The organism is Clostridium sp. YIM B02500 (assembly GCF_022324665.1).
Lineage (GTDB): Bacteria > Bacillota > Clostridia > Clostridiales > Clostridiaceae > Clostridium > Clostridium beijerinckii.
Genome location: NZ_JAKGTE010000005.1, coordinates 1 through 230,686, shown reverse-complemented (window position 1 = coordinate 230,686; position 230,686 = coordinate 1). Strand labels below are relative to the sequence as shown.

General features: G+C 29.5%; 201 protein-coding genes, 3 pseudogenes, 3 riboswitches and 1 other annotated feature (1 of these 208 cut by a window edge). Of the genes and pseudogenes, 45 read left to right on the top strand and 159 right to left on the bottom strand.

All coding sequences use genetic code 11. The annotated features are described in order from the left end of the window. The 9 genes from L1S46_RS06295 to L1S46_RS06255 form a co-directional block, all read right to left on the bottom strand. Positions 1-386, bottom strand: the beginning of a protein-coding gene (locus tag L1S46_RS06295; RefSeq protein ID WP_017210850.1) for an acetyl-CoA carboxylase biotin carboxylase subunit. 967 nt of this gene lie to the left of the window's left edge; only the first 386 of its 1,353 coding nucleotides appear in the window; the start codon lies at positions 384-386; its stop codon lies beyond the left edge, outside the window. A 14-nt stretch (positions 387-400) separates the two neighbouring features. Then, complete coding sequence (gene fabZ, locus L1S46_RS06290) at positions 401-829, bottom strand: 3-hydroxyacyl-ACP dehydratase FabZ (protein WP_011968417.1); 429 nt, start codon at positions 827-829, stop codon at positions 401-403. Between the two features lie 3 nt (positions 830-832). Beyond that, complete coding sequence (accB, locus tag L1S46_RS06285; protein WP_238899532.1) at positions 833-1,348, bottom strand: acetyl-CoA carboxylase biotin carboxyl carrier protein; 516 nt, start codon at positions 1,346-1,348, stop codon at positions 833-835. Between the two features lie 321 nt (positions 1,349-1,669). Beyond that, positions 1,670-2,905, bottom strand: coding sequence for a beta-ketoacyl-ACP synthase II (gene fabF / locus L1S46_RS06280; protein ID WP_238899531.1), 1,236 nt, complete (start codon positions 2,903-2,905; stop codon positions 1,670-1,672). A 17-nt stretch (positions 2,906-2,922) separates the two neighbouring features. Then, positions 2,923-3,663 (bottom strand): 3-oxoacyl-[acyl-carrier-protein] reductase, encoded by a 741-nt coding sequence (fabG, locus tag L1S46_RS06275; protein ID WP_238899530.1) that lies wholly within the window; start codon positions 3,661-3,663, stop codon positions 2,923-2,925. A 199-nt stretch (positions 3,664-3,862) separates the two neighbouring features. Beyond that, positions 3,863-4,807 (bottom strand): ACP S-malonyltransferase, encoded by a 945-nt coding sequence (gene fabD, locus L1S46_RS06270; protein ID WP_238899529.1) that lies wholly within the window; start codon positions 4,805-4,807, stop codon positions 3,863-3,865. Continuing rightward, the gene (gene fabK, locus L1S46_RS06265) at positions 4,800-5,741 is read right to left on the bottom strand and encodes an enoyl-[acyl-carrier-protein] reductase FabK (protein ID WP_238899528.1); all 942 of its coding nucleotides are present in this window, start codon (positions 5,739-5,741) and stop codon (positions 4,800-4,802) included. The genes fabD and fabK overlap by 8 nt, the downstream gene beginning before the upstream one ends. 354 nt (positions 5,742-6,095) lie before the next feature. After that, on the bottom strand, positions 6,096-7,067 hold the full coding sequence (locus L1S46_RS06260) for a beta-ketoacyl-ACP synthase III (RefSeq protein ID WP_011968411.1): 972 nt from the start codon (positions 7,065-7,067) through the stop codon (positions 6,096-6,098). A gap of 14 nt (positions 7,068-7,081) precedes the next feature. Beyond that, positions 7,082-7,531, bottom strand: coding sequence for a MarR family transcriptional regulator (locus L1S46_RS06255; protein WP_011968410.1), 450 nt, complete (start codon positions 7,529-7,531; stop codon positions 7,082-7,084). A gap of 494 nt (positions 7,532-8,025) precedes the next feature. On the opposite strand from L1S46_RS06255, the gene L1S46_RS06250 reads away from it, so the two are divergent. Then, positions 8,026-8,637, top strand: a complete 612-nt coding sequence (locus L1S46_RS06250; RefSeq protein ID WP_238899527.1) for a hypothetical protein — start codon at positions 8,026-8,028, stop codon at positions 8,635-8,637. Between the two features lie 274 nt (positions 8,638-8,911). On the opposite strand, the gene L1S46_RS06245 is transcribed toward L1S46_RS06250, so the two are convergent. The 21 genes from L1S46_RS06245 to L1S46_RS06145 all read right to left on the bottom strand — a co-directional run bounded on the left by L1S46_RS06245 (position 8,912) and on the right by L1S46_RS06145 (position 33,569). Next, positions 8,912-9,445 carry a hypothetical protein gene (locus tag L1S46_RS06245; RefSeq protein WP_238860590.1) on the bottom strand — a complete coding sequence of 178 codons (534 nt, stop codon included), beginning with the start codon at positions 9,443-9,445 and terminating at the stop codon, positions 8,912-8,914. A gap of 358 nt (positions 9,446-9,803) precedes the next feature. Continuing rightward, positions 9,804-10,739 carry a tetratricopeptide repeat protein gene (locus L1S46_RS06240; protein ID WP_238899526.1) on the bottom strand — a complete coding sequence of 312 codons (936 nt, stop codon included), beginning with the start codon at positions 10,737-10,739 and terminating at the stop codon, positions 9,804-9,806. 265 nt (positions 10,740-11,004) lie between these two features. Then, positions 11,005-13,311, bottom strand: a complete 2,307-nt coding sequence (locus L1S46_RS06235; protein ID WP_238899525.1) for a M56 family metallopeptidase — start codon at positions 13,309-13,311, stop codon at positions 11,005-11,007. A gap of 4 nt (positions 13,312-13,315) precedes the next feature. Further along, positions 13,316-13,684 carry a BlaI/MecI/CopY family transcriptional regulator gene (locus tag L1S46_RS06230; protein WP_026885258.1) on the bottom strand — a complete coding sequence of 123 codons (369 nt, stop codon included), beginning with the start codon at positions 13,682-13,684 and terminating at the stop codon, positions 13,316-13,318. A gap of 532 nt (positions 13,685-14,216) precedes the next feature. After that, positions 14,217-14,519, bottom strand: coding sequence for a hypothetical protein (locus L1S46_RS06225; protein WP_017210862.1), 303 nt, complete (start codon positions 14,517-14,519; stop codon positions 14,217-14,219). 68 nt (positions 14,520-14,587) lie between these two features. Continuing rightward, positions 14,588-14,670, bottom strand: a riboswitch (cyclic di-GMP riboswitch). 243 nt (positions 14,671-14,913) lie between these two features. Beyond that, a complete protein-coding gene (purD, locus tag L1S46_RS06220; protein ID WP_238899524.1) occupies positions 14,914-16,164 on the bottom strand; it encodes a phosphoribosylamine--glycine ligase in 1,251 nt (416 codons plus the stop codon). 415 nt (positions 16,165-16,579) lie between these two features. Then, positions 16,580-18,088, bottom strand: a complete 1,509-nt coding sequence (gene purH, locus L1S46_RS06215) for a bifunctional phosphoribosylaminoimidazolecarboxamide formyltransferase/IMP cyclohydrolase (protein ID WP_238899523.1) — start codon at positions 18,086-18,088, stop codon at positions 16,580-16,582. Between the two features lie 13 nt (positions 18,089-18,101). Next, complete coding sequence (purN, locus tag L1S46_RS06210; RefSeq protein WP_039770439.1) at positions 18,102-18,713, bottom strand: phosphoribosylglycinamide formyltransferase; 612 nt, start codon at positions 18,711-18,713, stop codon at positions 18,102-18,104. Continuing rightward, positions 18,701-19,702: a phosphoribosylformylglycinamidine cyclo-ligase gene (gene purM / locus L1S46_RS06205; protein ID WP_017210866.1), complete on the bottom strand. Its 1,002-nt coding sequence runs from the start codon at positions 19,700-19,702 to the stop codon at positions 18,701-18,703. The genes purN and purM overlap by 13 nt, the downstream gene beginning before the upstream one ends. 69 nt (positions 19,703-19,771) lie before the next feature. After that, a complete protein-coding gene (gene purF, locus L1S46_RS06200; protein WP_238899522.1) occupies positions 19,772-21,187 on the bottom strand; it encodes an amidophosphoribosyltransferase in 1,416 nt (471 codons plus the stop codon). Positions 21,188-21,444: 257 nt separating this feature from the next. Then, positions 21,445-22,152, bottom strand: a complete 708-nt coding sequence (gene purC / locus L1S46_RS06195) for a phosphoribosylaminoimidazolesuccinocarboxamide synthase (RefSeq protein ID WP_023973458.1) — start codon at positions 22,150-22,152, stop codon at positions 21,445-21,447. Then, positions 22,152-22,631: a 5-(carboxyamino)imidazole ribonucleotide mutase gene (gene purE, locus L1S46_RS06190; protein ID WP_017210869.1), complete on the bottom strand. Its 480-nt coding sequence runs from the start codon at positions 22,629-22,631 to the stop codon at positions 22,152-22,154. The genes purC and purE overlap by 1 nt, the downstream gene beginning before the upstream one ends. Before the next feature lie 499 nt (positions 22,632-23,130). Further along, the gene (locus L1S46_RS06185; protein WP_238899521.1) at positions 23,131-26,877 is read right to left on the bottom strand and encodes a phosphoribosylformylglycinamidine synthase; all 3,747 of its coding nucleotides are present in this window, start codon (positions 26,875-26,877) and stop codon (positions 23,131-23,133) included. Positions 26,878-27,384: 507 nt separating this feature from the next. Continuing rightward, on the bottom strand, positions 27,385-27,552 hold the full coding sequence (locus tag L1S46_RS06180; protein WP_011968395.1) for a zinc-ribbon domain-containing protein: 168 nt from the start codon (positions 27,550-27,552) through the stop codon (positions 27,385-27,387). Positions 27,553-27,818: 266 nt separating this feature from the next. Beyond that, positions 27,819-28,505, bottom strand: a complete 687-nt coding sequence (locus L1S46_RS06175) for an amino acid ABC transporter ATP-binding protein (protein ID WP_238899520.1) — start codon at positions 28,503-28,505, stop codon at positions 27,819-27,821. A 15-nt stretch (positions 28,506-28,520) separates the two neighbouring features. Continuing rightward, entirely contained in the window at positions 28,521-29,162 is a 642-nt protein-coding gene (locus L1S46_RS06170) for an amino acid ABC transporter permease (RefSeq protein ID WP_077855716.1), read from the bottom strand. 63 nt (positions 29,163-29,225) lie between these two features. Then, a complete protein-coding gene (locus L1S46_RS06165) occupies positions 29,226-30,059 on the bottom strand; it encodes an amino acid ABC transporter substrate-binding protein (protein WP_236895305.1) in 834 nt (277 codons plus the stop codon). Between the two features lie 148 nt (positions 30,060-30,207). Then, positions 30,208-30,723: a hypothetical protein gene (locus L1S46_RS06160; RefSeq protein ID WP_017210874.1), complete on the bottom strand. Its 516-nt coding sequence runs from the start codon at positions 30,721-30,723 to the stop codon at positions 30,208-30,210. Between the two features lie 185 nt (positions 30,724-30,908). Further along, positions 30,909-31,727: an EcsC family protein gene (locus tag L1S46_RS06155; RefSeq protein WP_238899519.1), complete on the bottom strand. Its 819-nt coding sequence runs from the start codon at positions 31,725-31,727 to the stop codon at positions 30,909-30,911. Between the two features lie 459 nt (positions 31,728-32,186). Next, a complete protein-coding gene (locus tag L1S46_RS06150; RefSeq protein WP_171788732.1) occupies positions 32,187-33,134 on the bottom strand; it encodes an SPFH domain-containing protein in 948 nt (315 codons plus the stop codon). A gap of 3 nt (positions 33,135-33,137) precedes the next feature. Continuing rightward, on the bottom strand, positions 33,138-33,569 hold the full coding sequence (locus tag L1S46_RS06145; RefSeq protein ID WP_017210877.1) for an NfeD family protein: 432 nt from the start codon (positions 33,567-33,569) through the stop codon (positions 33,138-33,140). Positions 33,570-33,886: 317 nt separating this feature from the next. On the opposite strand from L1S46_RS06145, the gene L1S46_RS06140 reads away from it, so the two are divergent. From L1S46_RS06140 to L1S46_RS06130, 3 genes are all read left to right on the top strand, one after another. Further along, on the top strand, positions 33,887-35,785 hold the full coding sequence (locus L1S46_RS06140; RefSeq protein ID WP_238899518.1) for an NAD(+) synthase: 1,899 nt from the start codon (positions 33,887-33,889) through the stop codon (positions 35,783-35,785). A gap of 475 nt (positions 35,786-36,260) precedes the next feature. Further along, positions 36,261-37,289 (top strand): branched-chain amino acid aminotransferase, encoded by a 1,029-nt coding sequence (locus L1S46_RS06135; protein ID WP_077830733.1) that lies wholly within the window; start codon positions 36,261-36,263, stop codon positions 37,287-37,289. Between the two features lie 417 nt (positions 37,290-37,706). Then, a complete protein-coding gene (locus L1S46_RS06130; RefSeq protein WP_238899517.1) occupies positions 37,707-38,138 on the top strand; it encodes a hypothetical protein in 432 nt (143 codons plus the stop codon). A 51-nt stretch (positions 38,139-38,189) separates the two neighbouring features. Here the strand turns inward: L1S46_RS06130 and L1S46_RS06125 are convergent, their stop codons facing one another. Continuing rightward, complete coding sequence (locus L1S46_RS06125) at positions 38,190-39,896, bottom strand: ABC transporter ATP-binding protein (RefSeq protein WP_238899516.1); 1,707 nt, start codon at positions 39,894-39,896, stop codon at positions 38,190-38,192. 97 nt (positions 39,897-39,993) lie between these two features. Here L1S46_RS06125 and L1S46_RS06120 point away from each other — a divergent pair, with 97 nt between their 5' ends. Continuing rightward, a complete protein-coding gene (locus L1S46_RS06120; RefSeq protein ID WP_017212760.1) occupies positions 39,994-40,245 on the top strand; it encodes a hypothetical protein in 252 nt (83 codons plus the stop codon). A gap of 37 nt (positions 40,246-40,282) precedes the next feature. Here the strand turns inward: L1S46_RS06120 and L1S46_RS06115 are convergent, their stop codons facing one another. The 4 genes from L1S46_RS06115 to L1S46_RS06100 all read right to left on the bottom strand — a co-directional run bounded on the left by L1S46_RS06115 (position 40,283) and on the right by L1S46_RS06100 (position 43,887). After that, on the bottom strand, positions 40,283-40,951 hold the full coding sequence (locus tag L1S46_RS06115) for an ABC transporter ATP-binding protein (protein WP_238899515.1): 669 nt from the start codon (positions 40,949-40,951) through the stop codon (positions 40,283-40,285). Beyond that, complete coding sequence (locus L1S46_RS06110; protein WP_238860616.1) at positions 40,948-41,703, bottom strand: ABC transporter permease subunit; 756 nt, start codon at positions 41,701-41,703, stop codon at positions 40,948-40,950. Before L1S46_RS06110 ends, L1S46_RS06115 begins: the two co-directional genes overlap by 4 nt. Beyond that, positions 41,678-42,676: an ABC transporter substrate-binding protein gene (locus L1S46_RS06105; RefSeq protein WP_238899514.1), complete on the bottom strand. Its 999-nt coding sequence runs from the start codon at positions 42,674-42,676 to the stop codon at positions 41,678-41,680. Before L1S46_RS06105 ends, L1S46_RS06110 begins: the two co-directional genes overlap by 26 nt. 791 nt (positions 42,677-43,467) lie before the next feature. After that, positions 43,468-43,887 (bottom strand): YaaR family protein, encoded by a 420-nt coding sequence (locus tag L1S46_RS06100; RefSeq protein WP_238860620.1) that lies wholly within the window; start codon positions 43,885-43,887, stop codon positions 43,468-43,470. Positions 43,888-44,206: 319 nt separating this feature from the next. Here L1S46_RS06100 and L1S46_RS06095 point away from each other — a divergent pair, with 319 nt between their 5' ends. Beyond that, complete coding sequence (locus L1S46_RS06095; protein WP_238899513.1) at positions 44,207-46,819, top strand: calcium-translocating P-type ATPase, PMCA-type; 2,613 nt, start codon at positions 44,207-44,209, stop codon at positions 46,817-46,819. A gap of 155 nt (positions 46,820-46,974) precedes the next feature. Further along, complete coding sequence (locus tag L1S46_RS06090; protein ID WP_011968378.1) at positions 46,975-47,277, top strand: hypothetical protein; 303 nt, start codon at positions 46,975-46,977, stop codon at positions 47,275-47,277. A 126-nt stretch (positions 47,278-47,403) separates the two neighbouring features. On the opposite strand, the gene asnB is transcribed toward L1S46_RS06090, so the two are convergent. Next, positions 47,404-49,248, bottom strand: coding sequence for an asparagine synthase (glutamine-hydrolyzing) (gene asnB / locus L1S46_RS06085; protein ID WP_011968377.1), 1,845 nt, complete (start codon positions 49,246-49,248; stop codon positions 47,404-47,406). Positions 49,249-49,883: 635 nt separating this feature from the next. Between asnB and L1S46_RS06080 the strand changes: the two genes are divergently transcribed. Then, entirely contained in the window at positions 49,884-51,299 is a 1,416-nt protein-coding gene (locus tag L1S46_RS06080) for a spore germination protein (RefSeq protein WP_011968376.1), read from the top strand. Positions 51,300-51,372: 73 nt separating this feature from the next. On the opposite strand, the gene L1S46_RS06075 is transcribed toward L1S46_RS06080, so the two are convergent. Both L1S46_RS06075 and L1S46_RS06070 read right to left on the bottom strand, forming a co-directional pair. After that, the gene (locus L1S46_RS06075; protein WP_011968375.1) at positions 51,373-52,209 is read right to left on the bottom strand and encodes a S1-like domain-containing RNA-binding protein; all 837 of its coding nucleotides are present in this window, start codon (positions 52,207-52,209) and stop codon (positions 51,373-51,375) included. 208 nt (positions 52,210-52,417) lie between these two features. Next, positions 52,418-52,918, bottom strand: coding sequence for a gamma carbonic anhydrase family protein (locus tag L1S46_RS06070; protein ID WP_026015891.1), 501 nt, complete (start codon positions 52,916-52,918; stop codon positions 52,418-52,420). Positions 52,919-53,101: 183 nt separating this feature from the next. On the opposite strand from L1S46_RS06070, the gene L1S46_RS06065 reads away from it, so the two are divergent. After that, positions 53,102-54,112 (top strand): CehA/McbA family metallohydrolase, encoded by a 1,011-nt coding sequence (locus tag L1S46_RS06065; protein WP_017212753.1) that lies wholly within the window; start codon positions 53,102-53,104, stop codon positions 54,110-54,112. 223 nt (positions 54,113-54,335) lie between these two features. On the opposite strand, the gene L1S46_RS06060 is transcribed toward L1S46_RS06065, so the two are convergent. Beyond that, positions 54,336-54,656, bottom strand: a complete 321-nt coding sequence (locus L1S46_RS06060) for a hypothetical protein (RefSeq protein ID WP_023973477.1) — start codon at positions 54,654-54,656, stop codon at positions 54,336-54,338. Between the two features lie 248 nt (positions 54,657-54,904). Between L1S46_RS06060 and L1S46_RS06055 the strand changes: the two genes are divergently transcribed. The 3 genes from L1S46_RS06055 to L1S46_RS06045 all read left to right on the top strand — a co-directional run bounded on the left by L1S46_RS06055 (position 54,905) and on the right by L1S46_RS06045 (position 56,628). Continuing rightward, positions 54,905-55,375 (top strand): Lrp/AsnC ligand binding domain-containing protein, encoded by a 471-nt coding sequence (locus L1S46_RS06055; protein WP_011968371.1) that lies wholly within the window; start codon positions 54,905-54,907, stop codon positions 55,373-55,375. A gap of 74 nt (positions 55,376-55,449) precedes the next feature. After that, positions 55,450-55,650, top strand: a complete 201-nt coding sequence (locus L1S46_RS06050) for a DUF378 domain-containing protein (protein WP_011968370.1) — start codon at positions 55,450-55,452, stop codon at positions 55,648-55,650. 219 nt (positions 55,651-55,869) lie between these two features. Further along, a complete protein-coding gene (locus tag L1S46_RS06045; protein WP_238860624.1) occupies positions 55,870-56,628 on the top strand; it encodes a putative ABC transporter permease in 759 nt (252 codons plus the stop codon). A gap of 185 nt (positions 56,629-56,813) precedes the next feature. Here the strand turns inward: L1S46_RS06045 and L1S46_RS06040 are convergent, their stop codons facing one another. Then, the gene (locus L1S46_RS06040; RefSeq protein WP_238860626.1) at positions 56,814-58,565 is read right to left on the bottom strand and encodes a phosphoenolpyruvate carboxykinase; all 1,752 of its coding nucleotides are present in this window, start codon (positions 58,563-58,565) and stop codon (positions 56,814-56,816) included. Positions 58,566-58,962: 397 nt separating this feature from the next. On the opposite strand from L1S46_RS06040, the gene L1S46_RS06035 reads away from it, so the two are divergent. Further along, positions 58,963-59,844 carry a ComEC/Rec2 family competence protein gene (locus L1S46_RS06035; RefSeq protein WP_238860628.1) on the top strand — a complete coding sequence of 294 codons (882 nt, stop codon included), beginning with the start codon at positions 58,963-58,965 and terminating at the stop codon, positions 59,842-59,844. A gap of 156 nt (positions 59,845-60,000) precedes the next feature. Here the strand turns inward: L1S46_RS06035 and L1S46_RS06030 are convergent, their stop codons facing one another. The 8 genes from L1S46_RS06030 to L1S46_RS05995 all read right to left on the bottom strand — a co-directional run bounded on the left by L1S46_RS06030 (position 60,001) and on the right by L1S46_RS05995 (position 69,035). Beyond that, positions 60,001-60,750, bottom strand: coding sequence for a ribonuclease H-like domain-containing protein (locus tag L1S46_RS06030; RefSeq protein WP_238860630.1), 750 nt, complete (start codon positions 60,748-60,750; stop codon positions 60,001-60,003). Between the two features lie 14 nt (positions 60,751-60,764). Continuing rightward, a complete protein-coding gene (locus tag L1S46_RS06025; RefSeq protein ID WP_011968365.1) occupies positions 60,765-61,493 on the bottom strand; it encodes an HAD-IB family hydrolase in 729 nt (242 codons plus the stop codon). A 261-nt stretch (positions 61,494-61,754) separates the two neighbouring features. Further along, entirely contained in the window at positions 61,755-62,291 is a 537-nt protein-coding gene (locus L1S46_RS06020) for a nitroreductase family protein (RefSeq protein WP_011968364.1), read from the bottom strand. 29 nt (positions 62,292-62,320) lie between these two features. Continuing rightward, on the bottom strand, positions 62,321-63,454 hold the full coding sequence (locus tag L1S46_RS06015; RefSeq protein WP_238899512.1) for an AI-2E family transporter: 1,134 nt from the start codon (positions 63,452-63,454) through the stop codon (positions 62,321-62,323). A 153-nt stretch (positions 63,455-63,607) separates the two neighbouring features. Beyond that, positions 63,608-65,299, bottom strand: coding sequence for an arginine--tRNA ligase (argS, locus tag L1S46_RS06010; RefSeq protein WP_023973482.1), 1,692 nt, complete (start codon positions 65,297-65,299; stop codon positions 63,608-63,610). Between the two features lie 181 nt (positions 65,300-65,480). Beyond that, positions 65,481-65,759: a binding site (T-box leader), on the bottom strand. Between the two features lie 55 nt (positions 65,760-65,814). Continuing rightward, the gene (locus L1S46_RS06005; protein ID WP_011968361.1) at positions 65,815-66,456 is read right to left on the bottom strand and encodes a site-2 protease family protein; all 642 of its coding nucleotides are present in this window, start codon (positions 66,454-66,456) and stop codon (positions 65,815-65,817) included. Between the two features lie 483 nt (positions 66,457-66,939). Further along, positions 66,940-67,980, bottom strand: coding sequence for a dipeptidyl-peptidase IV (locus L1S46_RS06000; protein ID WP_238860635.1), 1,041 nt, complete (start codon positions 67,978-67,980; stop codon positions 66,940-66,942). A 20-nt stretch (positions 67,981-68,000) separates the two neighbouring features. Continuing rightward, a complete protein-coding gene (locus L1S46_RS05995; protein ID WP_173706932.1) occupies positions 68,001-69,035 on the bottom strand; it encodes a phosphodiester glycosidase family protein in 1,035 nt (344 codons plus the stop codon). 185 nt (positions 69,036-69,220) lie between these two features. Between L1S46_RS05995 and L1S46_RS05990 the strand changes: the two genes are divergently transcribed. After that, complete coding sequence (locus L1S46_RS05990; RefSeq protein WP_238899511.1) at positions 69,221-70,192, top strand: biotin--[acetyl-CoA-carboxylase] ligase; 972 nt, start codon at positions 69,221-69,223, stop codon at positions 70,190-70,192. A 760-nt stretch (positions 70,193-70,952) separates the two neighbouring features. Here the strand turns inward: L1S46_RS05990 and L1S46_RS05985 are convergent. Continuing rightward, positions 70,953-71,903 (bottom strand): L-lactate dehydrogenase, encoded by a 951-nt coding sequence (locus tag L1S46_RS05985; RefSeq protein ID WP_077304893.1) that lies wholly within the window; start codon positions 71,901-71,903, stop codon positions 70,953-70,955. A 262-nt stretch (positions 71,904-72,165) separates the two neighbouring features. Between L1S46_RS05985 and L1S46_RS05980 the strand changes: the two genes are divergently transcribed. Both L1S46_RS05980 and L1S46_RS05975 read left to right on the top strand, forming a co-directional pair. Further along, positions 72,166-72,795 carry a 3'-5' exonuclease gene (locus L1S46_RS05980; RefSeq protein ID WP_077304890.1) on the top strand — a complete coding sequence of 210 codons (630 nt, stop codon included), beginning with the start codon at positions 72,166-72,168 and terminating at the stop codon, positions 72,793-72,795. 160 nt (positions 72,796-72,955) lie between these two features. Continuing rightward, positions 72,956-73,117, top strand: a complete 162-nt coding sequence (locus tag L1S46_RS05975) for a rubredoxin (protein WP_011968355.1) — start codon at positions 72,956-72,958, stop codon at positions 73,115-73,117. 233 nt (positions 73,118-73,350) lie between these two features. Here the strand turns inward: L1S46_RS05975 and pflB (L1S46_RS05970) are convergent, their stop codons facing one another. The 3 genes from pflB (L1S46_RS05970) to pflB (L1S46_RS05960) form a co-directional block, all read right to left on the bottom strand. Continuing rightward, positions 73,351-75,582: a formate C-acetyltransferase gene (gene pflB / locus L1S46_RS05970; protein ID WP_238899510.1), complete on the bottom strand. Its 2,232-nt coding sequence runs from the start codon at positions 75,580-75,582 to the stop codon at positions 73,351-73,353. 70 nt (positions 75,583-75,652) lie between these two features. Next, a riboswitch (ZMP/ZTP riboswitch) is annotated at positions 75,653-75,751 on the bottom strand. A 273-nt stretch (positions 75,752-76,024) separates the two neighbouring features. Beyond that, entirely contained in the window at positions 76,025-76,750 is a 726-nt protein-coding gene (gene pflA / locus L1S46_RS05965) for a pyruvate formate-lyase-activating protein (protein WP_238899509.1), read from the bottom strand. 344 nt (positions 76,751-77,094) lie between these two features. Beyond that, positions 77,095-79,326: a formate C-acetyltransferase gene (pflB, locus tag L1S46_RS05960; RefSeq protein ID WP_238899508.1), complete on the bottom strand. Its 2,232-nt coding sequence runs from the start codon at positions 79,324-79,326 to the stop codon at positions 77,095-77,097. 643 nt (positions 79,327-79,969) lie between these two features. Here pflB (L1S46_RS05960) and L1S46_RS05955 point away from each other — a divergent pair. Continuing rightward, positions 79,970-81,352, top strand: coding sequence for a DUF2334 domain-containing protein (locus L1S46_RS05955; RefSeq protein ID WP_238899507.1), 1,383 nt, complete (start codon positions 79,970-79,972; stop codon positions 81,350-81,352). A gap of 33 nt (positions 81,353-81,385) precedes the next feature. On the opposite strand, the gene surE is transcribed toward L1S46_RS05955, so the two are convergent. From surE to ychF, 14 genes are all read right to left on the bottom strand, one after another. Next, positions 81,386-82,147: a 5'/3'-nucleotidase SurE gene (surE, locus tag L1S46_RS05950; RefSeq protein ID WP_238860645.1), complete on the bottom strand. Its 762-nt coding sequence runs from the start codon at positions 82,145-82,147 to the stop codon at positions 81,386-81,388. Between the two features lie 695 nt (positions 82,148-82,842). Next, positions 82,843-83,517: an orotate phosphoribosyltransferase gene (gene pyrE / locus L1S46_RS05945; protein WP_011968349.1), complete on the bottom strand. Its 675-nt coding sequence runs from the start codon at positions 83,515-83,517 to the stop codon at positions 82,843-82,845. Between the two features lie 91 nt (positions 83,518-83,608). Further along, on the bottom strand, positions 83,609-84,505 hold the full coding sequence (locus tag L1S46_RS05940; RefSeq protein WP_077856690.1) for a dihydroorotate dehydrogenase: 897 nt from the start codon (positions 84,503-84,505) through the stop codon (positions 83,609-83,611). A gap of 21 nt (positions 84,506-84,526) precedes the next feature. Beyond that, positions 84,527-85,270, bottom strand: a complete 744-nt coding sequence (locus tag L1S46_RS05935) for a dihydroorotate dehydrogenase electron transfer subunit (RefSeq protein ID WP_077856689.1) — start codon at positions 85,268-85,270, stop codon at positions 84,527-84,529. 35 nt (positions 85,271-85,305) lie between these two features. Next, the gene (gene pyrF / locus L1S46_RS05930; protein WP_168981675.1) at positions 85,306-86,178 is read right to left on the bottom strand and encodes an orotidine-5'-phosphate decarboxylase; all 873 of its coding nucleotides are present in this window, start codon (positions 86,176-86,178) and stop codon (positions 85,306-85,308) included. Between the two features lie 321 nt (positions 86,179-86,499). Further along, positions 86,500-87,735 carry a dihydroorotase gene (locus tag L1S46_RS05925; protein WP_238899506.1) on the bottom strand — a complete coding sequence of 412 codons (1,236 nt, stop codon included), beginning with the start codon at positions 87,733-87,735 and terminating at the stop codon, positions 86,500-86,502. Positions 87,736-87,754: 19 nt separating this feature from the next. Continuing rightward, positions 87,755-88,186 (bottom strand): aspartate carbamoyltransferase regulatory subunit, encoded by a 432-nt coding sequence (locus L1S46_RS05920; protein WP_238899505.1) that lies wholly within the window; start codon positions 88,184-88,186, stop codon positions 87,755-87,757. A gap of 1 nt (position 88,187) precedes the next feature. After that, a complete protein-coding gene (gene pyrB, locus L1S46_RS05915; RefSeq protein WP_238860655.1) occupies positions 88,188-89,114 on the bottom strand; it encodes an aspartate carbamoyltransferase in 927 nt (308 codons plus the stop codon). Positions 89,115-89,417: 303 nt separating this feature from the next. Further along, positions 89,418-90,194: a serine hydrolase gene (locus L1S46_RS05910; protein ID WP_011968342.1), complete on the bottom strand. Its 777-nt coding sequence runs from the start codon at positions 90,192-90,194 to the stop codon at positions 89,418-89,420. A 94-nt stretch (positions 90,195-90,288) separates the two neighbouring features. Further along, positions 90,289-91,386, bottom strand: a complete 1,098-nt coding sequence (locus tag L1S46_RS05905; RefSeq protein ID WP_171780121.1) for a 6-phosphofructokinase — start codon at positions 91,384-91,386, stop codon at positions 90,289-90,291. 601 nt (positions 91,387-91,987) lie between these two features. Next, entirely contained in the window at positions 91,988-92,848 is an 861-nt protein-coding gene (locus L1S46_RS05900; protein WP_077855656.1) for an undecaprenyl-diphosphate phosphatase, read from the bottom strand. Between the two features lie 331 nt (positions 92,849-93,179). Further along, on the bottom strand, positions 93,180-94,157 hold the full coding sequence (locus tag L1S46_RS05895; protein WP_011968339.1) for a type I phosphomannose isomerase catalytic subunit: 978 nt from the start codon (positions 94,155-94,157) through the stop codon (positions 93,180-93,182). Between the two features lie 68 nt (positions 94,158-94,225). Then, the gene (locus L1S46_RS05890) at positions 94,226-96,046 is read right to left on the bottom strand and encodes a hypothetical protein (protein WP_238899504.1); all 1,821 of its coding nucleotides are present in this window, start codon (positions 96,044-96,046) and stop codon (positions 94,226-94,228) included. Positions 96,047-96,499: 453 nt separating this feature from the next. After that, positions 96,500-97,597 carry a redox-regulated ATPase YchF gene (gene ychF, locus L1S46_RS05885; RefSeq protein ID WP_077830867.1) on the bottom strand — a complete coding sequence of 366 codons (1,098 nt, stop codon included), beginning with the start codon at positions 97,595-97,597 and terminating at the stop codon, positions 96,500-96,502. 558 nt (positions 97,598-98,155) lie between these two features. On the opposite strand from ychF, the gene pdaA reads away from it, so the two are divergent. After that, a complete protein-coding gene (pdaA, locus tag L1S46_RS05880) occupies positions 98,156-99,043 on the top strand; it encodes a delta-lactam-biosynthetic de-N-acetylase (RefSeq protein ID WP_238899503.1) in 888 nt (295 codons plus the stop codon). 254 nt (positions 99,044-99,297) lie between these two features. On the opposite strand, the gene L1S46_RS05875 is transcribed toward pdaA, so the two are convergent. Continuing rightward, positions 99,298-99,795, bottom strand: a complete 498-nt coding sequence (locus tag L1S46_RS05875) for a hypothetical protein (RefSeq protein ID WP_238899502.1) — start codon at positions 99,793-99,795, stop codon at positions 99,298-99,300. Between the two features lie 458 nt (positions 99,796-100,253). Between L1S46_RS05875 and L1S46_RS05870 the strand changes: the two genes are divergently transcribed. Then, a complete protein-coding gene (locus L1S46_RS05870; protein ID WP_011968334.1) occupies positions 100,254-100,406 on the top strand; it encodes a clostri-philic family protein in 153 nt (50 codons plus the stop codon). 75 nt (positions 100,407-100,481) lie between these two features. On the opposite strand, the gene L1S46_RS05865 is transcribed toward L1S46_RS05870, so the two are convergent. From L1S46_RS05865 to L1S46_RS05815, 11 genes are all read right to left on the bottom strand, one after another. Continuing rightward, complete coding sequence (locus L1S46_RS05865) at positions 100,482-101,132, bottom strand: cyclodeaminase/cyclohydrolase family protein (RefSeq protein ID WP_238899501.1); 651 nt, start codon at positions 101,130-101,132, stop codon at positions 100,482-100,484. Positions 101,133-101,187: 55 nt separating this feature from the next. Then, the gene (locus L1S46_RS05860) at positions 101,188-102,411 is read right to left on the bottom strand and encodes an O-antigen ligase family protein (protein ID WP_238860665.1); all 1,224 of its coding nucleotides are present in this window, start codon (positions 102,409-102,411) and stop codon (positions 101,188-101,190) included. Continuing rightward, positions 102,395-103,558, bottom strand: a complete 1,164-nt coding sequence (locus L1S46_RS05855) for a glycosyltransferase (RefSeq protein ID WP_238899500.1) — start codon at positions 103,556-103,558, stop codon at positions 102,395-102,397. The genes L1S46_RS05860 and L1S46_RS05855 overlap by 17 nt, the downstream gene beginning before the upstream one ends. Next, positions 103,559-104,848, bottom strand: a complete 1,290-nt coding sequence (locus tag L1S46_RS05850; RefSeq protein ID WP_238899499.1) for a glycosyl transferase group 1 — start codon at positions 104,846-104,848, stop codon at positions 103,559-103,561. A gap of 11 nt (positions 104,849-104,859) precedes the next feature. Next, positions 104,860-106,386, bottom strand: coding sequence for a murein biosynthesis integral membrane protein MurJ (gene murJ / locus L1S46_RS05845; protein ID WP_238899498.1), 1,527 nt, complete (start codon positions 106,384-106,386; stop codon positions 104,860-104,862). 44 nt (positions 106,387-106,430) lie between these two features. Then, positions 106,431-107,156: a WecB/TagA/CpsF family glycosyltransferase gene (locus L1S46_RS05840; RefSeq protein WP_238899497.1), complete on the bottom strand. Its 726-nt coding sequence runs from the start codon at positions 107,154-107,156 to the stop codon at positions 106,431-106,433. 122 nt (positions 107,157-107,278) lie between these two features. Next, positions 107,279-108,379 carry a tetratricopeptide repeat protein gene (locus L1S46_RS05835; protein ID WP_238899496.1) on the bottom strand — a complete coding sequence of 367 codons (1,101 nt, stop codon included), beginning with the start codon at positions 108,377-108,379 and terminating at the stop codon, positions 107,279-107,281. 523 nt (positions 108,380-108,902) lie between these two features. After that, complete coding sequence (locus tag L1S46_RS05830) at positions 108,903-110,630, bottom strand: phospho-sugar mutase (RefSeq protein ID WP_077855665.1); 1,728 nt, start codon at positions 110,628-110,630, stop codon at positions 108,903-108,905. Between the two features lie 312 nt (positions 110,631-110,942). Next, a complete protein-coding gene (locus L1S46_RS05825) occupies positions 110,943-111,512 on the bottom strand; it encodes a 50S ribosomal protein L25 (protein WP_238899495.1) in 570 nt (189 codons plus the stop codon). Between the two features lie 328 nt (positions 111,513-111,840). Further along, the gene (locus tag L1S46_RS05820) at positions 111,841-115,332 is read right to left on the bottom strand and encodes an AAA family ATPase (RefSeq protein ID WP_238899494.1); all 3,492 of its coding nucleotides are present in this window, start codon (positions 115,330-115,332) and stop codon (positions 111,841-111,843) included. After that, complete coding sequence (locus tag L1S46_RS05815) at positions 115,307-116,536, bottom strand: exonuclease SbcCD subunit D (RefSeq protein WP_238899493.1); 1,230 nt, start codon at positions 116,534-116,536, stop codon at positions 115,307-115,309. Before L1S46_RS05815 ends, L1S46_RS05820 begins: the two co-directional genes overlap by 26 nt. 281 nt (positions 116,537-116,817) lie before the next feature. On the opposite strand from L1S46_RS05815, the gene L1S46_RS05810 reads away from it, so the two are divergent. After that, positions 116,818-117,366 carry an ECF transporter S component gene (locus L1S46_RS05810; protein ID WP_238899492.1) on the top strand — a complete coding sequence of 183 codons (549 nt, stop codon included), beginning with the start codon at positions 116,818-116,820 and terminating at the stop codon, positions 117,364-117,366. A gap of 339 nt (positions 117,367-117,705) precedes the next feature. Here the strand turns inward: L1S46_RS05810 and L1S46_RS05805 are convergent, their stop codons facing one another. Then, entirely contained in the window at positions 117,706-119,160 is a 1,455-nt protein-coding gene (locus tag L1S46_RS05805; protein ID WP_238899491.1) for an MDR family MFS transporter, read from the bottom strand. Positions 119,161-119,330: 170 nt separating this feature from the next. On the opposite strand from L1S46_RS05805, the gene L1S46_RS05800 reads away from it, so the two are divergent. Then, positions 119,331-120,566: an MFS transporter gene (locus tag L1S46_RS05800; protein ID WP_238899490.1), complete on the top strand. Its 1,236-nt coding sequence runs from the start codon at positions 119,331-119,333 to the stop codon at positions 120,564-120,566. Positions 120,567-120,665: 99 nt separating this feature from the next. Here the strand turns inward: L1S46_RS05800 and L1S46_RS05795 are convergent, their stop codons facing one another. The 3 genes from L1S46_RS05795 to L1S46_RS05785 all read right to left on the bottom strand — a co-directional run bounded on the left by L1S46_RS05795 (position 120,666) and on the right by L1S46_RS05785 (position 123,073). Next, on the bottom strand, positions 120,666-121,178 hold the full coding sequence (locus L1S46_RS05795) for a GNAT family N-acetyltransferase (protein WP_238899489.1): 513 nt from the start codon (positions 121,176-121,178) through the stop codon (positions 120,666-120,668). 241 nt (positions 121,179-121,419) lie between these two features. After that, positions 121,420-122,205: a histidinol-phosphatase HisJ family protein gene (locus L1S46_RS05790; RefSeq protein WP_238899488.1), complete on the bottom strand. Its 786-nt coding sequence runs from the start codon at positions 122,203-122,205 to the stop codon at positions 121,420-121,422. A gap of 40 nt (positions 122,206-122,245) precedes the next feature. Further along, a complete protein-coding gene (locus tag L1S46_RS05785; RefSeq protein WP_238899487.1) occupies positions 122,246-123,073 on the bottom strand; it encodes a Cof-type HAD-IIB family hydrolase in 828 nt (275 codons plus the stop codon). Between the two features lie 574 nt (positions 123,074-123,647). On the opposite strand from L1S46_RS05785, the gene L1S46_RS05780 reads away from it, so the two are divergent. Then, the gene (locus tag L1S46_RS05780) at positions 123,648-124,514 is read left to right on the top strand and encodes a MurR/RpiR family transcriptional regulator (RefSeq protein WP_011968316.1); all 867 of its coding nucleotides are present in this window, start codon (positions 123,648-123,650) and stop codon (positions 124,512-124,514) included. A gap of 185 nt (positions 124,515-124,699) precedes the next feature. Here the strand turns inward: L1S46_RS05780 and L1S46_RS05775 are convergent, their stop codons facing one another. After that, a complete protein-coding gene (locus L1S46_RS05775; protein WP_238899486.1) occupies positions 124,700-127,639 on the bottom strand; it encodes an SNF2-related protein in 2,940 nt (979 codons plus the stop codon). A 295-nt stretch (positions 127,640-127,934) separates the two neighbouring features. On the opposite strand from L1S46_RS05775, the gene L1S46_RS05770 reads away from it, so the two are divergent. Both L1S46_RS05770 and L1S46_RS05765 read left to right on the top strand, forming a co-directional pair. Next, positions 127,935-128,330: a BlaI/MecI/CopY family transcriptional regulator gene (locus L1S46_RS05770; RefSeq protein WP_011968314.1), complete on the top strand. Its 396-nt coding sequence runs from the start codon at positions 127,935-127,937 to the stop codon at positions 128,328-128,330. 146 nt (positions 128,331-128,476) lie between these two features. Then, positions 128,477-130,690 carry a M56 family metallopeptidase gene (locus L1S46_RS05765; RefSeq protein WP_238899485.1) on the top strand — a complete coding sequence of 738 codons (2,214 nt, stop codon included), beginning with the start codon at positions 128,477-128,479 and terminating at the stop codon, positions 130,688-130,690. Between the two features lie 172 nt (positions 130,691-130,862). On the opposite strand, the gene L1S46_RS05760 is transcribed toward L1S46_RS05765, so the two are convergent. After that, the gene (locus L1S46_RS05760; protein ID WP_238899484.1) at positions 130,863-131,729 is read right to left on the bottom strand and encodes a helix-turn-helix transcriptional regulator; all 867 of its coding nucleotides are present in this window, start codon (positions 131,727-131,729) and stop codon (positions 130,863-130,865) included. 180 nt (positions 131,730-131,909) lie between these two features. On the opposite strand from L1S46_RS05760, the pseudogene L1S46_RS05755 reads away from it, so the two are divergent. Beyond that, a pseudogene (locus L1S46_RS05755) lies at positions 131,910-133,388 on the top strand (oligosaccharide flippase family protein). A 255-nt stretch (positions 133,389-133,643) separates the two neighbouring features. Here the strand turns inward: L1S46_RS05755 and L1S46_RS05750 are convergent. From L1S46_RS05750 to L1S46_RS05725, 6 genes are all read right to left on the bottom strand, one after another. After that, entirely contained in the window at positions 133,644-134,699 is a 1,056-nt protein-coding gene (locus tag L1S46_RS05750) for an SIS domain-containing protein (RefSeq protein ID WP_238899483.1), read from the bottom strand. A gap of 28 nt (positions 134,700-134,727) precedes the next feature. Next, complete coding sequence (locus L1S46_RS05745; protein WP_171770717.1) at positions 134,728-135,528, bottom strand: PTS system mannose/fructose/sorbose family transporter subunit IID; 801 nt, start codon at positions 135,526-135,528, stop codon at positions 134,728-134,730. Continuing rightward, on the bottom strand, positions 135,521-136,312 hold the full coding sequence (locus L1S46_RS05740; protein WP_238899482.1) for a PTS sugar transporter subunit IIC: 792 nt from the start codon (positions 136,310-136,312) through the stop codon (positions 135,521-135,523). The genes L1S46_RS05745 and L1S46_RS05740 overlap by 8 nt, the downstream gene beginning before the upstream one ends. A gap of 18 nt (positions 136,313-136,330) precedes the next feature. Next, positions 136,331-136,819 carry a PTS sugar transporter subunit IIB gene (locus tag L1S46_RS05735; RefSeq protein WP_238899481.1) on the bottom strand — a complete coding sequence of 163 codons (489 nt, stop codon included), beginning with the start codon at positions 136,817-136,819 and terminating at the stop codon, positions 136,331-136,333. Then, positions 136,788-137,228 (bottom strand): PTS mannose transporter subunit IIA, encoded by a 441-nt coding sequence (locus L1S46_RS05730; protein WP_238899480.1) that lies wholly within the window; start codon positions 137,226-137,228, stop codon positions 136,788-136,790. The genes L1S46_RS05735 and L1S46_RS05730 overlap by 32 nt, the downstream gene beginning before the upstream one ends. A gap of 111 nt (positions 137,229-137,339) precedes the next feature. Next, on the bottom strand, positions 137,340-140,099 hold the full coding sequence (locus L1S46_RS05725) for a sigma-54-dependent transcriptional regulator (RefSeq protein WP_238899479.1): 2,760 nt from the start codon (positions 140,097-140,099) through the stop codon (positions 137,340-137,342). A gap of 415 nt (positions 140,100-140,514) precedes the next feature. On the opposite strand from L1S46_RS05725, the gene L1S46_RS05720 reads away from it, so the two are divergent. Beyond that, positions 140,515-141,384 (top strand): PHP domain-containing protein, encoded by an 870-nt coding sequence (locus tag L1S46_RS05720; protein WP_238899478.1) that lies wholly within the window; start codon positions 140,515-140,517, stop codon positions 141,382-141,384. A 336-nt stretch (positions 141,385-141,720) separates the two neighbouring features. On the opposite strand, the gene L1S46_RS05715 is transcribed toward L1S46_RS05720, so the two are convergent. From L1S46_RS05715 to L1S46_RS05695, 5 genes are all read right to left on the bottom strand, one after another. Then, positions 141,721-144,420: a sigma-54-dependent transcriptional regulator gene (locus tag L1S46_RS05715; protein ID WP_238899477.1), complete on the bottom strand. Its 2,700-nt coding sequence runs from the start codon at positions 144,418-144,420 to the stop codon at positions 141,721-141,723. A 199-nt stretch (positions 144,421-144,619) separates the two neighbouring features. After that, positions 144,620-144,958: a PTS lactose/cellobiose transporter subunit IIA gene (locus L1S46_RS05710; protein ID WP_011968295.1), complete on the bottom strand. Its 339-nt coding sequence runs from the start codon at positions 144,956-144,958 to the stop codon at positions 144,620-144,622. 13 nt (positions 144,959-144,971) lie between these two features. Continuing rightward, positions 144,972-145,280 (bottom strand): PTS sugar transporter subunit IIB, encoded by a 309-nt coding sequence (locus L1S46_RS05705; protein WP_017209870.1) that lies wholly within the window; start codon positions 145,278-145,280, stop codon positions 144,972-144,974. 50 nt (positions 145,281-145,330) lie between these two features. Further along, positions 145,331-146,587: a PTS sugar transporter subunit IIC gene (locus tag L1S46_RS05700; RefSeq protein WP_011968293.1), complete on the bottom strand. Its 1,257-nt coding sequence runs from the start codon at positions 146,585-146,587 to the stop codon at positions 145,331-145,333. Between the two features lie 1,080 nt (positions 146,588-147,667). After that, the gene (locus L1S46_RS05695) at positions 147,668-148,468 is read right to left on the bottom strand and encodes a chitosanase (RefSeq protein ID WP_011968292.1); all 801 of its coding nucleotides are present in this window, start codon (positions 148,466-148,468) and stop codon (positions 147,668-147,670) included. Positions 148,469-148,928: 460 nt separating this feature from the next. On the opposite strand from L1S46_RS05695, the gene L1S46_RS05690 reads away from it, so the two are divergent. Further along, the gene (locus tag L1S46_RS05690; RefSeq protein WP_238899476.1) at positions 148,929-149,564 is read left to right on the top strand and encodes a hypothetical protein; all 636 of its coding nucleotides are present in this window, start codon (positions 148,929-148,931) and stop codon (positions 149,562-149,564) included. Between the two features lie 281 nt (positions 149,565-149,845). Here the strand turns inward: L1S46_RS05690 and L1S46_RS05685 are convergent, their stop codons facing one another. The 4 genes from L1S46_RS05685 to zapA form a co-directional block, all read right to left on the bottom strand. After that, positions 149,846-150,577, bottom strand: coding sequence for a DUF523 domain-containing protein (locus L1S46_RS05685; protein ID WP_077828856.1), 732 nt, complete (start codon positions 150,575-150,577; stop codon positions 149,846-149,848). A 175-nt stretch (positions 150,578-150,752) separates the two neighbouring features. Beyond that, positions 150,753-153,113 (bottom strand): endonuclease MutS2, encoded by a 2,361-nt coding sequence (locus L1S46_RS05680; protein WP_238899475.1) that lies wholly within the window; start codon positions 153,111-153,113, stop codon positions 150,753-150,755. Positions 153,114-153,266: 153 nt separating this feature from the next. Next, the gene (locus tag L1S46_RS05675) at positions 153,267-155,627 is read right to left on the bottom strand and encodes a U32 family peptidase (protein ID WP_238899474.1); all 2,361 of its coding nucleotides are present in this window, start codon (positions 155,625-155,627) and stop codon (positions 153,267-153,269) included. A gap of 16 nt (positions 155,628-155,643) precedes the next feature. Further along, positions 155,644-157,608, bottom strand: a complete 1,965-nt coding sequence (gene zapA / locus L1S46_RS05670) for a cell division protein ZapA (protein ID WP_238860712.1) — start codon at positions 157,606-157,608, stop codon at positions 155,644-155,646. Between the two features lie 274 nt (positions 157,609-157,882). Here zapA and L1S46_RS05665 point away from each other — a divergent pair, with 274 nt between their 5' ends. The 5 genes from L1S46_RS05665 to L1S46_RS05645 all read left to right on the top strand — a co-directional run bounded on the left by L1S46_RS05665 (position 157,883) and on the right by L1S46_RS05645 (position 163,383). Continuing rightward, positions 157,883-159,241 carry a Mur ligase family protein gene (locus L1S46_RS05665; RefSeq protein WP_039773906.1) on the top strand — a complete coding sequence of 453 codons (1,359 nt, stop codon included), beginning with the start codon at positions 157,883-157,885 and terminating at the stop codon, positions 159,239-159,241. A gap of 18 nt (positions 159,242-159,259) precedes the next feature. After that, the gene (locus L1S46_RS05660; RefSeq protein ID WP_011968285.1) at positions 159,260-159,982 is read left to right on the top strand and encodes a type 1 glutamine amidotransferase; all 723 of its coding nucleotides are present in this window, start codon (positions 159,260-159,262) and stop codon (positions 159,980-159,982) included. A 165-nt stretch (positions 159,983-160,147) separates the two neighbouring features. Then, entirely contained in the window at positions 160,148-161,470 is a 1,323-nt protein-coding gene (locus tag L1S46_RS05655; protein ID WP_077828850.1) for a D-alanyl-D-alanine carboxypeptidase, read from the top strand. A gap of 105 nt (positions 161,471-161,575) precedes the next feature. Next, positions 161,576-162,160 (top strand): flavin reductase family protein, encoded by a 585-nt coding sequence (locus tag L1S46_RS05650; RefSeq protein WP_011968283.1) that lies wholly within the window; start codon positions 161,576-161,578, stop codon positions 162,158-162,160. A gap of 173 nt (positions 162,161-162,333) precedes the next feature. Further along, on the top strand, positions 162,334-163,383 hold the full coding sequence (locus L1S46_RS05645; protein ID WP_238899473.1) for a galactose ABC transporter substrate-binding protein: 1,050 nt from the start codon (positions 162,334-162,336) through the stop codon (positions 163,381-163,383). A 173-nt stretch (positions 163,384-163,556) separates the two neighbouring features. Here L1S46_RS05645 and L1S46_RS05640 read toward each other — a convergent pair whose 3' ends face one another. The 6 genes and pseudogenes from L1S46_RS05640 to L1S46_RS05615 form a co-directional block, all read right to left on the bottom strand. Continuing rightward, a complete protein-coding gene (locus L1S46_RS05640) occupies positions 163,557-164,693 on the bottom strand; it encodes a hypothetical protein (RefSeq protein ID WP_238860719.1) in 1,137 nt (378 codons plus the stop codon). A 335-nt stretch (positions 164,694-165,028) separates the two neighbouring features. Further along, positions 165,029-165,742, bottom strand: a complete 714-nt coding sequence (locus L1S46_RS05635; protein ID WP_041894524.1) for an LrgB family protein — start codon at positions 165,740-165,742, stop codon at positions 165,029-165,031. Positions 165,743-165,781: 39 nt separating this feature from the next. Further along, positions 165,782-166,138: a CidA/LrgA family protein gene (locus L1S46_RS05630; protein WP_238860721.1), complete on the bottom strand. Its 357-nt coding sequence runs from the start codon at positions 166,136-166,138 to the stop codon at positions 165,782-165,784. Between the two features lie 303 nt (positions 166,139-166,441). After that, positions 166,442-167,233 carry an ABC transporter permease gene (locus L1S46_RS05625; protein ID WP_039773927.1) on the bottom strand — a complete coding sequence of 264 codons (792 nt, stop codon included), beginning with the start codon at positions 167,231-167,233 and terminating at the stop codon, positions 166,442-166,444. Positions 167,234-167,264: 31 nt separating this feature from the next. Beyond that, positions 167,265-168,032, bottom strand: coding sequence for an ABC transporter ATP-binding protein (locus L1S46_RS05620; protein WP_238860723.1), 768 nt, complete (start codon positions 168,030-168,032; stop codon positions 167,265-167,267). A gap of 34 nt (positions 168,033-168,066) precedes the next feature. Beyond that, positions 168,067-168,534: pseudogene (locus tag L1S46_RS05615) on the bottom strand (ABC transporter substrate-binding protein); the annotation flags it as partial. A 36-nt stretch (positions 168,535-168,570) separates the two neighbouring features. Between L1S46_RS05615 and L1S46_RS05610 the strand changes: the two are divergent. After that, complete coding sequence (locus L1S46_RS05610; RefSeq protein WP_238899472.1) at positions 168,571-168,993, top strand: helix-turn-helix transcriptional regulator; 423 nt, start codon at positions 168,571-168,573, stop codon at positions 168,991-168,993. A 131-nt stretch (positions 168,994-169,124) separates the two neighbouring features. Here L1S46_RS05610 and L1S46_RS05605 read toward each other — a convergent pair whose 3' ends face one another. The 30 genes from L1S46_RS05605 to L1S46_RS05460 all read right to left on the bottom strand — a co-directional run bounded on the left by L1S46_RS05605 (position 169,125) and on the right by L1S46_RS05460 (position 193,444). Next, on the bottom strand, positions 169,125-169,718 hold the full coding sequence (locus L1S46_RS05605) for an Ltp family lipoprotein (protein WP_238860726.1): 594 nt from the start codon (positions 169,716-169,718) through the stop codon (positions 169,125-169,127). A gap of 522 nt (positions 169,719-170,240) precedes the next feature. Next, a complete protein-coding gene (locus tag L1S46_RS05600; protein ID WP_238899471.1) occupies positions 170,241-171,026 on the bottom strand; it encodes a GH25 family lysozyme in 786 nt (261 codons plus the stop codon). Positions 171,027-171,095: 69 nt separating this feature from the next. Beyond that, positions 171,096-171,491 (bottom strand): hypothetical protein, encoded by a 396-nt coding sequence (locus L1S46_RS05595; RefSeq protein ID WP_238899470.1) that lies wholly within the window; start codon positions 171,489-171,491, stop codon positions 171,096-171,098. 15 nt (positions 171,492-171,506) lie between these two features. Then, positions 171,507-171,743 (bottom strand): hemolysin XhlA family protein, encoded by a 237-nt coding sequence (locus L1S46_RS05590; protein WP_238899469.1) that lies wholly within the window; start codon positions 171,741-171,743, stop codon positions 171,507-171,509. 178 nt (positions 171,744-171,921) lie between these two features. After that, positions 171,922-172,164: a hypothetical protein gene (locus tag L1S46_RS05585; RefSeq protein ID WP_238899468.1), complete on the bottom strand. Its 243-nt coding sequence runs from the start codon at positions 172,162-172,164 to the stop codon at positions 171,922-171,924. A gap of 14 nt (positions 172,165-172,178) precedes the next feature. Next, the gene (locus L1S46_RS05580) at positions 172,179-173,132 is read right to left on the bottom strand and encodes a hypothetical protein (RefSeq protein WP_238899467.1); all 954 of its coding nucleotides are present in this window, start codon (positions 173,130-173,132) and stop codon (positions 172,179-172,181) included. A gap of 15 nt (positions 173,133-173,147) precedes the next feature. Beyond that, the gene (locus L1S46_RS05575) at positions 173,148-173,873 is read right to left on the bottom strand and encodes a hypothetical protein (RefSeq protein ID WP_238899466.1); all 726 of its coding nucleotides are present in this window, start codon (positions 173,871-173,873) and stop codon (positions 173,148-173,150) included. A gap of 17 nt (positions 173,874-173,890) precedes the next feature. Further along, complete coding sequence (locus L1S46_RS05570) at positions 173,891-175,576, bottom strand: phage tail spike protein (RefSeq protein ID WP_238899465.1); 1,686 nt, start codon at positions 175,574-175,576, stop codon at positions 173,891-173,893. After that, positions 175,576-176,280 carry a phage tail protein gene (locus tag L1S46_RS05565; protein ID WP_238899464.1) on the bottom strand — a complete coding sequence of 235 codons (705 nt, stop codon included), beginning with the start codon at positions 176,278-176,280 and terminating at the stop codon, positions 175,576-175,578. The genes L1S46_RS05570 and L1S46_RS05565 overlap by 1 nt, the downstream gene beginning before the upstream one ends. A 1-nt stretch (position 176,281) precedes the next feature. Further along, positions 176,282-179,557 carry a phage tail tape measure protein gene (locus L1S46_RS05560; RefSeq protein ID WP_238899463.1) on the bottom strand — a complete coding sequence of 1,092 codons (3,276 nt, stop codon included), beginning with the start codon at positions 179,555-179,557 and terminating at the stop codon, positions 176,282-176,284. Positions 179,558-179,574: 17 nt separating this feature from the next. Beyond that, positions 179,575-179,679: a hemolysin gene (locus L1S46_RS05555; RefSeq protein WP_238899541.1), complete on the bottom strand. Its 105-nt coding sequence runs from the start codon at positions 179,677-179,679 to the stop codon at positions 179,575-179,577. Positions 179,680-179,804: 125 nt separating this feature from the next. Beyond that, positions 179,805-180,182 (bottom strand): RNA polymerase subunit sigma, encoded by a 378-nt coding sequence (locus L1S46_RS05550; protein WP_238899462.1) that lies wholly within the window; start codon positions 180,180-180,182, stop codon positions 179,805-179,807. Positions 180,183-180,252: 70 nt separating this feature from the next. Further along, positions 180,253-180,837 carry a major tail protein gene (locus tag L1S46_RS05545; RefSeq protein WP_238899461.1) on the bottom strand — a complete coding sequence of 195 codons (585 nt, stop codon included), beginning with the start codon at positions 180,835-180,837 and terminating at the stop codon, positions 180,253-180,255. 6 nt (positions 180,838-180,843) lie between these two features. Beyond that, complete coding sequence (locus tag L1S46_RS05540) at positions 180,844-181,200, bottom strand: prohead protease (RefSeq protein ID WP_238899460.1); 357 nt, start codon at positions 181,198-181,200, stop codon at positions 180,844-180,846. Positions 181,201-181,204: 4 nt separating this feature from the next. Further along, the gene (locus L1S46_RS05535; RefSeq protein ID WP_238899459.1) at positions 181,205-181,567 is read right to left on the bottom strand and encodes an HK97-gp10 family putative phage morphogenesis protein; all 363 of its coding nucleotides are present in this window, start codon (positions 181,565-181,567) and stop codon (positions 181,205-181,207) included. Positions 181,568-181,575: 8 nt separating this feature from the next. Beyond that, the gene (locus tag L1S46_RS05530; RefSeq protein WP_238899458.1) at positions 181,576-181,923 is read right to left on the bottom strand and encodes a phage head closure protein; all 348 of its coding nucleotides are present in this window, start codon (positions 181,921-181,923) and stop codon (positions 181,576-181,578) included. 51 nt (positions 181,924-181,974) lie between these two features. Beyond that, positions 181,975-183,057, bottom strand: a complete 1,083-nt coding sequence (locus L1S46_RS05525) for a phage major capsid protein (RefSeq protein ID WP_238899457.1) — start codon at positions 183,055-183,057, stop codon at positions 181,975-181,977. Positions 183,058-183,106: 49 nt separating this feature from the next. Then, the gene (locus L1S46_RS05520) at positions 183,107-183,700 is read right to left on the bottom strand and encodes an HK97 family phage prohead protease (protein WP_238899456.1); all 594 of its coding nucleotides are present in this window, start codon (positions 183,698-183,700) and stop codon (positions 183,107-183,109) included. A 16-nt stretch (positions 183,701-183,716) separates the two neighbouring features. Continuing rightward, on the bottom strand, positions 183,717-184,007 hold the full coding sequence (locus L1S46_RS05515; protein WP_343073082.1) for a head-tail connector protein: 291 nt from the start codon (positions 184,005-184,007) through the stop codon (positions 183,717-183,719). Further along, the gene (locus L1S46_RS05510) at positions 183,979-185,241 is read right to left on the bottom strand and encodes a phage portal protein (protein WP_238899455.1); all 1,263 of its coding nucleotides are present in this window, start codon (positions 185,239-185,241) and stop codon (positions 183,979-183,981) included. Before L1S46_RS05510 ends, L1S46_RS05515 begins: the two co-directional genes overlap by 29 nt. Before the next feature lie 232 nt (positions 185,242-185,473). Next, positions 185,474-187,153 carry a terminase TerL endonuclease subunit gene (locus L1S46_RS05505; protein WP_238899454.1) on the bottom strand — a complete coding sequence of 560 codons (1,680 nt, stop codon included), beginning with the start codon at positions 187,151-187,153 and terminating at the stop codon, positions 185,474-185,476. Further along, complete coding sequence (locus L1S46_RS05500; protein ID WP_238899453.1) at positions 187,153-187,617, bottom strand: phage terminase small subunit P27 family; 465 nt, start codon at positions 187,615-187,617, stop codon at positions 187,153-187,155. The genes L1S46_RS05505 and L1S46_RS05500 overlap by 1 nt, the downstream gene beginning before the upstream one ends. 116 nt (positions 187,618-187,733) lie before the next feature. Continuing rightward, on the bottom strand, positions 187,734-188,162 hold the full coding sequence (locus tag L1S46_RS05495) for a hypothetical protein (protein WP_238899452.1): 429 nt from the start codon (positions 188,160-188,162) through the stop codon (positions 187,734-187,736). Between the two features lie 14 nt (positions 188,163-188,176). Then, positions 188,177-188,656 (bottom strand): Xaa-His dipeptidase, encoded by a 480-nt coding sequence (locus L1S46_RS05490; RefSeq protein ID WP_238899451.1) that lies wholly within the window; start codon positions 188,654-188,656, stop codon positions 188,177-188,179. Between the two features lie 268 nt (positions 188,657-188,924). Beyond that, a complete protein-coding gene (locus tag L1S46_RS05485; RefSeq protein WP_238899450.1) occupies positions 188,925-189,542 on the bottom strand; it encodes a tyrosine-type recombinase/integrase in 618 nt (205 codons plus the stop codon). Beyond that, positions 189,539-189,766, bottom strand: a complete 228-nt coding sequence (locus L1S46_RS05480) for a hypothetical protein (protein WP_238899449.1) — start codon at positions 189,764-189,766, stop codon at positions 189,539-189,541. Before L1S46_RS05480 ends, L1S46_RS05485 begins: the two co-directional genes overlap by 4 nt. A 39-nt stretch (positions 189,767-189,805) precedes the next feature. Beyond that, positions 189,806-190,204 (bottom strand): DNA-binding response regulator, encoded by a 399-nt coding sequence (locus L1S46_RS05475; RefSeq protein WP_238899448.1) that lies wholly within the window; start codon positions 190,202-190,204, stop codon positions 189,806-189,808. Between the two features lie 206 nt (positions 190,205-190,410). Beyond that, the gene (locus L1S46_RS05470; RefSeq protein WP_238899447.1) at positions 190,411-191,985 is read right to left on the bottom strand and encodes an Ig-like domain-containing protein; all 1,575 of its coding nucleotides are present in this window, start codon (positions 191,983-191,985) and stop codon (positions 190,411-190,413) included. Positions 191,986-192,245: 260 nt separating this feature from the next. After that, complete coding sequence (locus L1S46_RS05465) at positions 192,246-192,575, bottom strand: RNA polymerase subunit sigma-70 (protein ID WP_238899446.1); 330 nt, start codon at positions 192,573-192,575, stop codon at positions 192,246-192,248. A gap of 386 nt (positions 192,576-192,961) precedes the next feature. Next, positions 192,962-193,444, bottom strand: a complete 483-nt coding sequence (locus L1S46_RS05460) for a DUF2975 domain-containing protein (protein WP_238899445.1) — start codon at positions 193,442-193,444, stop codon at positions 192,962-192,964. A gap of 399 nt (positions 193,445-193,843) precedes the next feature. On the opposite strand from L1S46_RS05460, the gene L1S46_RS05455 reads away from it, so the two are divergent. Together L1S46_RS05455 and L1S46_RS05450 are read left to right on the top strand one after the other, a co-directional pair. After that, positions 193,844-194,155: a hypothetical protein gene (locus L1S46_RS05455; protein WP_238860408.1), complete on the top strand. Its 312-nt coding sequence runs from the start codon at positions 193,844-193,846 to the stop codon at positions 194,153-194,155. Between the two features lie 42 nt (positions 194,156-194,197). Then, positions 194,198-194,515 carry a hypothetical protein gene (locus tag L1S46_RS05450; protein WP_238899444.1) on the top strand — a complete coding sequence of 106 codons (318 nt, stop codon included), beginning with the start codon at positions 194,198-194,200 and terminating at the stop codon, positions 194,513-194,515. 49 nt (positions 194,516-194,564) lie between these two features. Here the strand turns inward: L1S46_RS05450 and L1S46_RS05445 are convergent, their stop codons facing one another. After that, a complete protein-coding gene (locus L1S46_RS05445; protein ID WP_238899443.1) occupies positions 194,565-194,723 on the bottom strand; it encodes a hypothetical protein in 159 nt (52 codons plus the stop codon). Between the two features lie 203 nt (positions 194,724-194,926). Between L1S46_RS05445 and L1S46_RS05440 the strand changes: the two genes are divergently transcribed. Beyond that, positions 194,927-195,244, top strand: a complete 318-nt coding sequence (locus tag L1S46_RS05440) for a hypothetical protein (RefSeq protein ID WP_238899442.1) — start codon at positions 194,927-194,929, stop codon at positions 195,242-195,244. A gap of 22 nt (positions 195,245-195,266) precedes the next feature. Continuing rightward, positions 195,267-195,590: a hypothetical protein gene (locus L1S46_RS05435; protein WP_238899441.1), complete on the top strand. Its 324-nt coding sequence runs from the start codon at positions 195,267-195,269 to the stop codon at positions 195,588-195,590. 437 nt (positions 195,591-196,027) lie between these two features. Here L1S46_RS05435 and L1S46_RS05430 read toward each other — a convergent pair whose 3' ends face one another. Together L1S46_RS05430 and L1S46_RS05425 are read right to left on the bottom strand one after the other, a co-directional pair. Continuing rightward, positions 196,028-196,807 carry a hypothetical protein gene (locus L1S46_RS05430; RefSeq protein ID WP_238899440.1) on the bottom strand — a complete coding sequence of 260 codons (780 nt, stop codon included), beginning with the start codon at positions 196,805-196,807 and terminating at the stop codon, positions 196,028-196,030. After that, positions 196,800-197,630 carry a helix-turn-helix domain-containing protein gene (locus L1S46_RS05425; RefSeq protein WP_238899439.1) on the bottom strand — a complete coding sequence of 277 codons (831 nt, stop codon included), beginning with the start codon at positions 197,628-197,630 and terminating at the stop codon, positions 196,800-196,802. The genes L1S46_RS05430 and L1S46_RS05425 overlap by 8 nt, the downstream gene beginning before the upstream one ends. A 103-nt stretch (positions 197,631-197,733) precedes the next feature. Between L1S46_RS05425 and L1S46_RS05420 the strand changes: the two genes are divergently transcribed. Then, positions 197,734-198,294, top strand: a complete 561-nt coding sequence (locus tag L1S46_RS05420; RefSeq protein WP_238899438.1) for a hypothetical protein — start codon at positions 197,734-197,736, stop codon at positions 198,292-198,294. Here the strand turns inward: L1S46_RS05420 and L1S46_RS05415 are convergent. From L1S46_RS05415 to L1S46_RS05390, 6 genes are all read right to left on the bottom strand, one after another. Beyond that, the gene (locus L1S46_RS05415; RefSeq protein WP_238899437.1) at positions 198,254-198,511 is read right to left on the bottom strand and encodes a hypothetical protein; all 258 of its coding nucleotides are present in this window, start codon (positions 198,509-198,511) and stop codon (positions 198,254-198,256) included. The genes L1S46_RS05420 and L1S46_RS05415 overlap by 41 nt on opposite strands. 23 nt (positions 198,512-198,534) lie before the next feature. Continuing rightward, the gene (locus L1S46_RS05410) at positions 198,535-198,717 is read right to left on the bottom strand and encodes a hypothetical protein (protein WP_238899436.1); all 183 of its coding nucleotides are present in this window, start codon (positions 198,715-198,717) and stop codon (positions 198,535-198,537) included. 89 nt (positions 198,718-198,806) lie between these two features. After that, positions 198,807-199,106, bottom strand: a complete 300-nt coding sequence (locus L1S46_RS05405; protein ID WP_017211821.1) for a hypothetical protein — start codon at positions 199,104-199,106, stop codon at positions 198,807-198,809. Between the two features lie 35 nt (positions 199,107-199,141). Then, positions 199,142-199,306, bottom strand: coding sequence for a hypothetical protein (locus tag L1S46_RS05400; RefSeq protein ID WP_167514407.1), 165 nt, complete (start codon positions 199,304-199,306; stop codon positions 199,142-199,144). A 56-nt stretch (positions 199,307-199,362) separates the two neighbouring features. Beyond that, complete coding sequence (locus L1S46_RS05395) at positions 199,363-199,794, bottom strand: helix-turn-helix transcriptional regulator (protein ID WP_238899435.1); 432 nt, start codon at positions 199,792-199,794, stop codon at positions 199,363-199,365. Positions 199,795-199,844: 50 nt separating this feature from the next. After that, positions 199,845-200,036 carry a helix-turn-helix transcriptional regulator gene (locus L1S46_RS05390; protein ID WP_035789946.1) on the bottom strand — a complete coding sequence of 64 codons (192 nt, stop codon included), beginning with the start codon at positions 200,034-200,036 and terminating at the stop codon, positions 199,845-199,847. A gap of 175 nt (positions 200,037-200,211) precedes the next feature. Between L1S46_RS05390 and L1S46_RS05385 the strand changes: the two genes are divergently transcribed. From L1S46_RS05385 to L1S46_RS05375, 3 genes are all read left to right on the top strand, one after another. Next, positions 200,212-200,553, top strand: a complete 342-nt coding sequence (locus L1S46_RS05385; protein WP_238899434.1) for a helix-turn-helix transcriptional regulator — start codon at positions 200,212-200,214, stop codon at positions 200,551-200,553. A gap of 168 nt (positions 200,554-200,721) precedes the next feature. Next, the gene (locus L1S46_RS05380) at positions 200,722-201,606 is read left to right on the top strand and encodes a hypothetical protein (RefSeq protein WP_238899433.1); all 885 of its coding nucleotides are present in this window, start codon (positions 200,722-200,724) and stop codon (positions 201,604-201,606) included. 133 nt (positions 201,607-201,739) lie between these two features. Beyond that, the gene (locus L1S46_RS05375; protein ID WP_238899432.1) at positions 201,740-202,102 is read left to right on the top strand and encodes a hypothetical protein; all 363 of its coding nucleotides are present in this window, start codon (positions 201,740-201,742) and stop codon (positions 202,100-202,102) included. A 132-nt stretch (positions 202,103-202,234) separates the two neighbouring features. Here L1S46_RS05375 and L1S46_RS05370 read toward each other — a convergent pair whose 3' ends face one another. Beyond that, complete coding sequence (locus tag L1S46_RS05370; RefSeq protein ID WP_238899431.1) at positions 202,235-203,185, bottom strand: DUF4435 domain-containing protein; 951 nt, start codon at positions 203,183-203,185, stop codon at positions 202,235-202,237. Next, on the bottom strand, positions 203,186-204,760 hold the full coding sequence (locus L1S46_RS05365) for an AAA family ATPase (RefSeq protein WP_238899430.1): 1,575 nt from the start codon (positions 204,758-204,760) through the stop codon (positions 203,186-203,188). It abuts the gene before it with no gap. A gap of 239 nt (positions 204,761-204,999) precedes the next feature. Here L1S46_RS05365 and L1S46_RS05360 point away from each other — a divergent pair, with 239 nt between their 5' ends. Next, positions 205,000-205,497 carry a Zn peptidase gene (locus L1S46_RS05360; protein ID WP_238899429.1) on the top strand — a complete coding sequence of 166 codons (498 nt, stop codon included), beginning with the start codon at positions 205,000-205,002 and terminating at the stop codon, positions 205,495-205,497. A gap of 101 nt (positions 205,498-205,598) precedes the next feature. Next, entirely contained in the window at positions 205,599-207,212 is a 1,614-nt protein-coding gene (locus tag L1S46_RS05355; RefSeq protein ID WP_238899428.1) for a recombinase family protein, read from the top strand. A 10-nt stretch (positions 207,213-207,222) separates the two neighbouring features. On the opposite strand, the pseudogene L1S46_RS05350 reads toward L1S46_RS05355, so the two are convergent. Further along, positions 207,223-207,777: pseudogene (locus L1S46_RS05350) on the bottom strand (ABC transporter substrate-binding protein); the annotation flags it as partial. 329 nt (positions 207,778-208,106) lie between these two features. On the opposite strand from L1S46_RS05350, the gene putP reads away from it, so the two are divergent. Continuing rightward, complete coding sequence (gene putP, locus L1S46_RS05345; RefSeq protein WP_238899427.1) at positions 208,107-209,582, top strand: sodium/proline symporter PutP; 1,476 nt, start codon at positions 208,107-208,109, stop codon at positions 209,580-209,582. 107 nt (positions 209,583-209,689) lie between these two features. Here the strand turns inward: putP and L1S46_RS05340 are convergent, their stop codons facing one another. From L1S46_RS05340 to L1S46_RS05315, 6 genes are all read right to left on the bottom strand, one after another. After that, on the bottom strand, positions 209,690-211,798 hold the full coding sequence (locus L1S46_RS05340) for a methyl-accepting chemotaxis protein (RefSeq protein ID WP_238899426.1): 2,109 nt from the start codon (positions 211,796-211,798) through the stop codon (positions 209,690-209,692). A gap of 35 nt (positions 211,799-211,833) precedes the next feature. Then, complete coding sequence (locus L1S46_RS05335; protein WP_238899425.1) at positions 211,834-212,568, bottom strand: acyltransferase; 735 nt, start codon at positions 212,566-212,568, stop codon at positions 211,834-211,836. Between the two features lie 343 nt (positions 212,569-212,911). Beyond that, a riboswitch (cyclic di-GMP riboswitch) is annotated at positions 212,912-213,002 on the bottom strand. 283 nt (positions 213,003-213,285) lie between these two features. Then, positions 213,286-214,191: a metallophosphoesterase family protein gene (locus L1S46_RS05330; RefSeq protein WP_238899424.1), complete on the bottom strand. Its 906-nt coding sequence runs from the start codon at positions 214,189-214,191 to the stop codon at positions 213,286-213,288. A gap of 258 nt (positions 214,192-214,449) precedes the next feature. Continuing rightward, entirely contained in the window at positions 214,450-216,450 is a 2,001-nt protein-coding gene (locus L1S46_RS05325; RefSeq protein WP_238899423.1) for a methyl-accepting chemotaxis protein, read from the bottom strand. Between the two features lie 381 nt (positions 216,451-216,831). Beyond that, positions 216,832-218,064 carry an ammonium transporter gene (locus tag L1S46_RS05320; protein ID WP_023973985.1) on the bottom strand — a complete coding sequence of 411 codons (1,233 nt, stop codon included), beginning with the start codon at positions 218,062-218,064 and terminating at the stop codon, positions 216,832-216,834. Positions 218,065-218,489: 425 nt separating this feature from the next. Beyond that, entirely contained in the window at positions 218,490-219,356 is an 867-nt protein-coding gene (locus L1S46_RS05315) for a DUF4261 domain-containing protein (RefSeq protein WP_238899422.1), read from the bottom strand. A gap of 293 nt (positions 219,357-219,649) precedes the next feature. On the opposite strand from L1S46_RS05315, the gene L1S46_RS05310 reads away from it, so the two are divergent. Continuing rightward, entirely contained in the window at positions 219,650-220,540 is an 891-nt protein-coding gene (locus L1S46_RS05310; protein ID WP_161223055.1) for an SDR family oxidoreductase, read from the top strand. Positions 220,541-220,603: 63 nt separating this feature from the next. On the opposite strand, the gene L1S46_RS05305 is transcribed toward L1S46_RS05310, so the two are convergent. The 6 genes from L1S46_RS05305 to L1S46_RS05280 all read right to left on the bottom strand — a co-directional run bounded on the left by L1S46_RS05305 (position 220,604) and on the right by L1S46_RS05280 (position 230,271). Continuing rightward, positions 220,604-222,772: a type IA DNA topoisomerase gene (locus L1S46_RS05305; RefSeq protein ID WP_238860449.1), complete on the bottom strand. Its 2,169-nt coding sequence runs from the start codon at positions 222,770-222,772 to the stop codon at positions 220,604-220,606. A gap of 310 nt (positions 222,773-223,082) precedes the next feature. After that, positions 223,083-223,967, bottom strand: coding sequence for a hypothetical protein (locus L1S46_RS05300; protein ID WP_171788790.1), 885 nt, complete (start codon positions 223,965-223,967; stop codon positions 223,083-223,085). 66 nt (positions 223,968-224,033) lie between these two features. Further along, positions 224,034-224,993 carry a D-2-hydroxyacid dehydrogenase gene (locus L1S46_RS05295; RefSeq protein WP_077854488.1) on the bottom strand — a complete coding sequence of 320 codons (960 nt, stop codon included), beginning with the start codon at positions 224,991-224,993 and terminating at the stop codon, positions 224,034-224,036. 317 nt (positions 224,994-225,310) lie between these two features. After that, the gene (locus L1S46_RS05290) at positions 225,311-227,671 is read right to left on the bottom strand and encodes a glycogen/starch/alpha-glucan phosphorylase (RefSeq protein ID WP_238899421.1); all 2,361 of its coding nucleotides are present in this window, start codon (positions 227,669-227,671) and stop codon (positions 225,311-225,313) included. A gap of 2 nt (positions 227,672-227,673) precedes the next feature. Continuing rightward, complete coding sequence (malQ, locus tag L1S46_RS05285) at positions 227,674-229,161, bottom strand: 4-alpha-glucanotransferase (RefSeq protein ID WP_238860456.1); 1,488 nt, start codon at positions 229,159-229,161, stop codon at positions 227,674-227,676. A gap of 93 nt (positions 229,162-229,254) precedes the next feature. After that, complete coding sequence (locus tag L1S46_RS05280; RefSeq protein ID WP_238899420.1) at positions 229,255-230,271, bottom strand: LacI family DNA-binding transcriptional regulator; 1,017 nt, start codon at positions 230,269-230,271, stop codon at positions 229,255-229,257. Positions 230,272-230,686 lie beyond the last annotated feature (415 nt).

Here is a 230,686-nt window from a genome sequence, read left to right as displayed (position 1 = left end):
GGAACACCAGAAGCTTTCATGATTTCTCTTGCTTTGGCCTTATTTCCCATAAGCTCAATTGTCTCATAATCAGGACCTATAAATTTAATATTGCACTGTCTACACATCTTTGCGAATTTAGGATTTTCTGATAAAAATCCAAACCCTGGATGTATAGCGTCAGCTCCAGTTAAAACACATGCACTTAGAATGTTTGTTATGTTTAAATAACTATCTTTAGGCATTGCAGAACCAATACATACAGCTTCATCTGCAAGTTGAGTATGAAGTGCTTCTTTATCTATTTCTGAATAAACAGCTACTGTACTTATTCCCATTTCTCTACAAGCTCTAATTATTCTAACTGCAATTTCTCCTCTGTTGGCAATTAGCACTTTCTTTAACATTTTTATCACCTATCCTACTGCAACGCAAAAAGTATTTCAGCTTCACAAACTGTTTTTCCATCTACTGAGGCAATCCCTTTTCCAATACCTATAGGTCCTTTAATCTTAATAATTTCACAGTATAAATCTAGCTTATCTCCAGGTACAACTTTTCCTTTAAATCTAACTTTATTTATACCTGCAAATAGTGGAGTCTTACCTTTAAATCTTTCCATTGAAAGAATAGCAACTGTTCCTGTTTGAGCTAAAGCTTCAACTTGAAGTACTCCTGGCATAATTGGTTCTTCTGGATAATGCCCTTGAAAGAATGCTTCATTTGCAGAAACATTTTTATACCCTCTTACAAATTGCTTTTCTTCTATTTCCATTTCAGTTACTCTATCTATTAAAAGCATTGGGTATCTATGTGGTATAATTTTTTTTATTTCATTTATGTTAAGCATTAATTATTCCCCCTTAACCTTAAATAATGGCTGGCCATATTCTACCATATCTCCGTCATTAGCTAAGCGTTCTACTATTACTCCATTATATTCGCTTTCGATTTCATTCATAAGCTTCATAGCTTCTATAATGCAAATAACCTTTCCCTTAGAAACTGTGCCGCCAACTTCTACGAAAGGTGAGCTTTCTGGTGATGCTGAAGAGTAAAATGTTCCAACCATAGGAGAAGTTATAATACTTACATCCTTATCGTCTATAACTACTTCTTTTTCAGCAGCCTTTACTTCTTCTTTCTCCACTATATGATTTTCTGATCCTTCTACTGAACTAAGTGAACTAGCAGCAGTGTTAACCTGATTATTTACAGCTGGTGTATAATTTCCTGAGCCATTATCAGCTAATCCTCTAGTTAATGATTTATCCATCTTTATATGATCATTTCCACTTTGAAGCTCAAAAAAGGCCAAACTTGAAGAGTCAACCAATTTAACAAGCTCTTTAATTTTTTCAAAGTCCATAAAAATATCCTCCTCTTATATATATTTTGCAATGCACAATTCACAGCTTAATGCACAATGCTCAATTCACATTTCAATTCGCAATGCACAATGCTCAATTTTTAATTCACATTTACGTGTGAAATTCTTGTAATATTTTTAGAATTATTCTTAGGAATTATTTTCTGCAATGTATATATATATATCTTATTCAAAAATATTATTTATATATTTTATGCCGTACTAAGTCACATTCAAAAGTTAATATTTCTTATTAACTGCATTTAACTTTTCTGGCATAAAATATATGCAACACTTTTTATTTTACCAAATATATCTTTATTATTTCCACTTTTTCAAAAGTAAAGTGGCATTATGTCCACCAAAGCCTAAAGAGTTAGTAAGTGCATATTCTAAATCTTGCTTTCTTCCAACATTAGGAACATAATCTAAATCTATTTCTTCATCTTTTGTTTTATATCCGATTGTTGGCGGGATAAATCCTTCTTCAAGAGCCTTTGCACATATTATTGCTTCTATTGCTCCTGCTGCTCCTAAAAGATGACCTGTCATAGATTTTGTTGAAGATATCGGAACTTTGTATGCATCTTCTCCAAACGCCTTTTTAATAGCTGCTGTTTCAAATTTATCATTTAATTCTGTTGAAGTTCCATGAGCATTTATATAAGAAACTTGTTCTGGTTTAATTCCTGCCTCTTGCAACGCATCAGTCATAGCTCTTGAAGCTCCTGCTCCTTCTGGATCTGGAGATGTGATATGATATGCATCACAAGTTGATCCATATCCTACAACTTCAGCTATGATATTTGCACCTCTAGCTTCAGCATGTTCTAAAGATTCAAGAATTACAACTCCTGCACCTTCTCCCATTACAAATCCACCTCTTTCCTTATCGAAAGGAATAGAAGCTCTTTCTGGATTATTTCCTGAATTTAATGCCTTCATACTATGGAATCCAGTAACTCCAAGTCTAGTTATAGGTGCTTCTGCTCCACCTGCAAGCATTACATCTGCATAACCATGTTTTATTGTTCTAAATGCATCACCAATATTGTTTGTTCCTGTTGCACAAGCAGTTACTGCTGATGTACATGGTCCTCTTAATCCATATTTAATAGCTACATTTCCTGCACCTAAATTTATTATTGTCATAGGAACGAAAAATGGAGATACTCTTTTAGACTTTCCAGTTGCAATTTTAGTACATTCAGTTTCAATAGTCTCAAATCCACCTATACCAGATCCAAGCATTACGCCAAATCTCTCTAGATTTTCTTTTTCTAAATCTATTCCTGAATCCTTTATTGCCTCATCTGATGCAACCAAAGCAAATTGAGCAAATCTATCTAATCTCTTTGCTTCTTTCTTACCTATTAAAGTATCTGGATCAAAGCCCTTAACTTCTGCTGCTATTTTTACATCTACTAAATCTTTATCAACTAAAGTTATATAATCTATTCCTAGCTTTCCGCTTTTTGCATTATCCCAAAACGTACTTACATCATTTCCTATCGGAGTCAGAGCTCCCATCCCCGTAATTACTACTCTTCTTTCCATAAATCAAACTTCCTCCATTACATTAACATTCCACCGTCAACCTGGATAACTTGCCCTGTAACATAATCTGCACTTTCACTTGCAAGGAAAGCTACAACATTTGCTACATCACTTGCTTTTCCTAATCTCTTAAGCGGTATAGTCTTCTTCATCTCTTCTTTGTATTTATCTGCTAGAGCTTCTGTCATATCTGTTTCGATATATCCTGGTGCTACTGCATTTACAGTAATTCCTCTTGAACCAATTTCTCTAGCTAGTGATTTTGTCATTCCAATTACCCCTGCTTTAGATGCAGAATAATTTACTTGACCTGCATTTCCAGTAATTCCAACAACTGATGAAAGATTTATTATCTTTCCATGTTTCTGTTTCATCATAATTGGAGTGATAGCTTTTAGACAGTTAAACACACCTTTTAGATTTACATCAATAACATTATCAAAGTCTTCTTCTTTCATTCTGATTATTAATCCATCTTTTGTAATCCCTGCATTATTTACCATGATATCTATAGTACCAAACTTTTCTTTGGCAGAATTGATAAGATTATCAACTTCTTCTGACTTAGATATATCACCTTTTACACATAAAGTTTCTACACCTATGCCTTTTATTTCATTTTCAACTTCCAATGCTTCTTTTTCATTGCTTCTATAATTTAAAACTATATTAGCTCCAAGAGATGCAAGCTTTAAAGCTATTGCCTTTCCAATTCCTCTTGATGCTCCTGTAACAATTGCACATTTTCCTTTTAGCATATATTAAATTACCTCCTATTGTTATAAACAATTAACCTATAACTGAGCTGCAAATAATTATTTATAATCTATCTACTCATTCTAAATAACTATTCCTATACTTTAAAATAACAAGCCTACATTTAAAAATCCTAGTAAACCAAGTGTCAGTTAAGATAAAAATGTAGAGACTTGCTTTTAATAAATATATATTTATATATTAAAAATTGCTTTTAATCTTATCAATTGTATTTTTCAATGAGTTCATGTCCTCAACATTTAAAAGACTTGCACTCTTATTTATTTTCTTAACAAATCCTCTAAGTGCTTTTCCAGGACCTACTTCTATGAATGTATCAACGCCGCTATCTATCATATGATTTATAGTCTTTTCAAAAAGGACTGATGTTCTTATATGTCTCTTTAATAATTCTTTAACATCATCTTCTTTTTCATAAGGAAGTCCTTTAACATTTGAATAAACTACTTTGTTAAGTTCTTTAATATCAACATTTTTTATAGTATTAAAGAATTCTTCACTTGCAGGCTCAAGAAGGGAACTATGAAATGGTCCACTAACCTTTAGCGGAATTCCAAGGCCTCCTAATTCTTTTGCAATTTTTACGGCTTCATCGATTGCTTTGTTTTCACCTGAAATAACTACTTGGCCTGGGCAGTTATAGTTAGCCCCTTCAACTATTCCAAATTCACCTGCTCTAGTTAATAATTCTTGTATCTTTTCATCATTCAATTTTAACACAGCAGCCATTTTTCCAAGGCCTTCTGGTAGCGCACTACCCATTATTCTTCCTCTTTCTTTTATAAGAAGTAATCCTTCTTCTAAAGAAAGTGCTCCCCCGTATATTAGCGCTGCATATTCTCCTAAGCTAAGGCCTGCTGCATAATCTGCTTCAATGCCATTTATCTCTAGTGCTTTTAACGCGATAAGTGATGCAACAAGTATTGTAGGTTGTGCATTTTCTGTTGCTGTTAAAATTTCTTCTGGCCCTTCGAACATCATTTTCTTAATAGGCATATTTAAAATTTCTTCACTACGATTTAATATTTCTTTACATTCTGGTATATTATCGCAAAGTTCTTTTGCCATTCCAATAGTTTGAACTCCTTGACCTGGAAAAAGAAATGCAGTTTTACTACTATTCATGATTCCCTCCAAAACGCTTAAATATTTCATTTGATTCTGCAAATAATTCTTCAATCATTTCCTTACATGATTGTTCCTTGCAAATAAGTCCTGCTATTTGACCTGACATAAGTGATCCATTATCCACATCACCATCTACAACAGCCTTTTTAAGCGCACCAATTCCAAGCTTTTCTAATTCTTCAGCAGATGCTCCTTCTTTTTCTAACTTAAGATAAGTTCTTGCAAGCTTATTTCTTAGAACTCTAACTGGGTGACCTGTTGGTCTTCCTGTTACTTCTGTATCTATATCATTGGCTTTTAGTACTTTATCTTTATAATTTTGATGTATTGTACATTCTTTTGCCACTAAGAATCTTGTTCCAACTTGAATTCCTTCAGCGCCTAGCATAAATGATGCAGCTACTCCTCTACCATCACCTATTCCTCCAGCTGCTATAACTGGTACGCTTACAGCATCAACAACTTGTGGTACTAATGTCATAGTAGTTAACTGACCTACATGCCCACCTGATTCAGTACCTTCTGCAATAATTGCATCAGCTCCTGACTTCTCCATTCTCTTAGCTAATGCTACAGAAGCTACTACTGGTATAACCTTTATTCCATGAGCTTTCCATTTTTCCATATACTTTCCTGGACTTCCTGCACCAGTTGTAACAACAGATACGCCTTCTTCACATACTAATTCTGCTATTTCCTCAGCATTTTCTGCCATTAACATTATATTTACTCCGAATGGCTTATTGGTTAATTCCTTTGTTTTCTTTATCTGTTCTCTTACCCATTCAGTTGGTGCTGCCCCAGTTATTATTCCAAGTCCACCAGCTTCACTTACCGCTGAAGCTAAAGATGCATCTGCAATTCTTGCCATAGCACCTTGAAATATAGGATATTCTATTTTTAACAGGTCACATACTCTATTTTTTTCCACAACATATTCCTCCTACCATTACCAATCACAAAATATCGCTTAATGTACTATCTCTTACTATAATAATGGAACTTCCTGTATTTTAATCTTATCTATGTATAATAGTCATTTCACCTATCATGATAAGTAATTTTACTATTATAGCATATTTTTATCAATGAGATTACTAAAAAGTTAAAAATAAGTTCATATTCTCCAACGTTTATACATTGGTTTTTTTATAAATATTAAATTGCATCTTGTATTATTTTTAATCTCAAATGATATGATATTTATTTCCATAACCATTCCATTCTTATATATAAATCTATTTTAAAGTTAAATAATAAAAGCTTATTTAACTATTATTTTTAATTACCACTCAAGTAATGTTGCTGCATAAGTTAACCCACCACCAAATGCGACAAGAATAATTTTATCACCTTTATTTAGTAAGCCTTTTTCATACATTTCATTTAAAGCTATAGGTACTGTTGCAGCTGATGTATTTCCTACCTTTTCTAAGTTCAAATAGAACTTATCTTCGCTTAATTTCAACTTTTCTGCTGCTAATTTTATAATTCTATAATTTGCTTGGTGAGGTACTATATATTTAATGTCATCAAATGAAACATTAGTATCTTTCATAACTTCAGTAACGGCTTCATCTATTGCAGATACTGCAAATCTAAGTATTTCTCTACCATTCATATCGATAGTTCTTTTAGCTAATTTTTTCTCTTTCGAAAAAGGAGTATCAAAATCAGTAGCGCCTATAGTAAGTGCTTCCCCCTTTTTTCCATCCGCTCTTAAATATGATTTAATTATTCCTGGTGCCTCATCCCTCTTAAGTACAGCAGCGCCAGCACCATCTCCAAATAAAATACAAGTGCTTCTGTCTGTCCAGTCTGTTACTTTTGAAAGAACTTCAGCTCCAACTACTAATGCATTTTTATAATTCATAGACATCATTAAAGCTTTAGCTGTCTCCAATCCGTATACAAACCCTGAACATGCAACACTTATATCAAAACAAGCTGCCTTACTTGCATCTAAATTACTTTGAACTAGACATGCAACCGATGGTATAAACATATCTGGGCTAATTGTAGCAACAATAATAAGTTCTAAATCTTTTGCATCAATACCAGCTCTTTCAAGTGCAAGTTTAGCTGCTTTTGTTGAAATATCAGATGTATTTTCTCCTTCTGAGATTCTTCTTTCTCTCATACCTGTTCTTTGCACTATCCACTCATCACTTGTTTCAACGAATTCACTTATTCTATCATTAGTAACTACTAGAGATGGAAGATATGCTCCAATTCCAGCAATTTTAATATTACTCATATTTTTCTCCTTCATTATACTAATTCATATTTTTCTTTAAAAAAGTTATTTATTTTACTTAAAGAAGAAATTAAAATTTCTTCCTCTTCTAACGTTAATCCTTCTATTGCATTATTTATCATTTCTCCATGAAATCTCTGATGGATTCTGAATGCTAACTTTCCTTTTCTAGTTAATTTAATAAGGACAACTCTTCTGTCTGTTTCTATCCTGTTTCTTTCTACATATCCTTTTTTAATTAATTTATTGATAGCAGTTGTTAAAGTACTTACTGTAATTTTTAATTTCTGCGCTACCTCTGACATTGTTCTTTCACTGTACATACCAATAGATTCTATAGTATGAATTTCTGTTATTGAAAGATCTGAAAGTACACCATTCTTTAAACTTTGCTCCTCAATTTGTAAGACATCATTAAATAACTGCACCAAAAGCTCGTTAATCAGTTTTGTTGATTTATCCATTTATCTGCACTCTCCATTTTGGCATCCAAAAATATCTTCTAACAAAAATTATATTCAGTGTTTATAAAATGAAAAATTTGGTAATGAAAATTCTAAATATCATACCAAATACGCAATCTATTGACCAATTAGACATATGAAATAAAATAACAAGCAAACGACATAAAGATATTTTGTCCTAAGATTTGCTGAGGAAAGTTCATTTTGAATTCAGAATGAACTACATGAAAAGTTTCACTTTATTTTAGACAAAATATATAAACAAACATATTTACTTTATATTTTCTGAGTATGCCTCGCCTTTAATCAAAAAGTTTTAAAATCAAATAGTTTGATAATCAAAATATACTATACTCAAAATACATTGTCAAATTTTTTTCAATTTTTTCCAGTCTCTTGTATGCTTTTAATTAGCAATTTCATATGATATAATTAATTAAATTAGTTAATATTATCTATAATATTAATTTTTAAACATAGGAGGTGTACATATCATGACTAGAAAGTTAATTATAGCTACAGTTTTAATGTTAAGTACCGTAATGGTTTCTTGTAGCACAAAGCCTAGTGATTCCCCTAAGCCTAGTGATAATAACACTACTACTGTAGAGCAAAATAAAGACGACAATGGCTCTTCTAATGCTGATAGTAAAAAAGCTAATGAAACTACAAGCGATACAAAAAAAGTAAATAAGGTAAAACTTTCCATATATAGTATAGATGATAATTCTTTAGAACCAAATGAATCAGGTACTATTGAGGTAAATGAAAATTCAACTCTACAGGACAAGCTAAAAGAATTAGCAAAAGCTGTATCAGAGAAAAAATTTGACAATTTACCAATTGAAGTTAAATCTATAGATACTGTTAACGGCAAAAAAGTTGCTACTATAAACTTAACTGACTCAAATAATAAAAAATGGGTTCCAAAGTTTCAAGGATCAACTGGTGGTTCAGTTACAGCTAATACTCTAATCGAGAATTTCCTTCAATCTAATAACAAATCTAAAGGCGAATGGATTGATGGTGTGAAATTCCTATATAATAATGAAACAATAGAATATGAACATGCATCAGACTTATCTACTGTTAGGTATGCAAATTAATTACATTAAGTTATAGCAAAAAGAAGCCAAGCTTTAATATTTAAAACTTGGCTTCTTTTGCTTTTTATTTTATTATCCAGTATTTCAACAAAATCTCTTCTTATATAATGGTATCTATTTCAAAGTTCTTCAAATTTTTCTTCATTAGAATATATATATGTTGCAAAAATAATTCTTCATCATAATTCTAAAAATATCGAAAGAATTTTAGCCTTAATTGTGAACTGTAAATTGTAAAATGTGCATTGTGAATTGCAATATATATTTCAATTTATTAAGAAATTACTGTATATGTTTGAGTATAAGCTATTTGTTCATCACCTAATGTAAGGTAATAATATATAGGTATCATATACGTTGAATAAAATAACGTTGAAGCTTCCGGCACATTGCTTTCTATTGCTCTTACTAAGAGTTGTTGGTGCTTTAAGCTTACAATATAGCAATTAGCTATAATTACAATTTGTTCTGCAAAAAACACGTCAGAAATTGAATTTGAATATTTATCCGCATGATTTACCAAATTAGTCCTAATAATTCTAAGCTGCTCAATATAACGCTGTATCTCAACATCGAACTTCTTTAAGTCATCAACTGGTGTATCTGGTTTTATATTATATACAGTTAAATTTGCCCGTATAACTTTAATTTGATTTAAGCTGTTAATAATATCCTCCTTATTCTGCAAATTAGATATTTTAGGGCCAAACTGCTGAGGTATACTTGGAATTTGTGCATATACTAAATTACTTGTGAATACTGTTATGAATATTATAAACGTTATCAAACGAATTATTCTTTTACGCATTATTATTCCTCCATATTATAATAAATCCACCTTATTTACAAAAAGAATTCTTTAAGTTTATCCTTTGTTATTTTAAATATTTTATTCCTAAAAAAGCAGATTATATTAATGAGGATATGCGCACTGCTCAAAGGACAGCCGTTCTATTGTTTCCAGTACTTTATATAGGTATACAAACCAAGACATGAACTTATGCATATAACTCGCCGAAATCATAAATATTTTGTTCCAAAAAGCTATGAAAATATCGCTGAAGGTTCTAAGCAGCAGGTTGTATCTAATTTAGCACTTTCAGCGAAATTTTTATAGTCCTGCGAAGCAACAATGTTTCTTCTTTCGGTGTACTATATGCATAAGTCTATGTCTCAAGTTGGATATCTCCCCAAAGGTTCTTATATTCTTCAAGTTCTCTTATTGGATCTAATTCTTTGTCTTTCTTCATATACTCCAAAAAGAATTCATTTAATTCTATACTTTTTTCTACATCTCTTAATGCTTTTAAATTTTCATTTATATTTACATAATAACAAGCTCTATTATAATATAAGAAACCTTCATCATCATTTTCTTCTATTCCCTTACTTATTACTTCAATAGCTTTTTTAAAATCACCTTCTTCTCTATATGCTACTGATAAATTTAAAAAACTATAAGGATAATTTGGATTTGCTTCAATAGACTTGTAATAATATTCTTTGCTCTCTTCTATGTTATTTAACTTATTTAAAATTACTGCTTTATTAAATAATATCTTGTAATGCCTATCCTCAATTTCTAAAGCCTTATTTATATAATTTAGTGCATCAATATTTTCATTGTTTTCTTCTAAAATACAAGCTAAATTTGCATATGCCCACATATAATTAGGATTTATTTCAATAACCTTTTTATAGTTACTTATCGCCTTATCCTTTTCACCTGATTCATCATATATATTGGCTAAAAAGAAATATGCTTTATCATAATTAGGATTTTTTTCTATGGCCTTCTCATAATACTTTTTAGCCTTTTCTAATTCATCATTCTCATCATATATTATTGCCAAGCCATAATATGCTCTAGCATCATCCTCATCTAATTCAATTACTTCTCGATACTTTTTCTCTGCATCACCAGATAACCCAATTTCATCATAAATTAATGCCATATCCATCAGCAATTCTATATCTTCTTTTCCAATATTTAAGGCATATGCCTTTTGATAAAATGAAATGGCTTTTAATAAGTTATTTTCTGATCTTAAATTTCTCGCCATATTTATATAATTATTGTATAAATAATTTTTGTTTTCCATCTCGTTCTTCATCCATTCATTTGATTTGTTAATTCTAATATTTATTATGCTCAAATATACTCTTAAATTTAATCCTGATAAAATAATTACTTCCTTAGAATTATATCACTAAAATAATAAAATACTCAATTTATATATAATTGAGTATTTTATCATATTGAACTTATATAAATTGCAATTCACAATGCACAATTACAGTCAAAATTCTTCTAATATTTTTAGAATTATGATGAAGTATTATTTTTGCAACATATATATGAAATGTTTACTTTTTATATACATCTATAACATTTTCAGTTTTATAATGACCGTAGTACCAAGTATTTGTATAAGAAGTTGATCTAAAATTCAAAGAATCAGCAAGCTTAGTTTCTACTCCATCCTTTGTCTTCCATAAACTAAATGAATCTCCATCTTTTCTTACAAATAATATTTGGTTTTCTGATAAATATTTTGGCATGAAATCAAATGATTTATTATTTGTAATTTGAGTTATTTCTTTTGTTTCAGTGTTTACTTGATAAATATAGTGTGGTTCACTTTCCCAGTTTTTCGAACTTTGTGACATATCATCTTTTAAGGCATCAGCTCCAGAATATGCTATACTTTTTCCATCACTAGAATAATCCGGTGTCATTGATACTTGATTTTCTGGAATTAGACTTGTAAATTTGTTAGCTTTGATATCGAAAATTCCTAATGTTTTGTTGCTATACATATCTCTATATTCGCCATTGTTAACAGCAACTATGCTGCTATCTACTGGATTTTGAGAAATATTATCTTTATATGCCAATGCAATCATATTATTATTTTCTATAACTTTATTGTTTAAAAGATCATATACTGCAAATTCTGTCATATCTGCTGACATTGAGCCTGAATTAGGTTTGTTCCATATATACATATATCTATCATCACTTGATACCCTCTCAACATTAGGTCTTGATCCAATAGATTCAAATAATTCAGATACTGTATATTGATTTCCAATCTCTTTATTATTTCCTTCTTTTTCTTCGAAAATAACCTTTTCTTCTTTAGTATCTAAATCATAGCTAATTATACCTATTGATTTAATAGTTCTCCCTTTGTCTGTAGTAGTTTCTAGCTGTTTGTTAGCATATACCTTATTTTTACTATCGCAATTGATATTAAAATAATCATACTCATTGCTTATAATATCCACTAACTTTTTAGTATTGGTATTATACATAGACATCCCTGCATTTTTAGAAGAGCAAATTAAGTTTCCTGAGTTATTCCAATCATATGACTCTACATTTTTAGCTACTTCAATTACTTCACGAGTCTCTATATTGCAAATATATAAATTATCTTCTTTAGTATAAGCAACATATAACCCATCTTTAGATATTTTCGGCAATTTAATTTTTTCATTTTTATCAAGAAGAATTGGGTTATTTTCTTTTAGTTCAGACATGTATAGCCCATCATCTGATACAAATACTGCAAATTCTGCTCCTTTAGCACTTTTTGCTGTATCACTATTACTAGCAAATACAGTTTTTGAAGCAAGCAAACTAGTAGATGTAAAAATCATGGTTACCATAAGTGAAATACAAACAACTATTTTTTTTGACTTTTTAAAAAACACTATATTTTTCAAGCGTGTCTCAATCTCCTTCCTACTTTTACAAACTGATGCCCCTAAGCTTAGGGATTTATTCTGAGAATATTCTATTAACTCTAATATAATTTCTCCATAATATTTTCTTTTTGATTTATCCATCTTCTTTATAAGTTGTTCATCTAAAGACAGCTCACAAATTATATTTATCCTATTTCTGATAATATAAACAATAGGATTAAACCAATTGATTATATTTGCTAAAAGTGCTACTGCCTTCACCCATAAATCTTTACGTTTAAAATGAATTAATTCATGATCCAGTATTATTTCAAGCTTGTCCAGATTGTGGTCCATCTTAGGAATTGTGATAGTAGGTGTTAATATTCCTGTAATCATTGGACTTTTAATGCCACCACATTCTTTTATAATTATCTTCCTATATATATTTAATTTTTTCTTACAGTTTTTAAAAACATCAATTATTGATTTATCATCAATAATATTACTTATACTTTTAAGTTTTTTATAAAAAGAAATATATACGTAAGTTTCCTTAATTACTAGTATGAGTACACCTAATATCCATGCATAAAGCAGCATATTTCTATTCATTATTTTTTGCATCATACTTGTCTGCTTTAAATCCACTTGGCTTTGGCTTACTGGCTTAAGAGTACCATCCCCTTGCAAAACTCTTATCTCATCACTTTTATCATTTTTCTTCAGCATCTTTTCATGGTTTTGCTGTGCTACCGTATTCGTATCCTGCATTGATAAATAATTCTTATGTTCCACTATTTGAGGCAGTTTAACAAAACTCCCAATAGGTATAATAAAAATTAAAAGCGTTATAAATAGCATATAATAATTCCAAGTAGCGCTAAAAGTCTTTTTAGTGAGTGGTTTAAATATACAAAGTATTAAAAACATAAAGCTGCCCGCTAATGACATTTGCAGAATATAATTTAGAATCTCCATATGTCTACACCTCTTTGAGCCATTCTTTCAACTCTGCAATATCCTTATTACTTATTTTCTTATTATTAAACAATGTTGCCATAAAGTTTTTAACTGATCCCTTATGCATATCTTCTAAGAAATTATCAGTTTGAATAGCTCTATATTCTTCTTCTGTAATTTTAGGAAAATAATTATTTAACTTTCCTACTTTAGTTACACTCAAAATCCCCTTTTCAGTTAATCTTGATATCAGCGTCATTATTGTTGTTACCTTCCATGAATTTTCTTTTGGAAGCTCGTCTAGAATCTCCGCTGTAGTAATTTGATCATTCTTTTTCCATATTATTTTCATTATCTCCATTTCAGCGTCCGATATCTTCCCTAACTTCATATTCAATCATCTCCTATATGTAATTCTACAAGGTGTAGTATTTATGTTTTCATACTACACCTTGTAGAATTACATGTCAATATATTCCTATAAACTTTTAATAAAAAACTTATTAGCATATATATTGCAATTCACAATTAAGGATAATATTCTTGCACTATATATGTTGCAATTAACTTGTTCCATTTTGGTTTTAACTAGTCATTCACCTCACTAGAATTTTAATGTAAATTTATTATTTCAACATATCTATATAAACCAAACTACATAAAATAAGCTGCTAAAAACAGTTAATGCAGGGCTAGTCTCCTTTTGCTTGTCCTAATGAATTAAGAACATGCTAGAGAAGATGTAACCCTGCATTAGTACTTTACAACGAATTTTTCATAAATCTGCTAAGTAAACATATATGTTGCAATTCACAATGCACATTTCACAATTACGCCTAGAATTCTTACAATATTTTTAGAAATTTTATGAAGAATTATTTTTGCAATATATATTGAATTAATTTATAGCAATTTTTATTTTTCTATTTCACTTTCCATTTATATCTTGTTTCTAAAAATTCCCCTTGTCTATCATATCCTTTTATATTATATCCCATCTTGTTATATCCTTGCCTGTCATATCCTCCACTATTATATCCTTCTTTATCATATCCATATTTATCGTACCCGTCTATATTGTAGCCTTCTGTATTAAAATATGTGCCATTTTTATGAACCCCTTTTTTATCAAAACCCTCTTCATTAAATTTTGTACCGTTTTTATGAATTCCTTTTGAATCAAACCCATGTTCATCATATTTCTTTAACCTATTAAAAAATAACATAAAGATTGCACCTCAATTTTAATTTATTATCTATATACTTATTTAAGCGGACAAAAAAAGACCGACCTTAATAAAAAGGTCGGTTGCACTATTAACTCATCGAATATAAAGTGCCCAAGTAAATATTCGAATCACAGTTTCCTTATATACATAATATTACTATTTAATGATTATTTTAACATGGAATTAATTACAAATCAATGAACAAATAGTGAATAAAATGAAACAATTTCAAATTTTAACATATACATTGCAATTCACAGTGCACAATTCACAATTACGGCTAAAATTTTTAGAATTATGATGAAGAATTATTTTTGAAATATATATAAGCTATTAGGTGTTATTGATTAAATAATAATAATACCTAATAGCTCATTTCTTTAATATATATTTATTTATGTGTTCCTATATCACTTCTACAATATGCCCCTTCAAAGGTAACATATTTAATATTTTCGTAAGCGTCTTTTCTAGCTTCTTCTAGAGTTTTTCCAAGACCAATAACTGATAATACTCTTCCACCGTTAGTCTTTAAAACTCCATCTTCTTCCTTAGCTCCTGCTAAAAATACCTTATCTTTAACTTTTTCATCAATTTTTATCTCATATCCCTTAACAAAATCTCCTGGATATCCTTTAGATGCTAAAACAACATTTATGCAGACACCATTATTCCACTTAATTGTAGTTTTATCTAGTTCTTCTCTTAATGCTGCTTCAATCACTTCTACTAAGTCACTTTCCATTAGATAAAGAACTGATTGTGTTTCAGGATCTCCCATTCTTACATTATATTCTAAAAGATAAGTTCCTTTTGCAGTAATCATGATACCAAAGAAGATTATTCCTTTATAATCAAAGCCTTCTTCTCTGATACCAATTAAAGTCTTAGCCATAATATTTTCTTCGAAATCCTTCATTACATCTTCTGTCACATAAGGATTTGGTGCTAATACTCCCATTCCACCTGTATTTGGTCCTTTACCTCCATCAAATATCTGCTTATGGTCTTTACCTGATATGAACGGAATTATTGTCTTCCCATCAGTGATAGATAGAATTGAAGCTTCAACACCTTCTAGGAATTCTTCAATTACTATTTTTTGACCCGCTCCATTGAAGATATCATCTACCATATAAGATTTTACTGCTTCTATTGCTTCTTCTTTAGTTTCACATATAGCAACGCCTTTTCCTGCCGCAAGACCATCTGCTTTAACTACTGTTGGATAAGGACATACTTCTAAATATTTAAGCGCTTCATTGACATCTGTAAATGTTTCGTATTCTGCTGTCTTAACGCCATACTTTTTCATAAATTCTTTAGAAAAGCTTTTGCTTCCTTCAAGCATTGCTCCATTTTCGGCTGGTCCAAATATCTTTAATCCTTCTGTTTTAAACTTATTAACAATCCCCTTTGTTAAAGGATCCTCTGGCCCAACTATTGTAAGGTCAATAATTTCTTCTTTAGCAAATTTAATTAATTCGTCAATATCAGTTATGTTTACATTTTCGCATTTATTTTCAATTGCAGTTCCACCGTTACCTGGAGCAACAAATATTTTTTCAACCTTTTCACTTTTTGCAAGTTTCCAAGCCAAAGCATGTTCTCTACCACCTGAACCAATTAAAAGAAGTTTCATTTACATACCTCCAAAATAATATTCCGTTATAGATAAACAGTATACACTCATAGCCTATGTTATAACCAACCGAAAGAAAGGATACTCTGTTGTTTCGGTTGTCTTAGAGAATACAACTGTGAATTTCTAACATTAAAAGTTGCGTCCATTTCTGCATGCTCCCAATGCAAGATTGGTACAAGCAAAAATGGAACAACTTCTAATGAAGAAATCCTACAGCCATATTCTCAGATGCAACACTGCACAAAAGAGTACCCTTTCTTTCTAATGTGGGAGTCATTTCAAAGCATAAGTCTAATTCATAACTTGTTTATCTATAACAATTAACTTAAAAAAACACAGGGTTTTTATTATATATTTTCAATCCAATATAGAATTTATTGCTTAATCACCTAATATAAATAACTTATCTATATTAATGCTTGAAGTGTCTATATCCTGTAAATACCATTGCTATTCCATATTTGTTACAAACGTCTATTGACTCTTGATCTCTAATAGATCCACCTGGTTGAATTATCGCTTTAATACCAGCTTTTGCTGCCGTCTCTGCAACATCTCCAAATGGGAAGTAAGCATCTGATGCAAGGATTGTAGCTCCTTTTCCTCTCTTTAAAGCATCTTCTGTTGGCCAGATTCTGTTAACTTGACCCCCGCCAATTCCAAGTGCTATTCCGTTATGAGCAACAACTATAGCATTAGATTTAACGTATTTAACTACTTTCATTCCAAATAATAAATCATTCATTTCTTCATCAGTTGGTTTCTTTTCAGTTACAACTTTAATTTCTTCTACTAATTTATTGTCTTCCTCTTGAACAAGCATTGCCCCATCAACTGTAACCATATATTTATCTGCCTTTGGAGTGTTATGGAATTTAAGAACTCTTAAGTTCTTTTTAGTTTTTAAAATTTCTAAAGCATCTTCATCATATTCTGGTGCAGCTATAACTTCTAAGAAAATTTTAACCATTTCCTCAGCAGTTTTCTTATCTACTTTTCTATTAAATCCAATGATTCCCCCAAATATTGAAGTTGGATCTACTTCATATGCCTTCATATAAGCTTCATAAGAATCTTTTCCAATTGCAACACCACAAGGTGTATTATGTTTTAATGCGCAACATGCTGGTTCATCAAATTCATTAGCACATTTCCAAGCTATATCAACATCTTTAAAGTTATTATAAGATAATTCCTTACCATTTAATGTTTCAAAAGTATTCATAGCTCCATCAAGCATTGTTGATGCGTAAACAGCTGCAGTTTGATGTGAATTTTCACCATATCTAAGGCTTTGCATCTTCTTATATGAAACTGAAAGATATTCTGGATATTCTTCCTCATCATCAGCTAACAAGAAGTTTGAAATAGCCCCATCATAAGCGCTCATAAGATTAAATACTTTACCAGCTAATTTCTTCTTAGTCTTATAAGAAGTTTCGCCATTTGCTTCAATCTCTTCCATAACAACTTTATAGTCATTTTTATCAGAAATTACTACAACATCCTGAAAATTCTTAGCCGCTGCTCTAAGCATTGTAGGTCCGCCAATATCTATAAATTCAACCTTTTCTTCAAATTCTAAATCTTCTTTAACTTTCTCAAAGAATGGATATAGATTTACAACTACATAATCTATGGTATGAATATTTCTTCCTTTTAATGTATTCATATGCTCTTCATTGTCTCTTATAGCTAATATTCCAGCATGAACTAATGGATGAAGTGTTTTAACTCTTCCATCTAACATTTCAGGAAAATCAGTAACTTCATTGATTTCAATTACATTTAATCCATTTTCCTTCAAATATTTATAAGTTCCACCTGTTGATACAATTTCAACATCTTTAGATACTAAAAATTTAGCAAAATCTAAAACTCCCTCTTTATCAAATACGCTTATTAAAGCTCTCTTTTTCACGAAAAGGCCTCCTTTATTCTTCTATCTTGACTCTACCATCAATTACTCTGATTTTATTTTCGCTAATTAACTTAATTGCCTTAGGTAATATTTCGTGTTCTTTTTCTAAAATCCTCTTTTGAAGTGTTTCCGCATCATCTTCAAAATAAACTGGCACAACTTCTTGAAGAAGTATTGCACCACCATCAACTTCAGAATTTACAAAGTGAACTGTACATCCTGAAAATCTTACACCACTTTTAATTACGGCTTCATGAACCTTTAATCCGTACATTCCAGGTCCACAAAAAGATGGAATTAAAGATGGATGAATGTTTATAATTCTATTATCAAATTCTTTTAATATTTCCCCATCTAAAATTGCCAAAAATCCTGCAAGAACTATTAAATCAACCTTTCCCGTTGTTAATTCTAAGATCTTGTTAGAGGATTCTTCACCATACTCACGCCTATTAACAACAAAAGTATCTATATTATGCTTTTTAGCCCTCTCTAAAGCATAAATATTATCACGGCTTCCTATAACCATCTCTATCTTAACATTCATATAGTTACTTTCCACCGCATCTATTACCGATTGTAGGTCTGTTCCGCCCCCAGAAACCAAGACCGCTATTTTAAACAAATACCTTCACCCCCAGATGTTACGTATCCTATTTCATAAGCTTTTTCTCCCATTTCTACTAAAGCCTTTATAATAGGTTCCACATCTTCATCTTTAACAGCAAGAACAAACCCTATTCCCATGTTAAAAGTATTATACATATGCTCCTTGTCTACACCTTTTTCAATGATTCTTTCAAATATAGCTGGAAGTGGATATGAATCTTTGTTAATTACAGCTGTGAAGTCTCCACCATTGAACATTCTTGGAACATTTTCTATAAATCCACCACCTGTAACATGAGCCATACCTTTAATTTCATAGCTTTCTAACAATTTAAGTACTGGTTTCACATAAATCTTAGTTGGTGTAATTAATGTCTTCCATACTTCTTCACCATTAAATTCTTCATTTAAATCTGGGAATATTTTTCTAATTAATGAATATCCATTAGAATGTATTCCAGAAGAAGCTATACCAATCAACTTATCTCCATCTTTAATATTGCTTCCATTAATAATCTTATCTTTATCAGCTATACCAACTGCAAATCCAGCCATATCATATTCTCCATCTGAATAGAATCCAGGCATTTCAGCTGTTTCTCCACCAATTAAGGCACAGTCAGAATCAACGCATCCATCCGATATACCTTTAACTAAATCTGCTGCAACTTCAGCTTCAAGCTTCCCACAAGCTATATAATCTAAGAAAAATAATGGTTTTGCCCCATGGCATAAAATATCATTTACGCACATAGCTACGCAGTCAATACCAACTGTATCGTACTTCTTGTTCTTAAATGCGATTTCAAGCTTAGTTCCTACTCCATCAGTTCCAGAAACTAAAACTGGTTTTTCATAACCTGATGGTAATTCAACCATTCCAGCAAAACTTCCAAGACCATTTAAAACATATTGACTCATAGTTCTTGCTGCGTATTCTTTTATAAGCTTAACTGATTTATATCCTTCTTCTATGTTAACTCCCGCTTCTTTGTAAGTAATCATTTATTAACTCCACCTTTCAAAATGCTATTGACATATTCAAAAAACAATAGATGAATGTGCCTTAGATGTCTATATCTCTTTCTCTACTGGTGTTGCAACTGGGTAAACTCCATTAAAGCATCCCATACAAAATTCTTCTCTATCACCACAGCTCTTATAAACGCCTTCTTCACTTAGATATCCTAAATAATCTGCTCCAATCATATCTCTAATCTCTTCTATAGTATTATTAGCAGCAACAAGCTCACTTCTATAAGGTGTATCTATTCCAAAATAACATGGATACTTAACACTTGGTGATGCTAGTAAGAAACTAACTTCTTTTACACCTACACGTCTAAGTGATTCAACTAAATGTTTTGATGTAGTACCTCTTACTACTGAGTCATCAATAAGTATAACTCTTTTTCCTTCTAAGTTTGATTTTAGTGGATTTAACTTTACTGCGACTGCTCTTTCTCTTATTTCTTGAGATGGCGATATAAAAGTTCTTCCAACATATCTATTTTTAATAAATCCAGTATCATAAGGTATTCCAGAAGCCTTTGCATATCCGATAGCTGCTGGTATTCCAGAGTCTGGAACTGCTATAACAACATCTGCATCTAATGGATGCTCTTTATATAACTGTTCTCCTGCTTTAACTCTTGTTGTATGAACTTCAAGTCCATCAATTCTAGAGTCTGGTCTAGCAAAATATATATATTCAAAAGCACATGTCTGACATTTAGTATTTTCAGAATATCTATATGAACTTATTCCTTCACTGTCTATTATAACTATTTCTCCTGGTTCTATATCCCTTACAAATTCAGCACCTATTGCATCTAAAGCGCAGCTTTCTGAAGTTAGAATGTAACCTTCTTCAATTTTCCCCAATGAAAGTGGTCTTATTCCGTGTGGATCTCTAGCCCCAATTAATCTATCCTTTGACATAATGGTTAATGCAAATGAACCTCTAACAGCTGACATAGCATCAACTACTGCTTTTGCAAAACCTTTTTTAGCACTTCTTGCTATAAGACATGCAATTACTTCAGAATCTGTTGTAGTATGAAAGATTTGTCCTCCATCTTCAAGTAATTCTTTTATTACATCTGCATTTACTAAAGTTCCGTTATGAGCCATAGCTATTGGTCCCATCTTTGATGAAACGAGTATTGGCTGAGCATTTTCAATCCCTTTTCCACCAGCAGTTGAATATCTTACGTGGCCTATAGCTATATGACCTTTTAGCTTTTCTAAATCTTCCTGCTTAAATGCTTCAGTTATTAAACCTAATCCTTTATGTATGTCAATTTTTTCACCATCTGCTACTGCAATTCCAGCACTTTCCTGCCCTCTATGTTGAAGAGCATAAAGTCCATAGTAAGTCATTGATGCTACATCTATTGGATTATTAGTATATACTCCAAATACCCCACACTCATCCTTAAATTTATCATTACTTGGATCCATTATTAATTCAAAATTCGGATTACTCATCTATACAATCCTTTCACTAATCTATTTTTAGAAAAATTAAAATACATGAGAACTAATGCACAATTAAGGATGAAATTTCTTTTGACTTCTAAATCACATAATTCATCAAACTTCATCAGAGAAATGAGAATTCAAAATAACACTCAAGACTTAATGTACGAATTCTCAACCTTCCTCTGTGAACTTAGTTCCCTCATTGTGCATTACTAATTGCATTCTAATATAAATTTTATAGTAAATTTGATTCTAAATATATACTACTTAGAAATTCTCTTTAATATTTCAACATAAGCATCTTTAACATTACCTAAGTCTCTTCTGAATCTATCTTTATCCAATTTTTCTCCTGTTGTTGCATCCCAGAATCTACAAGTGTCTGGTGATATTTCATCAGCTAAAACTATTGTTCCATCAGCACATCTACCAAATTCAACTTTAAAGTCAATTAAGTTTATGTTTTGTTCTTTAAATACAGCTTTAAGAGTGTCATTAATTTTTGCTGTCATATCATAGATTACTTTTAATTCTTCAAAAGTAGTTGCACCAATTCCAACTGCATGATAATCATTTATTAATGGATCTCCTAGTGAGTCATCTTTATATGATAATTCAAATACAGTAGTCTTAAGCTTAAATCCTTCTTCAAGACCTAATCTCTTAGCCATGCTTCCTGCTGCAACATTTCTCACTATTACTTCAAGTGGAACTATTTCAACCTTTTTACATAACTGTTCTCTGTCATTTAGTTTCTCTATAAAGTGAGTTTTAACTCCTGCTTTTTCTAATATTTCAAATAATACTGAAGTTATAGCATTATTCATTATACCTTTGTCTTCGATTTGACCTTTCTTTTCTCCGTTGAATGCTGTTGCATCATCTTTGTAATATACAATTACTTCATCAGCCTTATCTGTTGCGTAAATTTTCTTTGCTTTTCCTTCATACATCATTTCTAATTTTTCCATTATAGTTCTACCCCTTCCGCATTTTCCTCAATGAATTTTTTCTTCATATTTAATCTGAATTCTTTTAATTTATTTTTTAATTCATCATTATTAACTGATAACATTTGAACTGCTAACATTCCTGCATTGTAGCTGTTATTTATACCAACAGTAGCAACTGGAATTGATTTTGGCATTTGTACTATAGAATATAATGCATCAACACCTTCAAGAGCTGCCTTAACTGGAACTCCTATTACAGGAAGTATTGTCTTTGATGCTATTACTCCTGGTAAATGTGCTGCAAGACCTGCTCCAGCTATAATAACTTGACATCCTTGAGCTTGAATTTCCTCTAATGTTTCTTCTAACTTTTCTGGTACTCTATGAGCTGAAAGTATAAACGCTTTGTACTCTACTCCAAATTCCTTTAAAGCATTTGCTGCTCCTCTCATAACTTCTGTGTCTGATTTACTTCCAAAAAATATTGCTACCTGCATTTTTAAGCCTCCTGTTTTTGTAATGTTCCTATTAATACATTTATATATTTCTCTTAAGGGCTATACCCCAAATTATAAGTGAGAATCGAAATCTTTGATTTTGCTCTTCGAACTTAAGCAGACATCTCAAAAGTGAGTGTCCAAATTTTATATTTGGAAACATGAACTTTCTCTTTGATCATCTATGATTTGATGATGGTCGCTTACTCTGTGAGCACTCAGCGAACGAAGTGAGTCGAGTTTCCTTATAAGTATCTCTAACCCGCATTACAACTATAAATATTTACATATTTATATATTTATCTATTTACATATCTTCATATTTATCTTTTTAAATATTTATATACTTAACTTTATACATACTTAAAAATTTAACTTCTTACATATATACCTTTTTAAGTTTTTAAATATAAAACTATTTTTATATTCAAGTTTTATTTCTACATCTTTCATCGGATTGAGAGTTAGCAATCAACAAGCAATTGCTAGCTTTCAACTCTTACTTAAAGTAATTTACTCCTGCTTTGAAGATCTTTTGATCAAAGTCTCCTGGGATGTTTCTATATAAATCTGTTCCTATTCTTTCACTATGTGCCATCTTACCTAAAACTCTTCCATCTGGACTTGTTATACCTTCTATTCCGTACATCGATCCATTTGGATTAAACGGCATATTTAATGATACATTTCCATCAAAATCAACATATTGAGTTGCTACTTGACCATTGACAATTAATTCTTTAATTAAGCTTTCTGGTGCAACAAATCTTCCTTCACCATGAGAGATTGCAACTGAATGTATGTCTCCCACATTAACTTCACTGAACCAAGGTGATTTATTTGAAACAACCTTTGTACTTATAATTGAAGACATATGTCTGTTTATATTATTGTAAGTCAATGTTGCCATATCTTCTTTAATATCTACTATTTCACCATATGGTACTAATCCTAATTTAATTAACGCTTGGAAGCCGTTACAAATACCAAGTGCTAATCCATCTCTATTCTTAAGTAATTCCATTACGCTATTGCTTATCTTTTCATTTCTAAGAGCATTGGCAATGAATTTACCTGAACCATCTGGTTCATCCCCTGCTGAGAAGCCTCCTGGAATCATAAGAATTTGAGCTGTACTTATTTCTTTTGCAAGTCTTTCAATTGAATCATTAAGAGCTTCCTTAGTAATATTTCTAAATACTACTTGAGTTACTTCTGCTCCTTCTTTTTCAAATGCTCTAGCGCAGTCATATTCACAGTTGTTTCCTGGGAATACTGGAATTACAACCTTTGGCTTAGCTACTTTAATAGCAGGCGAAAGTGTTGATTTTTTATCATATAGAACTGTTTCTACTTTTCCTTCTACATCTTTTGTTTTAATCTTAAATACTGATTCTAATTTTTCTTCGTATGTTTTTTCTAAAGCTTCTATATCTAAATTCAAATCATATTCCTTAGAAATTATAACTGCCGAGCTTATTGTCTTACCAACTTCTTTATATAAACACTCTTTGAATCCTTCTTCTACATTAACACCATTCTTAACTTCTAGTACTATAGTTCCATAGTTAAATCCAAATAACTCATCCTTTGTTAAGTTATCAATTTCTACACCAATTCTATTTCCAAGTGTCATTTTAGTAACTGTTTCTGAAACTCCACCATATTTAACAGCAGATGCTGAAATTACTTTTTCATCTTGAATTAATTTATATAGTACGTCTAAGTTCTTCTTAAGCTTATCTAAATTTATAGTTCCATCTTCTAGTTTTTCAGTTTGAAGTAAAACTAAACTTGATCCTGCTTCTTTAAATTCTGGTGATATTATATTTCTAGCTTTTTCTACTCCGACAGCAAATGATACTAATGTTGGAGGTACATCTAAATCTCCAAAGCTTCCTGACATTGAGTCCTTACCACCGATTGCTGCTGTTTCAAATGCCATTTGAGCTTCATATGCACCAAGCAATGCTGCAAATGGTTTACCCCATCTAGAGCTTTCTGATCCTAATCTTTCAAAATACTCTTGGAATGTAAGTCTAGCTTTTCTGTAATCTCCACCCATAGCTGCAAGCTTTGACATACTTTCAATTACTGCATAATATGCCATGTGATACGGGCTCCAAGTACCAAGTTCAGGATTAAATCCAAATGTCATTAATGTAGCATCTGCACTTTCTCCATCTAGAACTGGGATTTTAGCTGCCATTCCTTCTGCTGGAGTTTTTGCATACTTCCCACCAAATGGCATAAGTACTGTTCCATGTCCTATTGTTGCATCAAATCTTTCTGATAATCCTTGCTGAGATGATACATTTAATTTTCTTAAATTATTTATCCATTCTTCTTTAACATCAATCTCTGCTACTACATATGGATAATCAACTGGCGCTTTAACTGTAACATTTGTCTTTTGAGTAGCACCGTTTGTATCTAAGAAAGTTCTCTTTAAGTCAACTATGTTTTTACCTCTCCAGAATAATCTAAGTCTATCTGTATCAGTAACATGCGCTACTAAGTTAGCCTCTAAATTTTCTTCATTTGAAAGTTTTATAAATTCATCTGCATCTTCTTTTGTAACAACTACTGCCATTCTTTCTTGTGATTCTGAAACCGCAAGTTCTGTTCCATCTAGACCTTCATATTTCTTTGGAACCTTATCTAAATCTATATCTAAACCTCTGCAAAGTTCTCCAATTGCAACTGAAACTCCGCCAGCACCAAAATCGTTACATCTTTTAATCATCTTAGCTGCTTTTGAATTTCTAAATAATCTTTGAAGTTTTCTTTCAGTAGGTGCATTTCCTTTTTGAACTTCTGCTCCACATTCATTAAGTGAATCTACTGTATGTTCCTTAGATGAACCTGTAGCTCCTCCAACACCGTCTCTTCCAGTTCTACCACCAAGTAAGATAATAACATCTCCTAAAGCTGGTTCTTCTCTTACTACATTTTCTTTAGGTGCTGCTGCAATTACTGCCCCAACTTCCATTCTCTTAGCTGCATAATTTGGATGATATACTTCTTCAACTTGACCTGTTGCTAGACCAATTTGATTTCCATATGAACTATATCCATGAGCTGCCCCAAGTGTTATCTTTCTTTGAGGAAGTTTTCCTTCCAATGTATCTTCAATCGCCACTGTTGGATCTGCTGCCCCTGTAACTCTCATTGCTTGATATACATAAGTTCTTCCTGATAGAGGATCTCTTATAGCTCCACCAAGACATGTTGCCGCTCCACCAAAAGGTTCAATTTCTGTTGGATGATTATGTGTTTCATTCTTAAACATTACTAAATAATCTTCCATACCTTTATCAGTTTCAATTTTTACATTGATTGAGCAAGCATTTATTTCTTCGGAAATATCCAAATCTTCAAGTTTTCCTCTTTTTCTAAGTTCTTTCATAGCAATTACTGCCATATCCATAAGAGTTTTATTCTTTTCTTTCTCGCCATAAACATATGATCTAGATTTTATATAACTTTCATAACTTGCTTTTATTGGAGCTGTGTATTTATTATCTTCAATTTGGACATCTTCTAAGATAGTTGAGAATGTTGTATGTCTACAATGATCTGACCAGTATGTATCTATAACTTTAATTTCAGTTATACTTGGATCTCTTTTCTCTCCTTTGAAATAATCTTGAATCATAAGAAGATCATCAATACTCATAGCTAAGCCTTGTCCACTATGAAATTCTTTTAATTGATCCAATGTCTTGCTGGTAAATCCATCTAAGATTTGTACATCTTTAGGTATGTTTGAAAGTGATGATAAATCTTTGCTATTTATATCTACTTCCCTTGAATCGACTGGGTTTATATAATATTTCTTAATTTTTTCAATATCATCTTTTGAAAGGTTTCCTTTTAATAATACTACTTTAGCTGATTTTATTTCAACCTTGTCTTCTGCTGTTAATAGAGCTAGACATTCTGAAGCTGAATCTGCTCTTTGATCGTATTGACCTGGCAAATATTCTACACCAAAAGCTACTTCTCCTTCATTCATTGGTAATTCTGATTCGTAAACTACATCTACTGTTGCTTCAGAAAAAATTGTATGTAAAGCCTTATTATAATATTCTTCAGGTATATCTGATATTATATATTTATTAACAAGTCTTACGTCTTCCAATCTAGTTACTCCCAAGTTATCTCTAAAATCATTTAGCAAACTTTGAGCTTCTACATTAAATCCTTTTTTCTTTTCAACGAATACGCTTCTAATATTTAACATTTTAATTCCTCCAAAAAATATTATGAGATTTAGCCTAGGTGCATTCAAAAAATACCGCATCAATATACTTGTATATTGGACTTGCTATTTTTTTAATTTACCTACTCACTACACCTTCGTAATGGCGAATGTTTTCCGATAACACTCTACTAACTTTCGTATCGATACCATAAGATTATCATTCAACACGTATGTTGTCAACCTATTTTATGTTAAAATTTCATTTAATTTATGTTTTTACGAACTATGTATTTACATTGTTTTTATATAATTCGTGTTTTCTTTATTTGCTATATATTTTTATGTATTATAAAACATTTTTTCTTTTTCTTAAATCGTGCAAATTTTTATAGTATAAACTATCAATTTTAACATAATCTACACTCAAAAAAGACGTAGATAATTATAGTGTTTTCTATCAATACTATAATTCCCTACGTCTAAAAATTTATTTTTCTATATAAAAAATAAAGAGCCATAAGATTTCTCTTATGACTCAACAACTTACTATCTGTCGAAGTTTCTGTTGTTTCTTTGTTGCTTTCTAGCTCTTCTACAATCAGGACATCTAACTGGATCGTTATCAAATCCTTTTTCTTTGTAGAATTCTTGTTCTCCTGTTGTGAAAACAAATTCCTTTCCACAATCTTTACATACTAAAGTTCTATCTTCCATTATAAAAATCCTCCCTTTTTCCAAAGATTATAACCTGATACCTAGACCCAATCTCTGAAACAGAGGCGAATGTACAGTATTGATTAAATCTTGAATTATCTTACATTCTTATAATACCACACTTTGCCACATATTTCAACACTAATTCGTGTAATTAAATTATCAAATTTAAACCTTCTCAATTTATAATATATCAAAACTTACATTCTTAAATATATAATTTGTTAAAAAAAATGAGGTTTAATCCAACCTCATTCTTGATATAGCTAGTCTTCTTCAAACATCAGACCCTCTTGCAATTTTCCAGCATCCATTGATACTATTCTATCTGACACTTTTTTAGCAAAATCCATATCATGAGTTATAATCATCATACTCATGCCTTTTTCACTTAAACGCTTTATTAAATTTGCAACTTCCCCAGTTAATCCTGGATCTAGTGCAGAAGTTGGCTCATCAAAGCACATTATTTTAGGTTCAAGCACTAATGCTCTTCCAATAGCAACTCTTTGTTTTTGACCACCAGATAATTCAAATGGATAGTTATTTTTCTTTCCTAACAAGTCTAAGAAACCTAAAGTTTCTTCTGCTTTCTTTATTGCTTCTTCTTTTGACCATCCTAACACTTTTTGTGGTGCTTCAATAAGATTTTCTAAAACACTCATATGCGGAAATAAGTTAAAATTTTGAAATACTAATCCTATATCTTTTCTTATTTCTTTTAACGCATTTTTATCTACATACTTACCATTTTTACATAAAACTTTTCCGTTAACTTCTATATCGCCTTCATCACAATGTTCCAATTCATTTACACATCTAAGTAAAGTTGTCTTTCCGCCACCTGAATTTCCAACGACAACTAATATTTCACCTTTTTCTATATGAAGATTAACACCTTTTAAAACTTCTGTATTTCCGAATCTCTTTTTCAAATTACTTACTTTAAGCATATAATCTCCTCCACACTATTTATAATAGTCATACTTCTCTTCAATTTTCTTTAATACTTGACTGAAAATTGCTATTACTACTAAGTAAACAGCACCAACTATTAAAAGTGGTACCAACGAAACATCTCTATTAGCAGCAGTCTTACCTATCTTTAATAGCTCGTCCATACCAACTACATAAACTAATGAAGTATCCTTCACTAAAGTTGTTATTTCATTCGCAACTGGTGGTATTACTGTTTTAAATGCTTGTGGAAGTATTATTCTAAAAAATGTTTGTTTAGAACTTAAGCCTAGAACCTTAGCCCCTTCAACTTGTCCATTATCTATAGACTCTATACCTGCTCTAAATATTTCTCCAAAATAAGCTCCATAATTTAAAGTAAACGCTAAAATTGCTGCTGGAAATCTATCAAAGCTGATTCCTACTAGAGGAAGTCCAAAGAAGATCACAATAATTTGCAATAACAGAGGAGTGCCTCTCATTATAAGAATATATATTCCACTTATTTGTTTAAGTATTAGAGATTTAGATGTCCTCATTACAGCGATTATTACTCCTAGCGGAATAGATAATACTAAAGTAAGTACAAAAATTTCTAATGTAACTTGTAATCCCTCTAATACTTGAGGCATTATCTCTAAAATATAACTCAAAGTTATTTCCTCCTCTTTATTTTCAAACTATTTGTATAAATATTTGTGATTATCTAATTTGCACTATTTAAGAATTATATCTTGTTCGAACCATTTCTTTGATATGTCTGCTGCAGTTCCATCAGAAATCACTTCATCTAAAGCTTTGTTAAAAGCTTCTACAAATTTAGTATCACCTTTTTTAATTCCAACACCGTACTTTTCACTTCCAAAATTATCAGTTAAGATTTTATATTTTTCTTCTCCTCTTGCTTTCATATAATATCTTGCTAAAATCTCGTCTACAACAATTGCATCTAATCTCTTCGCTTCTAAGTCCATTAATGCTGCATTATTATCTTCAAATGTAACAAGTTTTCCACCATCAAAAGATTTTTCAATATCACCAGCTGCTTCAACTGCATCTACTGCTGTTGATCCATTTTGAGCACCAACTTTTTTACCTGCTAAATCATTTTTAGATTTAATATTAGAATCTGCTAATGTTACTATAACTTGAGTATTACTTAAATATGGCTTTGAAAATTCAACTTTTTCTTTTCTTTCATCAGTAATTGAATATCCATTCCATATTAAATCTATATTACCGTTATTAAGTTCAGTTTCTTTCATACTCCAATCAATTGATTGAAATTTCACCTTTTTATTAAGTTTTTTACCTACTGCATTTGCTAAATCAACATCAAATCCAACTATTTCTCCGTTCTCATTCTTAAATCCCATCGGAACAAAAGTATCATCTAAACCTATTACTAATTCATCCTTATCTAATGCACTTTTTGCTGCCTTTGATTCTGATGATTTATTGGCATTCCCGCCACATGCAACCAAGCTTACTCCCAATGTAGCTATGATAGCAACTACTGTTAATTTTTTTATTAAACTATTTATTTTCATATGTAATAACCCCCTACATCACTTTCTATTTATCACTTTATCATACTAAAGCAAAAGAATCAAGTATTTTTTATATTCTAAATTATAACAGGCATAATGAAAGCTTCATTAGCCCATCATACCTGTCAAAAATTTGGAACTATAAATTTTATCTAGTGGTCGCTATTCTATCTATCGCTCTTTCAAGGTTATTCATATGTGATGTAAATTCATCTACTGTATCTGTTACTTGCTTTTTATCAATTGGATCCTTAAATGTATCTGCTCTATCTTTTGCATCATCAACATTATCTTTAATTTCATCTAATTTATTAGATATATCATCAAATTTATTTTTAATATCTTCACTTTTTCCTTCAAAATCAGCATTATTGAGCTCGTCCGTTAATTCATCTGCTTTATCATTTAATTCTTTCATTACACGTGTAGTATCACTATCTACTTCATTAACTTTATCAGAAATTTCCTTAGGGTTAGACTTTAATTTATCCATTAATTCCTTCATCTTATCTGATTCAAAAACTTCATTAACCTTATCTGCAGATGGCTTTTCATCTGTATCTTCTTTTGTTTGAAGTATATAATCATCTTTAAGATTACAACCAATTAAAGAAAAAGAAAGTATTAATAAAAGTATAAAGCTCATTATATTTTTCTTTTTCATTTCTTCACCTCAATTTGTTTTATAATATATATTACACAAATAATCCTTCATCATAATTCTAAAAATGTTACAAGAATTTTAGCCGTAATTGTGAATTGCAACATATATAGTCTATATTAATATTTTTTTGCTAATCTTTCAATAATGAAATTGAGGCTCACTCAAACGCAACAAGTTCATCTAAGCTAAAGCGTATTTTTCAATTTAGATAATAATCTTTTTTTATATTTTATACTTGCCACTTCGCTTATATCAGCTAATAATCTATAATTTGATATTCCACCATATACTCCAACTATCGGTATCCCCTGAATAACTTTTGCCACAACTATATTTTCAGACAAACATTTTGAAGCTGACTCAATTAATTCATTTATATCAACCTTAAGATCATGATTATTTTCAATACTATATGCAATTCTATCTGCTTCATTTGAATATAGAATTTTTTCATCTGTTTTTATAGAACTTGCACAAATTATATTTAATATGAATGCTTTTTCACTTTTTGACTTATAATCAAATCCATAATTCACACAAATCTCATACACAGTTTTTAATATTACTCCAATAAACACGGGTATATCCGGTATTCCAATTCCTAATATACCAAGTAATGTGCCTTCGGCTGCTGTGATTCCTTTATTTATAAGTACACCTTTTTTCACTCTTTTATCTATTCTGCTTAAATTTTTGTTATTCATCTGCTTAGATAAAATATACTCATCTATATCTGCTTCATTCTTAATTTTCTCTGAATTATAGCTTTTCTCTATTACTGTAGTACCTTTTTCAAAGACATAATAAAATCCCTTTTCAAATGCTTTCTCAAAAGTTTCTATCATATTTTTCGGGATTTTTTCTTCTAATTGCTCTTTTACAGGCAATATTTTATTTTTTATATATTCATTTTCTTTTTTATAAAAGAATTTTTCTTCCCTTTTTATTAACTTTTTCATTTGACTATTTAATATTCTTTCTTTTCTTTTATCTCTATAATCCATGCGCAGCTATACCGAATCCCTTCTATAAATAATAAATTACTGTATTTAATTAACCTACTTATATAATATAATAATTGCACCAAAAACGGTATCTTAAACACAATTATTCTATTTACTCAAAATCATATATATTGCAAAAATAATCCTTCGTCATAATTCTAAAAATATTACAAGAATTTTAGCCATGATTATGAATTGTGCAACGTGCATTGTGAATTGCAATATATTAAATATGTAAAAGTTCTAGCAAATAAATTAAAATTTGCACGCTCTACATTGGTTCTCTACTTAAAGGAAACTCGATTCACATTCGTTCACTGGGTACTCACAGAGTAAGCTACCATCATCGAATCATAAATTCGAGATGTCTGCTTAACTGATTCACACAAAATCAAAGATTTTGGTTCACTACCTAAAAGAGAGCAATTATCTTGCTCTCTTTTAGGTGTATTTAGTTTATTATTTCTTTCCTGATCCTTTTAGCATTTCTCCAATTGCAGCTATACTCCCAAGAGATGATAAAGTCTCATTTGGTAATATAAGCTTGTTTGCTGGACTGTTAGCCATTTCTTTAAGTGCTTCAACTTGCTTTAATGCTATAACAGTTTCATTTGTTCCAGACTCAATAATAGCTTGGTTTACTTTTCGTATAGCTTCTGCTTCTGCAGCAGCTATTTCTTCTATAGCCTTTGCCTTACCTTCTGCTTCTAATAATTGAGATTCTTTTAAACCTTCTGCTCTTCTTATATTTGCTTGCTTTTCTGCTTCTGCCGATAAGATCTTAGCTTGTTTTTCTCCTTCTGCTTTTTCTATTTGAGATTGTCTCAAACCTTCTGCTTGAAGAATCATGGCTCTCTTATCTCTTTCAGCTTTCATTTGTTTTTCCATTGCTTGTTGGATTTCAGCTGGTGGAACTATATTTTTAATTTCAACTGAAAGTATTTTTATACCATAAGCATCAGTGACTTCATCAATGATGCTTAATAGATCTTGATTTATCGCATCTCTTCCTGATAAAATTTCATCTAATGACATATTACCTAATATATTTCTCATATTAGTTGTAGCTGAATATACTATACCTGATTGAAAACTTTCAATATTATAAACTGCATCTCTTGCATTCAATACCTTATAAAATATAACATTGTCTACTAATATTTTAACATTATCTTTAGTTATAACCGATTGTGGCTCCACATCTAAAATTTGTTGTTTTGTAGAAATCTTCCTTCTAACAAAATCTACAAATGGCACAATAAAATGTAATCCTGGTTCCAATACTCTATGGAATTGTCCGAATCTTTCTACAACATATAAATGCCCTGTATTTACAACCTTAATTGATGAGATAACTACTATTAATATTAATAGTAAAATAACCCCTAAAATTATAATAACACTCATAATCTAGTCCTCCTGAACCTTTTCAATTTTTAATTTTATACCTTCTATTCCTTTGATAGTAAACTTGTCCCCTTTGTGAATAATATCGCCTTCATTTATTACAGTCCAATATTCTCCACCAACTTTAACTTGGGCTTTATCTCTAATCTCTTTTTCGCTTATCATAATTTTTCCTACATATGTTTCTTCCATAAGTGGTATTCTTTCGTTTGCTGCTTTAAATTTTTTCTTGAGTAACGGGTATCCAACTGCAAATGATATTATATTCAGTACAGAAAATACTATTATTTGAATTATAAATGGTACTTCCATTACTCCACACACTGCAGCTACGACAGCACCTACTGCGAATAGTGTAAAACAAAAATTACTAGTTAAAATATCTATTGCAAATACGCATATAGCTATAACTAACCAAAAAACTGCCGCCCCCATACAACTTCCCTCCTTAAAAATATCATAATATTAGTTCTAAGATCTACTGTCCAATTTTTACATACATACTGGAATTTGTAATCTTATTTTATATTATACAGTGTATTTATGAATATTTCAAGATATTTATTAACTTAAAAAGAGTTATTTTATACCTTTTATCTTTTTTTGATTTCACAAACATGTTAGTATATAATTATTAGGATATGTTTATGTTTACTAAGCAAAATATACTTAAAACGTATTTAATTATATTAGAACTATATCTTATAAACCAATAAAAAAACTTAAACTTTATAATTGCAAGGAGTGATTAAATGGATTTTATAAAAGTCGCAGCTGCTTGCCCTAAAACTAGAGTTGCAGATGTTGATTATAATGTTAAAAATATTTTACAGTGCATAAATGATGCAGTAAAAAACGAAAGTAAATTCATAGTTTTCCCAGAACTTTGCTTAACAGCTTATACTTGCGGAGATTTATTTTTGCAAGAATACTTACTAAACAAAGCTTTAGATGGAATTTTTGAAATATTAGATTCTACTAAAGGCGATGATATTTTAATTGCTGTAGGTGCACCACTTATCTGCGAAAGTACTTTATACAATTGTGCTTTTCTATTATTTAAAGGAAGTATTTTAGGAATAGTTCCTAAGTCATATCTTCCAAATTACAGTGAATTCTATGAAAAAAGATGGTTTACTGAAGGTCTTTCAGTTGAGGATGAAAGAGTGGATTTACCATTCCAAAAAGATGTTCCTTTTGGAGTAAACTTAATTTTTTCATCAAGTATCGCAAACTTTGGAGTTGAAATTTGTGAAGACTTATGGGTAACAATTCCACCAAGCTCTTACCTTTCTCTTATGGGCGCTCATATAATCGGAAACCTTTCTGCATCAAATGAGCTTGTTAGTAAGATGGATTATAGAAAAAGCCTGATATCAAATCAAAGTGCTAGATCAATCTGCAGCTATATATATTCTTCTGCTGGTGTTCATGAATCCACTACAGATGTATTATTTAGCGGGCATTTATTAATAAGTGAAAATGGTTCATTATTAAAAGAAAATGACAGATTTCAAAGAGAAAACGAAGTAATATATTCTATAGTTGATGTATTCAAATTAAAGTCTGAAAGAATGAAAAACTTGAGCTTTAGAGATTCATCTAAATTTATCAATAAGAATCCTAACGTGATTAAATTTGAATTTAGTGATGCTTCAATAAGCACATTTGATAGATTTGTGGATAAACATCCATTTGTACCTTCTTACGAAAAAGAAAGAGAAGTTCGCTGCAAAGAAATATTTAATATTCAAGCTGCTGGCTTAGCAAAGAGATTAGAGCATACAGGATCAAAAAAAGCTATAGTTGGGATTTCAGGGGGATTGGATTCTACATTAGCCTTACTTGTAATAGTAAAGACTTTTGAATTGCTTGGTATTGACAAAAAGAATATAGTAACCATTACTATGCCTGGTTTCGGTACTACTGATAGAACTTACAATAATGCTATTAATTTATGTAAGGAATTAGATACAGACCTTAGAGAAATAAATATAGTTAAAGCATCTCTTCAACATTTTGAAGATATTGGTCATGATAAAGACATTCATGATGTAACTTACGAAAATGTTCAGGCAAGAGAAAGAACCCAAATTTTAATGGATATTGCTAATAAAGAAAGAGGACTCTTAATAGGTACTGGTGATTTATCAGAGCTTGCTCTTGGCTGGTGTACATATAACGGAGATCATATGTCAATGTATTCTGTAAATCCATCTATTCCAAAAACTCTTGTAAGATATTTAGTTCAATATGTAGCTCAACATGAATCTACTGAAGTTGTACGCGATATTCTTATGGATATACTAGATACACCTGTAAGCCCTGAATTATTACCTAAGGATGCTAACGGTGAAATCGCTCAAAAAACGGAAGATATTGTAGGTCCTTATGAGCTTCATGATTTCTTCTTATATCACTTTATTAAACATGGCTCAACTAAAGAGAGAATATTCTTTTTAGCTAGGGCTGCCTTTAAAGATGATTACTCTGATGAGGAAATACAAAAATGGCTTGATAAATTTATTTTTAGATTCTTTACTCAACAATTTAAAAGAAGTGCTCTTCCTGATGGACCTAAAGTCGGAAGTATTTCTTTAAGTCCTAGAGGTGACTGGCGTATGCCATCAGATGCTAAGGCTTGGGAATAGCTAGCTGAAATCATATATATTTTTGTTCCGAAAAACTATTAAAATATCGCTGAAGGCTCTAAGTTGCAAGTTGCGCCCAATTCAGCATGCTCCCGCTTTCAGCGTGACAAGCTAAATTTGAACAACTTACAACTAGGAACCTTTAACAGCTCATTTTCAAATGTTTTCTACACAAAAATATATATGATTTCCAGTTGAGATATTCACTTAAAAGTATGTACAAAATCTCTATCAAGTTATGTTTAATAAGTTCTTAATTGTGCTTGCACTTTTTTTCAAATGTGAAATGATCTTGGTTGCACTTCGTGCTCTTTTTATAGGTGAAAAGATCTTAATTGCACTTCGTGCTCTTTTTATAGGTGCGTACTTTTTTCAAATGTGTGGAAATTTTTTTTAGATAGTGCTAAAATAGATGTTATTAAATAACAATAATAAACAATGGCAATAAGCCTTATAGATTTGGAGGAATATAAAAATGGGGAAAAAAGCTGATATAGACTGGGGTAAATTAGGATTTGATTACATAAAAACAGATCTTCGTTATATTTCAGTTTGGAAAGATGGAAAATGGGATGAAGGAAAACTTGTTGAAGACAATATGCTTAGCATAAGTGAAGCTTCTACGGTTATTCACTATGGCCAAAGTTGTTTTGAAGGGCTTAAGGCATATACAACAAAAGAAGGTAAAATTCAATTATTTAGACCTGACTTAAATGCAGATCGTATGAATGAAAGCTGTGACAAACTTCTTATGCCACATATTCCAAAAGAAAAATTTATCGATGCAGTTAAACAAGTTGTAAAGGCAAATGAAAAATATGTACCACCTTATGGAAGTGGTGCAACTCTATATATTAGGCCATATTTAATGGGAGTTGGTAACAACATTGGTGTTAAGCCTGCTCCAGAATATATTTTCGGTGTATTTTGTATACCAGTAGGACCTTATTTTAAAGATGGTGTATCTCCTTGCAATTATATAGTTTTAGATGACTTTGATAGAGCTGCTCCTCATGGTACTGGTGGAAATAAAGTTGGTGGTAACTATGCTGCTTCATTACAAGCTCATGCTGAAGCTGTAAAAAAAGGATTTGCTGATTGTATTTACCTAGATCCAGCTACTCATACAAAGATAGAAGAAATAGGTGCTGCAAACTTCTTTGGAATAACTAAAAATGATGAATTCGTTACTCCTAAATCACCATCTATTTTGCCAAGTATAACAAAGAGATCTCTTCTTTACATTGCTGAACATTATTTAAAAATGCCTGTTTATGAAAGAGAAGTATTTATTGATGAAATAGATCAATTTAAAGAGGCTGGTGCTTGCGGTACTGCTGCAGTAATAACTCCTATTGGTGGAATCCAACATGACGATAAATTGCATGTATTCTTTAGCGAAACTGAAGTTGGTCCTATAACTCAAAAATTATATGACTTACTTTTAGGAATTCAACTTGGTGATGTTGAAGCTCCAGAAGGCTGGATATACGAAGTAGAATAATATTTATAAAATAAAGTTAAAAAATAGTATGAACTTAGCTAAAAAGTAGTTCATACTATTTTTTTATACTATTATTTAGAATCTCTGTATCATATCTTTCAATTGAATTTGAATCTTCCATTCTTAAATAAGTGCTTAAGCTTTAGAATGTTAAGTATAAATTTATTATATCATCATATATTTTACTCTCTTATTATATTATATATGTTGCAATTCACAATTACAGCTAAAATTCTTTTAATATTTTTATAATTATGATGAATAATTATTTTTGCAACGTATATATATTAATCTAATAAATATACATTATATTATAGAATATTTAGTAAACTTTTCTAGTAGATATACGAATATATAAGTAATATATTAATACTAATTATTGAAGCTGAATTTATAATTTTAGGGAGGGGATATTATATGAGTGATAACAGAATAATTTCTAGAAGTGAATATATTGTGGCTAGTGTATCTGGTGCTGCTATAGATAATAAAATAATAAAGAGACCTTATACTAACCCTCGAAATCCTTCCAATAAAAAACAAAATAATGCTAAATCTTTTGACAATACTTTGCATTCATCAGCTTCACAATCATCATCAAATGACAATTCAACGACTTTTTCAAATGAATTGGAAAATATGGCAAGATTAAAAAGTGAAGAAAACTCCAGATTAGTTCAGGCAAAGTTCAACAATAAAATAAAAGATTCTGAGACTTCTGAGAAGAATGCTACTCAAACTGAATTGCATAACAAGCTTGCTCAAGCTATGGATGTTGATGTGGATGTATCTACTCTATATAAAAAAGTACAATTACTAAATTCATTAAAAAATGAATCTAATAACTAATAAAAGGTTGCCAAAACATATGGTTTTTGGCAACCTTCTTTTATCTAAAGTTTACACTGCTGCTAGTCTATGTAAATTACTGTACTCTCCTTGTTTCTCCATTAATTCTTCATGAGTTCCTGCTTCTATTATACCTGTTTTTCCAAGTACAATAATTTCATCTGCATTCTTAATGGTAGACAATCTATGTGCAACTACTATGGTTGTCCTTCCAGCGCATAACTTTTCTAGGGATTCTTGAATTATGCGTTCTGTTGCATTATCTAGTGCCGATGTTGCTTCATCCAAAATTAATATTGGAGGATTTTTAAGAAAAACTCTAGCAATGGAAATACGCTGCTTTTGCCCACCAGATAATTTAACACCTCTCTCACCAATGTAGGTATCATATCCTTCTGGCAATGTATTTATAAATTCATGAATATTAGCCATCTTAGCAGCTCTTAATAATTCTTCCTCAGTTGCATCTGTCTTTCCAAACAGTATATTATCTCTTATTGTTCCTGTAAATAAGAAAACTTCTTGCTGAACTATTCCAATATTCTCTCTAAGAGAATCTAATTTAACATCATAAATACTCTTATTATCTATTAAAATATCTCCACTATCAACTTCATAAAATCTTGGGATAAGATTACAAAATGTTGTTTTACCTCCACCAGAAGCTCCTACTAACGCTAACATCTTTCCTTTATTTATCTTAATAGAAATATTTTTTAAGACTTCTTTTCCTTCATAGCTGAAATTAACATCTTTAAATTCTATTTCCCCTTTAACATTTTCAAGTTCAGTTGCATTTGCTTTATCTTTTTCTTTATCTTGACTCATTATTTCTATATATCTTTGGAAACCTGTAATTCCATTTTGAAATTGTTCCATAAAATCAATAAGTTTCTTTATTGGGGTCATAAAGATTTTTATAAACAGCATATATGCCATAAAATCTCCAATGTTTATAAGTCCAATAAGTGTAAATATTCCTCCTCCTATTAAACCTACATAACTTAGCACGTCCATTCCAAATCCTGCACCAGAAGAATATTCTGCCATTACTTTGTATGCTCTTTCTCTGGCATTGATGAATCTTTTATTTCCTTTTTCAAATTTTTCTTCTTCAGCTTCATGACTTACAAATGCTTTTGATATTTTTATTCCTGAAATACTATTTTCAAGATTTGCATTGACTGCTCCTGTTTCTACTTTAGTTTCAAGAAAAGCTTTATTCATCTTCTTTCTCTCATATAAAGTAAACCATACTATAAATGGTATAAATGCAAATATTAAAACTGTAAGAGGTATATTGATTGTACACAATATTATAAATGAACCTATAAGCATCACTATTGATATAAATAAATCTTCTGGCCCATGATGAGCAAGCTCTGAGATATCCATTAAGTCATTAATTATTCTAGACATTATATCCCCTGTTTTATTATTATCAAAAAAGCTATTAGGTAATTTTTGAAGGTGCTTAAATATATGTCTTCTCATATCCCCCTGCATTCTAACACCTACAACATGTCCCCAATACTGCATGAAGTAACCACATGCAGCCTTGATTCCAAAAATTATAAGTAATGCTATGGCAAATACAATAATTGTCCTTAAATCTTTATTAGGAATCGATTCATTTACTAGATCCCTTGTCATAACTGGATATACTAAATCGCATAAAGATGCGATAAGTGCTACTACTAAATCTAAAATAAATAATAATTTATACGGTTTATAAAATGAAATAAATTTTTTTATCATTTAAAATCTCCTTCCTCTAATGAATAAAATTCATATGGCTTGTATATACTTTAATATAATACATAATTTCCCAATTGTAAGGTGGTGAATAACTTTTATGAAAAAGCTATTTTATTTTGTAAGCTTCTGCTTAGCAATTCTATTGCCTTTATTTTCACTAAATATCATAGCAAGTAAATCTGATCCAGATTATTTTTTCCCATTAATCTTTATTTGCTTAGGCCTTTGTGATACATTGCTTGGCATTAATTTATTAAATGCAAATAAAAAATTTTTGGGTATTTCCAGTTTTGTAATAGCAAGTTTCTTATTCGTTTTAGTTGGAAGCAAAATTTGTATATATAATTAAAAATGTGTACTAGTAGTACATTCCTACTATATAACTTTTATATTATATTTAAAATTTCTTCCTTACATTTATCCAAATTCTCACTGAATGCTCCTGCTATTTTAACTGGCTTATTATTAAATACTATTATATTCCCTCGGAAATATATAGCTTCATCCAGATCATGAGTAACCAATATAACCATTCTTTTTTCTTTATCTAATAAATTTTTAAATTCATCAATTATGGCATATTTCAACTTATAATCTAAAGATTTAAAAGGCTCATCCATTAAAATGACCTTTGATGGCTTTCCAAATGCTCTTGCTATGTTAACTCTTTGTCTCATTCCTCCGCTAAGTGCATTTGGATATTTGTTTTTTGTATCGTAAATTCCAACTAAATTTAATACTTCATCAATTCTATTCTCTAAATCAGGATCCTTGAAATATTTTTCTAATGCAATTTCCAAGTTTTCTTTAACAGTAAGCCACTCAATTAACCTATCTTCTTGAAATATATAGCTTATATCACTTAATGAAACGCCACTTATCTCTCCACTTTGAACATCTATTATACCTGCTATAATGTCTAATAGAGTACTCTTTCCACACCCAGATTTTCCTATTATACAATTTATCTTATCGTCGTAAAAATCTATGTTGAAATTCTCAAAAATTTTCTCAGTTCCATATGACTTATTTAGATTTTTAATACTTATATTCATTTGGACCACCTATATGTTCTTTTCCTTAACAACTTATTTAAAAACTCTAAAACTAGAGATACAATGACAATAATTACAATCCATGCAAAAATCCCTGGAGTATTAAAATTAACTTTTTCTACCTGTATCTGTGATCCTATCCCAAACTTTGGCTGCCCGTATACTTCTCCTGCAATTACAACTTTAAAAGTCAATGAAAATGTCGATACAAAGATGCTCATAAAATAAAATTTCATAGTTGGAATATAGATCTTTTTGACCTTGTTTTTTAGGCTCACTTCATATATCTTCGTCATATCGATTATTTTTTTATCTATTTGCAAAAGGTTATTTCGTATACCTTCATAAAGGATTGGAAAAATGATAGCAAATCCTGCAACAAATGGTGTACTATCCTTATCAAACCACACCAATGAAAGAACTACTAACACCATAGTTGGAATTGTCTTGCTAAATGAATTTACAGGCTCCATTAAATACTTGAAAAAGGGATACACTGTTGCGAGCACCCCTAAAATCATTGAAAAAATCAAAGCTAATACATAACTAGTCGCAGTCCTGTAAAAACTGCTAAAAATTATCTTTAACGAATTTTTATCACCAAAAATATTCTTAATAGCTTCTAATACTTGTTCTAATCTTGGAATATATATGTCATTATTTATTATTACTGCAATTAGCTGCCATATCCCTATGAAAAATATACATGATAGTAAAGTATATAATCTACTTTTCCATGAATATTTCATCATTTGGTATACTTCCTCCTATTGTTTTTGGATCAAATTCATTTAATTTTTTAAAATAAGTTTCATATTCTTTATAACAATCCTTTATTCCTACGTATTTTATATTTGACCTATCAATAGCTTTTACTACTATTGGCTTCTTTGCCGAAACTCCTATTTCTTCGCAATAATCTCCAACAGTTTCTTTATTATTATATATCCACTCTTCTGAATCTTTAACTTGTTTTAAAAGTTCTGAAACAAATTCCTTATCATTTTCTAACAATTCCTTCTTAACTATAATTGTTGATTGAGGATATCCATATTGAGAGTCGTTTAATTTTTTCCATTCTTCATTTAAATTTAGCATTACATTAAACTTATCATTTTTACTCTGAACTGTTGATAAAGCTGGTTCTGGAATTACTGCATATTCTGACTTTCCAGATAAAATTATTGGTGCAAGCTCATTTACTGTATTTACATAACTAAAGTTAATTTCTTTATCTACATCAATACCTTTTTCTTTAAGTATTGTTCTTGCAATTATATCAGGCGTTAATCCCTTCCCAATATTGTAAACTTCTTTTCCTTTTAAATCTTCAACGCTTTGATTTTGATTAGTTGTACCTATATAAAACGATCCAAATCCAACTGTTCCTGCTATTTTATATTCCTTGTTCTTACTAAACACAGTTGCCGCCACGTTTGAAGGAACAATTGCAATATCTGGCTCACTCTTCATAACGCTTGTAACTAAGCTGTCAGAGTTTTGCTCAATAGTATAATTAACATTGTATCCAGATTTAATTTCCGGTTTTTCTTTTATAAGTTTAGCTACTGCTATAGCTGTAAGCCCATCTGGTGTTACAAAGCTAATATCTTTTGTTGATTTCTTATTATCTTCAGATTTGCTTTGATTTGAGCTACTGCCACAACCTGCAAATGTAAGAACGCACAATATCATAATCAAAAATGATGATACCTTTTTTTTCATTCTAATTCCCCCTAAAAAATATTAATATCTAAATTAAGAATTAAATCAAAATACTTAATAGTAATATTAATTAATTGATATTCACTATTAATTATAATAACATATTAAAATTGAAATACCAAATCTGTATGAATATCCAACTTTAAAACTATATTTATGTGATAACTTACCGAAATCATAAATATTTTGTTCCGAAAAGCTGTGAAAATATATTTATGATTTCTAGTGAAGATATGAACTTAAATTTTTATCAACCTTGTAAATATTTTCATCTAATAACTCCAATTTTTTATTGGATATCTATATAGATGACCCAATTATAAGTTAGATTTATACTATGAAATATATCTCAACTAGAAATAAGAATTATGCTTTTGTGAAATGTTTCATTAGGAATTTGATGGTTTTGATTCTTAGATTAAAAGTTGTTCCAAGTATGCTAGTTCAAAGCTCGCCTTTGAGGCTAGCATCTTGGGTGCAACTTGTGATCTTAGAATCATCCATCATAATTTCCTTAGAAACTGGAACAATAGCATAATTCTTATTTCGGCGAGACATATGCATGAGTTCGGGGCTTAATTGGGGTATCTATATATAATTTCAATAAAGATTAAAAACGACAAAAGAACATGTAGAATAATTATTAAACATGTTCTAATATATTTCTATTTATAAAAAATATACATTTATATACTTACTGAAATTAGATTTCCACATTCCCATCTTGATTGAACGATTAACTTAATAGCCTTGTAAATGTGAATATGTTATTGCAACACGTATATCATTTATTATCTATATATATCAACAATCATCCCTTGAATTTCATCAATTGTTGACGCTATATTTATATTATCTTTTTCATCAGAAAGGAGTGCTTTTGTTAATTCTTCAAGTTTTCCATCAACAGTATCAACCGTTACGAAATACTGAGTCTGCCAAAAGCTAATATCTTTTTTAGTCTCATACATGAACTTTAGTATCGATTCTAAATATTCTTTTATCATCTTCTTGTACATAACTACATCAACATAAGTCTTAGTAGTTACGAGCCTGTTACCCCTTTTTTTTATGTCATCTATCATTTTTTTGAGTTGTTCTTCTGATTTTTTATGTCTTTCCTGACTAAAACTTTGGGAAAAATCCTTTTTTTCAGGAACAATTTTTCTCTCAGAAGTTACGGTACCTCTTCGCACTCTACCAATCTCCATGTATATTCAATCCTTTCTTAACTCAAAAATAAAGTTTATCTAAAAGTTTAAAACTCTAAAAATAGCTAATTACGCTCTATTGTACATATGTTGCAATTCACATTTCACAATTAAAGATAAAATTCTTGCAATGTCTTTAAAATGATTATGAATAATTATTTTTGCAATATATATAATTAATTATATCAAAATCCAGTTATTTTCTCTACTTAATATTTGATTTTGATATGTATATTTCATTTTTTCCCATGTATATAAATTCATTAAACCTCTAATATATATATGTATATACTAAATTATGAATGGAGTGATGTTATCCATGTGGTTTGATGCACCTTCACAAGAAGTTCTACAAAAATTAAATGTTAATCCTGATGTTGGGCTTTCCGAATCAGAGGCAAAAGAGCGCCTTGAAAAATATGGAGAAAACAAATTAGCTTCTCAAAGCAAAAAGAGCCTTTGGCAGCTATTCTTATCTCAAATAAACGATGTTATGATTTATATACTTTTAGTTGCAGCAATTATTTCTGCATTTATGCACGAATATAGTGACACAATCGTGATACTGCTTGTAATTTTAATAAATGCCCTAATAGGGGTATTTCAAGAATCTAAGGCTGAAAAATCTCTCGAAGCATTAAAAAAATTATCTACCCCAAAAGCCATAGTTAAGCGAGATGGTATTATAAAAGAAATACCTTCTGAAGAAGTTGTTGTGGGTGACATTATTGTACTAGATGCAGGAAGATATCTCCCTGCTGATTTACGATTAATTGAAAGTGCTAATTTAAAAATAGATGAGTCAGCATTTACTGGCGAATCAGTCCCTGCTGAAAAAGATAGTAATGTTACCCTTGCAAATGGCAATATACCTATAGGTGATATGATAAATATGGCCTTTATGTCCACTTTAGTGACTTACGGACGCGGAACAGGTGTTGTTGTAAATACTGGAATGAATACACAAATAGGAAAAATAGCTGATATGCTAAATAAAGAAGAGGATAATACTACTCCTTTGCAACGAAGACTTGCATCTCTTGGAAAAACTTTAGGTTTTGGAGCTGTAGGTATTTGTATATTGATCTTTGTCATATCAATGTTTCAAGGACGAGATTGGTTCGAAATGCTTTTAACAGCTATAAGCTTAGCTGTTGCTGCAATTCCTGAGGGCCTTCCAGCAATTGTTGCGATAGTACTAGCAATGGGTGTACAGCGAATGATAAAGCAAAATTCTATAGTAAAAAAACTTCCAGCCGTTGAAACTTTAGGCTCTGTTAATATAATATGCTCTGACAAAACTGGAACTTTAACTTTAAATGTAATGACAATAAAAAAATGCTGTATAAATAATAAACTTGTATCTATTGATAATTGCGATCTAGGTGATAATGATACAAAATTGTTGTTTGAAGGAATGATTTTATGCAATGATGCTACTTCAAAAGATGGTAGTAAAACAGGAGATCCTACTGAAATTGCTTTGCTTGATGCTGGAATCAAGTATGACTTATATAAAGAAGATTTAAGCACAGATCACTCAAGGGTTGATGAAATTCCTTTTGACTCCGATAGAAAGCTCATGACTACAGTAAATAAATACGATTCACATTTTAAAGTTTTCACCAAAGGAGCTATTGATAATTTACTTAAACTTTCAAACAAAATCTTATTAAATGGAGAAATAATTGATTTCACACAAGAAAAAAAGGATGAAATCCTAAAAATATCTAATCTAATGTCTGACGAAGCCTTAAGAGTCCTCGGTTTAAGCTATAAAGACATAAAGGATGAAAGCGTCAGCATAGATTCTCTCGAAAAAGATTTAACTTTCGTAGGATTAATGGGAATGATAGATCCTCCTAGAGAGGAAGTTAAACCATCAATTGCTTTATGTAAGCAAGCTGGAATAACTCCTATTATGATAACTGGAGATCATAAAAATACTGCTTTTGCAATTGCTAGTGAACTTGGAATTGCAAATAGTATAAATGAATGCATGACTGGCGCTGAAATTGATAGCTATAGCGATGAAGAATTTAATAAAATAGTTAACAATTATAAGGTATTTGCTAGAGTTTCTCCAGAAAATAAAGTTAAGATTGTAAAAGCATTTAAATTCCATGGGAATATTGTATCTATGACTGGTGATGGCGTTAACGACGCTCCATCTTTAAAGGCTGCTGATATAGGTGTTGCTATGGGTATTACAGGGACTGACGTCGCTAAAGGTGCTGCTGATATGATTTTAACTGACGACAACTTTACCACAATAGTAAAAGCTGTAGAGGAAGGAAGAAATATTTATGCAAATATAAGAAAAGCTATAATATTCTTATTGTCCTGTAACTTGGGCGAAATAGTTTCTTTATTTGTAGCTATTCTATTAAATTTTGATCCACCATTATTACCAATTCATATTTTATGGGTGAATTTAATAACAGACAGTTTTCCTGCTCTTTCTCTTGGTATAGATCCAAAGGATCCAAGCGTAATGGAGCATCCACCTAGAAATCCAAAAGAATCACTTTTTGCAGAACACATGGGGTTATTTCTGGCTTTAAATGGTGTACTAATTGGTGGTGTAACATTATCTGCTTTTCTTCTTGGTGAAAGATTGTATATGAGCTCCCTAGTTCATGCTCAAACTTTAGCTTTTGTAGTTTTAAGTTTTTCCCAATTATTTTTTTCACTCTCTATGCGAAGCAGAGAAAAATCTCTTTTAAAGGTTGGACTCTTCACAAACAAATATTTATTGCTATCAATTCTACTTGGTATGTGTATTCAATTTTTAATAATTATAATTCCATTCTTCGCTGATGTATTTAATGTATTTATTTTAAGTGCCAGAGATTGGCTTCTAGTCATATGTATTTCTTTAATCCCATTCTTGCTTAATGAAATATTTAAGTTAATTAAATATCATAGATAAGCATAAGGTAATTAAAATATTACATTTATTACAATATTTTAATGATCAATTTTTATGAATATTGACAAACTTTTTTTATCTTTTTAATTATAGTTGAAACAAGATAATATCTATAGTACAATCTATCATATAAAAGGGATTTAGGAGGTATTAAAATGATAATAAAATGTATAGATAATGATCTTTGTTCAACTTTAACTTTAAATAAGGAATATGTGGTCATAGAAGAAGCACCTGAATATTATGTAATTATTGATGATAAAAATGATGAAACAACTTGCAGAAAATCAAGATTTGAAATTATTGAAGATGGTGGTTTAACTAAGAAAGCTAAAGCTACTATTACAGAATTAACTTATCAATTAGAAAATGATTTTAAAGACATAAAACAATTTTCAATTAGAAAAAATTCAAAAGGTGAAATTAAAGAAATATCTGTAAAGTTCAAATATATCTAGAAAAAAGTTCTGCTGGAAGGCAGAACTTTTTTAATTCACGATTCACAATTAAAGATTAAATTTTTAGATATATATTTTTAAAACTCCAAAGTAGCTTACCCATAATTGTGCATTATGAATTAAAAATTAAATTAGTAGATTAACATTATATTCTTCAAGCCAAATATTTACTTGAATCAAGAAAGCAAGCAATTGTGGTCCAGTCATTAGCTGCCCATACCATGGAGCTTTATATGATTCTCCTTTTGTGAGTATTATCTCTCTAACTACCTTTTCATCAATGATTTCATGAATTGGTGAAGATTTCTTATCTAAAATCTCAGTTATCATCTTACATACAATGTCTGTATAAACTGGATTATGTGTCTTAGGATATGGACTCTTCTTTCTGTATATAATGTCATTTGGCAATATTCCTTCAAAGGCTGCTCTTAATAATCCTTTTTCTCTACCTTTATATAATTTTACATCCGCTGGCAAGTTGAACGCATAATCAACCAATCTAATATCTGCAAATGGAACTCTTGCTTCTAATCCATTATACATACTAGTCCTATCTTTTCTTGTAAGAAGCTGAACCATGAACCATTTTAGATTTAAATACGATACTTCCCTCATCCTATAATCTCTCTTACTCTCCCCATCAAGATGAGGGACTTTACTTAGAGATTTTTCATATTGAGTTCTAACTAATTCCTCTAGCGGCATATTTTTTAATTTCTTATTAACTATAGCCTTTCTATCATTAACAAACCTTGACCATGGGAATGTATCTAAATAGAACATTTCATCCCTTGTAAACCAAGGATATCCGCCAAAGATTTCATCAGCGCACTCTCCTGTAAGTCCAACTACAAAATCTTTACGAATTTCTTTACAAAATAGAAGCATTGATGAATCAATATCTGCCATACCTGGTAAGTCTCTTGATATTACAGCATCTCTTAATGCAGCTGCTAAATCTGAATGATTCAAAACTACTTTTCTATGATCACTATTTATAAACTTTGCCATTTCTTCTGACCAGTATTCATCTGATGTCGGTTGAAATAATGACGCTTTAAAATACTTTTCATTGTCTTCATAATTAATCGCATAAGTAGTAAGCTTCTTTCCCTGTTTTCTAAATTCCTCAGCAGCTATTGCTGATATAATTGAGGAGTCTAATCCCCCTGATAGGAATGTACAAACAGGTACATCTCCAACTAATTGTCTCTTTACTGCATCTATTAATAATTCTCTCGCATGAACTATTGCTTCTTCTGCTGTTTCATGAAATTCTTTTGCTTCAACTGTCCAATATTCCCACTTTTTAATGTTTCCATCACCTGAAACTAATAAACAGTTGGCTGGTGCAATTTCTTTTATATTCTTAAATACTCCGCTTCCTGGTATTGTCGCAGGTCCAAGCCCAAATATTTCAGTTAATCCTTCCATATCAATTTCTCTTTTAACTCTTGGATCTGCTAAAAGAGTTTTTATCTCAGAACCAAAAACAAGGGTATTATCATGAACAGTATAGAATAATGGCTTAACCCCCATTTGATCTCTAGCTAAAAAAACTTCTCTTTTATCTTCATCAAAAACTCCAAATGCAAATATACCTATAAGCTTATTTACACAGTCCTTCCCCCAACAAATATACGATGTAAGCAATACTTCAGTATCTGAATAAGAATCAAAAGTAAATCCTTTAGCCTTTAATTCTTTTCTTAAATCCTCAGTATTATATAGCTCACCATTATAAACCAATGTGTATTTCTTACCCTCAAATATTTTAGTCATAGGTTGCAATCCACCTTCTGGATCTACAACTATAAGCCTTCTATGGCCTAATAAAACATTTGGAGATATATAATATCCTTTTGCATCAGGTCCCCTCTTCTCCAAAGTCTTTATCATATTATTTAATATATCTTTATCTTGTACTATATTCTTTTTAAAATTTACTAATCCAGCAATTCCGCACATCCATTTCACCTTCTAATAGTATTGATACTATTAAAATATGCACATTTGAAAAAAGTGCGATAGCACATTAAGAACTTTTTACTTTAAAAAAAGTGCGATAGCACATTAAAATCTTTTCACCTTTAAAAAAAGTGCGACAGCACAATTAAGATCTTTTCAGCTTTGAAGAAGGTGCGACAGCACATTAAGATCTTTACACATTAGAAAAAAGTACGCACAGCTAAAAAGAGCACGAAGTGCAATTACGATCATATCACAGTTAAAAAAAGTGCGAAGCACAATTAGGAACTTATTAATCACAGTTAATATCTTTTCACTTCTGAAAAAAGTATACTCCTTTAAAGAGATCACACAGTTCAACCAATATCATTTCACACAAAAAAAGTTCGAACCACAATTAGGAACTTATCAAGTACAGTTAAAAACTTTGCGTACAAAAAGTGCACTATACCCAAAAAACTTTTCATATTTATAAGAAATGCATCACCTATAAAAGTGAAATAGCATAAAAAAACTTCTCCCTCTAATAATTGTATAAAGAATTATAAACTTATATATTTGATAAACATGAATACTATTTCTTATCTGTAACATACTAGATATGTATATTTAAATAGAGAGAGAAGGTAAAATAATTGAATGTTGCAAACAATTACCAAGCAAATATTGACTTAATTCATTCAAATTTAGTTGTAGATAAAAGTTTCGATATCGTTGAACGAAACTTCATTGTTGGGGGAAGAAGCTCTGTTTTATATTTTTTGAATGGTTTTATTAAAGATGCTATCATGGAGGAAATATTAAAATCTTTCTTTAAGATAACACCTGAAACAATGAATTCATACAAAACAATTGATGACTTTATCAACAATAAAGTTTCACACGTATCCGTTAAAACTGAAACTGATTTAGACAAAATTTTAATCGCGTTATTATCTGGCCAAACAATAATGTATGTTGATGGCTATGATTCATTTATACTCTTAGATTTGCGTACTTATCCAGGTTCAGATTCATCAAAACCTGAAAAGGAAAAAACTTTAAGAGGTGGAAGAGATGGCTTCATTGAAAAGTTAGTATTTAATGCTGGTTTCATTAGAAGAAGAATAAGAGATCCTAGATTAGTTTTTGATATACATCAAGTTGGTAATGTCTCAAAAACAGATGTATGTATCGCGTATATAGATGGAGTAGCAGATAAAAAAGTTCTTGATTTAATAATTGATAGCATATCAAAAGTAGATATAAAAGCTTTAACGCTTTCTGACCAAAGTTTAGTTGATGTAATGTGCACAAAAAATTGGCTTAATCCATTTCCAAAGGTAAGATTTACCGAAAGGCCTGATGTAGCTGCTGCACATATAGTTGAAGGAAAAATAATTATTATTGTGGATAATTCTCCAAACGTAATAATTCTCCCAACAGGAATTTTCGATTTTTTACAAGATATAAATGATTATTATTTCCCTTTATTCACTGGAAACTACCTAAGAATTGTTAGAAATTTCGTAATGTTAGCGACAATATTATTAACTCCAGTCTATTTGATGATTGTAAATGGGAATATTTTTATACCGAGTTATTTTGACTTCTTGAAACCGCAAGAGGAATTTGCTTTGCCTCTGCTCGGTCAATTCATGCTTTTAGAATTTGCTGTTGATATATTAAAGCTGGCTGGTTTAAATACTCCAAGCCCACTTGGAAGTGCAATGTCTTTGATTGGTGGTTTAATCCTTGGTGATTACGCTGTAAAAACAGGCTGGTTTATTCCTCAGTCTATATTATATATGTCCATCGTTACCATAGGAGACTTTACTCAACCTAGCATAGAAATGAATTTTGCTTTAAAATTTGCAAGGATGATTTTACTTATACTTTGTGGATTCTTTGGTTTCTGGGGCTTTATAGGTGGTATTATATTTATTCTAATAGTTATGGCAAGTACAAAAACAATAGCTGGTGATAAATATTTTTATCCTTTAATACCATTTAACTGGAAAGCTCTTAAAAATTTATTATTCAGAACAAGAATATCAAATGATGTACAATAATTTCCATAAATAAAAAGTGAGATATTTAGAATTAAGCATTTTAAATATCTCATTTTCTTATATAGGTATATTATTACAATAACCTAGTTCCCTCTTTATCCTGTGTAATTAGTTTCTCTCTCATTAGCCCGCCTAATGTCATTTTAAAATAATTTTTACTTGTATTAAATTCTCTCTTTATATCATCAGGTGACGATTTATCATTATAAGGCATAAATCCACCATTTGCTTTTAAATAATTAAGTATTGTTTCACTTAATTCACTTCTTGCTTCTAACCTTTTCTTTCTCGTTGTAACTCCAATAGTCCCATCTTCATAAATCCTCTTAACTCTTCCCTTTATTTCCTGTCCAGGATATATGTACTCAAAATGTTCATTGGCTAATATTAACCCTCTATATTCACCATCTATTGCAACATTTAAGGTCGCATTCTCATTTATTTCATAAACTATAGCATTTACTTCATCAGAAACTTTATATTTACCTTCTTCTGCTATATCTAAATAAGAGTGTATTCTAGTAGTTGCCGCTAATCTATCAGTTTTATCTACATACATATAAAATAGATATTTTTTTCCTTCTTTAAGCTTGTAACTTTGCTCTTTTAATGGGACGAATAAGTCTCTTTCAAGCCCAAAGTTTACGAATGCCCCAATATTATTTTGGCTTACAACTTCTAGATAACCAATCTCTCCAACTGTTAATAATGGTTTTTTTAGAGTTGAAATCATCCTATCCTTTGAATCTCTATAAATGAATACTTCTAATTGGTCGCCTTCTTTTATTTCATGTCCCTTTGCCGCACTGTTTGGAAGTAAGACCTCATCACCAAAATTATCTTCAAGATAATATCCAAAGTCTACTTTTTTACTTACTTTTAATTTACTATATTGCCCTACTGATATCATTTTTAATTTCCTCCATTAATCATAACAACTTAATCGATGTTATCTTCTTTATTACTTTTCTTGATCATTCTATATATTGAAATTAACTTTCTACATTGCTATCCTCAATTTGGTACTCACATTACTAGAACCTTGAATGTAAATTTATTACTACACAATATGATAATAACTCGTATCTTTTCTTTATATAAAACATGTTAAATCTAAATTACTTGAAATCTTTACTCAATTCCAGATAACTTATATATGATTTCTTAATTCCTTCAATTTCTTCTTGTGTTAACTTTCGTATCACTTTTGCTGGATTTCCAAGTATCAAAACGCCATCTTCAAATTCTTTATTTTGAGTTATTAAACTTCCTGCTCCTATAATTGTATTATTGCCTATTTTTGCTCCATTTAATATTATTGATCCCATACCTACTAAAACATTATTTTTAATGGTGCATCCATGGATTATTGCGCCATGCCCTATAGTACAACCATCTCCTATAACTGTATTATATCCATAATCAACATGTACCACACAATTTTCTTGGATGTTTGTATTCTCTCCTATAGTTATTGATGCTTCATCACCTCTTATAACAGCACCAAACCATATATTCGCATTTTTCTTAAGTGTTACGTCTCCAATAATTACTGCAGTTTCTGAAATATAAATATCGCTATCCAAAACAGGTTTTTTGTCTTTATAAATTTTCACCATAACAATCACCTCACTAAACACTAAGGTTATTTTAACATTACATTCACTTATTGTCATTATTTTGCTCACTTTAGAAATACGAAATAAAATAATAATTTAAACCATAATTAATTATTAATTGTGAATTGTGCATTGTGCATTGCAATATATATATACTATAAATAATTTTTAGAGGTAATAACTTTGGGGAAAAAAAAATCACCTAAAAATAAGCTTAATATAGATGATCTGAATTTTTACTATGGAATTCCTCATGCTCATTGCAATTTTTCCACTGGACATGGAACTCCAATTGAAGCATTTGATTATGCACGACATAATGGCCTTAATTTCCTTATTTTAACAGACCATAATAATCATTTAACAAAAACAATAAAAGTAAAAAGCTCTGAGCTAAGTAGATGGGATGCGCTAAAATATTTAACTGTTCGTTATAATAAAAAACATGAAAACTTTTTAGCTGTGGTTGGTTTTGAAAGCAAAACTAATCCGTTTGGAGACATTAATGTAGTAAATCCAAACAGGTTCTTTACTGGAACAGTAAATAATATGCAACTATTAGTTTTATGGATGCTTAATAATCCTAATGCATTTATTTCAATTAACCATCCCCACAAAACAATAACATATTTAGAATACAACTCTATTTTAAATAAACTAATAACTTCAATAGAAGTTGGAAATGGATCTTATCCAAACAAGTATTTAAGATATGAAAAATATTATTACCATTTACTCGATAAAAACTGGAAACTAGGCGCAATCAATGGTCAGGATAATCATAGATTAAACTTTGGTGACGATGAAAATTTAACATGTATAATTGCAGAAGAGCTTACAACTCAGTCTCTAGTCGACGCTTTTAGAAAACGACACACTTATTCAACAGAATCCAGAACTTTAACTATGTACTTTACAATAAATAATGAATTTATGGGCGATATTATACCTATGGAAGATGATAATTTACAATTTTCAATTTTTGCCCATGATCCTAATCACAAAATATTAGAAATTGATATAATATCTACTGGTGGGACTATAATAAAAAAAATATCTAACTTGAATTTAAATAAAGTAAAATACTTGTATTCTCACGAGCCCTTAAAAACTGAGTTGTGGTATGTAATAAAAATAGCACTGGATAATAACAAAATCGCTATTAGTTCTCCCATTTTTAGAGGTCAAGAATAATATTGTTTATATACTTAAAATATATATGTTGCAATTAGCAATTCATAATTCACTATGCACAATTACAGCTAAAATTCTTGCAATATTTTTAGAATTATGATGAAGATTTTTTGCAACGCATATATATTCTTAAAAAAATAATTCATATAAAAAGAAATAGAATATATAATTTCAAAACATTTACATTGTTATAAATCATACATTCTATTTCTTTTCTATGTTTCTATTTATTTTTTTTAACTCTATTTGGTTTAGCTTTTGGCTTAATCACTATTTGCTTTTCTTTTTTCTTAAGTCCGCCTCTTTGTGTAATATCCATGAACCATAAGAAAAATAGAACTGCAAAAATAGATAATCCACTTGAAATATAAGTATTTGATGCACCTACGAATATTTGGGCCGCAAATAATACTGCAGCTATCGCTAAAGGTATCCACTTATTTATACGCACTTTACCAAATATAAATTTTTTGCATAATGCATAAGCTACAAATATAACAAGAAGCATTACTACAAATAAAATAATTGATGTAAAAAGATTCATCTACTCACATATCCTCCTATAAAAAAGTCTATATGGTTAATGATAATTTATATATAAACTATTATCAAGCATTCCTTTTAATTGGTGTTGATTTCATCAGTATACATTATAATCAAAAAGTAATAATTTTTATTAAAATATCAATATTATAATTTTTTTTTAACAAATTTATAGTTTTATCTTTAATTATTCGCGTATATTTGATAAAATAGAAAAAGTATATGATATAAAAGATATGAGGTGATATAATGAATTTAATTTCAAATAATCATTTAGATGAATTAGATTTACAAATACTTGACTTATTAATAAAAGATTGTAGAACTCCTTACTTGGAGATTGCCAGAATATGCCACGTAAGCGGTGGTACTATTCATGTAAGAATGAAGAAAATGGAAGATCTAGGAATAATAAAAGGTTCTAGAATAATTTTAAACCTTCCTAAGCTAGGATACGATGTATGTTGTTTTGTAGGTATCTATGTTGATAAAACATCTTCTTTTAACTATGTATTTGACCAAATGTCAAACATAAAGGAAGTAGTTGAATTGCATTTAACTACTGGTGATTATTCTATGTTTGCTAAAGTTGTATGTGCTAATATTTTAGATTTGCAGAATGTTTTACTTAACAAGATAAATAACATTGATGGAGTACAAAGAACTGATACATTTATTTCTCTATCTCAACCTATAGACAGAAATATATCATTAGAATAATTATAAAAAAATAGAATAAAAACACATTTTTATATACATACTAAAGGTATCTTATAATAAGGAGTGTGTTTTTTATGAAAATTTTAAATTCAATTTCACTTGCCCTTATAATTATAGGCGGCATTAATTGGGGCTTAATAGGTTTTTTTAGATTTAACTTAGTAGATTTCCTTTTTGGAAGTTTTTCAATGTTATCTACAATAATTTATTGTTTAGTTGGAATTGCCAGTTTATATTCTATCTCTTTTTTCGTTCAAGAAAGATCTAGAGTATAATGCAGCATAATAAATATTAATATTATATTTGTTAAAATAAAAATGACTTAAACGCTAATTCTATAGCTGCTAATCTCAATATAATATTTATTTATACTTAAGCTTTATACATAGTGATAAGAAATTTTTAATGTAAAATTAATATTTCTTTAGCTATGTTTTGATATATAATGGAATAAATTATTAATACTTATATTTTACTAGGAGGTTAGTATACATTTGCGTACAGTATTAAATTTTAATTTTTATAATTTAATATATTTTTTTGTATTCTATTCATTTGCTGGCTGGTGCCTCGAAGTCTTGTATTATTTTAAAAATGAACGTAGGTTTGTTAATAGAGGCTTTTTATATGGTCCCTTTTGTCCTATATATGGATTTGGTGTCTTATTTCTTGTAGTCTTTCTTGATAACTACAAACATAATATTTTCGCCTTATTCTTCTTAGCCTGTTTCTTTACAACAGTCTTAGAATATATTACTGGTTTTGTATTAGAAAAAGCATTTAAGACAAAATGGTGGGATTATACTGGCGATCCATTTAATATACATGGTCGTGTTTGTTTACTTTATTCTCTACTCTGGGGAGTTGGTGAGGTAGGCATAATTAAGATAATACATCCTATAGTGGTAAACATAATCAATAATATTCCCAAAACACTTGGTGAGGTATTTATTTTCTTTATTATTATTTATTATCTTATTGATTTTAGTTTAACTATAGCTTCGTTAATGCAATTTGAAAAAATGTCTTTTGCATTTCAATTTGTGCCAGCTAATTTTTTATTTGATAAACCAAGTTCATTATTGAGCTTTACAAAAGAAAAAGCTGTTGGTAGAATTAGACACTTTGAATCATTTTTCAGTAAGCTAAAAATGAATTTATATAATAGACAATCAAGACAAAACTTTTCAAGTATTTCTTATAGATCTTTAAATATTTTTAAGGCTTTAAGAGATAAATTAAAAAGAGATTAAGGTAAAGTATTTACCTTAATCTCTTTTAGGCACATGAAAATAAATAACAATTCCAAAGTTGCCATGGATATTTTTCGTTAGACAAGGCGGCAAATTGCCCTCATAGCGGGTCAATTTGCCAACGTAGCATAATGGTAAATAGGCTGGCAATTGGACTTGTTATTTATTTGATTGTGCCTTAGTATTTATTTCATGCCTTTAATTTCATCGAATAATTCTATAGCTGCATTTCTTGGCCCATTTTTTTCTTGCCCTTTTACACCTAAACAAGTTCTAATTTGTCCAACTTTCACTTGTCCATTTTCAAACATTATCTTAAAATATTTTTCTATAAGAATATTTGTTTCATCCTGCTTTTGCGCTGGCCCAAATGGATTTGCAAAAAATGACTCTACTAACCCCTTCTCCGTTGTTGTTCCCTTCGCCATTCTAGCACCTGCTTTAAATACTTTAATTGCTTCCTCTGGAGTTTTAAAGTAATCTAAATACTTTTCTCCTTCATTAACGCCGTCGTAGTTATTAGCATAGAAGAAAAAGTCTATTGGATGTCCCTTTGATATTTCCTTATATGATGCTACTGGTACTACAAGTCTAGCGTTGACCTTATCAGGATTCATAAATATACTTCTATCCATTTCTTTAAAGGCGTATCCTTGATCTAAGTCATCTAATCGGACAAATGCACCAATCTCAGTTCCATATCCATTAATTAATCCATCCTCTATTTTAAAAGTTCCCATATCATCAAAGATAATAGTCATATCTGAAATATAATCTTCGCTTAAACTACGAAAAGCTTCTAAACTTTCAGATTTACCAGCTCCGCTATCTCCCATGATAACAACATTAGCTTCATCTCCGCTTTTTAAAATAATATTCACCATTGAACCATGTATTGGCAAATATCCTCTCTTTATCATTATTAAGTTGTATAATGTTAATGTCATCTTCTTTATATACCCAAAATAATCTATCTTTTCTGAATGATTTACATATCCAAGCATTATATCATTTTGAACATCATCAAAGAACACTGTTTTTAGATCTTCATCGTTATCTTTAGCTCCAAACACATAAATAATATCAGGCTTTCTTCCCCTTGTTTCTTCACTTCTAGCCATCTCGAACAGATTACATAAAGTTATTCCATGTTCCATAAAATCTCTATGGAAATAAATGAAAGTAAGTAACCCGCCTATCTTAGCTGGATAACAAAACCAATGTTCTTTATTTATTTGTGCATACTTTAATGGGTTATATTTTATCTCTGTGAACATTCCATCTCTTGTATTCTTTTTAGGATAAGTTATAAATGGTGTTTCTAAAAGTATATGATCAATAAATGGTACTTCCTCTAAAGCTTCATATCCATTTGGTCTTACCCATTCCATTTCATGAATCATTATGCAGGCATTTCCACCAGCTGGTATTTGTCTATAAACTTTTGGCTGATATCCTGCAACATGCTGTTCAATTTTTCTGTACAAACTTAGAATTAATGTAGAAAAGTTAGCATTTGCTTCTGTAAAACTAACTGCTGCAAGGCCTTGTTGAACCTTATATCTATGAACTATTGTATATCTTTCAAGCTTTCTCCAAAATAAATAGAAATCTTCTATAAATACTACAAACTTGTCCCTATCTTCCAATAATTTCGAATATGAGTCACTAATCTCCATAATTTCCTCAACACTCATAACTGTTAAATATTTTATTACTACAGTTAAATCTCTCCTAATGTCTATAAGACTATCTGTATCTAATGTCTTACTTAAATATCTGTATGCTACTGAATTTTTCTTTTTAGCTCTTCTTAGATAAACCTCTAAAATTCGTCTAAATCCATCACTTTCTAGTATAGCCTCAAAGCTATTACAGTACTTTGCTGTAAAGTTTATCATCACTTTGTCATTACTCATAGAAAATTCTTTCTTCATTTCATGGCCCCCCATATGAATTTTTTCATATTTAAATATTGCATTTTTCTTTTCAAATTCCACATATTGAAATAATTATATCATACTTTTTGCAATATTCAACCTTTGCATTTTTCATTTTAAAGTTTTTTTCATCTATAAATCATTCGAGTTCATAAGAAATTTCTTAAATTAAAATTCAACAAAGTTAATTCCTCCACCCCTATCTGACTATGCTATAAAAAAGCTCAAAAAGCTCATTATATGAATATTATATCGTCTTTTTACAATTATGTTCGTGTTTTATTTTAACTTTTTATTTTTCTTTTGCTTGCATTTAGAATAATTTTGTTTCCATTACATTTCCTTAAATGGTAGAATTATATTAAAACTATATAATCAAGGAGACAACTTTTTTATGAACAAAAATAAGTATAATATTAAAAAATATTTATTAACTTTTCTTGCAATTCTATTATTTTCATTTTCCATAGTAAGTTGTGGCCTTACAAAATCCAATTCAAATAAAGCTAATAACGCTGATACAAACAAAATACTTGTTCATTATATAGATGTAGGCCAAGGTGATTGCATTCTCGTTCAAGTGAATAACAAAAATCTTTTAATAGATTCTGGACCTAAATCTGATAGAAGAAAACTTTTTAACTATTTATCAGGGCTAAATTTAAATAAATTAGATTATGTAATTGCAACTCATCCACATGAAGATCATATTGGTAATATGGATGATATAATAAAAACTTATAGTATAGGAACTTTCTATGCTCCAAAAGTTGAATCCACTACAAAAAGCTTTGAGGACATGGCAGATGCTTTAAAAGATAAAAATTTAAAGGTACATGTATTGAAAAATAATAGTAATTCTATTGACTTAGGTGAAAATACTAAAGTAAATGTCTTCTCTCCTAATAAGGATTTTTATGATAATTTAAACAACTACTCTCCTGTAATAAAAATTCAATATGGTAACACTTCTTTTTTATTTACTGGTGACGCCGAAAAGGAAGTAGAAAAAGAAATTCTTAATAATAATGAAGATATCAGTGCAGATGTGCTTAAAGTGGGACATCACGGATCCTCAACTTCTACTAGTAAAGACTTTCTAAAAAAAGTTAATCCTTCAATAGCAGTTATATCTGTAGGTAAAGGCAATATATACAATCATCCTGATGCTATTACTACAAAATTATTGGATGAGAGCAATATAAAAACTTATAGAACAGATAAAGATGGAACCATCGTCATTTGCTCAGACGGCTCTAACATATCAAAAAAATAGATCAACACAGAAAGGGATGCTTTATTATATTAAAAGCATCCTAGCTGTTATTAAAGCATTAAAATAGACCCCAAAAACTTGGAGTCATTTAAAAATCAGAAATAAAATTTAATTATTTCTAAATTATTTATTTCTATCTTATTTATTTTGCAGTCATTAATTAGAATTATTACTCAATGAATTTTCTTGAATATCATCCGCTTCTTCTAGATTTTCTAAATCTTCAACTTCATCTTCAGCGATAGCTTCTTCGATGATATCTTCATAAATATATTTTTTCCAGTTTACATATATATAATATAAATTTATGACATCCTGCTCATTATACAGAAGAATTTTTTCAATTTTCTCTTCTGGCATTCTTTTGAAATAGCTTTTATCTTTCATAACTTTGTGAAAAGTTTTAGCTAAATTAGATCCGCTGATTACCTCTCCCTCTCTTACAATATCAAAAACTTTTTCTAACTTTTTAAGCCCAATAGACAATTTTTTATTCTTTTCATATTCTTTTTGAATATCAATCGAATCAAATTCTTCACTAAAATTATAATATATATTATTTTCTTTGAAAAGATAATTAATAACTGAAAAATCATTATTCCCTGAAAAAGTGATAATGGCCTTTTTTCCTTTTTGTTTCATCTTTATAAAATATTCTTTAGCGAGATACAATATATGTGTCGCCTCATCTCTATCTTCAATCATATATTGGGTTACTAGAATATTATTATTTTTCTTATCATACTCACACGCCCCAAATACTCCAATACACTTAGGCTTCTTATATACATAATGCTCTAAATCAAAGAAGATAATTTCTTCTGGTGTATATTCTTTATCTAGAGACTTCATCATAAATTCTTCACTATATTCTTCAACCTTCACCTTATTTTCACGAATAATCACAGTATCACTCTTTTCTATAAGAATTGTATATCCTCAATGTCCAAATTGTATATTACATCCTTTCTTTCAACAACAACATTCACTCTTTTTATTAATTCTCGATCTTTCAATACTTTTTGCAAAAGTTCTTTAGTTGGATTCATACAATAAGGATGTTTTACATTTTTAAACATAGTATAATCGCCTGCTGTATCTCCATATGCATAACTATCGTTTAAATCTATATCATACTTTTTAACAAATTCATTTATCGCCTTCGATTTACTTTTACTATCCCACATTGGTGTAACTTGCCCTGTATATACATTTTTATCATCTATAATATATTTTGCACCTATATAATCTGTAAAGCCATATTTCTTGGCCATCTCTCCAACAAGTTCTGAAGGCGATCCAGATATTATAATTAGAGTATGGTTATTAGCTTGATGCCACTTTATTCTGTCCCTCGTAAAAGTATATACTCTATCGCCCTTTTGTTCTACAACTTTCTTAGCTATATATTCCATTTGATACTTCTGTAATCCTTTAATTGACTCAATATATATATCAATCATTTTCAACAGATATTGATCATAATCACCTTGCCTCTTATCCCACTTCATAAAGTAAGGCCTTAAATCATTATACCATCTTTCTGAACCTATAATTTCATATTTAACCATCTTTTTAAATACTTCTGTTATTAGTCCTTCTCTGTATAAAGTTCCATCTAAATCAAAAAACGCACCTATATTTGCCATTAACTCACATCCTTTTATACTTATTTATTATACTTTATTTTTTCATTTCAGAAAAGCTTATAAAATCTATCTGATTAATTTAAATATATATGTTGCAATTCACAATGCACATTTCACGATTCACAATCACGACGGAAATTCTTGCAATATTTTTTGAATTATGATAAAGAATTATTTTTGAAATATATCATATAAATTGTATAAGTAAAAACACTACCAAATATATTTATTATTGATAGTGTCGTTAAAATTTATCCATGACTATTCTATAAAAGTTAGAATTTCATCTATATTCTTTCTCACTTTTTTTCTTATATTATCATTTTCTGGATATCCAACAGCCACTACTAATCTAATTCGCTTTAATTTATTTATATTTAAAAGTTTCTTTAGTTCTTTTTCATTAAACCAACCTAAAATACAAGTACCTAAATTTTGTTCTGTTGCCGCTAAACATATATGCTCAGTTGCAATCCCAATATCAACAGATCTATAATCCTGCTGTTTAATTAATGCTCCAGCTCGTGAAGTTAAATTTCCACTTTCCTCCACCACTATTATAAAAGCTGGACATTCTGTAGTAAATTTATTCATAACTGCATCCTGTAAGCATTCTGAAACCTTAGGCACTAGCTCTTTATTATTAACTACTACAAAATGCCATGGTTGGCTATTACATGCTGATGGAGCTAATCTGGCAGCCTCAATACATTTTACTAACTTTTCTTTTTCAACAGGTTTATTTAAATACTTTCTACAACTTTGACGTTCATTTAATAAATCAATAAATTCCTTCATAAAACTTCTCCTAAATTCTTTATAATCTTTTATAAATCAATTTCTCCAAGACTTTCTTTCTTAACTAATCCTGGATTCTTTTTTCTAAACTCCTCTACTGTTTTCTCATAATATATTTTTATGGTTGCCATTGTAGGTGATCCTAGAAGCATTCCAAAAGGTCCCCAAAAGCCACCGCCTATTGCAACTCCTAATATTATCCCTAATGGACTGACTCCAACCTTTTTTCCTATAAGCTTAGGATCAAGGTACCAAGCATCAAAAAGATGAATACAAAGTAAAAGTATAAACACCATAAAAGCCTTCATAGGTGAAACAAATATTGCAACTCCTGCACCGACTACTTCACCAATGAGTGGTCCAAAATAAGGAATCATATTAGTAATCCCTTCTATCAGGGCTATTAGTGGTGCATAGGGTTCCCCAACAATTAATAGACCTATAAGTGATATAAAACCTATTATTGCTGAATCAATTGCTTTTATCCCTATATAAACTCCTATCATTTTATTATAGGTTCTAATAAATGTAACTAACTTATTCCCCTTTTCTTCATTAAAAATCATATATATTATGGTTCTAGCACGTTTTAACAACTTTTCTTTATCCATTAAAACATAAATTGAAATTAAAAAGCCAAAAATCACACTAACTAAATTTGATGTAAATGATAATAAGTACATAATAAAATTTTGTAGTAGTCCTATGGTTACACTTCCTATCTGGCTTGACATTTCCTGTAGCTTATTTAAAAGTCCTGCTTGTACAATCAGTGTCTTTATTCTTTCATTTTGAAGAAGAGTATTGATCCACTTTTGTATAATTTCCACATAGGCCGGCATTTCTTTAGTTATATTTACTATACTGTCTACTATACTTGGTATCGTAAAAAATAATATTATAATAATTAAAGCTATAATTATAAAATATGTAATCAATATCGATATTGCTCTTTTAGTTTTGAAATTATTTTCAAAAAAACTTACTACTGGATTTAATATATAAGCACAAATAATAGCATATATAAAAGGCAACATAATAGATAAAACTTTTCTGCCTATATCAAAGAAAAAATTATAATTATCTATAAGTTTGTATCCAATTACACCTATTAAAGCAAATATTAAGATATCCCTATATTTAATATTTCTATTTATAAACAATTCATTCCACACCCTCTCCATGCTTTTTTCAATTATACCATATATCACTTTTTTAAGGCATATACAAAGAAATTAATGAGTCAAAAAATAGAGGGTTGCTACATAAGACACCCCTCTATTTCAAAAAATTATAATAAATTTAATATTAAATAACTACATTTTTTCTACTACATCTATTCCAAGTAACTCTAATCCATTTTTTATTACTTGTAAACTTGCTTTAACTAAGTTTAATCTTGTAGCTTTTAAATCCTCATCTTCTAAGTTCAATACTGAATGCGCATTATAGAATTTATTAAATCCTTTTGCAACTTCAATTACGTATCTTGTTAATATTGAAGGTTCTAACTTATCTAAGGCTAAAGTTATTACGCTATTAAAGTTAGCTATACTCTTAACTAACTCAAATTCTTCTTTTGAAGATAATTTACTATAGTCAACAGTTCCAGTACATTCTTTACCTCTGTTTAATATACTATTTCCTCTTGCATATGAATATTGAACATATGGGCCAGTTTCTCCATCAAATGATAATATTTCCTTCCAATCAAAAACAATATCTTTTTCTCTTGAGTTTTTAAGATAAGTAAAGATTACCGCTCCGACACCAATTTTCTTTGCAACTTCCTCTTTATTTTCAAGTTCTGGATTTTTTTCATTTATAACTTCCATTGTCTTCTCTACAGCTTCACGAAGTAAATCATCAAGTAAAACAATCGATCCATTTCTAGTTGAAAGTTTTCTATCTGCAAATTTAACTAACCCAAAGCCTACATGAACACAGTCTTTAGACCATTCATGTCCTGCAAGTTCTAACACTTTAAATACTTGTTTGAAGTGAAGTGCTTGAGGAGTTCCAACTACATAAACACATTTATGAAAATCATAAGTTTTCTTTCTATACATAGCAGCTGCTAAGTCTCTTGTAGCATATATCGATGCCCCATCACCTTTAAGTACTATACAAGGTGGCATATTATATTCTTCAAGCATTACAACTTGAGCCCCATTACTTTCTACAAGAAGTCCTTTTTCTTTCAATTCATCAACAACAACATCCATCTTATCATTATAAAATGCTTCTCCAGCTAATGAATCAAATTTAACTCCTAAAATGTTATAAACTCTTTCAAATTCTTTTAAGCTCAACTCTCTAAATCTAGTCCAAAGTGCTGTTGCTTTTTCATCACCAGTCTCTAGTGCCTTAAAGTTTGCTCTTGCTTCATCTTCTAATGAAGGATCTTTTTCAGCCTCTTCGTGGAATTTAACATATATTCTAAGTAATTCATCAATTGGAGCCTTTTCTAATGCCTCTTCGTCTACCCATCTATCATACGCACTTATAAGCTTACCAAATTGAGTTCCCCAATCTCCCAAGTGATTCAATCCTACAGTATTATATCCTTCCTTCTTAAACATCTTATATAAAGAATTACCTATAGCTGTAGTGAATAAGTGACCAACATGAAAAGGTTTTGCTATATTAGGCGAAGAATATTCAACGCAAACTGTTTTCCCTTCCCCTATATTTGATGCTCCATAATTTTCTCCATCTGCTAAAACCTTTTTGATCGTATTTTCTGCAAATACTCCTTTATCAACGAAGAAGTTAACATATGGCCCTAAATTCTCAATTCTTTCAAATCCATCAGTTGACATAGAATTCTTCAATTCTTCTGCTATCATATTTGGAGCTTTTCTCATAACCTTTGACAATTGGAAACATGGAAATGCATAATCTCCCATTTCTGGCTTTGGCGGTATTTCAATCAATTTTTCAATAGCTTCAATTTCTAATTCCACATGTTTTTTTATTAGTTCTGCAACTTTACTTTTATAATCCATAATATCCTCCTTATATTTAGACAAACTCTTCATAAATTAAATAGCTTTATAATTTGTAAGAATGTATTTCTTTATTCTTCCTCAAAATTTAATTTTCTTAGTCAGTATTTCTCATAATAAATGCACAAATTTAACTTCGATATAGATTCCTAAAGAACAAAAAAAATCCGCCTCTTAAATAAAAAGAGACGAATTATCCGCGGTACCACTCTTATTGTATTTTATATAAATAAAATACCTCTCAACTTTTAACGCAATTTAACTTGCGACCAGCCCTACTAAAGGTTTAAAAATAATAATTAATATATCATACCAGCTATATTAGATTATTATCTTTTTAACTACTTATTTCAGGTGATTTCTCCAAGGCTCTTTTCACTTAATCTATCCATAGGGCTTACACCATCTCCCTATTCGCTAAAGGAATTAATTAAACTACTTTCCTCTTCTTAGAATTTTTCAATATTAATGATAATAAATTATACAAATTATCTTAAATTTTGTCAACTTTATTTTTAAAATAGGAAACGTGTTATTAAATTAGTAATTCCTAAAAGCATATTACGTATAACGCCGGCTGGTATAGAAATTATTCTTCCTCCAACAAAGATTAACGCTAACATAATGAACATTTGATATTGATAAAATTTTTCTTCAAATCTATAGAACGTATTTGGACTTAAATCTCTTAAAAGACTAAAGCCATCTAGTCCTGGTATTGGTATTAAATTAAATAATCCTATATTTACATTAATAACAAGCGTCATATATATCATTCGCTCTAAAACACCAGCTAATGCATCTGGTAAAAATCTATATGCAAAACTATAATAAAGTCCCAAAACTATTGAAGTTGCTATGGCAACTAAAAAATTTGCAATTGGTCCAGCTAAACTTACTTTCAAGTCATCTTTATAATAGTTTTTATATGCCGATGGATTAGTTTGTACTGGCTTTGCCCATCCAAAGCTAAAGATAAGTACAGCCACAAATCCTATAGGATCAATATGCGCAATTGGATTTAAAGTCAATCTTCCTTGAAACCTTGGTGTCTTATCTCCCATTCTATCTGCTATTAATGCATGTGCATATTCATGAAATGTAAAAGCGATAAGCATCCCTGGAATCATTAAAATCATATTAAGTACTGAATTCATGTTTTCCTCCTTTTTCGATATGTATGTTTTATATTATATCATACTTAGAACAAATCCTATTAAAAGAACATATATATTTCAACTAAATAATATTACTCTGTTCTTATAGACTTATTCATTTTTGCCACCTAATAATTTAAGATAAATTTTTATAAATCAAACTTTTTAGGTATATATATTCTTTATCTTCCTTACGCTATTATAGTGTCTTAAATGTTTATATAAAATGTATATATTGATTACTATTTATTCCCAACATTATATCATAAAAGATTACTATCAACAATGTAAATGCACTCATTAGTTTATATCAGAACATTGTTCTATATGTTGTACTAATAAACCTACATTTAAAATTTTAGTAAAACAAATGCTCAATTAAGACAAAAGGTAGAAACTCAGTTACAACATATACATTATAAGATCTAATTTAATAAAGAGTGTTTAATTTCAATTTAATTAAACACTCTTTATTTACAATCTTTATTTACTATTATTTAAACTTTTATAAACTAATTTTCCGCTATTATCTTCAGTCGCTATGAAATCTTCTTTAATCTGAACAAGTTTTCCTTCATATTCAACTTCTTTTCCTGTACTTAAATTCTTAACACTACCTTTAAGATTATCATTGACTAGTATTTCACTTTTATTACTAAAATACAAGTCATTAGCACTTACAACCGAATCAAGTGTTGCCTTTTTCCAATTTGCTGTATCTTCATCAACTTTTCCATAAGTGATACTGGTAATTTTATCACCGTTAAGCTCACCAATATAAATCACATCATTTCTGTCGATTCCAAGAAGCGTCAGATTTTTATTACCACTAAATGTTAATTGCTTATTAGGACTCGTAACAAAAAATTTACTATTCAACTTATCTTCATATATTAATCTATCGTTGTGGGGAACTACTTGCATATTTCCTAAGACATTAGTCTTAAGTTGCACTTTACTCATATCATTATTTATATCAATTCTATAAACTATACTCTTTAATCCACCTTTATAAATATCTACATAATACACATTTGTAAATATAGATGCACTTATCTTACTAACTTCCATATCATCTTCAGCTGAGCATATTTCTTTAACTAAAGACTCTGTTGAATTCTTTACATTATAAGTTATAATTTGAACTTTAGATTCGCCCTCTTTTTTGGCTTTCTCTGCTATTACTAATATGTCTCTTTCTTGAAGCCAATCACAATACATAATAGTTCCTTTGCTTTCTGTTGTGACCTTATTACTCGTACCTGTAGCAGTGTCCTCCAAATATAACTCTTCATCTAATTTATATATTAAATACTTACCATCATATGATATGCTAACATCCTTAGCTTTACTTGGAATACTAGCCTTAATATCTTTTGTAATATCTTTCTTCTGAACTTCTATTTTATTACTTTTAAATTCTGACGTATGCTTAAAAATAAAATTTTCTAAAATATATAAGCCAGAAATTTGTAATAGTATAGATAACAATGCCCATGCAGTTATCTTCTTAAACATCTTCATAATTCTACCTCACCTTCTGTTTATTTAACAATAACTGCTGTTGGAATAGTTCTTTCTCCCATACTATTTGATGGTTTATTTCTAACTTCTCCATAGTAATACAATGTTGTCGATTTTCCACCATCCAAGTTCATTGCATTCCATGCACCTAGCTGATGCATAATCTCTTGTAATTCCTTTAATGTTGCTCCTATGCTTCCAATTTCTCTACCATCTATAACTAGGAGAATTATTGAGCCATCCTTCATTTGTCCTATAGCAGTTTTAGGGGCTGTCCCAAATCCTCCATCACCGTTTATCTTTACCATATTTCCATTAATTATTAATGCCGGACCAAAACTTAAAGCTTCCTGAATTCCAAGCTCTTTAAGTTTGTCTACTGTATAATCACCTACAACCATTACTCCATTTTTATCTATCCCAAAAGTTGTTGTTGGGTTATCTCCTACATCATTAACTTTCACTTCACCACCAGTCATTACAATTCCTGATGCCAATCCACCATTTCCTGTCCACTGAGCAGCAGAGGATTGATCCGTAAATGCTCCACCATTAATGGCAGCTATAGCATCATTGTTTTCAGCAATTGTTGATGTAGTCTCACCTTCAACTCCCAATTTAGAACTTACTCCAATTTTAACTCTTGTTGGGTCCTTTACCACTAAATAATAACCAGTATACTTAGAATTTTCTATATCATGAAGTTCTATAGTATCATCTTTAACCTTTGGAACTTTAATATCAGATATATTAGTAGTTTCACTAGTTTCTTCAGTTGAGTTTTCTCCCATAATTTCAGCTATTTTTTTATCTGATAAGAACCATGTAGCCAGATATTGATGACTCATTGAAGTCATTGCTGCTCCAACATATTGGCTTTTCGCATTATCAAATGGTCCATATAAAAGTAAAAATGGGAATGTACATCCAGTAAAAAATAATTCAAATGCAAAAAATATAGCTAATGTCTTAAATGAAATCTTATTTACTCTTTTCTTGCTTTTTTTTACCTTAGATTTCTTATTTATATTCTTATTTTTTCTATTTATATCCATTTTATTATCCTCTCTAAAAATGCATTTTAGTTGCATTTATAAAAATTACACCAGACCTAATTATATAATATTTTCAATTAGATTACAATAATTTCATTTTTCCAGCATTTTATTCTATTTGGTACTTGGATTTTGCTTTTAAATACTCACATTATGTTATAATTAGTCTTAGGAGGTATATATAAATGGAAGATAAAATTTTAAATGAATTAAAAAAATCTCAAGATTATGTTTCTGGCGAATACCTAAGTTCTACTTTAAATGTTTCACGAACTGCTATATGGAAACATATAAAAAACTTAAAATTAAAAGGCTATATAATAGAAGGAATTTCTAATAAGGGATACAAATTACTTAATTCTCCTGATTTATTAAATGAAAATGAAATTCTACCTTTATTAAAAACATCTGCTATTGGAAAAAGCATAGTTTACTTTGATGAAATAGATTCTACAAATATTAAAGCAAAAGAGCTTGCACAGAAAGAAATCGAACACGGTACTATAGTAATTGCAGAAAAGCAAACTTTAGGAAGTGGTCGCTTCAATAGGAAATGGGTTTCTCCAAATGGCGGTCTTTGGTTTTCATTAATATTAAGACCTAAACTTCCTCCAACGGAAGCTCCTAAAATAACTCAAATTGCTGCTGCTTCTGTATATAAGACACTAAGTAATTTAGGTATTAATTCAACCATTAAATGGCCTAATGATATACTTTTGAATGAAAAAAAGTTTTGTGGAATCCTAGCTGAAATGAAATGTGACATGGATAGTGTTCATTATTTAGTTTTGGGCGTAGGGATGAATATTAATATAGATGAAAGTGACTTTGATGATAGTATAAAAGCAATTGCCACTTCACTAAAAATTGAATATGATAAAGATTTCAAAAGAAGTGAGATACTTTCAGCCTTCTTAAATAATTTCGAAGTATTATACAATAACTTCATAAATAAATTAGATCTTTCCGAGACAATTTCAATCTGCCGAGATCATTCCAACATTTTAGGTCGAAAGGCAAAATTAATCACATATAATAATGAAGAAATTGTTACCTGTGTTTCTGTTTCTGATAACGGCGACCTTATGGTCATAGATAGCAACGGAAATGAAAAAGCTGTAATTACTGGAGAGATTAGTTTTAATGGAATGAATTAAAAAACAGTATTGCGAAACACTCAAAATGATGAGATAAGCAATCGAAAGAGAATACATATATGTTCCACATGACTAGAAAAATTTCGTTGGATATATCTAAATAGAAAGTTGCACCATTTCTTCATGCTCCTGCGACAAGCGCAGGACAAGCAAAAATGGAACAACTTCCCATTAAGATATAAGCAACTTATTTTTCAATGCCTGCTTCACATATATGTATTCTCTTTCTTTGTTTTGCTATCATTTTGAGTATTTCAAATATTATAAATTTATGATGATAGTTATAAGAAAAAGTCACAGACGAATGTGTAGTGGTATCTTTTACCAGCTACTTTTTCAAATATATGTGAGAAAAACTTAGGAATCAATATAGACTCTAAAATATTTAAGTCAATTATTAGATGGGATATTGCTAAATGCAGAAATATAAAAATACTTGCATAAATATGAATTTGATTTAGGTTTACTACTAAATAAAGAAAGAGAATATATGCTTTTGTGCAGTGTTCATTAGAAAATCTTGCCGGCCGTGATTCTTAGATTAGAAGTTGTTGTTCCAAATATGCTAGTTCAAAACTTGCTTTTGAGGCTAGCATTTTGGGCACAACTTCAATTCTTAGAATCACCCGGTAAAATCTTCAGAGAACCAGAACAAACGCATATATTCCCTTTCGAGAGTTTAGCAGCAAACTTAGACCCTACTCATAGTGCAAGTATTTTTATATTTCGTTTAGTACACAATACATTTAGTTAATTCTAGTTATTTATTCACAACTTTTTCAATATGTCCTTTTAGAACACTTGCTGATTCTTTTAACTTTTTCAATTCTTCGTCATTTAGAACAGGGTTTACAATTCTTACAACACCCTTACTATTTAAAATTGTTGGGACTGCTAAGTAAACATCTTCTATTCCATACTCTCCCTGCATCAAACATGATACAGTTAAAATAGTATTTTCGTCTCTTAATATAGCTTCTACTATTGTATTTACTGCTAATGCTACAGCAAAATAAGTAGCATTTTTCCTGCTTATTATTTCATAAGCTGCATTTTTAACATCGCTTTCTATTACTGATTTTACATCATCATCCCACTCTAAATTGAACTTTTTAGCATATTCTTCAAAAGTTTCTCCAGCTATGCTTGCAGTACTCCAGCTAACAACTTCGCTATCACCATGTTCTCCTAAAACATATGCATGGATATTATTATTATTTACATTAAAGTATTTACCAATAACGTATTTTAATCTTGACGTATCTAATACAGTTCCTGATGCTATTACTCTTTCCCTAGGGAATCCAGATAACTTATAAGTTATATATGCAAGCACATCACATGGATTTGATACTACTAACAAAATAGCATTTGGGCTTGCTGCTGCTATTTGTGGAACAAAGCTCTTAAATATATTGTAATTTTTTTCAATAAGATCTAGTCTAGTTTCCCCTTCTTTTTGAGCTGCACCAGCTGTAATTATAACTATATCTGAATCTCTAGTTTCTTCAATACTTCCTGCATAAATGCTAACAGGCTTTACAAAAGAAGTACCATGAACTAAATCCATAACTTCTCCCATTGCTTTATCCATATTTATATCAAATAAACATATTTCTGTAGCTACTCCACTATTCATTAATGCATATGCTGTTGTTGCACCTACAAAACCTGCACCAATCACAGATATTTTACGTTTTCTTTCTACCATTATATATTCCTCCTAATTAATACAATATTAATTTTATTCTTTCCAGATAACAAATTTATTATTTGCTCATAAAAAGTTTCATCTTAAATTATTATCCAACAATTTTATTAATTAATAATCATTCTTATCTGATTATACCTTATTTGAATTTTTTCGTAAATACTATATAATTAAATTTAGCAACTTAATAATGAATTTATTAGTAAGCATATAGACGTAATTATTTTTAAATGTTTTACGCAGAAGATGGAGGTACACTTTAATGAAATTATTATTTTTTGATACAGAAACCACTAGTATAAAACCGGGCAGCATATGTCAGTTAAGTTACATAACTGTTGATGCTAGTACAAAACCTCAGATAACTACTGGTAAAAATTTCTTTTTTACAGTCGACGAGATGGACCCTTCTGCCCAAGAAATTCATGGTTTTTCTTTAGAGAAGCTTTATGAATTATCTAATGGACAATATTTTGAGGATTTAGTACCTGAATTTCTTAATGATTTTATGACTGCTGATTTTCTAATCGGTCATAATGTTAATTTTGATGTTAGATTTTTAAAACATGAACTATTATCTTTAGGAGAGGATTTTTACCCAAAAAATGTTTTCTGCACTATGGCTTACTATAGAGATATATGTAAGATTCCAAAAGCCAATGGAGAAATCAAAAATCCAAAATTATCTGAAGTGATAGATTGGTTAAATATTTCAAGCGAGCAAATTGTTGAAACATCCGAAAAATTATTTGAAGGTAGTGGAAATTATCATGATGCCAGATTTGATACAGCTGCAACATATTTAACTGTTATCGAAGGATTAAAGAAAGGCTACTTTCCAAAAGGGTATTTTTCAAATCTTCTAGCTAAGAACTCAAACGGCTTAAAATAAAATATAATTTTTATTAATTAACACCTCAATAAAAATATCATATAATATACTATAACTTGTGGTTTTTACTCTATCTATTCTTTATGGTATCTAGAATTTTAGATTTAGACAGTTTTAAAATTTATTCTTGTCTTGTTTAATTTATAAATGAGGTGATAAAATGAAAAAATATGTTTGTGAAGTATGCGGATATATTTATGATCCAGAACTTGGAGATCCTGATGGTGGAATTGCTCCACATGTAGATTTTAATGATTTGCCTGATTATTGGGTATGTCCAATTTGCGCTTTTAACAAAGATAATTTTTCTGTACTAGAATAACACATTATAAAAATTATATTTAACTCATCTCGTAAAAATTAGTATACTTAAAGAAAACTTAAATTAATATTTTCATATGAAATCAAAAAGACTATATGGACTGGAATATTATGTCCTATAGTCTTTTTATATTTGTAATTAATTTATTAGCTTCAAGCCATTTATATTTTCTTAAAATTTTTGTGCATTTAAATTCATCAAAACTTTACTATAAACACAATAATTTTATTTTACTAAATACTTTCATGGAATGTTCTGCTTATAACTTCTAATTGCTGTTCTTTTGATAATCTACTGAAGTTAACAGCATACCCTGAAACTCTGATTGTAAGTGTTGGGTATTTATCGGGATTTTCCATAGCATCTATCAATGTTTGTCTATTAAGAACATTAACATTTAAGTGATGAGCTCCTTGAGTGAAATATCCATCTAATATTGCAACTAGGTTATTAATCTTTTGATCTTCATTTTTTCCAAGTGCATCTGGAACGATTGAGAATGTATTCGATACACCGTCTTGGCAAATTTCATTATATGGTATTTTAGCTACTGAGTTAAGTGATGCTAATGCTCCATTAATATCTCTTCCATGCATTGGATTTGCTCCTGGTGCTAAAGGTTCACCTTTCTTTCTTCCATCCGGAGTTGTCCCTGTCTTCTTACCATACATTACATTTGATGTGATTGTTAGCGCTGATAATGTATGTTTTGCATCTCTGTATAGTGGATGTTTCTTAAGCTCTCCAGAGAATTTAGTTACTAATTCTACGCCTAAATCATCTGCTCTATCATCATCATTTCCGTATTTAGGGAAATCTCCTTCAACTTCAAAATCTACAGTTATACCTTCTTCATTTCTAATTGGTTTAACTTTTGCATATTTTATAGCTGATAATGAATCTATTGCTACTGATAGACCTGCAATACCAAATGCCATTAATCTTTCTACTGCTGTATCATGAAGAGCCATTTGACTTGCTTCATAAGCGTATTTATCATGCATAAAGTGGATTATGTTCATTGTATCTACATAAACTTTTGCTACATACTCTAATACTTTGAAGTAATTTGCTTTTACTTTATCAAAATTAAGAATTTCTTCATCTGTAAGCTTTTCAATTCCTGGCACTACCTTAATACCTTTTAATTCATCTACTCCACCATTTATGGCATATAAAAGTGATTTAGCTATATTTGCTCTAGCTCCAAAGAATTGCATTTGTTTACCAACCTTCATAGCTGATACGCAGCAAGCTATTGCATAATCATCACCATAAACCGGTCTCATAACTTCATCATTTTCATATTGAATAGAGTCTGTTTTTATTGAGATTTCTGCACAATATTTCTTAAAGCTTTCAGGTAGTTTATCTGACCATAAAACTGTTAAGTTTGGCTCTGCTGATGTTCCAAGATTAATTAAAGTATGAAGATATCTAAATGAATTCTTAGTTACAAGCGGCTTGCCATTAATACCTACACCACCAATTGATTCAGTTACCCAAGTTGGATCCCCTCCGAATAACTCATTGTATTCTGGAGTTCTTAAGTGTCTTACCAATCTTAACTTTATAATTAATTGATCAACTATTTCTTGAGCTTCCTTTTCTGTAATTAACCCTGCTTCTAAATCTCTTTCAATATAAATATCTAAGAAAGTTGAAGTTCTTCCAAAGGATGTTGCAGCTCCATTGTTTTCCTTAATTCCTGCTAAGTATCCAAAGTATAAGTGTTGTGCTGCTTCTTTTGCATTTGATGCTGGCTTAGATATATCAATTCCATATTTCGCTGCCATTGATTTTACTTCACCTAAAGCTCTAATCTGCATTGAAACTTCTTCTCTTTTTCTTACTAATTCATCAAGCATATCACCGTTTAGATTATCAAGATCCTTTTTCTTTTCTTCTATTAAGTACTCTATACCATAAAGAGCTACTCTTCTATAATCACCTATTATTCTTCCTCTACCGTATGCATCTGGTAGGCCTGTTAATAATCCAGCACTTCTCGCTGCTCTTATTTCTTTTGTATACGCATCAAAAACACCTTCGTTGTGAGTCTTTCTGTATTTTGAAAAATTCTTATTAATTTCTGGATCAAGTTCATATCCATATTCCTTTAATGAACTTTGAACCATTCTCATTCCACCAAATGGATTTACTATTCTCTTAAGTGGTGCATCTGTTTGAAGTCCAACTATAACTTCGTTATCTCTATCTATATACCCAGGATCATAATTATCTATCCCTGATACTCTATCTGTAGCAACATCAATTATTCCCTTTTTTACTTCCTCAACTATTAAGGCATAAGCTTTGTCCCAGACTTTGCTTGTCCTTTCTGTTTTCTCTTCTAAGAAATTTCCATCACCCTCGTATAATTTATAATTTTTTTGTATAAAGTTTCTTACATCAATACCCTCTTGCCATGTTCCGTTTTTGAATCCTTCCCATTGTTTAAACATAATTTTTCCTCCCTAAGATAAATTTAGTTTTATAATTTTTTCCATATAAAAAAGCCGACGCAATCCAGGCTTTTTTTGCCCAGACGGTCGGCTTTTTGTGGCATATAAGATAATATGCCTAGTCATACTTCATGTGGTAACTCCACTTCCGTCAGTCATATGACTAATATCTAATATAAGAATAATACCAAACCATTTGGTTTGTCAACAAGAATAATTTTACACTTATTATTGTTAAGTATAATCGAGAAATAACGTGTCCATCTGCGAAACTTATTTTCCATTATGCTTCTATCAGCAGATTACACTAATAGACTAGCTATAAGCCCGATTTGCTTCTTTACCTAATGAAAAATAATCATAGAATTTTGGGCTCATTATTTTATTTCATAATGCATTAAGTTAATTTTGATACTAAATTTAAAATTCCCATTCAATCATCTTATTTGTCATAAGAATAATCTCCAAATATCTCTTTTTGATATTTTTTAATTAATTCCTTATCCATGGCTTTTACATTTTCAAGAGGATATTTAATCCCTAGTCCTTCATACTTATTTGTACCTAATAAATGATATGGAAGTAATTCTACTTTTTCAACATTAGGTATCTCATCGATGTATTTTTTAAGTTCCTTTAAATGTTCTATATCATCTGTTAATCCCGGAACCACAACATGCCTTATCCACATCTTTGTATTATTTCTCTTCATCGATTCTAAAAATTCCAACGATTCATCTATATTCATTAGTGTTACATTTTTGTATCCCTCTGGTGTGAAATGTTTTATATCAAATAAAACTAAGTCTGTATATTTTAATATTTCATCATAATCACCAAATCCATAACCTGCTGTATCAATACAAGTATTAATTCCTTTACTTTTGCATAGTTTAAGAGTTTCTAGTAGAAATTCTGGCTGCCTTAAAGGCTCTCCACCTGAAAACGTTACTCCTCCACCACTACTTGCAAAATAAGTTTTAAATCTTTCAATCTTCTTAACTAACTCCTCTGGCGTATATTCTTCTCCACCATTGGCAGCCCAAGTATCAGGATTATGACAATACTTACATCTTAATGCACAACCTTGTAAAAATACTACTACTCTAATTCCTGGTCCGTCCACAAGACCCATACTCTCTATTGAATGAACATTACCTTTTACCATTTGTTACACCCCCTATACTTTATTATACTTCAAATTAATATACATAAGTTCTAAATAATATAATTCATCCTCTATAAAATTATTGGGGAACATTATCTAGTATTTTAAGAGAACGCTTATTGAATTAATATTCCTAGAATATATATTAATTTATTATTCCCTTAAATAAGCTTATTAATATTTAAGAGAATTGTATATGGCACACCATATCATTACTTAATACTATCTAAGTGTATTGTTTCTTCATCATAAGGCAAAAGAAGGGAAAGTTCACCTTCCCCTTCTTCCAAAAATTTATTTATTTTATAGTAATACTTAACTAATATACATTACTGTACTTCTCATTAGATGCTCTCATGGAATGTTCTGCTTATAACTTCTAATTGTTGTTCTTTTGATAATCTACTGAAGTTAACAGCATACCCTGAAACTCTGATTGTAAGTGTTGGATACTTATCTGGATTTTCCATTGCATCTATCAATGTTTGTCTATTAAGAACATTAACATTTAAGTGATGAGCCCCTTGAGTGAAATATCCATCTAATATTGCAACTAGGTTAGTTATCTTTTGATTCTCATCTTTTCCAAGTGCATCTGGAACTATTGAGAATGTATTAGATACACCGTCTTGGCAAATTTCATTATATGGTATTTTAGCTACTGAGTTAAGTGATGCTAATGCTCCATTAATATCTCTTCCATGCATTGGATTTGCTCCTGGAGCAAGTGGTTCACCTTTCTTTCTTCCATCTGGAGTTGTCCCTGTTTTCTTACCATACATTACATTTGATGTGATTGTTAGCGCTGATAATGTATGTTTTGCATCTCTGTATAGTGGATGTTTCTTAAGCTCATTTGAGAATTTAGTTACTAATTCTACGCCTAAATCATCTGCTCTATCATCATCATTTCCGTATTTAGGGAAATCTCCTTCAACTTCAAAATCAACAGTTATACCATCTTCATTTCTAATTGGTTTAACTTTTGCATATTTTATAGCTGACAATGAATCTATCGCTACTGAAAGTCCTGCAATACCAAATGCCATTAATCTTTCTACCGCTGTATCATGTAGTGCCATTTGGCCTGCTTCATAAGCATATTTATCATGCATAAAGTGAATTATGTTCATTGTATCTACATAAACTTTTGCTACATATTCTAATACTTTGAAGTAATTTGACTTTACTTTATTAAAATCAAGAATTTCTTCGTCTGTAAGTTTTTCAATTCCTGGTACTACCTTAATACCTTTTAATTCATCTACTCCACCATTTATAGCATATAAAAGTGATTTAGCTATATTTGCTCTAGCTCCAAAGAATTGCATTTGTTTACCAACCTTCATAGCTGATACGCAGCAAGCTATTGCATAATCATCACCATAAATCGGTCTCATAACTTCATCATTTTCATATTGAATAGAGTCTGTTTTTATTGAGATTTCTGCACAATATTTCTTAAAGCTTTCTGGAAGCTTATCTGACCATAAAACTGTTAAGTTTGGCTCTGCTGATGTTCCAAGATTAATTAAGGTATGAAGATATCTAAATGAATTCTTAGTTACAAGCGGCTTGCCATTAATACCTACACCACCAATTGATTCAGTTACCCAAGTTGGGTCCCCACCAAATAATTCATTATATTCTGGAGTTCTTAAGTGTCTAACTAATCTTAACTTTATAATTAGTTGGTCAACAATTTCTTGAGCTTCTTTTTCTGTAATTAATCCTGCTTCTAAATCTCTTTCAATATAAATATCTAAGAAGGTTGAAGTTCTTCCAAATGATGTTGCAGCTCCATTGTTTTCCTTAATTCCTGCTAAGTATCCAAAGTATAAATGTTGTGCTGCTTCTCTTGCATTTGATGCCGGCTTAGATATATCAATTCCATATTTTGCTGCCATTGATTTTACTTCGCCTAAAGCTCTGATCTGCATTGAAACTTCTTCTCTTTTTCTTACTAACTCATCAAGCATATCACCATTTAGATTATCAAGATCCCTTTTCTTTTCTTCTATTAGGTAATCTATACCATAAAGAGCTACTCTTCTATAATCGCCAATTATTCTTCCTCTACCATAAGCATCTGGAAGACCTGTTAATAATCCCGCACTTCGGGCAAGCCTTATTTCTTTTGTATACGCATCAAATACACCTTCGTTGTGAGTCTTTCTGTACTTAGGAAAATATTCTTCGATATTTTTATCTAACTCATATCCATATTCTTTTAAAGAGCTTTGAACCATTCTCATTCCACCAAATGGATTTACTATTCTCTTAAGTGGTGCATCTGTTTGAAGTCCAACTATAACTTCGTTATCTTTATCTATATATCCAGGTTCATAGTTATCTATTCCTGATACTCTATCAGTCGCTACATCTATAATTCCTTTTTTAACTTCTTCTACTATTAATTCATAAGCTCTCGCCCATACTTTACTTGTTTTTTCAGTTTTATCTTCTAGGAAAGTTGAATCTCCTTCATATAACTTATAATTTTTTTGTATAAAGTTTCTTACGTCAATACTCTCTTGCCATGTTCCGTTTTTAAATCCATCCCATTGTTTAAACATTAGTTTTCCTCCTTTATACTTTTGATTAAAAACTTTGTTAATTTTTAATCAATTAATTCATACCATTATTGTATACTTTAATTAAATGCATGTCAATGATATCTTTTATCAATTAGTAATTAGTTTCACTTTTTTGTTAATAAATCTATCAGACTTTCATAAGATAATATTTCTATAAGTTCGCGAAATAAATTTTCCCCTTAACTTGTCACTTATTGCTAATTAAGATATTATCTTTAATTTATAAAAAATATTATTAATAAATAAATCAAGTTATTGATTTATTTATCTCTAGATTACTAACTGCAAATATTATAACCTTTACCATTTCTTAAATTTATAATATTTTTCTTTCAGTGTATAAATCAATTTATATTGACATATTAGTATTATCAGAAAACGTTTTAAACATAATGTTATTTACATTTATAATTTTTAAATATTCTTCAATCTTTTAAAATCCATTTTTGAATTTCATATTTTAGATTCATAAGCTTATAAAACTATACCAAAAAGTTTTATTTGTCAACTTTTTTTAGAATTTATAACATAAATTTAACATTCATACAAAATAATTGACACAAAATAATGGTATAATTTTGTTACAATATTGTTTATACATAATTCAAAGGGGAGAAAACATATGCAAAGGAATGCTAAACTATCTTTATTTTCTTTTTTAGCAATAGCTCTATCTGTCTTTATATTATATCAAGTTCTTTCTTATTTTAATTTTTTTAGAAAGAATCTAACTATTATTAATAAAACATTATACTCAAGTATGCTACCAGAGGAAAAATTTAAAAGTACATATACACCCAAAATTAAATTTTCGGACAAACCTGTAACAAAAGTAAATGATGTAACCCTAAATATTTTGAACACAGGAAATCTGACTAATGTTCCAATACTGCTAAAAGCCCAAAGGTATTATATACCTCTAACTTTTATTTGCAGTAAACTCAATTATACCTTAGATACTTCTAATAATTCCATATCAATATATAATGATAGTAATAAAATTTTCTTAAATGAAACCACTTATGAAAAGAATTCTAGAAAAGGTAATCTTCGTGGTAATTTACTTAACAATAATAGTAGCTATTATATTTCAATTTCAGATATAGAAGAAATTTTTGATTTATTTGCCGTATTTGACTTTCAAAACAAAAAAATAAACCTAATACCTAACGATGTAAAGGAACCAGAAGATTCAGCTATACTATATAGCGATAAAATTGGTTTAATACGTTTTGAAGATTTTGGTTGCGGTTATACAAATGTTGTAGATAAAAATCAAACCAAAATAAAGATAATGGCTAATTTGCTATTTTCCCAAGGACTGAAATTTCATATTTCATGGATACCTAGATTTGTAGTTCCTTCAGCAAATTTTGATAATGATTTGTTGACGAATGATAACATTGTAAATGTAGGATTTGTAGATGTATTAGATTATGCTCTTAATAAAGGTGGAGAAATAGGTTTACACGGATATACTCATCAATCTGGTAATGACTCAAGCGGAACTGGTGAAGAAATGTCTAAAGACGTAAATAGTACAGAAGCTGAGACTAGAGCAGTGATAGAAAAAGGTATAGATACTGCAAGTGCTCTAAATATTCCTATCTCGTATTACGAAAGCCCTCATTACAGAGATACTGAGCAACAAAAGAAAATAATTAGTGAATATTTTCAGTTCATATACGAGCCATATGATTATACAAAAAAGAACATATATAAGCCAGATGATTCTCACTTATTTGTTCCAACTCCATTAGGTCGTATAGCTGATCCATCAACAGATACGACTCGTATGGTAAATACGATTAATGAAGGAGATGATGATACGCTTAATAGCTTTTATTATCATCCATCTATAGAAATAGATTATATAAACTTTAACCTAAATGGAAACAAACTTAACGTGAATTATGATACACGTTCACCTTTGCAACAAATAGTAAAGGCACTTAAAGATAATGATTATACTACTGTTCATATTGATAATCTTATAAATAAGTAGTAAAAAAGGCTTGCCACGCATATGACAAGCCTTTTATTTTTCAAATATTTTCGTAACATCACTTAATATTGCAAAATTAGTAAAATCAAAATGAAGCGGTGTTAATGTAACATATCCTTGAGATAGATAATATAAATCACTTTCTTCTTCCTCTATAGCATTTCTTGTTCCTTTTGTTGTATACAAGTCACCTTCTTCATTACTTTCTAAAAGTATATATTCTGTTTTATATGTGGACCTTCCAATCTTACAGACTTTGATGCCCTTTATATCTCTTTCATTAAAATTTGGAATATTAAGATTTAATACCACATCACTTTTTAAGTATTCTTCCTTTGCTATATTTAAAACTTTTATCGCCCATTTAACAGCCTTAGAATAATCCTCATTATCTTTCCCATATTCAACATCCATTGAAACCGCAATTGATGGAATTCCATATATAGTTCCTTCTATTGCTGCCGATACCGTACCTGAGTATAAAATATCAGTTCCTACATTTGGCCCCTTATTTATGCCAGATATTACAAGTTCTATATTCTCTTTCAAAAAGGATAACCCAACTTGAGTACAATCAGCAGGCGTTCCTGAAACACTATAAGCCTTACAATCTAAGCCTTCAATGAATTCTTCTTTAATTTTAATCGGACTATGAATAGATATTGAATGACTAGACGCACTTTTTTGATCCTTGGGCGCAACAATTGTAACCTTATGCTCCTTAGAAATTTCCTTTGCTAAAGCAATTATTCCTGGTGCATTTATTCCATCGTCGTTAGTAATTAAAATATTCATATTTCCTCCTTACAACTGTATTTTGTTTATAACTTAATGTAACGCAATGAATAACCGAAATATAAAAACACTTGCAGTCTTATGAACATTTAAATTTCCTGCTAAACAACCGAAATGGAATATATGTGTTTGCTCCGGTTCTCTGAAGATTTTACTGGGTAATTCAAACAATATAAGTTGCACCCAAAGTGCTTGCTTCAAAGGCTACGCTTTGAACTAGCACATTTGGAACAACTTATATTCTAAGAATTACTTCCAGCAAAATCTTCTTATGAACACTCCTCAAAAACATATATTTCATTTCTTTGTTTATCTTAAATTTAAAGTAAAGCATATTTAGGCAAGTATTTTTATATTTCTGTTGTTACAATACCTTTATTTTAACTATATTGTAACTTTTTATAAAATATATATTCTCTTTTTCTATATTAAGTGTTACTAAAAGAACTAAAGTGATAATAAAACAAAGAAAGAGAATACATATATGCGGAACAGGCATTGAAAAATAAGCTGCTGCATATATTAACGGGAAGTTGTTCCAAGTCTGCTTGTCATGGGCTTGTCGCAGGAGCATGCAGACTTGGGTGCAACTTCGCGTTTAGATATGCTAAGCGAAATTTTTCACAGTCCTGAGAAACATATATGTATTCTCTTTCGGCTGTTCATTGCTTCACGTTGAGTTGTTCTTAATACTTTTATTTTGCACCATATTGTTTGTAATATTCGTCAATTCTACCTTTAACTTCGTCTGTTATAAGTATAGTTCCGTTAATCTCTTTATTGTATAAATATTCTATAACTTCCGCCATTGTAACTATGGCACAAGTTTTAAATCCGAATTTTTCTCTGATTTCAGTTAAGGCTGATTGTTCACCTTGCCCTCTTTCCATTCTATCTACCGATATTATAAGACCTTTAACATTAACATCTGCTTGGCTTTTTAAGATAGGCATAGTTTCGTAAATTGATGTTCCTGCTGTTGTAACATCTTCAACTATTAGTACTTTATCTCCATCATTTAGTTTACTTCCTAAAAGAATTCCTGTATCTCCATGATCTTTTACTTCTTTTCTATTTGAACAATATCTTACATCAATATCAAATGAGCTAGACAAAGCAATAGATGTTGTAACGCTTAGAGGAATTCCTTTGTATGCAGGCCCAAATAATACATCATAATCATCTGCAAAGTTTTCTTTTATTGCCTCTGCATAAAATTCTCCAAGTCTTCTTAACTGGCTTCCTGTTTGATAGTTACCTGTATTAACAAAGAACGGAGTCTTTCTTCCACTCTTAGTAACAAAATCTCCAAATGTAAGTACTCCACATTCTATCATAAAATTGATAAATTCTTTCTTATATGCCTTCATTTAAAATTCCTCCAATATCTACTTTGTAATTATTAATATTCACTTATCAGTTGCTTATTTTCATTATTAGGAATTAGGATTTATGATCAATTTATATTATTCCTATAATCTCGTTAATATCCTTAATTCCTTGTTCCTTCAAGAAACTTTCCATTTCTTCAACTATTTCTTTCCCAGCCATAGGATTTACAAAATTAATCGTTCCTATCTGTACTGCGCTAGCTCCTGCCATCATAAATTCTACGGCATCTTTACCACTTGATATTCCTCCAAGTCCTATTACTGGAATATCTACAGCCTTAGCCACTTCATAAACCATTCTAAGAGCAATTGGTTTTACAGCCGGCCCTGAAAGACCTGCAGTTATATTATTAAATACCGGCTTTCTTTTATATACATCTATAGCCATCCCTTTTAAGGTATTTATTAATGATATAGAGTCCGCTCCTGCTTCCTGGCACTTTACAGCCATATCTACTATATCTTCTGCATTAGGAGATAATTTAACCATCAACGGCTTCTTAGTCATGGCTTTAATTTCTCTAACCACATCATATGCTACTTTTGACTTAATCCCAAAAGCCATACCACCATGTTTTACATTTGGGCAGGAAATATTAAGTTCAATCATGTCAACATCACTGCTATCAATTTTTCTTACAGCAGCTTCATAGTCTTCCAAGCATCCTCCCCCAATATTTGCTATAACATTAGTTCCGTACTTCCTCATTTTCGGAAGCTCATTTTCTATAAATGCATCTATTCCTGGATTTTGTAATCCTACTGAATTCATCATTCCTGATGGTGTTTCATATACTCTTATCCCTTCATTTCCTTGCTTTGGGTTTATTGTAAGCCCTTTTGAAGATATTCCACCAAGAATTCCAACATCATAAAAATTATTAAATTCTTCACCAAAACCAAAGGTTCCCGATGCTGCTATTACAGGATTTTTAAATTCTACATTATTAATAGTTACTTTCATCATATTCTTCTTCTCCTTTGGTTATTATAGTTCAACATAGTATCCATCAAATATTGGACCATCTTTACACGTTCTCTTATGTCCATCTTTTGTTCTACAAGTACATACTAAACATGCACCCACTCCACATGCCATATGCTTTTCCATAGATACATAAACAGCCACATTCTTTTCTTTGCACATATCTATAACTTTTTTCATCATAATCTCTGGTCCGCAGCATAACACGGTATCGTAGTCTTCTGGTTTTAAAATTTCGGTAATAAATCCTTTATGCCCATTTTTTCCAGTGTTTGTAGATATATAAACTTCATTTACGTATTCCTTTAACTCATCTATTAAGTAAACATCATCTCTGAATCCTGCATAAAGATCTATCTTTTGATCTGGATTTTTCTTTCTTAATTTCTTTGCTAGTTCAAGCATTGGTGCTGTTCCAATTCCCCCTGAAACCAGTGCTACCTTGTTATATTCTTTCTCTAAATCAAACCCATTTCCAAGAGGCCCTGTTAAGCTTATTTCATCATCTTCTTTAAGCTTAGTAAACTCTTTAGTTCCATTTCCTACTACAGCATATAAAAATGTTAGTTTATTCTCAGATTTTTCACATATACTTATTGGTCTTGGCAGAAATGTTGCACCATTTAGCTTTAACATATAAAATTGTCCTGCCTTTATTTCTGCATCATCTTCTACTACTAATTTATATATATCTTTCGAGATTTCTTTATTTGAAACTACCTTTGCATTTCTGTAAGTTATAGCCATAACCCTGCCTCCTTAAGTTATCTTTAATGTAAAATTTATACGTTCTTCACTGCTTCCCTTATTGCATCCCTCATCTTTATAGCCTCTTCTCTAGCGCATAAAGCAAACTCTTTTTCTCTATTTTCTTTTTTGTAAGCAAGTAGTATTCCCCTTGAAGAATTTACAACCCCACCATTTCCATTGTTTAAATATAGTGCAACATCTTCAGCTTTCCCGCCTTGTGCACCATATCCAGGTATTAAGAAAAACATATTGCTATAATTTGATCTTATTTTCTTTCCTTCTTCAACGTGCGTACATCCTATAACACCGCCAATTGCTGTATATCCACAACTTCCAGTATAATTTTTTCCCATTTCAGTAATTTTATCTGCTACAACTTCGTAAACTTTCTTATCTCCAGTAGTATCTAGATACTCAATATCTTCTGCACCTGGATTTGAAGTTCTAACTAAGCTAAACACACCTTTACTTCCCTTTTCTAAATAAGGTAGATATGGTTCAATACTATCCATTCCCATATATGGACTAAGTGTTATAAAATCAGCTTCAAAATCCCCATCAAAATGAGCCTTTGCATACATTGTTGCTGTAGCTGCTATATCCCCTCTTTTAATATCAGCTATTATAATTTCGCCTTTATCTCTTAGGTAGTCTAGCGTTTTCTTATAGGCAATTAATCCTTCAAGTCCTAACGCTTCATAGTAAGCAATCTGCACCTTAAAGCATGCTGATACATCCCACGTCGCATCTATTATTTGTTTATTGAATTCAAAGATAGCTTCACTGTCAGTTCTACCCTCTTTTATATGATCTGGAATATAGCTTAATGCAGTATCCAACCCTACACAAACCACTCCTCTTTCTTCAACTCTATTGTATAATTTATCAATTATGTAATTTGTCATTTCAAATCTTCCTCCAACCCTATTCAGTCCACAGTCAGAATTCACAATTAATTCCTTTAGGAACTCATATCTTATAATTTTCTTAATTATGTTCTCCATTTTCTACTTATGATATTATTTAAGCCACTCTTATTTTACACGTGTCCGCTTCCTAATTTATAATAATAGTTGCGCCTAAAAATTCTCTATCTAGCTGTACGCTTTTTTTGATATGAAATGTTCTTAATTCACCCAAAAATTCTTTATTACGATTCTCTCATATTTCATATGTTTGTGCTTTTTTCTAATGTGGACTGTTCTTAATTGTGCTTCGTGCTTTTTCTAATGTGAAATGTTCCCTATTGCGCTTCGCGCACATTTCATATGTGTATACTTAATTTCTCCACCCTTTATTGTCATAAGAATTTCACCGTAGAATTCCATACATGTAAATGGCGTATTCCGTCCCTTTGATGCAAATTCTTCTGGATTCACTTTTAGGCATTTATTAATATCAACTAAAACTAAATCCCCTTCGACTCCGATGCTAATTTTTCCTTTATTCATTCCTAGGAGCTTTGCAGGATTATATGACATAAGCTCACTTAATTTATTTAGTGAAACATTGTTCTCTTTCACTAATTTCGTATAACATATTGAAAATGCGGTCTCTATTCCAACCATTCCAGGCGAACCTTTCATCTTCTCATCCGCTGTATGTGGAGCATGATCCGTTCCTATTGTATCAACCATACCTAATTTTATGGCATTTATTATTGCCTCTACATCCTCTTTTTCTCTAATTGGAGGATTTACTCTGTAATCATTTATATCTCTTGTTAAACCAATATGGTGAGGAGTAACTTCTAGTGTTATATTTGCGCCACTCACTTTTCCATCAATTATACATTTTATAGCTTCCTTTGTGCTGACATGGCACATGTGTAATCTAGCTTTACTTAGTTTAGCTAATTCTACATCTCTTATTGTCATCATATTCTCAGCTATCCTCATATCAACTTTGGAGAATTCAGGACTTTCAGCATGAGACATTATAACCCAGTTATTCTTCTTCGCAATTTCCATCGCTTCAAGCATTGTATTGGAGTTCGATATCCCAACTCCATCATCTGAAATTGCTTTAATTTCCTTATCACCTGAAAGCTCTTCTAAATGAGTTAATGTCACTCCGTCAAAATCCTTTGTTACTGATAAACATTGATGAATATCTATTAAATTAATTTCTTTAGATTTATTTCTTACGTATTCTAGAACCTTTTTTGATGAACATATAGGATTTGTATTTGCCATAAGGCAAACTCCTGTGTATCCACCTTTTAGTGCTGCCCTAGATCCTGTCTCAATATCTTCCTTCCATGTAAGACCTGGATCTCTAAAATGTGCATGTGTATCTATAAATGATGGCATTAAAATCTTTCCTTCACACTCAATGGTTTCTACATCTTTCTTAAAGATCTTTTGCCCTATTTCTTCAATTATTCCGTCCTTAATATAGATGTCGCCTATAAAATCTTGGGTTACATCTACTATCCTCGCGTTTTTAATTAACAGTTCCATATAACACCTCTTAATTATTCTAAATTTCTGAAAGCTTTGTTATCTCATCGCAATATTCACATCTATATCTTCCATTCTCTTTATCTACTAAAATAAAAGAATGAGGTACATATTCTTCCTGACTAGTTATGCAACTTGGATTTTTACACTTAATTATATTTTCCACCTTATTAGGTAGCGTTGGCTTAACTTTATTTATTATTATTTCATCTTTTACTTCACAAATTGTTATTGTAGGTGAAAGTAGACCTAAAACAGTATAGTCAAGTTCAAAGCAGTTTTCTATCTTAATTATATCTTTCTTTCCAAGCTTCTTACTATCTGCGTTAATTATCAAAGCAACACTACAATCATTAGTGTCTAGTTTTAAGTACTTAAATATCTTAACTCCAACTCCAGCTTGGATATGATCAATTACTATTCCATTCCTAATACTTGTTATTTCAAGCATCTTACATCACCCCCAAAAGCTTAATCATTAACGCCATTCTTACATACATACCGTATTCAGCTTGCTTAAAGTATGAAGCTCTTCTATCTTCATCTACCTCATAAGCAATTTCATTTACTCTTGGCAGCGGGTGCATTACTATCATATCGTCTTTAGCTAGATCCATTTTCGCTCTATCTAATATATAACTATCTCTTAGTCTTAAATACTCTTCTTCATTAAAGAATCTTTCTTTTTGAACTCTTGTCATGTATAGAATATCTAACTTATCAATTACATCTTCTAATTTTTCTACTTCTATATATTCAATATTATTCTTCTCTAATATTTCTTCTCTTATATATTGTGGTATTGCTAATTCTTTTGGTGATATTAACACAAATTTATTGTTATTGTATCTAGACATTGCTTTTATAAGAGAATGTACTGTCCTTCCAAATTTTAAATCACCACAAATTCCGATCCTGTGGTTATTTAAACCGCTTTTCAAACTTGTAATCGTAAGTAAATCTGCTAAAGTTTGAGTTGGATGTTGATGTCCACCATCACCAGCATTAATTATTGGAACGTTAGAATAGATACTTGCAACTTTTGCTGCACCTTCTTTTGGATGTCTCATTGTTATTATATCTGAATATATTGATACCATTTTAATTGTATCAGCTAAAGTTTCTCCTTTAGAAATTGATGTTGAATTCGGCTCTGAAAATCCAAGAATTTTACCACCAAGTCTCATCATTGCAGCTTCAAAGCTCAATCTTGTTCTCGTACTTGGTTCATAAAATAATGTAGCTAAAATTTTCCCGTCACAAATATGAGAAAATTCCTTTGGATGTGCGATTATTTGATGTGCTAAATTGAATATTTCATCTAATTCCTCTACCGTAAAATCCATAGGCTCTATTAGATGTTTAATATCTTTTATCATTTTATTATCACTCCTTCTTAACCTCTCTGTGTTAATTTAAAGGGAAAAATTATATAATACTATATAATAAAAAACCTTCCTTAATATAAAGGAAGGCATAATAATCCTAGATTATTGGTATTATATAACTTCCTTATTGATTTCTCTGAATCAAATTAAAGGTTATTCTTTGTGTAAGAATACCATTTCTTTTAGGCTGTGTCAATAAAAATTATTTTATACAAATTTCAGCTAAATTTAGTTTAAATTTTAATTAGGTTATAAAAATAACTCCTAGTTTTCTAGGAGTTATTAATTATGTCTCTAAAAGTTGTTCATTATGTTATCCCACATCATTTTTCCACATTTAGCAAGGGTAACTGTTCCGTAAACACTATTAGGAATTCCCATTGAAAGAACAGTAAATGTAAAAGATCCTTTTGGTGAATGAATCAGAGCTGTATCGTTTTCAACGCTAGCCTTATCGCCTGTCTTGCTTGATATTTCATATTTTAAATCATCAGGTATATAAAGTGCTAATTTGTTTTTCATTTGTTGTCTTTGTAATATATCCATAAGCATTTTGCTATTTTTCTCATCTAAAAAGCTTGAATTATATAAGTGTTTCCATATCTTTGATAGATCTAAAGCACTTGTTATATTTTCAATTCCATTACTTACAGCTCTTTCATCTGAAGTTTTTCTATTTAATTTAGTATTTTTCAATCCTTGTGCTTCTATATCGTCATTTATCTTATCTATACCAACTATATCTATGAGCTTATTTGCTGCCGTATTATCACTTTGTATAAGCATTGCAACTAACAATTCAAATATAGTATATTCTCTATTATCAAATTCATGGAGTATTCCTGTTCCATAAACTTTATCTTCTTCTTCAATTTTTATTTTATCTAAAAATGTACTGTTCCCTTCTTGAACATGCTTTATTATAGATACTGCTATCGGCAATTTCATACACCCTGCACTTGTCATTTGAACATTTTCATTGTATCCATAACTAAAACCACTTTCTAAATCCTCAAAGAAAAATGAATATGTTCCTATTCTAGACTCTAAATATCTTTTTATTTCTTTCATAATACCCACCGCTTTCTAAAAATACTACTAAATGTCATTAGGTATCTTATGAGTACTAAATCACTAGTATAATTTGGTACTCATATTAAGTTAACTAATCGGCAAATGATATCCCTATTCTCTTAGCTACAGCTACTAACTCTCCATCTTGATCTACTTTCTTGTTATTACCAATGACATTTTCTAAACTATCATAAGTAATTTCATTACCTTTTAAGCATACCATGCTTCCGAACTTACCTTTATTGATAAGCTCTATTGCTTCAACACCATATCTTGTTGATAATATTCTATCATATGTTGATGTAGTTCCACCTCTTTGAATATGACCAAGAACTGTACATCTAACTTCTCTATCCTTAACTAACTTTTCCAAATCTTCAGCTATCTTATTTCCAATACCACCAAGTCTAATTGGATCTGGACTATCTTCAACTATCTTAGATACTATAACATTGCCGTTCTTAGGTTTTGCACCTTCTGCTACAACAATTATAGTGAATAACTTTCCATGTTTTTTTCTATCTTCAATTTTTTCTACAACTTTATTTATATCATATGGAATTTCAGGTAGTAGTATAACATCTGCTGAACCAGCTATTCCTGATTCCAATGCTATAAAACCTGCATTCCTTCCCATAACTTCTAGAATCATAATTCTATGATGAGATTCTGCAGTTGTATGCAGTCTATCTAATGCTTCCGTTGCTATACCTATAGCTGTATTAAAGCCAAACGTTACATCAGTTGACCCTAAATCATTATCTATAGTCTTTGGAACGCCAATAACATTTACTCCTTTTCTTGAAAAATCTCTAGCTGATGTTAATGTTCCATCTCCACCAATTACAACTAAAACGTCTACACCCTCTTTTTTTAAATTCTCAACTGCTACATCTGATACATCTTTTTTTACTATTTGACCATTTTCTTCTACTGAGTAATCAAACAAATTATCTTTATTTGAACTATAAAGAATTGTTCCTCCTCTTGATATAAGGCCTGATACAGCTCCTAAATCTAATGAAATAAAATCATTGTTATATAATCCTCTGTAACCGAATTTATATCCAATAACTTCATATCCATAATTTAAAATTGCTGATTTCGTTACTGCACTTATTACTGCATTTAAGCCTGGGCAATCTCCTCCTCCAGTTAATAGAGCTATCTTTTTAATATCTTTGGACATCTTCTAATCCCCCTATACCATAATCTTCATTGGAAATTATTGTTCCGATTAAATTATCATTATTTTCTGACTATTTACTTAATAATATCACAAACTTTAATTTATGAAAAGTATTAATTTACAATATATTCATTCTTTAAATAAGAATTGAAATTTTTAATTTTAATATTTAGTCGTTTCTCTTATATCTTCATTATTATTCCTAGGAATTTTAATCCAAACTTATTATAAAGAAAGACTATTTTGAATTTTAACTACATTAATTACTATACCCAAACTTACATTAAGTATTATATTTTATAAATTAATATTTAGAAGTGTTATTTCTATTTTTATTAATAAATTCCGCAAATTATTAACCATTATATTACAATTAACTTCTTATAATAATTAATCTTAAGTGTTATTGTTATCTACGTTTCTTTTTAACATATATACTTAATTGCGTTTCTACATTATTAGTCCTAATTAAACTCTTAACGTATTTAAATGATAAATATAAATTTACTATTTAAATACACTTATTTGTTTTATAATTTAAATTTAACTCTTTTTTATAAAAAAAGTTGAATTAGCATAAAGCTAATCCAACTCTTTATTTTTATAATGTAAAATTTAAAAAACCAAAGAACATAAGTATTCCAAATACTATACCTGCACCTATTCTATAAACTGCAAATACACGCATTGGTCTTTTCTTCAAATAAGAAACAAATTTATCCATAACAACGACTGACACTACAAATGCCACAATAAAGCCTACTACTAATGATATCCATGAAGTCAAATTCATTCCTGAATAATCAAATTCCATAAGGTCTTTTGCAGATGCTCCTATCATGGCTGGAATAGCTAAAAAGAATGAAAATTCAGCAGCTATTGGTGTTGAAAGACCTGCAATCCATCCTCCCATAATAGTCGATGCACTCCTTGACATTCCTGGCCATACTGAAAGTACTTGGAATACGCCTACCTTTAGAGCTTGCATTGGAGTTATACTATCTAGACTCTTTGTTGCATGTTTGCTACTTTTTCTAAACATGTTTTCAATTATTATTAATAGAATACCTCCAACTATAAATCCTATAACAACAGCTTCAGCATTAAATAAACTTTTTATCTTTTTATAAAATAATAATCCTATTATCAGCATTGGTATGCATCCTACTATTACATTTATACCAAAGTTAAAACCTGTTTTACCTTCTTTTCCTTTTGTAAATATATATCTGAAAAATTCAATTACGCTGTCTTTTATCTTCTTCCAATATAAAACAACAACTGCCAATATTGCACCTAATTGAATTACAACCTCATACATTTTAACAAAGTCACCCTTAAAATTAATGATGCTTGACGCCAGTATCATATGTCCAGTTGATGACACCGGAATAAATTCTGTTAATCCTTCAACTATTGCTATTATTATAGCTTTGATTATAAATAAAATATCCAATCCCACTTAATTTTCACTCTCTTTCTTTTTTGTTTACTTATTTACTTTTTTAACCATATTAATATATTTTAAACCTATTAGGTCTTATTTCATATTAAAAAATTATTAATTTTTTAATAAATTCACTATATTTCTCTTTACTCTCACCAAAATTCACTTTGCTCTCTATTTCTAAGATAAATAATACTTTGTCCAATTTTAATGCTTATAAGATTCTAAACACAATTTATTATTTCAATATATAAATTATAATGACTATTCCTTAATCAAATTCTTATTTTACAAGTTAATCAAACAATTAAGGAGCAACTTAATAGTTCCCCCTTAATCTTTATTATTATTTCTCTATTACACTCATTATGCTTTTTTCTTCATTTTCTATGTTTGGTACATAGCTCTTTAATACTGTAAAATTACCAACTAATTCGTAATCTCCAAGAGTTGCTGGAATGAAGATACTATCTCCCATAAGCATTTTTTCTTCTCCACCACTATATTTAATTACACCATTACCTTCAACACATGTAAATAAATAAAATCTTCCCTCATCACTCGTTTCTTTTACAGATGTAGTAATTTTATATTTTTGTATTGTAAAATATTCATCTAAACAAAGATATGATTTATCATATCCATCTCTTTCAATTAGAATTCCTTTTGAATTCTCCCCTTTAAGAGAAAAATCTATTACATCTAATGCCTTTTCTACATGAATTTCACGACCTCTATTATAATCGTAAACTCTATATGTGGTGTCACTATTTTGTTGAATTTCAGCAATTAATACCCCTTCACATATAGCATGAACTAATCCACTTTGCACAAAGAAAAAGTCGCCCTTTTTAACTGGAATCTTATTTAAGTACTTATCTAATTCCCCTTCTTCTATTGCTTTTTTAAATTTTTCCTTATCGCAATCTTTTGTTCCCACTATTAATGAAGCATTTTCTTCTGCATCCACTACATACCAAGCTTCTGTTTTTCCAGAATCTTTTTCAACCTTATTTGCATACTCATCATCAGGATGGACTTGGACCGAAAGTTTATCTTCTGCTGTTATTAGTTTAATTAAAAGTGGAAATTCTTTAGTACTTATTTCAGTACCTAAAAGTTTTTCTCCATATAGATTTATTATTTCATCAAATGTTTTACCTTTTAATTCTCCATTTTCTACTTTACCAGTCCCATTTTTATGACAAGCTATATCCCAACTTTCTCCTATTACACCTTCTGGAACATTATTTCTAAATTTCTCTAGGTGCTTTCCACCCCATATTCTCTCGTAATATAGGTTTTCAAACTTAATTGGATACATACTACTCTCCCCCTATCAAATGACTATTTTATACTTGTTTACAAGTTTATATTATATAAATAATTATCTTAATAAAATAATTTTAAATCTGGTATTTTTAATGTTGCCCCGTTTCTTTTATTATATGCATCAGATAAATTCCTTACTCTATTATAATTTTCGCTTATTGTATCTTTATCCTCTTCGCTTGTTTTATCATTTATGCCATCATATGCTGCCTTAAAATTAACTAGCCCTCTGCTTAAATCTCCTTCTATAGCTACATAATAACATCCAGCATTATTTAGCGTTAGTATATCATTTTTATCAATAGCATATGCCGCTCTTATTTCCTTAAGAGCATCCTCACCTTTTTCTTTATTTAAATACACAGTTCCTAGCGCCCTATGATATTTAATTTCTTTCGAATTTATTGCTATACTTTTTTTCAATAAATCTATAGCTTCGTCTTGTCTTTGATTTGCTACTTTAATTAATGCCATATTATAATATACTTCTGCATCATTAGGATTCATTTTAGATGCTAAGGTATAATAATATAATGCTCTAGAACTATCCTTAACTGTATTTCCATAATACTCTGCTAATTTAATTAATATATTATAATTAAAAGGTTCCTTATATAAAGCAGTTCTAAAATACGGCTCTGCATTTTCACTCTTATCTTGTTTTTCCATTATCTCCGGCATCAAGAATCCATAGTTATCTGCATAGTCTTTGTTTAGAGATATACTCTTTTCACAATTCTTAAGTGCATCATCATAATTTTCATCACTATAATCTTCCAATGACATTGCGTGATATCCTATAAATGAGTTTGGATCGTTCTTTATAATCTCATTTAAAACATCTCTAGCTTTTTCTGATTCACCTAAATTCTGATATGTATTAGATTTAATAAGTGCTAAATTTATACTTCCAACATCCTTATCTTCTAATTCACTAATTAAATTATTAGCCTTTTCAGCAGAATCTTTATCTTTAGAGTAAATCTCTGCCTGCCACATCTTATATGCAAGTTCACCTGAATCTTTTTTCTCAAGTGCTGTAATCTTATTTAAAATGTCATTCTTATTATATTCTGCAATTTGCGTTATTACATCAAAAACTTTAACTTCATTTTTATCTTTATGCCATGCATCTTTTAATAATAAAAGCCCTTCATCTAAATTATTCATCATCATATTCATTCTAGCTAAATCTGCCAGATCAGATGCATTTTCATCATCTCTTGGATAATTATCAATTATTTCTTTCATTTTATCTTTCTTGTCATTTGCCATATAAATAGTAAACATTGTTTTTAACAAACTCTTATCTGTTGGATAATCCATCAAAAACAATTCACCATATTGCAAAGCCTTATCATAATCTCCGTTCATAAAAGACGTAAACACTATATAATTTGTAAGTTCTCTATCTTTAGACTCAAAATTATCTATATTTTTTTGCTTCTTACCATCAACTATCTTGTTTCTAGCTAAATAAACTTTTGTAAGAAGTTCATTCGAATCTGCGAAATCTCCTTTTACAGAATAAATTTCTGCAATTTTTAAATTCCATATTGGCCATTCATCTTTTTCTTGTTCTTGATACTTATTATATTCTTCAATTGCAGCATCATACTTATCATTATAAAAATCCTCTTCAGCACTATTAGCTGCAATAGTAAGCTTATCTTTTGATGACTCAATTCTAGATTTAGAGATTACATTAGTTATCATAACCGCGCTCAGGCAAATTACTACAATTACAGGTGGAGTAAAATATCTGTCTTTCTTGAAGTCGCTTATGTATTTAAAATACTTACTTTTTTTCAAATCATTTATGTACGTAAAATATTTGCTATTTTTAAAATCGCTTATATACTCTATAACTGATTTCTTCACGAATAAATCACACCTTACTTTTATAATCAATTCATACTTGTCCTCTATTTTAACAAACTTTGATATAAAAATCTACTTTTTGACTAACATTCATTAAATTGTAACTATATATTCATAAATATATTAAAACTTTTACATTTTAAATCAGTAAATTTCTAGATTAAAATTCTCAATATAAATAGAATTAAATTTTCTGCCTTTAAATATTCCCATATCCTTATTTTGAATATTAAACAATTTTAATTCAAATTCTATCTAGTTTAAGTCCTTCGTGCCTTATAAATCCTTCTTATAAAAAATCAAATTAGCGGTATTTAAATGCACTCATACTACTTAAAGCACTGAAACAAGTGTATTTGCAGCCCAAATCTTTTTATACTTTCCTTATTGCTAAAAAGAGCAAGATCTTAATCCTGCTCTTTTTTAGCACTGCAAACATTATTTTTTAGATAATTATACATTAAATCTAAAATTAACAACATCTCCATCTTGCATTATATAATCTTTTCCTTCTAGTCTAAACTTACCTTTTTCCTTAGCTGCAGCTTCTGAACCACATTCAACTAAATCATTATAAGAAACTACTTCTGCTCTTATGAATCCTCTTTCGATATCAGAGTGAATCTTACCTGCCGCTGCTGGTGCCTTAGTTCCTCTTTTAATTGTCCAAGCTCTTACTTCTTGTACTCCGGCTGTTAAGAAACTCATAAGGCCAAGTAATTTGTAGCTAGCTTCAATTAATTTATCTAATCCTGATTCATCTAAACCATATTCACCTAGCATTTCAGCTTTTTCTTCATCATCAAGACCTGATAACTCTTCTTCAATTTTAGCACTTACAACCATAACTTCTGAATTTTCACTAACCGCATATTCTTTAACTTTTGTAACATAGTCATTATCAAAATTACCTTCCATAACATCATCCTCAGAGATGTTACAAGCATATAAAACTGGCTTTGAAGTAATTAAGAATAAGCTCTTTATAAAAGCTTCTTCTTCATCAGTAACTTCTAAAGTTCTAACTGGTTTGTTTGCCTCTAAATGTTCTTTAATTCTTTCCATTACTCCATATTCAAATTTAGCGGTCTTATCACCAGATCTTGCAAGCTTTATAGATTTTTCCATTCTTCTCTCTAAAACTTCTAAGTCTGAAAATATTAATTCTAAATTTATAGTTTCTATATCTCTTATAGGATCTACAGAACCTTCAACGTGAACAACATTTCCATCATCAAAACATCTTACAACATGAACGATTGCTGCAACTTCTCTGATATGAGATAAAAACTTATTTCCTAAACCTTCACCCTTTGAAGCTCCTTTAACTAATCCTGCTATATCATAAAATTCTATTGCTGTATATACCTTTTTCTTTGTATTATACATTTTTTCTAAAACGTCTAATCTTTTATCTGGAACACTTACGACACCAACATTTGGCTCAATTGTACAGAATGGATAATTAGCTGATTCAGCTCCAGCTTTTGTTATCGCATTAAACAACGTACTTTTACCTACGTTCGGTAAACCTACCATACCTAATTTCATCTATGTACATTCCTTTCTTATATCGAACTTTTACTTAAAGATATTCAAAATATACCTTAACTTTTAATATACCTTTAAAAATTATACTCTAGAACCTTTTTTATTTCAACTTTATATTATCACAAAAGGCGTATTCAGACATCTGTAATAATCAATTACTATAGAAAAATTATATACAAAGATACCGCACCATATTAATGCAAAAAAACTAATTAGATCTATATTATAAATATTTAATTCCCCATAAACTTACGTTTAAATAATTATATGATTTACCTAATAAGCGACATATGTGCAAGTATTCCTTTTGGACTAAAATTATATATAATTTACCACGGTTATTCCTACCCAATATTCAAATACTATACTTGGTTAAGCATTTATTCAATGTCTTCAATTGAATTTTATCTGATGTCTAGCCACTGTAATATCACCACTTCTTTAAGTGGAAGGTAGCAATAGCACGACTCTAGATAAAGTTCAACTAAGATTCACTTTATATTTTTCTTGAATAAATCTGAATTAAATATGTAAATTTTTAAGATTGAAGGTGAGAAAATGAATAAGTCTATAAAATCTTTAATTGCTCTTTCTTTAGTAATGAATCTAATTACTCTTGTTCCTCCAAAACCTGCACTTGCTGCAAGTGATAATGAGACCGATTCAAATGAATGTTTTCAAGAAGATAGTGTGTTTGGAGATATTTTAGATGTTGATAACATAAGAGATATTTTTTCTTCTTTTAGTGATGAAGATGAACTTAACTGGTATTACGTTGGTAAAGGAAAAGATCAAGTTGCAGAAGGTCCGAAGGAATCTGTCAGCTTCTTAAAAGAAAATTCTGCTTATTACCTAGGTGATACCTCAAAAAAAGTTCTATATCTTACTTTTGATGAAGGATATGAAAATGGTAATACCGGAAAGATTTTAGATATATTAAAAGAATGCCAAGTGCCTGCAGCCTTTTTTGTTGTCAAACCATACATAGACACTCAACCAGAACTAATAAAACGTATGGTTGATGAAGGACATGTAGTTGGTAATCACACAGTTCATCATCCTTCTATAGCTCAAATACGTGATAAAGAAAAATTTGAAGCAGAATTTACTGGAGTAGAGAATGCTTTTAAAGAACTTACTGGTCAGGATATGCCTAAGTTTTTTAGACCACCTATGGGTAAGTATTCAAAAAAATCATTAGCAATGACAAAGGATTTAGGATATAAAACTATATTCTGGAGTTTCGCTTATAAAGATTGGTTAGTAAATAACCAGCCTTCAGAAAGTTATGCTGTAGAGAAGATATGCAAGGGCGCCCATCCAGGTTCCATAATGCTTCTGCATGCTGTCTCAAACACAAATACAAAGGTATTATCATCAGTTATTAAAACACTTCAAAAGGAAGGTTATGAATTCAAATCACTTAATGATTTACCTACGGAATAGTAAATCCAGCCATAAGGTATAGTAACAATTCCAGTACTATATACAATGGTTAAATTCACTTAAATGCTTTCACAACAAGAATAACTATAGATATTCAATTATAAAAGTTATATCATTTTAGTTTGTTTTAAATTTATCTTAATTACATACTAAAATGTTTTAACTTTTATTTTTTAATCTATAGTCATTTACTTATTATTACTGGTTAGAGAACTTTTCAAAAGTATCTCCTAAAACGCTATTTTATATAATTATTATTTCATGAATTTACTTACATCTTCGCTCACTTTAACAGAAGAATTTTTTGATACAATAATATTTTTTATTACTCTAAAATCCTCTGCACTATACGACATAGGATTAATTAAGTACGTGTCCTCTGCAGAATTTTTATTCTTCTTCTTATCATTTTTATAAAAGCTAATTATAAAAAAATCTTTTCTCTTATTTTTAGGCTCATTTCCTTTACCTATAAGAATAGCTTTTATATTACTATACTTAATCGATTTTATTAGATCATTGTTTTTATAGAATTCTATTGCATCCTCTTTAATTAATATATCTTGACTATACTCCACTAAAACTGAAAGTGCAGTAACTATTCCTGCAAAAAAAAGCACCCACATAGGAGCACTTTTTAATCCTCCTTGTAACGCTCCAAAGATTATTCCTATAATTATCTCTATTATTGCAACTCCTATCATTACACCATTTTTCTTCTTTAACACAATAGGAAATTTTGCGTTTTCCAATGCTAATTCCTCCTTAAAATTACTATAATATATAGACAGACTAAGTTAGACCTAAACTTATGCACATAGCTTATAATTGGTTTATCTATATATGTTTGAGAATATATAATTTAAACTTATATCATAACTTACTAAAATTATAAACACGTTTAGCTAATAAGTTAAATCTTTAGATTTGTTATCTACAAATCACATTCAATATTATTATAAGCTAAGTATTAGTCCAAGACTATAATATAGAAAACAAATAACAATATATAATTAATTTAAAATTACACATATTTTTTATATTCAATATATATATCTTATGTTAATAAATATTATACATTATATATGCAATCTTTTTCAATACTTGTTAATATTATTCCTTAGTCATTTATTAATCCCTTAATCACCAAAAAATTAAACGTATCAAAACCTCATATGAGCACAAAATATAAAAAAAGGAGGTGTATCATATGCCACGTAAAGATGGACCACACAAACCAGGATCAAGCAATCCAATGCAAAAAGGTGTAAGAAGAAGAAGACTTCATGCTAACCAAGATAATGTGGGCGATCCAAAAAATAGGCCCGAATACGAAAATTTTGATGGAGAACCAGTAGAATAAAAGTACATAAGAGATACTTACTTTAATTGAATTCTTAGTAAGTATCTCTTATTATAATTAATCATTTTTGCATTGCTACATCTTTGGATAAATTATTTTATTTACTGTTTCTGTAATCAATTCTTTTTCTTTAGCTGATTTTTCTATGATACTATCTAATTCACTATCAAGTTTCTCAAAAAATTCTTCATTCCTAAGCCCATTTAGATTTACTTTAACATTTATTATGGAACTTTCTATAGCACAATGTAGTAAAATTGCTGAAATTGCTAAATCTGATAGCAACATCTTATTTCCATACTTCGCCATAACATTAAGGTTCTTATAAAATTCTAAGCTTTCTCTAGCTAAAATTAAAGGCGCTTCCATAGACTTTATAGTATTCTCTTTTATAGCCAATTTTCTCTTTTCTTTTTCATCTTCAGTATCTTTAGGCAACTTATAAGAATCCATTAACTTCAAAAAGTTTTCTCTATCTTCTTCCATAAGTTCTAAGCTCCTTACAGTGAACTCTTTAGATTCCTTTTGAAATTTTATTATACTTTCTTTTTCATCCTCTTGAAGACTCATATATGCTTTTTTGTCTACTGTCAGAGAATAAACCATAGAATTCAATGCACCAGATAATGCTGCAATAAGACCCGCTACACTCCCGCCACCTGGAGCTGGCAAATCTGATTCTAATTCACCTAAAAATTGTTTTATAGTTTCATCACAAAATTTCATACAATGTTATTCCCCTATCTATAATCGTATTTTTTGTCTTCCTTATTGCTTAAACCTAATCAATATTTTTATTATCTAAAATCGAGACTAGATACCCTAAGTATATCCAAAATATCATTGAAATAAAACTTATTGTGTATATTAATACACTTTCAAATAAATTTACTGCAAGAATCCCCGCTATAATTGATGTTATTATTGTCATCTGGTTTTTTTCTCTTCTGTTTAACTTATCTAGATGTTGTATTATAAACACCAAGATCATTGCTATGAACATAAGAAATAGTAGTAACGAAATAAGTCCATTTACCGCGGCTATTTGCACATATATATTATGCATCCCTCCAAGTTCAATTCCAGGTAAATAACTTCCTATTCTTGCATTTCTAACCGCTTCTATAAGATTACTATTTCCTACACCAGTCAAAGGATTTTTTTCTATTACTACAGATGCTGAAGTCCAAATAATATTCCTCTCTGTTGTAAAAGCCTCCAAATGACTTTTAACCATTTCAAAAAATACTCCACAAAAAAGTATTGGTACTAAAACAAGTGCCACTCTAATATATTTATTTTTACTGTATATAAATATAGATAGATATATTACAGCTATTATCACCAAATATGCACTTCTTCCATGTGAACCAATCATAGTTACTGCCTGTAATATTATATTTCCCATCCACAACATCTTAAGCTTATGACTTCTTGATATATAATTGAGATATACACACATAACTATAGATAATGAAGTTGCTATAGAAAGAGCATTTTCATTTTCAAAGACTCCCTTTGTGCTTCCAAATACCACTTGTCCGATTTCTATATTTATTCCCGAATATCTCATTGCCAGTGATATAATAGAAGCAGCCATCATAAAGATTACATAAGAATAAGTAATTATGTTCAGCTCTTTAATAAGCTTCTTTTTTGCTCTAAATACATCAACAGTAAATATTACCACAAATATAATTAAATTAACAATCCAATCTTTAATGTTATTAACACTTCTATAGATAAAAATGTTAAATATTAAAGTCACTATCATAAATAATGCCAATGGAATATCAAATTTATAAATTTTTCTTCTCTTATATCCTTCGATAACCATGAATAAAATTAAAAGCATACCCCAAGCTATTGTTATATTGCTTAGAATTTTTATTCCTGGCACATCTTTGAGCATAGTTACAAATGTTAGGCTTACGAATAAGTACAATAACTTAAAATAAAATTTATTATCTAAGAAATCATATATATTTTTAATTGCTTCTCTCATATACTTTTTTATACACTCCTTTTAGCTTTTCAACTAATACTTTTTCTGAATAGCTAAAAATTGTTTGTTCTCTAATTTTATATTTATCATACATTTTATGATTTTCTTTTATTTTTCTTAATGCTTCGGCTAAATCCTCCACATCATTCTTTTTAGCTATTATTCCATTATCTTCTTTTATAATATCTTCTGCGCCACCATTATCAGCTCCAATTACCGGCTTTCCACATGCAAGCGCTTCAATGTATACAACTCCAAATGTCTCATGTTCAGATGGTAATGCAAATGCATCACATTCCTTCATTTCCTTCGAAACTTCCTCCCTCGATAAAGCTCCTAGAAGTATTACCTGCTTTTCAATATTCAATTCTTTAATAAGTGATTCCAATGATGGTTTAAGGGTTCCGTCTCCACCAATTCTTAAGCTTACATTTTCATTTTTGAAAACTCTAGAAAAAGCTTTAATTAAACATTCAATTCCCTTTCCTTCTTCAAGAAAAGCACATGAAAAAAATTTAAAATCTTCATCTATATTAGCACTCTTTTTAATATTTTCATCCACAGAAAATAGATTCAAATCTACCATATTGTGAATAACTTCGATAGGTTTATTTACATATTCTTGAATTTCTCTTTTTAATCCAGACCCAACTGCAATCAAATAATCCGAATTCTCATAAGCATTGTAAATATATTTTTTATAACTTTCTCTAGCATACTTTGCATACTTAAGAGATGAATGTTCTGTTAATACTAATGGAACATTATATTTCTTACTTATATATAAAGCAGCTATTCCCCCCCAAAAAGCTGAATGAGCATGGATAATATCAACCTTTCCTTCATTTTTAACAATTTCTTGGTACATCTTATCCATTCTTTTATTGAAACTCTTAAACATTAATGGACTTTTAGGTAAATAATTATAATCTTTATATCTATAAGTTCTAAGGTTATCTTCTATATTAAAATTTATGCCTCTCTTTTCATGAATTTTTCCAAACATAGTAATAGGCCAAATTTCATTGTATGCAACAGTAATCTTCTCTCCATTATTTGAAAGAGCTTTAAACTGTTCCTTAAAAAAGCTTCCATGAACCTCGTTTCTTGGAGATGAATACCAAGATGGAATAACCATTATGTGCATTTATTCACTTCCTTCTAATATATTGTTTAGCCTTTCCACAATTGAATTCCATTCATAATTAACATCTGGTTCACAATATATCTCATTATTTTTATGAATTTCTATTAATTTATAGATATGATTTTTTATTTCTTTACTATTATTCTCAGTTACAACACATTTTCTATGATTTTCTACCACTCTTTTAATCGGATCATCTTTATCCCCATAAATAACAAATATCCTACCCTTTGCCCCAAAATAGTCATAAATCTTAGCTGGTATTTGCTTTGAGTTTTTATTACCAAATAAGAGTAAAACCTCTCCATTTAACATGTATTTAAGTGCCTCATCAAATGGTATTCTAGGCGATACATTCGCTATCTCCAAGTTTTGAAGTTTCTTCCTAGCTTCTATATCATCTATATTTCCAAAAAACAACACATTTAACTGATTATATATTTCTAAGTTCTCTGTTTTTATTTCTTCAAGTGCTTTTACAAAAGGTCCTATATCTCTAAGCTTAGAAAATATTTCTCCTGTATATATTATGTTAAGTTTATCTTTCTTTATCAGCTTAGGCGCTTTCTCATGTAATAATTTATCGTATAATTTCGCATCAAAACCTCTATTTAATATAAAAGTCTTACTATTATCTAAAATATTATAATCTTTTAAATATTCATCTCTATTGGCATCAGTCACAAATATAAATTTATCTGCCAGATTAACAATATCTCTTTCCATATTCTTTTCTAAAACCTTTTTTACAATAAAAGATTTTTCTCTTGTTGAATCTTTAAGCCATGGATCACTCCAGTAAGTAATCCATGGTACGCTTGGATACTGCTTTTTTATATAATAAGCACATAAATGTGAAGATGGCGGCTCATGCATAGAAAATATAACATCAAATTTTTCTTTCTCCATTAACTCTATTCCATATTTTCCTGCTTTTCTTGCCCATGAATAATACATATCTGGTATTGCTAATGCATTTTTTATTTTCCGTAATACTTTTCTTCTATTAGTATTTCCTATTTTTGAAGGCGAATTATTGTAGCTTTCACTATTTCTTGGCATAAACTTTTTAAAGATAAGTCCACCATCAATAATATGCGTTTTGATTTTATCATTCATCATAGAGCGTAATACTTCATCATAATATATTGAATCTTTAGGAAAATTAACAGTTAGAAGATGCACTTCATTATCATTAATCTCACTTAACTTATTTAGATATTGTAAAGTTTCAATAGCTGCTGAATTATTTATCAATGGTGAATAGCAGGCAATAAATAATATCTTCATATACCATCCTCCTATCTTTTTATCTTTTTTAAAATTAATTCTTTTATTTCCACTAGTTCTTCAACCTTGAATAAATAACATAAACCAAGATATATAGCTACTCCAATACTCACTCCAAGTAATAGGATTGTAATTGAATTAAATTTATTTTTGAAGTAAATTAATAACGTTAAAAGTACCGCTCCCATGATTATTGAATTCATTATTATTATACTTACTTTTTTTAATATCTCTGTTATGTTAAAGTTTTTTTCTAATTTAATTATATTTATAAATAAGAGTACCGATGTTACTATCATAGCTATAACTGAAGCTAATGCTATTCCCATAATCCCAATATACTTAGATAAAGTTACGCTAAATATTATGTTAATGACAACACCAATTATACCATTTATTGCTGTTACTTTTGTTTTTCCGCTAGAGAATAAAGTTGAATTCAAAATATCTCTTACTCCTGTAAAAAATATTCCCGCTCCGTATCCTAACAATGCAAGTGTTGTAATATTTATTGCATAACCAGTAAACTCGCCCCTAGCATATACAATTGTTATTATATCTCTACTAAATATCATAACTCCAACACTAATTGGAATTAATAATATAGATAAATATATAATTGATTTTTTTAAAATCTCTAAAAACCCAGACACATCTCCTCTATTTCTCATATTAGCCATAAGAGGATATGCTACGCTGGTAACTGATGTTGTTATAATTGCATTTATAAAAACAATTAACTTCTGCGCATAATTTAAAGCTGAGACTGAACCATCTGGCAGCTTCAACGCAATATACTGATCAACGGCCATATTTAACGAGTTCGCTCCTGCTCCTATAATTACTGGAAGAATCAATACCATAATTGCCTTTAATCTATCATCTTTAAAGTTTATAAAAAGTTTATATTTATACTCATGTGTAATCAACGATGGTACCTGAACTGCTACTCTGAAAAAATTCCCTATTACATTGGCAATGGTCAATCCTAAAATATCATAATTCCTAAACAACAATAAATATAATATCATAGGCAAATTAAAAAACAATCCTAAAATTGACGGAATTACAAAATCTTCATTTACTTGTAATAATGCGGTAAAACATGCATTAACCGATAAAAATAATATATTCACAAGTGTAATCCTTAATAACTTTATTGCAATTAGTCCTGTTTCCTCAGCTGGCCCCAGTATATGGACTATTTCTTTCGAAAAAAGGCTTGTTATGACAAAAAGAAAGAATGATATAATAAAAAGTATGTTTATTATATTGTTTGCAAAATCGTACATCTCTTTTTGTCCCTTTTCAGCTCGAACTTTACTAAGCATTGGTAAAAATGCAGTTGAAATTGCAAGTCCAACTAAAGTAAATATTGTTTCTGGTATAGACACTGCAATATTATAAGCATCAGTATATATTCCAGCACCAAAATTTTTAGCAATAAGCATGTCTCTGGCAAAACCTAAAAATCTACTAATCAATGATACTATCATTATTACAAATGTAGATTTTATTAAGCTACTTTTTTGTTTCATTTAATCACCTATTTATTTCTGTGTTATAATGTTCAGCTTTTCTATTAAACACTAATCTGCTTATTCCTATATTTTAATACTAACAATAAAAACTTAGGAATAGCCATTAATCTCTTTATTCTAAAAGGTTCTTTCGCAACTCTGTATAACCATTCTAAGCCTATAGATATCATCCATTTGGGTGCCCTTTTGAGCTCACCTGCAAATATATCAAAAACACCACCAACACCCATAAAAATATGCACATTTGAATTTCCAATAATTTTTTCAATAAATATCTCTTGCCTTGGGGAACCCATTGCAACAAAAACAGCCCATGGATTCCCACTTTTTACATCTTCAATTATATCACTACAATTATTTAAATCAAAAAAACCATTATGAAAACCAGATATCTTTAGTTTAGGAAACTCATTCTTTATATTTTCAACACATTTTTTAATAGTTTCCTCTTTCGAGCCCAATAAATATATAGATCTTTCTTCTAAATTTGCTTTAATTAATATCTCTCTAAATATATCTATTCCTGCTATCTTTTCTTTAACAGGTTTTCTTAATATCTTTGAGGCAATAACAGTTCCAACTCCATCTGGTATAATAATTGAACTCTCGCTTTTAAAATTCTTTTTAAGCTCAAGATTATTTAATCCATTAAAGAGAACTTCTGGATTTCCAGATATTATATTTACCTTTTCAAAATTTTCAATATAGTTCATTAACGCATTTTTATCCCTATTAAAAATATTAAAATCAAGTATTTTTGTAAACATATTTATCTCCTAAATCTTAGGCAATATATCGTATAGAATTTACAATTATTAATTAAAGTCTGATAACAAATAACAAACTATGTTAACCAAAATTCAAAATTGAAAAATATACATTGCCATGTTTATTTTATAGTTCTATTTAACATTTGATCTATCTCTATTACTATATCATCTTCTGGAGCTATTTTCTTTGCAAGTTCTAAATGAATTTTTGCTTGCTCTTTGTCTCCTAAGTTTATATAGCACATTACTATATTAGTACAGATTTCAACTTCCTTAGAAGCTTCAAAGGCTTTTCTAAAATATTTTATAGCTTCTTCATATTCACCAATACATGCATAATTCATTCCAAGTTCATTAACTGTTTCAAGACTTCCTGATTCTATAGTAAGACTTTTATTCAAGTAATGAATAGCTTTATTATAGTTTTCAATTCTTCTATACCCAACACCTAGATAGTAATAAACTAAAGGATTTTCATTAAATTCTTCACTTAGTGGCAATAACAATTCTATTGCTTTCTTAGGTTCATCTTTTAAATATTCAACCGCTTTCTCAAAGTGACTTATATTAGTAATATCCCCTATTATCTTATCAATTTCATCCGTTTTTTTACCACCCTTATTTATATACTCATTTATTTCCACTTCTGCACCTTTATAATCACCATCATCTTTAAGTATTAATGCATTATACAGATGTGGTTCTGGCGATTTTTCAAACTTTTCCTTAAATTCTTCAATATCTTCTAATAAAATTTCCGAAAATCCAGAATCTTTTTCTCTTATTGTCTCTCCTATCGCTAGAAGTTTAGTTAAAATTTCTTCTTCTCTTGTATACCTATAAAGACCTTTTAGCAGAAGATAAGCATCTTCTAATCTATCTTTTTTTATTCTATCTGCAATAAGACTCTTCACACATTCTTCTGCATCTGGTATATAAGATAGAATTGTTCCATAATCATCATTATATTTAACATTTTTATCTGCTCCAAAAGTAATAAATATACCCTCCACAAAGTAATATATAGGCAGATTACTTAATTTAACTTCATCATTAACATTGGATACAACATAATCCGAACTTATAGGTAAATACAAATCATCATTCTTAAAGTTAATACCTTGTGGTATATTAAGGCTTCTTTTAAACCCTTCTTTATTCATTTCTAAAAATAATAGCTTACTTAATTTATCTTTATACATTGTCTTGTAATTACTCATTTTACACCTCTTGTTTAAATCTCACTTTATAGATATCCAACTCTAGAACTTTATATAGTAACTTAGTAAATATGTTCATCTAATAAGTCTAAGTTATATGCTAAAGATCTAGTAAATATGTTTACCTAATAAGTCAAATATTTAATTATCATTATCAATACTTAATCAATTTATAATTCTAAAATTGAGAATGCACAATTATTGAGCAGATTTCCCAGGAAATTTGTAGTAATACAATTCTATAAATTTCTTAAAAGAATTTATTTCTTAATTGTGCAGTATACATTAATTTTATCAATTGCTTAAGTATTCATTAATAATAATTTGGAGACATTCACTTTTTGATTTCATAATTAAAGAAATTGCTATCACCAAAAGATGATAGCAATTTATAAGGAAACTCGACTCACATTCGTTCGCTGAGTACTCACAGAGTAAGCGACCATCATCAAATCACAGATTTGGCTGTCTGCTTAACTGATTCACACAAAATCTGAGATTTTGGCTCTCTACCTATGGAAACTTAGCTTAATTGTGAATTAATTATTTCCATTACTTTTTCTTTAAATGTAGCAATATCTTTCTCAGCATTGTCTAAGCTGTTGCTCTTAACTGCTAAATAAACTTTCATCTTTGGCTCTGTTCCTGATGGTCTTACTACAAAATATGAACCATCCTCTAAAATGTACTTTAATACATTTGACTTAGGTAAGTCAATAGGAGCCTTAGTGTTATTTACAGTGTTTTCCTCAACACTTAATTTGTAATCTAATCTTGTAACGATTTTCACACCATTAACTTCACTTGCTGGATTATTTCTTAATGCTTCAATGCAGTTTGCTATCTTCTCTTGACCTTCTTTTCCTTTTAGTTCTAATGATACAAGAGTTTCTTTAAAATATCCATACTTTTCATATAAATCTATTAATGCATCATAAAGACTCTTGCCTTGTTCTTTATAATATAAGCACATTTCACATACCAACATTGCTGCAATAACAGCATCTTTATCTCGTACAAAGTTTCCAGCAAGATATCCATAGCTTTCTTCAAATCCGAAAATATAATTTCTATCTCCTGCATCTTCAAATTCTCTTATTTTTTCCCCAATGTATTTAAATCCTGTTAATACATCCATAAGCTCAATATCAAAATCTTCAGCAATACTTCTAGCACCTTCTGTTGTTACTATTGTTTTAATTACAACACCATTTTGTGGCAATTTATTAGTTTCTTTCATTGAACTTAATATATAATTAGTTAATAATAATCCTGTTTGGTTACCAGTTAATACCTTGTATTCTCCAGTGCTATCTTTAACTACAAGACCTATTCTATCGCAATCTGGATCAGTTCCAAAAATTATATCTGGATTTTCTGTTTTAGCCATCTTTAATGCTAATTCAAATACATCCGGATTTTCTGGATTAGGATACGATGCTGTTGGGAAATTTCCATCTGGAGCTTCTTGTTCCTTAACAACTTTAACATTACTATAGCCTAATTCTTTTAATACGGTTCTTACTGGAACATTACCAGAACCATGAATTGGAGTATATATTACATTTAAATTACTAGCTTTTTCCTTAACTAAATCTGTCCTTATAGTTAATCCCTTAACTTTTTCATAGTAGATCTTATCTACATCTTCTCCAATATATTTTAATAGCCCTTTCTCTAAGGCAACATTTTCATCTATGCTTTTAATCTTTGAGAAATCATCTACCGCTTTAACAGAGTTAATTATCATTTTTGCTTTTTCATCTGTTACTTGGCCGCCAAATTCATCATAAACTTTATATCCATTATAAATTTTCGGATTATGTGATGCAGTAATTACTATACCACCATTACATTTTAACTCTCTAACTGTAAAAGACAATACAGGAGTTGGTCTTAAACTTTCATATAAATATACTTTTATATTATTTGCACATAAGTTAAGTGCAGCTGCTTTTGCAAATTCCTTAGACATATTTCTTGAATCATATGCAATTGCAACTGAAGGATCTTTAAAATTATCATTTAAGTAATTAGCAAATCCCTGAGTAGATTGAGCAACAGTATATATATTCATTCTATTGCTTCCTGCACCTATTACCCCTCTTAATCCACCAGTCCCAAAATCTAAATCTTGGTAAAATCTATCTTCAATCTCCTTTTCGTCAGATATGCTCTTTAATTCATTCTTAGTTTCCTCATTAATAAAGTCAGAGTTAATCCACACGTTATACTTTTCCTTATAATTCATTTTCTGATCCCCTCTCTGTGTTTTTCTCCTATACATTATACAATATTTATCCATAATATAAAAACACTTTTATATATTTTGCATCATATATAAAAACTTGGATGCTTTGCCAAGCACTTTTACCTTCTAATCTATAATATTAACTGCAATAATTAAAATTATCCTAAAATATATCTTTGAAACAAGATCCCTTTTCATAATAATTATAAATTACTATGATATGCTCTAAAAAAACAAAAAAATCAACCATCTAATGCTCAATTAAAATGGTTGATCATAATATTTAAAATTCAACTCTATTTATCTATAATTCTATTCTGTTTCTTCTTCCTTAGCCTTTTCTTCTTCACTTATTGATCCTATAACAGTTGATAAATCATCTAAAACTTCAATTCCTTCAGCAAATTTTAGGTCTTTAAAAGTATAAACTGTCCCAGCTTGTCCATTAGAAACATCTAATTCAACATCCTTTGGTAAATCTTTTGCTTTACAAGATACCTTTACTAAATCTCTTTGAGTTTGTAATATTAATCCTTTGCTTTCTAAAATGCCTTTACCAACAATCTTAATTAAGACTTCAGTATGCATTGTATCATTTGCTGCTACTTCTTCAAAATCAACATGAATTGCTTTATTTCCCAAAGCATTTCTTTGAATTTCCTTAATTACAGCGTTTCCTTTCCTTCCATCAAGATTAAATTTTACTATTCCATGCTCTCCACTAGCTGAGGTTTCTTTTAGTAATGCTGATTCATCTATAGTAAATATTTCATTTCCTATTTCTTTTCCATAAATTACACCTGGAATCTTGCCTTCTCTTCTTACCTTTCTAGCACCATGACTAGCTGTTTTTATTCTTTTAGTTAAATTTAATTCCTCCATTATAAGTACCTCCTAAAAATTTATTTTTCATTTTCTTGCAATGTGTTTAATTCACATTTTAGGAATGTACATTCACGTTGGAATAAAATAAATAGGCCTATTACATTTACAAGGTCTAATAGTTTTTCTAATATTAATTTTATCTGAAGAATTATGAAAAGATAAAATCAAGTTAGACTTACAATTAAACATTTAAAATCGCCTCTAATATTTATTGAATTTTTATTTCCGTAATTTAATTACAATTTATATTATAGCACTTAATTACCAATTAACACAAAAAATAACAAGTTATAGATTAATACAATAACTTGTTATTTTTATAAATTTAGTTTCTTTCAATTCTAACTTTACTTCCACCCATACCTGATTCTGCAGGAGTAATCATAAGTTTCACTGGTACTCTATTCTTTATTGCTTCAACGTGGCTTATTATACCAACCTTTAATTTTTCATTGTGAATCCTTTCTAGAGAATTCATAACAACTTCAAGTAGATCATCATCTAAAGTACCAAATCCTTCATCAAGGAAAAATAATTCTAATGGTGCTGTTCCCTTAAGCTGAATCTGTGCTGATAATGCTAAAGCTAATGATAAGGATGCTAAAAATGTTTCTCCTCCTGATAAAGTAGTAGAGTCTCTTTTGGCTCCACCATTTTTATAATCTCTAATTATAAATCTGCTATTGTCAGCAACCTCTAGTCCATAATTTCCATGAGTTATTTCTTTCAATCTCTTAGATGCTTCAACTGAAACATACTTAAGCTTACTTACTGCTACAAACTCAACAAATTTCTTTCCCTTAAATAACTTTTCCAAATCACCAAGAAGAGCCAATTTATGTTCTAGTTTCATCTTCTTATCTAAGAGATCTTTCTGTTCTTCCAGCTTATTTTTTATGTTTTTTAATTCTTCATCTACCTTAATTTTTTCTTCATTAATTTCATTGAACTCTTTTTCTTTAATATCTTTCAAGAGTTTTATTTCTGTATATTCTTCTTCACTTAACTCTTTACCGTCTATTTTATTAAGTAAACTTTCAATTGCTCCATTTACTTTTGATACTTCACTTTTATAACTTTCTACTTTTAATTTATAATCATTAATTTCTTCTTTTTCAATTATATTTTTTTTGACATCGTCAAGGGAATTAAAACCTTCACTGTCTATTGCAACTTCTAACTGAGCTTCTTCATCTTTTTTTCGTTTACTTAATTCTTTATATTTACTGATTGCAGAAATTAATCGCTCATTGTTTTCATTAAATTCTTTCTCTATTTTATTTTTATTGTTTTCACTTTCCTTAAACTCACTATTAATATTTTCAATATTTTCCTGAATTTTATGTAGTAGTGAAACCAGATCATCTGTATTATCGACTTTGTTCTTTATCGCTTGTATTTTTTCTTCTTTACTTTTTTCATAATTACTTAATTCTGTATTATACCTAGTTAAATTTTCTTTTGCTAAAATAACTTCACTAGTTAAATTTTCTTTATTCTTTTCTAACTTTTCTATTAGCTCCCTGTTAACTTTAATAACCTCGGATAATCTTTCTCTCTCTTTTTCAACAGCTTTAATTTCTTCGCTTTTTTTATTAAAATCAGTTACTAATGTCTTTGCCCTTAGCGAATCCAATCTATTTTTTAAAATATTCAATTCTTCTGTATTTTCTGTAATACTCTTTTCCAAATCTTCAAGCTGTCTTTGGTTAGTTCTAACTACTGCTCGTAATTCATTTATTTCTCCGGTTTTAATATTAATTTCATTCCTCAGCTTATTAACACTTTTTTCAAGTTCTTCTTTAGCTTTAGAATAACTTTCTAAAGCTTTTTCTAAATTTATAAATTCCTGTTTTAACTCTTCCAAAGGTTTTTCATTAAACGCAGTTCCGAGCTTTTCAATTTCTTCAAGATTAACTTTAATTTTTTCGTTAAAACTATTTACCTTAGTTTCACCTTGAGTTATTTTGCTACTAATAATCTTTATTGAATTTTCTTTTAGTTTTATTTTTTCCTCTACATTCTTCACATCTTGAACTTCAAAAATCCTGATATTTTCTTTCATATGATGAGTTGAACCACATACAGGACATGTATCTCCATCTTTAAGTTCCTGTCTAAGAGTATGTGCTAAATTTTCTCTCATAATCTCCTTTTGAGTATTTTTTATTTCCTCTAGTTCTTTTTCAAGTTGCTTTTCTTCTTCTCCTCTACTTAATATATCTATTTGTAAGTTTTTTATCTGTTCTCTAGAGAAATCTATTTCTTTGTTCAGCTTTAAATAACTGCTCCATTTTTGCTCATTTTCCACTATCAACTGTTTTAAATTAACCAAATCTTTTTGTTCACCTGGCGAATGTTTAAGTAAAAACTCATATTGTTTCTCTTTATCTTCCAAACTTTTTTTTTCTTTATCTAAAACTTCTCTTAAGGCTTTTCCTTTAAGTATAGTTTCACTATTTTCTTTTTCAATAACTGCTTTCTTTTGCTTATCCTTAACTAGAATTCCATTTATTTTTTCTAACTTTTCTTCTACAATTATTCCTTCTTGAACTGCCTCTTTTAAGCTTTCTTCAATTTTCAAATTATCATATGTTTTTTCGTCTTCTTTTATTAATTTATTTTTATTACTTATTTCTTCTTCTATTTTAATGAGCTTACTCTGTATATTATTATTTTTAGCATCACATTCTTTAATTTGTGCCTTTAATAAATCTATTTTATTTTCTATCTCACGTATCAAATTCTTTTCTTCAATAGCATCTTTAACTTTTTGTTCCTGCATCATTAATTGAGGAAGTTTATTCTCTTTTTTATCTTTTGCCATGCACCACAGTTGTTCTATCTTTTCTTTTTCTTCTTTTATCTTATCTATCTTTAATTTTAATTCTTCTAACTCAATCTCATTTTTATCAAAGGCTTTTCTAGTGCTTTCAAATGCATTTAAATAAGGTAGTACCTTTGCTCCTGCCTCACCTAGCTTTATCTTTTCTATATATGAATTTATGTTTTCCTCTTTTTCCTTTAATGTTTGCTCTTTATTTTTATAATATAGTAAATCAAGCTGTAGCTTCCATATTTCTTCATTTTCTTTATGCTTCTTTTCTATTATATCTAATTCCTTTTTCAAAGCTTCCAGATTATTTTTTAATTCCTCAAGAGCGTTTTCCTTTTCTTTTAATTTTTCTTGACTAACATCGCTGTATCCGCTTAATTGTCCCGCTAAAATATTGCTATCAGTTCGCTCTTTGCTTATCTTTGCACTAAGTTTTCTGGATAAATTGTCTCCAAATTGTTGAAGGTTAAACAACCTTTCAAGCATATCACGTCTTTCCTTACCTTCAAGCTTTAAGAATTCACTAAACTTCCCTTGAGGTAAAACAACAGTTCTTGAGAAATCTTCTAAATTAAGACCTACTATCTCCTCAACTTTCTTATTTATAGTTTTAACTCCATCTGCTAAAATTTCTTCTTCTGAACTTGTTACTTCAACGATTTTACACTTTCCAGAGCTTATTCCACCATCTTTTTTTCTCTTAAACTCCCTATCAATGATATATTTTCTTATTTCACTACCTGATATTTGGAACTCAAAATTTACATTTAACCTGTCACAATTAGTATTTATAAAATTGGAGCTTTTTCTTGATACATTTCCATATAAGGCTAGAGTTATTCCATCTAATATAGTTGATTTCCCACTTCCAGTTGGTCCAAAGATTCCAAAAAATCCTCTATCTGTTAATTTATCAAAATCTATAATTTGTTCATCCAGGAAGCTATTTAAGCCCTTAATCCTCAATTTGATTGGTCTCATCTGTTTCACCCTCTTCGTTTATAATTGATAAAAGCACTTCCATAACTTCATCTTCTGGAGGAGTCCCCCTTTCTTTAAGATAAAACTCCTTAAATATTTCCTCAAACGATTTTTCACTTAAGTTTAATTCACTCTCTTCTTCCAATCCTTTAACCTTAGGCATTATTTCTAATATATCTGCTTTTAATTCTTTCATTTGTTTTATTTCATCTTCTCTTATGTATCTATCTGTACTTATTTCTAAATACACCCAGCAATCTTTATCTTTATTTTCAGCACATCGTGATATTGCATCTTCAATACTTGAGCATTTCCAAATTTCTATTGGTTTATATACCCTTAAGTTTATTTCTTGTATGTCACATTCTTCATTAGCTTTTGCCTCAACTATATAACATTTCTTTTCAAAGCTAACCTCTTTCTTGTTATAGTGAATTGGTGACCCACAATACCTTGCTCTTTTATCCGTTCCCGGAACTATTTGTGGTTTATGCACATGCCCTAATGCTATATACTGTGCTTCCTTAGGAAAACAACTTCCATCTACTATATAAGCACCTCCTAATTGAATGCTTCTTTCAGAGCCACCTTCCTCACTTCCCATTGCAAATAGATGCGATATTATAAGATTAATTGTATCTTCTCTAAAATGATTTTTTAATGAATTGAATAAAGAAAATATCTTATCACTATAGGATTTAGCTTTTTCCTCTTCATCTTCCATATAGTTATAGATAACTTCATTCAATCTTTTCTCACTTGGATAAGGCACAGTTAAGATAACTGCTTTTTCACTATTAATTTCAACTTCCACATACCCTTCTCCTGATGATAAAACTTTATATTTTCCATACTCACCACAAGGAACTATAGTTTTTGGTGTTCCAACCATAATGATTCCATGATCACGAGCAAGTGGACCTGCCGCAACCAATCTCTCTGGATTATCATGATTTCCTGATATAACCAAAGTAAGTCTCTCTCCATTTTTCGATAATCTCTTTAAAGTATCATAAAACATTTTTTCTGCCCTTGCCGGAGGGTTTGGATTATCATAAACATCTCCCGCAATCATGATTAGATCTATATTATTATCTTCTACAATCTTAACAAAATCATTTAAAAACTCTTCTTGCTCATCCATTCGGCTTTGTCCCTCTAAATTCTTGCCTAAATGCCAATCAGCTGTATGCAATATTCTCAAATTATATCTCCTCCCATTAGGCCCAATTTATATTTACATTATAGCCTACTTAAATAGATTTTTTCCAATACTATTTTGTGGATATATATGTCCAGATTGAATTATTCTAATCATTTCTATGTGTACCCATACATTTGATAAATTTTATATATATTAATATAATGATTTTATTATTTGTACTGAGTTTTATTGTACAAAGCATGCTAGATATAAAAAACAAAGACTATAAAAACCTGTATTCATATACAGCAAGTAATTTATAAAAAAGGTAGGTAATATTTATGGAAAGAAGTAAATCTTTAAATACTAGTGAACTAGTATTAATGGGGCTAATGATTGCTTTAACCTATATATCAGGAAGCATAATTAAAATTCCATCAGTTGGAGGCTTCGTCCAAATAGGCGACTGTATGGTATTCTTATCAGTAATAGTTCTAGGTAAGAAAAAAGGAGCAATTTCAAGTGCTCTTGGCATGTTTCTTGTTGACGCATTAGGTGGATATTATTTTTGGGCACCCTTTACACTAGTTATTAAATGGGGAATGGCTTATATTGCAGGATCCATATTAGAAAAGATGTCAGAAAACAAAGTTACTGTAAGGTATACAATTGCATTTGTATCCAGTGGTATATTTATGGTGATTGCATATTTTTTTGCTGGAATAATAATATCAGGCTTTTTAACAGAGAAAATTGGGCTAATACAAGGAATAGCATATTCAGCTAAAGATATATTAGGGAACATAATCCAAGTATCTACTGGTATAGTAATCGCATTGCCATTAAGTGCAGTTGTATCAAAAGCAAAACAAGCTGTATTTGCTCATTAGATTTAGCTTCTACAAATCATTCAAATTTTTATAACAGAAATTTTTAAAATTTTCTATCACTAAAAGTCTCAGGTGATTCCGTATCCTGAGATTTTTTATCTGCATTTTCAAATTTAACTAAAAAATATCTAGGGGATGAATATATTTTCCTTTTTGTTCTCTTTTAAAATGTCCCCTTCTGAATTAGCTTTATTAATAATTTATGCTTCAGAGTGGCCTAGATGCCACCTATTTCACTCCAATTCAAACTCTTATATAATAAAAAAGTGACTACATCATAATAATTAAAAAACTTAATATGATACAGTCACAGTAATTAATAAATTTTCAACCTCTATTTTATGCTCTGTTCTCCTCTGTCTTAGAACTTTCCATTATTTTAGGCATTATCATTGATGAAAGTAACGATATAACAGCTATTCCTATAAGTATTATAAATAAAAAATGTAACGAACTGTTTAATGAAAGTTTTATCTGTTCATCAGTTACCGCTGAATTATACAAATTACTTGGATCAACTCCATTTATTCCTAATTGAGTAAAATACTTAATTATATATATATTAAATATACTACCAAATATGCTTACTCCTATAGTTTGACCTATTGTTTTAAGCAATGAATTAGCTGCAGTCGCAGCACCTCTCTTGTTATATTCTACTGACTCTTGAATTATTATTGTTAAAGTTGTAAATGCTCCACCAAATCCAAATCCCATTATGAAAGCATATATTATTACTAATAATATAGAAGATTCTGCATTCAATGTAGGCAATAACGCTGTACTAATTAGTAAAATAACATTAGATATAAGTATTACTATTTTCCCACCAAACTTTACTATACACTTTCCTAAAATTACTGCAGCTATAAGCCAAGCAAATGACATGGGAGCTAGTGACAAGCCTGATATCTTAGCACTATATCCAAGTACATTTTGTATGTATATTGGGAGGTAAACATTCGAACCCATTAATATAGCTGAAGCCAAGAAGCTTACTAAATTCACAATTGAACTTGTCTTTGTAAATATATCAAAAGGAATAATTGGCTCTTTTGCTTTTCTTTCAATTATACAGAATGCAACTAGTAATATAACTGTTGCAATAACCGATAATAAAATAAATATGTTATTGCTAGAACTCATATCTTCATTTGATAAGAAGATGTTCAAAAATATAACCATCGCCAGTGATAAAGTTATAATTCCAGCAAAATCTATGCTATGTTTTTTCTTTTCGAAAACTTCATCCAAATTTCTTTGAATAAGTACAACTGATATTATTCCAAAGGGAAGGTTTATAAAAAATATCCAATGCCAAGATAATAAATCTATTAAGATCCCTCCCAAAAATGGCCCTACTAAACTTGCAATTCCCCAAACAGAACTTATTATTCCTTGGATCTTTGGTCTTTCCTCTAATGTAAATACATCTCCAATAATTGTATATGTAACTGTAAATATTGCTCCAGCACCTATTCCTTGTATGCCTCTAGCTCCTATAAGCATGTACATAGTTTGCGATAATCCACATAAAAAGCTTCCAATTAAAAATATTATTATTCCAATTGAAAGCATATTTTTTCTTCCATATAGATCTGATAGTTTCCCATATATAGGAGTAGTAATGGCAGAAGTTAGTAAATATACTGAAAAAACTGAACTAATAATTTCAAATCCTTGTAAATCCTTCACTATTGTTGGTATAGCTGTCGTTACAACAGTTCCTTCGACTGCTCCTAAAAACATTGCTACCATTAATGCTGCTGCAATGCTTCTTTTTCTTGAATTCATCTTTAAATCACTTCCTTATAAATTTCCTTTGTTTGTTTTAAGGTCAACTTTATAATTATATATATACTTAGATATTTATACAACATTATAATAATATTTTAACTTGATGTGCTACTAATTTATGATATAGTATATAATAAAATATTCAATAATTTAAGAGGGGTAATTATATGACAAAATCGACAATGTCAATGTCTTCATTTTTTCGCAATAGATTTGTTCGAGTAATTATAGCTTCTTCTATTTTTCTACAAATAGGAATATGGGTTCGTAATTTTGCCATATTGTTATTTGTAATGGAGAAGACTAATAACAATCCCATTGCTGTTTCTTTAATTTCAGTTGCAGAATTTGCTCCAATATTTATATTCTCATTTATTGGTGGAACCTTTGCAGATAGATGGCGACCGAAGCGTACTATGGTTTGGTGTGATTTACTAAGTGCTATTTCTGTTTTTGCCGTTCTGCTTACAATAATCTTTGCAACTTGGGAAGCTGTATTTTTTGTAACATTTATTTCATCTATTTTGTCTCAGTTCTCTCAGCCCTCTGCAATGAAATTATTTAAAGTCCATGTTCCTGAAGAGTTTATGCAAACTGGAATGGCTATTTTCCAAACTCTTATGTCTATTTTTATGATTATAGGACCAGCATTAGGTACTATTGTTTTTCAAAAGTTTGGAATAGATATTTCTATATCAGTAATGGGTGTAGCTTTCTTACTATCAGCTTCAGTATTAACCCTATTACCCGCTGATGAGATAATTGAAAAGAAAGAAACTACAAATCATTTCTTGGAAGAATTAAAAGAAGGTTTCGCCTATGTTTGGCAGCAAAGAGAGTTAACTATACTTGGATCTGTTTTTGCGGTATCAGGCCTTGCTGTTGGTATCATACAACCACTTGGGGTTTTCTTAATTGTTGAAAGACTTGGTCTTCCTAAAGAAAATCTTCAATTATTACTTATGGTAAATGGAGCAGCAATGTTTATTGGTGGCGGATTAGTTATGACAATATCAAAGAAAGTTATGCCTCAAAAGCTTCTCGCAATAGGACTTATAGTTAACACCATTTCAATGGTTGGCATGGGATTATCTTCAAGCTGGATTATAATTCTATTGTTCCAATTCCTTAATGGATTTTTTATGCCTTGCATCCAAATTGGTATTAACACATTAATTCTTCAATTAACGAAATCTGAGTTTGTTGGAAGAGTAAACGGAGTATTAAATCCAATGTTTATGGGATTCATGGTTATTACAATGTCAATTACAGGATGGCTTAAAAGCCAATTTTCCCTTACTATTCTCTACATCTCAGCAGGCATACTTTTTCTAATAGGTGCAATGCTTACTTCATTAATATTTACTCCCTCAATTAGTAGTGAAATAGATTCAGCTGAATAGAAAAGTGAAAAAGCACCACTAGATGTTATAGATTATAACATCTAGTGGTGCTTTATTATTCTTAAAATACTTCTATTTATTTCAAGAATATAAAAATCATTACTTTTCTATTGGGTACTTAGGACCTGTTAGATCTAGTTGATAAAAAACTAAATCCAACCATTTACCAAATTTATAGCCTGCTTTAGTTACTGTGCCAGAGTATTTAAACCCGAATTTCTCATGAATTTTGATACTACCGTCATTTAAACTATCAATGCAAGCAACCATAGTTGCGTACTCATCTCTATTAGCAGCATCAATTAATTCCTTTAACAATATCTTCCCTATTCCTAAATTTCTATAGTCTTTATGAACATATACAGAATGTTCTATTGTGTACTTAAAAGCTGGATAAGTTCTAAACGATCCGTATGTAGCAAATCCTACAGCTTTGTCATCTTTTTCAAACACCAATAGTGGACATCCATCTTTTTTCTTTTCATCAAACCACTGTTTTCTTTCCTCAAGATTATGCGCAGTATAATCATAAATCGCTGTTGTATTTAATATAGCATCATTGTAGATCTCTAAAATATCTGCTAAATCTTTTTCCGTTGCTTCTCTTATCATTTTTCATATCCCTTTCAAAATAAACTAATCTTCCTATATTTTAACACCTATGTGCAATATGTAAAATTATTTTTTTAATAGCTCCATTTTATTAATTTTTATAATAATAAAACAATCCCGAATTACAAATAATTAAATAATAATAAATTAAACTAAATAAAAAGAACAGCTTAAATGAACTTATTTGCCTATAGTCCATGTACGCTGAACTTAACTAATATTTTTAATTATTCATCTATTATCATAAGCAATGAAAAATTGGCTCCATTTTCTTATATGTACAAAATTCTTCATATCCCAATTCCTTAAGTTCATTTTTTACAGAAGAAATCTTGCATCCTACATCATCTTCCTTATGCGAATCAGATCCTATTGTAATAATAGTTCCTCCTAATTCTCTGTATAACTTTAATATTTCTCTAGAAGGTGTCAAATCATCTAACCCATATCTAAAACAAGATGTGTTAATTTCAATTCCTTTTCCATGAGAAATTACGTGAACTAAGATTTCTTTTACAATATCTCTTACCTTTTCAAAAGGATATTTTCCCATCTTATCATATCTATTAATCATATCTAAATGACCTAAAACACTATAATCATTATATTTTTTTATTACTTTTAATATTTCCTCATAATATTTCTCATTATATTCCTTTTGTGTCTTTCCTTTTTGAAAATCCTGTGTCCAAAATGCCTTATTATCTACCTGATGACAAGATAGTATAACAAAATCAAAGTCATATTCATTAAAATCCTTTTGAAATTCATCAATAGTATGTTCTTGCATCCCAAATTCAATTCCAAGTTTCATAGTAATTTTATCTTTATATTTTTCTCTGCACCTATTAAATTCATTTATATAATCTATATAATTGCAATTTATATCTACTTTCACTCCATAATCAACATGCTCTGTAAAGCATATTTCATCAATTTCTAAAGATATTGCCTTTTTGATCTCATCTTCCATAGGATAAATGGAATCATCGCTAAAACTTGTATGCATATGATAATCAGCTAACATAATTAAATTTCCTCCTAAAATATTATTACAACTATTATTACTATTTCTTCAATATAAACTTCTCAATTAATTCAGCGACAACACCCTCATTATTATCAGCTTCTGTTGTATAATCACAAGCTCTTTTTACATCTTCAACTGCATTTCCCGCCGCTACTGATAGGCCTGCTACTTTTAACATAGACATATCGTTGTAGTTGTCGCCTACAGCAATTGTGTCTTTAATATCTATATCTAAAATTTTTGCTAAGTTAATTAAACCACTGCCTTTATCTACCCCTAATGAATTAAATTCCATATATCGATTTGACGAATAACTTACCGCACAATGCCCCTCTGTAATACTTCTCATATCTGGCTCAATACCCATCAAATATGGAACATTTATATTTTGATATATAATCTTTGCAATTGGTTCCTCTTCAAGAAAATCCACTGTATTTTCTTTCATAATAGTACACTCTAATTTTTGATTTTTAATTCTTTCTTTTTCACTTTGTGATAAATTATAAATATATAATTTATCTTTTGTATAAACATGTATACAAACATCCTTATTTAATCCATACTCAAAAATTTCTTTCATCTTATCGAATCTTAATCCTTTAAATTGCAGTAGCTTGTTATCCTTATTTTCTGTTAAAGCGCCACCATTAAAAGAAATAATATATTCCCCAGCCTGATCATATAAGTCTAAAATTTTCAAGTCATTCTGAATAGAAGAATAACCTCTTCCTGTAGCTGGTACAAATTTTACTCCATACTCTTTCTTGGCTCTTTTTATTAAATCAATATTTCTTTGACAAATTATATGATTATCATTTAATAGTGTCTCATCCATATCACAAGCTATTAGTTTATATGCCATAATTTTGCCTCCTCCTATATTGCGCATTTTTATATATACTTTTTTAAAATATTTAAAACAAAATCTGCTTCTAAGACTGTATATTTCTACTACTTTAAAAAGTCACTTTCAGATTTGATTTTATTGTAGCTCTCCAAAGAATTAAATAATGTATGAATCTTGTGCTGTGAATATATACTCTACTTAATAATTTCCTTCATAAAAAAATAAACTGCTTGTACTCTTTAAAAGTCATCTTTATAATAGATGCTCAAATCCAGTTATAATTTCTACAATATAATTTATATTCTAACTCCATTGATATTTTAAGTTTATAATTCTTCAGTTCAACTTGATGATAATAATTTTTATTAATGCTAAAATAAATATATATGTTGCAATTCTTAATGGATATTTCATAATTGCAGCTAAAATTCTTTAATTATTTTTAGAATTATGATGAGTAATTATTTTATCAACATACATAACACTTTTCCTAAAAAAGTATTAATGACAAATTTAATTGTTTATTCACGACACTTATCAATAAAATAATTCATCTAAAAATGTAAACTTCACTAAGGAGATAATTATCATGACAATTTATAATTTACTTTTATATGCTAATAATTTAACTGAAACAGAGAAATTACTTGCAAATTACATATTGGAAAATCAAGAGCAAGTTGCTGGTATGTCACTAGACGAATTAGCCAAAGTATCTTTTTCATCAATCTCAACTATACACAGACTATGTAAAAAAATTGGATTAACTGGTTTCAAAGAATTTAAAATTAAGTTTGTTGAAGAACTATACTCCAAAATGAATAAACCAGAAAATATTGATATAAATTTTCCTTTCAAGAAAGACGATACACAATTTCAAATTGCTAGCAACATTAAGCAGCTTTATATTGATACCTTAACCAACACTTTTTCATTCTTTAATTCCGAACAGCTAGAAGATGCTGTTGATTTAATTTATAATGCCGAGATAGTCGATGTTTATGCCGTTACAAATAACATACAAACGGCATTGAACTTTCAAGATAAAATGCAAAGCATCGGTAGATACGTTAATGTTTCACTAATTCCAATGAACCAAGTATACCGTGCTGCCGCTTCTAATAATAAAAATAAGCAAGTTGCAATTATCCTTTCTTATTCTGGTAAGACACCTGAAATTAAAGAAATTGCTTTAGTTCTAAAACGTAAGGAAATAGAAACCTTAGTTATCTGTTCAGCTCAAGAAAACTATTTAACTAAGTTATTTAAATATCATATATTTGTTTCTAGTAAAGAAAATTTAAAAAAGAAAATTTCTCACTATTCTTCTCATATTGCTACACAATATGTTTTAGATGTCATATTCTCTTGTATCTTTAACAAAGATTATGAAAAAAATATGGAGTATCGCCTAAACGAATTTAATAAGTTAGATCATCGCCAGGTAGAAGAATGACCTAATCTTTAGACGTTTGTGCTTCGTACTTGGCATTTACATTTTGTTCATTTACATTATAGTAGATAACTATTGATAATTATATACATGCACTCAAAACAGGTACTTATTTTCAAATATTCCTTTAAATAATAAAATTATCTGAAAATATTTTTCAGATAATTTTATATTTATACTGCGGTTATTTAATCCCTCTCAAACAATTGTTGTAAATCTTCCTTTGATAAACTGCCTAATAAACCGCTATTTTTAAGTTCTCCTGTTAAAATACTGTCAATAAGTTGTTTTTTATCTTCTTGAAGCAAAATGATTTTCTCCTCTATAGTTCCTTTAGATACTAACTTAATCACCTCTACTACATCTCTTTGACCGATTCTATGAGCTCTATCCGTCGCCTGGGCCTCAACTGCTGGATTCCACCATGGATCAAAATGAATGACTAAATTAGCTGATGTTAAGTTAAGTCCGGTTCCTCCAGCCTTTAATGAAATCAAAAAGACATTCACAAACTCATTAGTATTAAAATCTTTAACCATTTTTATTCTATTTTTAGGGCTTGTTTTTCCGCTCAAATGGAAAAATTCTATTTTCTCCTTATTTAAGCGTTCCCCAATCCTATCTAATGCAGAAGTAAATTGTGAAAATAGAAGTATCTTCCCACCAGAATCAATATGATTTTTAATGATTTCTGCTACTTCTTCTATTTTCCCACTTCCTCCATTATAGTCTTCAAGTATAAGTGAAGGATCTAAACATATCTCCCTTAGCTTAGTTAAGTATGAGAATATCTCGATTCTACCATCTTTGTTATTCTTCATTGCAGCTTTTACTCTTTTTACATAATTACTATACACAGCTTTTTGAGAAGGTGTCATTTCAACTAATAAAGTTTTTTCTATTTTATCTGGTAATTCATTCATTACTTCTTTCTTAGTTCTCCTTAAAATAAAAGGCTTTATCATAGTCTTAAGATTCTCTAAATTATCTTCCCTTCTTGAAATAAATTTTTCCTCAAACTTTTCTTTAGCGTAGAGGTACTCTGGCATTATAAAGTCAAATATAGACCAAAGCTCTGTCAAATTATTTTCAATAGGTGTTCCAGTTAAAGCAAATCTGATTTTTGCCTGAATTTCTTTTACAGCTCTTGAATTCTGAGCTTCCGAATTCTTAATACTCTGCCCCTCATCAATTATGCAATAATCAAAAACAATATCTTTATAATTATCTATATCTAATCTCAATGTTCCATAGGTAGTTAGCACTACATCATATTCACATATATCTTCCATCACTTTATCTCTTTGACTTCCATGAACCATCACAACTCTTAAACTTGGCGCAAATCTTAAAAATTCATCTTTCCAATTATAAAGCAATGATGTCGGACAAATTATGCAAGTCTTTTTGTTCTTCTCTGATAATAAGAATGCTATAACTTGTATTGTCTTACCTAATCCCATCTCATCTGCTAATATTCCTCCAAATCCCACTTCACTTAAGGTCTTGAGCCACTTAAATCCATTAATTTGATATTCTCTAAGGATTCCCTTAAAATCACTTGGGATATATATATGTTTACTATTTATACAAGTTAACTTATTTTCTATATCTTCTAATTCATTGGAATTCTGTATAATTCCTAACCCTATATTCTTTATATTTTCATATAGACATAAGGCTTTATTCTTTTCCATTTTAACTTTTTCATTATTTGAATCCAGATTTATATTTAACACTTCAATTAGATTTAAAAAACTTCTCACACCATTATCTTCAAAATCTAAAAAGTTACTATTTCTTGTTTTGTAAAATTTATTTTTATCTTTATATGACTCTAATGCACTATTTAATTCCTTTGTTCCTAACTCCCCTATACTATAAGAGAAATTATAACTTCCATCCACTTCATCTAAATCAACTCTAATTGAATCCAGATTATATATTTTTTTATTGCTAAGGCCGTTTCCTAACATAACATTTCCCAACGAGTGAATTGTCTCTCCTTTTTTGCTTAGTATATTAAACAACCCTTCATCTTTACCTATAAATACAAGTCTGTTATCCATTTTTACAAAACTTAGTTTTTCAACTTCCATAAGAAGCTTTTCTTCTTTTTTATCATCTCTTATGAACGTATGCGAAACATTTCTCTCATCTAATATATTGATTTTTGTATTACCATAGCTAAGAAATATATCACAATAAATTTTTCCGTTCCCTTCATATAAAAAGAATTCAGTTCTTGATAAATTAGATGCATAATTCCTTAAGTTTTCCGCAATATTTATGTTACTCGAAATTCTACTTAAAAGAGACATTAGTTTAGTGTAAGTATCTATATCTTTTTTATAGGTAATTCTGCCATGAACTAATAATCTTTCATGCAGACTAGCATAATTATCAATTTGATTTTTTGAAGGTAAATAGAGTTCATTCCTAAAATAATAAACATCATTGTTTGAATTTAGTGGAATGGGAAGCTGCTTATGAGTGGTCAAGACTATCATTCCGTTATCTTCCTTAACATTAAAGGTTATAGGTAGGTCTTTGTGTAATATTGGTGCTGTAATTTCAATATAATCAAACTTAAATTTTATTTTTCTATCCTCTATACCTTTTAAAAATTTTCTAAGTTCCTCTGGCTTAAGTATAAGCTTTCCACTTCTCGAAGGTGTTTGTACCTCATAATATAGAGAATCTTTTTCTATTTTACGAATAAGCCTTGTGCTATGATTATTTCCCCATATTTTATATTTTTCTGCAGCTTTCTTTTCAGAATTTTCTTCTCTATTGTTATCATTTTCAAGTAAGCTAATAAATTTATATTCAGTAGCAGTTATATGACTACACATTAATGTATATCCACTTGAAGTAAATTCTTTAAACTCATTACAAGAACAGTTAGCACTCTCTAGTTTTTTCTTCTGAAGATTAATTTTAATATGTGTACTAAATTCGTTAATTTTATTTTTATCCGTAACTTTTCCATAAATATGATATATATTATCTATCTTTTTCCCCTTAAAATAAGTGACTAAACCATTATTAAATTTAACCTCTCCCTCTCTTTTCATAGTAGATGAAGCTGATTTAAATAATATTGACTTTAATTCTTCTAGTTTCAAATAATCACCTCTTTCATGACAAGAACAAATAAGATTCTAGCCATTTATTTAATCTATAAATTATAAATTAAATACCACTTTTACCTCTAATAGTTGCATTTCAATAATGCTATTTTTACATAAAATATATTATAGCATAGTAGTTTAGATTTTTTATCAAATAGTACTTGGCCAACTTTCATTCAAAGTAATTAATTGGTTTTGATGTAAATATTTATATTGACATGTTTAATCTACAATTGTAAACTGAAATAGTGATTACAATTGTAGATTAAAAAATGAAAGGAGTTTTTTAATGAAAATCTTTCCTAAAATATCGGAGTCAGAATGGGAAGTAATGAAACTTATATGGAAAACAAATCCTTTAACTTCTGAGCAAATAATCAATTCATTATCAGATAAAATGAATTGGTCAACGCAAACTATAAAAACCTTTATAACTAGACTTATCAAAAAAGGTGCAATAGGTTTTGAAAAATCAGGAAGAATTTATAATTACTATCCATTAATTTCTGAAAATGAATGTATAAAATCTGAAAATGAAACATTTCTAAAAAAGGTCTATGATGGAGCATTAGGCATTCTTTTCACTAAATTTTTAGAAGAAAAAAATTTATCTAATGATGAAATCGAAGAACTCGAAAACCTTCTTAAAAACAAAAAAGAAAAAAACTCTAATAAAGATAAGTAACAAATATGATTAAGATATTTTAAAGAAGATACTAAGCTACAGAACACGTATATTTTTTAAATATTAATATTCATATTTAGTATGGTAAAGCCTATAAAATTAAACTTTATATTTAAAAATTCAAATTACATGGAGGTGATATTTTTGTGGAAATCTTAGAAAAGATTTTTTTATGTACTTTACAGATTTCTTTATCAGCTAGTATTTCTGCACTATTGATCATTTTAATTTTAAAATTATTTAACAAATATATTGGTATAAGAGTTAAGAATATATTGCTTATTTTACTACTTATAAAGTTTCTTGTGCCTATTATTCCGGACATGAATACTAATCTTCTTAATACTTTATATCAAAAATGTGAAAATACTTTAAATCTATCCAAGGGTAATAATAACTTGGATTTAACAAAATCTGATTCAGAAGTTCCTAAGAAAAGCATTGAAAATAACATCTATAACGAAAAAACTCAAATAGAGACAGAAGATGAAACTCAAAGCACTAATAAACAAAATTCTATTTTAAGAATAATCTCATGCATTTGGATAATAGGTGTATTAATCATAGATCTGATATTATTTTTATCTATGCTTAATTTTAAGCGCAAAACTAAGCATTTAGAGACAGATATGTATCCCGAAATTCAATCCGTAATAGAATTATGTAAAGATAAAGCTAATGTAAGTTCTAATATTTCCTTTTACGTATGTGATGACCTTAATAGTCCTTGTATATTAGGAATTACAAAACCTAAGATTTATCTTCCTAAGCATATTTTAAATATAAATGATAATAATCTACTTTCACATATATTTTTGCATGAGTTATTACATTATAAAAGAAAAGATTTATTATGTAACTTTTTGAGCACAATTGTATTTTCAATACATTGGTTTAATCCTATTGTTTGTTTCCTTCTTAATAAAATAAAACTTTATAGAGAATATGCCTGTGATGCTTGCGTTCTTGAATTACTAGGAGAAAAAGAAGCAATAAAGTATGGTATGAGCCTAATAAATCTTTCAAAAATGTTTTTAAATAAAACTAACCACTCTAATTTAGCAATTTTTTTTGAAACAAACAATCAAATGAAAGGACGAATTGAAATGATAAAAAAATTTAAAACTGGTTCTTATAGAATCTCAATAATTGGTGTATTAGGTTGTGTATTAATCACAATCATCATGCTTACAAATAGCATAAATGTTAACGCTTTAGATATTAACACCAATAAATTAGCTACTGAGAGCAGTACAGCAAATACTCCCCCTAAATTTATTGTTGATACACCTGAAAAATCTTACTATGATATAGAAAAAGTAGAAAAAGTAGCTGGATTCAAATTTAAACTACCTGATTCTCCTCAGCTTAGTAGAGCTAGCAGCCTTCAACTTATAAAACTTTCTGATCAAGATAATGTTTTACTTATATACTTAGATGGTGATACTAAGTTTACATTTCAAGTTTCTGAAAAAGACCCACTAGAATATTTGAAGAAAATAGCTACTGTAAAAGGTGGATCAAAAAATTATATTGAAAGTAAAGAAGAATCTATGAAGCTAGGAGATATAGACGGATTCAATGTAATTTTAACTCAAATATCCCCTTCTCAAACTTTAAAAAATGGTGATGTAATACCTGAACGAAAAGATGTAGATAAATATTTCGCATGGAAAAATGAAGGATTATGGTATAGTATAAGATATAATTCACCATCGAAAAGTTCAGGAAAAAACGCTAATCAAGGATCTAATATTTCGCAAAATAATATAGAAACAATAGCGAAATCTATAGTATATCCAGACGAAATAAAGAACGTAAAATATTCTGTAGAAAAAGATTCCCCTTCAACAGAAATTGCTACAATGATGATTTATGACAAAGAAGATTTGGAATCTGCAAAAAAATACCTAGGCTTTAACCCTAAATTTCCGTTAAAAATAAATGAAGATATAACTATTAATCAGTCAGCAGTAGGAATTTCAGATAACTCAGATATAAAAAACAATAATATTAGCTATGAACTTGATAACATATATAGAAATAAGAACGGTTCAATAACTTTCAACCAGAAAAAAGCTTCAAAAGAGTATGAAGATATGAAAAAAAGTGGATATACCACTATATACAATAACGAAAATAATAAAACTGAACAAATCAAAGTTCAAAAATTAACTATAAATAATAATGACGTATTTAAATACTTATATGATGAAAACTATCCTGATGGCACTTCTGGCAGCAATGGAGAATATTTTTGGAAGGAAAATAATATTTACTACTCTGTATGCTTTTTTGGCAACACTGATAATTCAGATGAAATAGTCAAAGAATTTATTACTTCTAATCCTATAGATTAGAATATAATTTCCTTACTTTCAAAAATATATATTAGTATCTCCTATCATATTTTTGCTACAAAAAATAAATAGTTTAAAAGGTATTGTGTTAATTCAATGCCTTTTTGACTATGCATTATTTTTCTACTTTTTGCCTTATAAAAATATATTAACCTATTCCGAGTATAATAAGCTATGTCAATAATACTTTCAATATAAAATTATATGCCGCCTCATCTTCCCACTGAGATAGCTTAACATGACCTAAATTAACTCCATCAATTTTAAAATTTAAAATCCCTTTTAGGTTATTGTAATATAATTCTCTATTCAACTTAATTTTGCTAAATAAAATCTTTTGAACACATGGTTTACTATTCGCATCTGAGGGAAGCATCATCATAGCCACTCCACCAGTATACTTATTTTTATTCAGGTTTGGTTTAATCATATTTATATATGTAACTCCATCATTTGAGCTGCTTAAATTAAAAAATATCATTTTATCGGATACAATATACTTCCCCGTAAAATATTTAATTACCTTGTCATCTGAACAAATCTTAAAATTTACATTTTCATTCTTAATTTCTACGATCCCTTCATGCAAAGATCCTTCTTTAGCTATATTAGTAACAAAAAAATAAACGTAGTATTTCTCTTCAAAAATATCTGATCCAATTTCATTATTATTTTCTAAGTTCTCAATATCTTCTGCTGTTAGCGGCATAGAAATAAGTTTTTCAATTGTTATATTATATACCTCAGAAATATATAGTAATGTTTCTATAGATGGGAAAGCATCTCCTGATTTGTATTTAGATAATAAATCCTCAGATATACCAATTTTACCAGCCAACTTTTTTTGTGTTGATTCCAATTGAATTAATTTTCTTAGATTGTACGTAAAAACCTTAGATGTCTTTTCATATATATCATTTTTTAATGCTTTTACTTCATTAATATTATTATACATAATATCTGAATCAGCTTTAATATAATTTAATTTCTTCTTTATCTTTTCATTTATTTCTTTAAATTCATATAAATCTTTATTCAAATTCCTCACTCCATATTGTTATCATATTATGATAATCAAGTAAGTTGAATCATATTCAACTGAATATTTTATATTTTTCAATTATCTTAGACATTTATATATAGTAATTGAAACAATTCAATTACTATATTACCATAATATTGCAAACTTCAAAATACAATATATTTTAAGGAGATACTTATGTCTAGATCAATATCTAAAAATGCTTTTTTTAAAGCAGTATTAAATGTTTCAAATATAATTTTGCCTATAATAGTTATGCCAATAGTTCTTAGTGCAATTCAAGATAAATTAAATGGATATATGACCATGGGGGAAACCTGGACTGCAGTTTTTATGATTTTTGCAAGCTTTGGAGTTTATCAATATGGTTTAAGAGAAGTAAGCAAAGTAAGAGATGATAAGGATAAACTAACCAAAACAATTACTAGTCTATTTGTAATTACCACCACAACAACAGCTGTAACTTCTATTTTTTATGCTATCTTTTTAACTATATTCCATAGAAATGATGCATATTTTTATACTTGCATGGTTATGGGATTAAACATAGTCTTTAATATGTTCAATGTTGAATGGATCAATGAAGCTCTTGAAAATTATGATTTTATAGCATTAAAAACTATGATAATTAAAATAATATATAATTTATTAACAATATATTTTGTAAAGACTCAGGCTGATTTTTTATTTTACATATATCTTACTTGTGGTATAAATTTTATTAATAACGTATCCAGTTTTATATATATATAAAAGAAGATACACTTTGACTTCTCAGATTTACAAATAAAAAAACATATAAAACCTATGTTTTCGGTTGTAATACTTGCCAACACATACATTTTATATACCTGGCTTGATAAAAACATGCTAAATAGCAATTTAGGATCAACAGAAGCAGGATATTATGGAGTGGCCCAAAAGATAATGTCAATGATTGATATCTTAATGTTTACAATAGTTCAAGTTTCCATGGCTAGACTTTCAAACTATTTAGAAAATCATTCAAAAGAAGTGTATTTGAATTTATTAAATAAGGTGATTAAAATATATTTCTTATTCTTATTTCCAGCTTCAATAGGATTACTTGGAGTTTCTAAACAAGTTATTATAATTATGGGTAAAGGTACTGATATCTATCTTCCAGCTGTACCAATACTAATGGTGTTTTCAATATATATGCTGACTATTGGAATTGATAGAATTATTTCAGATCAGATAATTTATATTTTCGGGAGAGAAAAAACAGATGCTAATTTAGTTTTCATTGGAGGGATATTAAATTTAATCTTGAATGCGCTTTTAATATTTACCAATATGTTCACACCAACAAAAGTAATCGCAACAACTTTAGTTTCAAATTTAGTAGTTATGGCTTTAGAATATAGATTAGTAAAAAATGAACTTAACATAAATATAAAATTATTTGCTTTTGAGAATTTTAAGTATTTATGTTACTCTTTAATATTCATCCCAATAACCTTTGTTATAAATAATTTTATATCTGGAACTATATTATCCTGTATCCTTGATATACTTGCTTGCTGCAGTATTTACTTTATAATTCTTATAGCAATAAGAGATAAGGTATTCCTTGGATTATTAAGCATAGTCTTTAAAAAATTAAAAGTGTTATATACTCACAGAATAATATAGATCTTTCTAGTTAATTAGAATGGATATAAAAAATGGTGTATTGTAGTCTCTTTTCAAATAGAAGAAACAGTAAATAGTTTATTTTTATTAAAAACTATTTACTGTTCTAAATTTTACAAAAAACTTAATATATTCAATTTCAATTAAACCTCAAAATAAATTATTAGCCTAATAACATTTTTTCATCAATACGTTTAAATAATTATTATAGAATTTTTACGCAACCAACTTATTAACAATTATTTTTATTACAGATTATTTATTAATTCTCTTGCTTCCAAGCTTCATATGAAATTGAGGATCTTTTGGTATACTCGGATTAACACCTCTTAAATTAGGTATCTCTCCACATATTAATTGCATTGGCACTATGAAATTAAATGTTTGATGATGTTCATCTTCACTCACATTTATTTGTAGATTTCTATCATCCGAAGCAACATTTCGTCCTATTACATAAATATTGCTTGTCCATTCAGATAAAACTTCAATCATTTTTGCTACTCTTGGTTCTTTTCCTGTATCTAGTATAAATATTGTTGAATCACTATTTATTGCATTATATATACCATGTATAAATTCTTCAAATTCATATCCTGTAACAGGCACTCTCATAGTTTCTAATAACTTCAATGCACTTTCTAAAGTATCACCATATAATTCTGCTGGACCTATTATCCTTATTTCTTTAGCTTCCACTAATCTACTTTTATTTTTCTCAATCCATTGTTCTGACTTTTTATATACGTCTTCAAATCTATCGCTAGCATCTAATATTTTATCTATTTCTTCTTTGTATTTTTCTTCAGATATTTGTCCATTTTCTTTTCCTAATTTAAGTCCAAGAAGCATTAAGTTTAACTTTGTGCAATAAAAACCTTTAGTTTTAGCTCCAGCTTTTTCTTCTCCACAGTATACTGTTAAAATATAATCTGCAGCTTCATCTATTAACGCATTTTCACATCCAGCCATAGATGCAGTAATACAACCATATTCTTTTGCCAATTTCATTGCATTGTAAGTCGAATAACTACTTCCGCCTTGCGATATCCCTATTATCAATGTTTTTTCATTTTTACCTTTGAATGTATCTTTAGTTATCATAAATGGATACATTGCTATAACTTCAGCGTCTAATATTCCTTGCAAATAAGTTTGCACTTGTACCCCTGAATGATAACTTGTTCCTGATCCTGTAATTATAATTTTATTTATATCTTCCTTTATTATTTCTTTGAATAATTCATCAGATTTTGAGATTATCTCCTTCATTTTAGTTGGAGTTTCTAACATATAATCTTGTATTCTCATTTTTATTACCTCTTTCTCTTATTTTTTATTATAATAGCCATATTGCATGCAATATTATTCCACCTACTATAACACCTATTGTTATTTTAGTGATGCTTACTTTCTTCTTTAATAGATAGTAAATAAAGAAGGCAAATAATAGTGGCAGCATATTTGGCAATATTTTATCTAATATATCCTGAACTACTACTTTTGCACCGTTTAAATTAAATACCAACGGAGTTTTTATCTTTAACATAGTAGCTACCATTCCACCAACAACAAATAGTCCAACTGTTGTTGCTATAGACATTATTTTTTCCATTAATCCTTGCTTTTGTATCTTCTCTAATGAGTTAACTCCTAATTGGTACCCATATTTTAATCCCAATATTCTAATAGCAAAACCTGGTACATTGTATAATAGTAAGAACAGTATTGGTCCAAATATATTCCCTTCACTGGCTAGAGAAACACCTATTCCTGCTGCTATAATTCTAAATGTCCCCCAAAATAGCGAATCTCCTATTCCTGCTAAAGGCCCCATTAAAGCAGTCTTTATTGCACTAATTGCGCTTTCATCAAAATCGGAATTATTTGAATTTTGTTCTTCCATTGCAGCAGTAATTCCTAGTATTGTCGGAACAATTACTGGGGTTGTATTAAATATCTCAAGATGTCTTTCTAGAGCTTTAGCTTGATCTTCTTTCTTTGAATAAAGTTTTTTAATAACCGGTAACATTGCATAACAATAGCCTAAATTCTGCATTCTTTCATAGTTAAATGCTCCTTGAAGAGCGAATGACCGCCAAAATACACTTCTTAACTCTTTTTTACCTAGCTTATTCAAAGTCAATCTCCCCTTCCGTTAAATTATTCGCAATTGCCTGCTTAACTGTGCTATTTTCTTTAGTGTTAATATAAATATTTAGTATAAATGCAACACATGCTCCAAATAAAGCTATTGCTGTTATATCTAATTTAGCGTAGGCTGCTAATAAAAATCCTATGAAGAAAAATACAGCCATTTTCTTTGAAAGTAACATATCCATTAATAGTGCAAATCCTACAGCAGGTAATAATGATCCTGCTATTCCAAGCCCTTCTAAAATTATCTTTGGAATAGAATTTATTAATGCTGTAACAGCATTTGCCCCTAACATAATTGCTAAAAATGTTGGAATAAAAGTGCTTAGGAAAAATAACATAACCGGAATCCACATCATTATTGCAATACCCCTGAAGTCAGCCTTTTTAGCATATACACTTGCCCTTTGAGCAAAATAAGAATTTATTATTCTTACTAATACTCCTAATGATTGTGCTAAAACTGCAATTGGTACTGCTATAGCAAGAGCTACCTCAACACCATTTCCAGATAATATTGCAAAAGCTGTTCCTAATATACCACCTGTTACAACATCTGGTGGTGTTGCTGCGCCTATTCCTGCAATACCCATCCATATAAGTTCAAGTTGAGCGCCTATAATAATACCTGTTTTTAAATCGCCTAAAATTAGTCCTACTAAGGCACCTGTGATTATTGGTCTTTCAAGCATTATCTGCCCAAAAATACGTCCATCCAGTATACCTATTCCTGCAAGTAATCCCAACATAATTGCTTGTGCTATCATAATTTTTTACCTCCTTACTTATTTTAGTAAATCTGATAAAGTCTTTTTCTTATCCCTTGGCAACATTCTAAATTCAATTTCTATACCTAAATCATTTATTTCTTTTAAATTTGATATATCGTTTTCATCAACAGCCACTAAATCTGTTAGTTTCTGTTTTCCGGCTTCATATCTCAAGCCTCCTACATTTAACTCTTTTATAGCTCCGCCTGAATTTTTTACTAATTCCAATGCATCTTTTGTATTCTTCACTAAAACAAGTACATTATTCTTTTTAGATTGAGCAAATTTCTCTACTATCTCACCTGATTCCTGTACTCCCCTAATATATAAAGTTACATTGTTTGGTTTAGCTAAGTTTAATGCCATAGCCTTCATTTGATCATTTTTTGCTTCATCATTAACTACTAATATTACATTTATTCCTAATGATGTTGACCACCCAAATGCAACCTGACCATGTATTAATCTGTCGTCAATTCTCATCAATGATATCATCTTCTTCATTCCTTTCATTATTGTTTTTTAGTAATTCATTTACATGAATGATTCCTTTTCTTGATTCTTCTATTCCGTTCTTTACCAATGTTTCTATATCATCTTCGTCTGATAATAGTATTGTTAAAATCATTGGCAAATTTATACCTGTTATTAATTCAAATTCATATCCATTCAGCAATAAATTGGTACATAAATTAGCTACACTTCCACCAAAAATGTCTGTTAAAACAATATACTTTTCTTCTTCGCTTTTATTAGATAAAATTCTTTTCATTTCCTTTTCTGCATCATCTCCCGATTTATCTTTAGTCATGCAGAAATATTCAACATTGCTTAATGATCCTACTATTAATTTACTAGTTTCTATAAATTCTTTTGATAGTTCTCCATGAGTTGCAATTAGAAACTTCTTCATTACCATCACCTCCTTTGTTTTTTTATTTATACCTTATTAATAAGCAAAAAGCATGCCAACTAGTGACATGCTTTTTATAAAACTTTATTTTATTCTCTTAATCGCTTGAAATTATTGAATTGGTCCATATATTATATTATAGATATATCCAATCTCTGCAATTGGTATTTGCACACTATAACTTTTTTCTATCACACTAAATGAATTTTTAATTAGCTTAATCTCACTCTGATGCTCTTCAATTAACAAATTTAAATCTGTATATTCTTCTATCTCAGCCTGTCTTACTAGTCTCTCTACCATACAACTTAAATGAACATATAAAGCAATTTTTTTGTCATTTGGTATTTTTCTTTTCTGATTATTTTCAAACTCATTGATACCGTCCTCTATTCTCTCTATAATCTTATTAGAATCTAAAATAGTTAGGCTATCTATAACTCTTGTCAAAGAGAAATTTTTCACAATAGAATCATTTATTAGTTTAATTTGGTCATGTCCTGCTACCTTACTGAAAATTCTGTACACCTCATCTTCTCTTTTTCCTGATATAATATCTTCTAGAGATATGAACTTAATTGTCTCAATTTCAGGATTATACGTACCGACAATAGCTAATACGTCATACATCTTGAATATAGAGTCATCTTTTCCTTTAGACACTAGATTATTGTAACTATACGGAACCACCTTTACATCAACTATTCCTACTAAACTTTCTGAAAGTAAATTCTGTATCTTAATTGCAGTACTTATTCCTGTAAAACAAGATGCTATTATTGCATATTCTTTATTCTTTTGAGGATAAAATAACTGTATGTTAGGTTTAATTTCTTCATTCATTACTTCAGAGATTTCTTCAATAGTTTTTCCTTGTATTAATAAATTTCCTACTTCCAAAGCTAATACAGTTGTAACTTGATCTATACAAAGCATTGGAATATTGATCTTATCTTTTAAATTCTCATAAATCAAACTAAGAGAGCCCATATCAAATAAAACAATTAAGCCATTTTTTAATTTATCATCTTCAATATACCGATTCAATTGCTTAAGTACATCTATTGCTGTTGCATCTATTGGCATATCAATAGATGCAAATACATTTACACCTATAATACGATTGCAGACATTAGCCATACTACTTGCTGTTGCATATCCATGAGCAATAATTATTGCATTCATTTTATTAAAATTTATACGTATTGCAGTAGTTTTAATGAATATAATCATAATAATTAGATCACTATCAGTTAAATAAATATCCAACCTGTTTGCTATAAAACTTGCTATCTTATATACTACAGAATATTCTTTATAGTTTTCTCTCTTTAAATAGCTCAATAATTTATTCTCTATTTTTAACTCCTCTTCATCTAAGCTATAAAAATCATTTTTTGAGTATAGGTATGATGAAAAAGCCAACACATTATTCCCATCATATTTAATATTATAATTTATTTCTAGATTTCTAAATATATCTTGCATTGTTGATATTATAAATTCTATAATTACGTTTTTAGTTTCATCATTATTAGCAAATACTAGCCTATCCATCAAATTTACCATTATATTGGAACTCTTCTCATAAAATCCTTCTTTGCTGACTTCTCCACTTTCAACTAATTTATACAACTTAAAACACTCTAATATACTTTGCTTAATTATGCTTTGCTTACTCTCTTCATATGTTTGAACATGTCTATTGCTGTTGTCTGAAAATACAATACTTTTGCTTTTATTATTGTTTTGGAACTTAAAGATTTCTGCATTCTCAATGTATATGTTTCTTGGTATATCCTGCAATGTTACAAATATATTCCCATTTTTTCTTTGGCCCTTTGAATATGCTCTTCCACACGCATATTTTATTACATTCTTACATTCTCCAATATTTCCTTTAAACTTTATTTTTAGAATTGTATTTAGTGTAAGCTGTGTAATTTCAATTGGTATTCCAAAAATCTTACTTTCTTCATATATAAAATGTTCTATTATTCTCCTTTTCTCGATAGGTCCCCTTTCCTCTACATTAGGGATATATATATTAATAGGTATTCTTCTTAAAAAAGTTGGCAAAAATTCAGATAGATTTTCTGTTGTTGCAAAAACTAATCGTACATCTGCTTTTCTCTTTACGCCATTCTCACCAATTCTTGAAAATACTCCCGTATCCATAAATGTGAACAATTTTTCTTGTCCTTCGCTATTAAGTCTATGTACTTCATCTAGAAATAAGATTCCGCCATCCGATTGTTCAATTAACCCTGCTTTTGATTCTGTAGCCCCCGTATATGCCCCTTTAGCATGCCCAAATAATATACCAGATAATAATTCAGGATTATTATAATACTGAGCACAATTCAAAACATTATATGGTCCATCTTTTTCTAAAACATTACAGCTTACACTGTACTTGTAGATTATCTCTGCTAAAAAGCTTTTACCAACTCCACTTTCACCTGTAAGCATAACAGTTAATCCCCCTTTGGGATATAAAACTGCCGTTTTGATTTGCTCAATAACTTCCTTCAGACTGTTATCATAGCCAATTATATTTTCAAAAATAATCTCCTGTTTTAATGACTTACATTCCTGTTCTAGCTCGTATATATCTTTATATATACTCTTCTTTGTTGGCCCAATAATATCATTAATTTTTTTTCTAGGAAGAAATTTAACTGGACGATTATTTATCTTAATTAAATCGTTAGATTTCACCAATTCATTTAATAATCTACTTGCTTGAGTTCTGCTCATCTTGAAAGTACTAGCTATATATTCTGTCTCAATTCCCCCATATCTTTCTAATTCCTTAAAGCTATCAAATACAGCTTCAGAGCTAATAAATTCTAAAACTTTAGTAATCATAAATTCCCTCCCGTACATATAAAAATTTATTTTAAACTAGTATACTAAGAAACATTTCCCTCTAAAATTTTTATCTCATCTCAGCAAATTATTTATATAATTTTATCACATTGTTAGTAAAACTCAATCATATTTAACATATTTTATTTTTTGCACACTTTTATTTTTCCTTTATCAAAACTCACCCTTTATTTTTATATGTTTAATATATTACAAATATCATACTAAGTTTTATAAATAAAACAACTATCTGTACTATAACTAATTCAAAAAATGACAATGCACATTAACTATTTGTCTAAAAAAATATTTAGTGATATGATAACTTTAAAATTACTTACCTAGTTTCCTTAAAATAAATAAATCTAAAGTTGTTTATAATTCCTTATGATTTAAAATGAAGGAGAAATGCCTAATGATAGACTTACACATTCATACAAATAATTCTGATGGAGATTTTGATGTAATAGACATCTTAAAAATGTCGGAAGAAAAGAATTTAGAATTTATTTCATTTACAGATCATCAATCTGTTGATGCATATAAAAAAATTAGCAACTTAAATATAACTAATTTATACAGTGGTAATATAATTAATGGAATTGAAATCGCTTTTTCATTTGGCGGAATCAGCATGGATATGCTAGGATATAATATTGATATTGATTCTATAGAAAAATCAAGAATATTACAAGTTAATAAAAATATTAATGTTATTGAAAAAGAAAATTCTAAATTAAATTATTTAATAAATGTTTGTAATGAACTAAAAATTCTACATTCCTCTAATTTAAATATAAATGGCAGAAATACTCCTGCTAACGATGTTATTTGCGATGATATTTTAAGCTATGATGAAAATTTGCATATTCTAAAAAAATTAGAAATTACTGATAGAACTACTTTTTATAGAAAACACTATTTAAACCCTAATAGTCCATTTTATATAAAGACAACAGAAGATCTTCCAAATATCTATGAAGCTGCAGAAACAATTCATAGTTCAGGCGGTAAATGTTTTTTAGCTCATCCTTATGTATATGAAGTAGATGACATATATAATTATATGGACAGTATTGTTAAATTAAACTTAATAGATGGTATTGAATGCATACATCGTAAGCATTCTCACTCACAAATTAATGAAATAATTAATTATTGCGACAACCATAACCTATTAAAGAGCGGAGGCAGTGATTTTCATACTTCAGCTCATACATTAGGATTTGGAAATAATGGTAAAACACCAATTAATTATCCTATAGCTAAGAACTGGCTACAATAAGTTCATTCTTTCATATTTATTTAGCTTTAATAATATATTTTGCACACTCTTTTACTATATATTAATCTTCACTTAATAAGAATATAAATAAATTGAACCCTTTTAAAGTAGATTTTCTTCCAGTATTTTCAGCTTTTTCTACTTAATTGGGCTCGCTTCATCATAAAATTTCACAACATATAATCCTCTGTATTTAAGACTTTAATTGTGATTTTAGTTCACCTATATTCTTTCTAATGTCATAATCTATCATTAAATATATAACGCAGTTTTTAACCATATCTTAATTTTATATTTAAATATTTTTACATTACCTGTAATTTTCTTTTTTATAACTTACAAGAAATATATAGTCTCAAGAATAATCAAGTACTCTTTTACAGATATTTCTATATTAAACGCTTCTTCCATTGGTTTTAATATTTCTCTAATAAAATTATATTTATCTTTATTCTCATCTAACATTTTCTCACTATACTTACGATATATAATTTTTTCGCCACTTAACATACGCTCTATTACACAAGCAATGTGTAATATTAACCCTATTAATGCAGAACTATTAAGTTCAACTTGATTATTTACAAGACGTATATAAAAGCTTCTAAAACACTCGATATACTTATATGAATCTATATTTACATTTTCTCCAATTACTTCTCTCATATCATATATCTCTTCTATTAGACTTAATCGTGATTTTAGCAGTTCTACTTTTTTCTTATCAAAGATATCTGATGTTGATATATACAACAAAGACTCATCATCTGGTTTTACTGCACTTACCACTGCCAATATATCCTTTTCTGCCTTTATTTTTTGTATATTATGATTGAATTTTTTCTTGTTTACTATGTCTATATTAAGTATATCGATGTCATTGCTAGTGATTTCTAGTTTCTTTTCCACAATTGGCTTGAGTTTTATAGCAGTTCCTTGTCCTGTAATGCAAGCTGTTATAATTACCTTCTTTTTAAGTGTTGAATTTATACTAAAATTGTCTGCATAACTTCGCACTATATGTGGATTTAAATTTATGCAGCAATCATAAATTTCCTCCAATGAGGCTTTTAATGTTGCTTTTCTTGTAGCTTCAAGAACAATAGGGGTAGATACCATTTCTATTGTTTTTACCGGTACCTTTGTCTTTTCGTAAATCATATCCCCAAATAAAACAAGAGATCCCATATCTACTAACAGCAATACTCCTCTACCTTTATCTATTTCTTTTACTATTTCTGTTAAATTCTCTAGTGCAGTCTCTGGTTTCTGATCCAATGGCATATCATAGCATATAGCATATTTCTCACCCAAAAGTCTATTAGCTACATCAGCCATTGAACTTGCTGTATACTCTCCGTGCATAGCAACAATAATTCCAACACTACTCTCATTTTCATAATCCTCTTTATCTATACATAAAAACATAGTTATAAATCCAACTTCATCTTCTGGAATTCTAATATGAAATGTGCTTTCAACTTTTTCTTTCAAATCATACGAAATTTCATATTCCCTGGGATGCATCTTTTTAATATCTTCAAGCTGATGATTTTTAATTTCTTTTCCATTTAAAATTCTTTCAACTGTACTTGCTACATGCATTGATAGTCCATATAAAATTTTACTATCAAACTGCATTAACAATTTTTCACTAGCCTTATTTAAAAATTCACTAACTAGATCTACAATTTTTCTATCAACTACTTTATATAATTCTTCTAAATTATCTTTATCTATATTCAGTATATATTTTTTAAAATACGTATCTATATCAAGACTCATTATAAGTTTTATGTCCTTTTCACTTATTCCATTAGACTCCAAAAGTTTTCTTTTTTCTTCTAATGCTCCATAAAAATCAACTATTTTTATATCTTCTTCTTCTCTTACATTATTTTCATCCAAACAAAACTTTATAACATCTTGATTTACAAACCTATCAATTTCACTTCTTTTCTCCTTATACTTAAATAATCCACTAAGTACATACTGAGGCAAGTATTGACTATGAATGCATATATTCTTATCTCTTTTCATCATATTCTCAAGAAAAGCCTTTGAGCAGCTTAGTTTTATATCGCTTTTGAGTTGTCCAATATTATTAGAACAGTTGTATAGTAAGAATGCTTTTAGCGCATTTGCTGTAATACTTATGCTCTGCTTAATGCAACTCACCTCTATCTTTAAAAAGTTTTTAATAAGTTCGTATCTTTCTTCTATAGTCCTATCTTTTAATGCTGGTAGCCGTATAATCATAGGAATTCTTCTAGTAAATGTTTTCAATAATGCCGATTCAACATTTTCAGTAGTAGCACATATTATAAGTAGCTTAACTTTATACTCTTCCTCAGAATCTCCAAGTCTCCTATATATGCCCTTATCAATTATAGAAAATAGCATTTCTTGACCTTCCGATGGTAATCTATGAACCTCATCCAAAAATAATATTCCTTCATTAGCTTTTTCAACTAATCCTATGGTATCTCTGCTGGCACCAGTATATGCCCCTTTCTTAACACCAAAGATGTGACTCACTAGTAGCTGTGGATTATTTGCATAATCTGCACAGTTAAATGAAATAAATGGCGCATTGGCTTTTATTTTGCCAATTTCTTTAGCATACTTATACATAACTTCTGCAAACATTGATTTTCCTGTACCAGTTTCCCCTAAAAGAAGAGTATGAAGTCCATTGGGAGGATATATTATAGCGGCTCTGGCCTGTTGTGATGCGTTTTTCAGACTGAAGCTAGTTCCAATGATGTTATCAAAAGCATCTTTTAAAACTTTTTCTGTGCCTTGCTCTATCTGAATATCCTCCTCCTTTATTTTATATAGTACCGGCTTCTTCAATATCTTTTCTATTTTTCCATCTCTATAAAGTTTATTTAAATCACTAGATACGTTCGTCCTTTGAATATTCATTATTAATGAAATTTCTGTAGCTGAAAAACCGTTGATGCATCTACGTTCATTATATTCCTTACTACACAGATCCCTTAGAACTTTATAAATATTATCAATCCTTCTCATTGCTTTTCCCCTCATATCCTATTCGTATAACTCTCTTAACGTTAACACTCTAGGTACGTAAATTAAATTTAAATATCTTTAACTAATAAGCTTATTATACATGATTTACCATAGAATTTGAATAAACATATCAAAGAGTGGATTATTCAAGTTTTATTAAATAACCCACTCCATTTTTACTATTTGCTGTTTTTACTTATTATACATTGCATGCTATTTCTTTTTCTTTAAACTTTTCTTCATACATTTTAATAAGTTCACAGATAAGATCTTTAGCTAAAGATGCAGTCATTAAATGATCTTCTGCATGCATCAGCAATAAAGATAATTCTTGTTTATTACCTGCGGCCTCTTCTTGAATTAAGCCAGTCTGTATATTGTGAACTAATGAAAGTTCTTCTTTAGCTTGTTTCATACATAGATTGGCTTTATCAAACTCACCGTTTCTAGCTAAATTTAAAGCCTCAAAACAAGCTGATCGTGAATTACCTGCGTGACTAATTATAGTGAAAACTATTTCTTCTAATTCCATATTCATTTTAAATCCTCCATTATTTATCCATTAAGTTTAGTGCAAGTTCTAGAACACTTTTTCCATCTATTCTTCCATAAAGTTGTACTGGTATGCAGGCATAAGGCTTACCTTTTTCATCAACTATTTCTTTAACCCATTTTTCTTTATATTTAACTTGAGGCCCAAGTAAAAATACATCATAATCATCAACATTTTCATCCAAATCCTCTACTGGTTCAGCATTAATAACTAAGTCCTTGCGACCTATTTCCTCTGCATATTTTTGCATTTTTGTTACTAGCAAACTTGTTGACATACCTGCTGCACACATTAATAATATCTTCATGCTAAATTCCTCCTAAATTTCATTCTATAAATATTTTTCTAATTAATACACTAAGCTTGTACTGTATTTAAATTTTCTTCTTTCCCTTCAATTTCTAATTGTTGTTTTTCAGCAAATTTAAAGAATGGGTAGTAAATTATTGCTGCTATAACCATTTCTACAGCAGACCAAACTGCTGCTCTCCAATCTCCACCAGTTGCAATAAATGGTCCTATAATAGGGGGCATTGTCCACGGAACCATAGCTACTGGTCTACCAATTATGTCAAAATACATCATAAAATAAGACAAAGTAGTAAGTACTAAAGGTACCACTGTAAATGGAACTAGAATAACTGGATTTAAAACTACTGGAAAACCAAATATGACTGGCTCGTTTATTTCAAAACATGCAGATGGAAATGAAACCTTTCCAAGTGATTTATAAAGTTTGCTCTTTGAACGGATCATTAATAAAACTAAACAAAGAGTTGCACCTGTTCCTCCTACATTAACAAACAATGAGTAAAATCCTGATGCTGTAATGTATGGAATCTTTTCATGTGCTATAAAAGCTGCTGTATTAACAGTTAAAAATTGAATATATATTGGATCTGCTATACCTTCAAGCGTCATGTCTCCATGAATACCTGCTGACCAAAGTAATGTAACTAATGCGCTATATATTAATATTCCCGGAAGAGTATTAAGGGCAAAAACAACTGGACTAAATATCATAGTAATAAAATCAGTTATATTAAATCCTATAACTACTCTTATTAGCCAAACTGTAATCATAACTACAAGAGCTGGTATTAACGCAATAAATGAATTTCCAACTGCTGGCGGAACTCCCTCTGGTAATTTAATAACAATATTTCTCTTTACGAAAAATCTTAATACTTCTACTGCAAACATACAAACTATTATAGCAGTGAAAAGTCCTTCTGCTCCGAATTTACTAGTATCCAATTGAAAATCCTCTGTCACTTGTGTAAGTAAAAATGCTACAAAAGATATTACTGATCCTGTAATTGGATCTAATTTATAGCTTTTAGCTAAGTGATATCCTATTCCAAGGGCTGCTAAAACGCCTAGAACTCCAAATGATGAATTTACAACTACATTCATCTTTGGGCCAAGCTCTCCAATATAATCTGCCCACCAATCAAATGGAAGGTTACCTAAAATAAGAAATATACTTCCTACAATAATGAATGGAATTGTAATAGCTAATCCATTACGAATTGCCATTAGATGCCTTTGATTACCGACTTTAACTAATGGTGGTATCATCTTTTCTTGAAAAAAATCCATAAATCTTTCCATAATTTCTTCTCCTCCATAATTTTTTCGTTCTGTTAAGCTGCATAAACATCTTTCAATTCTATTTAAGTAGTAATCGCAAGCTTGCTAAGTATTGAATATCTCTGCTAAAGTATTAAATAATAGAACTGAAGAAAACAAACATAAAAATTTTCTATCTTACGATAAGTTATATAAAACTAATTTTAATAAACATTATATTCAAACAATGTATTATGAAAAATGAAATCCATAACTTTTGCATAATATTATTAATACTCAAAAATGAAGATAATTAAATCCCATAATTATTTCAGCATACTAAAGTAATCGTTTTTATATGTTACAGTATAATTTTAATATTTATAAATGTATAAGACAAATATAATTGAATTATTGTTTATTATTACTATCACAATATAAATTTTCACTCAATATATAGGCAAAAGATTACGTTTATTTTTTATAAAATACAAGAGATTTGAGGTTTATGGTGAATAACTAAATTTGTTTATTAAATTTATGCTTAAGTAGGATTAAACTAAAATTATATAATCGCTAAATAGTAAAATTTATATGAAATATTAAATTATTTCTTACTAACAACTCACAGAATGAATTTATTTTTACACAGAATTATATAAGCAATTACCATGCCAATACTCTAAAATACTGATAAAACTTAGACTTAAGTGATTCGGTATAAAATCAATACACATTTTACAGTTTTCTAAAGATATAATACACATATGTGTATTATATCTTTTCTACATTTCGTTTTTCATAACTAAAAGGCTTAAAATACTGCCATATATAATTAAACGCCAGTATTATGCCATTAATTGATTACGTAGCCTACTAACGCTTTGAATATAAATTTGTTATCACAACATATATGCATACAAAATTAATATTTAAAAATGCAAAAATCTGTATAAACTAAAAAACAGTATTAATACTTGTCCATATTAATACTGTTTTTTATCTTTATTTATATAATTTTATTGCATAGCTAAAAATCTAATTACTATCCTGTTTACATTAATTTTAGTAGCTATCACAAATTAGTATAAGAAAAACCTGTTCTTAAACCATTAATTAATACTAATAAACATCACCATCTATATTGAAAGTATCTCCATAAACTGTAAAATTAAAGTCTGGTTTCAAATCTACATTACCTGCTTTTAATAATTTTCTGTATGCATTAACTCTATCCGAACCTTCTGGATCATCATCTTTAAGGAATGCATATCTATAATCCATTACACTAGAAAGAAATTTATTTTCATCTATACCATCCTTAGGTAATCCACCTAACTTTTTCTTAGCCGAATTAATATATTCTTTTGCTCCATCTTCTCCATGATTTACACACATATCATATATAAATGCTAAAGTTAGTTGATGTTTAGCGCCAATGGAAGTTGCTAGAGATACTGCTGGTTTCCAATACATTTCATCAAGTTCATATAATTGAGCTTTCTTAAATAATGAATCATTACATGCCTTTACATCTTTTATAAAATTATCTAGGCCTTTAATATCATCATTTTTTCCATCCTCATCATGTTCTTCCTTGTCTATTCTATCTAATGCTGGAATATACTTTGCCAAATTATTATTGGGATTTAGCTTAGTATAATAATGTATTAATATATTTCCATCGTAAGTTCCTGTAGTAAATCCTATACATCCAAATGTAATTCCTCGTCCATCAAATGAGCCAAGCTTCTCTGCATAATTATAAACAAACTTTGTTTTACTGTTTTCACATACAGTCGTTAACTGAAGGTCCACTGCTTTTTGTTCAGAATTTGCAGTAATGGCTAATGCTGCTGAAGAGAATGAGAGACACATAGTCAAAGATACTGCTAAAGTAACTAATTTTCGTAAATTTTTCATATAAAAATTCCCCCTAATAATTATTTTATCTCAATTATATATAAAGCAAATATTATGCCAATTATAAAATACAAATAATGTATATTGAAAACAGATGCTTTATAGATAAATAATACATATTATTTAATGTGTATTCTAAAAATACATGTACAATACACATAAATGTATTAATTACATAATATGTAAATTGCATATAATCTTAAAAAGTAAAAGCTTTGTATTGAATTACTTAATCCTTTGAAATATTAATAATTCAATACAAAGCTTAATTATTATGAGAATCTAATTTTCTAATCTTCAAGAATAGCAGCTACAATACTTGAATTTTTCAACATAAAGTTTTTTTATCTAAAATTAAAACATTATCGTAACGTTAACACTTTTGTTTACATATAATAATTCATGGTAATAGTTCAAGAATATATATCTTAAGATAAAATAATATTATGGAGGAAAACAAATGACTAAAATATATGAAGGAGACGCTATAAATCAATATACTGGCGTAAAACCAACTGAATTAATGCAGGAATCATCAAATCTTTTATTTAGAGTTCCTGTATTCCTAAGCCATCCAAGTAGATTGAATTCTATTCAACAAGAATTTGTTGATGCTATAATATCTAAAATAAGAGATGCTTTATTATTTCCACGTACCCTACCAGTAACCGAACAATATCCCGAAACTCCATTAACAAATATCAGAAGAATGATGCTATCTAGTTATGGATTTATTTCACTTAATCTTAATCAACGACAGGTATATATAATTCAAAATAATCTTGGTCAACCTCAAAATCAGTTTGCTCTTGAGGGTAGTCCTTTTGCTCAAATTGAACCAGCTATGGCTTATCAATACGGGCTTCCTATTCTTCTTATAAGAGAAGCTGGAGTAGAACAAAGTGGGATTTGGTCATTTGGTATAGGTCCATTCCTAATCTTGGAGTGTGATCCTACAAGACCACTTGAAGATTTCTTTACAAGTAATGCGTGGCTAGAAATATTTCAAAATTGGATATCCCAAGTAAGAAACGGATTTTATCTTCAAACTCAACCCGAATTTAAATATTCTTGTAATAACACTGATGTAAGGTAAATTAAAAATATTTCTTAGTTTTTATACTCCATCTAAAAGATCTAAAAAAGCTGTTACATCACAAAGAAATTCTTTATGTAACAGCTTAACTTTTCTTTTAACTGACATTAAAGTACTTTTTAAACATGATTCTTAATTATAATCCTTATTAGCCATACAAAACACTTCCACACACTAAAAATCCCCATGATAATTTAATCTATCATGGGGATTAAACAAATACTAGTAATATCTGAATTAACAAAATCAACATATATTAATTAATATCTATTTGCTTCTTATTATTCTTCCTCTAAAATTTCTTCTACTTCTTCTACACTCAGCCCTGTAGCTTCTGCAATTTCATCAATTTCTTCAAAGCCCATTAAATCACGAGCTAAGGAAATCATAAGCTTTTTCACATTTTCTTCAACACTTGGAGGGAGCTCAGACATATCAGTTAAATTTTCTGTTAGATCAAAATATTCTTCTCCATAAGACTCTTCTTCTTCTTCTGCTTGCTCAAAAAGTCTTCTTTTTTTAGCTTTTTCTCTATCAAATTCATTAAGATATACTAACTTACTATTGTTTACTTCTAAGTCTTCATCTGAAAACACTGTTATACCTTCATTCTCCAATAAAAGGGCTGTAATTCCCTTGCCTTTTACTTTATTACCTGTAAAAGTACCATCATACACAAAGTTAGATCCACATGAAGGACTTCCTTCTTTTAATATAGCTTTTGTGGTTCCAAGTTCTTTTGCAATTTTTAATGTTTCATATGCACCATCTATAAATTGCTTAGTAACATCCTCACCTTTATTACTTAATGCTTTTCCATTCCCATCTAACACTTCACTTGCTGCACTATTTAGTTCAACAGGGTTTCTTGGAGTTGGTAATCCGCCTAATTGCTCTGGACAAACTAGAACTGCTTTTCCTTCTCTAAATAATTTTAAACATCTATCATTTAGATTATTTTTACCACTATATTTACAATTAACTCCACACAAGCATGCACTTATTATGTACATATTATCACCTCTTATCTAACGTACACTTAACACTATAAAACAAAAACTTAAGAGAAATTTAATTATAGCTTTACTTAATTATACATTAATATTTGTATAATATTCTTACTAACAATAATTTTAATGATATTTTTAACTTAAATAAGTAAAAATATTAGGTATATGAAAAAAATAACTACCCCTTAAGTTCTACCATAGTAACTCCGTCTCCACCTTCACCATATGCACCTAGCCTATATGATTTTACATGTGGATGTCTCTTAAGCATATCATTTATTGCTTTACGAAGTACTCCAGTTCCTTTACCATGAACTATTGTTACTTCCCCTAAATTAGCCATATATGCATCATCTAAATATTTATCTGCTTTGTAGCACGCTTCTTCTGCATCTAATCCCCTTAAGTCTACTCTAGATTCTACATTACTTAGATTAAGCTTTACTTCTCTTTTTCTTCTTACTTTTTCTTCTTTGGTAACTTGAGTTTTTCTTAAATCTTTAAGCTTAACATTTACTTTCATTATTCCAGCTTCAACTTGAACTTCGCCTCTGTTATCTGGCATAGAAACAATAATTACTTTTTGATTTAATGAAGGCAGGTAAGCTTCCATTCCAAGAGTTACATTAGTTATAGATTCCCCCTCATTTTCCTTCATCTTGTGAATTCCTTTTTCTCTTTCTTCTAAACTATCTTTAAGTTTCTTCCTCTCTTCTTCAAGTCTTTGCCTTCCGCCACCTGCTATTCCAAGCTTTTCAAGCTCTCTCATAGCTTTTAAAATATCATCAGCTTCATCTTTAGCATTTGCAATTATCTCTTTAGCCTCACGTCTAGCATCCATATAAGCTTTTTCCCTAGTATTTTCTAATTTTTCAAGCTTTTCCTCATACTTCTTTTTAAGATCTTCTGCTTGATCTCTAAGCATCTTAGCTTCCCTTGCTTCTTTTTTAGCTATTATACTTTTTTCTTGAAGTTCTCTGATTAGATTTTCAAATTGAAGATTTTCTTCAGACATGTATTCTTTTGCGCGTTTAATGACACCTTCTACAAGTCCTAATCTCTTAGAAATCTCAAAGGCATTTGATTTACCTGGAACCCCAATTAATAATCTATAAGTTGGCCTCAAGGTTTCTATATCAAATTCAACAGAAGCATTTTCTACACCATCTGTTTTTAATGCATAAGCTTTAAGTTCACTATAGTGAGTAGTTGCAATTAGCTTTGCGCCTCTATTTCTTAAAGTTTCTAATATTGATACTGCAAGAGCTGCTCCTTCTGCTGGATCTGTACCTGCGCCAAGCTCATCAAATAAAGCTAAAGACTTGTCATCTACATGCTTCATGATATTAACTATATTAGTCATATGAGATGAGAAAGTAGACAAGCTTTGTTCAATACTTTGTTCATCACCTATATCTGCAAATATTTCTTTAAAGAAGGCTATAGATGAGTTATCTCTAGCAGGAATCAATAATCCGCTTAATCCCATAATATGAAGCAAACCAACAGTTTTTATTGTAACAGTCTTACCGCCAGTATTTGGTCCTGTTATCATCAAGGTTTGAAATTCTTCCCCTAGATATATATCTGATGGCACAACTTTATCGCTTTCTATTAATGGATGCCTTCCAGATAATATACTAAATATTCCATCCTCCCTAACTATTGGCTTAACAGCGTTTAATGCAGATCCATATCTTCCTTTTGCAAATATAAAATCAAACTCAACAAGTACCTTTAAATTACTCAAACATGAGTCCCCATTAATTTTAACTTTTAGCGAAAGATCAGAAAGTATTCTTTCTATTTCAGCTTTTTCTTTTAAAAACAATTCTCTTATTTCATTGTTTAAATTAACTAAGCTCATAGGCTCGATAAAAAACGTTGCTCCGGTTGAGCTTTGATCGTGTACAAGTCCTGGAACTTGACTTTTATATTCTGATTTTACAGGAAGCACATATCTATCGCCTCTCATAGTATATAAATCATCCTGTAAGTATTTTGAGTTACTTCTAACAATAGAACTTATTTTTTCTCTAACTGAAGAGTTCTTTTCTTTTAAGCTTCGTCTGATATTATAGAGAGTTTGGCTAGCTTTATCACTAATTTCATCCTCTGATACTATGGCTCTTTCTATTTCGTCTTCTAATGCTTTTACTGGAGCTAATATGTAAGCTAAGTCTTCAAGTTTTGGATATGACTTTTCAACTTCTTCTCTTTTAAAGAATTCCTTCATATTTCTCGTAGCTTTAAGCATTCCACCTACTTTTAATAATTGTCCTGGCGATAAAGTTCCTCCCTTTTTAGCTCTTTCTATACCTTCATGTATATCAGCTAATCCTTCAAGTGGCGGATTCCCCTTTGATATTAAGATTTCAAGAGCCTCGTTTGTCTCCTCTAACTTATTATTTATTTCATATAAATTATCATAAGGCTCAAGATCCTCAACTTTTGCTTTAGCAGCATTTGTTCTTGCATATTTCTTAATTTTTTCTTTTATCTTATTAAACTCTAAAATTCTTAGAGATCTTTCATTCATATATCCCACATCCTAACAATCAATCAACAATTGACAGCATATAAGAGATAACTAAGAATTCATACTTATAAAACTTAAAATACTCTCTCTAACAAGTTTCAAAGTAATTTGCATCTTAATCATCAATTACAAGCCGTCAACTATTTCTTGGTATTATTCTACTCCACGTTTATAGTGGCCTTTAGTATATTTATTATTTTCATTTTTTGCTTTACGAGCAATCTGATTTAAAACATCTTTTACTTCATCATAACTTTCATCTTTAAAGTCTACTCTAAAATTTGAAATATTAAAAGACTTAAGTTCTTCCATTTCATCAATTAAATTGGTAGCTATTGAATTTAAAATATAACTTCTACAGCTATTATCACCCAAAACAGTAAAACTTTCATTCATTCTATCTATTAACTTAAAATTGTCCTTCATACACACGCCACTACATTCTTTTTTAGATGACTTATTACCAAAAGTACTTCCCATAGGACAATATTCACTAATCATAAGCTCAGTTTTTCCATAAATATTTATTCCCATGTTGCAGTTAGTGTTCTTCATTAATTCTTTTATTTCTTTTCGATTTAGTTCAAGACTTAAGAATGGAATGTCAACGTCTTGCGCATAAAATTCAGCCGCTTCTTTATTAAATATATTTAATTTATAATCTCCTATTATAAATAGTTTATCTTTATAGATTTTTATTATTCCAGCATTAGATGTAATTATTCCCTTTATATAAGGTTTTAGTTCATCTATTATTTTTACTATGCTATTAAATTCCTGCTTAATAATACTTGGAACTTTTAAATATATATTCTTATCTTTTGAAGTTTCATATAAATTCTTTAAGTCATTTTTATTCAACGCATGTTTTTGCCTGCTGAAAAATATATCTAACGCTATATTTTGAGCCTTATTATCCTCAAGTAGTGCCTTTAGTTGATCTTTTGTAATACAACTATAAATGTAGCCTAAGTTTTCCTGGCATTTTGCATTCCATTCTTTAATAGTTCCTTCTGTTCTTTTCCTTCTATATGAACTTACTTCTTCTTTTAAAATCTTTTCAAATAATTCTCTTCTTAGATTATTTATAGATGAAATTCTTATAAACCCGTCATCAAAAATATCAAAAATTATCTTATCAAATCTATATGGAATTTCTCCTGATTTCCTTAAGGCTTCCTCAACTCTTTCTCTTGTTAATGGTTTATTCGTTGCCTCTTCAACCATTTCTCCATAAACTCTATACTCTTTTTTATTGTATTTTGCTTTAATACAAAGAGGTGAATTAACTTTAAATTCAATCTCACTAGTTAAATTTATCTTCCTTTTATAAGGTTTTAAATCATCATTTAATTCATCATAAAGTTTTTTATCAGACATCTTATATAGCTTATAGCCTTTTTTATATCCACCAGTTGGAAATAACTTAACTGTTTCGCCCTTAAAAGCTTCTTTAACTTCATTATTATTATTTAAAATCTTACTTAAAGTAAATCCATCGTCATTAAACCTTATACCATCACCCAAAGATACGCTTGCTTCTAGTTTAACTTCTCCACTGTTAGACACCTGACCTATATATACACCAGTATTTTTAGGGTAATTATAGCTCATCATATCTTTTCCTACATTTTTATATAGATATGCTTTAGCAAAACCTTCTCTATTAAATAGTTGTGCTAATTCTTGTCTTCCCCTTTGTAAATCAAACTTTGTATTTACTAATACCTTATCAATAGCTTTTCTATAATTCCTTGTAACTCCAGCAACATATTCTGGCTTTTTCATTCTTCCTTCAACTTTTAATGACGAAGTTCCACTCTTTATAACGGCGTCCATATCATCAATAAAACATGTATCTTTAGGACTTAAAAGATAAGCCTTTCTTTCTCCAAAATTTTCACCCTTCAAGGTATACTGCATTCTACAAGGTTGTGCACACCTTCCTCTATTTCCGCTTCTTCCGCCAATCATAGAACTCATTAAGCACTGTCCCGAATAACATACACACAAAGCACCATGTACAAATATTTCTGTCTCAATTCCCAAATCTTTTGAAATATACTTAATTTCATCTACTGTAAGTTCTCTAGATAAAACTATTCTCTGCATTCCTTTTTCTCTAAAATATAAGGCTCCCTCTGCATTATGAATTGTCATTTGTGTAGATGCATGAAGTTCAAAATCAGGATACACATCTCTTATTAATTTTACTAACCCTAAATCTTGTATTATTATTGCATCTACTCCAATTTCATAAAGGTATCCTGCATATTTTAAAGCTTCCTTTAATTCACTTTGTTTTAAAATTGTATTTATAGTGACATATACTTTTACATTATAGCTATGAGCATAATCAACAGCCTTCATCATTGTTTCATTATCAAAATTTGATGCATAAGCTCTAGCTGAAAATTTATTTCCACCAAGATATATTGCATCTGCTCCATTATTTATAGCAGCAATTAAACTCTCCATGCTTCCTGCTGGAGCTAGTAATTCTATCTTATTCATATTTCTCCTTCATTGATTATCTTTTCTTTTTTACAATAGGACCTACTTGTTCCTTTTTAGCTCTTGCAATTTCTATTTCTTTGTTTATTATTTCTGCTTGTAGCTCAAATAACCTATTGTGAAAAGTTCTTGCTTCTTGATTAAGTTTATCATTTTCATCAGCTAATTCTTCTTTTTCTTTAGCTAGTATTGACATCTTTCCTTGTAAATCATCTATTGATACCTTACTTGTATTCAAATCTTTTTCCTTAGCTTCTATTTCTCTTTTTAATTTTAGGAAAATCCCTTCTTTATCTTCCAATTCCTTTTCTAATCTAGCTAAAGCTCTCTCTCTACTTGCTAATTCTTCTTTAATTCTTCTTAAGTCATTTTCTTTATTCTCTAATGTATTGCTTACTTCCTCAATCTCTTTTACCTTAATATTAACTTCTACTTCTTTTTCTTCATGAACTTCTTTAAGTTCACCTTTTAGCTTTTCATTATCATTTCTTGTTATTTTTAATTCCTCTTCTAATCTTTCTTTTTCTCTATCAGAATTCTCTATTTCTTGTGATAATTTATCGTTAGTATCATTGATATTTTTAATTTCATTATTCAAAATATCTTGTTCTTTCTTTAATTTATTAATTTCACTTACTAAAGTATCCTTTTCTTCATTTAATAAATCAATTTGATTTACTAACGATTCATTTTCTTTATTTAGCTTGCTTAATTTTTGCTTACATTCTGTAATTTCTTTTTCCGATTCTTCAAATAAATCATTAAGCTGTTTATTAAGATTAGCTTTTTCCATATTATTATCTTGAATTTCTTTTGTTAACTTAACAATATTATCTTTTTCAAGTTTTAAACTATTATTTAATTCCTGCTCTCTTACAAGTAAATTTTTAATTTTCTTATTTAATTCTTCTTCACTTAATAACAACTCTGTAATTTTATTTTTTAGTATTTCCTTTTCTTCTCTAGCTTTAGAAGTTATTGCATTATTAGTAGTAATTTGATTTTCTAACTTTTCCTTATACTCAGCAAGTTCTTTAGTACATTTATAATGGTCCTCATTTAACTTTTCTAAATTTGCTTTACATAAAGTATATTCTTTACTTATAACTTCTTTATTATTAATTTCATATTTTAAGCTCTCGCCTACTTTTTTCAATTCTTCACAAACATTGTTATAATCAGCTTCTAATGAAATATTCTTTTCTTGTAATAGAAGCATCTTATTATCTAAATTTAACTTAGTTTGAGTAAGTTCTTTTATTTGTTTATCTAACTCAAAATTTACAGCAGTCATTTCATTTAATTGTTCAGTTACCATATCTTTTTCTTTATTGACTTTAGTAAGTTCGCTAGTTAAACTACTTACTTGTTCATTAGCTTGTTGCACTTGCTTATTTAATCTATGCTCTTTGTTTTTGGCCTCATCTATCTTCTTATAAAGAATCTTGCTCTTCTCTTTATAGTCCGCAATATCTTTAGTTAAGGTTTCATTACTATTCTTATTTCTCTTATTCTCATCAGTTATTAATTTATTTTCTTTTTTTAGCTTTTCATTTTCAATTTTCAGTTTATTAATTTCATCACTTAATGAACCAAATTTTATTTCTACATTATTATATTTTCCATGCAGTTCTTCTTCTTTCTTCTGAAAATTATTTTGAATCTCTGATTTTTCTTTATTTATATTTTCTAATTGTAAACTTAGCTCATCCACCTTCTTCTTTAACGAAGAATTTTCATTACTAATAGTCTCTTTGACTTTGATCGCTTTGTCCAATTGTAAATCACACTCGTAAAGTTCATCGGCTATATTTACTGCTGCTAAAACAGAAGCATCTGTTGTACTAAAACTAGCTTTCTTAGACAAAATTTCTTTAATTCTTGTATCAACAAAATTTGCTACCCCAAGCAAATATTTTTCGTCTTTTTCCCCTTTTAAGTTATAATTCATACCATTTATATTAACTGTTACCCTAATCATAATAATAGCACCTCGTAAAATTCTTTATTACTTCTAATTATAGGGTATATTCATCAATAAAACAATTATGTTAGACTAACCGAACCTTGAATTCTTGTACTTTTTCTTCAAATTCATGAAAAAAAGACTATATCTATTCAATTGTTAAAAAAGTTTTCGTACTTCTTAAATTTTATGCTATACTTATTTTGATTATTTTATTGTTTAATTGTATAAAAATGATTAATATTACTTTATTGTGTTAATCATTCTTATATATAACTAGAATTGGGCGGTGAGTGAAATTAATATTAAATCTATTTTAAGCATATTACTATCAAAAATTACTGCGTTTTCTGCAAAACACATTGTAAAAGGTGGAAGTAATTTTCCTGGTAAGATAGCTTTAAAAATTGATAAATCAATCTTAAAACATGTTAGTAATGGATACAAGGTAATTCTAGTTACTGGAACTAACGGAAAAACAACAACTACAAGCATGATTTATAATATCCTAAAGGAAAATAAATTACACGTTATAACAAATAGCACTGGAGCCAATTTATACCCAGGTATCGTAGCTTGTTTTGTTTCCAACTATTCTTTTTTTAAGAAAAAAGAAAATCCTTATGCGGTAATAGAAGTTGATGAGGCTAATGTAAAATTCATTACAGAACATATAACCCCTGAAATAATAACTGTAACTAATTTATTTAGGGATCAGCTAGATAGATATGGAGAGGTTTATACAACTCTAGTTAAAATTTTAGAAGGTGTGACTAAAGTTCCTGAGTCAAAACTAGTTTTGAATGGTGATGAATCTTTACTCGGAAAGTTAGATATAAAAAATCCAGTAGTATATTATGGTTTTAATACACCTATTAAAGAAGATACTACATTGGAAATAAATGCTGATGCAAAGTTCTGCAAGTTCTGTAAGGCACCTTATTCATATAATCTAGTTACTTATAATCACTTAGGCGATTTTTACTGTCCTGAATGTGGTTACAAGCGTTCTGAACTTGCTTATGCTGTAAATAAAATTTTTGATTTAACACCTGAAAACTCTTCTGTATTAATTAATGACACTGAAGTTTTCATAAGCCAATCAGGTGCTTATAATATTTACAACGCCTTATGTGCATTTGCCATTTCAAAAGAACTTGGAATAGAAGACTCAGTAATTAAAGCTTCTCTTCAAAATCAAAGTTCAAGCTTTGGCAGGCAAGAGCAAATATCTATTGATAATAAAGATGTACAAATTATATTAGTAAAAAATCCTGCTGGATATAACCAAGCTTTAGATACCCTTGCTCTTAATACGAGTGAATTTTCAGCAGTTTTCATGTTAAATGATAATTACGCTGACGGACGTGATGTCTCTTGGATTTGGGATGTAGACTTCGAAAAAATATCTAGTTTAAAAATAGAAGATATTTTTGTATCAGGAATTAGAATGTATGATATGGCAGTAAGATTAAAGGTTGCTGGATTAAATGTAGATAAATTTATTTTAAAAGAAGATTATGAAGAGCTTACAGATAAAATTAAGGAATCTGCGTCTAAAAAAATATATATATTAGCAACTTATACTGCAATGATTAATTATAGAAAATATCTTCATTCAAAAGGTTATATAAAAAAACTTTGGTAAGATAAGGAGAATACTATTATGGAATTAACTATTTGTCATTTATATCCGGATTTACTAAATGTATATGGTGACGTAGGTAATGTACTCATTTTAAAACATAGAGCAGCCCTTAGAGGAATTGACGTAGATATAATAAATACTTCAATAGGTGAAAACATAGATAAAGACAATGTGGACATCATCTTCTTCGGTGGTGGCCAAGACTATGAACAGTCTATAGTCTCTAATGATTTAAATGAGATAAAGAAAGATGCTTTAACAAGTTATATTGAAGATGGCAAAGTTATGCTAGCTATATGTGGCGGATATCAATTATTAGGTAAATACTACACTGCTCCAAATGGAGAAAAAATAGATGGACTTGGTATTTTAAATCTATATACCGAAGGCGGGGATACTAGATTTATTGGAAATACAGAAATATTTAACGAAGAATTTAATGAAACTTATGTTGGATTTGAAAATCATTCTGGTAGAACATATATAAATGACCATACTCCCCTTGGAAAATGCATTCACGGATATGGCAATAATGGTGAAGATGGATATGAAGGATGTATCTATAAAAATACATTTGGTTCGTATTTTCATGGCTCTTTTCTTTCAAAAAATCCAGAATTTGCAGATAGGCTTCTAACATTAGCTTTGAAGAACAAATACGGAGAAGATGTAAAATTAGAAAACTTGAATGATAATTTCGAATTAAAAGCAAAAAATTCTATAATACAAAGACTAAAGTAAATATTACAAAATTGTAAATTCTCATATATTGTTTGTAACTTTTTACATAACATTTATTGTTATAGCATTACATAAATGTTATACTTAAAATGTTTTATTATACTTAAGGCATGTTAAAAAATATTATTATTTTATATATGTTTAAAAGAAGTGGAGAGATTTGACTTGAAAAAAAATTTAATTTTAAAAGCATTTGCATTAACCCTTTCTCTTTCTTTATTTAGTCCATTAAGTATGGCAAGTTATGCAGCAAGCAATTCTGCAAAACCTAATACTGAAACTTCATCAGAGAACTTACCAAACATTAAGGCTGAAGCTGCTTTAACTATGGATTTAGAAACAGGAGAGATAATTTATTGCAAGGATGCTGACAGCAAGAGATATCCTGCTAGTACAACAAAACTTTTAACTGGCTTATTATTAGCTGAAAGCAAAGACAAAGCAGATCAGCTTGAATATACTAAATCTGCAAAGGAACAACCTGAATACTCTTTAAATTTAAATTATATGCATAATACTATGCAGCCTGGCGACAAAGTAACTGCCGATGATATAATGAAGGGCTTACTACTTTTTTCTGGTAATGATACTGCATATGTAATAGCAGACAATATTTCCGGGGACGTTAAATCATTTGCTGAATTAATGAATAAAAAAGCAAAAGAACTTGGAGCTAATAATAGTAACTTTGTTACTCCTAATGGACTTCATGATCCAAATCATTACACTACAGCATATGACCTTTCAATAATTATGAAGGCAGCTTTTGCAAATCCTTGGGAAAGAGAAACAATGGAACTTGAAAAAGCTCCTATAACTTTAAAGAATTCTAGAATAATTTTAGAAAATAGAAACCTAACACTTGGTAAAAATGGTAACCTTGCTGGTAAAACTGGTACAACTAATGAAGCTGGCGGTTGTTTAGCGACTGTTTATGATAGAGATGGGCGTCAGTTAATTGGTATTGTTCTTAAAAGTAGACAAATTGATAATGCAGATATGACAAAATTTAATGATATGGATGCTATTATGGATTATAGCTATGGTGCTAAAAAAGAAGTTTATAAAGCAAATGGTGAAAGTGTTGGAACCGCTGATGTAAAATATAAACCATTTATATTATTTGGGCCTACAAAAACTATCTCTGTTCCAATTAAATTGACTCAAGATGTGAACTATTATAAAAATGCTATAAACGATTCTGAATCTCAGATTACTTATAAAGGAACAGATTCTACTGCATGGAGTTTACTATTCAATAAAAATACTAAACTTACTTATAGTACAAGAAATCATTCTGAAGAAGTTACAGGTTCAGTTGATATTTCACTAGGTTCAATAATTAAAGATAATTTAATTATCTACATTTCTACTTTAGTAGGTTTGGCTATTATCGTAACTCTTATTGCTCTTATTAAAAATGCTGCATCTAATTCAAGACGCAAGAATAAAAATTACTATAGCCGTTCTAACAGAAGAAGAAGATAATTAAATAACTTTACTTAATTTCTATAATATATCTTAAGCATCTTCAAAAATAGGTTGTATTCTTCCTAGGTATTTGAAGATGCTTTTATTTAAGGAGTAATTAACATGAATAAATTGAATTTTAAAGGCAGTGTTATGCTTAATCCCACGCCTGTAGTACTTGTCACATCAAAAAACAAAGATGATAAAGTTAATGTTTTTACAGTTGGCTGGGTAAGTACTGTTTGCACTAAAGAACCTATAATAGCTATGGGAATACGACCTGAGAGATTATCTTATGATTACATAAAAGAAAGTGGTGAATGCGTTATTAATTTGCCAACTAGAGAAATGGTTAAGATCGTTGATTATTGTGGAGTTCGCTCTGGAAAGAAGGAAGATAAAATTAAACATTTTGGTTTGCAACTTAATAACGGTGAAAGTATATCCACACCTTCATTGCAAAAATCGCCGATAGCTTTAGAATGTAAGTTAAAATCAATTACACCTCTAGGTACACATGATCTATTCCTGTTTGAAGTAACAAACGTAAAGGTCGACGAAGACTTAATTGATTCAAATGGTAAGATATGCTTTAACAAAGCTAACTTGATTTGTTATAGCCATGGTGAATATTATGGCTTAAACGCTAAACCATTGGGCACATTTGGATATTCAGTAAAAAAGAAAAAAAAAGTACATAAAAAATAATAATCCTCAATTTATTTTATATTTATCATTAAGTTTACAGCAGTTACATTGTCTTTTGCCATGTAACTGCTTTCTTATTTATATAATATATTTTCAATGTAGAATAAATTTAATATTAAAAGACAATCTAATAATAAATATTACAATTTGAAATTGTCATATGGAGGATTGAAATGAGAATATTAAAAAAGATAGTATCGTTCATAATTATATTAGCTATTATACCTACTTATAATCTTAAAACTGCTTTATATGCAAATGCACAAGTTATCCCGAAGAAGCCAGTAAAGGTTGCAACACTTTTATTTGCTTTCGATGATCCTTATATCTCTTTAGTAAGAAACAGCTTGGAGGAAATTCAAAATAAAAACAAAGATTCTGTTAGCTTTACTTTTTTGGATGGTAGAAGAAATCAAGGTATACAAAATGCTTTATTAGATTCAGCGCTCCAAAGTGATTACGATCTTTTATTGATAAATTTAGTCAGCTTAGATAAAAATACTGTAGGATCAGTTATTAGGAAAGCAAAACAAAGAAATATTCCTGTGATTCTATTTAATACAGTACCTTTTGATACTGAGCCCATCAAATCTTATAATAGAGCTCTTGTTGTATCAACAAATGCTGATCAATCTGGCATTTTGCAAGGAAATTTAATTGTTAAAGAATGGAACTCCGATAAAAAAACTATGGATAGAAATGGTGATAACGTATTACAATATTTTATGTTAAAGGGCCCAAATAATAGTACTGTAACAAATGCAAGAAGTACATACTCTATATCAACTATTAATGATGCTGGAATTAGAACACAAGAAATTTTATCTAAATTCTGTTATTGGGATGAAATATGTGCCAAAGATTCTACTGAATTACTATTTTTGAGATATGGAGATAAAATCGAGGCAATAATTTCAAATAATGATGCCATGGCTATAGGGGCAATTGAAGCATTACAGAAATACGGATACAATAAAGAAGATAAATCAAAATATATACCTGTTTTCGGAATTGATGGAATACCAGCAGCTAAAGACCTAATTAATAAAGGTGTTATGACAGGCACTGTTTTTCAGGATCCTAATCAAACAGCTGAAGCCCTTTATTCCATAGGAATGAACTTAGTTGCTAATAAAAATCCTCTTGAAAATACAAATTATAAATTTGATGAAACAGGAGTTACAATTCAAATGCCCTATCAAGAATATACTCCTCAAAAATAACAACACATTCTATTAATTAATAAGGCTGTTTTAAAGCAATTAAGATATATATATACCTAATTAATTTAAAACAGCCTTATTGTATGTAGCTAAAAACCGAAATTTACAAATTAAAATAACCCAGCTCACCTATGTCCGCCAAGTAAATAATTAATGTAATTTTATGAACTTACTTATAATATAAAATGTTTTTCTAATTCTTCAATCATTTTAGATTTAAAAGCAGTAAATTTATTATTATATTTACAACTTACTTTTTCATGCTTCTTGTCATATACAACTAGGGAAATATAAACAGTATCATTGTCATAAGAAAGTAAATATCCTAGTTCTGAATTCTCTTCTAAATCTATTTTTTTATACTCATTGGATACCATTTGATATAAATTATTCTCCTTTTTTTCTAAAATAACATATTGTGATCTGCTCTCATCATTTTCATTTATGCTACAATATCTTTCATCACTTAAGTTTATAAAAATATTATCATCATTATATTTCCCAAATGGAAGATACAAATACCTCTTCTCTTTAATGAAAGAAATGACAGAATCTTTTATTTCGTCTTTTCTCCCCTTGTATTTTCTTCCATCCTTGTTGATTGAAAACATTAAATCCGTATACTTTCCATCCCATTTAAAATATTTCCTTTGCCATTCCTCAAGAAACAATAACATATTCAAGAAATCTAATTCACTGTACTTCTTTTTTGTTAAATAGTCCTTCTTAAGTAAATTCTCTAACTGCTCACCTACATTTTTATCTATTTCTTCTAAAATAGCAGCTTGTCCTCGCTTACTCAAAAAATCTCCAAATTCATCTCCAAAACTACTTGTTAAAATTATCTTAAGAATCATTTTGTTATACTTCAAGGATTTTTCTTTAATATTCTTAGTGTATGTATTTTCACTACAACTATCTAAATATTCTTTAATCAAAGTTGAATCTTTTTGGATATACCCTTCTTTTCTCAGCCTCATCTGGCTTAGATCCTTTTTTACATACTCGTCCATAAGATGATCCTGCTTGTCCACATCTTTGGCTTTTATTGATGTAATTATAGGTATAGTCTTTGATACTTTTTCTTCTAAAACTTCTTCCACATTAGTTAAGTAGCTTTTAGGAAATTTCAAATCACATTTACTATCTAACTTTTCTTTAAATTTGTTAACTATATTTATTTCTTCCATAATATTTACTTCTTTTTTGGATACAACTTTTTCCTCAACTTCAGATATAATAAGCAATTTACTTCTTTCAAAAGCATACCCTAGTCCATAAGTTATAAGAACTTCATCATCGTGAGCCATATTTAATCTTCTCCTACACCAGCATTAATTTTTTAATATCATAAACTATCATTTTTTAAATTATTCATAATTACTCTATCTTAAATAATTATAATTTGCTTTTCTTCCTATAATCAACAAGTAAATATTAGTAAACCTCTTTTATAGTCCCATTATTTATAATATACATGTATAAATATATTTTTTGTAAATTCTAATACTTATATTTACCTTATAATCTGCCTATTCCACTTCATATATTGCCACTTATAAGAAAATAACGGATTATTTCTAAATAATTTCTTTAGAATAACCCGTTATTTTTACTGCTAACTTTTAATAGTCTTTTTAAGCTTTTACTTTATTATATGATATATGTATAATGCTAAATTATATACTAACGGAGCAATTATCACTGTCATTATTCCTGCAATGCCAATTGATAGACTACTCATTGCCCCTTCTACTTCCCCAAGCTCTAAAGCCTTACTAGTGCCAACTGCATGAGATGCCGTTCCTATAGATACACCAACTGCAACCTTATCTTTTATCCTAAAAATTTTACATATAGTCGGTCCAAATACAGCACCAACTATACCTGTGATTATAATTGCAAGGACTGTTATTGGAACAACTCCTCCTAATTGACTGCTTATTGATATTCCTATAGGAGTTGTTACTGATTTTGGGACTAATGATTTTATTACACTTGAATTAAGTCCAACTAAATAAGATATTCCTATTATAGAAATTATCCCTATAGCGCTACCAACAAATATACCTGTTAAAATAGCCTTAGCATTCTTTTTCAAAAGATCCAGCTGTTTATATAAAGGTACTGCAAGTACCACAGTTGATGGTCCAAGAAACATATTTATAAATTGACCACCTTTATTATATGTATCAAAATCAATATGAAATGCAAACAAAAAACATATTATAATTCCTATTGCAATTAGTAGTGGATTTAAAATTGGTATTCTCGTATTTCTATTAATGAATATACCAACTTCAAAAGACGCGAGTGAAAGTACTAGTCCAAATAAAACATTGTTTATTAATATTTGCATATATTTTCCTCTTTTCTTATCACTTTATCTGTACGTAAGCTAAATATTTTTCTTTGGCTTTCTTGAAATAGCCTGAACGACAATACCAGTCACCCCAATTATTATTATAGTCGTCAATATACATACTAATAATAATTGCCACCATGTCGATTTTATTATCCCAAGCGACGTCATTAAACCAACTCCTGCTGGAATAAAGAAAAACGCCAGATGGTCTAGTAAAAAATTTGTTATATTTGAAATGCTCTCCACTTTAATTACCTTTGTGTATAATAATATAAATAATATTATCATTCCTAATATATTTCCTGGTATCGGTAGATGAAGCATTGATGATATAAATTCTCCTAATAGATAAATTCCAAATATAATTAGTGCTTCTCTAAATAACTTCAATTTTATCACACTCCAATTATTTAAGCATATTTGTTAAAAAACCAACTTCTCTCTATTCTTAATATGACCTTTACAATTTAATTTACCATCATTACATGGATAAGTAAAATTCCTTTACACTTTAAGTAAAGGTTACCTTTTTGTTAAATATCCTTATATTTTCAGTATTATATATTAATTGCACTTTAAATATAAGTTTCTAAAAATATGTTTAATTTTATTCACTATAAAAATTAAAACGACTTATTTATTTTATAAATAAGTCGTTTTAAGAGAGTATTTGTGGAGTTTAATAGTATACTTTTAACTTCTATCCTTTACTAGTTTATTTTCTACTATTGCAACCACCTCATACATGATAAATGCAATTGCTGATAGTATTACAATGCTCATCATTACCATATCTAGCTGAGCTACTTGTCCTCCATATACTATCAAAAATCCAAGACCATTCTTCGCTACTAAAAATTCTCCCATTATTACCCCAACCCAAGATAAACCAACATTTATCTTTAGAGCTGATATGAGGATAGGAATAGAGTATGGAAATATTAAATATCTTAATATCTGTATTTTTGTCGCTCTAAAAGTATTCATAAGCATAATTTTCTCTTTATCTATTTCATTAAATCCAGTTAATACACTTATAATTGTTGTTATTACTGATATTAAAAGAGCAATCACTATTATTGCTGGAATACCATTTCCAATCCAAAATATTATTATTGGAGCCAAAGCAACTTTAGGAAGTGCATTTAAAACTACTAAATATGGATCTAGTATTTTTGATACAAAAGGACTCCACCATAAGATTACTGCAATTAGTGAGCCTAGGATTGTTCCTAAGGAGAATCCTAAGATAGTTTCATAGCATGTGACTGCGATATGCTTAATTAAACCTCCACCTTCATATAAAGATACAAATGATTCAATTACTCTAGTTGGACTAGATGTAAGAAACGGATCTATCCACTTAAGATTTGCAGCTATTTGCCATAAGGCTATAAAAATAACCAATATAAGAATTCTAGTAATTAAAATTTTTCTTTTTGTTTTCTTTACCTTATTCAAATATATTTCATGTTCCTTAGACATATTATTTACTTCACTAACATTTACACTTTTCTTAGCCATTTCCATCATTCAACTCCTTCCATAACATGTTAAAATAGTCACTAAACTCTGGAGCTCTTCTCTTTTGGAAAGGAGTTAATTCTTCATCGCTAAAATGTATAGGAATTTCTGCCTTCACACTAGATGGTCTCTTAGATAATACTATTACTTTTTCAGACAAAGAAATCGCTTCTGCTATATCATGTGTCACCATTATTGCTGTCTTTTTTTCTGTTTTTATTATCTTATAAACATCATCACATACCAAAAGCCTCGATTGATAATCTAGCGCTGAAAATGGTTCATCTAAAAAGAGTATCTCTGGATTTAATGCTAAAGTCCTTATAAGTGCAACTCTTTGCCTCATACCACCTGAAAGTTCACTAGGATGATGGTTCTTAAATCTCGTTAACCCATAAGCATCTAATAATTCACTTACTCTTTCTTTTGATTCACTATTTAGCTGCTTTTTTATCTTTAATCCTAAGATTACATTTTCCCAAACCGTATTCCATTCAAATAAATGATCCTTTTGAAACATATATCCTATCTTATCCAAATTCTTTTTTACATCTTCACCTTTGTATAATACGCTCCCATTAGATGGTTCTAACAGTCCACTCATTATATTTAATAATGTAGATTTTCCGCATCCTGACGGTCCTAAAATAGAAATAAATTTACCATCATCTACTTGAAAATTAACATTATTTAAAGCCTGTGTTTCACCTTTAATAGAATGATAATTCATTGATATATTTGATATTTCTAACAAGCTCAAATAAAATCACCACCTTTTCATCTTTATGTGACCTTTATTTAGCTGCTTTTTCAGCAAAAGAATTATCTACGATCTTGCTAAATTCAGGTCTTTGCGGCATTAAGCTTGAATCATAATCAGTAATTATATCCATAAGTCTATTTAAATTTTCTTCTTTAATTTCAGGTGTATGAGCTATAGCATCAATCTTTTTATAGTTATCTATAACTGTCATAATTGTATCTTTATCTGTACCTGGGAAATAATCAATTATGCTATCTGCAACTTCCTCTGTACTATGACTAAAAAACCACTGCTGACCTTTATAGATAGCATTTGTGAACCCTTGTATTACTTGTGGATTTTTATCCATATAAGATTTTGTTGTAAAATAACAAGTATAAGGAATTAATCCTGATTCTTCACCAACAGATGCAAGAATATATCCAGTTCCTTCTTTCTGAATTGCAGAAGCTGTAGGTTCAAAGAGAGCCACATAATCACCTGTACCGCCTTTAAATGCTCGGTACATGAAAAAGCGATTTTAGAAAACTGTATTTTGAGAATTGATTTAAAAGATGAGTTTAAATATCTGCCAACAAATACGATTGCTGAAAATTTGATTAGACTGAGAAAGTTAAATAATTTAACACAAAAAGAATTGTCATTAATTATAGATATTAGTAAATCGAGTATATCAAAATATGAGCGTGGTGAGTTGTTCCCCACAAAAGAGCAATCAATAAAACTAGCTAGTTATTTTAATATTAATAGTAAATATTTTTATGATCCATATTTAGAATCCATGGATAACTTTCATCAATATTTATCCACCGTACTTAATAAAAATATCCACATTAATAAGGATAAGTTGTGTAAATCTTTGGGTATATCTAAAAGAACTTTATATAGATATTGCTATGAAAATAATGTGCCTACTCGAAGCGTATTTGAAAAGATGAAAAGTTATTTGAATACTTAAATTTAAGATTTATTCTCTCAATCTAATTTTATGTAATTACATCATGATTATTTTTTTCATCTTCGGTGCTCTAAAATATAAAAAATGTAGCAAATAGTTATATTTTAAAATTTGCCACATTTTTTTATATTTTAATTTTCTAAATTACTTACAGCATATTGTGCTTCTTCTTCAGTAAATTTTTCTCCGGCATCTGATACTAGTTGGTCATGTATAGCACTCTTAGACATGTTCATTTCATTTTGATATATTTTAGCTTTAGCTAATGCATTCTTTTTCCAATCTGCTTTTACATTATCTACAGCATACTGTGCAGCTTCTTTAGGAAATTGCTCTCCAGCATCTGATGTTAGTTGCTCATATAAGCCATTTTTAGATAAATTCATTTGATTAGCATAAGTATCTGCTTTTTTTAATGCTGATTGATATTCCTTAGGTACATTGTCTTTTGTATCTTTTTTAGTATCTTTTGCCTGTTCTTGTTTAGGTTCATCTTTGTTGGCATTAGCGGTTGATGTATTAGTAGCTTCTTGAGATTCATCTGTTGTATTCTTACCTTTGTTTCCTCCTGATGCTAAGGCACCTATTATCACTACCAGAACAATTAATATAAACCACCATCTTTTAAAAATAGGCTTTTTATTTTTTCCTCCACAACTTGGACATGTTTTAGCACTTGCAGCTATTTCTGCTCCACACGTTTTACAGTTCATCATTTTCGACATTATCATTTCCCCCTTATTTACATTTATACTATAATTGTATATTATTTTATATCATTGTCAATAAAACATTATTTCTGTAATTTTGTTAATTAATTATTTTATTGGAATATACTTTTATAATTTTATGTATATTTTATTTTAATAATGTTAAGAATTAAGATACGATTTCCTATTTTTAATAAATAAAGAGATAGCTTGGACCATTATTCTCCTAATATTTTTTTTGCTATCTCTTTTTTTTGCAAAAAAATAAGGGTAATAAAGATTTCTCTTTACTACCCTACAAGACTTAATGCTTAAAAAAGAATCTTGTAATTATCTTGGGAGTCTAACGCTATCCACTATCGCTGTTAGCTTTGTGTGTAACATTATAATACCATAATTCCACAAATTATACAAGACTACTTTTATCTGATTTATAAGAATTATTATATTAAAGCAAAAAAGGTAGACTAAGTATTCTACCTAGTCTACCTTTACTAAACAGAGTATATGCAATTTAGTAATAATCATTATACCATATTACTTTATATCATAAAACCAGCTTCCCAAAGTTTCTTTTAGCTCTAGGCATTTGCTCATAGATATATTTTGAGTTTCAATCCATACCCCTTTTTCGTTTCCTCTGAAATAACACCTAACATCTTTGAAATATTGAAGCACATAATCAGCATCAACACCATTAAAACTATTATCTCCTTGATAGCCATTAGGTAAATAGTTTGTAACAACATATCCAGTGTTTTTATTTAATATTCCTTCATTAAACTCATTCATATCGCAATCAGTATTTATTCCGCTTACAGATCCTGTTTCACTATATTGGTGTCCTACTCTATTAGTGAAGAAATTAGAATTTAATTTCCATGGATCATTATTATAGTTTGCTTCCCATAATGGATAATCCGCAATTCTATTATCTAAGTTATCCATAAAACTAGTATAAGTATAAATACCTATTTGCATATTAGATAGCTCTTTAAATTTAGCAATAAATCTTAGAATATACTCCATTAATCCATCAAAATTAGTTTCTACATCTAGCATCGGAATAAGATCACTGCTTTTATCTTTTATAGCATTATAAAAACTATTGGCTTGAGTTTCTGGCTCACTAGTTCCAACTAAGAAATGATAGAACCCTGTTTTTAATCCTACATAATGTGCGTTTAAATAATTAGTATCTAAATAACTATCTTTAAATGTTGTTCCCTCTGTAGCTTTAATATAAACAGCTTCTACTCCTGCTGTTCTTACTTGGTTAAAATTTATATTTCCGTTATGATTACTTATATCTATACCTTTCATTTATATCTTCCTTTCTTATTTTAAATATAAAAATAAGAGTAACCTTAAAGGTCACCCTAAAAACTAAGCTTATACTGTTTGCTGCACATCTGCGTTTACTGTTGCTGCTGCAAGCGATTGGAATTTGCTTAATTGATCTTTTAGACTTGCGTTTTCTGCTTGTAATTTAGCGTTTGATTCTTGTAATTCCTTCATAATTACGGAATTATCTAATACTGCTTCCTTCCCCACATTAACACTTCCTGCAACTGCCTGCCTAAAATATATAACATCTTCCTTAGTTAGTTCTGGAAATTTAGCAAGCAATAATTTATCGAATTCTTCAGTTTTACTTCTAAATTTATCTTCAATTTTTTCTGTAATCCTAAAGTTCTCGTCTACAATGCTCCATACCTCTCTAGCTGCTGTCATGTATGTTTTATTTTTTAATATACTCATTACTAGCCCTAAAATTTGTTTTATCATTTTACATACCTCCAATTATTTATTAAATATTCCTGTTTGAACTGCATAAAAAAAGAAGCTAATTAAAGCTCCTCCCATTGCAGTTATAAACCACTTCATCATGCTAGTTAAGTTTTTAAGATTTTCACATAGATTTTTAAGCTCTGTCTTCAGTTCTCTTCCATCCTGTTCAAGCTTATCAATCCTATCCCCATGACTATTAAGCCTTCTTTCGTGAGTTTCAATTTTGTCCTTTACTAATTCTTCATTCATATTACACCTACCTTATTTGAAATCTTTATAAAAGTAAGCAATAAAAAAAACACCATATTGGTGCAATTAATCACTTATACTTTTATTTCTTTATAATTACTATTATACTACTTATAATTATTAAATTTTTATACACTTTCTATACTTTTTATTAAATTTACTGATACATTCTATTTTCCTATTGTGTAGAACTTATATACTCTATTGTAACTGTTGGACTATCTCCCCACATAGCAAAAATTGCACTCTTGTATGGTTCAGCAACAATGTTCTGTACGTCATTTCTTCCGTCTGTTGTATTAATGTAAGAAATTGAATCAACATCACCTATTGGATATTCAACACCATTAAAAATAGTAGTTATTTGTTTTTTAATTGTCACACTGTCTGTTGATAATGCTAAAGTTATTTTTTCATTCATAATTCTAATTCCTCCTATAAAGTTGTTTCATATGTGATTGAACCTATAATTGTTGGATAAGCGGCAAGATTACTTTCTTTTATAGTAGTAGCGTAACTGCCACCATTTGCAACTAATTGAATAGTATTACCACCAGAAATAAGTTCGCCTGTAAATTGTGTACATCCTGTAGGTAAAGTAATATAAGCAATTTCACCAATGTTTATGCCTGGTTTATTTGCATTAACATTATAAGAAGAATAAGGTAAACCACTAATGTGTATATCACCTGCCATATTAGCATCTTTAGCAGAAATACTTATTCTAAAAAAACAAGTTATTAACTTATCATGCTTAACATATCTTCCTGCTTGTTGGCTATACGAATTATTACCCGCGACTGTTAATCCTTTTAAAACCGGTGTCCATGTTCCTGTTTCTACTTTAAACCCATGGACTCCGTTTGTATCTGTCATTAAAGCATTTGTATGAGTGTTTAAATCATTTGAGTTAGCTAATTCCTTCCATACACTACCATCAATAATACTATTTCTAAATGCCATCTTTTTTGATGTTCCACTTGAACCTTGATACGGTGCTATTATTTGCATCCCATAACTTGCATTTCCAGGATTAAATACTACAACCACGTGTCTACCTTGTGCCCATCCAACAGGCAAGTCAGTTACTCCATTTGTATCAGTTAAGTAAATTCCATTTTCTGTCCATGTTGAAATTTTGGTTACATCAAAGCTTGCTGGCATTGTTTTATAAACAACACCTTTCTGCGTCAAATCTGACAATGATGTATTAACCTCGTTTATTGCTCCGCGAACTGTTTTATCATTTGTTACAAGTGATGCGTTTCCCAATATGTAATCTTTCATCTTCCCCCATGTGCTTCTTCTTACAATACCACCTTGATCAAAAGGTACTGAATCGCTATCCTGTGGATCTACTAAAAACTTATCAGTTATTTTCCATCCCATTTATTAAATCATCTCCTATCCTATAAATTGTTCATTATTTTCATCTACTAAAGGCGTTCCATTTTCATCATCTAAGGTTCCAATTGCTAACTTTTCAACTATAGATCCTATCCATTCTATATATGACCAATTTGTATTAGCTAATTTATCTATAACATTATTACCTTCATCTATCGCATTATTTAAATTATTCATAGTGTTTTTTGCAGCGCTAATAGTAGCATTTAAAATAGTATTAGTATTATCAGCAGAGTTTTTTGTGTTAATAAGTGTGGTATTCATTGCATTTGCTTCTGCTATTTTACCTGCTATTTGGTTTAAGCTTTCATCTAAGTGTTCTAATGGTGTAATTATTACTGATGGGATATTACCATTAGAACTGGCCAAAATAGAATTTTGTACTTTTAAAAATATATCAAAGCTTGTCTTTTGTAAATTATTTATACGATCAATTAGCTTTATCTCAAATTTTAAATCTCCTGAGAATTGTGTTGTACTAGATGGGCACTTCACTTTTATATTATTATTAGATATAGTTATGTCAGTATCTCTAATTTCGTATCCCATATTAGCTTTGTTGACATTTAATATACATGAGAATCCTGTTAAATCTGCGCTCAACCCATTATCATAAACATTAAAGCTAAAAGTAATTGTATCGTTTTGCTTGCATTTATAATATATTGGAGAATTTTCAAGTTTTAAATCTATGTCAAAACTCAAAGAATCAAATATAGACACTTAATCACCTTCTCCCCTTACATATTTTTCACCACATATTCTATATACTCTTTTAAAGTTTTAGAGCCTATATTTATATTGTCATTATCAAAATCTACACTACTGTAAAATTTAGTGTAGGCTCTAAATCTGGCACTATCTTTTACATTTAAAGTATTAGTAATTTCAAAATCATCATCAGCAACTAAAGTGGTTGCATTATCTGCCACATAAATTCTACTTGTATATCCATTTTCATTAGTCATGCTTAGACCATTTTTATCTAGCTTATAGTTTGCGTCTCCATCATCTACAACAAAGCCACCATCAGCAGTACATCTTCCGTTTGCATTAACATAAAAAACTAACTTAGAGTCTTTGTAAAGTCTAAACTTACCATCATGAACTTCTAAACCATTCACATCTATTATTACATATGCACCACTAGCGCCTACACAAGCTACCTTAAATGCATTTTTACTTAGCTCCCATCCCATTCCTGTTCCATCCTGTTCAACTACTGCATCAATCTTTTCTTCCTGTAAATCAATCCTTGCGTTTATCTTTTTCTCAGAATTTGAAACTTGTAAAACTATCTCTTGCTTGGCAAACTGTATTTGCTTTACAGTATCACTTATAATATCCGTTATATTTTTTCTAGCAAATCCAATTTCAACTTTATCTATTGTTGTATTCCCCTCAGACTCTACTGTATAGCTGATTTTATTAACTCTACCTTGTAAATCCAGATTTAACTTCTTATGTTTGATATAAACCGTATCTCCTAACTTTACACTCTCTAGAGCTTTATAATTTTTATATTCTTCTGTTTTACTTAGTTCTATAAAATCTATAACATAGTTAAAAGTTATTTGATCTACTTTATCCTCATTAAACATCTTGTTACAAGTATCTCTCATAATCTTATATGCTTCTTCAACTGTAATTTGTTTCTCATCTTTTGTATTAGTTCCATCCCAAATATTCAAATTTAATTCAACATCTCGATAGTATTTCTTTTCATATGCCCCAGCATTAGGACTTACAATCTGATATTCTGGCAATCTATAGTCTCCTGACTTTGGTATAAGAACTGTTGCTAAATCTGTGTTATCTATAGTTTCTTTTATCGAAGATATATTTTTACCATATTCAATAACAACACCATTGTCTTCCCCTCTTTGGTCAACTATATCTATAGTTTCATTGCTTACTATAAATTCTCCACCATATTCAGATAAAACACTATTCTCTGAGCCTATAATGGCACTTAATAAGTTGCCTTCCTTAACTTCCAATATCACATTCTTATTAGTATTTGTATCTAAGTTACCAACTTTATAATTATGAGGATCTAAAGCACTATTCAATATAATTTGTATAGCTTCTTTTCTAGTCTTTCCTACAATAGTCATAGCTCTAATCCTATTTTCTTTCAAATCGGACAATAACTTAGATTGACCTTGAACAATGCTAGAATTAGAGTTAGTTTCTTTTTGAATTATTCTAAATTGCTGATCACCTCTACTATCAATCGTTGGAGTAGAAATTATTGAAGCTGTGACTAAATTACTAGAAATATTTTTAGTGTCTTCTAATGGATATTCTAGTTCCATAGTATAATCTTCATTTATCTCTTCAGTAACCTTGCATGACATTATTTCATTTAATACCCATTCGTTATGAGAAAAATCTGTTTCAGTATTCCTGAATAGTCTAATCATTAATAACACCTCCAGTAAGGTGTAACTTCTATTTTCCTTACAGATCCAGACCATGAAATTGTATTTTTGCCAATAGAAAAGACTGGCCAATCACCAGTCATATTTCTACCAAAATTAATATTATCTTTGTAACATTCTTTTATTTCTGAATCTATTGTCACATAATCAACTACATTTTTTACAGTGAAACTGGTATTGTTTATATTTAAAGTTATGCTTCCACTTCCATAAATCTTCAGTATAGGCTTAGCTTCATACGTTCCAAAATTATTTAATATCGTTCCGCTAATTGTTATGATTTTTGTCTTTAATCCAATTGTCATGTATTTTAGTCCTTTGCAAGTAAAGGCTACGGTAAAGTGCCTTACTATATTACTTGTTGTCTTTGTTTCACTTATTTTAACTTGCTTAACTTTATAAGTTTTAAATTCATCTAAACTGTAGAAAAGTTCTTTAGATATCGAACTTAATAGCCAATTATCAATTATAGATTTTTTTATTAAATACTCATCTTCATTAGCCTTATACCAAAAATCAAAACTAAGACTTATATCTTCAAATCCTTTAATCTTTGTAAGATTTTCTCCACCATCAATTGATATTGTTTCGTATATAATATTACAGGATGGTATGACTGGAATATTTTCTATTACTAAATCTAAATCATCTGAGCTATTTAAATTATTATAGAATATAAATGACACCCTACCACTTCCTTCTATTTGAACTAAATGCTAAATCTCTACTTATATATGGAGTTGAAACTCTAGCAATTTCTCTGCCATCCAAATTAACTGGGACTTGAATTATAATAGGTTGTCCATTTGAACCTTCATAAGAATTTTGAGCAATATTGCTAGCAACTTTATTAGCTACACTTTCAGCAGTTTTTAAGACTAAATCCTCACTTGCATCATGATTATAAATTCTTGTGCCTGCCTTTAGTTGATAAACCTCATATCCTCTCTCATGAAGCGTAGTTAAACCCGAATTCTCCATAACTCCACCTGTCCAGTGTTCTCCAATTGTTAATTGATCTGCATCAGCTGCATCTACATCTGAAGCATTTCCACTTACATTATAGGAGAATGTTTTATTTGATGGAATCCAACTGCTCCACCAATTTTTCAATTTATCCCACCAGGTTAATATCTTACCTGTACTTGTATCTACACTATTTTCAAGATCACTATTCATTCCTTTTATTTTCTCAACCGCTCCATCACGAGTTTCTTGTGCCTTTTGAATAGTATCATCCCTTTGCTTTGTTGCATCTGCTATCATTTTGTCAGCTTGCTCTGATGTTATAGAACCTACTTCATCACGCTGCTTAATTATTGTTGCAACAGTTTGGTCATATTCATCATTAGCAGCTTTAATTGCTCCATCTCTACTTTCATTTAATTTTTGAATATGTTCTGATGCCTGTTCAGCAGTAATTCTTCCATCATAATCCTTCATACGCTGTAAAATAACCTGTGCTTCAACCTCATTGTCAGAAAGTGATTTTACCGCATTTTCTTTCATTTGATTTTGTAATTGTCCTATGTCAGTTACTTCTTGGCTCGTTAAAGTTCTATGATTGTTTGCCGCATTTTGAATTATTTGATTAATTTGATCTTCATATTGCTGTGTTTGATTCTCTTTATTAGTATAAAATTCCGTTGCCTTTTGCATGATTTCAGTCTGCTCTGTACTGGTAAGAGTATTTTGTTGTGTAAATAACTCTTGTAACTTAGATATGCTATCAGTTTTCTGTTTCTCATATCCTTGTATAACACTCTGAGTCATACCATCGAATTTAGCTTTAGTATCAGTTGCAATTTGTCCTGTAATAACAGTTCCATTAATATATAGATCCTGAAGTGAGGCTTTAGCATTTTGATCCATATCTAGATAATCTTTTACTGCTGTCTTTGTTGCTTCACTTATCTTTATTGTATTGGTTGCAACATTTTGTGTCATAGCTCCATATTCAGTTTGCACAGTTTGTGAAGTATATTCAACTTTATCTGCAAATAAATCAACACTTGGTACAACGTCCTGAGTTAACCCTTTATATATTCCATACCCAGCTAAAGCAACTGCACCAGCCACTGCAATGTATGGAGCTGCAGCTACAACTGCGCCACCCATCCCTGTAGCCAATGCACCAAATCCTGTAGCACCTCCGACTCCTCCAGCAACCGCTCCAGCTTCTGCAACTGTTTCTGTAGCTACAGTTGCAGTTCCTAAAGCACCAGATAATTTAGATGCTACATTAATTACAGTTCCAATCCCACTAGACACTCCACCAACTACTTTTAGAACTCCACCTAGCGCAGTGCTAAACATTACTACATCTGCAATAGTTGTTACAGTTCCTTTATCCATACCTTCTAGAGTTGATGTCAAGCCACCGATTACATTAGTAGCCTCTTCCATTACTGGTGCTAATGCATCGCCTAATTCTATGCTTGCATTTTTTAATTCATTGAAGTTTTTTCTCATTTTATTACCAGCAGTTTCATCTACTTTTGTAAATGCATCATCTAAGGCTGTGGTATTAGTAGTCATTTGATCCATACTTTGTTGGAATAAGTTCATTCCTTGATCACTTGTCATAGTAAGCACGGTGTTAACTGCTTCTACAGAACCAAATAATTGATACAACTCTTCTGTATTACCATTAGTTTTTTGTTTTACTTCTTCTAAGAACTTTCCCCATCCAACACTCTGTAAATGTGCTGCATTGAATTCTATACCTAACTTCTGTGCCATTTTTGCAGCATCATCTGATGGTTTAGCTATATTAGAATAAGCTGCTTTTAGCCCTGTAACAGCTTCAGATGTCTTAATACCATTCGCAGTTAATGTTGCTAATGAACTGAATAGCTCTGATGTAGTTACTTTTAATGCTGCTGTTGTTGGAATGACATTACCTATAGAGCTAGACATTTCTCCAAAAGTTGTTTTTCCTAAGTTTTGCGCAATAAACATTTGATTAGCAATATTAGTCACTTCTTCTGTCTTAAGTCCATAAGCATTTAGCACTGTAGTTAATCCATCTACACTAGTGGCTGTATCAGTAAATCCACCTTTAGCCGCCTTGACCGCTGTTGTTAGAAAATTTACCGACTTTTCTGCTGCAACGCCTGAAGAAATAGTATCATACATACCATCTTGAATAGTATCAAAACTTTCTCCCGACATATTAGATAGATCTATAACACCTTTTCCTAGGTCTTCTATACTGATATTAGTTGTATCAGCAACAGTACTAATCTTGGCCATGCCATCATGGAAATCAGTACTAAATTTAACTCCTGCTATTCCTGCTGCTTCTAAAGGTGCTGTAATTTTTAATATTCCATCTCCAACATTAGTAGCCTTACTCCCAAAATCCTTTAGTTTCTCGCAACTTTCTTTTAAACCATTGCTTGCATTGAGCCACTTATTATTACTCTTATCAAGCTCATCATTTATTTTTTGAAGCTCTCCCTGAGTTTTGACCATCTCAGTTTCAGCTTTATTCATATTAGTTTGATAATTTTGTATCTGTTTAGCATTAGATTCAATTGCTTTTTCTTTTTTACTATACTCAGTTGTCAATTGATCTACTGCTTCTTTAGCCTTTTTAGCTTGTTCGCTTTCTTTTCCATATAACTGAATTGCTTCTTGGTACTTACTATTGGCACTTTCCAAACTAGCTTTTAATTTATCTCTTTCAGAGATATTATCACTCATCTTCTGGCTAGCTTTCTCCATTGCTTCTCTATAGGTATCAACTTTTTTAGATTGCAAATCAAATTGTTTGGCAAGTGCATCTTGTGCTGATTTTAATCTATCACTAGTAGATCCAAATGTCTTAAGACCTTCACTAGCTAATTTGAATTCTGATTGAACTTCTTTTAAACTGCTATTTATACCTTTAATACTAGAATTATATCCAGTATCATCTAGCACCATCTTGGCCTTTATTAGTTTTTCCAAGTCGCTCAATTACTTTACCTCCTTTCTTATAAGAATGGTATTTCATCTATATAAACTCTTTCTTCATTTCCAGATTTATTTGCATCGTCTTCGTCTTTAATTTCCCAACTATTAAATTTCACATGCTTCATCCACATTTTATATATTTCAGCGTGTGTAGATTCTAAAAACTCAGCTTTTGTATAATTTAAATGAACCTTACTAATATAAAAAAGCCAGTCAAAATCAATCTCATAAGGATTTTTTGACTGGTCACCTAGTTTTTTTCTTTATTATTCAGTTTTGAATCTTTTTTCTTAACACTAGTATCAATACCTATATAATCAAAATATAAATTCTTTACAAATTCAGGTATCTCGTTATTAAGTTGCTGAGGTTTTAATAAATTTATTAATTCCTCTATGCTAAATTCTTTAGTCCTTTCTACTTTTTTATCATTTCCAGTTTCCTTATCTATACAGCTACAGGACATTAGTCTTAATGCATTAGTATAAAATTGTTTTCCTTCCATTATTCCTTGTAGCACTGTTCCGTAATTCCCATACTTATCATCTACTTTCAAAATGGTTTCATTTGTCATTTTAAAATTATATTCATTTTCACCTATCTTTAATTTTCTAGTTTCGCCAAACATGTATACATATCTCCTCCCTGATTTTATAAGAAACTCCCAACCAAATTAAATGATTGAGAGTTTAAAATACTTAAGTAGTTGGTGTAGTTACTTTTTTAGTAGGTACAATTACACTTTCAAAGAATTTAGTTTCAATGTCACTTGGACAATTTGGATCATCCTCATCTACATTATATTTCCACATTCCATTATTTTGTAGCGGTTGGAATGTTGCTTTCATTTCTGGTGTCTGATAATCAACTTTTCCTTCTTGCCCTTTACTAGAATCATCTGGTAATTCCATTTTCCCCTTATAAAGAATTCCATATCTCTTTTTGCCATTAGACTTATTTGCTACATAAAGCAATGCTATATATGGAGCAATATCATCAGATGATGCAAATGTTCCTCCTTCTGTTGCAATTGTTTGTCCTAACAAATCAGCAGATTGTGCATTGGTCAAATCAGCTACATTTACAGTAACCTCAATATCTTCTAATGTTGTTGTTTGATCCCACACCTTATTTTCTGCATATAATTTTGCTGTATTGCTCTTTGGTGCAATCTTAATTTCTTTAATACCTGGTAAATAAATTGGTTTATCAAATACGATTCCTGTAGAATCATCCTTTGTAATCTTTGAATAATAAAGCTTTTCTAAGCCTACAATAGCCATATATTTTTACCTCACTTCCAGTGTAATAAAAAAACGCATAGCTTTATGGAATAACTGCGTATCATTTTCATATAAATCGGCAGCCATACTCCTATTAAAGCCAGCGTTTGTCATTACTTCTTTAATTTTATTCTCTAAATCTGTATAATCTGTTCTGCTAAATATATCTACTTGCAAATAAAAGTTTGTTGCTATCTCTTTATTTTCTGCCCATTCCTCACCATTCTCATCAAAGATCTCATATTCAACGTACGGTGTGTTAGGCTTATTGGCATGTATAAAATAAACTTTTTTATCTGCTGTTAAATTTAATATTTCAGAATTTGATAATGTATCTTTTATAAACTTCTTAATATTAACCATTGCATCACCACTGCTTTAACAATCCCTTTGCTAATACTTCTAAAGCCTCATCTTGTGAGCTATTAACAGAATGCTCAAAAAATCCAACATGATGTTTTTGTTGGCTAGTTCCAAACTCTTCAAAGCCTGTATACCAAGCGCCCATTATAACTTGACCTGTTATTAAAGAAAGATCATTTTTACTAACCTTTTCTTTAATTTTTCTTTTCATATCTCCGCTTTCTCCAACCGGAGTATTACTTTCAACTGTATTATAAATTACATCTATACCAGCTTTCATAGCTTTCTTCTCATCAGCTTCAGTAAGTGTCATATCTTGAAGTAATGCTTCTAATTCCTCAAAACCATCTAATTCAATTCCACTCATGTAATCACCTAGCCTTTAACTTCTGCCTTTATATCTATCCATTGATGGAGATTCTTATAATCAGAACAAAATAATATATCATAATCTTTTTCTTTATATATCACTTTATACTGCTTTGTTGCTCCTGATACTAATAACACCTTAGTTTTATTGCAATATCTAACTGTAAAGGTAACTACATTTTCACTATTATTAGCCTTTGCAGATAGAAACTCTTTTCCACTTATTTGTTTAAATGCACTCCAACATGAATAATAAGTATCATCCCAATTTGGTGTATCAAAACCATTATCATTTTGACTTTCTCCAATGTATTCGCTTATTACTATTCTTTGATCCATTTCTACGCTACTCAATTATAATCACCTCATATTAAACTCAAAGGGTAGAAAAATTTACCCTTTAAATTAGAATGATATTGCATAACAATTTCTAGCATATCCTTTCTTTACATCAAATCTTCCTAAAATCCTTACTTTAACTGTATCATTTATAAATCCTGCTTCTGTACTTCTGGCAACTGTAAACTCATTTCTTTTAAATAACTTTACAAGTTCCTTAGAATTACAAACATAAAAAGTAGCTGTTTTTCCTTCTGCTGTTGGTAATAAAGTTTCATCTACTACAACTAATTCTTTATTATTAAAATAATATTTTCCGTTTACTTCTGTAACTAAATTTAAAGGTCTCTTTTGCCCATCTTTCATATTCTTTAATACTGAATATCCTTTTGGATTTGTGAATGTCACTAATCCAGCTTTAACTGCTGGTACCGCCTCGTCTATAGCTGTATTTATATCCTCATAACTTCCAACGCCAGTAAATGCAGCTGCATTATCTTTTATGACTTTCATAATTTTTGCATTTTTAGTTCTTACAGTTTTAGCTGTAAAGTTTCTACGTGCTAAGCCTTCAATTTCAACCTCTGCATCATCAAGTAATTCAGATGTTAATGTGTAAATCTCACCAACTTTAGCACATTTAAATGCTATATCTGAAGTTGTTAACGTTGCATCAGTAATATCATCCCCCTCTAAAACCTCTGGCAATTCATCTTCATCTACTTCTGATACTGGCATTGTTCCTTCATTCTTTGTCACCGGAATGACTTCAACATATTCCTCTAACGATCCATACCCTTTTTCTATCTCTATAAGTTGATTTACAAATTGTTTTGGTAACACTGCTGAATTGTCTGTTGTCTTAACCATTGCTCTTTCTTCTTCTGTTAACTCCTGCCCTAAGACTTTCTTAACAATGCTCCTCATTTCATCAATCTTATCTACTTTTGTTTCCTTTTTCTCATTCCTTTGAGACTCCAAATCTCTCTTTTCAGCTTCTTCTAGCTCTTTTTCAATTTCTATCATTTTTTCTATACTTCTTATTTCTGCCATTTTAGCTTCGGCTTCTGTTACCTTTTGCTCTGCTATAAGACTTCTCACTTCTGTTTTCTTACTATCTAATAATGCTAATAAATCTTTTAATTTCATCCTTTAACTTCCTCGCCTTCATTATTTAAAATAGAGTATAAAAAAAGAACTACATAATCTGTAATTCTAATTCCATTAATTTAAGTTTTAGATTTATATCATTCTCTCTTTTTTCTTCCTCCAGTAGAATTACTTCCACTTGATCCTGTATAAATCTTTGCTCAATACAAACTTCTTCATTATCCCTAGCTTCTATACTAGTGCCATAGTATGCTGGTGTACGTGTATTATCAAGTATAGATACTTCTCTTAATATAATATCTTCAAGATATCTTCTCTCAACATCTGTATCCGTTTTTCCCCAGCTTTGTTTTTGAGGTATGAAAGAAAATGACCACCCAACTAGTTTATTATTTTTTGCCTTTTCAATGACATCAGAATCATATATCCTAGCTTCCGCATATAAACCAATATTATCTTCCTTAAGTTTAAGATTATCTTTTGTTGATCCAAGTTTTCTACTCCAATCATGATTAAGTAATACTGGTACATCACTAGTTCTTTCCAATGCTCTTTGCCAAACTCCACTTCTAACCTGCTCAACAAATTTTCCTTTTGGCGAAGGTAACTCTCTAGAATCCCTTTCACATGCATTAACATATCCCCTAACTACTACATGATCTGACCTAATTTCTACTTGCATAAATTTTCACCTCCTCTCAAGATTCTGTATTATAATTACTAAGCTTATCTAATATACTAGAAACAATTCTATCTTGTTTAGTTTTAATATCTATACTAGTACCTCTAATGTTATACATATCTGATATTAGTTTTTTCTGAAGTATTTCAGCTAATTTAACCGCCTTTTCATCGTTTTTATAACCTTCTCCTACCATAGAATCTATGTATATTAGAGATACCTCTAGCAGCTCAGTTAAGTAATTATCTTCATCTTCATAGTCAATCTTCAAATAATCTTTAACAACATTTAGTGTCAATATTATCACCATCTTTCGGCGTAGTATTTTGCTTTCCTTTTTGGTAACTAACATTACCATTAATTAAATCTTTTAAAAGAACTTGTCCTGAAGGTAAAGTAATAATCAATTCACCACCTATTTTTTGTACGCCTAATATATCTCTAGCATAATCAAGGTCATAAACCCCATTTTTTACATAGGTACTAATTACCTCAGATTGAGTTTTACTATCAGTTCTTAATAGCACATTAATATTAAAGCGTATTTTATATCCCATCTCTCTTTCAGTTTGAGTTAACAACTTCCAGTCCATCTCCTGCTCTATTTGCTCAAATATTATTAATAAGCAATCAGTTAAAAACTTTATATTGTCCTGTTCCTCACTAACTGCTGTATCTCTCATTATCCCCAGTTTACTTAACGGAACTTGAAAGCTACTTGCTATTTCTTCTTTTGATAATTTTCTCAACTCAGTAAATTGTGCATCGCTTAAAGATAAATTCATAGGCTGAACATTATAACCTGCTGGTATAGTAAATACCCGCCCATTATTAGTGTAGATCCTATCAAATTTCTCTTGAACCTTTTTGAGTTCCTTTTCCTCTTTAATGTCACTAGTAAGCTGAACAACTATTTTATTTGTAAGCCCATTGCTAAAAAGTTTATTTAAGTAATTTTGACTTTTAAGACTACTATCTAAACTTTCAGAAAGAATGCTCCTATTTGCTTTGCCTTTAATTCCATCCATAGTAAAGTCCCTTAGCATTATTATATCTTTATCAAAACAACTGCCGATCTCACCTTCCACACCTTCAAAATCCCATAATATTTTATTGCCTTTTATACTTTTAATTAATCCTGCATTATCTATTGTTACATTTGTAATTTTTACTGGATACAATCCATTTATTTTACTTCCTTGTCTGTCAATAAAAAGACCAGAGTGCCCCCAGTGTTTTGATAATGCTACAAAGGCTTTATAGCAATCTATTGCTGACATATAATCATTAGGTCGTATTCTTAATTTGTCATATAGATAATGGTCCTTAGCTAACTCTTCCCCCTTTTCCGTTTCCTTTTTTACTTGTAAGGTACATTTAGCAATACTCTCAGATATGATTTTTATACAACTAAAATAAGTGCTTTCTTTCATTTCAATATCAAACGGAGTAATATCATAACCATTTTCAAAGGAATAAACTGTTTTCCAATCATTTACGTCTACTGTTTCTCTTTTTTCAATCAATCTATTAAAAATCATTTATTATCACCTCGCTTTCCTGTAAATTTATATAAAAATATACTCAAAGCAATAAAAATAAATCCCAATGAGTAAAATCCAAACTTGATATTTATAGAGAAATTAGTAAGAATAATGATGAAAACTCCAATAAAAAAGACCATTTCCATAACAAATATGTCATTGAAAATAGTTCTGTTAATTATATTCTTAAGTTTTTCTTTGACTTTTTTCAAGATCTCACCTCATTTCTCTACCAATCCATCTTATCAAGGGTATCTACAGCACTATATTTTTCTTCTTCAACTATTAATTGTGTCATTCCAAATACTAATACAGCAACCATATCTATTCTTTGCTTATTCTTATTTTCTTTCTGTAGCATCTCATCATCTGCTTTACCTTTTGTAGTAATTGCATTCTTCATATTCCAATCAAGTAATTCATTCTTTTCATAAAACACATTTCCATCATAAACAAGCTTTCGAAATTCTTTCGTTGCTGGACTTAAATTAGTATAAGTTTGTTTTAACATTATTACATCAAAATCTTCGCTTAACCTTTCCATCATTTCTTTTGCATTCATAGGATCTGTTACAATGGATATAATTTTGCAATTATATGTTTCTTCAATGCTTCTTATATATTCTTCAACTTTTGTATAGCTTACTGTCATTCCTTTATGAATATCACAATACCCCAATTCACCATAATTTCTATAATCAATATTTTCTCTACGTTCTGCCAAACTATCTTCTGGTAAAAATCCATGAGATTTGCAGTAAATTTTATTATCTTCTCTATACATAATGCTTACTGCAGTTAAATCTGTAGTAACTGATAAATCTACACCAACAATAACCTCTTTGCCTTCAAAATTAATATTATCAACTTTACATTTCTTCCAGTATCTAATGTCTAAATACTTATCTAGTTCATTGGTATCAAGAAAAATATTAAAGTTTTTAGTTAATAACTCTTCCTGCTCAGATATTTTTATTTTAGCAATCTCTCTATCGCTTTTAATTTCCTCGTAATTTTCTTCCACTCTCAACGGATTTGCCTTATAAATTGCCATATCATCCCACACTTCCTCTCTAAGTGCATAATACAAAAGAATAAATATTCGTTCATTTGTAACAGTTCCCTCTAACACTGCTCTATCATATTCAAGTTCTTCGAGCATTATTGAATCACTTTCAGCATAAGCAGTTGTTGTTTTAAACATAAGTGGATTTTTAACACTTAATTGGCCTTTTCTCATAGCTTGTATATTATCATTACTTGTAAATGCTCCAACTTCATCTGCACATACTGCTGCTGGTCTAATGGAGTTATTCTTATTTGCTTTGCTCGTACGTGGGTAATAGAAACTATGTGTCAGTGTACACTTTATAATACCTATTTCACTTTCTGATACAAAAAAATGTTTTTCTAATGCTGGACTCGCTGTTATTATCTGTGCCATGGCCTTACGTACTTCCTTGGCTAAATCTCTATCAATACATACAGAGTAAAACTCACTAAAGTTCTGTTCTGTTAGCATCAATAGGATAAATATGAGCGCTATTAAAAATGTTTTAGCATTTTTACGAGGAATAAATAAAACTACATCTCTATACCTGAATTTATTTTTATCATTTTTATATCTCCAACCAAAAATAGCCACTAGAATAAGTGCCTGAAATCCTACAATTCCATCATAAACACTTTTTCCAGCGACAAATCCTGTTGCATAATTTATTATTTTCAAGATGTTATTTATAACATTTAACTTTTTTGCACATAAAAAAAATTCAAACTTATCTTCATATTGCTTTATTTCATAATCATATAGAAACTTTTTACACTGCTGCTTGACTTCATCTGTAGTGATTTCAGCACCATCAATAACATCTCTACAATATTTTAATGCATCATCTAATAATTTCATTAATCTTCATCATCCTGTAGAGCTTTCAATAAAGGATCTTCTTTCTTATCTTTATTATCCAAAGCTAGATTTCCTAGCTTTGCTCTGCTTTGTGGAGATAATGATAATTCACTACAACACCTATATAAATCTTTTGTATATTTATCCTTTGCACTCATTAAATCTTTGTTTACCAAACTTCCTATATTCTTATTTATAATAGTTTCTATAGTTTGAAGTCGGTCAACTGCAATAGAACAAGTAGATAACACAAATACATCTAAATTAGTCAATATTCCTGTTTCTAGTAATTCTTCAATTATAAATTTATATATTTTCTTTTGTTCTTTGGATAAATAACTTGGTGGTTTATCTATCTTGTCAGCTAAACCTTTTAGATTCTCTTCATTCTCTTTTCTTAATTTAATTTCAGCTTTAGTATTATGTCTACTTTGGCTCTCTATTGATTTACTTGGTCTAACCAAAAATCCACCTTCTTTCACATGATTTTTCAAATTTTCATTTTGGGAATTTTATCTGACTGGGAGGGCACCTAGGACTTTCCATCCCTTTATATAAATTTTCAGCCCCTCCCCCGGGTTTAAAATATCTCATTTTCATATCTTTTTAGCAATTCTTTTAAATAATTTTGTACTTTTATTTTTTCTTCACAGCTTTTATTCATCATTCTATGAATTGCTATATGATTTCTTTTTGTTAATCCAATTATGTTGCTTGCATCTAGCCTTAAACTCCAATCATCTTTAGTTTCTATTATGTGATGATATGCTTCGGCTTGAACTATATTACCTTTGCTCCATTCAATAATATCTAAACCAAATTGATTGGATGCTACACTATTCCTACACTTAATCCATGCACCACTTGAATAAAACTCCTGCTCTCTTTTATCTGTCCTATTCTCCTTATAATGCTTATACTTTTCTTTCCTCTCATTTACTTCACATTTACACTTACCTCCATATGTGACTCTATTACCACATACAGAACATAACCTGTACATAGCCATACAGTAACATCTCCTTATATTTCAATAACCTTTGAATTAACTTCTTTCTCTTTTAACTTGGTAAGCTTCTTATCATTAAGAACTTTGTTAGGATCTTCACTCCATTTAGTCTTCTTCATATTATTTAGCCAATACTTCTGTGCTGCTAAATCAGGTCCCTTGTATTTCTTGATAGACTTAACAACCACATCTTCTTTAACTAAAATAGTTTTGCCATCCTCTGCAAGAGCTTCATTCTTAACTTTAGTTGCTACTTCTTCATAGTATTTATATCCGTTACAGATTTTAAATAGCGATTGTTCTACCTGTTCATTCTTTTTATCTTTACATTCAGCCATTAGCTCTTTTAGGTCCTTATTTTTAGCTTTATAGCTCTTAAAAGTTGAGTATCCAACATCTATTTTTTCAGCAATTTCTTTATCTGTAGATCCTTGCTCAACCATTGATTCTATCATCTTTAAGTTCTCTCTTATTTTCTCTTCTACTGACTTCATTTCACACCTCCAACATCGAGACTTTTGCTTTTAACTAAGGCTCGATAATTGCTATATTTCCCACGCTTTTATTTCCCTACTTTTTAGCGTAATAATTTAGCTGACTTATAGTATGTTTTAAGCTATAAAATACCTCATTTACTTACAGAGTAAGGTATTTATTTTTTAATATTCCTACTTCTATATGTCTTTAATTTTTATCCTTTAATATTTATGGATTAAATAATAAGGTATTTAAGGATAAAAAAATATGAATATTTCCCACATATCAAAACACATATTTATCTGATATGTTTGCTGACTCTTGCAATATATCTTCATCTAATCCGATATATTCCATAGTAGTTGTTATCTTGGCATGTCCAAACAATCTTTGGACATAATAGATATCCTTATCGCGTTCTATATATTGAAAATATCCATATGTTTTACGTGCTGTATGTGTTCCAATTGAACCTAATATGCCAATCTCTTCAAGTACACTTTTAAAAATCTTTCCTAATGCTTCTCTTGATATATTTTCTTTAAATGGTTCTACGCCTTCCCCTTTTTGTGACCAATATAAATATTCTGCGTCCTCTTTATCTTGAATATATTCTTGAAGTATTTTTATAAGCCTATTGCTCAGTTTTACAACTCTTTCAAACTTTACTTTTCTAGTCTTCTTAGTTTTTTCTTCTTGAATTACTAGTTCATTAGTTTGTATAGCTTTCTTAACATCTGCAACTGTAAGTTTTACTAAATCTCCACCTCTATATCCAGTATTAACTCCTATACTCCAAAGTATATATGCTGGATAATTATAACTTTTCATTCTATTAGCAATTCTCTGTAAATCCTTAGGATCTTTAATTACTATAGCTGCATTCCTTCCTTTTTTTCTCAAACTGAATGCACCTGCCTTATCTTTCCCTTTACTCTTTTGTATGCATTGTTATCCATACATCTACGTAAATCGTTTGCCTCATTTTCTTTAAATATTCTTTTACTTCCACAGTAAGAACATGAAATATAGTATCCCTTTTTTATTGTGTCCTCAACTTCCTCATTAATTAAAATGTTTGTCTTCTTGCATTTACCACAAATACGAATTAAATATATTTCTTTCACATTCTCACCTTCTTTCCAAACAAAAAGAAAGACAAATTGCTATACAAACAACTCATCTTTCCTATAATTGCTTTTTCTTATTCTTTTATCTATTTCTTTAAGGCTATTCTCATTTTTTAATCTTTTAGGAGTATCAAAACTTACTATTGGAGCTGCATTAACATCAATTACTATATCTCCATCTAAATTAGTTTTGTAGATAGATCTATTCTTTTTAATAAAAGTTGAATCACTCATATATTGTTTTGCTTCATATCTTGTGATTCTATCTATTTCTTTATTTCTAATTTTAGTTGCTAAATGAGAATTCTTAAACTCTTTTAAATTTCTATGTATACATTGCCTGACTGTATCTGATTTACAGTTTAATATAAATGCTATATCTACTGCATTATATCCTTGTAAGTATAATCCTTTCACTTTTTCTTTATCTAGCACAAATATACCTCCTAAAAATAGATATAGTTATTCCATACCAAAAACGTGACATTTCTTTTTATTGATTTTATGTTATCATAAACTTTAAGACATTTGTCGGACATTTTTGAGACATTTTCAGGACATTATATATAAATAAAAAAACATAGTTATACAATTCTCATCAACTGCATAACTATGTTTCTTTTATATCCTAATTATTAATTTTACTCAATCCAAGACCCATCATTACCTAGAGTATAACCATCAATTACTGAGTTACTCTCCATTGCTCCGTTAGAATTGAAATAATACCATTTTTCGTTTACCTTCTGCCATCCTTTTAGCATAGATCCTAATGAACCATACTGACCATTAGATAGATAGTACCAGTTATTATCTGAGTCTTTAAGCCAACCAGTTGTTAATTTTCCGTCAGTATCTAAATGGAACCATTGACCTTCTACATCTTGTCCATTATAAGTCCAATCACCTTTTTGCGACTTATACCATCCAGTTACCATTTCTCCACTATTAGTATTGAAAAAGTACCAATTGTTATTTACTGCTTTCCAACCAGTTTCCTTATTTCCATTTTCTTTTACTAAATACCATTTACCATTTGTATCTTGTGCCCATCCTGTCTTTTTGACACTTGTATCATTCGTAGTTTTATCAGTAGTAGTAGATTCTGTATCTTTATTTGACTTCGAATGATGACTTGATGAACTTGAACTATTGCTTGATGCTACAATTTTTCCACTAACGCAATCAAAAGAATAATCACCATATTTAGCAATTAAGCCTATGTATTTATTCAAATCATGTCCAGTTAACTTATATGTTTTATCAGTTCCTACTTTCTCACTAAAGTTTGAATCTGAGTTATCTAATCTATACCATTCATAAGTTACTGCAGCACCTGTGGTAACTTCGTTTCCAACTTCATCTATAAGCTGTGCAGTTAAAGTTCTTCCTACTTTTGTTTCTCCTACAATTTTTGCTTCTGAAGGTATTGCTGGTTCATTACCTTCATCTGAATCTTTTACAATAACATTTACACTTGCTTCTAAGTTATTTGGATTTATTACACCATCTGATAATGTTATTGTTCCTGTAAATGTATAAGTCCCTGATGCGTCTCCATCATATGATGGATTTCCATCATTCCATACTACTGCTGCACTTGTTGTTGTGTTATCACTTAGTCCAACATCTACTGTATCTGGTAATCCTATGTCACTTCTTGAAGTTCCCTTTGCGACATTAATATCTGAAGGACTACTAATTGAATCTACTTCTACAGGCGCAACTGAAATTTTTAAAGTTCCATTAGCTATATGAGCAGAGTCTCCGTTTCTTCCATAAATTCTAAATCCATAATGATATCCTTCGTGAAGATTTAGACTTGAGCTGCCAGTTAAACTATCTGTACCTCCATTAGCATAAAGTTGAATGCTCTGTTCTCCATCTGGTCCATCTGCATATGCAGTTACTTTTGCTTGAGCTTGAAACCAAGAATGAAAATAACTATATGACCAATTATATTTAAAAGTTTCTGTAGAATTTGCAACACTATCAAATATCCACTGTTGACCATTAAATATTATATTGGAGTTTAGGTCATAAGCAAAACTTAAACTTCCATCATCATTTTTAGTTATCGTTGTTGTGCCTTCACCTGACTTAGTCCATGCACCAGATGACATATCAGCTGCTGAAACAGCATATGTCACATTAAACATGCACATAAATACAAGTACCATTACTAACGATAATTTTTGTTTAGCATATTTTTTCATTATTAATACCCCCTTTAACTAATCATATATATTAAAACATATTTTTTTACCAATTTAAACATTTTTAGTATAGTTTTTTTAATAAAATAAAACTTTTACCATTTAATCATTATTTTTTGAGTATATTTTAGAAAAATCAGAGTGTTTTTGCAAAAAAATAGTTGTAAATTAATTTATTTTTCCATCAATATCCACTTTTCTTACATTTATTTTTAATTAATACTTAAATAGGCATAAATAAAAAGTGCATATACTGCACTCTATAAATTTATCTTTTGGATAGCCCTATTCAATATTCTATTTAATTGTCTTTCAGTTCTATCAATTTCACTAGCAACTTTTTTCTTATCTTTGCAATCTATTAAAACTAATTTTACAACCTTATATTCTTTTTCAGGTAATAAATTTAAAATATTATCAATTCTTTTATTTTCATTTTTTAATCTATTAATTTCCGTAATTAAATCCTTTATTCTTATGTCTTTTTCCTCAGATCCACTTAGTCTTAAGTTTTCAATTTCGATTTCCAAATTATTAATCTTGCATTTTCTTTCTCTGTAGATATTAAATATACTTTTAATTTCTGCCATTTTTACCACCTATCCTTTATAATACTTTTATGTTATAATGTAGACAGATTGATTAGAGAATCTTCTTTCCATGATTCGTTCTCTAATTGTTATAGGTGTTCATTACGAACACCTTTTATTTTTAAATATTAGTATTATGAATTAAATTACTTGAATACTTTTTTTCAAATAGTACATAATATATTTGGTTGTTGATTATATTATTATTAAAAAAATCCATTGTATGCCCCTTAATTGGGGCATATTTTGCGTTTAATAATAGAATAACGTAATAAAAAAATCGCAAATTCAATCTCTTGAATAATGCGATCTTACAATTTGCTATTTGATTTTAGTGATTCATAATTTAAGAACATTAAGAATTTAGTATAGTCTCAATTTTTTTCTTAATTATTATGGCAATTTCCTTCTAAAATATTTATTAATAGTTTTTGAAGCACATTCACAATAGCAGTGATAATACTTGTTGCTAAAATAATCATAAAACTTAATGATATAGGACCTGCTGGGTCATCTCCACTAATTTTAGAAATTACCTTTAAGGTTATTATCCCTAACAAAAAGAAGAGGATGATTGTTAAACCACATTTCTTTATAACCTTCAAATATTTAAGTGATAACTCGGAAAAAGCATTGTTCCTTTCAATACAGGTTAATAGTTTAAATGCTTGATACAGTGCAACAGAAAACGCAACACAGCATCCATACGCATATCCTAACAATGGATAAAGCGAGTAGTCCCCTGGATGTGCTTTGGGTTCTTTAATAGCTATCCCAGGTAACCAAATTATACACAAAGCAAAAACTGCAATTCCAATCAGAAAAATAATTACCTTTAAGAAAGTGGTTGAACCTTGTTTAATATTCACTTAAAACACCTCACTAATTAAATAATAAAATTATTTTAGCATAGTATTTATCGTTTTACAATAAATTTATATTATTTCTCATTGTATAATTATTGCTATCATTGTATATTTTTAATTTGTAAGAAAATGTGGGGGCACGTTAAAACTATATTGTGAGATTGATTTTTTCACCTCATAAAAGAATTTTTTTAACATTTTATCTCACCCAATTTTTTCGCAATAATTTACTATTCTGTATCAATTATAGCATATTTTGTAAAAACCGCATTATTCAATTTTCAAAGAACATGTTTTTTACTTACCACATCAGATTTACATTCTGAATATTTACTTAGTAAGTACACATAATAAAATCATCTATATTTGTTGTTTATAGCAAAATGTTGAGGTGGTTTTACTATGAAAAAATTTATACTTATATTTTTGATTTCAATATTTTTATTACTTAATCTGGCTTCTCCTATATTTGCTGCTAACATTTTTAAAGAGGGGATTTATAAAGCAGCTGATTTTAATTTTTCAGCAGAGAATACCTATAGTGTTCAAAATGTATCTCAAAAAGATAGTGTTTATATAATTCTTTATGATGAAAATCAACTTCAAATACAATCTATACGATTAGATCCCAACTCCAAAAAATATAATTTATTACCACTTAAGCCTGACTACAGAATTGCAATAGTTGGTAATGGGGATGTATTTATCGATTAAAAGTTACACTAATACTACTACTTGGGGAGGTGATTTTATATTATGAAAAAAAATATTGCAATAACGTTAATTATAATATGTTTATTTTTTAATTCTCTTTCATTAATTCCCACATTTGCGGTAGATACATTTAAGGAGGGGCTTTATCAATTATCCAATCTTAATGCTGCCAAAAAAAATCGTTATACTATTCAAAATATCTCACCTGATAACAGTGTTTATATAGCACTTTTTGATGAAAACCAACGTCAAATACAATCTATTTATTTACCACCCAAATCGGCAAACTATACCTTGCTTGCCCTTGAACCTAGTTATAGAATTGTAATTATTGGGAAAGGTGAAGTAATTATTGCTTAAAAGACACCTTGTAGTGTCTTTTTTTATGAACAATTTCTCCCCCTCTAAATTACTCTCTATTTTCCTCATCCTCTTTATCATCCTTCTGAATATATCCCATTTCCATAAGCTCTTTATTTAAAGCTTCTTTAATATCTAATCCTTCTTCTTCCATTCTCTTTTGTACTCTTGGAACCACTATATCAACTATATCTTTAATAATTCCCATACTTATAGCTCCTTTTTAGGAAGAGAGCTTCAATAAACTCTCTTCTTATTTATCTTTTGCAGTAACCTTAACATTAACATCGTAATCCCTGCTAATGCGCCTTCCAGTCCTGCAAGGTATTAATGAATATTTCTATCATATTTCCGCATAATAATTTTATCTATTTAATTTACACTCTGAAATTAAGAAAGAAGGCTTATCAAATGAAAAAATTTATATATATTCTTTCTATGTCATTGCTTTTATTATTTACTTTCAATACAGTATCTGTCGTAGCTCAGCCCAAAATATATTCACAAGGTTTTTACAGCATGAAAGATTTAAACTTAAAAGAAAATGTTTCTTACAAAGTCCAAAACCAGGAACCATATGTTGAGGGTCTATTAATAATTCTTGATGCTGATAGAAAGATCCAACAACTTATACGAATACCAGCTAGCTCCGGTCAACTCCCTTTGGCTCCTCTTAAATATGACTATAGATTTATAATATATAATAATGTTCTTTTAACTTTTTCTTAAATCATGAAAGGTGGCCTATCAAATGAAAAAAATATTTATTATGCTCTCTGCTCTACTGCTTTTATCTCTTAGTATGAATAATCTAGCAGTCAGTGCTAGAACACTAAATATGCAAGTATCTGAAGGTACTTATAGCATAAAAAGTTTAAAGTTAATGGAGAATACTACATACAATATTCAAAATACCTCCCCTGGAACTGTTCTTATGATGAGAATAGATGATGATCAACAGGTAATGGAATCTCACCGTTTATTAGAAAACTCCGCTAAATATAATATTGGTCCTTTCAGGTATGTTGATAAAATTATAATATTAGGCCCTGGTACTGTAACAATAACAGAATAAATATTTTCAAATTACACATAATATAATGATTTAGTTAACATATTATTTATATAATCCATTTTTGCCCCATTAATTGGGGCTTTTTAATGTGCAAAATTATCTATCAACGCTTGGAATTATCTGAAGTTAGTCTTCATATAATTAAATGTAGCCTCTTCGCTATTACTTTATTGCTCTTTTGTTTACTCTTTTGTCCATAATATTTTTTTACTTTTACCTAGTGATTTTTGAGCCCCTTTTTAGGGGCTTTTTAATGTGCAAAATTATTTATCACCACTTGGAATTATTCGAAGTTAGTTTTCATATAATTAAATGTAGATTCTTCGCTATAACTTTATTTCTCTTTTATTTACTCTTTTGTCCATAATATTTTTTGCTTTTACCTAGTAACTATAAGCCCCTTTTTAGGGGCTTCCTTCATGTTTCCCACCAACTAATTAAATAGCATTTTTCATATTTATTTCTTTAATTTTCTTTACTGCTTTATAATAAAAGGCTGTCTGCTTGCCATCCCAATTAACATTCAAGGTTTCACCGTTGTTGTAAATACTTACTACCTTGCCTATATGCTTTGTGCCTTTATACTCTATTTCTACCAGTTCATTTTCCTCAAAATCTATAAGATTATGAGTGAAAGTTGATGGCTTAATATAGCTTTCCTTCTTATCAATATCTCTTTCTGCACTTAAGATATGCAATCCTATATTTTCTTTAGGAATCTCAATCTTATATACTTCACTTTCATGATATTTGGGTTTTTGTAAGTATTCTAGTATCCATCCTTTAGGATTTATAACAATTGTCTTATCTTGCTTTTGAATTATTATATTAGCATCACCTTTACGTTTAATGTATTCTGTAACGTGCATGTCCTTAAGTTTTTCAAGCTGCATATCATTTAGTTTTCTATCTTGATTTACAAATAAAATTTCATCAGCTGGAAGCAGATCTATATCTTTTTTTAACTCCAGTTCTTTTACTCCATCACTGTTAAAATACAGTGTCTTTTCTTCAAGCTCCACAAGCAATGCTCCATATATTCTTTTAACTATTCTTGCTGCATTTGGTTTATATAGATTAATAATTTCTGCAAATTTATCTTTATGACTTTTGACTATTGGTGCATACTCTTTCTTAGGCTCTTTAACTTCATTAAGCACTAAATCAAATATGCTTATTTGCCCATCTAAAACTTCATCCATTTTATTTTTAATCATCGTTATCCCACCCAAGCAGCTTCTTTTCTAAATTGTCATAGTCATATTTTCTTGGCTCGAAATTATTAAATCTGAGTGGCTGCATCTCTTTATTCTTAGTTGTCTTAACTGGATTTTCTTTATCTACGTAATTGCCTTCTAAGATCTTAATAAAATTATTTGGCTTTACTAACCAATCAAAGGTTACTGTCCAGTTCTTATTATTTTGACCTTTTAGGAAACTGCTGCATTTTATGTTTTCTATGGCTTGAAGCATTTTATCTTGTCCATATTCTTTAATCCTTGCTTGTAGTAATTTATATCTGTTAGTGCCTTTGTTTATGGATATGAGCTTTTGAAGTCCAAGTTCATTCCACTTATCTATTATGGGTTGCACTTTAGTGCTACTAACTATATCTTTAGATATAGTATTTATATTATTAATTGTATTATTAAGTATTGTATTATTATCTTTTAACTTTTCTTCAATAGGGGTACTTAACTTTTCTTCAGTACCCTCATCAACAAAAGTTGGATACCTATTTAACTTTTGTTCTATACCCCCTACAACAATTGTTAAATACCTACTTAAAATTTCTTTAGTACCATCTCTGTATATGATTTGAGATCTTATATACCCCTTATCTACTAACTGTTTTATCCATTTTGAAACACTTGTCTTACTAACGCCATATAATTCTGCAAAGTATGTATTTGCAGCCCAACAATATCCTTTTTCATTAGCAAGTGCTGTTATCTCACCATAAAGAAGTTTAGCATTTGCAGTTAAGCTTTCATCATACCGAACATTGGCTGGTATGATCGCAAAATATGATTTCTCCATGACATACCTCCTGATTCTTTTTAAATCTTATTTTTATCTCTACAAACCCTTTATGCTTTAATTTCATAATATGTTAGAATTAAATTAAAGGGGGTGAATTACATTGTTCAACTTTTTTACTTCGTTATCTACAACTGATAAAATTCAAATGGTTGCAATAATTTCAAGTAGTTGCATATCTATTGTTTCTGTCTTAATTGCTCTGGCTACATTACGTCAAAATGCTCGAGTAATCGAGGAAGCTAACAAAGCTGACATTATGTTTTATATTACTAAGGATAGGTCTGTATCTTCACATTCACTAATTATAAAAAACTTTGGCAAATCATCTGGAGAAATAATTAGTTTAGAATTAAATCCACCTTTGAAATATGAAAAGTCAGAATTAAACGCATCTAAAAAGACTATAACAGAATATAAAAATATATTTTTAGCACCTAACCAATTTATAAAAAGCAGCTTCTATTTTAGAAACTATCCTGATAAAGTATTTAACGTTAATATTACATATAAAAGTTTAGGCAAACTCTATACTAATAGTTACACTATAGATTTAAACTTCTATGATGGTGTATTAACTAGTGCTACTTCAATAAAAGGTGAAACTGATGCATTAGTTGCTATTAGAAATAGTATTCTAGAAGTCTCTGATAAGCTGTCTTAAGAGATTCATAAACTTTTTGCTTAGAATATTTATTACAATCAATGCTAACGTGAATCTTTATAGCACTTGATGAATCTAGTATTGTATCATTAATTACCTCAAAGCCATTTCCTATTGGATATATTAGTGTCATATCAACTGGATATAGTTCTTTTAACTGCTCTTGGGCCTGAGCCTCTTGAGCAGTTTCTGATTTAGTATTCGTTGTATTCTCCATTATGCTTACCTCCGTTAAAAATGTTAGCTGCATCTACTTAAAGCAACACAGCACCTTTTACATATTTCAATAAATTCTTCAGGTGTAGTCTTTTTATTAAAACTTGTCCTATTAAACCTTATGTCTTCTATTGTCATAGCAAAAATAATATTAAACTCTTCTTTGCTAACTTTTGATTTTAAATCATTTAAGAATTCTAAAACCATTTACTTTTCCTCCATTTCAATTTATAATGGAGATACGGATGGCATTCCGTATCCCAAACACTTGTGAACCTTTATATAAGGTTCTTTTTTTATTTATAAAGTTCATCTTCTTTCATGTTTTTATGTTCATAGAAATCAATGCATTTTTTTGTATTCACATCAGTAAATTCAACATATAAATCTCCACATTGATTAAAACAAACTTCTCCAACAGTTACTGTATAAATGTCATTAAGCAATTCATTTTCAACTGTAATAGCTCCATCTTTTATTTGCTTCCACATACGTCTTTTTCTTTCTGGAGCATACATTATTGTGTATTCACATTTTTCAGAATCACTTTTAAGAACGTCATAGCCTATTTTCCATAAGATTTCTATTATATTCATCTTCTGAATTTCTCCTTTAATATGTTTAAAATCAGTTAATTTGCTTTTAATATCTTTAGAGCATTATTTAAAACCTGAAGTCTTAGCTCTGGAGGACACATTTTCATAACAGCAGCAACTTGTAACTCTGCCACAAGCTCATCAAAGCCTTTTTTATCTTCTAATCCTATAATGGTTACCTTTAATTCATCGCCTTTCATATCCATTCCCCCGTAAATATAAATCATTTCATAATATGTTTTCTTATCACAATGTGTTACCTAGCAAACTTTATAGCTATAATTGCACATACCATTTCATCAAGTGTTTTCATTATCATTTGCCAGTCTTCTTTTTCATCTTCATCAACTTGACCATCACGTGAAATCTTAATCATTAATTTCTTAATGCTCTCTAGATCTTCAAGCTCATCTAAAAATGTTAATACTGCTTCAGCTAAATGTTTAACTTCTATCTTTGGAAAAAGTTCTTTTCCTATCAAAGTATTTTGATAATGCTGCAAAATTAAATATGGGCGATTATATATCTTAGCCATATCAATTACTATGTTTTCTGGTGGTGTTCTCTTCCCTCCTTCATATGCTCTTAAACTATCAACAGATATATCTAGTAGTTCTGATGATTTTTCTTGAGTTAAGCTTGTACACTCTCTCGCTATTTGGTAAATATTTCTGTAGCATTGTTCCATTTCTTTCCTCCAATGTATAAATTAAAATATATATATCCAAACTTATTGGACTATTTTTCAAAAAAAATTTTTGGATCAATCTTATAAAAATTAGATAATACCTTCGCTTTTGAAATAGTGAGTTCTACACTTCCATTTTCAAGCATAGAATATCCGCTTTTACTACTATATCCAAGAATTTCTGCAATTTCCTTTTGCGTTTTTCCACTTTCTAACCTAAGTTTTTTTAACAATTGATTCATTCTACACACCTCCTAAAATTCAATAATCTTGGACTACTATATTTTCATAATAATCCAAGATTACTGGATTGTCAATGCTTTTCAAAATAAAAAACCAATTTTCTTGGATATGACTTTTATTTATTTATGTAAATATGTACAATTATATTGAACTATTAATAAAGGAGATTATGAAATGGCTACATTATCAGATAGATTAAAAGAATTAAGAAAATCTAATAATTTAACGCAAGCTGAATTAGGTAAAATACTTGGTGTAGGAAAAACCACAGTTTCTATGTATGAAACTGGCAATAGTACTCCTAGTGACGAAATTAAATTAAAAATTTCAGAATATTTCAATGTGTCGTTAGATTATCTCCTTGGAAAAACTGATGCAAAAAATTATACTGAAGATCCTAATATCACTATTGCACTTCATAGTGATACTGATTATGATGAACTTCCAAAAGAAGCTAAAGAAGAGATTAATAATTTTATTGAATATATAAAACAAAAATATAAAGATAAAAAATAAGGTGTTCTTTACGAGCATCTATATTTTTAATTGATTGCTGTAATTATCTATCATAATTATAAATAAAAGTCATAATCAATTTAGTGACCAGATTAATCATCTTAAACTTGCTAATAAGTTTCTATGTACAAGCCTACTTATATGAACTATTTCTAGGAGGAGATACAAATGAATTCTACAATACAATATGGATGCTTTAGATATTTTTTAGTTCCTTATGATCAAATTCAAACCTCTCTATTTAATAATGCATTACCAAATAGAAAAGCTCTCATTGAAAATATTATTGTAAATGCAGAAACATCTATGAAGATCGAAGAAAATACATATGATGGTAAATATAAACTTTATCTAGTTACCAAGATTGATGAAGATAACTATCTATTGCAACTTGGAAAACATGCCTCTATAAAATGCTCGGAAGATACTGGAAGTGGCTTTCAAGATTCAAAAATAGATGATTATCCATATATACATATATTTATAAATACCAAAGAACAAATATTGCTTTTTGAAAAGAAAACTAAGGCATTTAGAGATTTCACCTCTTCATCAAAAGCATTTAGCATATACATCTCTGACCGAATAGAAGATTCTGGTTATGAATTTAAATGTAAAGAAATTAATTCACCTAATAGCTTTTGGTCTCTAATTGATGATTCAACAGCTATTAATTCACTAACCTTAACCTTATATTCTCCTAATTTATTTGATGGGATTACTCCTGCAGAGGAAGCTGCTCGTGATCTTGAGAATGCAACTAATTCCACTGAAAATATATTGACATTCAAAAATAAACATGGGAAGCTTAAACTAGCGAAAGAAAAATTAAAAACCTTTATACAATACATTTCTAGCGGTGGTGGTTCTTGGCGCGTAAATGCTATTGTACCTAATAAGAATTCAAAAACTTTTTCAAGCAAAAACGAAATTAAAACTTTGAACTTACCTGAAGATATTTCAAATAGATCAACTGAATCACTAAGTACATATATTTCTAAAACTATTGAGTCAATAAACAATAAGCCTGGAGATGATAATTTAGATGGCTAGAAAATTTAGAATAATTAAGAAATCTTCTATAATATTTCTAATCGATTTTTTTATATTAATAATATTATGCATTACTAAAGTGAATCTCTCTGAAGTCAAAATTTTGCAGGATGATTTTCTTATTACTTTTATTATGTCGGTCATAGGAATATTTCTAGCAATAATAACATTAATGTATGGATTAATAGATAAAATTTCTTCAATTTTTTCTGATTCTAATATCAGTAACTCAATGAATAAGATTTATAAATCATTTGATGAAATAAAAGATAATACTTTATTAATATTCTATCTAATGGTATTTATTTTCTTTGTCGGAGTTATTAATAGTATTGATTTTCCATACTTAAAATTACCTGTTAATTTTAACAAAAGCGCTATAATCTTTGACATAAAATTTTCTATACTATTACTAATTTTCTTCGCTATATATGATACAATAAAAACATTTTTTGTAATTCTCAATATTTCAAGATATTTAGATAAGATAAAATAAAAGAATTCATACATCACAAAAATGTATGAATTCTTTATTAAATTAGTACTATATAAAATTTCTTACTTTTTTAAATGTAATCTTGTATTTAATGCTTCTTATAATCTATAAAAATAATCGTAATTAAATTATTTACCCTATATTATTATTTGTGTTTTGTGATCCATTTACCAACATCCTTTGTAAATATTCCTTCAAACACTTTGGTACCTCAGCGTATTGAGAGAGTAAACTAACAGTATTGCTTTTCCCTATAGAAAAACTTGCTTTTCTCTTTTTATAAAATATTTTTTTATTTTTTGCTTCATCACTTGTTAATATTGTAATAACTTCAAATAAAAATTCAAGAAAATATTTTCCTCTAAAACTTTTTACAGGATCTTTAAGTAATCTAATTTTTTCACTTTCAATCTCTAATGGCGTAACATTTATGTAATTCGGAGTTATAGATTTCAGAAAATCAATTGTGATTGGAAATTGCAAATTTTTCAATTCCTTCAACTTGTTTAAGTTCGGCAAATCTATTTTATTTGGATTTAGTTTAATCTTGTTTTGTTGTAAGGAATACCAAACGTTTAGTAGCGTTACTTTTTCAATAAACTCATCTCTTTGTTTTTTGTAGTAAGCAATTCCTTTCTGAAAATCACTTCTATCTATGTCGTTACTATTCTCACTTATCTTAAATTCTCCTATAAAAAAGTTCTCTATAAATCTATCAGTAATATAGAAATTTTCTATGGCATAACATGGGGTAGTATAAATTTCATTGCTTTGTATTTTAAACTTATCAAAATCATTATCTATGAAAAAAAGTTTTTTATCTCCAAAATCCTTAGTTCTATCTTTAATCATTCCATATATTGTAAGAACATTACTCTTTCCATCACAATTAAATACTTTTACTTTCTCTCCATCTTCAAGATACATATTAATCTTAGAGCAGTAATATTGATAATCATCCCCCTCAAAAAAACAATAAACATTTACATTATCATTACTTTTCCCCAATGAATACATAGTAAAAATTGACTCTAACTCCTCAGATTCTTCATCCATAGTATTTAATAAATTCCCCGAATTCATTTATCTTTCATCCTCCTTAGTTGAATCTAATTCTCTAGTAAAAGTTCTAAATTCGTTTTTAAATATAAATGGTGAGTGCGTTGTTGCTATGAGAAGATTTATTTTCTTTGAATTATATATATCTTCTAGCAAACTCTTTTGCCATATTATAGATAACGATAACTCCGGTTCATCTATTATAAAAATGCTTGGTTTTGTTGCAGTCAAATATAATCTTGCAAATAATGAAAGTATTTGTTTTTCACCTGATGATAATTGTTCTAGTAAAATTTCTTGTCCTGTTTCGCTATCACTTATAGTCACTTTAACTTTTACTTCATCGTAAACCATTTTTTTATTTACTAAATACTTATTGCAAACATCTTTATAATTTTTTATTTTATCATCTATTGGCTTTTGAGCCTCGTAAATATTGATTAATTTAAAAATGTAATATTGCAAAAACTCGCCATTCTCTACATCTGATGTGTTATCAATGAAGTTTTTAAGCTTGTCCAGCTCCTTTATCTTATCTTCCCCGATTCTTCCAATTACTATATTAATTTTATCCTTATCTATTTTATTCTTTTGTGTTGCATTTAACTTTACTTTATTACTTAACAAATCATTTAATACTTCTGCATTCATTTTGGTATAATAATCATTAGCATCTTCTCTTAATTTTTCTGTTAACAGTTCAATAATATTCTTTACATCAGATATTCCAAAATTTAATGTGCTATTATTTAATTTAAATCTTAATTCCTTTTTTTGCTGTTCAGATAATTCTATGACCTTATCTAGATCTTCTTCTATTCTTCTATATGTAGGAAAATCTATTATTTCTTCTTCCTCTTTTATTATTGTTGATATTTTCCTAACTAGTCTCGCAGCTTTACTATTATATCTACTTCTTACATGGTTAAGGCATATCCTACCACTGGCATCCTTATATTCATGTAACTCATAATTAAATATTTCTTTATCATAATTTAATTCATCATAATCCTTTTCATAATACCTTCTAATTAAATTTTCAATCTCACGAAGATTTATATCATCCGAAGCCATAATTTTATGTTTTATATATTGATATTCATTGTATGATACTTTCTTTTCTAATTTTTCTAAAAAGTATCTCAGCTTTTCTCTATTCAATGATGGATTAATTAAGTCGCTTTTATTGATTACATATTCAACACCTTTAACTTGTATTTCGACAGATTCAAACGGTAACTTTATTAGTTTCTCTATTTTTCCATTTAATATAGCTATTATTATATTTAGAATAGTAGTCTTTCCAGACCCATTCTCAGCTATCAAAATATTAATATCATCCTTAAAACTAAATGTATAATTATAATCTTTTTTATTAAATAATCCCTTTATTCGTATTAACTCTAGTGAACTTTTATTGATATGAGATTCAATACTTTTATTTAGTAGATTCTGTTTTTTTATTATCACCTTAATATCTTTATCAGCTACTAATGACATATGATCTTTAACACTTATTTTATTATCCCATAGTATATTCATCATTTGTTCATTTGTTACCCCTAACATACTCGCTAACTCATACACTTTTCGTTCCATTCCTCAACCTCTTTTCCTTATATATTTATATTCTATACTTTATATTATTGTCTAATAAATAAAAACACCTATAATTATGCATCTATTTAATTAGAACCATACAAATATATATGATTATAACATATTTTGTAAACAATTTATATTCTTCATTAAATATAATAAGATTTCATGTTCTTGAACGTACGTTCCTGTTATATTATAATAATATCATTAATACTGATAATGGCGGTGATAGACTAATGAGAAAATTAAATGATATTTTTTGTATTATTGAGAAAGAGAAAATACATCTTGAAGAAAGAAATCTTAATTTATATTCATTTAATGGAATTTATTTTAAAGCTCCAGATCTTCCTCCAGTTATAATTGTAGAAAAATCTATTATTAATGATAGATGCAAATATTTATCTATCCTCGCTGAAGAGTTAGGGCATCACTTTACTAGTTTGGGTAATTTAACTATTGAATCTAAAAATTATTCTGAAAAACTTATGAAAAATAAACAGGAGCATAAAGCTAAGTCATGGGCTGCTAATGTTCTTGTGAGTGATGATGAATTCCTGCAAGCATTATGTAATTGCATATCTACTCCATGTGAGATATGTGATTTTTTTAATATAACTAATGAAATGCTACAATATAAGATTCACTCTATAGTTGTTGATGAAAATAGATATAATCATATAAGATCTGCATTAAAGAGAAAGGAAGTCCCATATAATAGTTGTGAAATATAGTATTTTTCCTACTACTTTTTAATAAATATATGTAGCTATACTCAATTAACTTAACTTATTCATAAAACTACAATCAATGTATAACACTTTGGAGGTATACTATGAAAGCAGCTATCTATTCTAGAAAATCAAAATTTACTGGTAAAGGTGAAAGTGTAGAGAACCAAATAGAGCTATGTAAATCTTATGCTAAAAATAACGGCTATGATGATATTTATATATATGAAGATGAAGGCTTTTCAGGTGGTAATATAAATAGACCTGAATTTAAATCTATGATGAAGGATGCTGCAGCAAAAAAGTTTGATGCAATTATTTGTTATAGACTTGATAGAATTAGCAGAAATGTTTCCGACTTCTCTACTTTAATCGATGAATTAAAAGTCCTTGGCATTGATTTTATTTCAATACGTGAGCAGTTTGACACTTCTAGTCCTATGGGTACTGCTATGATGTTTATTAGCAGCGTATTTGCTCAATTGGAACGTGAGACCATAGCTGAGCGTATCAAAGATAATATGTATGAGCTTGCTAAAACTGGTCGTTGGCTTGGTGGCACTCCCCCCTTTGGTTTTTCTTCTGAACCTATATATTATTTTGATAATAATTCTAAGCAAAAAAAGATGATGAAATTATCTCCTATTAATGAAGAAATTTCTCTAGTTAAACTTTTCTTTCAACAATATTTAACTCTTGGAAGCCTTGGAAAGCTTCAAAAGTATCTTATTCAAAATGATATTAAAACTAAAAGAAATTCTGCTTGGGATATAAAAGCCTTGCAGCTATTACTTAGAAATCCTGTTTATGTTAAATCTTCTGAACTTGTTATAAGCTATCTTTCAATAAAAGGTGCAACTGTATTTGGTGATCCAAATGGTAACGGAATATTAAGTTATAACAAAAAAGATTCTAAAGATAAATATAAAGATATCAGCGAATGGATCCTTTCTGTTTCAAAACATGAAGGTGTAATTGATGATGATTTATGGATTAAGGTTCAAAGACAATTAGATAAGAATAAAGATCTTGCACCTAGACTTGTTAATGGCAGCGAATATGGTGTATTTAATTCAGTACTTCATTGTGCTAAATGTGGTGGAAAAATGATTCAAAAGCAAGGTCATGTTTCTAGAAAGACTGGAGAAATTCTTCGTTATTATATATGTATAAATAAAATTAACCCAAGTGATAATACTTGTGATTCTAAAAACATAAGGCTTGATAAATTAGAAAAGAGTGTTATGAAAGAACTCTTTAAGGCTACTGATAATAAAGGCTCTCTTATTAAAGCCATTGAAGAATATAAAAAATCTTTAGAATCTGAAGCTGTAGATAAAAGCAGTATTAAATCATATGAGAAACAAATATCTCAAAAGGAGCTTCAGGTAAAAAACTTAATTGATAAGCTTTCTTTAAATCCTAACATATATGATTTACTTTCTTCTAGAATTGAAGAATTAAATAAAGAGATTAAAGAATTGAAATTTAAAAAGTTTGAATTAGAAAATACTAATAGTAATTTAAAAGCAGCCATTAAAGAAATTAATGCTTCTACTTCTATGCTTTTGAATTTTAAAAAGCTATGGGAAAATGCTGATTATTCTATGAGAAAACTTCTTATAAATTCTTTTGTTGATTATATTTCTTATAACTCAGATACTCAGGAAGTAGTTATAAAGCCATTTTGCACTAATAAAAAAAAAGGCGCTCTTTAATGTAGCGCCCAAATGCGCCTGCAGTTGCAGCAAAATCTATATTATTTACCATATTGACATCTGTTTTGGGATTAATATTATTGTGTTTCATAGCATATTCAAAAGCCATTTCTGGAACCCCACCAGGTCTTCCTCCTATAATATTTTTTCCTTTAATATTTTGCCACTTAAAATTATCTTCCTTAGTTCGTCCAACCACGAAGGAACCATCTTTTTGGGTAAGCTGTCCAAAAAGTACTGGGTAGTCTTCTCTTCCTTGATTATTAATGTAAATAGTTTGTTCTGGTCCACAAAAACCAATATCTGCTGATTTACTTAAAACTGCCTGCATAGTTTTATCTGCGCCTTGACCTGTTTGTAAATCAATTTCAATTCCATTCTCTGCAAAATATCCTTCTTTCATTGCAACATACATAGGAGCGTAAAAAACTGAACGTGTAACTTCATTTAAGCGTACAGTTACTTTACCTTCCTTAGTTTTATTATTGCTACTACAGCCAAACATAGATATGGCAGTTATACTCGAAATCAATAAAGCAGTTAATACTTTTAACTTTTTTTTCATTAAATAAAGCATCTCCTAATACTGTTTTATGATGTATCATATGATATTTAATCAAAGATTGTTCTAATATATGCGCTCTATTTGCTGGATACAATAAGTCTTAATTTATATAAACTATTTGGGCTTTAAAACTTTATTTTGTAAACAATTCACATTTAACAATTTTAACTTAAAGCAACGCACGAAGTATAAACTTCTAAATTTAATTGTCGATTTTTAAATAATATGATAATATAATCATATCGTTTTTATAAAAAAGGTATTTTATCCACTTATCATTTCTAAGAACAATATCAACAACATTAAATGTATAGAAAGGGGAATTTAATATGAAACTATGGTCCATTATAGCAATAGGAGTATATTTACTTATTTTGCTTACAATAGGATACTACTCTTACAAAAAAACATCTAATCTTTCAGATTATATGATAGGAGGAAGAGGACTTGGACCTCTTGTTACAGCATTATCAGCAGGCGCAAGTGATATGAGCGGTTGGATGCTTATGGGACTTCCTGGAGCAGTTTACCTAACTGGTATATCTAATATTTGGATAGGAATTGGTTTAACCGTAGGTGCCTACTTTAACTACCTTCTACTGGCTCCAAGATTTAGAGTCTACACAGAGATTGCAAATGACTCTATGACAATTCCAGACTATTTAGAAAATCGTTTTAAAGATAAGTCTAACATACTTAGGCTTGTATCTGGTATCGTAATACTTGTTTTCTTTATTCTTTATGTTTCATCAGGACTTGTTGCTGGAGGAAAATTATTCGTTGATACATATAAGCTAACTTATACAATGGGTGTAGTTGTCACTCTATCTGTTGTTGTTCTTTATACGTATTATGGTGGATTCTTAGCAGTTAGCCTTACTGATTTCTTCCAAGGGACTTTAATGTTTGTATGTTTAATCACTGTTCCAGTTGTAGCATATATGAATATAGGTGTCGATCCTGGAACATTTGTAAATAAGGTAAAAGCAATTGATCCTAAATTATTTGATATATTTAGAGGGACTAGCATAGCTAGTATTATTAGCCTTCTAGCCTGGGGATTAGGTTATTTTGGACAGCCACACATTATCGTTCGTTTCATGGCAATAAAATCTGCAAAAGAATTAAAATCGGCACGAAGAATTGGTATTGGATGGATGGCAATAGGTCTTTTAGGCGCTGTTGTAAGTGGTATTATAGGTCTTGTATACTTTACTGAACATAACACTCCATTAAGTGATCCTGAAACAGTCTTTCTTCGTCTTGGTGATATATTGTTTCATCCATTTATTACAGGAATTATATTATCTGCAGTACTAGCTGCTATTATGAGTACTATCTCATCTCAGCTTTTAGTTTGTTCAAGTTCTATTACAAAAGATTTTTATCTAGCTTTCTTTAACAAAGAAGCTTCTGAAAAACAACAAATGGTAATAGGTAAATTAGCTGTATTAGTCGTAGCGGCATTTGCGACAGTACTTGCATACCTTCCAAATAAGACCATTTTAGATATTGTTGGCCAAGCATGGGCTGGTTTTGGTTCGTCTTTTGGTCCAGTTCTTTTATTAAGTCTGTATTGGAAAAGAATGACTAAATGGGGTGCCTTATCTGGAATGATTGTTGGTGGTATAACAGTTCTTTTATGGATTGTTTTAGGTTTATCTAGTTTTCTATATGAGATGATTCCAGGATTTTCATTATCACTTCTATCTGTAATTATCGTTAGTCTTTTAACTAAAAAGCCAGATAGTGATATCAGTAACCAGTTTAATAAAATGGAAAATATATTAACAGATATGAAATAATATATTTGTTTTCTAAAGGTATAGTATTCAATTAATCTTGTACCTTTAACTTATAAAAAATAACAGTAAGACTAATAATTCTATGGTCTTACTGTTATTTTTTATCCTTATTTGCTTATTTTAAATTTTGATACTAACTCATTTAATCTATGAGCCAATTTAGCTAATTGATTAGCTGAATCTCCTATTTCGTCCATAGTAACAGCCTGTTCTTCAGCTGATGCTGATACCTCTTCTGTTGCTGATGCCGTGTGTTCTGATATAATTGATGTTTCTTGCATTTCTACTACTGTATCTTTTGCTGTTTTAATCATAGATTCCGTAGAATTATATACATCTCGTACTACATCAAAAATGTTTCTTATAGCTTTTTCTATATTATCAAAATGAGTTTCAGCTTTTAACGCTGTTTCCATACCAACAGTAATTTCCTTAGAACCTTCATCCATACTATTACTAATAGTCTCAATTTGATTTTGTATTCCACCTATTAAAGCCGAAATCTGGCTTGCAGCAGTAGCAGATTGTTCCGCAAGGGTTCTTACTTCATCTGCAACTACGGCAAATCCCTTTCCTTGCTCTCCAGCTCTAGCAGCTTCTATTGCTGCATTTAAAGCAAGTAAATTGGTCTGACTTGCAATGTTAGTTATAACTTCAACAATCTTACCAATTTCATTTGATCTCTCAAGTAACATTTTACTTTCTTCTAAATTGGTTTTATTATTTTCAACAATTAACTTCATACTTTCAACAGCTTTATCCACCGCTTCAAAAGCAACCGCACTTATGTTATGTGATTCTTCAGCTGTTTCAAGCATATCATTACATTTATTAACAACAACTCTACTTACTTCTTCCATTTCAATTGTTTTCTCGCTGGCTAAAGTCACTTGTCTTGACTGCTCAGTTGTGTTTTCCGCTATCACTTGTATTGCTTTAGCAACTTCTCCAGTAACCTTAATGCTATCATCACATGAATTTGCAAGATTAGTTGAAACTTCATTTACCTTTGATGATTCATTATTTATATCTGTAATTATGCCTCTTAATGCTTCTATCGTATGATTAAACGCTGTAGCAAGATTTCCAAATTCATCTTTGGATTTTACTTCTATTGAACCACTTAAGTCTCCAGTAGATATAACTTCCGCGAACTCATTAAGGCGTACTAAAGGTTTGATCAACTTAGTTGCTGCTGTAAATATAGCTGCTGATAAAATTACTATAATAGCTATAACTATCCCAATCATAATTAGTATCAAATGATTAGATGAAGCAAAAAGTTCATCCTCATAAACAACATTTATAACTGTCCACCCAGAAATCGGTGACTTTGCATAGAATGCAATTTTTTTCTCAGATCCACTTCCAAATTTAAAAACTCCTGGTTTATCACCTTGAATGGCTTCATTAAGTTTAGTAAGATCTGAATCGTTAACTGTATTTATTTTCTCTTTCATAGCCCAATCTTTATTTGGATGAACTATAAAAGTTCCGTCACTTCCTAATAATATTCCGTAACCTTTTTGACCATATTTTAGATTTTTCACTTGATTTTCTACTGCTTCAATAGCCAAACTTGAGGCAGCTCCGGCTGTAACTTTTCCTTGTGCATCTTTATTCCATGCAACCATCATTACAACATTCTTATCATAAGCTTCAGAATATGTAGGCTTAAATATTGCATCATAAGGAACGCCATTTGTCTTTGAATATCTTTCTGAAGCTTCTGTTGCAGCACCTTTAGCCCAATTAGCAGTTGCAAATTTTCCATTGCTTACATTATAAAATCTCGCTTGTAGCTTATTCAAACTATCAGCGTTACTCCATTCATTAGGCTCTAGGCTATTTAGTATATGCACTGCTGCATATTCGTCTGGATATGTCTTTTTAATAAAATTAAATCTTGATAAATTTAAATCATCTATTATATTTAATGATCCATCTGTACTATTTAAATTTAAACCAGGATTTTTTTCCAAAACTTGTTTAAGCACTGGGCTTTGAGCTGTTTCTTGAACTTCTGCCATTCTACTCGTCAGCCATGTATTAATATGACCAGTTGCTTCTGTTGTTCTTAATGACATAGAATTCACTAATTCGCTTTCTATGATGCTTCTAAAATTAATATATGCAAATCCTGTCAGCGATAGCAATCCAACTATTACTAGCGGCAATATTATTACCATTAACTTTGATTTAAATGATATTCTCATGATTAATCATTTCCTCCTTAAGGTGTACAAATTTTTTAATCTTGAAATTCACCGTTATGCAACCATATATGTTTTAATTCTTCCTGATTTCTATCTAATGTTTTTCTCTCTCTCATAGCCTTTGCTGGTATACCCGCTACCAACTCGTTTTTTTCAACATTTTTACCGACTAAAGAACAAGCTGCTACTATTCCTTGTTTTTCAATTGTTACTCCAGGCAATATAGTTGAATTAGAATATATTTTAGCGTAATCTCTAATTACTACTTTTGCATATGTCCTTAATTCATGTTCATGCTCCTCATGAGAATGAGTAAAAATTGTAACGCCTTCACCGATTCCTACTGAGTTACCTATTGTTATTCCACCTTTTGAATCTAGGAAAGCACCTTTGTTCATAAATACGTTATCTCCTATTTCTATATTGTCAGGAACATTGAAACGTACATTTTCTTCAGCTATAAAATTCTTTCCGCATGACTTAAATAATTTTTTTGCTAATATCTGTCTATAAGGAATAGCAAAATTGGCAATTAAGCACATAGGTGATTTATCTAGTACATCCCATAAAAAATGAAGATATCTTTTTTCTTCTGAAAATTCTAATTCATTATTTTTAGGTAAATAGTCTCCATATAATTTCATTTCGTCTAATATTTCGTATGGAAAATAACATTTTAGAGAATTTAAAATTTCTATTACTCCTTCTTTATTAATACCTTGTTTTACTATAACTTCTACTTCGTTTAATAATTCGTCTATTTTACTCATATCATTTCAGATTATTAAAATCGCAAAAAATAATCTTTTCGCCTCCTTCATAGTCAAACTTTCAATGCGATTTTATAAGCAACATTAAGTCAAACTGTTTGTCCAACTTATTTTAGTTTTGCTACTAATTACTATGATTATATTTTATTAGCCTTCTCCACTCCCTTCTGATCTTTTAATATTATTTATAATTCAAACTTCGAATCTCTAGCAGCAAATACTTTGCACATGAAAAGATAATAAAAATAGCTTTCTTATTGTAAGTTTTAAGAGCGCAAAAATGGTGTCTACATAATTGTGGACACCAAAATTAAAATATAAAATTTATTATTCATAGATACATTTTGGCAACCTGACAATCATAGAAAATTAGATTTCCCCTTAGACTCATAGCTTTGCGACCCTATTTTTCAATAAGTGTGCCTATTGATATTATATTTTTTTCATTTTTATTCTATTATTACATCTTTTACAACATTTTTCAACTTATATATAGTAAATTTAGGTTATAATATTGTAAAAATGGATATTATTTAATCGCATAATTCAATATAATTCCATTTGTTCTATAATATATATTTATAAATTAAAATATATTATAGATTTTTTTCTTGTTCCTATGAGAATAAATTCACTTAAAAATCAATAAATTTTGCAATTCTATACATATTACTGACACATGAAAATATATCTCCTAAAATTATTCTTTTATAGAATTTACTTTTTAAGTTCTGTATCAAACTCTCTTCTTGTCCAAGTTTTAAAATCAGCTGGATTTTCTTCATTCATTAAAAATACTCTTGCACCACGAGGAATTTTCTCATCTCCATATCCTCCGTATCCAGTATATCCAGCATACCCAAGCCTAACACCATCTAAAGCAGCACAGTAATTATTAAAATGATCATGCCCTACAAATATACCTTTCACATCCCCAATTTTAACTATTTTATTAAATAAGCATAAATTTATCTTGGCACAGCTCTCATCTTCAAGCCTTTCACCATTTACTAATCCAGTCTTCCATGCCTTTTTAAATTTCTTTAAAGGTATATGAAAGAACATAAGCGCAGGTATTAATCTTTTATATTTTTTCTTCAAATTTATCGCTGTTTTTTTATACCACCATATTTGAGTAAGTTTTATCCAATCATATCCTCCAATAATGGCAGGAGCGTATTTTCCCGAATCCATCATATATATATTAAATTTAGGCGTTTTATCTTTTGAACTTTCTACAATAAGATTATAATTACCTATCCTATCAAAAGTTTTATACCCCACTTGACTCAGATTATGTTTAAAGCTCATATATAAATTCATCATTTCTTCTTTCGTCATCATATTATGTTCATCATCATGATTACCAAAAACTATACACCAAGGTACATTTCTATTTTCCATTGGCTCCGCTATATGATTTATAGCTTTTTTTACATCTTCTGCTGTCTGACATTTGCCATCAATAATATCTCCTGATAATATAACCATATTGGGGTTTTCGTAATCTAATATCTTATTCATAAGATCTATAGATTTGTCTCTGCTCGGTCCTTCATGTATATCTGTAAATTGAACTATTTTAAACTTGCCATTACTATCAAACCTAAGGTTATTTTTCATATATATTCACCTTTCTTAAAATATAATATTATATGAAAACTAGGTTGTATCTGACACTAACTATTTGCTAATTAGACCTTATTTTAAATTGTAAAAGGATCATTGCATTTTGCAACAATCCTTTATATTTTATAAAACATTAAATATATATTTTTTAATTAAATTTCTACATTTATCAATTAATTTATCACTTGGCTCACTAGAGTCTTAAACGTAAATTTATTATTACAACATATATATCATAATGATTTTATATCTTTATAGCTTAAATTCTTCAATCTTTTCTTTCAACTCCTCAGCCATATCTTTTAAATTATTAAAATTACCAACAAAGCTTTCTGTTGACGCTGTCACTTCTTGCGCTGTCGCTGAAACTTCCTCTGTTCCCGATGCTGTTTCTTCTAATATCGCTGATAAGTTTTCTACTTTTTCAACTACATCATCCTTCATATTATTTATGGTGCTCACACCTTCAGCTATTTTACTCACCTTTTCTGTTAAACTTTCTATAGCTGTTACTATTTCTGTAAATATCACTTCTGATTCTTTAACTGCATGCTCTTGATCATCTACTGTTCCACTTGTTTCTAATACCCTGTCAACTGCTAATTCTGATTTACTTTTTATTTCTTTTATTATTTCATCTATTTGTTTGGCTGAAACTGATGTCTCTTCTGCAAGCTTTCTTATTTCATCAGCGACTACTGCGAATCCCTTTCCTGCTTCTCCTGCTCTAGCTGCTTCTATTGCTGCATTTAAGGCCAAAAGATTTGTTTGCTCTGTAATCGCACTTATTGCCTTATTCATGGTGCCTATTTTCATTATACTTTCCGAAACTTCACTTACAACATCTTTTACCGATTCAGTACTTTTTTTAGTTTCATATGATTTATTTATAACGGTCTTTACAATCTTTATTCCATCTTTACCTAAATCATTTGCTTTTATTGCCATACCATTTACACTTTCAGTCGCTTCTTCTATCTTATTCATAGATTGAGATAGTAAGTCCATGCTGTGTGATATCATTTCTAAATTGTTAGAAGACTCCATAGTTCCACTTGATATTTGATTTATTGTCTCACTTACCTGATTCATCGATATTGCTACTTCTTTGCTCATACTAGCTGAATTTATAGCATTTTTATTAACATTTATTGCCGAATTATCAACACTCTTAATTAATTTTGCAATATTTTTCTGCATTTTATTAAAACTATTTTCTAGAATTATAAATTCGCGAATATGATTATTTATAATAATTTCTTTGTTAAATTCTCCATTCGCAGTTCTTTCCATTCCATCTTTTAAGGAATTTACTCCTTTACTTATTCTTCTAGCAATAGCCATAGTTATAATTAATGTGATTACCGCTATTGCAAATATAATTATAATTGATGCTATAGTTGAATCATTTTCTGATTTCCTTAGCTCACTAGATGGGATTTTTAGTATTAACTTCCATCCAGTAAGTTCCGAGGTCTCAAAATACCCCTCATATGTACTATTATTATAATTGAATTTGATTTTACCTTTATCACCAGTTGATATCTGATTCCAGCAATTGTATTCAGTTGGCTCTGTTCCAGCAATTTTAGTTTTGTCATTGTCAGAAATAACTACACCATCTTTATCAGTAATAATAAACTCTCCGGTTTGTCCGTATTTTATACTTGATAACTGATCTGCTAGTTCACTTAGCTCTACATCTATAGCCATAACGCCTATCGGTACATTATTTTTAATCACAGCCTTATATATTGTTATTGCGCTTTTTCCAGTTATTTTATCTTGATAAGGACTATGAATAATATATTTATTTGGATTCTCTATAGTCTCTTTAAACCAGGATTTTTCTGTAGCGTTATAATCATCTGGCAATTTACTATCAAGTATTTGAAATACTTTTCCAGTGTTGTCTGAATAATATATATTTAAAATACTTTCATCAGTCTTCTTAATTAATTTCATATCTCCATTTAATTTATTATATGGTGATTCTTCAATATTAAAATTATTATTCTCAATTAATGTTTTCAATGTATCTTCATAATATGTAATCTTGTTATTTATTATTTCCTGTCCTATATTTGAGAGTAAAGTTCTATTTTCATCAAAACTCTTTTCATTACTCCTCCTTGATGTCGTTGTAGAAATGATACCTAAAATAACTACTGGTATTATTGCTAACATAGCAATTGTAATAAGTAAGTATAATCTTATACTTACTGATTTAATTTGACTTTGTGCTTTATGCATATTTTCCCCCACCTCATAATTAACTTCAGTTCATATTATATCGCAAAATATGCCAAAATATCTCATTTCATATTCTTTTTATGAAACTATACTCAAAAATGACATTTTTTTTTGACATTTGTCATATTTATTAGCAATATTTTAATAAATCATCTTATTGATTATCATATTCTCATTTAAATTGACAAATTTATATTTATTTTTGATAGAAAAAATTAGAAATCAAACCTTTTCATAATTTATCTCTACAAATATTACCACATCTTAGTATTTAATTTCGCTATGAATTATTTAGAAAATAAAAAAAGCAAAATCCAAGTTATATTAGTAACCTGGATTTTGCTTTCACTAAATTTTTATATATTCTTTATTATTATATTTCTACATATTTAATCCTGAATAAGCTTCTTCTCCGTGTAAAGAAATATCTAATCCCTCTGCTTCCTGTTCTGAAGTAGCTCTTAAGCCCATTACTAAACTCATTACTTTAAGTATTACAAATGTCGCAACTGCTGCATATAAGGCAGTTGCACAAGTAGAAATTAAATGAGCTTTTAAAAGTGCAAAGTTACCATATATTAATCCATCACTCCCTGCTGGATTAATTGCCTTTGACGCAAAGATAGCTGTAGCTATAGATCCCCAAATCCCTGCTACTCCATGACAGCCAAAAGCATCTAAAGCATCATCGTATCCTAGTTTTCTCTTTAATATAGCTATTGCGAAAAAGCTTAATGCTCCACCAACTGCTCCAATAAGCACAGCTGATATAGGGCTCACGAATCCTGCCCCCTGAGTTATTGCAACTAACCCTGCTATAGCTCCACTTACTGTTCCTAAGGCTGTAGGTTTTTTATAGAGCAACCATTCACAAAGTACCCATGCAACTGCTCCTGCAGCCGCTGAAGTATTAGTTGTAAAGAATGCATTTACAGCTACATAATTCATTGCAAGAGCACTTCCTGCATTGAATCCGAACCATCCAAACCATAAAAGCCCTCCACCTAATATTGCCATAGGTATATGGTGTGGTTCAGGGATCGCTCTCTTTCTTTTACCAACAACAATTGCTGCAACAAGTCCAGAAACTCCTGAGTTTATCTCTACTGGATTTCCTCCAGCAAAATCAAGGACTCCTAAATTCCTTAACCATCCATTAGCTCCCCATACCCAATGAGAAATAGGATCATAAACAAATGTACTCCACAAAATAATCAATATTATAAACGCCGGGAAATTCATACGTTCAGCAACAGAACCTGAAATTACAGCTGCAGTAATCGCAGAAAACATTAACTGGAATACTACAAATTCTAAATGTGGTATTGTGCCTGCATAATCCGCATTAGGCGCCATTCCTATACCTTTTAGGAAACTCCAATCTAAACCACCTATTACTCCTTTTACATCTGGGCCGAAGGCTAAAGTATAACCTATAAAAATCCATTGTAAAGATATAATAACAAGCGCTGCATAACTATGTACTGTAATACTTAATACATTTTTGCTTTTAACCATACCTCCATAAAATAAAGCTAATCCTGGCACCATTAGCATTACTAACGCTGCACTAATAATTACAAATCCCATATCTGCGCCGTTTAATAATTCCATTTTCTATTCCCCCTTGAATAAATTTAATTAAATTTTGAGTACAATTGCTTATTCTAAGTTGTTAAAAAATAAAAAAGACGCTTCACTCCAAAGAAGGTATACCCATACTAGATATATCTTTTTTGAAATGAAAACGCCATTGTTTTCTACATATTTCTTTAAATTTTTAAATTACTTTTATAAGTTTACTATCCCATGTTTTATATGTCAATATAAAATGATAATTTATTATTAGTTATTTTAAAATATGAATTATTTTTTTCATTATACATACATGCCAAATAAAATAACAAAATCTCAGACGGCTGTTAGCCAAAGATTTTTAGGCAGCTGCTTTTTAAGCGTATGTAAAAAAACCCTCTTGTTTTTACATTAAATCAAGAGAGTTCTAATTAAAAATTAAATTCTTATATACATATTATTGATTAATTTCTATATCCACATGAAAAATCTTCTCCAGGATTTATATCTAATACAACACGTTCGGGTTCAACAAGCGCAACTTCATGTCGACATTTCCACTTACTATTTTCCGTAATTCCTTCTATGGTGTCTATTTCTTCAAGAACATCGCTATTTTCAAAAATGTAATATCCATAAGAATATAAAATATTCGATATTTCGCCTGGATCTAAATTTTTAAAATGGCATTGTAAATCACATAGACCTACTGCTGATAATCCTAATGTATCCATTACATACTCATTCTCATTATTTTCAATGTTAAATAATCTTACATTTAATATACCAATTAAAACATCATAATCATCATTTAGAGGATTGTTTTTTAAATACTCTTCCCTACTTATTACTTGTTCAGTAATATTAAAATGAATGCCTTCACATGGAATTAATTCAACTATAGAATAAAGAGTTTTTTGAAAAAGTTCTATTCTTTCAGCATAATTTAATCCTATAGCCATTATATCTGTAACCCAAACTCTAACCTTACATTTTTCAAATTCTTCTTTATTCACATAGTCAAATGATTGTCCTAATGATTTTCTCAATTTATTAATTTCAGGCTTTTCTTCAATGACGCTAATAACAATTCCAACAGGCGCATTTACATTTTTATATTCTAATATATGATCCATAAATGCAAATGAAATATTGTTATCTCTATTAGATGTAACTTTAACATTTTTAAAATACTTTTGTATATTTCTTAGTAATTCATTTTCCAGAATAGCAGGCTTTTCTTTCATCAAAAGTTCAACACTATATATTTCTGAAAAAGCATCAGCTACATTTTCTACCTTTCCATTTTTACTTACTTCATATCTTTTCATTCTATACCAACCCTCTTTCTTATTTTTAATTTTAATTGAAATAAATTCTTTATTCTTTGCTCCAAATAAAAAAGCTGCCTCAAAACATAATTAATTTTGAGACAGCTTTGTCTATGTAAATATTCATTAATTATAACACACTATATATAAATTTAATATACATTCACTTAAAATGTATGTATTATTATAATTATTTTTACATTTTCATTTAATTTGAAAATTAATTCATACACAAATGGTTTGGTAAATCCATAATATTATTAATAGTATAAGATATATTTAAGGAGAAAGCTATGCCCTTAAAATACAAGAACCACATAGACTTTGATAAATTACCCAAAAATTTTCCTCCACAACATCAGGATTGTCAACCAGGAATTGAAGCACGTATGGATCCACCGCCTATATTTGATAATCCTGATTATAAAGGAAGTGATAAATTAAAAGGTAAAGTAGCACTAATCACAGGCGGTGATAGTGGAATCGGAAGAGCCGTAGCTATTGCTTTCGCTAAAGAGGGAGCTGATATAGTAATTTCATATTTATATGAACATCAAGATGCAATAAAAACCAAGCAATATGTTGAAAAATATGGCAGACACTGTCTTCTCATGCCTGGTGATATTTCCTACAAAGATTTCTGCAAAAAACTAGTCGAATGTACAATTGAAAAACTAGGCAAGATTGATATTCTAATAAACAATGCTGGTGTTCAATTTCCTCAAGACAGCATAGAAGAAATATCATCTTCCCAATTAAAAACAACATATTCAATTAATATATTTCCAATGTTTTATCTTACTCAAGCAGCATTACCACACATGAAACGAGGAAGTACAATTGTAAATACTGCCTCTGTCACAGCTTATCAAGGTAATAAAACTTTGATTGATTATTCTTCAACCAAGGGTGCAATTGTAACCTTCACTCGTTCTCTTTCCCAATCCATAGTAACCAAAGGAATTAGAGTTAATGCTGTAGCTCCAGGCCCTATTTGGACGCCACTTATAGTATCAAGCTTTTCTGCTGAAGAAGTTGCTAAATTTGGATCTGACGTTCCTATGAAAAGAGCTGGCCAACCTTTCGAATTGGCTCCAGCATATGTATATCTTGCATCTAATGACTCCTCCTATGTTACTGGACAAGTACTTCATGTAAATGGTGGAACTATGGTTGATAGTTAGAATAAATTTAACAACCGAATATATTCTTTAGGGCACAATAAATTAGGGCTTTTTAACAAGCCCCTACTTATTGTCTATAAATTCAATCTTCCAATTAAAGTATCCACTCTCCTCATTTTTCTCATATTTGAAATATGCCGAAAATGTATTACCTTTTTTACTCTTAAGATTTCTAAATCCTACTTTTCCATTCTTAAGCAGAAGTTCAACCATTTCTTTAGATATTTTCTTACCGAAAGATGCTATATATCTATCATCTTTCCAAATCGTATATTTGCATCCATTTTTCCAGTTACTGCATCCAAAACTCTTTTCACCTTCAATTACTGGATTTCCACAGACTGGACATGGTCCTATATTCTCACTATCTTTAGGTATTTCTACTTTAAATCTTGATAATGCAGCATCATCTTTTTTTATCAATTCTACGGATTGGATTGTGAAATCTGTTATAAGTTTAATAAATTCACTTTTAGCAAACTTTCCTTTCTCTATATCTGAAAGAGTTTTCTCTAATCTACCTGTATACTCCAAGTCAAATAATTCTTTTACTGGAAAAGTCTCAATCAAATTTCTCCCAAGCTCTGTACACATAAGATTTTTACCTTTTGTCTTTAGGTATCCTATATCCTTTAATTTCTTTATTGTTTCTGCTCTAGTCGCTGGAGTTCCTATGCTAAACCCACTTAAAATTGCCTGCATCATTTCTTCTGAGTCTTCATCTTTTCCTTCAATACCTTTTCCGCAAGTCTCCATTACTCTAAGTAATGTTTTTTCAGTGTGATACTTAGGTGGCTTCTTAGTAACAGAATTCACTTTAGAGTCTACAATATCTACAGTTTCATCTATTTCAATTTTTGGTAGAATTACATCTTTACTTTCTATTTTCTCTACTACTTTCCATCCCTCTACAAGCTTTACTTTTCCTTTCGAAACAAAAATTCCATTCATTTCTGAAACATTAGCTTTTAATGTAACTTTCGTTTCTTCAAATTCAGCTATAGGCATAAACTGCATTATAAATCTATTTTTAATAGCATCATATACTATTTTTTCATCAGCTGATAAACCTGATGGCTTTATATATGTTGGTGTTATAGCACTGTGACTCTCAACCTTCGAGCTATCAAAAATTCTTTTGGATGTACTAAATTTAATATCTTTTTCATATGGCAATCCAGCTTTTAATGTATTTAAAACTTTTTTCGCTCTATCCTTTAAACTTTCTTCTAAAACCACACTTGCCGTTCTTGGATAGGTAGTAAGCTTCTTTTCATAAAGAGACTGTGCAACTTTAAGAACTTTATCTGATGTCCATCCCTTATATTTACTAGTTATATGTCCTTGCAGATTAGATAAATTAAATAAGTATGGTGGATATTCTTTTTTTAATTCTGTCTGCTTATCAATAATCTTAGCAGTTGCTCCTTCAAGCCTTGAAATAAATTTATCCAAATCTTCCTTTTTCTCAAACTTTTCAGAATCATTCTCATAATAAAGTCCCTCAAATTCTTCATTGGCTGAAGTTTTGAAGTTTGACACTAGCTTATAATAAGTTGTTGCTGTAAAATTCTCTATTTCTTTATCTCTATCATAAATAATCTTTAAAGTTGGAAGAAGCACTCTTCCTATATTAATAGTCTTGTTTTCTTCAAATTTATATTTCAGTGTACTTACAGAAGTTAAATTAATCCCAATTATCCAGTCACTCCACTGTCTTCCTATTCCAGCATCTTGCAGTGGCTGCATTTCCTTATTATCTTTTAGTGATTCCATTCCGCTTTTAACTTCATCAGGTGTCCACTCGTTTAAAAGTAATCTATATATAGGCTTTTTCACCTTAAAATAGCCAAACAATTCATCAGCTATAACCTGACCTTCCCGATCGAAGTCAGTAGCTGATACAATGCCATCAACATCTTCTTTATCAATTAATGATTTTATTATTCCAAGCTGTTTCTTTGCACCCTTATCTTCAACAGTTCTGTCTACACTATCACATTTAACCTTATATAAAAAATGCTCTGGAATGAAAGGAAATTTCTCAAACCTCCACCCCTTCATATTTTCATCATAGTCTTTTGCATCATATAATTGTAAAAGATGACCAAACGCCCACGTTATGTAATAGCCATTTCCTTCAAAATAACCATCTCTTCTAGTTTTTACATTAAATGCATCTGCAATATTTTTAGCAACAGATGGTTTTTCCGCAATAATAACTTTTGCCATGATATATTTTATTATCCTCCTTTAAGCACAATTAAAAAGATAATGGACCATCATATCTGCATGTTCTGCACTTTAGGTCTATTATTTCCTTTCAGGTGCCTTAGTTATTACTTGTAGCACTTATATATATTAACACTAATCAAAAAATAAAACCAGCTGAAGTTCTTTATGTAAATATCAGGTATCAAAAATAGACAAATACTCTCATATTAATTATTTCCTTTACATATTAAAAGAAGGTATAAATGAACAAATCATTTATACCTTGCATCTAAATTATTCAAGCTTTTCTCACTAATAATATTTTAACTTATTCTTTTCTTTCAATACACAATGCTTTATCTGCTTCTTTAAGCATGTTTTCTATAACTTCCATTGAAGAATATCCTAATTTATTATTAAATATTTCTGTACCGCATACTAAAAACTCGCTTCCCAATTTAATGGCTGACTTTATAGTTTCAGTAGTAATTCCACCTTGCATCTGCACTGTTCCATCAAAGTTTCTAGTAAAATAATTAATGTAATCTGCTATTTCTTTCGAATTCAACATCCCAAATGAATTACTTGAACGTGCACCTGTAGCCTCCACTTGAAATGTTAACATTCCAATCTTATCTTGAAATGGCAATATAAATTCCAGTATTTCTTTCTTAGTTTTTGGAATAAATCTATCCGTTCCGACAACCTCAATCACAGGGCTTACGCAAGCTCCCATTTCAATTATCTCATCTATAATTTCCTTTAATTCCTGGCGATCTTTCACTACTTCTAGCTGAAAACATACAGCCCCAACATTTATGTGCTTAATATCTTTTATATGAATCTTAGGATAATCCGTAAGTAAATGTACATTCAAAAATACCTCATATAATCCAGCTATCGTATTTAATCTTTCAAGAAAGCTTATGTTAAAAATGTGAGAATTAAGGCTTGGACCATCACTTCCAAAATTGCTATAATCATCGAAGTTTATATCCACATGTAATGTTTTTATATTACCTTGTTTTAGCAAAATTTCTACTTCTTCAATCACCTTACCTTGAATTGTATCAATATCAAGTGATTCATCTAATTTATCCAGTATAGTAATTAATGCAGGGTTTATTTTTATAACTTTCCCATTTATAACATCTTTTTTGTTATAAAATCTTAATGCCGATGTCCCATAAAAAATTTCCCTATTATTCTTCATTAAAGCCTCCCGCTAATTTAAGCTTTTATTAGTTTATTCTTATAATTTATCCAAAATTTATAATCTTTAAATATCTACTCTATTTCTTTTTTCTCCTCTATTATACGCACTTATATTTTCTAATAAATCTGAAAACAACCTACTTCTAGCTTCTTCACTTGCCCACGCTACATGGGGTGTCAAAATCAGCCTATCTTTATTTTTTACTTTTAATAGTGAGTTTTCTACTGGAATAGGTTCCTCTTTAAATACATCCAAAGCTGCACCACCTATTATCTCCTCATCTAAAGCTCTGGCCAAATCTTCATCCACAATTATAGGACCTCTTCCAACATTAATTAAAACAGCATCCTTTTTCATTTTAGTAAAAGCTTCATAATTTAATAATCCTTCAGTTTTTTCATTTAAAGGAGCATGTATTGAAATAATATCACATTGCTTTAACAAAGACTCAAACTCCACTCTTGCAAAATCTGAATCTGAATTTTTTCCTGAAGTTGAATAGTATACTACTCTTGCACCAAAAGCTTGAGCTATTCTAGCTACTCTTTTTCCAATGGCTCCAAGTCCAATTATTCCCCATATCTTACCACATAAATCTTTATATGGTGCTTCTAAATTTGTGAACATATCATATCTTGAGTACTCTCCAGATTTAACAAAGTTATCAAAATAACTTATATTATCGTATAAATGAAGTAACATAGCAAAAGTATGTTGAGCTACAGTCGTAGTCGAATATCCTCTTACATTAGTTACCGCAATATTTCTTTCTTTAGCATATTCTATATCTATATTGTTATATCCTGTAGCCATTTCGCATATTAATTCCAATTCGCTCGCATCTTTTAAATTTTCCCTGTTTAACTTAACTTTATTAGTTAAAACAATATTAGCATTTCTAATTCTTCCTGCAACTTCTTCTTCAGATGTCAAATCATAATAAATCACCTGACCAAACTCATTTAATTTAATATAGTCTACATTTCCTAAAGTTCTTCCATCCAATACTACTATTTTCTTCATACTCAATCTCCTTTTCCAACTTTAAAATAATCCTATTTACTCTATAATGATAAAAAAAGAAGTTCCTAAAAATTATGATTTCACTTGCTAACTTTATGAATACACGCCTTATTTTTCTATATTAATAATACCGTAAACAAATTTAAATGTAAACTTATACGTAATTATTTTACACCTCAACCAATTCCGTATTCATGTGTTAAAAATTGATTTTAAGTAATTAAAAATGACTATAATACGTAAAAAAAATAAAGAGTTATGGATATAAAATTTTTCTCTCTCCATAACTCTTAATTATTTTATTTTTAAATCAATAATTATTTAATAGTGGCAGGTTTTATATACCAAATCTCATCTGCATATTGCTTTATAGTTCTATCACTTGAAAATGTTCCTGAACTATATAGATTAGCAAAACATTTTTGAGCCCATTTCTTTTTATCCTTATAATCTTCAAACACTCTTTCTTGAGTCTGCTTAAATGAATCAAAATCTGCAAGTACATAATATTGATCTCTTTCTTCTAACAAAGCATTATATAAATCTTCAAAGTATCCAGTTCTTCCATCATCTAGTGTACCATCGATTAAAGTATCAACTACTCTCTTAATACTTGGATTTTCTCTATAATACCATTTTGGATCATAGTCATGCTTAATTCTTTCAATATCCTCTACTCTAAGTCCAAATATATAGTTATTTTCCTCTCCACTTTCTTGAACAATTTCTATGTTAGCACCATCATAAGTTCCAAATGTTGGAGTAGCATTCAACATAAATTTCATATTGCCTGTCCCTGAAGCTTCTTTCCCAGCCGTTGAAATTTGTTTAGATAAATCTGAACCTGGAAATAGTTTTTGAGCATAAGACACCCTATAATTATGAACAAAAACAACTTTTATTTTCTTAGAAACTTCTGAGTCATTATCTACAAGTCTAGCTATTTCATTTATAAATTTTACAATCCCCTTAGCTCTTCTATATCCTGGGAATGCTTTAGCTCCAAATATAAATGTTGTTTTTGGTATATCTAAATTTGGATTCTCTTTTATTCTGTAATATAAATCTAAAATGTATAAAGCGTTTAATAACTGCCTCTTATATTCATGTAATCTCTTAATCTGAATATCAAAGAATGAATATGGATCTATATTAATTCCCTCTTCTTGTTTAATATAATCTGCTAGTTGAACTTTCTTCTCATGCTTAATTTCCATAAGTCTCTCAAGCACTGCATCATCATCTTTAAATTTCTCTAGACCCTTAAGAAGCTCTAAATTTTTAATCCAATCTTCACTTTCTAACAAATCTGTAATAAGCTCGGATAATTCTGCATTGCAGAGCCTAAGCCATCTTCTTGGTGTAATTCCATTAGTTTTGTTTTGAAATTTATTTGGATATAAATGATACCAATGATTTAATTCATTCTTCTTTAAAATTTCTGTATGAAGTGCTGCAACACCATTTACAGCTCTCCCAACAAATATGGCTAAATTGGCCATTCTCATCTGATTATTTGCAATAATTCTAAAATTCCATATTGCGCCTTCGTCATATCCTTTTTGTCTTAGCTCATTCATTAATGCTTCATCAACTTGATATGCAATTTGAAGTATTCTTGGGAATAATCTTTCTATTAATCTTATATCCCACTTTTCTAGTGCCTCAGCAAGTATTGTATGATTTGTATATCCAAAAAATTCTTTAGCTATTGATAACGCTTCCGAAAATTCTACATACTCTTCATCAACCAATATTCTTATAAATTCAAGGATTGATATTGTTGGGTGAGTATCATTTAATTGTGCTACATTGTATTTTACAAATTCAGAAAAATCTGCTCCAAATTTAGCCTTATGTTTTTTTAGTATATCTTTCATAGACGCACTTGAGAAGAAATATTGTTGCCTAAGCCTTAATATCTTTCCTGCCTCTGCTGTATCATTTGGATATAATACTCTTGATATATCCTCTGCTTTATTTCTTGCTGATACAGCTTCAATATATTGTTGGTTATTGAATAGATTGAAGTCAAATTCTCTTAAAGCCTCACATTGCCATAATCTTAAAGTATTTATATTTTTAGTTCCATAACCAATTATAGGTACATCATAAGGAACTGCTTTTACTGTCATATCTGAATATCTAATTATTTGAATTTCATCATCTTTTCTAACACTCCATGAATCCCCATACTTTAACCATGTATCTTCACATTCAGTTTGAAACCCATTTTCAATGTTTTGTTTAAATAACCCATTGCTATATCTTATTCCATATCCAACTAAGGGCATGTTTAATGTCGCTGCAGATTCCACAAAACATGCTGCAAGTCTTCCAAGCCCACCATTACCAAGTCCTGCATCTTCTTCTATTTCTTCGATTCTATTTAAGTCTATATTTAACTCTTTTAAAACATCCTTAACTTCATCGTATAAACCTAAATTCATTAAATTATTACCTAGAGCTCTTCCCATTAAATATTCTGCTGATAAATAATATGCCATTCTTCCTTTGTTATAAGTTTCACTTGTTTCATTCCAATTATCAATTATCTCCTCCAAAATAGTTAATGAAAGCGCATTAAAAATTTCATAATCCTGAGCATCCTTCAACTTTACTGCATGTTTTACTTTTAAATATCTTTCTATACCATCTCTTATTCTTTGTTTATCCACACTTACTCACACCTTCCATAAATTCTAGTTAATCTATATATTTTATTTGCTAACTCATTAGTAAAAACACCGTCTTTTGCTCTCCATGTCCAATTTTCTCCAATAGTAGACGGTAAATTTATTCTAGTTTCATTTCCAAGATTTAAGAAGTCTTGCATAAGTGCAATAGATGTATCTGCAACACTGCTCCATATTCCTCTTATAAATCCCCAATTATACCCTTCTTTTTCTGTAAGATTTAAATATTCAACTGCATTCTCAACTTCATTCTTACTTCCTGTCGTTTGAATCCAACCTTTTATAGTATCATTATCATGAGTCCCAGTATATGCCACGCAATTTCTTTCATAATTATGCGGTAGATATGGATTTTCACAATCACCTGAAAAGGCAAATGCTAATACTTTCATACCTGGAAAACCAGTCTCTATTCTAAATTTTATAGTATCTTCAGTTAATAGACCTAGATCCTCAGCTATAATCTCTATATCTCCAAGTTCTTTTCTTATTGCATTAAATAATTTCATTTCTGGTCCTTTTACCCATTCTCCATTTACAGCTGTTCTCTCTCCATAAGGTATGGACCAGTATGCCTCAAAGCCTCTGAAATGATCTATTCTTATTACATCATAAAGCTTTAAGCTCTGCATGATTCTATTTATCCACCATTTATAGTTTTCTCCTTCTAAATACTCCCAATTATAAATAGGATTTCCCCAAAGCTGCCCAGTTGAAGAAAATGCGTCAGGTGGGCAGCCTGAAATTTTTATTGGAGTTAACGTTTCTTCATCTACTAAAAATACTTTTGGATTACTCCACAAATCTGCGCTATCCTCTGCAACATATATGGGTATATCACCTATAATTTTAATTCCCAATTCATTAACATAATTTTTCAAGTTTGTCCATTGTTTAAAAAATTCGTATTGGACAAATTTCCAGTATTGAATTTCATCTTTAAGTTCTTCTTTATAGTTCTTTAAAACATCATTTTTCCTTAATTTAATATCAGCATCCCATGTTTGAAAACTTTTTAGGTCAAACTTATTCTTTAAGGCCATAAATGTAGCATAGTCATCAAGCCACATATCTTCTTCTTTTTCAAAATTCTTAAAATCCTCAGATTGTTTCTGCTTAAAATTTTCATATGCCAATTTTAATACTTTCAATTTTTCTTTAAATAACAATTCATAATTTATACGCTCTGGATTATCACCAAAATTTATTTCATCATAATCGGACTTTCTTATCAAATTTTCAGACTCTAAAATATCAAAATCAATAAAATAAGGATTTCCAGCAAATGCCGAAAATGACTGGTATGGTGAATCCCCATAACTAGTCTGTCCTAAGGGAAGTATCTGCCAAAAACTTTGACCCGCTTTCTTCAAAAAATCCGCAAATTCATATGCCTCTTTTCCAAATGTTCCAATTCCATATCTACCTGGCAAAGATGCAATATGCATAATGATTCCACTACCTCTTTTCATTCTCATTCCTCCACCCTCTAGGAATATATATAATAACTTAAAGTATTATATATATTATTTTCCTTTTCAATATTCTTTAGATATCAATAACCATTACTTTAACAAATCGAAGCATGAATCCCTCTCAATTAACTTAGTTTCTAATAATATGTGTTGGTTTTCTTTTTTTTCATTAATCTGAGATATCAATAAATTTATACTCATAGTTGCCATTAGCTTGTCCGGTTGTTTTACTGTTGTTATACTTGGATTATAATATTCACTTTCATCCATGCCATCAAATCCGATTATTGATATATCCTCAGGAATTTTTAACCCACTATCAAGAATTGCTTTAGCAGCACCTATAGCCATAATATCTGAAAGAGCAAAAAATGCAGTGATATCATTTCTTCTTTTTAATAATTCCAGTGTTTCATTATATGCGCCTCTGCTTGAATATTCACCAACAATAATTAACTCATCATCAATTTTTATTTTACTTTTTTCTAATGCTTCCTTATATCCTTGCATTCTTAATATGCTTACGCCTATATCATCAGCTTCTCCTAAAATTAATGCTATTTTTTTATGACCTTTTTCTATCAGATATGAGGTTGCATCATATGAACTTTTAACATTATCTATACCAACCGATGAATAATATTCCTTGCCTTGTTTTGAAACAGTATTGACAGAAGTTAGTACTATAGGGACATTTATTTCTTTAAAACAGTCATCTGTAATATCAGCAAAATTACCGCCTAAGCAGATAATTCCTTGTAATTTCTTTTCTTTTATAAAAGCTATTAAAGTTTCAACCTCTTGGTCATTCTTATAATCATTTTGATGCAATATCATTGTATATCCATTTTCATTTATTATATTTCCTATGACATTAATCATTTGAGAAAAAAATGGATTGAATACGCCTTTTACTAAAACTCCTATATTTTTTGTGTTTTGTTGTTTTAGTATTCTAGCACTATTATTAGGTATATAATTGCTTTCTTTTATTACTTCCAAAATCTTTTGTCTTGTACTTTCTTTAACATCAGGATGATTATTTAATACTCTTGAAACAGTGCTGACTCCAACCTGTGCTAATTTTGCTATATCCTTTATATTCATATTTATCTCCTGCATCACTATTAAATTATAATAGTTCGGTATCGTTACCTTAATTTCCTGTTAATTCAAAAATCTTGATTAAATAGATATTTAAGCACACAATATTATATTCGTTTTATTCGTAATCATGTTTATATAACAATTCAGTTATTTAATTAACTTTAATAACATTTTAACAAACGCGGAATATTTATACAATAAATTCCTGAAATTATATTATATTTTCTTAATTTTCTATTTATGATTACATAATGGCTGTCTTATTAAGTATTTTTTTGTAATTACGATACTTATAAACCAACAATTTTTTTATTTATTCTTACTTGTTTATATTTATATAACTAATAGGTTGTTGAATAAACAGAATTTGTAAAAAATAAATAAGTCATCCCTTTGTGATATAATAATTTCGCGA

Coding starts and splice junctions, on each gene's coding strand:
- fabZ (WP_011968417.1), bottom strand. CDS start 829: ATGCTTAACATAAATGAAATAAAAAAAATTATACCACATAGATACCCA.
- accB (WP_238899532.1), bottom strand. CDS start 1,348: ATGGACTTTGAAAAAATTAAAGAGCTTGTTAAATTGGTTGACTCTTCA.
- fabF (WP_238899531.1), bottom strand. CDS start 2,905: ATGGAAAGAAGAGTAGTAATTACGGGGATGGGAGCTCTGACTCCGATA.
- fabG (WP_238899530.1), bottom strand. CDS start 3,663: ATGCTAAAAGGAAAATGTGCAATTGTTACAGGAGCATCAAGAGGAATT.
- fabD (WP_238899529.1), bottom strand. CDS start 4,807: ATGAATAGTAGTAAAACTGCATTTCTTTTTCCAGGTCAAGGAGTTCAA.
- L1S46_RS06260 (WP_011968411.1), bottom strand. CDS start 7,067: ATGAGTAATATTAAAATTGCTGGAATTGGAGCATATCTTCCATCTCTA.
- L1S46_RS06255 (WP_011968410.1), bottom strand. CDS start 7,531: ATGGATAAATCAACAAAACTGATTAACGAGCTTTTGGTGCAGTTATTT.
- L1S46_RS06250 (WP_238899527.1), top strand. CDS start 8,026: ATGACTAGAAAGTTAATTATAGCTACAGTTTTAATGTTAAGTACCGTA.
- L1S46_RS06245 (WP_238860590.1), bottom strand. CDS start 9,445: ATGCGTAAAAGAATAATTCGTTTGATAACGTTTATAATATTCATAACA.
- L1S46_RS06240 (WP_238899526.1), bottom strand. CDS start 10,739: ATGGAAAACAAAAATTATTTATACAATAATTATATAAATATGGCGAGA.
- L1S46_RS06235 (WP_238899525.1), bottom strand. CDS start 13,311: ATGGAGATTCTAAATTATATTCTGCAAATGTCATTAGCGGGCAGCTTT.
- L1S46_RS06230 (WP_026885258.1), bottom strand. CDS start 13,684: ATGAAGTTAGGGAAGATATCGGACGCTGAAATGGAGATAATGAAAATA.
- L1S46_RS06225 (WP_017210862.1), bottom strand. CDS start 14,519: ATGTTATTTTTTAATAGGTTAAAGAAATATGATGAACATGGGTTTGAT.
- purD (WP_238899524.1), bottom strand. CDS start 16,164: ATGAAACTTCTTTTAATTGGTTCAGGTGGTAGAGAACATGCTTTGGCT.
- purM (WP_017210866.1), bottom strand. CDS start 19,702: ATGATTACTTACAAAGAAGCGGGAGTTAACATAGAAGAAGGATATAAA.
- purF (WP_238899522.1), bottom strand. CDS start 21,187: ATGAGTAATCCGAATTTTGAATTAATAATGGATCCAAGTAATGATAAA.
- purC (WP_023973458.1), bottom strand. CDS start 22,152: ATGGAAAAATTAGAAATGATGTATGAAGGAAAAGCAAAGAAAATTTAC.
- purE (WP_017210869.1), bottom strand. CDS start 22,631: ATGCAGGTAGCAATATTTTTTGGAAGTAAATCAGACACAGAAGTTATG.
- L1S46_RS06185 (WP_238899521.1), bottom strand. CDS start 26,877: ATGTTAAATATTAGAAGCGTATTCGTTGAAAAGAAAAAAGGATTTAAT.
- L1S46_RS06180 (WP_011968395.1), bottom strand. CDS start 27,552: ATGGAAGATAGAACTTTAGTATGTAAAGATTGTGGAAAGGAATTTGTT.
- L1S46_RS06175 (WP_238899520.1), bottom strand. CDS start 28,505: ATGCTTAAAGTAAGTAATTTGAAAAAGAGATTCGGAAATACAGAAGTT.
- L1S46_RS06165 (WP_236895305.1), bottom strand. CDS start 30,059: ATGAAAATAAATAGTTTAATAAAAAAATTAACAGTAGTTGCTATCATA.
- L1S46_RS06160 (WP_017210874.1), bottom strand. CDS start 30,723: ATGAAAAAGAAAAATATAATGAGCTTTATACTTTTATTAATACTTTCT.
- L1S46_RS06155 (WP_238899519.1), bottom strand. CDS start 31,727: ATGGATTATAGAGATAAAAGAAAAGAAAGAATATTAAATAGTCAAATG.
- L1S46_RS06150 (WP_171788732.1), bottom strand. CDS start 33,134: ATGAGTGTTATTATAATTTTAGGGGTTATTTTACTATTAATATTAATA.
- L1S46_RS06145 (WP_017210877.1), bottom strand. CDS start 33,569: ATGGGGGCGGCAGTTTTTTGGTTAGTTATAGCTATATGCGTATTTGCA.
- L1S46_RS06140 (WP_238899518.1), top strand. CDS start 33,887: ATGGATTTTATAAAAGTCGCAGCTGCTTGCCCTAAAACTAGAGTTGCA.
- L1S46_RS06135 (WP_077830733.1), top strand. CDS start 36,261: ATGGGGAAAAAAGCTGATATAGACTGGGGTAAATTAGGATTTGATTAC.
- L1S46_RS06130 (WP_238899517.1), top strand. CDS start 37,707: ATGAGTGATAACAGAATAATTTCTAGAAGTGAATATATTGTGGCTAGT.
- L1S46_RS06125 (WP_238899516.1), bottom strand. CDS start 39,896: ATGATAAAAAAATTTATTTCATTTTATAAACCGTATAAATTATTATTT.
- L1S46_RS06120 (WP_017212760.1), top strand. CDS start 39,994: ATGAAAAAGCTATTTTATTTTGTAAGCTTCTGCTTAGCAATTCTATTG.
- L1S46_RS06115 (WP_238899515.1), bottom strand. CDS start 40,951: ATGAATATAAGTATTAAAAATCTAAATAAGTCATATGGAACTGAGAAA.
- L1S46_RS06110 (WP_238860616.1), bottom strand. CDS start 41,703: ATGATGAAATATTCATGGAAAAGTAGATTATATACTTTACTATCATGT.
- L1S46_RS06105 (WP_238899514.1), bottom strand. CDS start 42,676: ATGAAAAAAAAGGTATCATCATTTTTGATTATGATATTGTGCGTTCTT.
- L1S46_RS06100 (WP_238860620.1), bottom strand. CDS start 43,887: ATGGAGATTGGTAGAGTGCGAAGAGGTACCGTAACTTCTGAGAGAAAA.
- L1S46_RS06095 (WP_238899513.1), top strand. CDS start 44,207: ATGTGGTTTGATGCACCTTCACAAGAAGTTCTACAAAAATTAAATGTT.
- L1S46_RS06090 (WP_011968378.1), top strand. CDS start 46,975: ATGATAATAAAATGTATAGATAATGATCTTTGTTCAACTTTAACTTTA.
- asnB (WP_011968377.1), bottom strand. CDS start 49,248: ATGTGCGGAATTGCTGGATTAGTAAATTTTAAAAAGAATATAGTACAA.
- L1S46_RS06075 (WP_011968375.1), bottom strand. CDS start 52,209: ATGATATCAGTAGGGCAATATAGTAAATTAAAAGTAAGTAAAAAAGTA.
- L1S46_RS06070 (WP_026015891.1), bottom strand. CDS start 52,918: ATGGTGAAAATTTATAAAGACAAAAAACCTGTTTTGGATAGCGATATT.
- L1S46_RS06060 (WP_023973477.1), bottom strand. CDS start 54,656: ATGAATCTTTTTACATCAATTATTTTATTTGTAGTAATGCTTCTTGTT.
- L1S46_RS06055 (WP_011968371.1), top strand. CDS start 54,905: ATGAATTTAATTTCAAATAATCATTTAGATGAATTAGATTTACAAATA.
- L1S46_RS06050 (WP_011968370.1), top strand. CDS start 55,450: ATGAAAATTTTAAATTCAATTTCACTTGCCCTTATAATTATAGGCGGC.
- L1S46_RS06040 (WP_238860626.1), bottom strand. CDS start 58,565: ATGAAGAAAGAATTTTCTATGAGTAATGACAAAGTGATGATAAACTTT.
- L1S46_RS06035 (WP_238860628.1), top strand. CDS start 58,963: ATGAACAAAAATAAGTATAATATTAAAAAATATTTATTAACTTTTCTT.
- L1S46_RS06025 (WP_011968365.1), bottom strand. CDS start 61,493: ATGGCAAATATAGGTGCGTTTTTTGATTTAGATGGAACTTTATACAGA.
- L1S46_RS06020 (WP_011968364.1), bottom strand. CDS start 62,291: ATGAAGGAATTTATTGATTTATTAAATGAACGTCAAAGTTGTAGAAAG.
- argS (WP_023973482.1), bottom strand. CDS start 65,299: ATGGATTATAAAAGTAAAGTTGCAGAACTAATAAAAAAACATGTGGAA.
- L1S46_RS06005 (WP_011968361.1), bottom strand. CDS start 66,456: ATGAATTCAGTACTTAATATGATTTTAATGATTCCAGGGATGCTTATC.
- L1S46_RS06000 (WP_238860635.1), bottom strand. CDS start 67,980: ATGAAGATGTTTAAGAAGATAACTGCATGGGCATTGTTATCTATACTA.
- L1S46_RS05995 (WP_173706932.1), bottom strand. CDS start 69,035: ATGGATATAAATAGAAAAAATAAGAATATAAATAAGAAATCTAAGGTA.
- L1S46_RS05990 (WP_238899511.1), top strand. CDS start 69,221: ATGGAAGATAAAATTTTAAATGAATTAAAAAAATCTCAAGATTATGTT.
- L1S46_RS05985 (WP_077304893.1), bottom strand. CDS start 71,903: ATGGTAGAAAGAAAACGTAAAATATCTGTGATTGGTGCAGGTTTTGTA.
- L1S46_RS05980 (WP_077304890.1), top strand. CDS start 72,166: ATGAAATTATTATTTTTTGATACAGAAACCACTAGTATAAAACCGGGC.
- L1S46_RS05975 (WP_011968355.1), top strand. CDS start 72,956: ATGAAAAAATATGTTTGTGAAGTATGCGGATATATTTATGATCCAGAA.
- pflB (WP_238899510.1), bottom strand. CDS start 75,582: ATGTTTAAACAATGGGAAGGATTCAAAAACGGAACATGGCAAGAGGGT.
- pflA (WP_238899509.1), bottom strand. CDS start 76,750: ATGGTAAAAGGTAATGTTCATTCAATAGAGAGTATGGGTCTTGTGGAC.
- pflB (WP_238899508.1), bottom strand. CDS start 79,326: ATGTTTAAACAATGGGATGGATTTAAAAACGGAACATGGCAAGAGAGT.
- L1S46_RS05955 (WP_238899507.1), top strand. CDS start 79,970: ATGCAAAGGAATGCTAAACTATCTTTATTTTCTTTTTTAGCAATAGCT.
- surE (WP_238860645.1), bottom strand. CDS start 82,147: ATGAATATTTTAATTACTAACGACGATGGAATAAATGCACCAGGAATA.
- pyrE (WP_011968349.1), bottom strand. CDS start 83,517: ATGAAGGCATATAAGAAAGAATTTATCAATTTTATGATAGAATGTGGA.
- L1S46_RS05940 (WP_077856690.1), bottom strand. CDS start 84,505: ATGATGAAAGTAACTATTAATAATGTAGAATTTAAAAATCCTGTAATA.
- L1S46_RS05935 (WP_077856689.1), bottom strand. CDS start 85,270: ATGGCTATAACTTACAGAAATGCAAAGGTAGTTTCAAATAAAGAAATC.
- pyrF (WP_168981675.1), bottom strand. CDS start 86,178: ATGACAAATTACATAATTGATAAATTATACAATAGAGTTGAAGAAAGA.
- L1S46_RS05925 (WP_238899506.1), bottom strand. CDS start 87,735: ATGGAACTGTTAATTAAAAACGCGAGGATAGTAGATGTAACCCAAGAT.
- L1S46_RS05920 (WP_238899505.1), bottom strand. CDS start 88,186: ATGCTTGAAATAACAAGTATTAGGAATGGAATAGTAATTGATCATATC.
- pyrB (WP_238860655.1), bottom strand. CDS start 89,114: ATGATAAAAGATATTAAACATCTAATAGAGCCTATGGATTTTACGGTA.
- L1S46_RS05910 (WP_011968342.1), bottom strand. CDS start 90,194: ATGAAAGAAATAAAAAGATATTTAGAGTCTAGAATAGGAACATATTCA.
- L1S46_RS05905 (WP_171780121.1), bottom strand. CDS start 91,386: ATGTCCAAAGATATTAAAAAGATAGCTCTATTAACTGGAGGAGGAGAT.
- L1S46_RS05895 (WP_011968339.1), bottom strand. CDS start 94,157: ATGTATCCAATTAAGTTTGAAAACCTATATTACGAGAGAATATGGGGT.
- ychF (WP_077830867.1), bottom strand. CDS start 97,597: ATGAAATTAGGTATGGTAGGTTTACCGAACGTAGGTAAAAGTACGTTG.
- pdaA (WP_238899503.1), top strand. CDS start 98,156: ATGAATAAGTCTATAAAATCTTTAATTGCTCTTTCTTTAGTAATGAAT.
- L1S46_RS05870 (WP_011968334.1), top strand. CDS start 100,254: ATGCCACGTAAAGATGGACCACACAAACCAGGATCAAGCAATCCAATG.
- L1S46_RS05865 (WP_238899501.1), bottom strand. CDS start 101,132: ATGAAATTTTGTGATGAAACTATAAAACAATTTTTAGGTGAATTAGAA.
- L1S46_RS05860 (WP_238860665.1), bottom strand. CDS start 102,411: ATGAGAGAAGCAATTAAAAATATATATGATTTCTTAGATAATAAATTT.
- L1S46_RS05855 (WP_238899500.1), bottom strand. CDS start 103,558: ATGCACATAATGGTTATTCCATCTTGGTATTCATCTCCAAGAAACGAG.
- L1S46_RS05850 (WP_238899499.1), bottom strand. CDS start 104,848: ATGAAGATATTATTTATTGCCTGCTATTCACCATTGATAAATAATTCA.
- murJ (WP_238899498.1), bottom strand. CDS start 106,386: ATGAAACAAAAAAGTAGCTTAATAAAATCTACATTTGTAATAATGATA.
- L1S46_RS05840 (WP_238899497.1), bottom strand. CDS start 107,156: ATGTTTACAAAAATACTTGATTTTAATATTTTTAATAGGGATAAAAAT.
- L1S46_RS05835 (WP_238899496.1), bottom strand. CDS start 108,379: ATGAGTAATTACAAGACAATGTATAAAGATAAATTAAGTAAGCTATTA.
- L1S46_RS05830 (WP_077855665.1), bottom strand. CDS start 110,630: ATGAATTATAAGGAAAAGTATAACGTGTGGATTAACTCTGACTTTATT.
- L1S46_RS05825 (WP_238899495.1), bottom strand. CDS start 111,512: ATGGAGGAATTAAATTTAACTAAAAGAATAAAAACAGCTAGTCATGGT.
- L1S46_RS05820 (WP_238899494.1), bottom strand. CDS start 115,332: ATGAGACCAATCAAATTGAGGATTAAGGGCTTAAATAGCTTCCTGGAT.
- L1S46_RS05810 (WP_238899492.1), top strand. CDS start 116,818: ATGGAAAGAAGTAAATCTTTAAATACTAGTGAACTAGTATTAATGGGG.
- L1S46_RS05805 (WP_238899491.1), bottom strand. CDS start 119,160: ATGAATTCAAGAAAAAGAAGCATTGCAGCAGCATTAATGGTAGCAATG.
- L1S46_RS05800 (WP_238899490.1), top strand. CDS start 119,331: ATGACAAAATCGACAATGTCAATGTCTTCATTTTTTCGCAATAGATTT.
- L1S46_RS05795 (WP_238899489.1), bottom strand. CDS start 121,178: ATGATAAGAGAAGCAACGGAAAAAGATTTAGCAGATATTTTAGAGATC.
- L1S46_RS05790 (WP_238899488.1), bottom strand. CDS start 122,205: ATGTTAGCTGATTATCATATGCATACAAGTTTTAGCGATGATTCCATT.
- L1S46_RS05785 (WP_238899487.1), bottom strand. CDS start 123,073: ATGGCATATAAACTAATAGCTTGTGATATGGATGAGACACTATTAAAT.
- L1S46_RS05780 (WP_011968316.1), top strand. CDS start 123,648: ATGACAATTTATAATTTACTTTTATATGCTAATAATTTAACTGAAACA.
- L1S46_RS05770 (WP_011968314.1), top strand. CDS start 127,935: ATGAAAATCTTTCCTAAAATATCGGAGTCAGAATGGGAAGTAATGAAA.
- L1S46_RS05750 (WP_238899483.1), bottom strand. CDS start 134,699: ATGAGAATACAAGATTATATGTTAGAAACTCCAACTAAAATGAAGGAG.
- L1S46_RS05740 (WP_238899482.1), bottom strand. CDS start 136,312: ATGATAGCACAAGCAATTATGTTGGGATTACTTGCAGGAATAGGTATA.
- L1S46_RS05735 (WP_238899481.1), bottom strand. CDS start 136,819: ATGAAGAAGATGATATCATTGATGAGAATTGACGACAGATTAATACAT.
- L1S46_RS05730 (WP_238899480.1), bottom strand. CDS start 137,228: ATGAAGAAGTTTCTAATTGCAACTCATGGAGAACTATCAAAAGAATTT.
- L1S46_RS05725 (WP_238899479.1), bottom strand. CDS start 140,099: ATGATTACTAAAGTTTTAGAATTTATTAGCTCTGAAGCTGTATTTGAT.
- L1S46_RS05720 (WP_238899478.1), top strand. CDS start 140,515: ATGATAGACTTACACATTCATACAAATAATTCTGATGGAGATTTTGAT.
- L1S46_RS05715 (WP_238899477.1), bottom strand. CDS start 144,420: ATGAGAAGGATTGATAATATTTATAAAGTTCTAAGGGATCTGTGTAGT.
- L1S46_RS05710 (WP_011968295.1), bottom strand. CDS start 144,958: ATGAATATGGAATTAGAAGAAATAGTTTTCACTATAATTAGTCACGCA.
- L1S46_RS05705 (WP_017209870.1), bottom strand. CDS start 145,280: ATGAAGATATTATTAATGTGTGCAGCAGGTATGTCAACAAGTTTGCTA.
- L1S46_RS05700 (WP_011968293.1), bottom strand. CDS start 146,587: ATGGAAAGATTTATGGATTTTTTTCAAGAAAAGATGATACCACCATTA.
- L1S46_RS05695 (WP_011968292.1), bottom strand. CDS start 148,468: ATGAAAAATTTACGAAAATTAGTTACTTTAGCAGTATCTTTGACTATG.
- L1S46_RS05690 (WP_238899476.1), top strand. CDS start 148,929: ATGACTAAAATATATGAAGGAGACGCTATAAATCAATATACTGGCGTA.
- L1S46_RS05685 (WP_077828856.1), bottom strand. CDS start 150,577: ATGTACATAATAAGTGCATGCTTGTGTGGAGTTAATTGTAAATATAGT.
- L1S46_RS05680 (WP_238899475.1), bottom strand. CDS start 153,113: ATGAATGAAAGATCTCTAAGAATTTTAGAGTTTAATAAGATAAAAGAA.
- L1S46_RS05675 (WP_238899474.1), bottom strand. CDS start 155,627: ATGAATAAGATAGAATTACTAGCTCCAGCAGGAAGCATGGAGAGTTTA.
- zapA (WP_238860712.1), bottom strand. CDS start 157,608: ATGATTAGGGTAACAGTTAATATAAATGGTATGAATTATAACTTAAAA.
- L1S46_RS05660 (WP_011968285.1), top strand. CDS start 159,260: ATGGAATTAACTATTTGTCATTTATATCCGGATTTACTAAATGTATAT.
- L1S46_RS05650 (WP_011968283.1), top strand. CDS start 161,576: ATGAATAAATTGAATTTTAAAGGCAGTGTTATGCTTAATCCCACGCCT.
- L1S46_RS05645 (WP_238899473.1), top strand. CDS start 162,334: ATGAGAATATTAAAAAAGATAGTATCGTTCATAATTATATTAGCTATT.
- L1S46_RS05640 (WP_238860719.1), bottom strand. CDS start 164,693: ATGGCTCACGATGATGAAGTTCTTATAACTTATGGACTAGGGTATGCT.
- L1S46_RS05635 (WP_041894524.1), bottom strand. CDS start 165,742: ATGCAAATATTAATAAACAATGTTTTATTTGGACTAGTACTTTCACTC.
- L1S46_RS05625 (WP_039773927.1), bottom strand. CDS start 167,233: ATGTCTAAGGAACATGAAATATATTTGAATAAGGTAAAGAAAACAAAA.
- L1S46_RS05605 (WP_238860726.1), bottom strand. CDS start 169,718: ATGTCGAAAATGATGAACTGTAAAACGTGTGGAGCAGAAATAGCTGCA.
- L1S46_RS05600 (WP_238899471.1), bottom strand. CDS start 171,026: ATGAAAGGTATAGATATAAGTAATCATAACGGAAATATAAATTTTAAC.
- L1S46_RS05595 (WP_238899470.1), bottom strand. CDS start 171,491: ATGATAAAACAAATTTTAGGGCTAGTAATGAGTATATTAAAAAATAAA.
- L1S46_RS05590 (WP_238899469.1), bottom strand. CDS start 171,743: ATGAATGAAGAATTAGTAAAGGACAAAATTGAAACTCACGAAAGAAGG.
- L1S46_RS05585 (WP_238899468.1), bottom strand. CDS start 172,164: ATGAATGAAAAAATAACTTTAGCATTATCAACAGACAGTGTGACAATT.
- L1S46_RS05580 (WP_238899467.1), bottom strand. CDS start 173,132: ATGGGATGGAAAATAACTGATAAGTTTTTAGTAGATCCACAGGATAGC.
- L1S46_RS05570 (WP_238899465.1), bottom strand. CDS start 175,576: ATGATTAGACTATTCAGGAATACTGAAACAGATTTTTCTCATAACGAA.
- L1S46_RS05555 (WP_238899541.1), bottom strand. CDS start 179,679: ATGAAGCATGTGAAATTTAATAGTTGGGAAATTAAAGACGAAGACGAT.
- L1S46_RS05550 (WP_238899462.1), bottom strand. CDS start 180,182: ATGTTTGGCGAAACTAGAAAATTAAAGATAGGTGAAAATGAATATAAT.
- L1S46_RS05545 (WP_238899461.1), bottom strand. CDS start 180,837: ATGGCTATTGTAGGCTTAGAAAAGCTTTATTATTCAAAGATTACAAAG.
- L1S46_RS05540 (WP_238899460.1), bottom strand. CDS start 181,200: ATGGTTAATATTAAGAAGTTTATAAAAGATACATTATCAAATTCTGAA.
- L1S46_RS05535 (WP_238899459.1), bottom strand. CDS start 181,567: ATGAGTGGAATTGAATTAGATGGTTTTGAGGAATTAGAAGCATTACTT.
- L1S46_RS05525 (WP_238899457.1), bottom strand. CDS start 183,057: ATGAAATTAAAAGATTTATTAGCATTATTAGATAGTAAGAAAACAGAA.
- L1S46_RS05520 (WP_238899456.1), bottom strand. CDS start 183,700: ATGCAAGTAGAAATTAGGTCAGATCATGTAGTAGTTAGGGGATATGTT.
- L1S46_RS05510 (WP_238899455.1), bottom strand. CDS start 185,241: ATGATTTTTAATAGATTGATTGAAAAAAGAGAAACAGTAGACGTAAAT.
- L1S46_RS05505 (WP_238899454.1), bottom strand. CDS start 187,153: ATGAAATTATTAGATGATGCATTAAAATATTGTAGAGATGTTATTGAT.
- L1S46_RS05495 (WP_238899452.1), bottom strand. CDS start 188,162: ATGGCTATGTACAGGTTATGTTCTGTATGTGGTAATAGAGTCACATAT.
- L1S46_RS05490 (WP_238899451.1), bottom strand. CDS start 188,656: ATGAAGTCAGTAGAAGAGAAAATAAGAGAGAACTTAAAGATGATAGAA.
- L1S46_RS05470 (WP_238899447.1), bottom strand. CDS start 191,985: ATGAAAAAATATGCTAAACAAAAATTATCGTTAGTAATGGTACTTGTA.
- L1S46_RS05465 (WP_238899446.1), bottom strand. CDS start 192,575: ATGGCAGAAATTAAAAGTATATTTAATATCTACAGAGAAAGAAAATGC.
- L1S46_RS05455 (WP_238860408.1), top strand. CDS start 193,844: ATGAAAAAATTTATACTTATATTTTTGATTTCAATATTTTTATTACTT.
- L1S46_RS05450 (WP_238899444.1), top strand. CDS start 194,198: ATGAAAAAAAATATTGCAATAACGTTAATTATAATATGTTTATTTTTT.
- L1S46_RS05445 (WP_238899443.1), bottom strand. CDS start 194,723: ATGGGAATTATTAAAGATATAGTTGATATAGTGGTTCCAAGAGTACAA.
- L1S46_RS05440 (WP_238899442.1), top strand. CDS start 194,927: ATGAAAAAATTTATATATATTCTTTCTATGTCATTGCTTTTATTATTT.
- L1S46_RS05435 (WP_238899441.1), top strand. CDS start 195,267: ATGAAAAAAATATTTATTATGCTCTCTGCTCTACTGCTTTTATCTCTT.
- L1S46_RS05430 (WP_238899440.1), bottom strand. CDS start 196,807: ATGATTAAAAATAAAATGGATGAAGTTTTAGATGGGCAAATAAGCATA.
- L1S46_RS05425 (WP_238899439.1), bottom strand. CDS start 197,630: ATGGAGAAATCATATTTTGCGATCATACCAGCCAATGTTCGGTATGAT.
- L1S46_RS05415 (WP_238899437.1), bottom strand. CDS start 198,511: ATGGAGAATACAACGAATACTAAATCAGAAACTGCTCAAGAGGCTCAG.
- L1S46_RS05410 (WP_238899436.1), bottom strand. CDS start 198,717: ATGGTTTTAGAATTCTTAAATGATTTAAAATCAAAAGTTAGCAAAGAA.
- L1S46_RS05405 (WP_017211821.1), bottom strand. CDS start 199,106: ATGAATATAATAGAAATCTTATGGAAAATAGGCTATGACGTTCTTAAA.
- L1S46_RS05400 (WP_167514407.1), bottom strand. CDS start 199,306: ATGAAAGGCGATGAATTAAAGGTAACCATTATAGGATTAGAAGATAAA.
- L1S46_RS05395 (WP_238899435.1), bottom strand. CDS start 199,794: ATGGAACAATGCTACAGAAATATTTACCAAATAGCGAGAGAGTGTACA.
- L1S46_RS05390 (WP_035789946.1), bottom strand. CDS start 200,036: ATGAATCAATTGTTAAAAAAACTTAGGTTAGAAAGTGGAAAAACGCAA.
- L1S46_RS05385 (WP_238899434.1), top strand. CDS start 200,212: ATGGCTACATTATCAGATAGATTAAAAGAATTAAGAAAATCTAATAAT.
- L1S46_RS05380 (WP_238899433.1), top strand. CDS start 200,722: ATGAATTCTACAATACAATATGGATGCTTTAGATATTTTTTAGTTCCT.
- L1S46_RS05375 (WP_238899432.1), top strand. CDS start 201,740: ATGTCGGTCATAGGAATATTTCTAGCAATAATAACATTAATGTATGGA.
- L1S46_RS05370 (WP_238899431.1), bottom strand. CDS start 203,185: ATGAATTCGGGGAATTTATTAAATACTATGGATGAAGAATCTGAGGAG.
- L1S46_RS05365 (WP_238899430.1), bottom strand. CDS start 204,760: ATGGAACGAAAAGTGTATGAGTTAGCGAGTATGTTAGGGGTAACAAAT.
- L1S46_RS05360 (WP_238899429.1), top strand. CDS start 205,000: ATGAGAAAATTAAATGATATTTTTTGTATTATTGAGAAAGAGAAAATA.
- L1S46_RS05355 (WP_238899428.1), top strand. CDS start 205,599: ATGAAAGCAGCTATCTATTCTAGAAAATCAAAATTTACTGGTAAAGGT.
- putP (WP_238899427.1), top strand. CDS start 208,107: ATGAAACTATGGTCCATTATAGCAATAGGAGTATATTTACTTATTTTG.
- L1S46_RS05340 (WP_238899426.1), bottom strand. CDS start 211,798: ATGAGAATATCATTTAAATCAAAGTTAATGGTAATAATATTGCCGCTA.
- L1S46_RS05335 (WP_238899425.1), bottom strand. CDS start 212,568: ATGAGTAAAATAGACGAATTATTAAACGAAGTAGAAGTTATAGTAAAA.
- L1S46_RS05330 (WP_238899424.1), bottom strand. CDS start 214,191: ATGAAAAATAACCTTAGGTTTGATAGTAATGGCAAGTTTAAAATAGTT.
- L1S46_RS05325 (WP_238899423.1), bottom strand. CDS start 216,450: ATGCATAAAGCACAAAGTCAAATTAAATCAGTAAGTATAAGATTATAC.
- L1S46_RS05320 (WP_023973985.1), bottom strand. CDS start 218,064: ATGGAATTATTAAACGGCGCAGATATGGGATTTGTAATTATTAGTGCA.
- L1S46_RS05315 (WP_238899422.1), bottom strand. CDS start 219,356: ATGAAAAGATATGAAGTAAGTAAAAATGGAAAGGTAGAAAATGTAGCT.
- L1S46_RS05310 (WP_161223055.1), top strand. CDS start 219,650: ATGCCCTTAAAATACAAGAACCACATAGACTTTGATAAATTACCCAAA.
- L1S46_RS05305 (WP_238860449.1), bottom strand. CDS start 222,772: ATGGCAAAAGTTATTATTGCGGAAAAACCATCTGTTGCTAAAAATATT.
- L1S46_RS05300 (WP_171788790.1), bottom strand. CDS start 223,967: ATGAAGAATAATAGGGAAATTTTTTATGGGACATCGGCATTAAGATTT.
- L1S46_RS05295 (WP_077854488.1), bottom strand. CDS start 224,993: ATGAAGAAAATAGTAGTATTGGATGGAAGAACTTTAGGAAATGTAGAC.
- malQ (WP_238860456.1), bottom strand. CDS start 229,161: ATGAAAAGAGGTAGTGGAATCATTATGCATATTGCATCTTTGCCAGGT.
- L1S46_RS05280 (WP_238899420.1), bottom strand. CDS start 230,271: ATGAATATAAAGGATATAGCAAAATTAGCACAGGTTGGAGTCAGCACT.